Raw genomic sequence first — 230,686 nt, forward strand, 5'->3', positions numbered from 1 at the left:
GTGCTGCCCCCAAAGGGGCTCATCCCCCAGACGTCGCCACATCCCAGATTCCACGCATTGATGAGGTTGTCCGCCGCGGCCAGCGTTCTCGCGCCGACCAGCAAGCCGGCGCGCACCATGAGAACCGATGGCCTCGGCACGGTCAGGTCCACCACGCTCAGCACCGGTGACGGATCCCACGACGCGACCCCCCAGGCGCCGCACAGCCCCTTCGCTTTGGCGTCATCCAGGGCGGTGCACGCCGCTGCAAGCAGATCCTTGTGGTGCGGGACAGCTTTCCGGAGCGAGTCTTCCGGGTTGTGCAGGAACACCATGTCCGGCTCCCGCCCCAGGTTCTTAGCCGCCTCCTCCACGGCCGAGTACAGCCGCGTGGGATCCAGGGAGTGCTCCGCCCCGTCGGGCTCCTGGAAGTAGCCGACCTTCGTGGAGACCGTGAACTTCGGCAGCAGGTCACCGGCCGTCCGAGCCAGGACCTGGTGCGAGCGGAAGTCGAGGTAGTTGGTGCTGGTGTCGAGCGCGGTGACGCCCAGGTCCAGCGCCCCGGTCAGGAGCCGGCGTTCGTGACGAGACCGGTGTAGCCCAAGGACAACTCGGGGGTCAGGACCGCGCACAGCTCCTCCTTCACCAGGATCTCGGCGACCTCCACCACTTCGGCCCCTGCGACGGCCGCGGCCTGTTCCAGCACGACCGGCCTGCCGCTCAACAGCAGACGCAGCGCCGGCAGGGCCTTGGCCGCGAGGGTCAGCCTCTTCCCCGAGGCCAGGACATCGACGGTCTCCCCGCTCTCCCGTATCCGGGGAGGGAAGTGGGTGGTGCACACGACGGCGTCGAGCGGCCCGAGGATGTCGAGGAACGGCACATGCCTGGGCAGGGTCGTCTCCTGCTCGTACGCGGTCAGATAGTCGGCCGGGGAGCGCTTGCCGAGCAGTGCCGTGGCGGCCTCGGTCAGAGCCGCGCTGTCGGGATCGTGCCAGCGGTCCAGATCGTGCCTGAAGATCTCGTGCTCACGGCTCCAGTCGGCTAGCCAGGCGAGCCAGCTTGCGCCGGTGCGCTTGGTGATGCCGAACGTGACGTGGAGGCTCTTCCCCGAGCCGCTGCCAGTCCTGGTCGCCTGGTGCCAATGGCCTCGGGGGATGTGCATGACGTCACCGGTCCGCATCACTCCGGACCAGATGATCTCGTCGCTCGGGATGGTGTTGGGGTCGGAGTCCCGGTACATGGGGACCTTGCGGGAAGCCGCGCGCACCTCCCATTCCTTCTCGCCAGCCAGCTGCACGATCACGACGTCGTGGTCGTCCGCCTCAAGGAGTTCTCCACACGGCTGGAGCCGCACAAGTCCGTCCCCTCCGTGTGCGAGTTCCGGGAGCGCCTGCAGGAACTGTCCGTCGCCGTTTGACATCGACCGTCTCACCATCAGGGTGAGCCCGTCTCGGTGAAGAGGGCTGCAAGACTGCCAGGATGGCCGACATGACGACGATCTACGGTGAGGTGGCATCAGGGTTCGAGCCAGTGCGGGCGGCGTTCATGGAGAACTTCACCCAGCACGGAGACCTCGGCGCGGCGGTGTGCGTGTACCGGAACGGCCGACCGGTGGTGGACCTGTGGGGTGGCGTGGCCGACGCCGAAACCGGTCGTCCCTGGACACGCGACACGCTGCAACTGGTCTACTCGGCGACCAAAGGCGCGACCTCGACCATGGCGCACATGCTGGTCGAGCGCGGAGCACTCGACCTGGACGCGCCCGTCGCGAAGTACTGGCCGGAGTTCGCCGCGAACGGCAAGGCGGACATCCTGGTGCGCTGGCTCCTGTCCCACCAGGCCGGCCTGGTCGCGCTGGACCAGCCGGTGCCGTTGAAGGATGCGCTGGCCTGGCACCCGATGGCGGCGGCACTGGCCGCGCAACGCCCCCTCTGGACTCCGGGCACAGCGCACGGCTACCACGGCCGGACCTGGGGCTGGCTAGTCGGCGAGGTGATCCGACGGGTGTCAGGCCGCTCACCGGGCCGCTTCTTCGCCGACGAGATCGCGGCCCCGCTGGGCTTGGACTTCTTCATCGGCTTGCCCGCCGGCGAGCGCGATCGAGTCAGCCGCATGGTGTACCAGCGGCCGGACGTCGACCTCACCACCCTGCCCACCGAGTCGGTGCCCGAGGAACTCCGCGAGCAGGTCGCCGCATGGCGGGACCCGAACTCATTCAGCAACAGGGCGTACGCCGTCACCGACCCGCCCGAGATCGACTTCGACTCACCGGAGGTGCAGGCCGCGGAGCTCCCGGCCTCCAACGGCATCGGCACCGCACGCGCTCTTGCCCGCATGTACGCCGCGCTGATCGGCGAGGTGGACGGCGTGCGCCTGCTCTCCCCGGACGCCCTGGCGTCAGCGACCGAGGAGCAGGCCAGCGGGAAGGACCAGGTCATGCTGATCCCCAGCCGCTTCAGCGCCGGGTACATGCTGCCAACCGAGAGCAACCCGATGATCGGGCCGAGCTCTTTCGGCCACACCGGCCGAGGGGGGTCACTCGCCTTCGCCGACCCGGAACACGGTGTTGCTTTCGCCTACGCGATGAACCGCGTCATCGGAGGCGGTGACGATGTGCGTGCCGCTTCGCTGGTCGCTGCGATACGAGAGTCACTGCTGTAGTCGACTCGGAGTGGCAGCGATGCAGCAACCCGGGGGCGTCCGGCCGCTCCGACCGCCACGCAAACTTACCTTCTGCAATGTCGCTCGCGGATTCGATGCAGGAGCGAACGGCAGTCACAGCGGCAGGCGCTGGGAGAATTCTGGGAGATGATCTTCTCCCGGAGACCACGCGAGCCCAAGCCACACCAACCCATACCAAGCGTCTGACCTGCACGTTTAGAAAATACACAGGTGATGATCACGCCCGAACCTCATTCGGGACGAAGAGGTCGTGGGTTCAAATCCCGCCACCCCGACACTGGTCAGAGGCCCATTCGCGATCACGTGAATGGGCCTCTGAGTGTGTCCGCGGCAGCGCAGTACAGCAACCGTTACGGCTCTCGCCGACCGCACCCTGCTCGACGCGTGGGCTCACCGGCGGCCCTACGCGAGCGACGACGAACGCACGAGCCGCTCCGGCGGACTTCCCGCACACCTGCACCCACCGCCGCTGCCACACCGCTCTCGGCGGCCGGCCACCGATCAGCCGTGGGAACAGCCCTGGGGGCAAGACACCTAGTGGGCGGGGCGGAACGGACGCAGCAGGCGGATGCCGTCCTCGATGGTTCCGTCGATCAGTTCGAGCATCTGCGGGACGAGTTCCCGCATCCGGGGCGCGGCGAGGTGGGCGTCGAGGTGGGCACGGGTCTCCCAGCGTTCGTAGATGACGAATCGGCCGGGCGCGCCTTCGACTTCGTGGGCCTCGTAGTCGATGTTGCCGGGGTCGTTGCGTGAGGGGGTGACGGCGGCGGTGATGAACGCCTTGAGGTCGGCTTCCCTGCCCGCTTTGGCCTTCGCCTCCCAGACGACGGTCACGTAGCCGGTGGGTGTCGCAGTCATGGTGTTCTCTCTGTTCCGTGCTGACGGGCCGTGTGTCGGTATCGAGCCGGTGTCAGCTCTCGATGAAGTCGAGCAGGTCGGCGTTGACGGTGTCGGCGTTCACGGTGCACATGCCGTGCGACAGCCCCGGGTAGACCTTCAGACGCGCGTTCGCGACCAACCTGATCGCCTTCTCGGCGGAGTTGGCGATCGGGACGATCTGGTCGTCGTCGCCGTGCATGATGAGCGTGGGCACGTCGATCGCCCGGAGGTCGTCGGTGAAGTCGGTCTCCGAGAACGCCTTGATCCCCTCGTAGTGCGCCTGCGCGCTGCCGGTCATTCCCTGGCGCCACCAGTTCTGGATGACGCCCTGGGAGACGTCCGCGCCCGGGCGGTTGAATCCGTAGAACGGCCCGGAGGCGAGGTCGAGGTAGAACTGGGAGCGGTCGGTGGCCACGGCCTCGCGGAAGCCGTCGAAGACCTCGGCCGGCAGCCCTGACGGGTTCGATGCGGTCTGCACCATGAGCGGCGGAACCGCTCCGATGAGGACGGCCTTGGCGACCCGCCCGGCACCGTGCCGGGCAACGTACCGGGCGACCTCTCCACCACCGGTGGAGTGGCCGACGTGGACGACGTCGCGCAGGCCCAGGTGCTCCACCACGGCGGCGGCGTCCGCCGCGTAGTGGTCCATGTCGTGCCCGTGGCCGACCTGGGCGGAGCGCCCGTGACCTCGGCGGTCGTGGGCGATGACACGGTAGCCCCGCCGGACGAGGAACAGCATCTGGGCGTCCCAGTCGTCCGAGCTCAACGGCCAGCCGTGGTGGAACATGACCGGCCGGCCGGTGCCCCAGTCCTTGTAGAAGATGTCGGTCCCGTCGCTGGTGGTGACGAACGGCATGGTCTGCTCCTCGTGGTCCCGCCCGGCTTCCGGGCGGTTGTCGATGTCTCCACGAGCATCGCCCGGCCACCGGGCCGACAGCCTCCGTCAGCTGACTGACATCCGGCCGACGGCCCGCTCACGTCAGTACCGGGACAGCGCTGGGACCCGACCGGCAGCCGTCACCGCCGGGTGGCCGACGAGTCGGCAGGCAGCGCATCCAGAGCGTCGCGGAGCTCGGCCCGCGATGTGATCCCCAGCTTCGGGAACGCACGGTAGAGGTGCGACGCCACGGTCCGCGGCGAAAGGAACAGCCGCGACGCGATCTGCGGGTTGGACAGGCCCGTCGCCGCCAGTCTGGCGACCGCCAGCTCCTGCGGGGTGAGGGTCTCACCGGCCTTGCCCCGGCCGGTCCGCGTCATGCCGGTGGCGCGCAGCTCCGCCGCGGCCCGGGCTTCCCACGAACGGGCCCCGAGCTCCTCGAAGCGGCTGCGGGCGGCGGCCAGCTGCCCCCGGGCGTCACGGATGAGTCCTTGCCGGCGAAGCGCTTCGCCGTACGCCAGACGAGCACGGCCGGCCTCGAAGGCCCACTGCTCGACGCCCGGCAGAGCGAGCGCCTCCTCGAAGCACCGGGCCATGTCCTCGGCAGCCGCGGTCATCGCCGTGACCGTGGCCACGCTCAGCGCGAACCGCGACGAGAGGTGACCGACACCGGCGTCGCGCAGCGCGTCCGCGTGCCGTCGCGCCTCCGCGTGCCGCCCGGAGCGCACGGCGGCCTCGACGAGGTCCGGCGCGGACCAGACGGCCTCGGGGTTGAACGGCGGCAGCACACCCGGGGCGCAGATCGCCGTGGCGTGCCGGAACGCCGTCTCGAAGTCGGCGGCGCCCAGGGCCGCCCGAGCCGCCGCCTGGTGGGCGCAGTTCTCCAGCCGCCACAGGCCCCTGGGAGCCGACCACCCCCAGACGGCCTCGCAGTGCTCCCGGCACGTGTCGAGGGCGCCGCGCTGGGCCGCGGCCATCGCAGCGACGTAGTGCCCCACCTGGGCGAACAGGTGGTACCCCGTCTCCTCGGACAGGGTGATGAGCTCGTCCGCGGCGCCGGCCGACGCCTGCCAGCGGCCGGTGTACAGGTCGTCCAGGGCGACGAACATCAGCGCCGGCATGCTCGACCCCACCGCGCCGCCGTCGCGTACGACCCGGGACACGGCCTCGCGACAGCCCGGAAGCCGGTCGAGGTACGAGGCGGTCAGGGCGGTGCGGATGACCGCGTCGGCATCGCTCCGGTCCCTCAGCCGCGCGATCTCCTCGTCCAGGCGGCGCAGCATGCCGTCGGTGACGGAGCCGAGGTCGTGGTGGACGCGCCCCAGCGACGCCGCGGCGGCGGGCGCCGCCTCGGGGAGGCGGGCGAGCACGTCGACCAGAGGCTGCCAGTGCTCAGGCCGGCCCGAGTACTGGCTGGCGAGGGTGAGCGTGAACAGCGCGGTCTCCAGCTCGCCGGACGGCGGATCGGGGGTCACCGGTGCCCGACCGACCACGTCCGTCAGCAGCGCGTGGGCGGTGTCGGCGTCGCCCTCCGTGACGAGCACCAGGAAGCCGGCCGTCGCGGCCGCCGAGAGCGACCGTGCCGCGGGATCGCCCTCGACCTCACGCATGATCTCGTGACTGACCTCCAGATGACCTGCGACCCAGGCGGCGGCGTAGGCGGCCTGCGACAGGCGGCGCCTGCGATCCGCTCGATCGGGGCTCAGCTCGGCCGCGCGCCGCAGTCTCGCTATCGCACCGTCGGCGTCACCGCGTCGCAGGCTGCTCCGGGCCGCCGACTCCACGACGGCGGCGACCGCCTCGTCGGGCGCCGCCGTGGCTCTCGCGAGGTGATCACCGCGCCGTTCGGGCTGGTCGGCCAGCGCATCGGCCAGCCGGCGGTGGGCGTCGCGCCGCTGCTCACCGGTGGAGCCGTCGACCACCGCGGACCTGACCAGCGGATGCCTGAAGCGCACCGCGCGGCCGTTCTCCGTGACGGTGACCAGGTGGTCACGCTCCGCGGGAGCGAGTTCCTCGAGGCTGCCCGGCCCGCCGGCCGCCTCGAGGACGCCGATGTCGCCGGAGCCCTCGAGAGCCGCGAGCAGCAGGACCTCACGCGTGACCCGCGGCAGTCGTCCCACGCGGGCGCCGTACAGAGCGCGGACCCCCCCGCCCCGGGCCGCTCGCCCGCCCCTCCCCATCACCGTGCCGGTCGCCGGACACCCCGGTGGACCCGGCGAACTCGAGCAGCGCCAGGGGGTTGCCCTGCGCCTCGTGGGCCACGGTCGACAGAACCCGGCGGGGAAGGTGAGCGAAGCGTCGGGACAGCAGCCGCAGGGCGTCCGCGTCACCCAGTGGTGCGACCTCGAGCTCCGGCAGACCGGTGGGCCGGAAGGACTCCCCGGGCTCCGCCCGCTGCGCTCCGAGCAGCCCGATGCGGCGGCCTCCCAGTCTTCTGGCGACGAAGAACAGCGCGGCCCGGCTCGCCTGGTCGACGACATGAAGGTCATCGACCACGAGGAGCAACGGCCGCTCCTTCGCGGCCTCGTCGAACACGGACAGTGCCGCGTTCAGGACGGCGATCCGGCTCGGCGCGGGACCGGCGCCCAGGCCGAGGGCGACCTCGAGGGCCTGACGCGTGGACCGTGGCAGACGACCGAACTCGTCCGGCAGCGAACCGACGAGCTGATGGAGCCCGGCGAAGCTGATGTCCGTCTCGTACTCGACACCGCTGCCGCGGACGACCCGCGCCCCCTTCGCCACCGCCAGCTCGGCGGTCGCGTCCAGGAGTGCGGTCTTCCCCACGCCCGGATCACCGGTGAGCAGCAGGACCGCTCCGTCCGTCCCGGCCCTGTCCAGGAATGCCGCGAGCTCGGCCAGCTCGCCCTCCCGGCCGACCAGCTCGGTCGGGCCGATGCCCATGCCTGTCGCTGACTTCGCCCACATCCGCCGCGCCCCTCGTTCCGCCTCGCGAAGCAGTCGAAACACTGGCGACGCGCTTGACCAGGAAGTATCGCACCCGTCGGCAAGGGGAGCCGGAAGCCGTCTGCGTCGCCGACACCCGCAGCTCCCGAACGAAGATCACGCAGCACACCCGTCGGGCGCCGCAGCCCCACCGCGACGACGGCACCAAGGACGCACGGATCACCCGTGCCGGTCTTCCTCCCGCCCGGCGAGGGCCGGACGACACGGTCGCCTCCGCCCGCGACCGCCCTCTCGTCGCCGTCCTCCGAAGCAGGCGGCGTGGAAAGCCTCGGCACCGAGGCGGGTCACAAGGCCCCGTGCACGTACACGTGCACGAGAAGGTCCGACGCCTCGTGATCGTCGGCGGGGCCTGTGCGCCTCCTTCGTCTCAGGTCGCTTGCCCGGCCAGCCTGCGCAGGGCCCGTTCAGTGGGCGATCCGGGGTCGGCCGTCATCAGGACGACCTCCTGGTCGTCCTCGGGCACGAGCAGGACGTCGCAGTTCAACCGCAGCGCGCCGGCCTCCGGATGGACCAGGGTCTTGGTGCGGTGCCCGGGAGCGTGGACCGGACGCGTCTGCCACATCTGCCGGAACTCCTCGCTGCCGTCGTGCAGTTCGGCCAGAAGGGCGGCCAGCTGCGGGTCGTGCGGGTAGCGGTCGGCGGCCCGGCGCAGCCGCGCCACCGCGATGTGCCCGAAGTCCTCGGAGCTGGAGCTCTCGTACGTCCGTGGCCGGCCCAGGAAGCGGTGGCGGGCCAGGTTCATCGTCCCGTCCCCGAGGTCGGCGCCGAGCAGTGCCCGGGCCAGGGGGTTCCAGGCGACGACGTGGTATGCCGCGTCGGTGACGACGGCACCGGTCTCCGGCAGCCGCTCCAGCATCCGGGCCACGTGCGGGCGCACCCGCCGCACGACCCTGGTGCCGGGCGGCGCGCTGGAACCCGCCAGGCGGAACAGGTGGCTGCGCTCGGCCGGTGTGAGCCGCAGCGCGCGGGCCAATGCGTCCAGGATCCGGGCCGACGGCCGCGGTCCCCGGGCCTGCTCCAGCCGCGTGTAGTAGTCGACCGACATGTGGGCTAGCTCCGCCACCTCCTCACGGCGCAGCCCCGGTGTCCGGCGGGCGGTGCCCGTCACCGTCAGGCCGAGCTCGTGCGGGCGCAGGGCCGCCCGGCGGTCCCGCAGGAAGTGGGCCAGCTCCTGCCGTGCCATGCCGCCTTCGCTCTCCTCCCGCTGCCTGGTACAGACTGTCCCTGGCCGGGCGCCTGCGCACAGGGAAGCGTGGCCGCCATGAACGCACGCACAGCTCTGGTCACCGGTGCCAACAAGGGCATCGGCAAGCATATTGCCCGGCTTCTGGCCGCCGAGGGCCTCACCGTGTACGTGGGCTCCCGTGACCCCGGGCGCGGGCAGCGGGCCGTCGAGGAGATCGGCGCCGGGGCCCGCCTGCTGGTCCTCGACGTGAGTGATCCCGACGGCATCGCACAGGCCGCGGCTCAGGTGGACCGCTTGGACGTGCTGGTCAACAACGCCGGCATCTCGCTGTCGCTCGCTGCGCCGTCCGACACCGGCGTCGAGGAGCTCCGGCGCACCTACGAGACCAACGTCTTCGGGGTAGTGGCGGTGACCAATGCCTTCCTGCCGGCCCTGCGCCGGTCGCCGCGCCCGCGCATCGTCAACGTCTCCAGCGGCACCGCATCGCTGACCTGGAGCACCAACCCCAACCCCCAGTTCACCCCGGGAAGCGGAGGCGCCGCCGCCTACCGGTCGTCCAAGGCCGCCCTCAACGCCCTCACCGTCCTGTACGCCCAGACGCTGGCCCCCGAGGGCGTCAAGGTCAACGCGCTCGCTCCTGGCCTGCGGGCCACTGATCTCACCCCCGGGGCCGCCGCTGCCGGCGGCGACCCGGCCGAGGCCGCCCAGGGCGCCGTCCGCCTGGCCCTGCTGCCGGACGACGGACCCACCGGTGGCTTCTTCTCCTGGGACGGGACCCCCGTGCCCTGGTGACGCGTCGGCCGGGCGCCGGGGACGGGTGCTCCGGCGGTGGGTGACCCGTCCCCGGCGCATCCGGCTGCGGAGGATCTGCTGCTCCGGTCCGAGCCGGCCGTGGACGTACCGGAGAACGCCGTGGACGTACCGGAGAACGCCGTGGACGTACCGGACAACGCCGTGGACGTACCGGGGAACGTCGTCAGCGGCGCACACCCGTGCCGCAGCAGCCGGTGCCTGGCTTCCGCCCGTTCCTCGGCCGAAGCGAAGCCGAGGCGAGGGTGCACCCTTCCGGGGCAGCAGGGCTGCCCGGCGCCCAGGTGGGCGCCGGGCCGGGTGATGATCCGATCAGTGGGCGGACTGGGTGTGGTCCTGCTCCACGTACACCTTGAGCGCCTGGAACTCCTCGATCGCTCGCGGGCCGCACAGATAGCCGTACCCGCTGCCCTTGACGCCGCCCTCCTCGAAGTCCTCGCTGATGGCTCCCCAGGTGTTGATCCATACCGTGCCGGTGCGGATGCGCCGGGCGATCCGGCGGGCCTTCATCGAGTCCGCGCTGAACACCGAGGCGGCCAGGCCGTAGATGGTGGCGTTCGCCTTGGTCACGGCGTCGTCCTCGTCGTCGAAGATCTCGAACGTCTGGACCGGACCGAAGACCTCCTCCTGCACGATCGGGACGTCGGTGCGGTCCACCTCGATCAGGCTCGGCCGGTAGAAGGCTCCGGCGGCCAGCGGGCCGTCGGTGACCACACCGCCGCGCAGCAGCACCGTGCCGTACGAGGCGGCTTCCTCCACCATCGCGTCCACCCGCTGGGCGGACGCCCGGTCGATCACCGGCCCGAGCTGCGCCTTCTCGTCGTCGCCCGAGCCCAGCCGCACCTGCGCGAGCGCGTCGGTGAGCCGAGTGCGCACCTGGTCGGCGATGTCGCGGTGCACCAGCACACGGGAGCCGGTGCAGCAGAACTGCCCGTTCATCAGCACCAGCGACTGCACGACCGTCGGGATCACCATGTCCAGATCGGCGTCGGGAAGGATCACCATCGGCGCCTTGCCGCCCAGCTCCAGACCGAGCCGCTTGAGCGTGGTGGAGGCCGCGGCCGCGATGCGGCGCCCGACCGGTGTGCTGCCGGTGTAGTTGATCACGGCGACCTCGTCCGAGGAGACCAGGAACGGGGCCCCGGTGTTGCCGGACTCGGTGAAGACGTTGACCACGCCCGGCGGGATCTCCGTGACGGAGGCCAGGACCTGCGCGAAGAGCTCATTGGTGAGCGCCGTCTGAGCCGGAAGCTTGACCACGACGGTGCAGCCGGCGGCCAGCGCGGGGCCCAGTGCCCGCACGGTCAGCATGATGGGGGAATTCCAGGGAGAGATGATCCCGGCGACACCGAGCGGCTCGGGCACCGAGTGGGTGTACTGGCCGGGTCCCGTCTCGGCGGCGCGTCCGGCGTTCTGGGTGCGCGCAGACGCCGCCGCGTACCGCAGCCACCCGACCGCACCGCTGACCTCCCACAGGGTTTCCGGCAGCAGTTTGCCGTTCTCCCGGGACAGCATGGCCGCGATCTCCGGTACCCGGGCCTCGAGGGCGTCGGCCAGCCGGCCGAGCGCGGTCGCCCGAAGCGAGGGGGTGTGCGCCCATTCGGTGGTCTCGAACGCGGCTGCGGCGGCGTCCACGGCAGCCGAGGCCTCCGCCTCGCCACCGTCGTAGAACGAGCCGACGACCGTGCCGTCGGCCGGGTTGATCGATTCCAGAACCGAGCCGGAGCCGGTCCACCGTCCGTTGATCCAGTGCTGCGCGATGGTGTTGATGGTCCGCTCCTCGTGGTCGCCCGGGTACCGGGGGGGATTCGATGTCTCCACGAGAATCGCCCGGCCACCGGGCCGACAGCCTCCGTCAGCTGACTGACATCCGGCCGACGGCTCGCTGGCGTCAGTACTGACGCCGGAAGGCGGCCTCGTCGGCTCGTCGCGCAGCGCGCCTCGCGCCCGCACCAGCGGAGGGTGGGGCCGGGAACGAACGCGACGTGAGTGGGTGGGGTCACGCACGCGTCGTCTCGGCCGTGGCCGAGGCAGCGCCTCCCGGACGGGCATCCCGTCCCACGGGGACCTGCTGATGAAGTGGTGCAGACTCTGCTCGGGTGCAGACTCTGCTCGGCGGCCGGCCCGCCCCCATGCGGGGCGATGTTCCGGATGGACTTGCGTCCCCGGGTGCTCAGCAGCCCGCGCAGATACTGCCCGCCTTTCTGCCGCTGGTCACGCCGGGCCCACGAGGCGAACAGCACATCGGCCAGCTCTCGAGCCGACCCCCCACACCTCCCTCGTCCCACCGGAGTCGAGACCGCTGACGGCCGGATCACCGCTGCCGCCGAGCCTCAGGCGGGACGTCGACGCACTGCGCCCGGAACGAACGTCCCTGCCTGACTCGAACACGAGATGCCCCCGTGCCCGTGCTGCCGTGCCGTCGCCGCTTCGCCGCAGCGGTCGTCGACATCCGGTCTGGCAGCCCGCGGAAAACCGCATGCGCTCCGGAGGGGTGACGCCGATAGTGGGCGTATGGACCCGATCGAGGCCGCACGTGCCGTCGTCGACGAACACCACCCCGAGGCGCGCGCCGCGTTCCTGGGCGGCAGTGTCGTGACGGGGCGCCGTACGGCAACGTCGGACCTGGACGTCGTCGTCCTGTTGCACGGAGCCCCGGCCCCGTACCGCGCGAGCCTGCGGTATTCCGACTGGCCGGTGGAGATGTTCGTGCACACCGAGGGGACATGGCACGCCTACGCCGAACGGGAGCTGCGCCGGCGCCGGTCACCGCTGCTGTGGATGTGTGCCCACGGAGTGCTGCTCTTCGACACCGACGGACTCGGAGCGCGCATCGCGGCACAGGCCAGGAAACTGACCGCCGCAGGACCGCCCGCTGCCCCGGCCGAGGAGATCGACGACCGGCGCTACGCCCTCACCGACCTCCTGGACGACCTCGCGGGAAGCGACGATCCGAGCGAGCGTCTGTTCATCGCGACCGAACTGGTCCGCCGGACCGGCGAGCTGGCGCTGGCTCTTGCCGGATCCTGGAACGGCACCGGGAAGTGGCTGGCACGTTGTCTCGAGAAGGCCGCGCCAGGGCTCAGCACGCGCCTGCGGAACGGTGTGAACGAGGTACTGGCCGGGAGAGTGGAGCCTCTCACCGCAGTTGTGGAGGAAGTGCTCGGGCAGGCCGGCGGCCGGTTGTGGGTCGGGTACCACCGTCCTGGGACTTCCTGAAGGTTCTCGCACCGCTGGTGCCTGTTGCCGTCGGTGTGTGCCGTCATCTCTCGCATTCGTGACGCCCCCGACCACCCGTCGCCCCCACGCACACCTCCGCCCACACCGTCTTCCCCAAGGGCACCCGGGGCAGCGTTCCCCAGCGCACGGCCAGCGCGTCCACCAGGAGCAGGCCCCGGCCGGATTCGCCGTCGGGGAAGGACGAAGGCGGGCCCGCGGGTGGGCGCTTCGTGGTGGCGGCGTCCGCGATCTCGATGCGGACCAGGTGGGTTGCCGGGTCGAGGGTGAGGCGGAGGGTGAAGTCGCGGCCGGGGAGCCGGCCGTGTCGGACGGCGTTCGCAGCGAGTTCCGCGACGACGAGCGCGACCGTGGACGACGCGTCGGACGTCGGCGGGTAGCCCCACTCCTCCATGTGCCGGACAGCGACATGCCGGGCGAGCCGCGCACCTCGCGGCGAGGAGACGAACTGCCTGGCGAGAGCGGGTGGTTGCTGTTTTCCCGCTTCGCAGGGGGAGGCCGTGTCCGTCACGAGGGGTGTGGTGGTCCGGCGGTGCGGCCGGCCTTCCGGGGTGGTCGTTCCTGTCAGCACGGCATGTCCGTTTCTGTCTGTCGAGCTTGGTGCTTTCCGTGACGCACACGGATCGTCACGTTCCGTACACAAGAGTCGTCCGGTCGCCCTAGGCTCAACAGGCGACAGAGGCTTACTTTTCGACCCGTAAGGGATGGACGTGACGTCATGGCCAACGGAATCGATCCCCTCGACCCCAGTGCGTCGATGGCGGCCCTCTTCGGAGCGCGGGTGCGCAAGCTGCGGCTGGCGGCCGGGCTGACCCAGGTCGAGCTGGGCGAGATGGTGCATGTGGTGGGCACGCGGATCACGCAGATCGAGCGGGCGTCCGGCGCCAGACCGACGCTGGAGCTGGCGCGTGCGCTGGATGTGGCGCTGGGGGCGGACGACCTGCTGGTGGAGCTGTGGCCGTTCGTGTACCGGGAGGCGTTTCCGGACTGGTCGCGGAAGTTCATGGAGTACTCGGAGCGGGCGGTGGCCGTCCGCGAGTACGCCGCTCATGTGGTTCCGGGTCTGTTGCAGACGGAGGACTACGCGCGGGCGGTGCTGAGAGTCGGCCGGACACTGGGCAGCGCCGAGCAGTTGGAGGAGCGGGTCGCTCTGCGCATGGGGCGGCAGCAACGCCTCGGCAGCCCCGATCGTCCCGAGCTGTGGGTGGTGCTGGACGAGGCGGTGCTCAGGCGTCCCGTCGGTGGACAAGCCGTCATGCGCGAGCAGTTGGCGCGGCTGCTCAGGACGGCGACGGAACCGCACATCACCGTACAGGTGCTGCCGTTCGACCAGGGCGAGCACGATGTGATGGGCGGCTCGCTCACGGTGCTCACCATGCCGGACGGCACGGAGATCGCCTACACGGAAGGCGCGCATTACGGCCAACTCGTCGAGGATCCGGACGAGGTCAGGAGCTTCGCACTGACCTACGATCGGCTCAGGGCGGCAGCGCTGCCCCCGCTCATGTCGCTCGACATGATCCGTTCCGTGAGGGAGGACAACCACCGTGGAGCGAAAGTCCCGTCCCGATCTGACCGGCGCCGTCTGGCGCAAGAGCAGCTACAGCAATCAGGAGGGCGGCAACTGCGTGGAGGTGGCCGACGGATTCCACGGGGCCGTCGTCCCCGTCCGTGACAGCAAGGTCCCGCACGGTCCGGTGCTGTGCTTCGAGACTTCCGCCTGGACAGCCTTCATCGGTGGAGTGAAGACCGGGCACCGCCCCTCCTGAGGTCCTCGGGGTCCTCGGGCCGTCTCCCGAGGCCGCTTCCTGGGGCCGTTCCCCGGGGCCGTCTCCGAGGCCGCCGGGTGCCGGTCGCCGTCCGTCTTCCGGGCTCACCGGGTCCTTGTCCGCGAGGGCCCGGCGCGCCACCGACCTCCTGGAAGAACCGGGGGGAAGAACTACCCACCCGCCCACCCTCCCCGCCGGGAGGCCGCGCCGAAGCCCGCTTCATCTATCCGGGTGACCAGCTTGCAGGGGCAGGATGCGGGCCGTTACGTTCGCCGCGACAAACCAGACAACACCCCAACAACCCCACACAGATAACGGCCCCCGGCCGGGACCGGCATCCCGATCGAGGGCCTGACCGATCAGGAAGCAGGACCTTCCCGATGGCTGCCCCGAAGTCTAACGCGCCCCTGCGCGCCGACACCGGACTTCCGACCTCCGGTGTGATCCACGTCCGCACCCGGCTCACGGCCGACTTCACCGTCCTCTCCAACGCCCTCGCCCGGCGACGCGGCAGCGCCGTCACGGTCGGCGTCGCGGCCTACATCGCCTCCCTGCCCGACGGCACCCCCGTGACCATCGCCGCACTGTGCGACCACTTCAGCGAGGGCGAGATCCTCATCTCGCGGGCGCTGAGGGACCTGGAAGCAGCCGGGTACCTGGAGCGCCGCCGCGAGCGGACATCCACCGGGCAGGTCCGCACCCGGACGTACTTCTACGACGTCCCCGGCGGCGACAGCAGCACCGATCCGGGCAGGCCACCGCAGCCGCCGCGCCCGCCGAAGCCTCCCCGGCCGCGCAAGCCGCCTGCCGCCGAGAAACCGACGCCCACCGGCGAGAACGCCACGCCCACCACTGAAGCGGCCCCCGCGGCCCCCGCGACCACCGCGCCCGCCCCGGCCCCAGCCCCAGCCCCTGCCCCAGCTCCCGCGTCTGTTCCTGTTCCTGCTCCTGTTCCTGCTCCCGCCTCCGCCTCCGCTTCCGCTGCGGCCCCGTCTCAGGGCCCCGTATCCCTTTCCGACGCCGACCCTCGGGCGGTCGCCGTGCTGGCCTCGCTCCGCCGCGTCGATCCGCGTCTCGTCCTGTCCGAGAAAGAGGCCGCACGCCTGGCACCGGCCGTCGCTCAGTGGCTCGCGGCCGGCCTCGCACCGCAGCAGATCACCGCACAGCTGACCACCGGACTCCCCGACCACTTCCTCGCCCGCCCGGCAGGCATCCTCGCCTACCGCCTCCGGGAAACACCCCTGCCCGCACCGCCTCCGCGCCCGCTCGACGACCAGGGCGCGCCCCGCCCGGCCGTCCCCCCGCCCTTCCAGACCTGCGACGGCTGTGAGCGGGCGTTCCGCGCACACGCACCCGGACGCTGCCGCGACTGCCGTCGGACCGAAGGCAGCCCGTCCGTCGCCGCCTGACCGGCAGCGGCCACCGGAGCGCCCGGCCGGCGGACCACGGGGTGGCACCGGGGGTACCAGGTGCACGGCATCTGCCGGGCGTCGGCCCGGCGCAGGCAGGCGCACTCCACTCTCAGCAGCGGCCCTACCTGTGGAAATGCGTCTGTCCAGCGAGTCGCGCCCCGCCCGCGACCACCCTCGACTTCACCCGAATGGAGCACTGTGTGCACTGTGGCGCGCCACCCACATGGGTGAAGGCCACGCTGGCTAGTGCCCCACTCGAGGCAACCCGCGAAAGGGGATCCACATGCGTATTCGGCGCATCCTCACCGCCGTCGTCGCCGCGGCAGCCTTCGCCGGACTCGGTCTGACCGGCGCCACCGCCGCCTTCGCCGAGAGCCTCACCCCGGGTGAGTGCGAGCAGGCCGGTGGAACGGTCGACTGGAACACCCAGACCTGCAAGGGCGGTTCGAAAGCCGGGCAGATGGTCGACTGATCGGCTGAACCTCATCGGCGTCGCCCCGCAGCCCCGCGCTGCGGGGCGCTCCCACGTGGTCACGGCCCCGGCAGGCGGTGTGGCACCAGCTCCTTACCCGCCGGGGACCTGCTCCCCCGCCCGCCAGGGACCTGCTCCCCCGCCCGCCAGGGACCTGCTCCCCCGCCCGCCAGGGACCTGGCGCGCGTCCGGCGGACATCGTGGCCCGGGTCCGCCGGCCTCGCTCCGCCGCGTCGATCCGCGTCTCGTGCTGTCCGAGAAAGAGGCCGCATGCCTGGCACCGGCCGTCGCTCAGTGGCTCGCCGTCGGTGTCACACCCCGACAGATCACCGCACAGCCGGCCACCGGACTCCCCGGCCCCTTCCTCACCCACCCGGCAGGCATCCTCGCCTACCGCCTCCGGGAAACACCCCTGCCCGCACCGCCCCCGCGCCCCTTCACAGGAAACGCGCCCCGCTCGGCCGTACCCCGCCCTTCCAGACCTGCGACGGCTGTGAGCGGGCGTTCCGCGCACACGCACCCGGACGCTGCCGCGACTGCCGTCGGACCGAGGGCAGCCCGTCCGTCGCCGCCTGATGGCGGGCGGGCCTCGGGCCGCTGGTCCGGGACTCCGGCGGCCTGTCGGCCTGCCGGCTCTGGGGAAGGCGCGGCGCGCGGAGGGGCGCGCGGTCGTCCGCACAGAGTGAGCCTCAGGCGCGCCGCCGCACGAACGTCACGAAGTGATATATGCGGATGTTCGAGTGGCTGTCCGTCCAGAGAATGTCACTCTACGTTTGCCGCGATCATCAGGCGCCCGGTGAGCTGGGGGAGCTTCGGGGGCGCAGGGGGGTGGGATATGACTGCGTACCGCTTCAATCCGCCGCCGGGATGGCCTGTGCCACCCCCGGGATGGGTGCCGCCGCCCGACTGGCGGCCCGACCCTTCGTGGCCCCCGATGCCGGCGGGTTGGCAGCTGTGGGTTCCCGTGGCCGACTCCCCCGCCGACACCCTCGCAGTCGGCCCCGCCGCGGGGACCGCCGTGGTGCCGCCGCCCCGGAAAGGCGGGCTGTTCGGGCGTCGGCGTGCGGACGCCACGTCGGAAGCCGAGGAACTGCGCGCGTGGATCACGAGGACTCAGGGGCTCGACGCCGCACGGGTCGCCGGTCTGGTGCGACAGGTCGAGGCGGAAGCCGCCGCTCTGCGTGAGAGGGCGCTCGCCGAAGCCACCGAGGAGGCCGAGGGGATCGTCAGGGACGCGCGCGAGACGGCGAAGGAGATCCTCGGGGACGCGCGTCGGACGGCGAAGGAGACCGACCGCATCCGCAAGGAGGCCGACCGGCTCCGCAAGGAGGCCGACCGGCTCCGCAAGGAGGTCTTCGACGCCGAGCGGCGGCTTGCCGAACTGCAGAGCCGGATCGTCAACGCCGACGAGACCGCCCTGCTGCAGGAGGTAGGGATCTACGCCTACCGGCACGCACTGCACGACGCGCTCGCCTACCGCAGCCGGCTCGAGACGCTGCAGAGCGAGATCAAGGCGCTCGCCCGCGCGGGGCGCGCCGTTCAGGCGGCCACGGACTGGACGGTCAACGGCTCCAAGCGCGAGGGCCAGAAGATGGTCCGCGACTTCTCCAAGCTCATGCTGCGCGCCTACAACGCGGAGGCCGACTACGCCGTGCGGTCCATGCGGCCGCACCGGCTGAACTCCCTTGTGGACCGGCTGTACAAGAGCCGCGAGACGATCGCCAAGCTGGGTGCCACGATGCACATCCGGATCACCGACGAGTACCACAACGCGCGGGTCCGGGAGCTGGAGCTGACCGCCGACTTCCTGCAGAAGAAGGAAGAGGAGAAGGAGGCCCAGCGCGAGGAGCGTGCCCGGCAGCGCGAGGAGGCGGCGGTCCAGCGGGAACTCGAGCGGCAGCGCGAAAAACTCGACAAGGAGTTCAGCCACTATCAGGCGGCGCTGGAACGCCTGCGCGATCGCGGTGACGAAGCGGGGATCGCGGAGCTGGAAGCCAAACTGGCAGAGATCGAGGACGCGCTGCAGGACGTGGAGTCGCGCAGAGCGAACATCCGCGCCGGCTATGTGTACGTCATCTCGAACATCGGCGCCTTCGGCGACCGCGTGGTGAAGATCGGCATGACCAGACGGCTCGAACCGCTCGAGCGCATTCACGAGTTGAGCGGCGCGGCAGTGCCTTTCCGCTTCGATGTGCACGCACTGATCTTCAGCAACGACGCGGTCGGACTGGAGACGGAGCTCCACCGGCACTTCGCGGCGCAGCGCGTCAACAAGGTCAACAACCGGAAGGAGTTCTTCTACGCCACCCCGGCAGAGGTGCGCGATGCGCTGCAGCGGTTCGCCGGACAACACCTGATCGAGTTCACCGAGGAACCCCAGGCACTGGAATGGCGGGCCGGCCGGCACTCGGACGACGCCGGTACGCCGGCCGCGGGTGCGGGAGGAGCCGCAGGCCGGACGACATGACGCACAACGCCTTCGTTCCGGTCGTGGCCCCGTGAGGTGTGCCCCTCAGGGTCGGTTACGTCCCGGCGCGCGCTCCCGCTACTTCGGGTCGCGGGCGTACAGCGAGGTGGACCAGAGGTGGCCGAGGACCGCCAGGGCCAGGCACCAAGCCACGGCGGGCCAGCCGTTGTGGCCGATCCCGGTGCCGAGGAGCAGGCCGCCCAGGGTCTCGATGGCCGGGGTGAAGGGCTGGTACTCGGCGATGGGCCGGAACCAGCCCGGCATCGCGTCCACCGGGACGAAGGCGCTGGACAGCAGCGGGAGGATCATCAACGGCAGGGCGTTGTTGCTCGCGGCCTCGGGGTTGGCGCTGGACAGGCCCATGCCCACCGCGATCCAGGTGAGGGCCAGGGAGGCGAGTGTCAGCAGTCCGATCGCCGGCAGCCACTCCACGGCGGTGGCATCCGTGGTGCGGAAGCCGATCGCCACCGCGACCGCCCCGACGAGCAGCACGCTCATCATGCACCGCAGCACACTGCCCACGACGTGCCCGATGAGCACCGCCCCACGGTGGATCGCCAGCGTGCGGAAGCGGGCGATGATGCCCGCGGTCATGTCCATGGTGACGGAGACGGCGCTGCCGATCGTGGTGCTGCCGATGGTCAGCAGCAGGATGCCCGGGACGAGATAGGCGACGTACTCGGAGCGGTCCGCTTCGCCGCCCCCCCCGATGCCGGCACTCATCACGTCGCCGAAGACGTAGACGAAGAGCAGGAGCAGCAGGACCGGCGTGAGCAGCAGGTGCAACGTCAGTGACGGATAGCGGCGGGGGTGCAGGAGGGTGCGCCGCAGCATCGTGGACGAGTCGCGCACGGCGAGGGCGAGGGAGCTCATCGGGTGGTCTCCTCGGTCGGGTGGGGCACGCCGTCGGTGCCGGTCAGGGCGAAGAACACGTCGTCCAGATCCGGTGTGCACGGTCAGTTCGCCGGCCTCGACACCGGCTGCGTCGAGGCGGTCGAGGAGCAAGCGCAGGGCGCGCTGGCTGCCGTCGCTGGGGATCTGCAGGGTGAGGGCCGCGTCGTCGCGCTGTGGCGCGTGCAAGGCGGACGCGGCGTTCTCGTAGGCCACGGAGTCGGCGAAGCGGAGGCGGACGTGGCCTCCGGGGACCAGCCGGGGCGAGCGCGCCGGTGGTCAGGGTGAGGACGCCGGCGAGGGCCGCCCCGAGGCGACGCCGGGTGGGTCTTGGCGGGTGCATGGCAGCTTGCGGGTGCGCAGCTTCCTCCGATTGGTGCGCGGGTGACGAGGAAAGAGATGAAGAGCGTGAAGGGGGAGGAGACCGGAACCGGGGTGGGCCGTGAGCCGTGGGTTGCGGTGCGGCCGGAGGCTGCCGCAGGGGCGCCGGGGCCGCGCGGGTCAGCCGTGCGAGTGCGGGCCGGGACAGCGTCGGGTGCGCCGCGGTGCGGTACCGGCGGGCCGTCGTCAGGTGTGCCGTCGCGCGGTACCGGCGGGCCGTCGTCAGGTGTGCCGTCGTGCGGTGTCGGCGGGCCGTCGTCGGGCGGCGCGCGAGACGTGCATGGCGTGGTCCCTCCCCCAGGAGCGGCCGCGCGGCGTGCGGCCGGCGCGCGAGGACGGCCGGCAGTGTTCATCCCCCCGCCGGGAGGTCATCTCGCGTGATGATCGCGTCGGAGCGTATCAGCGCCCTGCGACAGCGACCAGGTTTCGGCCGCCGCGGCCGAAACCCTTCGCACGGCGTGCGATCAGAGCGCGCAGTGATCCCGTGGCCTGCTAACTTCTACATAGTTGTAGAACTGACGGCGTGAGGGAGTCGGCATGGCCCTGTGGGATCGCATCAAGGACTCGGCGGCGCAGATGCAGAGCCAGCTGGTCGCGAAGAAGAACGAGCTGAAGAGCGGCGCGTTCCGGGACGCGAGCATGGCGATGTGCGCCCTGGTCGCCGCGGCCGACGGGCGGATCGACCCCGCGGAGCGGCAGCGGGTCGCCCAGCTGATCTTCACCAACGAGGTGCTGCAGAACTTCCCCGCCGCCGACCTTCAGCGTCGTTTCGAGGACAACCTGAACAAGCTCACGGCCGACTTCGACTTCGGCAAGGTGAGCGTGCTGCAGGAGGTCGCCAAGGCGAAGAAGAAGCCGGCCGAGGCCCGCGCCGTGATCCAGATCGGCATCGTCATCGGCGGCGCCGACGGCGACTTCGACGCCACCGAGCGCGCCGTGGTCCGGGACGCCTGCTTCGCACTGGGGCTGCCGCCGCACGAGTTCGACCTCTGAGCATCGGCCGGGCGGGCGAGCGGCTGGGCGGCCGGGGTGCGTGCCGGTCAGGTCAGGGCGCGTGCCGACCGCAGCCGGTCGGAGCGGGGCACGTGCCGTTCACAGCGGTGTCGCCGCGTGCAGCAGGCGCATCAGGGTGAGTGCCGAGTTCGCGGAGAACGTCGCCGAGAGCAGCACCCCGGTGGCCGCGGTCCACAGCGCCAGGCCCACGGCGGTGAACACCGGAGGCCAGGTCCGCACCGCGGGCGCGGGTCCCAGCAGGGCCGCGACCCGGCGCGGCAGCGGCCCCGGTGCCGCGAGCGCGGCCAGGGTCGGTGCGGGCGTGCCGCGCGAGGCGAGCGCGGCCCGGCCGATCGCGCGGGCCACCACCTTGCGGCTGCCGACGGCCTGGGCGGCCTCCTCGTCGGCCCACCGCTCCACGGTGTAGGCCACGGCGGTCCGCAGCGGCAGCAGGAAGGGGTTGGCACGGGCGGCGAGCCGCACCAGCAGCAGGTGACGGTGGTGCCGGGCGGCGAGGTGGCTGCGTTCGTGGGCGAACAGCGCCCGGCGCTCCCGTGCGGTCAGGCGGCCGAGCAGGGCGGTGGACACCACGATCCGGTCGCGGACGCCGCCGGGCAGCGCGTAGGCGTAGGGCTCGGCGTCCGGCAGCACCGCGACCTCGGTGGGCGGCAGGCCCTGCAGGGCCCGGTGGGCGCGGCGGCGGACCGCCCAGTGCTGCGCGACAACGTGGCCGCAGGCCACGACGACGGCCAGCAGGGCGGGGATCGCTGCCTTCCCGACGACCTTGTGGTGCGGCACGCTCTCGCGCACCTCGGGGTCGGACCAGCCGTCCGGCAGGGGGTTGCCGGGCAGTTGGGCGGTGCCCACCACCATCAGCAGGCCCAGGCAGACCGTGCTGCACAGCGCCATGACCGCGGCGAGCCCGGTCAACAGCACCGTGGCGGTACGGGGGTGCAGGCACCGCTCGGCCAGACGCGCGATCGGCCAGGTGGTCAGGGGCAGGACCAACGGAAGGAAGACGAAGATCCCCATGTGTGCTCAGTCCTCGTCGGCGGCCTGGTCCAGCAGTTCGCGCAGGAGCTGCTCGTCCCCCTCCGGCAGCGACGTGACAAAACTGGCCAGGACCGCCCGGCGGTCGCGCTGGCCGTCCAGGACCTTGCGCATCTTCAGGGCGGCGAGCCCGGCCTGGTCGGCGACGGGCATCCACACGAACGACCGTCCCTCGCGCCGGCGCGTCACCACGTTCTTGGCCAGCAGCCGGGTCAGCACCGTCATCACCGTGGTGTACGCGAGTTCCGCGGCCAGGTGCTTCTGCACCCATCCCGCGGTCACCGGGCCCTGCGCCTCGTGCAGCGCGGCGAGCACCTGCGTCTCCAGCGATCCGTGCGCCCGGCGCCGACGGTGCGGTTCTGCCGGAACTCGCTCCGTCATGCGCCGTCTCCCTTCGGTCCGCTTCGTGTGCCCGGGCGCCGGTGTCCGGCCGGCGCCGGTCACCGGAGCAGCGTCATCGTATAGAGGCCGGCCGGGGACGGCGCGGCCTCACCGGGACGGGCTAGTCGCGGGAGTTGCCGAACAGGATGCGGTAGGCGACCAGGAGCACCAGGGATCCGGCGATCGCCGCGCCCCAGGTGTACAGGTCGAAGAAGTGCTTCTCCACCGGCCGGTCCAGGAAGCGGGCGGAGAGCCAGCCGCCGATGAACGCGCCCGCGATGCCGATGAGGGTCGTGCCGATGAGGCCTCCCGGGTCGCGTCCGGGCAGCAGCATCTTCGCGATGCCGCCGGCGAGCAGGCCCAGGATGATCCAGCCGATGATGCCCACGGTGTCCTCCAGTCGGGTCGCGCTTGGCGACCGGTTCGGTTGCCTGTTTGCGCAAGCCTAGGGAGGACAGGGCCCGGCAGGCGAGGCCCGGTGAGCTGTGACGACCAGCTGTACATGGGCCGTTGAGGTTCTGACACATGCTTACGACATTGCGCAATCAGGGAACCGGATCTGACGGTTCGTCGTTGATCACGGCGGACGCGGGAAGCGGAAGCAGCTGCGGAGGACGTGCATGAGTGTGGCCCTGACCAAGGGCGGCAACGTGTCGCTGAGCAAGCAGGCACCCGGACTGACCGGAGTGACGGTCGGGCTGGGCTGGCAGGCGAACACCGGGTACGAGCTGGACGCCAGCGCCCTGCTCTGCGACGGGTCCGGCACGGTGCCGTCCGACGAGCACTTCGTCTTCTTCAACAACCTGACCAGTCCCGACGGCTCGGTCCGCCACTGCGGCAGCGGTGCCCCGGTCGACGGGGACGACCAGCGGATCGAGATCGACCTCCTCCGCGTCCCGGGCGACATCAACAAGATCGTTTTTCCGGTGTCCCTGTACGAGGCCGCGGCCCGCGGCCAGACCTTCGCCCAGGTGCACCGGGCGCACATCCGCGTCCTCGACCGGGAGGGCGGCGCCGAGCTGGCCCGCTACGACCTCGCCACCGGCAGCCTGGCCGAGGAGACCGCGCTGGTCTTCGGCGAGCTGTACCGGCACGGCGGCGAATGGAAGTTCCGAGCCGTCGGCCAGGGCTACGCCTCCGGGCTGGCGGGCATCGCCGAGGACTACGGCGTGGACGTCCTGAAGGAGACGGCCGCGCCCGAGCCCCCGGCCGCTACCGGTCCGACCCCACCGGCGGCCTCTGCCATGACCGCACCGGCCGCCGAGTCGGCGGCCGTGAGCCCGCCTCCGGCCCCCGCACAGCCCCCGGCCGCACCACCGCCGGCCCCCGCACAGCCCCCGGCCGCACCGCCGCCGGCCCCCGCACAGCCCGCAGCCGCGCCGCCGCCCATGGCACCCGAGACCGCAGCGGCCTTCTCCGCCCTACCGGACAGCTTCCCAGGGAGTGACCCCATGACCTGCTTCTTCGACCCTCAGCACGGCACCGGGACGGTGAGCGTGACCTGGTCCCCGCAGTGGGGCGTCCCGCGGCCGGTCCAGGCCTGCGGCGCCTGCGCGCAGCGGGTGCAGACCACGGTGCCGCCGTTCTACGCCCCGGCCCAGCAGGGCTACCCGCAGCCCGCGCCGCAGCCGTACCCCGGGCAGGGCTACCCGCAGCAGGGCGGCTACCCCCCGCAGTACGCGGAGCACGAGCAGCAGCAGGGCGGCGGCCGCCGGTTCGGGACCGGTGCGCTCATCGGCGCCGGCGCGGCCGGCCTCATCGGCGGCGCCCTGCTGAACGAGGCGTTCGACGACGACGAACCGGACGTCGTCATCAACAACTACTACGAGGACTGAGGTCCCGCCTCCGCCGCTCCTGCGCCCCCTACCGCGCGTCCGGGGCCGCAGGGGCGGCGGCCCTCCCGTCCCGCACGGCCCGCCTTCCCGCACCCCGCGCACCTCGCCGGTCACCAGGGCCCTGCGGCCCGCCTTTACCATGGGTGGGCGCATTGTGTGTCAACTGTGAAGAGGGCGGGGACGGGAGAGAGCTGTGACGGATGGCTCCGGTGGCTTCGAGGACCCGCCCGCCGAGGTGCTGGCCGAAGCGGCCGCCGCGTTCGGACTGCTCGCCTCGTCCGCCCGGCTGCACCTGATGTGGGCCCTGTCGCAGGGCGAGAGCGACGTCACCAACCTCGCCCACCGGGTGGGCGGCGCGCTGCCCGCGGTCAGCCAGCACCTGGCCAAGCTGAAGCTGGCCGGGCTGGTGCGGTCCCGGCGGGAGGGCCGCCGGCAGGTGTACTACATCGACGACCCCGACATCGTGACCCTCGTGCGTGTGATGGTCGGTCAGCTGACCGCACGGTCGCAGCAGAACTCCGTGCCGGTGCGGCGGCTGCGCGGGACCGGTGGCTGAGAGCACCGCGTCCGCGGGAGAACACCGCCGGGCACCCGGCACCGGGCCGGCGTCCCGAGGCGAGCGCACCCGTGCGGTGCACGAGCCGACCGTGCTGGAGGTCCTCCGGCAGCTGGACACCGGCCCGCGCGGCCTGACGGAGGAGGAGGCCTGGCGACGGCTGGCCCGGTGCGGCGCCAACGAGCTGCCGCTCGGCCGGCCGGCGAGCTGGCCGCGGCTGTTCGTGCGCAGCCTGCGCGACCCGTTCACCGCGGTCCTGCTCTGCCTCGGCCTGGTCTCGGCGGCCGTCCTCGCCTGGGGCACCGCCTGCGTGATCCTGCTGCTGGTCACGGTGAGCTGTGCGCTGCGCGCCACCGGCGAGCACCGGGCCGACCGGTCCACGGCCGCGCTGCGCCGGCTGATCGCCACCACCGCCACGGTGGTGCGCCGCGCGGACGCGGACGCCGCGCCGAACAGCCGGGAGCTGCCCGTGGAGGAGCTGGTCCCGGGCGACGTCGTTCGGCTCGGACCGGGCGACCTGGTCCCGGCGGACGTGCGGCTGCTGCGGGCGCACGGGCTGACGGTGCACCAGTCGGCGCTGACCGGCGAGTCGGCGCCGGTGCCCAAGAGCGCCGACGACCGCCCGGCCGAAGCCGCGGACGGCGGCTTCGACCAGCCCCACCGCTGCTTCCAGGGCAGCAGCGTCGTCTCCGGCAGCGCCACCGCCGTCGTCACCGCGACCGGCGCGCACACCCGGTTCGCCGCCGCGCACGCCCACACCGGCGCCCGGTGGGCCCCGAGCGCCTTCGACCGCTGCGTACAGGGCGTGTCCTGGATCCTGATCCGGTTCATGCTGCTCGTTCCGCCGGTGGTGCTGGTGTGCGACGCCCTGGTGCACGGGCGCGGCCTGAAGACGCTGCCGTTCGCCGTCGCCGTCGCGGTCGGGCTGACCCCGGAGATGCTGCCGGTCCTGGTCACCACCTGCCTGGCGCGCGGCGCGACCGTGCTGGCCCGCACCCACGGGGTGATCGCCAAGCGACTGCCCGCCCTGCACGACCTCGGCGCGGTCGACGTGCTGTGCGTGGACAAGACCGGCACCCTCACCCAGGACCGGCCCGTGGTCGACGGCTCCCTCGGCCCGGACGGCGACGACGACCCCCAGGTGCTGCGCTGGGCCGCCGTGAACGCCTGGTGGACCCTGCAGCTGGCCGATCTGCCCGCACCCGACGCCCTGGACGAGGCCGTCCTGGACCGGGCCGAGGAGGCCGAGATGCTGGCGTACGACGGGGTCGCGGCCGTGCCGTTCGACCCCGCCCGCCGGCTGTCGACGGCCGTGGTGCGCACCCCCGGCCGGCTCGGCACCCACACCCTCGTCGTCAAGGGCGATCCCGACGCCGTCCTGGAGCGCTGCGACCTGACCGACGGCGAACGCGAGCGGCTCGCCGCGCTCGCCGGACGGCAGGCGGGCCGGGGACTGCGCGTCCTGGCGGTCGCCACCGCCGAACGCCGGGCCGGCACCCGCCGCTACACCCCCGCCGACGAACGCGGGCTGACCTTCCGCGGCCTGGTCACCCTGCGGGACGCCCTGGCACCCACCGCCGCCCAGGCGCTGCGGGACCTCGCCGACCGGGCCGTGCGGGTGAAGGTGCTCACCGGGGACCACCCGAGCACGGCCCTGCGCGCCTGCCACGACCTGGGGCTCGCCGTGGGAGCGGACGACGTCGTCACCGCCGAGCGGCTCGACGCCGTCGGCGACGCCGAGCTGCCCGCACTGGCCGGCCGCACGACCGTCTTCGCCCGCTGCACGCCCGAGCACAAGACGCGCATCATCCGGGCGCTGCGGGCCGCCGGGCACACCGTCGGCTTCCTCGGTGACGGCGTCAACGACCTGCCGGCGCTGCGCGCCGCCGACGTCGGCATCGCCCCGCGCGGGGCCTCCGACGTGACCCGGGAGGGCGCCGACGTGGTGCTCGCCGACAAGGACCTCACCGCCGTCGCGCACGCGGTGGTGGCGGGCCGTCACGCCGGCGGCAACATCGCCACCTATCTGCGCATCACGCTCTCCTCCAACCTCGGCAACGTCGTCGCGATGCTGTGCGCCGGGCTGCTGGTGCCGTTCCTGCCGATGCTGCCGGCCCAGGTCCTCGCCCAGAACCTGTGCTTCGACGCGGCCCAGCTCGCCTTCGCCCACGACCGCCCGCCCTCCGTCGTGCTGCGGCGGCCCACGGTGCTGCGCCCCAGGGCCCTGCTGCGGTTCATCACCGGGTTCGGACTGCTCAACGCGGTCGCCGACCTGGCGACGTTCGCCGTGCTCGGGCTCGCCCTGCGCGGAGGAGGGACGGGGAACACGGAGGCGGTGTTCCACTCCGGCTGGTTCACCGAGAACCTGCTCACCCAGGCGCTGGTGATGCTGCTGCTGCGGGCGGGCGGCCGCGGCGCCCAGGACCGTCCTGCGGGCCGCGGGCGTCTCGGGCGGCCGGGGCCGGTGGCGTGGGCCGCGGCCGCGCTGGCCGTCATCGGCCTGGCGCTGCCGCCGTCGCCGTTCGGCCCCGCGCTGCATCTGACGGGCCTTCCGCCGCTGTACTACGGCCTGCTCACCGCGGTGCTGCTGCTGTACGCCGTCTGTCTGATGGTGGCCCGGCGCCGGTACGAGCGGCGGTACGCGTGAGATGCCCCACGGGCGCCGACGGCCGTGCGAGGCCGTCGCCGGGTGCGGAGGTGTCGTGCCCGCCCGTGAGTTTGTTAGATTGCGCAATCACGCAACCGAAGTACGGCGAGCGCAGGACGGGGAGGGAGCGCTTCGCCGGTCCACCGACCGCCGCGCATGTCCGGCCGCGCCCCGACGGCCACGTCCGGTGGGATCGACCGTTCAGGGGAGTGGGAGATGACCGAGCCGCGGGACGGCCGGGGCGGCCCGGCGACACGTCGGCACACCGCCCGGGTGCCCGGGCAGCGCACGGCCGGCACCGACGGCAGGCGCCCGCCGGCCGGCAGGGCGGCGTCCCGGGACCGGGACTCCCGCGCACCCGACGCCACCGCCCGCACGGCCGGCTCCCGCGGCCGGGGCGGCCCGCGCTCGCGGCGCCGGGCCCGGACGGCGGGCCGCGGCCGGCGCGTGCTGAAGATCGCCGCGATCTGCCTGTCCGCGCTGATCGTGGTCACCGCGGGCGTGGGCTGGTGGTTCTACGACCACCTCAACGGCAACATCAACAGCGTCGCGCTCGACGGCAGAGGCGGGTCCGAGACGGCGGACGAGTTCGGCCGCACCCCGATCAACATCCTGGTCATGGGCTCGGACGGCCGCACCAGCGCCGCCGACTGCGAACTCGGCGGCGGCTGCTCCAAGACCGGCATACAGAAGGGCAGCAACGCGGACGTGGAGATGGTGGTGCACATAGCCGCCGACCGCTCCAACGCCACCATCATGAGCATCCCCCGGGACACCATGACCGACATCCCGGCCTGCACCGACAAGGAGACGGGCCGGTCGACCCCCGGCTACTACGGGCAGATCAACAGCGCCCTGCAGTACGGCCCCGCCTGCCAGGTGGCCACCGTCCACCAGCTCACCGGCATCCCCATCGACCACTTCATCAAGCTGGACTTCTCCGGCGTGGTGCAGATGTCCGACGCGGTCGGCGGCGTCTCCGTGTGCGTCAGCGACGACGTCTACGACACCTACTCGCACCTGAAGCTGTCCAAGGGCGAACACACCCTCAAGGGCGAGGCGGCGCTGCAGTTCGTCCGCTCCCGGCACGGCTTCGGCGACGGCAGCGACCTGGGCCGCACGGTCTCCCAGCACATCTTCCTCAGCGCGGTGATGCGCAAGTTCAAGAGCGCGGGCACCCTCACCGACCCGTCCAAGGTGTACGCGCTGGCCGACGCCGCCACCAAGGCGCTGACCGTGGACGAGGGCCTGGGCAGCGTGAAGAAGCTGGTGTCGCTGGCGGCCCAGGTGAACAAGGTGCCCACCCGGCGCATGACCTTCACCACGATGCAGACGACCCCCGACCCGAACAACAAGGAGCGCGTGGTGGTGGGCCCCGGCGCCAAGGAGCTGTTCGCCACCATCGCGCACGACCAGTCCCTGACCACGGGGTCCGGCAAGAAGTCCGCGGCGGCCTCCGCGACCGCCACGCCCACCGCGACCGTGCCGCCGTCGCAGATCGCGGTGACCGTGCAGAACGGCACCGGCGTCACCGGCCGCGCCGCCACCGTCGCGAACGCGCTGACCCGGCAGGGCTTCGCCTCCGGCGGCGCCACGGGCAACGCCCCCAGCCCGGCGTCGTCGACCACCCTGACCTACGGGCCGGGTCAGATGGCCGAGGCGCAGACCGTCGCCGAGGCGCTCGGGCTGCCGTCCTCGCATCTGCAGCAGGGCAGCACCGCCGGACTGGTCCTGGTGATCGGCAGCGACTGGACCGACGGCACGAGCTATCCGGACGACGGCGGCCAGGACGACGGCACCGCCCCCGCGCCCGCCGACACCGAGGCCGCGGTCGCCGACGCCCATGCGCAGACCGCCGACCAGGACAAGACCTGTGCGGAGGTCAGCACGTACAAGACGGTGTCGCTGAACGGGGTGGCCATGACGCCGTCCCAGGCGTACGCGGCGGCCCGTGACGTGCCCGACTCGGACGAGTGAGCGGGTCCGGGCCCTCACGGCCGACCCGGTGGCTGTACAGTTGCGCAAGTCCGCAAACGTCAGGAAGGGGTGGACGGGATGCTGCGCAACGGGCTGGAACCCTGGCATCTGCTGATCGTGGCGATCGTGCTCGTCGTGCTCTTCGGTTCCAAGAAGCTGCCGGACGCCGCCCGCAGCCTGGGCCGGTCGATGCGCATCCTCAAGAGCGAGGCCAAGGCGATGAAGGACGACGGCGCCGCCTCCGCCGAGCCCGCCCCCCGCGCGGTGGCGCCGGCCCCGGGCGAGACCGCGAGCTGACGGAGGAACGGCCGCCACCTGCCCTGTGAACGGCCGTCAGCGGCCGATGCGCACGACGGGGCGGGCGGGGCACAGCCCGTGCGCCCCGCCGGCGGAAGGCGGACGGGAGCGGCGAGGGTCCCGGGCCGAACCCCGGCCCCGCGCGGGCCCTACCGCAGTCCCTCGAAGATCAGCTCGTACTCGTCGTCGCGCGGGTCCCGCGGGGCGCTGCCGCGCACGGAGGCGGCCGTGCGGGGAGCCTTCACCTGACCCGTCGATCCGCCGACGGCCAGCACGGTGGACACGGCCAGACCGCCCAGCAGGAACGACACCGGCATCCTCGGGCGCATGCCGCCGCTCGCGCGTTGTTCCTGCTCCCCGCTGTGCGAGCGGCGCCTGCGCACCAGGCGGACGACGAGACCGGACAGCTGCCACAGGGCGAGCAACGCGCCCACGAGCGGCAGCAGCAGGAACAGGATCTGCAGGCCGGAAGTGACCGCCGCCGGCACCGAGCTGTCGTCGGCGGTGGCCTCGTCGGCCAGGGACACCGCGGTGTGCCAGGCGGTGGTGGCGAGTTCCGGCATCCGGCTGAGCACGAGACCGAGCTGGAACGCCAGCGCCGGCAGGACGGTGAGCACCCACACCGTGACCACCAGCTGCGGCCAGCGTTTGAGGGCGTCGAGCCGCTGGTGGTCGGGCCGGCGCAGGAAGGCCCGTTTGAGGATGGGGCCGATGTACTTGAACAGGTCGGGGATGCCGACCAGGTCGGCGACGATGTAGTACCCGTCGAACCGCAGGGTGGGCAGCAGCTGCTGCACGATCTCCATGTTGGTGGCCAGGACGGCGACCAGGAGCACGGGCGAGCCGGTCCGCAGATACACCAGCACCAGGCCGATGACGAACAGGCCGTTGAAGTAGACGCCGCCGAGGTCGGTACGGATGCGGCCGGCACGGCCCAGCCGGTAGGAGTTGGTGACGTCGGTGTAGAAGGCGGGCCACACCAGGTAGATGCCGCAGCCCATGTGGCCGGGCGCCACACCGCCGTAGCGGCAGGCGGCGGCGTGGCCCATTTCGTGGAAGGCGGAGGAGGCGAGCGTCAGCAGCGCCACGATCAGCACGCCGGTGGGATCGGCCATCACCCGGGTCATCGCCTGGCCCGGGCTCTCCATGGCGAACACCCACAGCTCGGCGATGAGGAAGCCGGTGAGGCACAGGACCAGGGCGACGGGGCGGTACAGCCAGGAGAACAGGCCGCTGAGGAACCAGGTGGCGCGCTCGGAGAGCACGGTGGCCCGGAAGCGCAGTCCCAGGAAGGGGTTGGCCTTGGCGATCGCGGGCGGGGAGCCGTCGCTGTAGGTGGTGATGCCCAGCGGGGCGAGTTTCTGGTCCAGCAGGAAGACCACGTGCTCGGCGGCGAACTCGCGGCCGGTCCTGCTGCTGAGGTCTTCGGCGGTGCGGGCCAGCACGGCGTCGGGCCCGCGGCCCGCGGCCCGGGCGGACTGCCTCTTCAGGGCCAGGACGGCCTGGTAGAGCAGGGGCGGGAGCTGGATGACCTGGCCGTCGAAGCGCTGGACGAGCTGGGGAGGCGTGCGGTACCCGGAACCCTCGAACTCACCGACCGGCTCGGTCCCTTCGGTGAGGCGGGGCACCGCCGCGGCAGTGCTGGGCAGGTGGTCCGGGCCCGGTGCGGAATGTCGCGTACACATGGAGATTTCCCAAGGTCGGGGAGCCGGCCGCGCCAGGCGCTGCCGTCGCCTGCGCACCGCTGACCCGGACGGAACCGGCGGACGGCGACGCGACGGCACCACCTGGGCGAGCGAAGCCTGTTCACCGGTTCAACGACGGGGTCTCCCCAGCGGGCACGCACCACCTGGGTGCGGAGGACGCCTGGCAGGGCCAGGCTCAGTGCGTGACGACGGTCGCGGGCACGCAGGTCATGCTGCTGCTGGGGCTCGAGCCCAGTCCGAGTGCGCCGAGCAGTCCCGGGGTGCCCTGGGATTCGGTGGCCTGGCACGCGTAGGCGACGGTGGTCCCTCCCGACTCGCCCCCACCGCCGTTGCCCTGAGCGGGGAAGACGTAGGTGCGGCTGTTGTCCACGTGGACGTCGATGATGGACAGCAGCATTCTCTCCGGCAGCAGCTCACCGGTCAGTTCACCCAGCTCGCTGTAACTGACGGCAGACATAGGGTTCCTCTCTCACGCCACGGCCGTGCGTGCCCGAAGGTGGGGTGCGAAGACCTGGACAGCACCTGGGCGCCGGAAGGCAGGCCGAAGCGAGCCGTCCGGCGCCCAGGTCGGCACCATTAGGAAACGGCGGTCGTCGCCGGGGTGCAGGTGACGCTGTTGACCGGGTTGTTCGAACCCAGGCCCAGCGCACCGATGAGGCCCGGGGTGCCCTGGTTGAAGGTGCTCTGGCAGGCCGAGCTCGTCACGACGCTGTGGTGGTCGCCGCCACCCAGCGCGAGAGCCGAGCTGCTCGAGCTGGCGCCACCGTCGTGGCCGGCGCCGCCCCAGTTGTTGAACGGAACCACGGTGGACAGCACGGAGCGCTCGGGCAGCACTTCGCCCGACAGGTTGCCGAGCTCCTCCAGGCTGACAGCAGACATGAATGTTTCCTCTCGGATGGTTTCCACGAGGCAGCTCTTCCCGCCTCGCAGGGGAATGTTTAGCACGAAGGAAATGCGAAATCCCAATCCCCACGTCAGCGGCCCGACGGATTCACACCACCGAAGAGAAACGACGAGTCTGTTAATAATTCCAGCCCCTTTGCAGGCCGCTGGTACAGAAATTCACCCGCATTTCTCCGGCCCTGTCACCACCCGCCGTCACCGGTGCAGGCGGCCGCGCCGGGACCGGGCACGGCCGCCTGCGCACGGAGGAACGTTCCCGCGGAGCCGCGCGGCTCAGAACACCACGGTGGAGGCAGGAATGCAGGTCAGACTGACACTGTGATGGCTCGAGACCGCCTGGCAGGCCGAGGTCACCACCACGCCGTGATGCCCGCCGTGGCCACCGTGACCGCCGTGGCCGCCGTGGTCATGACCGCCGTGACCACCGTGGTCATGACCGCCGTGACCACCGTGGTCATGACCGCCGTGACCGCCGTGACCGTGACCGCCCAGGGCACCGAAGGGGTTCACCGTGGAGAGCACGGCCCGCCCGGGAAGCAGTTCACCGGTCAGACCCTCGAGTTCCGCAAAGCTGATGGCAGACATGAGTCTCCTTTTCGCGTTCTTGCACGGCAGGCGGAAGGCGCCCGCAGAACCAGGCTTATCAGCGGAACACGAAGGCCGGTCATACTATTGAGCCGAACGGAGTGCGGGCATCCCCTCGCGCACCCCGCACACGACGACGAAAGAGTGAAAGCGTTCCGGAATCATAAGGACGTCTCGTACGACTGCCCGGCATCCCGCGTCGGTGCGGGATGCCGGGCAGCAGGGGAAGCGCCTTCCCGGGAGAACACTGCGAGGAACAAGAACGCGGTGCCCACGATAGACGGGTATGCCCGGTATGTGTGGGCGACGCGCCGTACCGGACGCCGGAACCGCGGGACGCCGCCGTCGGCCGTCGTCGCAGGCCGGGCGCGGTAACGGTCTGGAACCACCCGTCTGCGTAGGGCAGTCTTTCCTCATGTGAGGAGCGTTCCGTATCAAGGTGGTGCGCCGGCGAACGGGGGCGCACACATGGTGGTGTGCGGTGACGACGGGCTCGCGCACCGGCTGGCCGCCGAGCTGCGCGGCATGTACCGCCAGCAGGTCACGCTGGTGGTGCCGCCCCGTCAGCGCACGGTACGGCCCCCGGTGGTCGGCCGCGTGCGCACGGCCTCGGCGCTGCTGGACCGGGTGGTCAGCGCGGCCGTGAACCGGGGCGGCAGCGGCAGCGGCGGACCGGCGGACGCCGGGCAGCCCGGCCGGGACGCGGACCGCCTGGTGGAGGCGGCCGAGCTGTCGGAGCAGGTGCTCGAGGACGCGGGTGTGCAGCAGGCGTCCGCGCTGGCCCTGGTGTACGAGGACGACGAGACCAACATCCGTGCGGCGCTCACCGCGCGCCGCCTCAACCCGCGGCTGCGGCTCGTGCTGCGGCTGTACAACCGGCGGCTCGGCCAGCACATCCGAGAACTCCTCGACCAGGCGGCCGCCCTCGCGACCCGGGGCGACGGGACCCTGCTGCCCGGTGACGCCTCCACGACGGTGCTGTCCGACGCCGACACCGCCGCGCCCGCGCTGGTCGCCACCGCCGTGGCCGGGACCAGCAAGGTCGTGCAGACCGACGGGATGCTGCTGCGCGCGGTCGAGCGGCCGCCGCCCGCCGAGGGGGAGGTCGCCGACCCGGGGCTGTGCACCGTGGCACTGCTGTCGGCGACCAGCAGCGACCCGGCCGGAGCGGACGGCTCCGAGGACAGCGGCGAACAGCGGCCCCAACTGCTGCCGGACGACGCGGAGGTGCACGCGGCCACCGGGCGCGCCACGGTGGTGCTGGAGCAGGTCCCCTACGGCGACGACGAGCAGTCCCCGCCGAGAAGACGCGTGGGCGGGCTGGTGCTTCCGCTCGCCTCGCTGTTCTCCCGCCGGCTGCGGTGGTCGGCGGCGGGCCTGGCGGCGTGCGTACTGGCGCTCGCGGTGGCGCTGTGGCGGGTGACCGGCGTGCATCCGCTGGGCGCGCTGTATCTGACCCTGCTCGACCTGTTCGCCATCGACGAGCCGGCGCTGGGCGAGCCGGTGGGCCGGCAGGTGCTCCAACTGCTGTCCGGGCTCGCCGGGTTGCTGTTGCTTCCGGTGCTGCTGGCCGCGGTGCTGGAGGCCCTGGGGACCTTCCGGACGGCGTCCGCGCTGCGCAAGCCGCCGCGCGGGCTCAGCGGGCACGTGGTGCTGCTGGGGCTGGGCAAGATCGGCACCCGGGTGCTGACCCGGCTGCACGAGCTGGGCATCCCGGTGGTGTGCGTGGAGTCCGACCCCGACGCCCGCGGCATGGCGACGGCACGGCGGCTGCGGGTGCCGGTGGTGCTCGGCGACGTCACCCAGGAGGGCGTGCTGGAGTCCGCCAAGATCCACCGTGCCCGCGCACTGCTCGCGGTCACCAGCGCCGACACCACCAACCTGGAGGCGGTGCTGTACGCCCGCACGGTGCGGCCCGACCTGCGCGTGGTGCTGCGGCTGTACGACGACGACTTCGCGACCGCGGTGTACCGCACCCTGCGCGCGGCGCATCCGCAGGCGCTGACGCGGAGCCGGAGCGTGACGCACCTGGCGGCGCCCGCGTTCGCCGGGGCGATGTTCGGGCGGCAGATCCTGGGGGCGATCCCGGTGGAGCGGCGGGTGCTGCTGTTCGCGGCCATGGAGGTGGCCGGGCATCCGCAGCTGGAGGGGCGGACGGTCGCGGAGGCCTTCCGGCCCGGGGCCTGGCGGGTGCTGGCGCTGGACGTGGGCGCGCAGGACGAGCAGGACCTGGATGCGGCGGCCGCGCAGCCGGACGCGGCCGCGGCCACCGCGTCCCCTCCGGGCACGCGGCTGGTGTGGAACCTGCCCGACACCTATGTGCTCCGCACGGAGGACCGGGTGGTGCTGGCGGCGACGCGGCGCGGCCTGGCGGAACTGATGGGGCGGCAGGGCCCGGAGTACACGCACCGGTGACCTGACGGGGTCCCGCCCCGGCCCCCGCCCCGGTCCGGTCCGCGCGCGGCAGGTCACGCGCGGACCGGGCCCGGGGACGGCGGGTCACGGACCCGGCAGCGGCGGCCGCCGCGTCACTTCGGCAGGTGACGGGCGGCGAAGTCCAGTTCCAGTCGGACCTGCTTGATGCGTTCGTCCACGACCAGGGAGCCGTGGCCGGCGTCGTAGCGGTAGACCTCGTGGACCGCGCCCCGGGCCTCGAGCCGTTTGACGTAGTTCTCGATCTGCCGGATCGGGCAGCGGGGGTCGTTGACGCCGGCCGAGATGAAGACCGGGGCCTTGACCTGGTCGACGTAGGTGAGCGGGGAGGACGCCTCGAAGCGCTCGGGGACCTCCTCCGGGGTGCCGCCCAGCAGGGTGCGGTCCATCGCCTTCAGCGCCTCCATCTCGTCGTGGTACGCCGTGACGTAGTCGGCGACCGGGACGGCGGCGATGCCCAGCGTCCACGCCTCCGGCTGGGTGCCCAGGCCCAGCAGCGTGAGGTAGCCGCCCCAGGAGCCGCCGGTGAGGATCAGCCGCTCGGGATCGGCGAGCCCGGAGGAGACCGCCCACTCGCGCACCGCGGCGATGTCCTCCAGCTCGATCAGGCCCACCCGGTGCTTGAGCGCGTCCGTCCAGGCGCGGCCGTAGCCCGTGGAGCCGCGGTAGTTGACGCGGACCACCGCGTAGCCGTGGTCCACCCAGGCGGCCGGGCCCGCGGCGAAGGAGTCGCTGTCGTGCCAGGTGGGGCCGCCGTGGATGTCGAACACGGTGGGCAGCGGGCCCGTGGCGCCGCGCGGCTTCTGCACCAGGGCGTGGATGCGGCCGCCGGGGCCCTCCACCCACACGTCCTCCACGGGGACCGAACCGGGGCACTTCATCCCCGGCGGGTCCAGGACCACCCGGCCGGTGGTGGAGCGGACCGCGGCCGGCTCGGCCGCCGAGGACCACAGGTACTCCACGGTGCCGTCCGGCCGGGCCGTGGCCGAGGACACCGTGCCGGGCGGGGTGGGGATCCGGGTCAGCTCGCGGCTGGCGAAGTCGTAGCGGAACAGCTCGCTGCGGGCCTCGTAGCTGTGGACGACGAGCAGGCCGCTGCCGTCCGGGTACCACTCGGCGCTGACGTCGCCGGGCAGGTCGAGCGCCAGGTCCGTCTCCTCGCCGGTGGCCACGTCCCAGACCGCGGGCTCCCAGCGGCCCCGGCGCTGGTGCCCGATCAGCAGGCGGGTGTCCCCGTCGACGGGGGCGAAGCCCAGCACCTCCAGGCCCAGCTCCACCGTGCCGCCGCGGGTGTCGTCCAGCTCGGCGACCGCGGAGCCGTCCGGGCGCACGACACGGATCGCCGAGTGCATGGCGTCGCCGTGCTCGGTGTGCTCGATCGCGATGAGCGTGCCGTCGTGGGACAGGTCGCCGACCCCGGCCGACTCGCGGTGCCGGTAGATCTCCACCGGCGGCTCGCCCGAGTCCAGCCGGGCCAGGTGGATCGTGGTGCCGTCCTCGTCGGTGGAGCGGCCCACCACGGCCGTGCGCCCGTCCCGGCCGAGGGCGAGGCCCGCCGGGTAGGACGGCTCCAGGCCCGGCACGGCCGGCTCGTCGGGGCCGCCGGTGAACGGCTGGCGGCGCCAGATGCCGAACTCGTCGCCGTCCTTGTCGTCGAACCACCAGATCCACGCGCCGTCCGGGGACAGCGTGCCGTCCGTCGTGCCGTTGGGCCGGTCGGTCGCCTGGCGCTGCTCGCCGGTCGCCCGGTCCCAGGCGTACAGCTCGTACGTCCCCGTGGCGTTCGACACGAACAGACAGCGCGCCGGGGCGTCCTCGGCCCACTCGGGCAGCGACACCCGGGGCGCCCGGAAGCGCTTCTCCCAGTCCGGCATCCGGTCGGCCGGTCGCTGCCGGTCCTGTACGTTCGTCTCGTTCCGTTCGTCCCGGTCGTCCCGCTGGTCCGTGGCCGCGGCCCCGTTGCTCTCAGTCATGGCCCCATAGTGCCTGCCCGCACCGACGACGCGTCGCCTCGCGTCCCCAGCCTGTGGAAAACCGCTCGGGACAGCGGGCCGACGATCACCAACCTGTGGAAAACTTCCACCCCCGCGCTCGGGCCGGGCCCGGCGGGGCCGTACCGTGGGAGGCGTGTACCGGTTTCTGCTGACGCCCCGCTGGTGGGGCATCAACGTCTTCGCGCTGCTCGCGATCCCCTTCTGCATCTTCATGGGGACCTGGCAGCTGAGCCGGTTCGAGTCACATGTGCACGACCATCGCAGCGAGACCGAGCAGGCGGCGTCGGCCCGTACCGAGACCCCGCGACCGCTGGAGGAGCTGCTGCCCGTCGACAAGGAGACGGTGGGCCGCCGGACCACCGCGACCGGCCGGTACGCCACGCAGCTGCTGGTCCCCGACCGTGAGCTGGACGGCAAGCAGGGCTACTACGTCCTGACGTTGCTGCGCACCGACTCCGACAAGGCGCTGCCGGTCGTGCGCGGCTGGCTGCCCGGCTCCGCCGACTCCGCGAAGGCACCGGCCCCGCCCTCCGGCCGGGTCACGGTCACCGGTGTGCTGCAGGCCTCCGAGTCCCCCGGCGACGACGGCGTCACCGCCCGCAGCGGTCTGCCCGCCGGGCAGACCTCCGTGATCAGCGCCGCGTCCCTGGTCAACCTGGTGCCCTACGGCGTCTACGACGCGTGGATCACGCTCGACACGGCCGATGCCGGGATGAAGACCGTCCCGGCGAAGGCCCCGCAGGGCAGCGGGCTGGACCTGAAGGCGTTCCAGAACCTCGGCTACACCGGCGAGTGGTTCGTCTTCGCCGGGTTCGTGGTCTTCATGTGGTTCCGGCTGCTGCGCCGCGAGGTGGAGGCCGTCCGGGACGCGGAGCTGGGCCTGACCCCGGAGACATCCGACGCCGAGGAGCAGCGGACCGCGGCGGTGTGACCCTCGTCGCCGACGGTCCGCCCCCGTCGGGCGGCGCGGCGCGTCCCGAGGCCGGATCCGGCCCGGGACGTCCCGCCGACGGCCGCTACGAGACCGGCAGCACCCCCGTGCGGTAGACCGTGCCCGCGCAGGCGTCCGGGACCGTCGCCGAGACCGTCGGTGCCCCCGTCTCCGGGGTGTGGGAGACCTCGACGCTGCCCTTCGCCTTGCCGCCCCGGCCCGTCAGCTGCGGCGCGATGCCTCCCTGGTCGGCCCCCGGGGCCGCGCCCGCGGTCGAGCCGGGGTCCTGGCTCGGGGAGGGACCGGGCGACGGGTCGTCGGTCTCGCCGCCGCCGGAGCCGCCGCCCGGACCGGTGCCGCCGCTGCTGCCGCCGCCCGGGACGGACGGGCAGGTCTCCGACGGCACCCATGCGAACTTCACCTCGTACGCCGCCCCCGGCGCCAGCACCAGACCGGACACCTCGTCGGCCGCGTCGGGCAGCCCGCTGGCGTCACCGGAGGTGTGCGGCACCACGCTGATCCTGCTGGCGTCGGCGGCACCCCGGGCGCGTGTGGTCAGCGTGCCCGGCCCGGTGACGGTGCAGCTGGTGGCGGAGACGTTGGCGACGCGGAAGGTGCCCTGGACCACGCCGGTGCCGTCGGGTGTACCGACCGTGGCGGTGGCGGAGCCGAGCTGGGCCCCGGTGCACTGCGGGACACCGGCGGCGGAGACCGAGGGGCCGGCCGTGACGCCTTCGGAGACCGTGAGGCCGGGGGTCGTGTCTGCCGTGGGCGGGCGGTGCGTCGTCGCGTCGTCCGTGCCGTGCTCGGCGGGCGCGGCCGAGCCACCGCCGATGAGGCTCGCCCCGCCGTCGGCCTCCTTGCCCAGGCCGGTGCCGCCGTGGGACTGCGCGACCCCCCGCCCGGCCCTCGCCGGTTCCGCCTCGGCGCCGCCCTGGTCGGAGACGTGCACGAGAGCCGGAACGGCCGTGCCGAGGAACAGCGCGGCGGCTGCCACGCCCACCATGGCCTGCCGCTTGCGGGCCCGCCGCTCGGGCACGGCGCGCCGCAGCCGCTGAAGCGCGTCCTCGCGCGGCTCGACGCCCCGGACGGCCTCGTGCAGCAGCCTGCGCAGGGCCAGCTCGTCCACGCCGAGCCCGTCGGGAGCCGGGTCGTCGGGGCCGTGGTCCGTGTCGGACGACCGCGGGGCCGCGTCCCCGGACGGCCGCGGACGTGCCTCGTGCCCCGGTCGCGCCCCGTCCTCCGGTCGCGTGTCGTCTCCCGGCCGCGCGTCGTCCCGTGGCCGGGTACCGTCGCGGAGCCGTGCCTCGTCCCCCGGCAGCGTGTCGTCCTGCGGCCGCTCGTCCGTCGCGTCCGGCTGCGCCGCCGGGTCCGTGCCGCCGCTCCCGGCCGGCCATGTCCCGGCGGCGTCCTGCGGGCGTCCCGTCCCCTCCGGCGCACCGGACGCACCGGCGGCACGGCGCGGGTGCGCCGCACCCCCTTCCCCGGGCCCGCTCATCGCCGCGCCTCCTTCGCGTCCAAGGCGATCCGCAGGGCCGCGATGCCGCGCGAGCCGTACGCCTTCACCGAACCGACCGATATCCCGAGCGTCTTGGCGACCTGGGCCTCGGTCATGTCCGCGAAGTAGCGGAGCACCAGCACCTCGCGCTGCCGCCGCTGCAGGCCCTTCATCGCCTGGATCAGACCGTCGCGCTCCAACTGCTCGTAGGCGCCCTCCTCGGCGCTGGCCATGTCCGGCATCGGCTTGGACAGCAGCTTCAGGCCGAGGATGCGCCGACGCAGCGCCGAGCGGGACAGGTTGACCACGGTCTGCCGCAGATAGGCGAGCGTCTTCTCCGGGTCGCGGACCCGTCGCCGGGCCGAGTGCACCCGGATGAACGCCTCCTGCACGACGTCCTCGCAGGACGCGGTGTCGTCCAGGAGCAGCGCGGCCAGGCCGAGCAGCGAACGGTAGTGGGCGCGGTACGTCTCGGTGAGGTGGTCGACGGTGGTGCCGACCGCCGCGGTCTCCTCGGCACCGTCGCGCTGGGTGGGTATGCGGGCAGGCCGCGCAGCGGGCATGGGCGCGATCACCGGCATGCCGCCGGCCGGACCGGAAGCGACGCGCAGCCGCGGGCGGAACGCCCGGGGCGCGTGCAGCACGGGGCCGCGGGGCGCGGCGCCGACATCGAGTACCTCTGCCACGTCAGTTGGACGCTCCGTGACCGCCGGGGGTTGTACGGGCCGGGCGACGTCGTCGCGGCGAGTGCTTCCGGTCGCGCCGACGGCCCCGTCGCCTCGGGCAGCCCACCAGACGCTGTCTCCCATGCCCTCATGCGTCCCGCTCTTCCCCTGTGTCGTGATGTGACCGGGGCATCCCCATGCCCCGCCGCGCCCTCACGCCCCCGAAGGGTGATCACTGAGACGCGCCCCGTCCGCCGCTCGGTTGCACGGGGAACGGGAGGGTGTTCTTCGGACGCCGAGGCAGCGCGGCGCACGTGGTGACGGACCGTCGGCCCGCCCGCACGGTGTCCCCAGATCCTACAAAGGGGGTGTGCCGGGGCCGGGCCCGTGCCCCTGCTCGTCCGGTGCGTGGCCCGCGCCGGCGGCGACGAGTTCGGCGAGCTGGACCATGTTGAGCGCGGCGCCCTTGCGCAGGTTGTCACCGCAGACGAACAGCTCCAGCGCGGTGGGGTCGTCCAGAGCCCGGCGCACCCGGCCGGCCCAGGTCGGGTCGGTGCCCACCACATCGGCCGGCGCGGGCCACTCACCGGCGGCCGGGTCGTCGCACAGCACCACGCCCGGTGCGGTGGCCAGGATCTCGCGTGCCCGGTCGGCGGTGACCTCGTTCTCGAAGCGGGCGTGCACCGCCAGCGAGTGCCCGGTGATCACAGGGACGCGCAGACAGGTCACGGCGACCGGGAGACGGGGCAGGCCGAGGATCGCGCGGGTCTCCTCCCGCAGCGCCCACTCCTGCGAGGAGAAACCTTCGTCGCCCGGCGTCCCGGCCCAGGGCACCACGTTCAGCGCGACGGGTTCGCCGAACGGGCCGGTGTCGTCGCCGACGGCCCGCCGGACGTCGCCGGGGGCGGTGCCCAGGTCGGTGCCGGCCACCCGGGACAGCTGCCGGCGCAGTGTCGCGGTGCCCGCGTGTCCGGCGCCGCTGACGGCGAGGCAGGCGGTGACGGTCAGATCGCGCAGCCCGAACTCGGCGTGCAGCGCGCCCACCGCGACGATCAGGGTGAGGGTGAGGGCACCGGGACCGGTGACGATGCCGCGCGGACGCTGCCGCAGGGCATGCGGGTTGACCTCGGGCACCACCAGCGGCACGCCGTCCCTGCCGCGGAACGCGCCGGAGTTGTCGATCACCACTGCGCCCCGGTCGGCGGCCACGGGCACCCAGCGGGCGGCGACCTCGCCGGGCACGTCGAACAGGGCGATGTCCACCCCGTCGAAGGCCTCGTCGCCGGGCGGGATCACCTCGACCTCCTCCCCGCGCACGGTCAGCTTGCGGCCGGCCGAGCGCGGGGAGGCGATCAGGCGGATGTCGCCCCAGATGTCCGCCCGCTGGGACAGGATCTGGAGCAGGACCGTGCCGACGGCTCCGGTCGCTCCCACGACCGCGAGCGTCGGTCGCCCGGTCATCGCCGCACGCCTCCGGGGGCGGCGGTGCGGGCGGAGCCGGCGGTCATCGTCCGGTGCCGCCGTAGACGACGGCCTCGTCGCTGTCGGAGTCGAGCCCGAAGGCGGTGTGCACGGCGCGCACGGCCTCCGGCACGTCGTCCTTGCGGGTGACGACCGAGATACGGATCTCGGAGGTCGAGATCAGCTCGATGTTCACGCCGGCGTCGGACAGCGCGGTGAAGAAGTCCGCGGTGACTCCGGGGTTGGTCTTCATGCCCGCGCCGACCAGGGAGATCTTGCCGATCTGGTCGTCGTAGCGCAGCGACTCGAAGCCGATGCGGGGACGATTCTTCTCCAGCGCGTCGATGGCCTTGCGGCCCTCGGTCTTCGGCAGGGTGAAGGAGATGTCCGTCAGGCCGGTGGCGGCGGCGGACACGTTCTGCACGACCATGTCGATGTTGATCTCGGCATCGGCGATCGTGCGGAAGATGGCGGCCGCCTCGCCCGGCTTGTCCGGCACACCGACGACCGTGATCTTGGCCTCGGAGGTGTCGTGCGCGACACCGGAGATGATGGCCTGCTCCACCTTCTTGTCCCCTTGCTCGATCGGCTCGCTGCTGACCCACGTGCCCTGCAGCGGGCTGAAGCTGGAGCGGACGTGGATCGGGATGTTGTAGCGGCGGGCGTACTCCACGCAGCGGTGGAGCAGCACCTTGGACCCGGAGGCCGCCAGCTCCAGCATGTCCTCGAAGGAGATCCAGTCGATCTTCCGGGCCTTCTTCACCACGCGCGGGTCGGCGGTGAACACGCCGTCGACGTCGGTGTAGATCTCGCACACCTCGGCGTCGAGGGCCGCGGCCAGGGCGACGGCCGTGGTGTCGGAGCCGCCGCGCCCCAGCGTGGTGATGTCCTTCTTGTCCTGGCTGACGCCCTGGAAACCGGCGACGATGGCGATGTTGCCCTCGTCCAGCGCGGTCCGGATGCGGCCGGGCGTGACGTCGATGATCCGGGCTTTGTTGTGGACCGAGTCGGTGATGACGCCTGCCTGGCTGCCGGTGAACGACTGGGCTTCGTGCCCGAGGTTTTTGATCGCCATGGCCAGCAGGGCCATGGAGATCCGTTCTCCGGCGGTCAGCAGCATGTCGAGCTCGCGGCCGGCAGGCATGGGGGAGACCTGCTCCGCGAGATCGATCAGCTCGTCCGTCGTGTCGCCCATCGCGGAAACGACCACGACCACGTCGTTGCCGTTCTTCTTCGCTTCCACGATCCGCTTGGCGACGCGCTTGATGCCTTCGGCATCCGCAACGGAGGAGCCTCCGTACTTCTGCACGACAAGGCCCACGTGCGCTCCTCGCTCAGTCCGTTTCTGTCGCACCGGCGCATATGCGGTGCGGTCGGCTCAGTTTATCGAGCGTCCGAAATTTCCCCCTGCGGTATCGCATGGTGAGATGTCCCGGGCGCCCGTTCGTTCAGGACGACTCATGCCCCGGGGACGGATCCGCACTCGGAACGTGGCCGGGGTCACAGACGCGAGGAGACGTTCACGCCACCGACGCCCGCCGGGGACGGCGAGGACACCGGGAACGGCGGGGACGGTGGGGACGGCGGCACACGCAGCGCTGTGCGCCGGTGTGTGCGCCCCTTCAGGCGCCGGGGCGCGGACGGGACTGCTCGCGCTCGCGGTCCAGCCCCAGCGGGCCCGCGATCTCCCGCGCCATGACCTTGCCCGCCTCGAACTCCAGGGTGTCGTCGCCCATGCCCTGGTCGGTGTCCAGGCCGTCCAGTTCCTCCAGCGGCTGGTTGAGCCGGACGTGGATCACGACGGACTGCAGGGCGCGCAGCACGGCGGAGACGGTGGGACCCCAGTTGGAGAAGTAGGAGAACTGCCACCACCACAGGGCCTCGGTGGTGCGTCCGGCCCGGTAGTGGGCCATGCCGTGGCGCAGGTCGGTGACGACGTCGGCGAGGTCGTCGGAGATACGGGCCGGCACCGGGGCCTTGCGCGGCTCGTAGGGGTCGAACACCTCGGAGTAGACGTCGACCGGCTCCAGCAGCCGGGCGAGGTTCTCCCGCAGGGCGTCCGCGTCCTGCTCCGGGCCGAGGTCGGGCTCCCAGCGCTCGTCGGGGACGAAGTCCTCGTGCGCGCCGAGCCGGCCGCCGGCCAGCAGCAGCTGGGAGACCTCCAGCAGGAGGAAGGGGATCGCGGAGTCGGGCTCGTCGCCCTTGGCCACCTCGGTGACCGCGACGAGGAAGCTCTCGATCTGGTCGGCGATCTGGACCGCGAAGTCGTCCGGGTTCCGGCCGGCCGCGTGCAGCGTGGCATCAGACATCGAGCAGTCGTCTCCCCTCGAAGGCGCGGCCGAGGGTGACCTCGTCCGCGTACTCCAGGTCGCCACCCACCGGCAGACCGCTGGCCAGGCGGGTGACCTTCAGGCCCATGGGCTTGATCATCCGGGCGAGGTAGGTGGCCGTGGCCTCGCCTTCGAGATTCGGGTCCGTGGCCAGGATCAGCTCCGTGACCGTGCCGTCCGCCAGGCGGGCCAGCAGCTCCCGGATGCGCAGGTCGTCCGGGCCCACGCCCTCGATCGGGCTGATCGCGCCGCCGAGCACGTGGTACCGGCCGCGGAACTCGCGCGTGCGCTCGATGGCGACGACGTCCTTGGGTTCCTCGACCACGCAGACGACGGACGGATCACGGCGGGTGTCACGACAGATCGCGCACAGCTCCTCCTGCGCGACGTTGCCGCAGGTGGCGCAGAAGCGGACCTTCTCCTTGACCTCCAGCAGCGCCTGCGCGAGCCGCTTCACGTCCGTCGGTTCCGCCTGCAGGATGTGGAAGGCGATCCGCTGGGCGCTCTTGGGACCGACGCCGGGCAGCCGCCCCAGCTCGTCGATGAGGTCCTGGACCACGCCTTCGTACACCGGACTGCCGTCCCTTCCCGCGTGTTGCTTCGTCTCAAAACCGTAGTGGCCCGGCGGCCCCTCAGAAAGGCGACCGGCGATCCGGGCCCGGGGATCGGCCCCGCTCCCGGGCCCGGGATCAGGCCCGGGAGCCGGGCCCGGGATCAGGCCCGGGAGCCGGGCCCGGGTCCGGTCCCCGGGGTCAGAAGGGCAGCCCGGGGATGCCGCTGCCGCCGCCCAGGCCCTGGGCCAGCGGGCCGAGCTTCTGCTGCTGCAGCGTCTGGGCGTTCTCGTTGGCCGCGTGCACGGCCGCCACGATCAGGTCCGCGAGGGTCTCGGTGTCCTCCGGGTCCACCGCCTTCGGGTCGATCTTCAGGGCGCGCAGCTCGCCGGCACCGGTGACGGTGGCCTTCACCAGGCCGCCGCCCGCCTGGCCGTCGACCTCCGTACGCGCCAGTTCCTCCTGGGCCCGCTGCAGGTCCTGCTGCATCTTCTGGGCCTGCTGGAGCAGCTGCTGCATGTTGGGCGTGCCACCACCGGGAATCACGATCGGCTCCTGCTCTCGTACGGGCATCCGGGCGGGGACCGTTCCGAGTGACCCCGCTGGCACGAGCCTACGTGGTCCGGGCGGACCGCGCGCCGCCACTCTTCCGGGTGAGGCACGGGCGTGTCCCCTGGCCGCTCGACGCCCCCTTCCGGGCGGAAATGCCGTATTTCCCTCCACGCCGCCACCCGTGCGGGGTAGGAAGGGGTCCGGCGTGTCAGCCAAGCGTCCCGGCGCCGCGGTCCCGGGACGGGCCGCGACGGTGATCGGTAGGGAGTGCCGGGTGGGTCAGCCGGAGAAGCAGCCCGAACGTCCGCCTCGGGACGAGCGGGGGGACGGGGCGGCCGGGCCGCGGCCGGGCGATCTGACCGGGCGGCCGCTGCCGCTCGGCGACTGGGGCCGGCCGGCCGAACGGCTGGAGGAGCTGTACCGGTGGGTGGAGCGCCGGGCGCTGGACACCGTCGCCTGGTACCTGTCCGCGCGGCAGTGGAAGCGGCGCGCGGCGCGGGCGCTGCGCTGCGGGGCCGCGGCGGGCGCGCTGACCGGGGCGGGCCTGCCGCTGCTCGACCTGGCCGGCGCGGCGGGCGGGGCCGCCCCGTGGGGGTATCTGGCGCTGCTGCTGGCCGCGGGCTGTGTGGCGGCCGACCGGTTCTTCGGCGTGACCTCGGGCTGGATGCGGGACATGGTGACCGCGCAGGCCGTGCAGCGGCGGCTGCAGACGCTCCAGTTCGACTGGGCGGTGGAGAGCGTGCGGGAGGTGCTGGGGCCGGCCGAGGGCACGGCCGGGGAAGCCGCCGAACGGTGCCTGGGCGTGCTCCGGCGGTTCTCGGAGGACGTCACCGAGCTGGTGCGGACGGAGACCGCCGACTGGATGGCGCAGTTCCGGGCCGGTCCCGTCCCGACCGGAGCGCTGGGGACCGCGCCGTCCGGCAGCACCCGTCCGGAGGTGCCCGCCGGCCACGGGCGCACCACGCTGCCACCGGGGAGCGCGCGGCCGAACATGCCCCGGCAGCGGCCGCCGGACCCGCGCTGAGCGACGGGCCGGACAGGGCGGAGGAGCGGGCGGGCCGACGCCGACGCCGTACGGCTGCGGCTCGTTCGGCCCCTCCCTCCCGGAGGCGGTCCGGGCTCGTTCAGTCCTTGCGGTAGACGAGGGCCTCACCGGTCGTGGTGTTCACCCGGCGCAGTCGGCCGTCCGGCAGCAACGAGACCTGGGTCGCCTCACCGGGGCGGCAGGCCGGGCTGTCCTTGCCCACGGTGACCGTGGACGGCCCGATCTCCAGGGTTCCGTCGTCGCCCGGCGCCCGGGTGAGCGGTGCCTGGAACACACAGTGGTAGGACCCTCCGGCGTCGGTGGGACCGTCGGCGACCAGGGTGAGCACGGTGTCCCCGACCGCGCCCTGGCTCAGGGTCAGCCGGCGCGGGTTGTCGCCGTAGGCGTTGGTGATCGTCGTCGTCCAGGTGCCGAGGTAGGCGGAGGGGATCGCCCCGTCCGACGGTGAGGGCGAGGGGGACGACGCCGAGGGCGTGGCCGACGGGCCGGGGTCGCCGGTGTGCGCCGCGGTGACGGCCGGGGACGGGCCGGGGACTGCCGTGTCGTCGCTGCCGCCGGTGCCCCCGCGCATCAGCGCGTACACCGCGCCGCCCGAGCCGAGCGCCACGACCAGCGCGGCCGCGACCAGGAGCGCCGTGGACCGTCCGCCGCGGCGCGGCTGCGGCTCGGCCGACGAGGCCGCCGAGGCACCGGCCGGCGACGGGCCGGTCGGCGCAACCGGTGTGCTGTACGGCGTCGGGGAGCCGGCGGGCGTGCCGTGGGACGGCGGCGCCGTGCCGGGGCCGGCCTGCGGCGGATGCGGTCGGCCGTACCCGGCGGCGGACGGCTGCGCGGGCCCGTACGGCGGGGCCGCCGCGTACGGAGGCGGACGGTGCCCGGACGGCGCCGCGGCGGACGGCGGTGCGGCAGGTCCCATGGGCGTCGCGGGCCCTGCGGGCGTCGCGGGCCCGGTGGGCGGCGTGGGCGCGGTGGGCGTCGCGGGCCCGGTGGGCGCGGTGGGCGGCGGCTGCTGCGAGGCTCCGGGCGGCGGGGCGGAGGACGCGCCGCCCGGATGACCGCCCGGCCGACCGGCCGGCGGCGCGGCAGCCGGACGGCCGGCGAAGGGCGCGGCACCCGACGGCCCCGCAGCCGGTGCGGCCCCCGACGGTCCCGCGAACGGCACGCCGTCCGGCGCCGCAGCATCCGGCACCGCGGCACCCGGCAGCGCGGCAGCCCCCGCCGCGGCAGCCCCCGTCGCGGCAGCCCCCGTCGCGGCAGCCCGCGGTGCGCCCGTGCCGTCGGCGGGCCGTTCCTGCGCGGCGGCGGGGCGCGGAGCCGCCCCGGACGCCGCCCCGGCCCCGGCGGCAGCAGCCGCCCCGGACCTCACGGCGCCCTCGGTCGCGTTCCCCGTCTGCGGCTGCTGGGCCGAAGTGCCCGCGCCCGGCGCCGGGTCCGGCCCGGCCGGGTTCTCCGTGTCCAGCAGCTGGACCGCGTGCCGTCCGAGCTGGGCGACCAGGGCGCTCGGCAGCCACGGGTCACGCAGCCGTCCGTCGGCCACCGTGTCCCCGGCGCCGCTGCGCTCGACGATCTCGGCCACGCTCGGCCGGGCCGCCGGGTCCTTGCGCAGGCAGGCTGCCACCAGGTCGGCGAGGCTCTCGGGCACGGTCCGAAGGTCCGGTTCCTCCTGCGCGATGCGGAACATCAGCGCGTGCGCCCCGCTGTCGGCGGTGCCGAAGGGCAGGACGCCCGTCGCCGCGTAGGCGAGCACCGAACCGAGGCTGAAGACGTCGCAGGCGGGCGTGATCCGTTCGCCGCGCACCTGCTCGGGCGCCATGAAGGCGGGCGAGCCGACCAGGGCGCCGGTCCGGGTGAGCCCGCCGTCGGTGACGGTCTGCAGGGCCCGCGCCACCCCGAAGTCGATCACGCGCGGGCCGTCGATGGTGACCAGCACGTTGGACGGCTTGAGATCGCGGTGCACCAGTCCGGCGGCGTGGATGTCCTGCAGGGCGCCCGCGAGACCGGCGGCGAGGATGCGCACCGACCGTTCGGGCAGCGGGCCGTGGTCGTGCCCGACGACCTGCTGCAGGCTGGGCCCGGCGACATATCCGGTGGCCACCCAGGGCACGTCGGCCTCGGTGTCCGCGTCCAGCACCGGCGCCGTCCACGGGCCGCCGACCCGCCGCGCGGCCTGCACCTCCTGCCGGAACCGGGCCCGGAACTCCTCCTGCCGGGCCAGCTCCTGGCGGACCAGTTTCACGGCGACGGTGCGGCCCCGGTCGGAACGGGCCAGGAACACCTGCCCCATGGCGCCGGACCCGAGTCTGGTCAGCAGCCGGTAGGTGCCGACGCTCCCTCGGATCTGCCCGCCCGGCCCCAGCGGATCCCCTGCCCCCCACGCCGTCCACGGTGAAGCCGCCTCCCCGACATGCCCCGGTACGCCCCTGCGCGACAGGTCGAGAATAGTGCGGCGCTCCCGGCCGCCCGGCAGCGGTCCTCCCCCACCGCGCACCGGCCCCGGACCCGTGGCACGCCGCGTCGGCGCCCCGTTCCGCACCGGCCTCCGGGCGCCGTCCGCCCGCCCCCGCTCACCGACACCGTCCGTCGCCCGTGCCCGAGCGACCCGCGCCCGTTCCCGGACGACCCGTCCCCCACTTCCACTTCCCCGGGCGCCCCGTCCGCCGCTCCCGGGCGCCCCGTTCCCCGACAACCTGTCGGCAATTCCCCGCGTCCGCAGACAGGACGCCCATACCCGGTGCGTGCCCCGGACCTCTACGCTCGGCGCATGACCGCACAGCCCTCTCCGGTTTCCCGGACCCACCAGCCGAACCCCGAGGCCGGGGCCGCAGTCAAGGCCGCCGACCGTGCGCACGTCTTCCACTCCTGGTCCGCGCAGGACCTCATCGACCCGCTCGCCGTGGCGGGCGCCGAAGGGTCGTACTTCTGGGACTACGACGGCAACCGCTACCTGGACTTCACCAGCGGACTCGTCTTCACCAACATCGGCTACCAGCACCCCAGGGTCGTCGCCGCGATCCAGGAGCAGGCCGCCACCATGACGACCTTCGCGCCGGCCTTCGCGGTCGAGGCGCGCTCGGAGGCGGCCCGGCTGATCGCCGAGCGCACCCCCGGCGACCTGGACAAGATCTTCTTCACGAACGGCGGCGCGGACGCCGTCGAGCACGCGGTGCGCATGGCACGGCTGCACACCGGCCGGCCGAAGGTGCTCTCGGCGTACCGCTCGTACCACGGCGGCTCGCAGCAGGCGGTGAACATCACCGGCGACCCGCGCCGCTGGGCCTCCGACACCGCCTCCGCCGGCGTGGTGCACTTCTGGGCGCCGTTCCTGTACCGCTCGCGCTTCTACGCCGAGACCGAGGAGCAGGAGTGCGCACGGGCGCTGGAGCACCTGGAGACGACGATCGCCTTCGAGGGTCCCGGCACCGTCGCCGCGATCATCCTCGAGTCGATCCCGGGCACCGCGGGCATCATGGTGCCGCCGCCCGGCTACCTGGCCGGGGTGCGCGAGCTGTGCGACAAGTACGGGATCGTGTTCATCCTGGACGAGGTGATGGCCGGGTTCGGGCGGACCGGCGAGTGGTTCGCCGCGGACCACTTCGGGGTCGTCCCCGACCTGATGACCTTCGCCAAGGGCGTGAACTCCGGCTATGTGCCGCTCGGCGGCGTCGCGATCTCCGAGAAGATCGCCGAGACCTTCGGCAAGCGCCCCTACCCGGGCGGCCTGACCTACTCCGGGCATCCGCTGGCCTGCGCGGCGGCCGTCGCGACCATCAACGTGATGGCCGAGGAGGGCATCGTCGACAACGCCCGGCGGCTGGGCGCCGAGGTCGTGGAGCCGGGGCTGCGCGCGCTGGCCGAGCGGCACCCGAGCGTCGGCGACGTGCGCGGCACCGGCATGTTCTGGGCGGTGGAGCTGGTGAAGAACCGCGAGACCCGCGAGCCGCTGGTGCCGTACAACGCCACCGGTGAGGCCAACGCCCCCATGGCGGCCTTCGCCGCCGCCGCCAAGGCGCACGGCCTGTGGCCCTTCGTGAACATGAACCGCACCCATGTGGTGCCGCCGCTCACCATCACCGAGGCCGAGCTGAAGGAGGGCTTCCAGGCGCTGGACGCGGCGCTGTCCGTGGCCGACGAACACACCGAGTGATCCGCCGGTAGCACGCTGGTGAGCGGCCCGGATCACCAGGCCGCCACCTGCGCGCGAACGCGTAAGGTGACGAACTCACGGTCTTCGTCGACGTGTCATGACCACGTATCCACCACGGGTCGGGACACGGGCGGGGACCAGCCGACTCACGGGCGAGTTACGCCACCGCACGCGCAAGGGAGACGCCCCGACCATGGCCGGCATCAGCGGAACCGGCGCCGTGACCCGCAGCACCCTGCGGCAGCAGATCGCGGACGCGCTGCGCGACGAGGTGCTGGCCGGGAGACTGGAGCCGGGGCAGGAATGCACGGTCAAGGAGATCGCCGAGCAGTACGGGGTCTCCGCCACCCCGGTGCGCGAGGCGCTCGTGGACCTGTCCGCGCAGGGGCTGCTGGAGGCCGACCAGCACCGCGGGTTCAGGGTGCGCGAGTACTCCGCCGACGACTATCTGCACATGATCGAGGCGCGCCGCCTGGTCAGCGACGGCATGTTCCAGGCCCTGCTGGACGGGCGGGTGCCGCTGCCCGAGGCGAACCCCCCGCAGCAGCGTCGGCGGGGCGCGCAGGCCCCGGACGACCTGCGCGAGGCCCGGGTGGCCGCCGCGCTCGCCGGGGTGCGCCGGCGCGGCGAGGAGGCCCGCCGGGCCGCCCAGGCCGGTGACCTGACCGTGCTGATCGGCTACGACCTGCGGTTCTGGCGGGAGCTCGGCACCCTGTACGGCAACCCCTACCTCGCCGACTTCCTGCACCGGCTGCGCGTGCAGTCCTGGATGTGCGCGGTGCCGTACCTGCGCCGCCAGGACGACCTGCGCGGGCTGCTGTGGACCGGCCACACCGCGCTGGTCGACGCGCTGGCCGGACGGGACATCGTCGCCGCCCGCTCGATCGTCGCCGCGTACCACGCGCACGCCCTGTCCCTGGCAGACCGGCTGGCCGACGCATGAGCGACACCACCCGCCCGCGCACCGGGCCGTCCTGGGCCGCGCCCGCCGAGGACGACGTCGACCTGTCGGTCGTCATCCCCGCCTACAACGAGGAACGCCGGCTCGGCCCCACCCTGGACGCCGTCACCTCCTATCTCGACGCCGCCGAGGACCGGTTCGGCAGCTGGGAGGTCGTCGTCGCCGACGACGGCTCCACCGACGGCACCGGCGACCTGGTCACCGCCCACCCCGATCCGCGGGTCCGGCTCGTCGCCGCCGACCGCAACCGGGGCAAGGGCCACGCGCTGCGCCTGGGCGTGCTGGCCACCCGCGGCCGGCGCGTGCTGGTCACCGACGCCGACCTGGCCGCGCCCATCGAGGAACTGGACCGGCTCGACGCGGCGCTGGGCGGGGGCACCGCGGCCGCGATCGGCTCACGCAGCGTGCCGGGCGCCTCGATCGGCAGCCGCCAGCACCGGCTGCGGGAACTGCTGGGCCGCGCCGGCAACGTCCTCATACGGCTGCTCGCGGTGCCCGGCATCCGCGACACCCAGTGCGGTTTCAAACTCTTCGACGGGGACCGGGCCCGGGCCGCGTTCGCCGCGTCCCGGCTCGACGGCTGGGGGATCGACGTGGAGGTGCTGCAGCACTTCCACCGCGCCGACTGGCCCGTCGCCGAGGTTCCGGTGCGCTGGTCGCACCAGGCGGGCTCCAAGGTGGGCCCGCTGGACTACGCCCGGGTCCTGGCCGAGCTGGTGCGGCTCAAGGTGCGTTCCTGGCGGCGGGCCGACCTGCTGGCCTGCGCGGCGTTCCTGCTGATGGCGGTGGTGCTGTACGCCGGACGGCTCGTCGACCCCGCCCACCGCTATCTGCCGGACTCGCTGCAGGACCAGAACCAGTGGGAGTGGTTCTTCGCGGTCACCGCCGACAGCGTGGCCCACCTGCGCAATCCGCTCTTCACCGATCTGCAGAACTTCCCCGACGGCGTCAACCTCATGGCCAACACGGTCATGCTGGGCCTGACGGTGCCCTGGACGCCCGTCACCCTCGCCTTCGGGCCGGCCGTGTCCCTCAGCGCCTGCATGACGCTGGGTCTGGCCGCGACCGGCGTCGCCTGGTACCGGCTGATCGTCACCCGCGTCACCGCGCACCGCGGTGCCGCCTTCACCGGTGCGGCGCTGGCCGCGTTCGCCCCGCCGATGGTCAGCCACGCCAACGCGCACCCGAACTTCGTGATCCTGTTCGTGATCCCGCTGATCGCCGACCGGGCGCTGAGGCTGTGCACGGGCGAGCGGGTCCGGCGCGACGGGGTGATCCTCGGACTGCTGACGGCGTACCAGATCTTCCTCGGTGAGGAACCGTTGCTGCTGGCCGCGCTCGGTCTGGCGCTGTTCGCCGCCGCGTACGCGGTGGCGCGCCCGGACGTGGCGAGGGCGGCCTGGCGGCCGCTGCTGCGCGGTCTGCTCACCGGTGCCGCGGTGTGCCTGCCGCTCGTCGCCTTCCCGCTGTACTGGCAGTTCGCCGGCCCGCAGAGCTACGGCAGCGTGCTGCACGGCGACGACGCGGGCAACAGCCCGCTGGCCCTGATCTCCTTCGCCGAGCGCTCCCTGCTCGCGGGCGACGCGCAGCGGGCCGACGCGCTGTCCCTGAACCCCACCGAGCAGAACGCCTTCTACGGCTGGCCCCTGCTGCTGCTCGCCCTCGGCATCGCCGTCCGGCTGTGGGAGCACGCCCTGGTCAAGGCGCTGACGGTGACCGCGGCCGGAGCGGCGCTGCTGTCGCTGGGCCCGCGGATCCGGCTGCCGCTGACCGACCTGACGTGGCCCGGCCCGTGGGCGCTGTTCGCGGATCTGCCGTTGTTCGAGTCGGTGATCGAGGGCCGGGTGGCGATGATCTGCGCCCCGGCGCTCGGCATGCTGCTCGCCGTCGCCCTGACCCGCATGGCGCACCTGGGCGCCCCGGGCCCCCGCTGGGCCGGCGTGGCGAGCGTCGCGCTGGCTCTGCTGCCGCTGGTCCCGGCGCCGTTGAAGGCGGTGGACCGCATCCCGGTGCCCCGGTTCATCACCGCCGGAACGTACAAGGCGTACGTCCACCCGGGCGAGACGCTGGTGCCGGTGCCGCTGCCCGACCCCGGCGCGGCCGAGGCCCTGCACTGGCAGACCGTCGCCGGCCTCGGATTCGCCCTGCCCGGCGGCTACTTCAACGGCCCCTTCGGCCCGGAGCGCACCGGCATCTACGGGGCCCCGCCCCGCGCCACCTCCAGCCTGCTGCGCGACGTCCGCTACAGCGGCGCCGTCCCCGACATCGACGCCGCCCGCCGCGCCCAGGCACGGCAGGACTTCGCGTACTGGCACGCGGGCGCCCTGGTCCTCGCCCCCCAGCCCCACGACGACGCCCTGCGCCGCACCGTCACCGAACTCGTGGGCCGCCCGGGGACGTGGACCGGCGGAGTGTGGGTATGGGACCTGCACGGGCGGACATGACCGGGCCCCCGGCTCCCCGGCCCGCCCGGAAACCGCACCTCACCCCACCGACTACGCTTCCTGATCACCGAGCATCGCATCGCGCTGAGTGAGGAGCCCTCTTTGGCCTGCGACCTGTGGTTGGTACCGCTCGTCGACGTGTTGTGCCACGCCCCCGACAACCCCTTCGCCGAAGAACTCGCCCAGTACAACAAGGCGCTGGCCGAGAACGGACTCCCCCCGGTGCCGGTCCACCCGTACATGCCGGGCCTGTCCGGGGACGTCGCCCCGGTCGCCGGTTTCGACTACGACGCCCTGCACTTCCTGCGCCGCGCCCACCTGCTGACCCTCACCGGCCTGCCGCTGAGCCCGGTCGACGAACTGGGCGGAGACTACGAGCAGTTGCTGGAGATGTTCGAGCCGACCGCCCGTCAGTCGCACCTGGTCTGGCACTACGACCACACCGGCGCCTACGTCCCGCTCGACTTCGCCCACCCCCTGTCCAACGACGACCTGCTCGCCGGCGGCGGACCGCTGGGATCCTCCCAGGCGCTGCTGCGCGAACTCGAGTACGTGGGCCCGGCCCTCGGCATCGACCCGGCCAACCCGCCGGCCCCTCCGGCCCCGCCGCCCGGACCCACCGAGCTGGAGCAGCCGGCCGCGCCGGCGCCCTACGACCCCAGCCCCTACGCCCGCGAGCGCCATGTGTGGTCCTGCCTGTACACGGCGGCGACCCGGAGCCTGGCCCAGGGCGCGATGATCGTGTTCAGCTGACGGAGCGAGCACGGCGGCACGGCGGCCGCCACCTTGCCCGTCGCCCACAACAGCACACGGCCGGCGCGGTTCACCGCACCGGCCGTGTGCCCCGATCTCCCGCTCGCCTGCGTCCGGGCCCTCGGACACCCGGACGCCCGGGCCTGCGGGAGCGCTCTTGTCAGAGGAACGAGTTGATCTGGATCGTCTCGTCGCGGCCCGGGCCGACACCGATCGCGGAGATCGGGGCGCCGGACATCTCCTCCAGTGCCTTGACGTAGCCCTGGGCGTTCTTCGGCAGGTCGGAGAAGGTCTTCGCCTTGGTGATGTCCTCCTGCCAGCCCGGCAGGTACTCGTAGATCGGCTTGGCGTGGTGGAAGTCGGTCTGCGAGTAGGGCAGCTCCTCGACCCGCTTGCCGTCGATCTCGTAGGCCACGCACACCGGGATGCGCTCCCAGCCGGTGAGGACGTCCAGCTTGGTGAGGAAGAAGTCGGTCAGGCCGTTGACCCGGGTGGCGTAGCGGGCGATCACCGCGTCGAACCAGCCGCAGCGGCGGTCCCGGCCGGTGGTCACGCCTCGCTCGCCGCCGATCCGGCGCAGCGCCTCGCCGTCCTCGTCGAACAGCTCGGTCGGGAAGGGACCGGCGCCGACCCGGGTGGTGTAGGCCTTGAGGATGCCGATCACCCGGCTGATCTTCGTCGGGCCGACGCCGGTGCCGGTGCAGGCACCGCCCGCGGTCGGGTTGGACGAGGTCACGAACGGGTACGTGCCGTGGTCGATGTCCAGCAGCGTGCCCTGGCCGCCCTCGAAGAGGACCACCTTGTTCTCGTCCAGGGCCTGGTTGAGGATCAGCGCGGTGTCGGCGACGTACGGCTTGATCTTCTCGGCGTGGCCGAGCAGCTCCTCGACCACCTGGCCGGCGGCGATGGCGCGCCGGTTGTACAGCTTGGTGAGGATCTGGTTCTTGACGTCGAGCGCCGCCTCGACCTTCTGGGTCAGGATCGACTCGTCGTACAGGTCCTGCACCCGGATGCCGACACGGTTGATCTTGTCCGCGTAGGTCGGGCCGATGCCGCGGCCCGTGGTGCCGATCTTCCGCTTGCCGAGGAAGCGTTCCGTCACCTTGTCCAGGGTGACGTTGTACGGCGTGATGATGTGAGCATTTCCACTGATCAGCAGCTTGGACGTGTCGACGCCGCGCTCGTTCAGACCGCTCAGCTCGGAAAGCAGGACCGACGGGTCGACGACGACGCCATTGCCGATGACGGGCGTACAGCCGGGCGACAGGATGCCGGAGGGCAGCAGGTGCAGGGCGTATTTCTGGTCACCCACGACCACCGTGTGGCCGGCGTTGTTGCCGCCCTGGTAGCGCACCACATAATCCACCGAACCACCGAGCAGGTCGGTGGCCTTTCCCTTGCCTTCGTCACCCCACTGAGCACCGAGCAGCACAAGTGCGGGCACGCGCGTACACCCCTTCCGGGCGGGGCATGTCCAAGGTCAGGGGCGTACGCGGGTTCACCGCCGCGTGCACCGCGCGACCCACGTCGGCCGCGCAACCGTCGGACCGGATGCCCCGGAATAGACGAAGCCCCTGGCGCAATCGCGCAAGGGGCTCTTGCACAAAAATGCTACCCGAGGAAGCGAGGCAGGACCGAGGTGGCGACCTTCACGACGCCCGATCAGCTGCTGATGGTCATCGACCCGGTCGCCCGGCGCACGGACGGGGAATCCGTGCGGATCGCCAAGGACGTGCTCAGCGCCGGTGCCGTCACCAAGGTGTGTCTGCCCGAGGACGCGGAGGAGTTCGACCGCGCCCTGGCCCGGCGCGGAGCGCGCCGGCCGGTCGTGGTCGGCGACGACCGGGCGCTGCTGCGGGCGGTGTCGCTGCTGCACCGGCGGCGGGAGCTGGCGGACTGCGTGCTGTCCGTGGTGCCGGTCGGGAATGTCATGTCCCTGGCCCACTCGCTGGGGGTGCCGCCCGGTCCGGTGGCCGCGGCACGCACGGTGCTCGACGGGGTGGTGCGCCGGCGCGATCTGCTCGTCGACGACAGCGACGGGGTGGTGCTGGGCGCGCTGCACATCCCGCCGCCCGGCGACCGTCCGGGGGCGGCCCGGGCGCGGGGCGGGCCGGCGGACACGCCGGCGGACGACGCCCCGGCCGGTGCGGGTGCGGGCCGGGACTGGCTGCGGACCTGCCAGTCGCTGGTGCGGACCCTGGTCGCGCGCCCGCCCCGGGCGGCGGGCGCCGCCGGACGGCGGCCGGTGCGGCTGCGGGTGGAGGTCGACGGGGTCACGGTGGTCGACCTGGACCGGCCGGTGGAGGCGGTCACCGTCACGCCGGGCGCCGAGGGGCGCGCGCAGATCCGGGTGCGGCCGCTGCCCGGCCCCGGCGCCCAGGCCGCACCGCTGCCGGCCGAGGGCCGCACGGTCACCGTCTCCGGCGCGCACTTCCGCTACCGGGCGGACACGGAGATCTCCGGACCGGTGCGGACCCGGACGTGGACGGTGCACCGGGACGCCTGGGCGCTGGTCGTGCCGCAGTCCACGCCGGGGTGAGCGCCGTGCACCGGGGCAGCACCGGGCCTTCGGGATCAGCGCCGTGCACCGAGGGTGCGGGCCGGGCGCCGTGCACCGAGGGTGCGGGCCGGCTGCCCGGCGGTCACCCCACCTCCACGCTCAGCCCCTTCAGCCCCCTGATCACGAAGTTCGGCGTGCGCTCCGGCTCCGCCGCCAGGCGCAGCGTCGGGGCCTTGCGCAGCAGGGCGGTCAGCGAGGCCGCCAGTTCCATGCGGGCCAGCGGGGCGCCGATGCAGTAGTGGATGCCGGCGCTGAAGGAGATGTGCGGGTTGTCGCGGCGGGCGAGGTCCAGGCGCTCGGGCTCGGCGAACACCGCCGGGTCGTGGTTGGCGGACCCGAACAGCAGGGCCAGCTCCGCGCCCCGCGGGATCGTCGTGCCGTCGATCTCGATCTCGTCCAGGACCCAGCGCTCGAACAGCTGCAGCGGGGTGTCGTAGCGCAGCAGCTCCTCCACGGCCGAGGGGACCAGGCCGTGGTCGGCCCGGAGCGCGGCCAGCTGGGCAGGGTTGCGGAACAGCGCCCACCAGCCGTTGACCGTCGCGTTGACCGTGGCCTCGTGGCCCGCGTCGAGCAGCAGCACCGCCGTGGAGATCATCTCCTGCTCGGTGAGCCGGTCGCCCTCGTCGTGGGCCGCGATCAGCCCGGAGATCAGGTCGTCGCCCGGGGCCCTGCGGCGCTCGGCGATCAGCGCGCGCAGATACCCGGAGAACTCCACCGACGCCCGCACCGCCGCCTCGGCCGCCCGCGGCGTGGGGTTCAGCTCGTACATCCCGCAGATCGCCGCCGACCAGGGCCGCAGCTGTGCACGGTCCGCCTCGGGAATGCCCAGCATCTCGGCGATCACCGCGACCGGCAGCGGTTCGGCGACGTCCGTCAGCAGGTCGCCGCCCCCGTCGCGCACCAGGCCGTCGACCAGCTCGCCGGCCAGGCGGTGCACATACGGCCGCAGCCGCTCCACGGTGCGCGGGGTGAACGCCTTGGACACCAGCCGCCGGATCCGGGTGTGGTCCGGCGGCTCCAGATCCAGCATCCCGTGGTCGTTGAGGGTGTGGAACGGCTCGTGCTCCGGCGGGGGCGGGGTACGGCCGAACTCCTCGTGGGTGAACCGGTGGGTGTAGGTGCGGCCCAGGCGCCGGTCGCGCAGCAGCGCCGCCACGTCCGCGTGGTGCGGCACCAGCCACTGGTTGCTCGGCTCGTAGTACAGCACCCGTCCGCGAGCGCGCAGCTCGGCGTAGGCGGGGTAGGGGTCGGCGAGGAACGCCGGGTCCCAGGGGTCGAACGGGAGGTCGCGGACAGCAGCCATGCCCGGGACGCTAGCCCGCCGGCCGGTCGCGGACCAGGGGGTGTGCGGCCGGTGCCACGGCTCGCGCCGCCGGGACCTCAGTACCCCGAGGGCCGGACGAGGCCGCACTCGTAGGCGAACACCGCGGCCTGGGTGCGGTCGCGCAGCGACAGCTTGGTCAGGATGCGGCTCACATGGGACTTCACCGTCTGCTCGGCGACGACCAGCCGCTCGGCGATCTCCGCGTTGGACAGTCCCTGGGCGATGAGGGCGAGCACCTCCGTCTCCCGCTCGGTGAGTTCGCCGACCCGTTTCTTGAGCGGGGAGCGGGGCCGGTTGTCCATCCGGGAGAACTCGGCGATCAGCCGGCGGGTGACGCCCGGCGCCAGCAGCGCGTCGCCGGCCGCGACGACCCGCACCGCCTCGGCCAGCCGGTCGGCGGAGGCGTCCTTGAGCAGGAACCCGGACGCCCCGGCCCGCAGCGCCTCGTACACGTACTCGTCGAGGTCGAACGTGGTCAGCACCAGCACCTTGGTACCGGGTGTCCCGGCGGTGATCCGGCGGGTGGCCTCGATGCCGCTGAGCTGGGGCATGCGGATGTCCATCAGGACCACGTCCGGGGTGAGTTCGGCGACCTTGGCGACCGCGTCCAGGCCGTCCACCGCCTGCCCGACCACCTCGATGTCCGGCCGGGCGTCGAGCAGCACGCCGAACCCCTCCCGGACCATCTGCTGGTCGTCGGCGATCAGTACGCGGATGCTGCCGCTCGTCATGGCCTTCCTTCCCCTGCCGGGTCTTCTTCTGTCGGGGCTGGTTGTGTCGGGTCTTCTTCTGTCGGGTGCGGTGAACCGGTCATCACCGGCGCGTCCGCACCTGCCGTGGGCGCGGCCGGCGGGTGCAGGCGGACCACGGGCAGGCCGTCCGGGTCGTCGTGCTCGATGCGCGGGGCGGGCAGCAGCGGGCCGTCGAGCGAGGTGCCGCCGTCGTGGGGCAGGAACGCGGAGACGGCGAACCCGCCGTGCGGCGTGCGGGCGGCGGTGACCTGCCCGCCGAGCATGGCCGCCCGCTCCCGCATGCCCAGCAGGCCGTGGCCGGCGCCCGGCGACGCCGGGACGGCCCGCTTCGGCGCGGAGTTGACGATGTGCAGGCGCAGGCCCTCGGCGACGTGGACGACCTCGACCCGGACCGTGGAGCCGGGGGCGTGCCGCAGGGCGTTGCTCAGCGCCTCCTGCACGATGCGGTACGCCGACAGCTCCACGCCCGGCGGATAGCTCCGGGCGGTACTGCGCTCGTCCGTCACCTCGAGAGCGACGGCGAGTCCGGCGGCACGGGTGTTCTCCACCAGGGCGCCGAGCCGGTCGAGGGTGGGCTGCGGGGCCTGCGGTGCGGCGGCGGTGCCGGGCTCGCCGAGGCCGTAGGGGTCGTCGGGGTCGGCGGAGCGCAGCACGGCGAGCACCCGGCGCAGTTCGGTGAGCGCCTCCAGGGCGTTGTGCCGGATGCCGGCCAGGTTCTCCTTGAGCTTCTCCGACGGATTCTCCGTCAGATGCTCGGCGACCTGCGCCTGGATGGAGATGACCGACATGTGGTGGGCGACCACGTCGTGCAGTTCGCGGGCGATGCGGCTGCGTTCCTCCAGCAGGGTGCGGCGGGCCCGCTCCTCGGCGGTGAGCGATGTCTGCTGCACCAGTTCCGCCCGGGCCTCGCGGCGCCCGCGCAGGGCGATGCCCAGCACCACCACGACCGCGGACAGGGCGGTGGTGACCACGGCGGTGGACTGCTGGTCACCCGCGCCCACCGGCACCTGCAGGACGTAGGTGACCAGCACGGTCAGCGCCAGCACCTCCAACGCGACCCGGGTGCGCACCCGCAGGGCGAGCAGCAGCAGGACGAACAGGTGACCGATGAGTCCGGCCGCGGTCCACGGCCACTGGAACCCGTCCACCCGCCCGCTCTCCAGGGAGGGCTGCACGGTGACCGCCAGCAGGATCGCCGAGGCCAGGGACAGCCACCACGCCGCGACCGGCCGCCGCAGGGCCAGCACCACCGCCCCCGCCTGGCCCAGCGCGAGCGGGAAGGCGTACTGGGCGACCACCTGCCCGGAGTTCATCTGGTACGACACACCGCCGATGAAGACACCGAACGCGGCCAGGCACACCACCACTTGGGGCAGCCGGCGCAGCCGGCCGGTGACGGGCAGGGGATAGGGCCGCATGGTGCACAGATCGTCCCGCAGCGTCCGCAACCCGCGCAGCACGGCGTTCACCCCGGACAGCAGGACGGCTTTCCCCCTCGACATCACCCGACCACCCTAGGGTGCGGGGCGTCGTCCGCGCCCGGGTGCACCGCCCGTGCCCCGCGCCGGCCGGTGGTGCGCTCCCAGCCGTGGAAGGCCGCCCAGCACACCATCAGGGCGAGGGCGAACACCGGCAGCCAGGCCAGGCGGGCCACCACCCAGCCCGGATGGTCGGGCAGGGTGTGCAGGCCGGGCAGGCGCCCGGCGAGCAGACCGGTGGCGGTGGTCGCCATCAGCGCCGTCTGGTGCCACAGGAAGACCGTCATCGCGGACAGGTTGGCCAGGGCCACGGCCGCCCAGACGAGCGGACGGCGCATCGCGCGGCGCAGCGGCTCGCGCAGCAGCAGGGCCAGGCCGCACTGGGCGAGGCCGAAGGTGACGGCGGCCAGCGTCGGCGGGTTGAGGTTGGAGACCGCCGCGCCCGGGACGCCGACCATCGACGCCGGATAGCCCGCCAGGACGACGAGCCCCGCGGTGGCCACCGCACCGCCGGCCAGCAGCGCCCAGCCCGTGCGGCGGCCGCACAGCTCCCCGCGGGCCCAGGCGGCGCCGAGGGTGAACGGCACCAGCCAGCCGGCGGGCAGGTTGATCCAGCCGAGCAGGCCGGGGGCGCCGAAACCGAACCGCAGCAGGTCGACATGGAGCACGACGGCCAGCGGCCACACCGGGTGCAGCCGGGTCAGCAGCGGTGTCGCGGCCGTCAGCGCGGCGAGGACCAGCAGGAACCACAGCGGGGACAGGGCCAGCTTGACCAGGGTGCGCACCGTGCCCGGTTCCGCGCCGCCCAGCAGCAGCGCGACCGCCACGACCGTCCACAGGGCGAGGACGGCGGCGACCGGCCGGAACAGCCGGGCGAGCCGCCGGCGCAGCCACGGCCCGTGGCCGACTCCGCGGGCCTGCGCCGACAGCCGGCCGCGGGTGGTGACATAACCGCTGACCAGGAAGAACACCGCGAGGGTCTGGAACGCCCAGGAGAACGGCGTCAGGCCGGGCAGGTACTGCAGGGGGCTCGCGGTGTGCAGCTCGGGACGCGCACCGGCCGGCACGACCAGCGCCGTGACCAGCCAGTGGCCCAGCACCACACCGAGGATCGCCCACGCCCGCAGCGCGTCGACCGCACGGTCCCGCTCCGGCGGGGTGGCCTCGTCGATCCGCCGGGCCGCGGCGGACACCCGGGCCGGCAGGCTCGGCGGCGACGGCCTGCCGGGCCGGCGGCCGACGGCGGGCCGGGGCGCGGCGGGCGCCGCCGCGCGGGCTGTGTCGCGGATCCGCCCGGTCATCGCGCTCCTCCGTCCACCGTGAACTCGGTGCCCAGGACGATGCGGGCCAGGTGGGTCAGGCAGGCGGAGCCGGGGGCGAAGTAGGAGCTGTGGCCGCCGGCTCCGGCCGGGAAGGTGCGCGCACCGAACGCCGGGGCCATCGGGTCGGTGCCGAACCCGACCGTGGTCCCGAACAGCGCGGCCCGCACGTGCGGCACATGGGCCACCCAGTCGTCCGCGGTGCGGCCGGCCCAGACGCGGGCCGGGGTGTGCAGCCCGGCCACGCTGCCGGCGCCGGTGCCGGGGCTGCCGAGGAGCACGATGTCGTCCACGGGCAGCCGGTCGGCGGACCGGCCGCACACCACCGAACCGTAGGAGTGGCACACCAGGGTGATCCGTGCGGTGCGGCCGAGCAGGTCCCGCAGCTCGTGCACCGTCCGCCGCAGGCGGGGGGCCGCCTGGTCGGCGCGGCTCGTGGTCAGCACGGTGGTGCTGACGGTGCCGGGGGTGCGGTAGCCGAGCCAGGCCACGACCGCGGTGCGGCCCGGAGCGCGTCGGGCGAGCTGAGCGGACAGTGCCTGGGCGTCCGCGTGGAAGCGGTCGTAGGTGTCGAGGGAGGTGTCCGAGCCGGGCACCAGCACGGCCACCCGGTCCGCACGCGTCAGGTCGCCGAACACCTCGGTGACCAGGCCGGGGCCTCGTCCGTCGAAGGCGAGCAGCCGCCGTCCGGGCGCCGCCAGCCGCCGCTCCGCCTCGGCCCGCCGCGCGTCGCCGTGCGCGGCGGCCCACCGTGCGGCCCGCGCCGCGTCCGCCCGGTGCGCCGCGTACGCCGCGTCGAGCGTCGTCCGGCTCGGTGCGGCGACGGCCGCCGGGGCCGGGGCGGGAACCTCGGGCCGGGCCGCGGCCGACAGCGGGACCACCACGGCCGTGGCGACGAGGGCGGCCAGCAGGGCCCGCCACCACCGCGCCCCGCGCCGCCCGGCACGCCTCGTCCCTGCGTCACCGGTCGCGCCACCGGTACGCGTCTTCGCGTCCGCGACGGCCCGGCCCGTCCGTTCCTCGTCCATGGGTCGTCCCCTCCGTCGCGCTCGCCCGTCGAGCGCATCCGGAGGGGACCGTACGGAGCGGCCGGTGTCGTCCGCGTCCCGCTGCGGAGCCGTCCTCGGTCGTAGCTCTCAAGTACTACGGGTACGGGTACGCCAGGGGCCGGCTCCCCACGGGGACGACGACGGCCGCGGTGGCCGCTCACCGTGCACAGGCCCGTTCACCAGGCCAGTTGGGCGATCTCCTCGGCGACCACCGCGCAGGCGCCCGTGCCGGGGTCGATCAGCGGGAAGTGCCCGACGTCCTCCAGGAGGGTCAGGCCCACCAGTTCGCCGGCCTTGGCCGCGGCCGTCGTGTAGGCCTCCGCCACCGCCTGCGGCACGTCCACGTCCCCGCGGCCCTGCACGATCGTGGTCGCGATACCGGTGGGCAGCAGCATCGCCGGGTCGGCGTACGGGCGGCGCACCGAGAACTGATCGTCCCCGCCCAGCAGTTGCCGCGCGGCGTCGCCGCACACGCCGAGCTTGTCGGCGACCTCGAAGTCGGCGATCGGGGCGAGGGCGACCACACCGCGCAGCGGTGCGGGCCGGTCGGTGCGCCAGGGCGCGTCGGCGGGCAGCATGTGCCGGGCCGCGGCCCACAGCACCAGATGGCCGCCCGCGGAGTGCCCGGTGAGCACCATGCGCCGCGCATCGGCCTGCGGAAGCTGACGTTCCACCAGTCCGGGCAGGGCGTCGAGCGCGGCGGCCACGTCGTCGAAGGTGTCCGGCCAGCGGCCCGCCACCGGCTCTCGGCCCTCCGCGTCACCGCCCGCGGGCCCGCGCCGGTACTCGACGCTGGCCACGGCGAACCCCTGGTGGGCTAGGAAGGCCGCGAACGGCGAGATGTGCCGCCGGTCGTACGGTGCCCGCCACGCACCGCCGTGCACGACCACGACGAGCGGGGCCGGCGCACCGGGGACCGGGGAACGGGAGGTGCGCGGGGCGTAGAAGTCGATCAGCTGGTCGGGGTGGTCGCCGTAGGCAGCGGTGCTGTCGGGCTCGGCCGGCGGCCGGGACAGCAGCGACTGCTTCTCCGCGGCGGAACGGGCGGCGGTCCGCGCGTCCGCCTCACGGCCGACGGCGCTCCCCGGTTCGGCTCCCTCGCGGCGTGCGGCGGCGTCCGACATGCTCCAACCTCTCAGCGACTGAACGGATAGGGCGGATCAGGGGTGGGGGGCGGCGTGTGCACCGTTGGCGGGACGGTACCAGGCCGGTGACATGGCGCCGACACGCGGATATGACGCGCTGTGCGGCGCACCGGCAGGGGCGCGGTGCCGGGCGTGACCGCGCCCCCGTCCGGCGGCACGTCACGTCCCGGCGAGCACCCGGCCCAGCACCCGCGCCGCCCGCTCCACGTCGGCGAACCGCAGGTACAGCGGTGTGAACCCGAACCGCAGCACGTCCGGGTGCCGGAAGTCGCCGACCACACCGGCGGCGATGAGCCGTTCCATCACCGGCCCGGCGTCCGGGCAGCGCAGCGCCACCTGGCTGCCCCGTTCCTCGTGCGCCCGCGGCGTCACGCACTCCACCCGCCCGGTGGGCACGTACGCGGCCACGCAGTCGAGGAAGAAGTCCGTCAGCGCCAGCGACTTGGCCCGCACCGCCTCGACCGACACCCCGTCCCACACGTCGAGCGCCGCCTCCAGCGCGAGCATCGACAGGATGTCGGGGGTGCCGACCCGGCCGCGCACGGCGCCCTCGGCCGGCACATAGGTGGCGTGCATGCCGAAGGGTTCGGCGTGCGAGGTCCAGCCGGGCAGCGGAGAGTCGAAGCGGTCCTGCAGCGCACGGCGCACGTACAGGAACGCGGGGGCGCCCGGGCCGCCGTTGAGGAACTTGTAGGTGCAGCCGACCGCCAGGGCGACCCCGTGCTCGTCCAGCCCCACCGGCAGGGCGCCCGCGCTGTGGCACAGGTCCCACACCGCGTACGCGCCCGCCTCGTGCACCGCGGCCGTCAGCGACGGCAGGTCGTGCAGCCGGCCGGTGCGGTAGTCGACGTGGTTGAGCAGCACGGCCGCGGTGCGTCCGGACAGCGCGCCGGGCACCTCCTCGGGCACCACCGGGCGCAGCGTGCACCCGGTCATCCGGGCCGCCGAGCCGGCGATGTACCCGTCCGTGGGGAACGTCGTGGCGTCGACGAGGATCTCGTCCCGCGGCCCGGAGCCCTGCTGCTCCTGCCGGGCCAGGCGGACCGCCGCCACCAGCGCCTTGAAGACGTTCACGCTGGTGGAGTCGCCCACCACGATCTGGCCGGGTGCCGCCCCGAGAAGCGGGGCGATCCGGTCGCCGATCCGTTCGGGCGCGGTCCACCAGCCGCTCTCCTGCCAGGACCGGATCCGCAGCTCGCCCCACTCGCGGCGCACCACGTCCGCGAGCCGGTCCGGCACATGCCTGGGCAGGGCGCCCAGCGAGTTGCCGTCCAGATAGACCACGTCGTCGAGGACGAACCGGTCGCGCAGGGCGCGCAGCTCGTCGGCGGCGTCCAGTTTCTCGGCCCGGCGCAGCAGTTCCGGGGCACCGGCGGATGCAGACTCAGACAGTTCACACATACGACCGCGCCGTCCACAGTTCGGGGAACACGTATGTCTGCGCCCGTTTCTCCAGCCAGGCGACTCCGGCGGAGCCGCCCGTGCCGGGTTTGGCGCCCATGGCACGCCGGGTGGCGACCAGATGGTCGTTGCGCCAGCGCCACACCAGTTCGGCCACGTCCGTCAGCACCTCGCCCAGCCGGACCAGGTCCTCGGGGCCGTCGCCCGCGTAGATGTCCGCCCAGGCCGCCTCCACGGCGGGCGAGGGCTCGTGGCGCTGCGCGACGTCACGGCCGAGGACCTCGTCCGGGATGGCGTATCCGCGGCGGGCCAGCAGCCGCAGCACCTCGTCGTACAGGCTCGGTTCGTGCAGCGCCTTCTCCAGTTCGCGGTGGGCGCGCGGCGACCCGCGGTGCGGGACGAGCATCGACGCGGACTTCTCGCCGAGCAGGAACTCCACCCGCCGGTACATCGCGGACTGGAAACCGGACCCCTCGCCGAGGGCGCCGCGATAGCTGTTGAACTGAGCGGGGGTCAGCTGGGCGAGCGGTCGCCAGGAGGCGTTGAGCGCCTCCAGTTCCCGTACGGAACGTTTCAGCGCGGCGATCGCCGTCGGCACGTCGTCCGCGCGCAGGGCGCGGGACGCGGTCTCCCACTCGTGGACCAGACAGGTGAACCACAGCTCCATCACCTGGGTCGTGACGAGGAAGACCATCTCCCCGGGATCGTCGGACAGAAGGTGCTGCAGATGGGTGAGCACGTCGGCGTGGACGTAGTCCTCGTAGGGGGTGGTGCCGTCGAAGTCGAGTTGCGGGGTGACGTGCTCGACGGCCTCAGCGGGCCGAGGGGTCGGCTGAGCCTGGTGGGACATCGCTGTCTCCTGCTGTACTCCGGGTAGCGGTCCGCCCCTGCCGATGCCGGCACGGGGGCCCCGGTCCCCACCCGCATCCTGCGCAGCATCCCCGGGGATCGCAAGGCCCGCCCGGACGGGCCGGGCGGGCCGTCGTGCTCCGACGGGCGCAGGATCCGACGTGCGCGGCGGGGATCAGCCCAGGGTGCGGGCGGCCGTCTCCGAGGAGTCCTTCAGGAACTGGGTGCAGCGCTCGTACTCGTCCTGCTCACCGATCGCCTGGGCGGCACGCGCCAGCGCGTGCAGGGCGCGCAGGAAACCGCGGTTCGGCTCGTGCTCCCAGGGCACCGGGCCGTGCCCCTTCCAGCCGTTGCGGCGCAGGGCGTCCAGGCCGCGGTGGTAGCCGGTCCGGGCGTAGGCGTACGCCTCCACGGCCGCGCCCCGCTCCAGGGCGTCCTCGGCGAGCTGCGCCCAGGCCAGCGAGGACGCCGGGTGACGGGAGGCGACCTCGGCGGGCGGGGTGCCCTGGGCGAGCAGGGTGCGGGGCTCCGGGTCGTCGGGCAGGTGGGTGGGGGGCGGACCGCCCAGCAGATTCTCGTGAAGCGTCATGGTCCCAGTCTGCTCGATCACCGCTGGATCGCGGCGCGGACGGTCCGCCACGGGCACGCGGGCACCCGGGGACGCGGGCATGCGGGGACGCGCGAGCGCGGCGCGCCGGGCGCCCGGACGCACACCGGGGCCCGGCGGCGGACACGCACCGGGGCCCGGCACGCGCGGTGCGTGCCGGGCCCCGGGTGAGGCGATGACGCCGTCGCCTCGGCGGGCGACCGGCGTGACCGCGCTCAGGCGCCTTACTTGATCTTCGAGCCGGCCGAGCGCAGGTGCCGGCAGGCCTCGACCACACGCCGGGCCATGGAGGCCTCGGCGAGCTTGCCCCAGGTGCGCGGGTCGTAGGCCTTCTTCGAGCCGACCTCGCCGTCGACCTTCAGCACGCCGTCGTAGTTCTTGAACATGTGGTCGGCGACCGGGCGGGTGAAGGCGTACTGGGTGTCCGTGTCGATGTTCATCTTCACCACGCCGTTCTCCAGCGCGGTGTGGATCTCCTCCAGGGTGGAGCCGGAACCGCCGTGGAAGACGAAGTCGAACGGCTTGCTGTCGGCCGGGCGGCCGAACTTGGCGGCGACGCCCTCGTTCAGCTCCTTGAGCAGCTCGGGACGGAGCACCACGTTGCCCGGCTTGTACACGCCGTGGACGTTGCCGAAGGAGGCGGCCAGCAGGTAGCGGCCCTTGTCGCCGAGGCCGAGGGCCTCCGCGGTGCGGATCGCGTCCTCGACCGTGGTGTACAGCTTGTCGTTGATCTCGTGGGAGACGCCGTCCTCCTCGCCGCCGGTCGGGGTGATCTCGACCTCGAGGATGATCCGGGCGGCGGAGGTGCGGGCCAGCAGCTCCTGGGCGATCTCCAGGTTGTCGGCCAGGGTCTCCGCGGAGCCGTCCCACATGTGGGACTGGAACAGCGGGTTCTTGCCGGACTTCACGCGCTCCTCGGAGATCGCCAGCAGCGGCCGGACGTACCCGTCGAGCTTGTCCTTCGGGCAGTGGTCGGTGTGCAGCGCGACGTTCACCGGGTACTTCTCGGCGAGGACGTGCGCGTACTCGGCCAGGGCCACGGCGCCGGTGACCATGTCCTTGCTGTACTGGCCACCGAGGAACTCGGCACCGCCCGTGGAGATCTGCACGATGCCGTCGCTCTCCGCCTCGGCGAAGCCGCGCAGGGCCGCGTTCAGGGTCTGCGACGACGTCACGTTGATGGCCGGGTAGGCGAACTTGCCTGCCTTCGCCCGGTCGAGCATCTCGTTGTAGACCTCGGGGGTTGCGATGGGCATCTGTCCGCTCCTCTATGTGCGGGGTGTTGTGCTTACGGCCCTGACCTAGACCTGGGGGACGTCATCGTCGGCCCCATCTTCGCAGAAGATCCCGGAACCTTCGGACACCTCGTCCAAGCCGTGGACAAGTGGGTCGGCGCGGTGGAAGCCCGCGCGACCCGTGCGCCCGCGCGCGGGATCCGGCTCAGTCCAGCCCCAGCTCGTCCTTCGAGTACGCGAACAGATACGGCACCCCGGCGGTCTGACGGATCTTCTCCGCGGCCCCCGTGGCCCGGTCCACGATCGTCGCCACCGCGACCACCTCGGCGCCCGCCTCGCGCACCGCCTCGACCGCGGTGAGCGGGGAGCCTCCGGTGGTGGAGGTGTCCTCCACGACCAGGACGCGGCGGCCGGCGATGTCCGGGCCCTCCACCCGCCGCTGCAACCCGTGCGCCTTGGCCGCCTTGCGCACCACGAACGCGTCCAGTGTGCGCCCGCGCGCGGCGGCCGCGTGCAGCATCGCGGCGGCGACCGGGTCGGCGCCCATGGTCAGCCCGCCGACCGCGTCGTACTCCAGGTCCGCGGTCAGATCGAGCAGCACCTGGCCGACGAGCGGGGCCGCCGTGCCGTCCAGGGTGATGCGGCGCAGGTCGACGTAGTAGTCGGCCTCGAGCCCCGACGACAGGGTCACCTTGCCGTGCACCACGGCCTTGTCCTTGATCTGCTGCAGCAGCTCGCCGCGAACGTCGCTCATGCCGGCCAGCTTATGCGGCACGCCAGGTCCAGGTCGTCGTGGCCTCCAGCGGCTCCAGAAGCGTGACCAGACGCGGGCAGGTGTTCAGGCCGTCGGGCGGGCCGGTCTGCGGCTCCACGCACACCGCGGCCTCCTGCTCGTCGTAGACGACGACCCACTTCTCCGGGCTGGTCACCCGCAGCTGGAGCTGCCCGGGCCAGGTCACGGTGACGTCGACGCCCTCGGGCATGCCGAAGCAGTCGTCCCACGGTCCGGGCTGCGGGTCGATGCGCCGGCCGGTGGGCAGGTGGTCGGCACCGCGCTCCTCCTGCCAGGCGGGCTCGAAGTCCAGGCGGACGTCCTTGCCGCCGAGGTTCCGGTTGAACCACGGGTGCCAGCCGATCTGCGCCGGGAAGCTGGACCCGCGCGGCTCGACGGACATCGTCAGCGTCAGCGAGTCCTCGGTCAGAGTGATCACCTGGGTGACGCGGCCCGGGTAGGGCCAGGGGTCGACGAGGTCGTAGGTGAGCACCGCCTCGTTCGCGGTGACCCGGGCGGTGTCCCACGCGGCGTCGCGGGCGGTGCCGTGGATGGCGTGCGGCGGGGAGTTGAGCGGCATCTGGTGCACCGTGCCGCCGTCACGGAACCGGCCGTCGCGGGTCCGGCCGCACCAGGGAACCATCGGGAAACAGCCGTACCGCTCGCCCTGACGCAGCAGTTCCAGGCCGCCCACCCGGAGCCCGGCGATACGGCCCCCGTTGTCCGGCCGGACGGTCGCCTCCGCGTCGCCCGCGGTCAGCGTGATCTCTTCGTTGCTCACGCGACGAGGCTACTGGTCCGGTGCACAGCGGGCCCGGCGGCGCAGGCGGCCGCCGGGCTGGGTCACCGGCGGCGCCGGACGGCCCGGCCGACGACGATCGCGCCCGCCACCACCAGGGCGGCGGCGGGCGCCGCCCAGCGCAGCGGGGAGCTGGTGGAGACGGTGAGCGGCGCGGGCACGGGGGCGTAACGGCCGCGCGGCGGGGCGTGATCGACCTCCTCCGCGCTGCGCCCGATCATCGTGCGCCGGGCGTGCGCCGCCTCGGCGGGCGGCTGCGCGCCCCCCTCGCCGGCGCCGGTGGCGTCGCTGTCGTCGAGGTCGTCGAGGTCGTCGTCGTCGGCGAGCGGGTCGAGGGAGGACGGCGGGATCTCGGTGTCGAAGACGGAGACGTGCTCGGTGGTCTCGGAGGTGCCGGCACGACCCGGCTCGGCGGTGTCGGCGGCTTCCGGCCGGCCGGTGTCGGCTGCTCCCGGCTCGGCGGTCTCGTAGCTCCCGTCGCTCCCGCCGGAGGACGGTTCCTCGGAGGACGGCTGCTCGGAGGACTGCTCCTCGGAGGACGGCTCCTCGGCGGACGGCTGCTCGGAGGCCGACTGCGCAGAGGCCTTCGCGTCGGTCGCGTCGGCCTGCGGCGGGACCGGGGCGTCGTCCGCGTCCGGGCCGGCCTCGAAGTCTCCCGTCGCCAGTGGGGCGACGTCCTCGGTGGCCGAAGACTGGGCGGTCCCGCCGCTGTCGTGCGACCGGTCCGCCCCGGTGCCGAGGTGGTCCGCGAAACGGTTCAGCAGCCGCAGGACGGCGGCCCGCACCACCTCGGAGTCCAGCTCGGTGATCCGCCCGCCGGCCGAGACGGTGCCGTCGACGGCGAGCACCGAGCCGCCGTCGGTGCCGCGGACGCTCAACCGCAGCGCGAGCTTGACGGTGCCGGCGCCGCGGGCCTCCGCCGCCTCGCCCTCGGCGTGGACGTCGCCGTCGTCGCGGCCCGTCAGGCGCAGGGTGCCGCGGTAGGTGATGGAGGTGCCGCCGATGCGCAGCCGCAGGCGCCCGGTGACGGGCTCGGCGTCCTCCTCCTGCTGGAAGCCGGGGACCGCCCGGGCCACCTGGACGGGGTCGGCGAGCGCCGCCCGCAGCCGCTGGGCCGGGACCGGAACGAACACCTCGTGCTCCATGTCAGCCGAGGTTACCCAGTGACGGCACGGATTACCCCCCTCCGGACGGACCCGGCCGCGGTCATCTGTCGCCCGGCCGCACCAGCCCCGACTCGTAGGCCACCACGACCGCCTGGGCCCGGCTGGTCAGGCCGAGCTTGGTCATCGTGCGGTTCAGGTGGGTCTTGACCGTGGCCTCGCTGATGCTCAGGCGGTCGGCGACCTCGGCATTGGTCAGGCCGCGCGCGACCAGCCCGAGGACCTCGGCCTCCCGGCCGGTCAGGGCGCCGAGCGCGGCCGGCGGGGCGGCACGCGCCGAGGAGTCCTCGGTGCGCCGGGTGAAGGCCTCCACCAGTCGGCGGGTGATGCCGGGCGCGAACAGGCAGTCGCCGTTGTGCACGGCGGTCACCGCCGCGAGCAGCCGTTCGGGGCCCGCGTCCTTCAGCAGGAACCCGGACGCCCCGGCGCGCAGCGCGCCGTACACGTACTCGTCGAGGTCGAAGGTGGTCAGGACGAGCACGCGCGGCGCGGGGCCGTCCGCCTCGGCCAGGATCGCGCGGGTCGCCTCGATGCCGGTCATGCCGGGCATCCTGATGTCCATCAGCACGACGTCCGGCCGGGTCTTCGCGGCCAGCTCCACCGCCTCGGCGCCGTCCGCCGCCTCCCCGACGACCTCCATGCCGGGGGCGGCGCGCAACAACGCGACCAGCCCGCTGCGCACCAGGAACTGGTCGTCGGTCACCAGGACTTTGATCATTCCGTGACGGTGTCTTCCCGGCGTGCGCACCGCTGCGGCGCCGGCAGAGTCAGATGCACGCCGAATCCGCCCCCCGGACGCGGGCCGACGACGATCGTCCCGCCGTAGAGCTTGGCGCGCTCACGCATCCCGATCAAGCCGTGACCGGTGGTCGGCGCCGATCTGGCCGGATCCGGCTCCTTCCGGTGCCGCTCGGGGCCTCCGTCGTCGATGACCGTCGCCTCCACCTCGTCGGCGCGGTAGACCAGCCGCACGGCGGCGCGGGCGCCGTGGGCGTGTTTGAGCACATTGGTCAGGGCCTCCTGCACCACCCGGTACACGCACAGCTGCACCCCGGACGGCAGCGGCCGCGGCTCGCCCTCCACCGTGACCTCGACCCGCACGCCGCCCGCGCGGATCCGGTCGATCATGTCGTGCAGCCGGTCCAGGCCGGGCGCGGGCTCCGCAGCGGCTCCGCTCTCGGCGGCCGTCTCCGGTGCCCCTGGGCCGCGGTGGCCCGTCTCCCCGGCCGGGTCGTCCTTGCGTGTCTCGCCGGCCGCTTCGTCCGCGCGCAGCAGGCCGAGCATGCGCCGCAGTTCGGTCAGCGCCTCGCCGCTGGTGGTGCCGATGACGCCGAGCGCCTCGCGCGCGGTGCGGGTGTCGGAGTCGACGACGTACCGGGCGAGGCCCGCCTGGACGTTGATGACGGCGATGTGGTGGGCGATGACGTCGTGCAGCTCGCGGGCGATGCGGACCCGTTCTTCGGCGACCTCGCGCCGCGCCCGTTCGGCCTGCTCGGCGCGCAGCCGCTCGGTCAGCTCGGCGGTGCGCCGGGCGCTGTGCCCGAACCGCCAGATCACCAGCGGATAGGCGATCGCCTGGCCGACCACGGCCGGCATCGCGTCCGAGTCGCTGACCGCCCCGGCGTAGACCCACACCCCGCCGAGCAGGGCGGCGCACCCGGCGGTGATCCGGGTGGGGCGGGCGACGGCCACCGTGTAGAAGGCCACCATGGCGGCCGGGGAGTTCACCACCGGCCAGTGGCCGAGCGACACATAGACGGCCCAGCACAGACGGACGAAGAGGAACACGGCGACCGGAGCCCGGCCGCGCAGGACCAGCGGCAGATTGGCCAGGGCGACCAGCGTCCAGCCGGGCGCGTCCAGCGGGGGCCATCCCTGGGTGGCGGCCTCGGCGCCGAGCAGACAGGCGACGGCGGCCGGGGCCAGCGCCGTCAGGCCGTCGGCCGCGCGGGCGTGCAACCGCATCGCCGCAGCGTAAACCCTGTGCCCGACGCGGCGTCCACCCTGTGGGGTACTGCGCTGGGTGGAGTCGAGCCGCGGCGTACCGCGAGGGTGCACGAGGAGATCGACCCGGTGACGGATTCCGCCGCCGCGCCGTCGCCCGTACCGTGGCCGCGGCGGCGCGAGGGAGACGACGCCGCCGGACAGGAAGAACACGGGGGACACGGGCCCGCGGTACGGGGGAGCTTCGCCGAGCAACCGGGGTCCGTGCGGAAACAGCAGGGGGAGCGCCCCGGCAGGTACGGTGGCCCGTCTCGCTCCGGGGGGTGGCAGGGACGGGCCATCGCCGTGCGGCGCCGCCCACCGTGACGTTTCCTCAGCTGTGGATCGACCGGCCGTGGTCAACCGGCGTACCGGGGGTGCACCAGGGTGGAGGCCGGCAGGCCGGTGATCCTGGTGCGCTGTGCGGCGCGGGCGTCCTCGGCGAGCGAGGCCGCGGTCAGGGTGCGCGGACGCGGGGCCGCGGGGTCCAGGGCGAGCCGCGGGGGCGTGCGCGCGGCGAGGACGAAACCCCAGTCGCGGGCGGCCCGGTCGGTGCCTCGGGTGCGGTCGGGGCCCGCCGCATACGGGGAGTTGCGTCCGTCCACGCGGTAGGGCCGGGTGTGCAGTCCGGCCGCCCGGACGGTCGTCTCCACCGTCCAGTAGGTGCGCCGCCGGGTGGCGACCGGACCGGCGTGCACGACGAGCCGGCCCTCAGGGGTCAGTGCGCGCCGGGCCAGACCGTAGAACTCCTGCGCGTACAGCTTGGTGCTGTCCGTGATCCCGGGGTCGGGCAGGTCCTCGATCACCACGTCGTAGGCCGCCCGGGGTGCGGTGCGCAGCCAGGCGAAGGCGTCGGTGCAGACGGTGTGGACCCGCGGGTCGTCGTAGGAGTGGCCGTTGAGCCGGGTGAGCGCGGGGTCGGTGCGGGCCAGGCGGACGACGGCCGGGTCGAGGTCGACCACGTCCACGCGCCGCACCCCGGGGTGGCGCAGCACCTCGCGGGCGGCGAGTCCGTCGCCGCCGCCGAGGATCAGCACGCGCGCGTGCGGCCCGGCCATCGCCGGATGCACCAGGGCCTCGTGATAGCGGCGCTCGTCCCGGCCGTCGACGCGCAGCCGGCCGTCGAGGAAGAGATGGAACGGACGGCCGTGGGTGCCGCCGGACACGACGATCTCCTGGACGTCGCTCTGCAGCGCCACCCGGACGTCGGCGCCGTAGACCGCGTGCCGTGCGGCGTGTTCGAAGTCGCCGACGAGGACGGCACCGGTGGCGAGCAGGCCGAGCACGGTGAGGTTGGCGACGGTCAGCGTCCACCGGGCGCGCCGGGTCAGGTCCCACCGGAACAGGCCGAGCACCAGCGAGCCGCCGGCGACGACGTTGACCGCGCCGGTCAGCAGCGCGCCGGTGAGCTGGCCCAGCAGCGGCAGCAGCAGGAAGGGGAAGGCGAGCCCGCCGACGAGCGCGCCGACGTAGTCGGCCGCGAACAGGTCGGCGACCGCACCGCCCGCGTCCTGCCGGCGGATGCGCTGGATCAGCTCCATCAGCAGCGGCACTTCGGCGCCGATGAGCAGGCCGATGGTGAGGGAGAAGGCGACCAGCAGCCCGCGCGGTCCGTTCGACCACACCCCGCCCCAGCCGGCGGTCCAGGCGAAGGCCGCGTACAGCGCCATCGCACTGCACCCGCCGACCAGTGCGAGCGTCGCCTCGATGGCGGCGAAACCGGTGGCGGCGTGGCGGCGCAGCCGCTTGGCGGCGAGCGAGCCGATGCCCATCGCGAACACCATCACCGACAGCACCACGGAGGCCTGGGTGACCGAGTCGCCGATCAAGTACGAGGCGAGAGCGACGAGTTCGAGCTCGTAGACGAGTCCGCAGGCGGCGCAGACGAAGACGCCGGCCAGGACGAGGAACCGACCGGTGGCCGGGCGCACGGGCAGCTTCGCCGCACCGCTCGCGGCGGACGCCGCCACGGGGGGCGGGGCCGAGCGGGGCGGGGCCGGGGCGCGCGGTTCGATCACGGTGCGACGGTACGTCAGTGGAGGGGCACGCTTCGTCACCCACACGCGTGAAACGAGTGGCTACCGGTGTACGCGGGTGGTGTGGTGCCGGCGCTGGTCACCACCCGCGTGCGGGTGGCGACCAGCTGACCGTCCTGCGGGTAGGCGTGCCAGGTGCGCCAGTGCACCTGACCCTCCTGACGCTGCGCCAGCATGGCGGTGAAGGCGTGCGGGCTGCCCGGGAAGACACCGGCCAGTCCGTGGGGATGGTCGGAGACGAGGGCCAGCAGCTCCTGGGCGCGTCCGGCGAACGACCCGGGCGAGAGCACCTCCACCCGGGCCGCGAACTCGTACTCCCAGTCGCCGACCCGCTTGGCGACCCCCAGCGGCAGGGGCGTGCTGGATCCCGGGATGCATGCGACGGTCTCCGAACAGGTGCCCCACGGCTCCTCCAGGAGGACCTGGTGGGAGGCGCCGAGCAGCCGCAACTGCAGTCGTGCGCCCGACAGTTCGAGGTCGAGGGTGGCCAGTGCGGGCAGCGGCTCGCGCCCCAGGGCCCAGGCGAGGTCCGCGGCGCGGGTGTCGGTGTAGGAGGTGGTGAGGGTCGTGAGCATGGATCGGCTCCGCTAGCACGCAAAGAGAGAAGGCGAGTCGGGCCGGCGCGCCCCGGTCGACTCAGGGCGGACAGCCCGGTCGGTCCGGTTCGAAGAGATGATGAGCAGAACGCCCTGGGGCTGCGTCGGCGCTTCAAAAGCCAACCACGAACGGCCTAGTCTCCACAGCGTTTTTACCCAAGTCCGGGAGGTTTACATCCCTCAGAGGGCTTATGTGCTCAACTGTTCAACAACGGCGCGCGCCAGGGCGCGCGAGGACACCACACCAGGGCGCGCACAAACCGAGCGCTCCGGCGCACCTCTTCGAGCGCCCACGGCGCACAAGGACCCGGATCCGCCGGGTCCATGCCCATGTCCGAACACGCAACAGCCGTGTACAGCACCCTCGTTGACCTCGATGGCACCTCGCCCGGGTCCGCTTCCTCGGGCTTGCGGCCTCCTCGGCCCGGATCCGCTCCCCGGGCTTCCGTCCCCCTCGGCCCGGATCCGCTCCCCGGGCTTCCGTCCCCCTCGGCCCGGATCCGCCTTCTCGGGCTTCCGTCCCCCTCGGCCCGGTGGCCCGTCCGCGCAGGACCGGGCCCACCGGACCGAGGACCGGACCCCTCCCCCGGCTTCCGGCTTCCGGGTCAGCTGCCGCCGCCGCAGCCTCCTCCGCCGCCGCCTCCGCATCCCCCGCCGCCGCACGACGAGCCGCAGGAGGAGTGGCCGCCCGAGTGGTGGCCGCCGTGATGGCCGCCGGACGACGAGTCGCCGCCGCCCCAGTCCCAGTCGCCGGAGGCCCACCAGCCGGCGCCCCCGGAGCCGAACGCCCGGGCCCGCCGCCGCTTCCTCTGCCGTCCGATGCTGCTGGTACGCATCCCGCTGATCGTCGCGATCCCTGCGGCCACGACCATCACCGCGAGCACCGCCAGGGCGATGGAGATCACCATGGCGTCACGCTCCCTTCTTCTCCCCCGTCAGTACCGTCGGGAGCGCCCCCGTGGGCGCCTCGTTCGGCGTGTGCAGCGGTGATGCCCGGCCCTGTCACCGGCCAAAGCCGGGTTGAGCAAGCTCTGAGGTGGGCACGCGACGACGGCCCGTGGCCCGCGCGCACCGTCTCCGAGCCACGTGTGCACGAGCCGGCCCGCACGTCGAGCCACGTGTGCACGAGCCCGCCCGCGCCTCGCGCTGGATGTGCACGAGCCCGTCCGTGCCGCCGCCGCGGTCTCGGCCGCCGCGGCGGCACGCCGACGGGCGAGGGGGCCTGAGTACCCGTACCCGGCGATCAGCAGGGCGAGGAGCACGAGGGTCTCGGCCGTCCCCCACACCCAGATGGACGCGCCGGCCTGCTCGGGCGGCGACTGGGCAGGCACCCCCACTCGAAACGTCAACACTCTTCGGACCGGACCATGGACGCCACACGGCCGGACACGGTTGAGGAACCACGCGGCTTCGGCGCAGGATGACCGGCATGACCTCCAGCGCACGCCCGATCCTCAACCGCCGGCTCGCCGCGTTCGGGACGACGATCTTCGCAGAGATGTCCGCCCTGGCCGCCGCGACCGGGGCGATCAACCTGGGGCAGGGGTTCCCGGACACCGACGGCCCCGAGGAGATCCGCGAGGCGGCGGTACGGGCGCTGCGCGACGGACGCGGCAACCAGTACCCGCCGGGCCCCGGCGTGCCGGAGCTGCGCACCGCGATCGCGGCCCACCAGCAGCGGCGCTACGGCCTGACGTACGACCCGGACACCGAGGTGCTGGTCACCGCCGGCGCCACCGAGGCCATCGCGGCGTCGCTCCTGGCCCTGGTGGAACCCGGGGACGAGGTCGTCGCCCTGGAGCCCTACTACGACTCGTACGCGGCCTGCATCGCGATGGCGGGCGGGCGGCGCGTCCCGGTGACGCTGCGCCCGCACGACGGCGCGTTCCGGCTGGACCTGGACGAGCTGCGGGCGGCCGTCACCGACCGCACCCGGCTGCTGCTGATCAACACCCCGCACAACCCGACCGGGACGGTCCTCACCCGCGAGGAGCTGGCCGCGATCGCCGAGCTGGCCGTCGAGCGGGACCTGCTGGTGGTCACCGACGAGGTGTACGAGCACCTGGTCTTCGACGACGCCGTCCATGTGCCGATCGCCACGCTGCCCGGGATGCGCGAGCGGACCGTGACCATCAGTTCGGCCGGCAAGACATGGTCGTACACGGGGTGGAAGGTCGGCTGGGTGACCGCGTCGCCCGCGCTGGTCACGGCGGTGCGCACGGCGAAGCAGTTCCTGACGTACGTCTCGTCGGGGCCCTTCCAGTACGCGATCGCCGAGGCGCTGAACCTGCCCGAGGACTACTTCACGGCGCTGCGGGAGGATCTGCGGGCCAAGCGGGATCTGCTGGCGACGGGGCTGGAGAAGGCCGGCTTCGCGGTGTTCCGGCCGGCCGGCACGTATTTCGTCACCGCCGACATCCGCCCCCTCGGGGAGAGCGACGGCTTCGCCTTCTGCCGGTCGCTGCCCGAACGCGCCGGCGTGGTGGCCATCCCGAACGCCGTCTTCTACGACCACCGCGAGGAGGGGGCGCCGTTCGTGCGGTTCGCCTTCTGCAAACGGCAGGAGACCCTGCGGGAGGCCGCCGAGCGGCTGGCGGGCCTGCGCCACGGGTGAACGGCCCCGCGGCCGCGCGGGCGCTGCTCGTGACGCACGACGCGGGCACTGCTCATGACGCATGACGACAGCCCGGCCCCAAGAGCCGGCCTCACGGGGCCGGTGTCCTGGGTGCCGGGCTGTCGTGTGCGTGTGGTGCCCGTGTCCGTGCGGTCGCCGTCACGCGTGCGCCGGGGCGGGCGGCACGGTCACGCCTCGCCGTCGTCCTGCGGGCGGTCGGCGTCGTTGATCTCTCCCTCCAGGCCCAGCTGCTCGATGAGCCACCGGTCGAACTCGATGGCGGCGCGCACCCAGCTCACGGTCGAGGACACGAAGTGCTCCAGGCTCACGCCCATGCCGATGAGCATCTGCGCCTCGCCGATCAGGCGCACGGTGCCGTCGTCGTGGGTGTGGGTGTACACCTTCGGCCACAGGGTGCGGCGGTTCCAGTCGTCGATGGACTCCAGCAGCTGCGGCTTCTCGTCGATCTTGTGCGGCCGGTCGTAGAACGTCCGCACGGAGAAGACCTGCTGCTCGGCCTCGCCGCGGAACATGAAGTACGTGCGGAACTGCTCCCACGGAGCGACGAGGTCGCCCTCCTCGTCGACCAGGTGCTTGAGTTCCATCTGGTCCAGGAGCTGCTTCACGAGGTCCTGATCCGGGACGACGGGGCCCGCCGGTCCTTGGGGCTGCGGATTGGGCTGACCCCCGAAGTTCGGAATCGAGGACGGGTCGATGCTCACCGTGTTTTTCCCTTCGTACGGATCCTGCCATCCTCCCCCATGCGGGGAGGGGGGTGGCAAGCCCCGCGACGGGCTTGTCAGCCCTCGGCTGACACGATCGGGCCGGACGGGTGGCCGCGGGCCCCACCCGGCGGAACCGGAACGTCCGCGGCAGCCGGGCCGACCGGTGACGACGCCCGGCGCGGCGGGCTCCCGGCACGCCGCGGGCCGCCACCCGACGGGTGACGGCCCACCGCGGACGGGGTCGGATCACAGGGTCTTGCCGGTGGCCGGCCCCACCAGCAGGCCCTCGCCGAAGCGGTCGACGCGCACCGTGTCGCCGTCCTTGATCTCGCCGGCCAGGATCTCCTTGGCCAGCCGGTCGCCGATGGCGGTCTGCACCAGCCGGCGCAGCGGGCGGGCGCCGTAGGCCGGGTCCAGGCCCTCCTCGGCGAGCCACTCCAGCGCCTCGTCGGTGACCTCCAGGGTCAGGCGCCGCTCGTGCAGGCGCCGGGCCAGCCGGTCGATCTGCAGCTTGGCGATCCGGCTCAGCTCCTGCTTGGTCAGCGCGGAGAAGACGACCAGGTCGTCCAGCCGGTTGAGGAACTCCGGCTTGAACGAGGCGCGGACCACCTCCAGCACCTGCTCCCGCTTCTCCTCCTCGCTGGTGATCGGGTCGATCAGGAACTGGCTGCCCAGGTTGGAGGTGAGGATCAGGATGGTGTTGCGGAAGTCGACCGTGCGGCCCTGACCGTCGGTCAGCCGGCCGTCGTCCAGGACCTGAAGGAGGATGTCGAAGACCTCCGGGTGGGCCTTCTCCACCTCGTCCAGCAGGATCACGCTGTACGGGCGGCGGCGCACCGCCTCCGTCAGCTGGCCGCCCTCCTCGTAGCCGACGTAGCCGGGCGGGGCGCCGACCAGCCGGGCCACGCTGTGCTTCTCGCTGTACTCCGACATGTCGATGCGGACCATGGCCCGCTCGTCGTCGAAGAGGAAGTCGGCGAGCGCCTTGGCCAGCTCCGTCTTGCCGACACCGGTCGGGCCGAGGAAGAGGAACGAGCCGGTGGGCCGGTCCGGGTCGGAGATGCCGGCGCGGCTGCGGCGCACCGCGTCGGAGACCGCGCGCACCGCCTCGCTCTGGCCGATCAGCCGCTTGCCGATCTCCTCCTCCATGCGCAGCAGCTTCTGCGTCTCGCCCTCCAGCAGCCGGCCGGCCGGGATGCCCGTCCAGGAGGCGACGACGTCGGCGATGTCGTCCGGGCCGACCTCCTCCTTGACCATGGTGTCCTTGGCGGCCTCCTCCTCGGCGCGCGAGGCGGCCTCCAGTTCCTTCTCCAGCGCCGGGATCTCGCCGTACAGCAGCTTGGAGGCGGTGTCGAAGTCGCCGTCGCGCTGGGCGCGCTCGGCCTGGCCGCGCAGGTCGTCCAGCTTCTCCTTCAGCTCACCGACCCGGTTGAGGGACTGCTTCTCCTTCTCCCAGCGGGCGGTCAGGCCGCGCAGCTCCTCCTCCTTGTCGGCGAGGTCGCGGCGCAGCTTCTCCAGCCGCTCGCGGGAGGGCGCGTCGGTCTCCTTCTCCAGGGCCAGCTCCTCCATGCGCAGCCGGTCCACCGCGCGCTGCAGCTCGTCGATCTCCACGGGCGAGGAGTCGATCTCCATGCGCAGGCGGGAGGCGGCCTCGTCGACCAGGTCGATCGCCTTGTCCGGCAGGAAGCGGGAGGTGATGTACCGGTCGGACAGGGTCGCGGCGGCCACCAGCGCGGAGTCGTTGATCTGCACCTTGTGGTGGGCCTCGTAGCGGCCCTTGAGTCCGCGCAGGATCGCGATGGTGTCCTCCACTCCGGGCTCGGCGACCAGCACCTGCTGGAAGCGCCGCTCCAGCGCGGGGTCCTTCTCGATCCGCTCCCGGTACTCGTCGAGCGTGGTCGCACCGACCATGCGCAGCTCGCCGCGGGCCAGCATCGGCTTGAGCATGTTGCCGGCGTCCATGGCGGAGTCGCCGCCCGCGCCGGCGCCGACGACGGTGTGCAGCTCGTCGATGAAGGTGATGATCCGGCCGTCCGACTCCTTGATCTCGGACAGCACGGTCTTCAGCCGCTCCTCGAACTCGCCGCGGTACTTCGCGCCCGCGACCATCGCGCCGAGATCGAGCGCGACCAGCCGCTTGTCCTTCAGGGACTCGGGCACGTCGCCCTTGACGATCCGCTGGGCGAGCCCCTCGACGACGGCGGTCTTGCCGACGCCGGGCTCGCCGATGAGGACCGGGTTGTTCTTGGTGCGGCGCGAGAGCACCTGCACCACGCGGCGGATCTCCTGGTCCCGGCCGATCACCGGGTCGAGCCGGCCCTCCCGCGCCGCCGCGGTCAGGTCGGTACCGAACTTCTCCAGGGCCTTGTACTGGCCCTCGGGGTCGGGTGTGGTCACCCGGCGCCCTCCCCTCGCCTTCTGGAACGCCTCCTGCAGCTTCGTCGCGTCCGCCCCCTGCCGCTTCAGCACCTCCCCGGCGGCGCCGCCCTTGGCGGCGATGCCGATGAGCAGGTGCTCGGTCGACAGGTACTCGTCGCCCAGGTCCTTGGCACGGCTCTGCGCGTCCGCGAGGACCGCCAGCAGCTCACGGTTGGGCTGGGGCGGCGCGACCGTGGAGCCGGTCACGCTGGGCAGCGACGCCAGCACCCGCTCGGCACCGGCACGGACGGACGCCTGGTCGGCGTCGACGGCCGCCAGCAGGTCGATGATGTTCTCGTTGTCCTGACCCTCGAGCAAGGCGAGGAGCAGGTGCGCCGGGGTGAGGTCGGGGTGTCCCTCGGTCACGGCCCGGTTGCCGGCCGCCTGAAGGGCGTCCCGGCTCCTGTTGGTCAGCTCGGCGTCCACGGTCGCTTCTTCCCTCCTTGGCGTCAGCGGTCTGCCACGTCTCCCACTGCTGACTCAGCCAACATACACAAACTTGAGTCTATTCCACTCAAGGTCGAGCGGGGAGGTGCGGCGACGGCTAAGTTCCCGCCCATGGGCACCAGCACGTATTCCCTCGACCCGGGCGCACCCGACGCGGCGTACCTCGCCTTCTGGCAGGAGCGGCACCTGTGCACCCTGACCACCCTCCGCCCCGACGGCACCCCGCACGTGGTCCCGGTCGGGGTGACGTACGACCCCGGGGCACGCCTGGCGCGGGTGATCACCAACCGGTCGAGCGCCAAGGTGCGGCATGTGCGGGCGGCCGGCGAGCAGGGCGCACCGGTGGCGGTGTGCCAGGTGGACGGCCGGCGGTGGGCCACGCTGGAGGGGCGCGCGTTCGTCCGGACCGAGCCGGAGCGGGTCGCCGAGGCCGAACGCCGGTACGCCGAGCGCTACCGACGCACACCGGCACCGAACCCGGACCGCGTGGTGATCGAGATCGAGCTGACCCGCGCCCTGGGCCGCGACTGAGAAAGCACGACGCCCGGACGCCGGCAGGTGCGGAACCCACCGGCGTCCGGGCGAACGACAGCGGCGTCACCGTGTTCAGGTCACGGTGACGCCGCTGCGGGGGGAAGCGCCTGAGCGATCTGTTACGACGGGGGAATCGCGTCAGGCACTGCGGGGGGTGGCTGTCATGGTCCGGAGACCGGCGGGTTCCCGCGCCACCTCGCGGTGGTCCCGCTGGTCGAGATTCACGAAGATCATTCCATAGCGGATGGCACACCGCACGGGCTGCGGCGCACCCCGGGGCCGCCGCAGGCACCGATAGGCCCGTACGTCCCCGTCCTCGTCCCGCGTGACGACGACCGGCTCACCGAACACCGTCACCATCAACGAGTCACCGCTGTGCGGGATGGCGGTGACCAGGTCGATGAAGTGCCAGCCGGAACGGTAGGCGGTGGCCATCTCACGCCGGAAGGAGCGGTCGTCCGGTGGGCTGGTCACATCAGCTCCCGGAACTGTCTGCCGTGTCCGCAGTGTCCGCAGGAGCCATGGACACAGGTGCCGCAGGCCACTTACTGTCCGCCCGGTCCACACTCTTCGTCGCTGACAGCCCGCCCAGAACCGCGAGGGCCACAACGGCGGAGAAGGTGGCGACAAGTACCGAGCGAAGCGCTCTCTTACCCATAGTCGGCTTCGTCCTCACTCGAAGGTCCCCTCTTCCCCCGTCCGATACGACGATGGCTTATTCGGGCACATCATGGCCACACAATCGATGCATCATGTTCCTGCACGTTCAGGACCCTGGGGGGTGGAGATTTGGTAGCAAATCAGACGAAGGGGACACATCCTCACGCGGTCACCGAGATGTGCGAGGAAGGCAGCCGGCTGTACGCCCATGCACTGCGCACCGGGCGCATCTCCCGGGACGACGCCCGAGCGGCCCCCTGCCTCATGGAGTTCGCCCTGCTCCACCCCGATCCGGACGACCCGGACTGGCTGCGCCCCGTCCCGGCGGCCGTGGCCCTGGCCCGCCGGCTCACCCCGCTCGAACACGAGATAGCCGAACGCCGACGGCGCTCGATCGAACTGTCCGACGCCTTCGAGCCGTTCCTGCACCTCAGTACGCAGACGGCGTCCCCCACCCACTCCATCACGGTGCTGGAGGGCAGCGACCGCATCAACGCGGCACTGGACCTGGCCACCTCCCAGTGCCAGAGCGAGATGCTCACCGTGCAGCCCAGCAACCGCTTCACCGAGCGGACCATCCGGCAGGGCCTGGAGCGCGACACGGCCCTGGTCGACCGCGGAGTGCGCATCCGCACCCTGTACCAGCACACCGTCCGCTACAACCTCGAACAGCTCGCCTACGTCGACCACCTCGCCAACGGCAAGGTCGAGTACCGCACCATCGACGAACTGGTCGAACGCCTCATCATCTGCGACGAGTCCGTCGCCTTCATCCCCACCCGCGACGACCAGAAGGTCGCCCTGGAACTCCGCCACCCCGGACTCGTCCGCTACCTGATCAAAGTCTTCGAGTTCATGTGGAACCGCGCGGTCCCGCTGAGCGCCACCACGCCCTACGAGACCGCCCTCGACGGCATCACCGAGATCCAGTACTCCATCGCCAAACTTCTGGTGGAGGGCCACGTCGACGAGGCGATCGCCCGCCGTCTGGGGATGAACGTACGCACCTGCCGGGCGCACATCGCCAAGCTGGCCCACGCTCTGGGCAGCGGCAGCCGCGCCCAACTGGGCTATCTCATCGGGCGATCCGGTCTTCTGGACCGGGATCGCTGAGCACCTCCCGGCCGGGCTCGCCCGGCGAGACGGCCCGGCGCGGCTTGTCCAGGCCCGCCTGCGCGATCCGCACGCCCAGCTGCGTACGGCTGGCCGCGCCCAGCGTCTCCGACAGCCGGGCGATGTGCGCCCGGCAGGTGCGCACGCTGATGCCCAGCCGCTCGGCGATCACCGCGTCCTGGTGGCCCTCGGCCAGCAGCGCGGCGATGGACTGCTCACGGTGCGAAATGCCCTCGATCCCGGTGTCCGGCAGCGGCGCGGTGAGCGGGATCGCCAGCCGCCACAGCCGTTCGAACACCGTCACCAGATACTCCACCAGCGCCGGATGCCGCAGCTCCAGCGCCATGGTGCGGTCGGCGTTGGCGGGGATGAAGGCGACCGTGCGGTCGAACAGGATCAGCCGGTCGATCACCTCGTCCAGGGTGCGCGCCTCGACCGCGTCGCCCATCAGCTCCAGATAGTTGAGCAACCCCTGCCCGTGCCGGGCGACATGGGTGTACAGGTCGCGCATCCGCACGCCCCGGCGGCGCAGCTCCAGCGCCCGGTGCAGACCCTCGGACAGCTCGTGCTCGCGACGGATGCCGCCGGGCTGGACGGTGAGCACCTCCGTGCGCGCTTCCCGGGTCGCCTCGTCCATGGCCGCCTGGATCCGCGACAGGCCGTCCAGCACCCGGATCGAGGTGCCCTCCCCCGCGGACGGGGAGCGCCGCACCCGCCGGTCCAGGCCCGCGTACCGCTCGAACGCGGCCACGGCCGACCCCACCCGCCGGTGGCTGTCGCTCACCTCCTGGTACACCGACCGCAGCAGCCGGGTCATGACCTCCTGCGGCGCCGTGGGCACCAGGAAGTCCATGTCGTCGGGGTCCGGGTGCAACAGGGCCAGCTCCAGCAGGCACGGCACCGGCTCGGCGTCGCTGCGCGGCACCCGGCCATGCCGCACGGCCCGGGAGTACACACGGTCCCCCGCCTCGCACAGTCGGTCGGCCCCGTGCGGATGCTCCTGGCTCCCGTGAATCCCGCCCCCGGTCATGGCCTGTCTCACCCCCGGTTTACGCGTAGTTCCGCAGCGCAACTATGCGCGGCGCGGACCGGGTGTGCAACACGACTCCCGGGCGCCCGCGGCCGGGGCGCGACCGGTATCGCCCGGTGTGTACGGGAGTCGAACGGACGGGCCTCGGCCCACCGGCGCACGGTGCGCTTGAGGACCGTCCGGGGCGGCGGCTACAGCAGGCCGGCGGCCGCACAGGCCGGCTGGTACGCGGCCGTGCAGATCTCGGAGATCTTGTAGATGCCGTCGGCCACGACGGTGCTCTTGATGTTCTTCTTCGTCAGCGCGACGACGGAGACCAACTGCGCCGGGATGTTCTTCTGCGTGGGGCTGTCCACCGTGTCCCGGGCCAGCGAATCGAACTCGATGTCTCTGCCCTGCACCTTGGCGATCGCCATCTGCGCGGCGTTCTCCGCCTCCGTCGGATAGGGCTTGTACACGCTCATGTACTGCTCGCCCGTCACGATCCGCTGCACCGCTTCCAGATCGGCGTCCTGGCCGGTGATGGGCGGCAGCTGGGTGACCCCCAGATCCTTGAACGCCTTGATGACGCCGCCCGCCATGCCGTCGTTGGCGGAGTAGACCCCGTCGATGCCGCTCACGCCGAGCTGCTGGATGGCCTTGGCCATGTTCGCCCGGGCGTTCTCCGGCTTCCAGTCCTTGGTGTCGTAGGACCGGGCCACCGTCACCTTCCCGTCCAGCTGCGACAGGGCGGCCTTCTTGAACTGCGAGGCGTTCGGGTCGGTGGGCGAGCCGTTCATCATCACGATCCGGGGCCGGCCGCCGCCGGACGAGTCGAGGGCCTCCAGCAGCGTGCGCCCCTGCACCTCCCCGACCAGCTCGTTGTCGAAGGAGATGTAGGCGTCGATGGGCCCCTCGGCGAGCCGGTCGTAGGCGATCACCGGTATGCCCGCGTCCTTGGCCTTCTGCACCTCGCCCGCGATGGCGTGCGCGTCGACGGCGTCGAGCAGGATGACATCGACCTTTTCGTCGATCATCTTCCTCATCTGGGCGGCCTGCCGGGTCTTGCTGGACCGGGCGTTGGCGTACTCCACCACGCCCTGCTTGTGGGTGAGTTCGGAGACCTTCTCCTTGATGATGGGGTAGTCGAACTTCTCGTACCGCTTGTTCTCCGTCTCCGGCAGCAGCAGTCCGACCCGCACGTCGTCCCCCTTGGACGGGCCCGCGGAGGCGCTGCTCCCCGACCCCCCGAGCGCGCCGCAGCCGACGAGCGTGAGGGGCAGCGCGGAGGAGGCCACGGCCAGGGCGAGACGACGCTTCGAGGTGATCACTTCTGGTGCCTTCCGGACGAGGGCGCAGGTTTCGGCCAGACGTCTGAAAAGCCAACGCTCAGGCCGCCACCGGCGTCAAGCGGAATGACTTAACGAGATGACAACACCACGCAGCGTCGCCCTGTGAAGACCTCGCAAATCCTCACGGACCCCCCTGCGGACAGCCGTTACCCGACCCTCACCTCGCGACCGGCCGGTGACCGGCCCCACCCGGCCGGCCACCGCACGATGCGTACCGGAATGCGGCGAGGGGCCCGGAGACAGCTCTCCGGACCCCTCGCCGCCGCGTGCTTCGGACGCCGTCAGTCGGTCTGCTGCCGCTTCGGACGCCAGACCACCAGCGCGCTGGACTGCTGGACGTCCTGGTACGGCACCAGGTCCCTGCGGTAGGAGGCATGGACGGCCGCCTCCCGCTGCTGCATCGCGGCCGCCGCGCCCTCCAGGGCCGCCTCCAGCTCCGCGATGCGGGACTGCAGGGCCGACACCTGGTTCTCCAGCTCGATGATGCGCTTGATTCCGGCCAGATTGATGCCCTCGTTCTGCGACAGCTGCTGCACCTGACGGAGCAGCTCGATGTCGCGGGCCGAGTAGCGGCGGCCCCGCCCGGCGGTGCGGTCGGGGGACACCAGGCCCAGCCGGTCGTACTGACGGAGCGTCTGCGGGTGCAGTCCGGACAGCTGCGCGGCCACGGAGATGACGTACACCGGCGTGTCTTCCGTCAGTTCGTACGGGTTGCGGCGGCGGCCGTCCATCTGACTCATGCTCCCTTCGCGGCCTTGAACAGCTCCGCCCGCGGGTCCTCGCCCGCGGTCGCCTCGCGATACGCCTCCAGCGCGTCACGAGCCTTCCCCGACAGGTCCTTGGGGACACTCACCTCCACGGTGATCAGCAGGTCACCACGGGTGCCGTCCTTGCGGACCGCGCCCTTGCCCCTGGCGCGCATGGTACGACCGTTCGGCGTACCGGGGGGAAGTTTCAGCGTCACCGGCGGACCGCCGAGGGTGGGCACCCGCACCTCTCCGCCGAGCGCGGCCTCCGCGAAGGTGACCGGCACCGTGACGGTGAGGTTGTCGCCCTTGCGCCCGAAGACCGGGTGCTCGCCGACGTGGACGACCACGTACAGATCGCCCGCCGGTCCGCCCCGCTCGCCCGGCGCGCCCTTGCCCCGCAGCCGGATGCGCTGCCCGTCGCGCACCCCGGCGGGGATGCGCACCTGCATCGTCCGGGAGGACTTGGCACGCCCGGAGCCCTTGCAGACGTCGCACGGGTTCTCCGCGATCAGCCCGCGGCCCTTGCAGTCCGGGCACGGGTCGGTCAGCGAGAAACCGCCGCCGGAACCGCGCGTGACCTGCCCGGTGCCGACACAGGTCGGGCACACCCGCGGCGTGCCGTTCCGGTCGCCGGTGCCGGAGCAGGCCTTGCACGGCGCCTGCGAGGACATCCGCAGGGGGACGGTGGCCCCTTCGATGGCCTCCGTGAAGCTGAGCGTGACCTCGGACTCCACGTCCTGGCCGCGCCGGGGCTGGGTGCGCGTGCCGGCGCCCCCTCGGTTGAACAGGCCCCCGAAGACGTCACCGAGCCCGCCGGCGAAGCCGCCCTGAGAGCCCGAGAACAGGTCGCTCAGGTCGAAGTTGAACGAGCCGCCGGCACCCGGCCCGGGGCGGAAGCCGCCGTTGCCGAACAGGGCGCGGGCCTCGTCGTACTCCTTGCGCTTCTTGGGGTCGCCGAGCACGTCGGCCGCCTCGGAGATCTCCTTGAAGCGCTCCTCGGCTTTGGCGTTGCCCTTGTTGGCGTCCGGGTGGTACTCGCGGGCGAGCTTCCGGTACGCCTTCTTGATCTCGGCCTCGGTGGCGTCCTTGGGGACGCCGAGGACCTTGTAGTAGTCCTTCTCGATGAAGTCCTTGGTGCTCATCCCCGACGTCCCTCCTTCCCTGCGTCGTCGGTTATCGCGTCAGCCCTCCTCGGGGCCACCGTTGTCCTTGTCCTTGCCCTCGCCCGTGTCCTGCTCGGCCGGTTCGTCCTTGCCGGACTCCTCGGCGGGCTTGACCGTCTGGGCGCCCGGCTGGGGCTCGGCCACCGCCACCCGCGCGGGGCGGATGGTGCGTTCGCCGTAGCGGTACCCCGGCTGCAGAATCGCCACGCACGTCGTCTCGGTGACGTCCGGTGCGTACGAGTGCATCAGCGCCTCGTGGATCGTCGGGTCGAAGGGCTCGCCCTCCTTGCCGAACTGCTGCAGCCCCATCTTGGCGGCGACGCTCTCCAGCGACTCGGCGACGGACTTGAAACCGCCCACCAGTTCGCCGTGTTCGCGCGCACGCCCGATGTCGTCGAGCACGGGCAGGAGCTCGGTCAGGAGGTTCGCCACGGCGAGCTCCTTGACCGCGGCCCGGTCGCGCTCGACCCGGCGGCGGTAGTTCTGGTACTCGGCCTGCAGCCGCTGCAGGTCCGCGGTGCGCTCGGCGAGCGCCGCGCGCGCCTGGTCCAGCTGAGCGGACAGACCGGCCGTGTCGGCCGCGTCCCCGGCCGGGGCCGCCCCCTTGTCCTGCGCGGGGGCGGCCTGCGGCTCGGCGTCGTCGGAGGCGGCGCCGGAGGGGACGTCGGGCTGCTGCGGCTGCTGCTCGTCGAAGCCCGGGGTCTCCTCCGTCACGCGGCACCGTCCTTGCGCTCGTCGTCGACGATCTCGGCGTCCACCACGTCGTCGTCGCCCTTGCCCTCACCGGCACCGGAGGCGGAGCCGCCGGCCGCGGCCTGGTTGGCCTGGGCCTCGGCGTACATCGCCTGGCCGAGCTTCTGGGAGACGGCGGCGACCTTCTCCGTGGCGGTGCGGATCTCCGCGGTGTCCTCGCCCTTGAGCTTCTCCTTCAGCTCCTTGACGGCGGCCTCCACCTCGGACTTGACCTCCGCGGGGACCTTGTCCTCGTTGTCCTTGAGGAACTTCTCGGTCTGGTAGACCAGCTGCTCGCCCTGGTTGCGGGTCTCGGCGGCCTCGCGGCGCTTGTGGTCCTCCTCCGCGTACTGCTCGGCCTCCCGGCGCATCCGCTCGACCTCCTCCTTCGGGAGCGAGGAGCCGCCGGTGACGGTCATCTTCTGCTCCTTGCCGGTGCCGAGGTCCTTGGCGGTGACGTGCATGATGCCGTTGGCGTCGATGTCGAAGGACACCTCGATCTGCGGCACGCCGCGCGGGGCCGGCGGCAGACCGGTCAGCTCGAACATGCCGAGCTTCTTGTTGTAGGCCGCGATCTCGCGCTCGCCCTGGTAGACCTGGATCTGCACCGACGGCTGGTTGTCCTCGGCCGTGGTGAAGATCTCCGAGCGCTTGGTCGGGATCGTGGTGTTGCGCTCGATCAGCTTGGTCATGATGCCGCCCTTGGTCTCGATGCCGAGGGACAGCGGGGTGACGTCCAGCAGCAGGACGTCCTTGACCTCGCCCTTGAGGACACCGGCCTGCAGGGAGGCGCCGATGGCGACGACCTCGTCGGGGTTGACGCCCTTGTTGGGCTCCTTGCCGCCGGTCAGCTCCTTGACCAGCTCGGCGACGGCCGGCATACGGGTGGAGCCACCGACGAGCACGACGTGGTCGATGTCGTTGACGGAGATGCCCGCGTCCTTGATCACGTTGTGGAACGGGATCTTGCAGCGCTCGAGCAGGTCCGCGGTCAGCTGCTGGAACTGGGCCCGGGTGAGCTTCTCGTCCAGGTGCAGCGGGCCCTCGGCGGAGGCGGTGATGTACGGCAGGTTGATCGAGGTCTCGGACGAGGAGGACAGCTCGATCTTGGCCTTCTCCGCGGCCTCGCGCAGACGCTGCAGGGCCATCTTGTCCTTGGACAGGTCCACGCCGTGGGCGTTCTGGAACTGCTTGACCAGGTAATCGACGATGCGCTGGTCCCAGTCGTCACCACCGAGGTGGTTGTCACCGTTGGTGGCCTTCACCTCGACGACACCGTCGCCGATCTCCAGCAGCGACACGTCGAACGTACCGCCACCGAGGTCGAAGACCAGGATGGTCTGGTCCTCCTTCTCCAGGCCGTAGGCGAGCGCGGCCGCGGTCGGCTCGTTGACGATGCGCAGCACGTTCAGGCCCGCGATCTCGCCGGCCTCCTTGGTGGCCTGGCGCTCGGCGTCGTTGAAGTACGCCGGCACGGTGATGACCGCGTCGGTGACCTTCTCACCCAGGTAGGCCTCGGCGTCCCGCTTCAGCTTCTGCAGGACGAAGGCGCTGATCTGCTGCGGGTTGAACTCCTTGTCGTCGATCTTGATCTTCCAGTCGGTGCCCATGTGGCGCTTGACCGACCGGATGGTCCTGTCGACGTTGGTGACGGCCTGGCGCTTGGCGACCTCGCCGACCAGCACCTCACCGTTCTTGGCAAAGGCGACGACGGACGGCGTGGTCCTGGCGCCCTCGGCGTTGGTGATGACGGTGGGCTCGCCGCCCTCAAGAACGCTGACGACGGAGTTAGTCGTGCCCAGGTCGATGCCGACCGCACGTGCCATGGTGAATTCCTCCAGCTGACTTGAGTGGAACGGACTCAAGTGTGCCCGACGCCGCGGGCTGGGTCAACAGACTTGAGCCCGCCTGACTCAACTCTTATCGAACGCATGCGCGCAACACCGCGCTGAGCTGCACAAACGCAGGGACCAGCGGAGGAAAACCACGGGCTCCCGCGAGGCCGCACACGCCGTACGGCACCCCACCAGCCCCCGAGGCCGCACGGCACCCCACTGGATCCCCGGCCCTGTGAGACCCAACCGGTTCCGAGCCCTGCGGCACTCAACCGGTTCCCGAGCCCGACGGCACCCCACCGGTTCCCGAAACGCACGGCATCACACCGCCCACCGGAGGCCGGTGCCGCCGCACGGCGCCCGTCACACCGTCACCGGGACGACAGCAGCTCGACCATCACCCAGACGGCGGCGACGATCGACCGTCACAGGGACGACAGCAGGTCGAACGGGTCCGGGTCCCGATGGCGGCGCGCCCGGGACCCCGGCTCGGCCCCGGCCGGCTCCGGCCCCGCGCCCGCCACCGGCAACCCGGTCAGGGACGAGGGCCGCGGCGCCCGCGGTGCACCCGGAGCACCCGGACCGGGCGAGGTGCCGTACGGGGCGTGCGTCGCCTCGCGCACGCGCTCCGCCGGGGTGCGCGCCCCGGCCCGGCGGCGCGGGACGCGCAGGGCCGATGCGACCAGTCGGCGCACACCGGCGCCTGCGGCGCGTGGACGGCGCCCGTCCGCGTCCTCCGCGCCTGGCACTCGCCCACCCTCCGGCCTCCGCGGTGCCCCCAGGCGCCCCGTGCCCGCCCCCGTGCTCGTCGCCCGCGCGGCCGTCCGTGCCGTCCCCGTCCGGGTGGTGGGCACCCCGGCGGCGCGCGTCCCCGTGGCATGCGGGCCGCCGGGACGCCGCGGCACGTACACCCGCACGAACAGCAGTCCGAGCACCGCCGGCAGCAGCGCCCCCGCCACCCACAGCGTGCGTACCGGCGCCAGCCAGCCGACGTGCACCAGGACGCCGACCAGGACCGAGCCGAACGCGGCGGTGCCCACCAGCACCACGGCACCCGGCGTGGTCAGCCCCAGCCGGCGCAGCCGGTGCGCCACGTGGTCGGGGCCGTGCCGCACCACCGGCCGCCCGGCCAGCCGCCGGGACGCCACGACCAGGACCGCGTCGGCGGTCACGACGGCGGTGAGCGGGAACAGCACGGCACCGGTGGTCCCGGTGTCGTACCCGGTGCGGACCAGCACGGCCGCACAGGCCAGCACGAACCCGGTGAACAGGGACCCGCACGCGCCGAAGGCGATCCGGGCCGGATGCCAGTTGTGCATGAGGAAGCCGGTCAGCGCGGCGGCCAGCACGCTCAGCAGCACCGCGAGGTCGTCCATCACCTCCGCCGCCGCGCAGGCGCCCACGCCGAACGCGGTGAGCACCCCGACCGTGCCCGCCAGCCCGTCGGCGTGGTCCAGCCCGTGGAAGGCCACGGCCACGGCGGCCGTCCACAGCACCGCGGCGATCCCGGCGAGCACGCCCAGCTCGCCGTACGGCATGACGAAGGCGGCGGCGACCGCCGCCCCGAGCAGCAGGAACTGCGTCTTCAGCCGCCACACGTCCGCCACGAGCCCCAGGGCGCCGACCCCGGCGCCGGCCGCCAGCAGCCGGGCCGCGCCGTCCCCGAGCGGCGCGGCCCCCGTCCAGCCGCCCGCGGCCGCGACCAGACAGGTGCTGGCGACCACGGCCACGCCGCCGAGCAGCGGCACCGGCCGCGCCCGCCGCCGGTGGACCAGCCCGAGGCGCAGCGCCGGCACCCGGAGCAGCGCCGAGAGCACGGCGGCCAGGAGCAGGGCGGTGATGGCGGTGGCGATCCCGTAGAGCACGGTTCTTAAATTAGGTGCATATCGGGCTATCGAGTGTGAATAACACGATCGGAAGACGACAGGACGGAAAACCGGAACACCGCCCGAGCAGCACACCCCGACCCCGCCTCCGCACCGTCTCCGCAGGCCAGAAAGAATCGGGGCCACCCCACCACCCCGCTCGGTCACCTTTCAGCGACCCAGATCACCCCGCGCGCGGCTGCCATGCGACGGAGGATGGGGGTAGTCTCGAACGGACTGCATAAGTTACCGCTTAGTAATTTTCGAGGCCGCCTCACAGGAGCCCCAATGCAACTCGCCGCGATCATCGTGTCGCTGGTCCTGATCGTGGTCGGCGTGGCACTGTTCGGCCGCGCCCTCCTGCAGATCTACCGCTACATGCGGCTCGGCCAGCCCGTACCCGCCGGGACGCGGACCGACAATCCCGGCCAGCGCACGGTCACCGTGGTCAGGGAATTCCTCGGCCACACCCGGATGAACCGCTGGGGCGTCGTCGGCGTGGCGCACTGGTTCGTGGCGGTGGGCTTCTTCTCGCTGCTGCTGACGATCGTCAACGCCATCGGCCAGCTGTTCAAGGCCGACTGGATCCTGCCGATCATCGGTGACTGGGCGCCGTACAACGTCTTCGTCGAGTTCATCGGCACGATGACGACGCTGGGCATCATCGCCCTGATCGTCATCCGCCAGCTCAGCCACCCGCGCAGCCCGGAACGCAAGTCCCGCTTCGCCGGCTCCAACTTCGGCCAGGCGTATTTCGTCGAGGCCGTCATCTTCATCGTCGGCGTCTGCATCTTCATGCTGCACGCCCTGGAGGGCGCCCAGCACCACGTGGACGGCTACGAGGCGTCGTTCTTCATCTCGTACCCGGTGGTGGCGTGGCTGAAGGGACTGAGCGTCGGCACGCTGCAGAACCTCACCTACTTCTTCGCCGCCCTGAAGATCGCCACCTCCTTCATCTGGATGATCACGGTCGCGCTGAAGACCGACATGGGTGTGGCCTGGCACCGCTTCCTCGCCTTCCCGAACATCTGGTTCAAGCGCAACGCCGACGGCTCCACCTCGCTGGGCGCGCTGCAGCCGATGACCTCCGGCGGCAAGGCGATCGACTTCACCGACCCGGGTGAGGACGACGTCTTCGGCGTCTCCCAGGTCGAGCACTTCTCCTGGAAGGGCCTGCTGGACTTCTCCACCTGCACCGAGTGCGGCCGCTGCCAGTCGCAGTGCCCCGCCTGGAACACCGGCAAGCCGCTCTCCCCGAAGCTGCTGATCATGTCGCTGCGGGACCACGCCCACGCCAAGGCGCCCTACCTGCTCGCGGGCGGCGGCAAGACCATGGAGGGCGAGGAGAAGGCCACCGAGGAGCAGCTGAAGAACGTCCCGGCGGCCGCGCTCGCCGAGGCCGAGCGGCCCCTGATCGGCACCGCCGAGGAGAACGGCGTCATCGACCCGGACGTGCTGTGGTCCTGCACCACCTGCGGCGCCTGCGTCGAGCAGTGCCCGGTGGACATCGAGCACGTCGACCACATCGTCGACATGCGCCGCTACCAGGTCATGATCGAGAGTGCCTTCCCCTCCGAGGCGGGCACGATGCTCAAGAACCTGGAGAAGAAGGGCAACCCCTGGGGCCTGGCCAAGAAGCAGCGCCTGGAGTGGACCAAGGAGGTCGACTTCGAGGTCCCGGTCGTCGGCAAGGACATCGAGGACCTCTCCGAGGTCGACTACCTGTACTGGGTGGGCTGCGCCGGCGCCCTGGAGGACCGCGCCAAGAAGACCACCAAGGCCTTCGCCGAGCTGCTGCACATCGCGGGCGTGAAGTTCGCGATCATGGGCGGCGACGAGAAGTGCACGGGCGACTCCGCCCGCCGCCTGGGCAACGAGCCGTTGTTCCAGGAACTGGGCATGGAGAACGTCATGGCCCTGAACACCGCCTTCGGCGAGGAGATGGACGACGAGGGCAAGGTCACGCCCGAGTCGAAGAAGCCGAAGTCGGCGAAGAAGATCGTCGCCACCTGCCCGCACTGCCTGAACACGCTGGCCAACGAGTACCCGCAGCTCGGCGGCGACTACGAGGTCATCCACCACACCCAGCTGCTGCAGCACCTGGTCGACGAGGGCAAGCTGATCCCCGTCACCCCGGTCGAGGGCCTCATCACCTACCACGACCCCTGCTACCTGGGCCGCCACAACAAGATCTACACCCCGCCGCGGGAGATCATCGGCAAGGTCCCGGGCCTGCGGAACGAGGAGATGCACCGCCACAAGGAGCGCGGCTTCTGCTGCGGCGCCGGCGGCGCCCGGATGTGGATGGAAGAGCGCATCGGCAAGCGCATCAACGAGGAGCGCGTCGACGAGGCCCTCTCCCTCAACCCCGACATCGTCTCCACCGCCTGCCCGTTCTGCCTGGTCATGCTGACCGACTCGGTCAACGGCAAGAAGAACGACGGCAAGGCCAAGGAGTCCGTCCAGGTCGTGGACGTCGCCCAGCTGCTGCTGGAGTCCGTCAAGGCCCCGGTGGACCCGTCGGGCGAGTCGGCCGGTGAGAGCACTCCGGAACCGGAGCCGGTGAAGTAACCCGGTTCCCGGTCCCTCGGTCCCATGACCGGATCGGGACCGGGACCAGGACCGGCATCGGAAACAGCGGGCGCCCCCTGTCTGCGCGGGACAGGGGGCGCCCGCGGCGTATGCAGAGGCGCCCAGGAGGATTTCTACGCGCCCCTGAGCGCCCCGTTGCGCCTCGGCGAGCGGGCCCCGAGCCCCCCCACGCGCTCCAGCGCGCCCTCAGGCCCGCCTGGACCCGCCAGCCCGCCGGGGGCCCTCACTCACCCCTCAGCGCGCCCTCAGGCCCGCCTGGACCCGCCAGCCCGCCGGGGGCCCTCACTCACCCCTCAGCGCGCCCTTACGCGCCCTTCAGCGGCCTCACTCGCCCTTCGGGGCGGCCTGCTGCACCACCTCGAACGACCACAGCGTCGAGCCCGTGGCCGCGGGCTTCGGCCGCTCACCTCCCTCACCGCCGGCGGTGCCGTGGTGGGCGGCCTTCATCGGCCCCTCCATCCAGGCCTGGAACGACTCCTCGTCACGCCACCGCGTGTACACGAGGTAGGTGTCGGTGCCCTCCACGGGCCGCAGCAGCTCGAACCACTCGAACCCGTCGGAGTTCTCCACCGCGTGCGCCCGCGAGGCGAACCGCTTCTCCAGCGTCTCCCGCTGCTCCGGGGGCACGGTCAGCACGTTGATCTTCACTACGCTCATGACCCCATCCTGCCCCCGAGCCCTCGGGGACCGACCGGGACACCCCCGTTCCCCTCCGTACCCTCCCCCGCCGGCCCACCCGCACCCAGCTCCTGCCTCCTCCCTGCCCTTCCCGCCCTCCTCACGAAGGAGCCCCTGAAGAGGCCCCTGTGACTCACGGAGGACGACCCCGCGACGCTTCCCCCTAGGGGATGTCACAGCTCGGCCGCAAAAGCGGCCCCCTGACCCGGGGCCCCGGCACAACGCCCCGCAGGACCGGGTACGTTCGACGACGTGGCTGGATTCAGGATCGGACGCGGCGGCCGGGACGCCCGCGCCCCGCAAGCGCGCCCCCAACAACCCCCGTACGGGCAGCAGGCGCCCCGGACGCCGTCGTACGGCTACCCGTCTGCGCCGCAGCCCTACCCGCAGCAGCAACCGCCCTACGGCGGCAGCCGACCCGGCAGCGGCGCCCCTCAGTGGCCCCAGACCCCGCAGCCGAACGGCGGCTACGGCGGCGAGGGCGAGCCGGAGTACTTCGGCGACAGCGGCCCGGCCGCCGTGCCCGGCCCCGGCATGCCCGGACCCGGCGCGACGGGCCCGACCGTGGCCCACCCCGGTGTGCCCGGCCCCGGACCGACCGGGCCGGCCCCCGACCGGTACATGGCCGACAACCCCGGTCACACCCAGGCCTTCGCGCTCGGCGAGGCCCCCTACGCAGACGGCGAGACCTACCGCGCCGGCGCCGCCCCGGCAGGCCCGGTCGGCCCGCGCCTGGCCTGGAAGGACCTGCTGAAGGGGATCATCGTGTCCCCCAACCGGACCTTCCTGCAGATGCGGGACTACACGATGTGGGGCCCCGCGCTCATCGTCACCTTCCTCTACGGCCTGCTCGCCGTCTTCGGCTTCGACGGCGCCCGCGAGGACGCGATCAACGCCACCCTCAACAACGCCATACCGATCGTCGCCATCACGGCCGTGGCCATGGTGATCAGCGCGTTCGTCCTGGGCGTGGTCACCCACACCCTGGCCCGCCAGCTGGGCGGCGACGGCGCCTGGCAGCCCACGGTCGGCCTGTCCATGCTGATCATGTCGCTGACGGACGCGCCCCGCCTGCTGGTCGCGATGTTCTTCGGCGGCGACGCGAGCTTCGTCCAGCTGCTCGGGTGGCTCACCTGGATCGCCTGCGGCGCCCTGCTCACCCTCATGGTCAGCCGCTCCCACGACCTGCCCTGGCCGAAGGCGCTCGGCGCATCGGCGATCCAGCTGATCGCCCTGCTGTCGATCGTGAAGCTGGGGACGGTCTGACCGGGAGGCGGCAACCAGCCCTCACGACGACTGCGGGGCGGGAGGCGACCACCGCCTCCCGCCCCGCAGTCGTCGTCCACGATCCCCGCGGCCGGCGTCCTCCGTACGCCCCGCAGTCGGCGTCCTCCGTACGCCCCGCGGCCGGCGCCCGTGGTCAGCCCTCACGGACGCCCTGTGCACCGGGCAGGGCAGCGCACACGCGCTGTGCCGACTCCCGGCCGACGTACGCCCGCGAGCCCGGCCCCGCCCGTCAGGCGTCGAGCACCTGCCCGCGCCGCTGCACCACCGGCGGTTGAACGCTCCACGGGAAGTTGATCCAGTCGTCGGTGCGCTTCCAGACGTACTCGCACTTCACGAGGGAGTGAGACTTCTCGTAGATCACCGCGCTGCGCACCTCGGCGACGGTGTCGACGCAGAAGTCGCGCACCAGCTTGAGCGTCTTGCCGGTGTCGGCGACGTCGTCGGTGATCAGCACCTTCTTGTCGGAGAAGTCGATGAGGTTGGGCACCGGCGCGAGCATGACCGGCATCTCGAGGGTGGTCCCCACGCCGGTGTAGAACTCCACGTTCACCAGGTGGATGTTCTTGCAGTCCAGGGCGTAGGCGAGCCCGCCGGCGACGAACACGCCGCCGCGCGCGATGCTGAGCACGATGTCGGGCTGGTAGCCGTCGTCGGCGATGGTCTGGGCCAGCTCGCGGACGGCGGTGCCGAACTGCTCGTAGGTGAGGTTCTCTCGTACGTCGCTCATGTCGGTGGTGCCCCTCACACCTGGGTCCGGTGGAAGTTCAGGTAGGACCGCGAGGGAGTGGGCCCGCGCTGCCCCTGGTAACGGGAGCCGTAGCGTTCACTGCCGTACGGAGCCTCGGCCCGCGAGCTGAGCCGGAACAGGCACAACTGCCCGATCTTCATGCCCGGCCAGAGCTTGATCGGCAGAGTGGCGAGATTCGACAGCTCCAAGGTCACGTGTCCGGAGAAGCCGGGGTCGATGAACCCGGCGGTGGAGTGGGTGACCAGGCCGAGCCGCCCCAGCGAACTCTTCCCCTCCAGCCGGGAGGCGAGATCGTCGGGAAGTGTGATGACCTCATAGGTCGAGGCGAGGACGAACTCCCCGGGGTGCAGGATGAACGGCTCATCCCCCTCAGGCTGGACGAGCCGGGTCAGGTCCGGCTGCTCGACCGAGGGGTCGATGTGCGGGTAGCGGTGATTCTCGAACACCCGGAAGTAGCGGTCCAGGCGCACGTCGATGCTCGACGGCTGCACCATGGACGCGTCGAAGGGATCGATCCGCACCCGCCCGGCATCGATCTCGGCCCGGATGTCCTTGTCTGAGAGAAGCACGCCCCGAGGATACGCAAGGCGCGTGGAGCCCCCGCAATCAGGACGACCCCACGCGCCCAGGCAGCGTTTTCGCTACCTGCTGTTACCGCTTCGCCACGTTCACGGGCACCGCGCTGCGGAGCCGCGCACACCGAGGGCACCGCAGAAGCCGACCGGGGCCGAGTCGCTCGGCCTGCTGCATCGGGAACGAAACGGTGCTGAACACGTGCCCCTCGGCACAACGGACGACGGTGCGCTCCATCAAGCCCAAAGTCCCTTCCCCAGAACCGCGTCTGGCCTTGGCCGCCTGACGACAAAGGCACACAGTACGGGATCAATCAGACGGCGCTCCAGGCGGCACTCCGGCCCGCCGAGCCCCCGCTGCATCCCCTCACCGTACGCCCCCAACTCCGGCCCCGGGGAACCCTGCTCCCCACTCGAGACGAACAAAAAAACCCCACGGCATGAGCACCGGGGGCCGATGATGAGGTACAGTGAGCGCCGAGCACCGACTCCGGTCGGCGTCTTACGCGGGTGTAGTTTAATGGTAGAACATCAGCTTCCCAAGCTGAGAGCGCGAGTTCGATTCTCGTCACCCGCTCCATGATGAAACCCCAGGTCAGCGGCCTGGGGTTTGTTGCTGTCCAGGCCAATTTGGGGGTTCCGCGCCCTCCGCGTGCCGTAAGTCGAGGCCATAGGGTCGTCTCACGGCGCCTTCAGGCGCCACCCTAGACGCGTCAGTCCCAGGCGTCTCAATGGCGAGATACGCGCTTCATGTGACCCGCACCACAGGACAATGGAGCATGCGTGAAGTCGCGTTAGCAAATGGCGACTTCGTGGCGTTACCTGGTCTGGTGCCACCGGCAACGGCCCGCTCACCGCGGCCCCAACGCCGGACTGACTATCGCGGCCAGTAGCGAAGCGCTTCCTTGACAGGGTCAACCGGCGGACGCAGCCGCTGGAAGGGGGTAGCTGCCGCTGCGGACCCTGCTGATCGAACAGCCCGATGAAGCCGACGAGCCGACCGGCTACCGGATGACCAACCCCTGCCCGCCATCACCCCCATCGCCGACCTGGTGCGGTGGGCGAAGACGCGCTGGCCGATCGAGCCCGACTACCGGGCCTCACCCTGCGGCGGCTCGATCCAAAAGCCCAGATGTCGGCCTGACCCTCTACTCCACATCGCCCAGCAGCCGAGCCGGTCGCGATTCGGATGAGAGAACAGGGCCGACAGCGGTGACGGACGCGCGGGGCCCCCTCCCGGCCCAGAAGGGTCCCATGACCCCATCGGCATCACCGGCCCCTGCCGTAGGACCAGGCTTGCGGGGCCGTATGTGCCACCGCGGTCATGGTGGCTGGGGACATGTACATCATCCACACGCACGGCACCGCTACCGACCCAGACGTGCCCTATGCCCCCGAGACCAGATCCGGGGACGCGGGCGTGGTCGGCCGAAAGCCGTCCTGTCGTGGTCCGAGCGGTCTTAGCGTCGTACCCGTGACCACTGTTGACAACACCGCCTACCGGTACCGCACCGCCGTCCCCGAGGACACGGAGGCCATCGAGGCCCTGGATGGCTCCTTCACCACCGACACGGTCTTCCAGGTGACCGTCACCGACGACGGGTTCTCCCTGCGGGAGATTGCGGTGGACCCTCCCCTGACGAAGGTGTTTCCCGAGGACGAGTACGACGGGGAGGACGGCGACGACGGGGATTCCCGCACCTTCGTCGCCCACGGGGCCGCCGGTGACCTGGCCGGGTTCGTCGCCGTGTCGTATTCCGGCTGGAACCGTCGGCTGACCATCGAGGACATCGAGGTCGCTCCGGAGCACCGGGGCCGGGGGGTCGGCCGCGCGCTGATGGGGCTCGCGGTGGAGTTCGCCCGTGAGCGGGGAGCCCAGCACCTCTGGCTGGAGGTCACCACCGTCAACGCGCCGGCGATCCACGCGTACCGGCGCATGGGCTTCGCCTTCTGCGGGCTGGACATCACCCTCTACGACGGCACACCCTCCGAGGGCGAGCAGGCGGTCTACATGAGCATGCCCTGCCCCTGAGCGGACAGCAGGCGGCACACGGACGGGGCGGACCCGTCGGCCGGCGCGATCGTGACGGTCAGCAGCCAGGCCGGGTCTGCGTCCGGGGCCGCAGCCCGCTCGTACCACTCCACGCGCGCGTCAAGCAGCCGACAGCCCGCCATCCGTCGGGTGGCGTACCACCTCTGGAAAGGCTCGGAGCGCCACACCGCGAGCGGGACGGCTCGCTCGCCTCCGGTGCGGTGGGAGCCGCGGCCCACGGCGCGCAGGGCCGCTCCCACCGCCCCCTGGAGGGTGCGCTCCACCGGCACCCCGAACGCCTCGGCGAAGTGCAGGAGGTACGCCATGCGTTCGGCTTCCGGCGGCGCACCGAGCACCGCCCGGCCCGAGTCGTACCACGCTCCCCACTTGATGTTGGAGACCAGCCCGGGGAGCTGGTTCATCTCCCGGGGGATCCAGAACAGGACCACGTCCGAGCGGCGCATGGTCTGCTCCTCCCAGGCGATCTGGTCCGCGTAGGGCGGATAGGATCCGCCCGCCGCGGGCTCCGGCAGGAAGACCGTCAGTCGTCCCGGGCCCTTCCACGCGGTGCGCAGAGCGGCGACCGCGGACGGGCGCCAGGACGGCTCCTCGGGGTCGGTGGGGGTGGGCCCGCAGAGGTACACGGCCGCTTCCCAGGACTCGGGCTGCCCCTGGCCGACGTACGTCACCTCGACCGAGGCGGGGGCTTCGAGGAGGGGCTCAGTGGACATGGGACGCTCCGGTGTCGGTCGTGGGGATGGTGGCGAGGAAGTCGAGAAGGACGGTGTTGAAGGCGTCGGGACGTTCCAGGAAACCGAGGTGGCCGGTGTCCGCGAGCTGCGTGTAGCGGGCGCCGGGTATCGCCGCGGCCACCTCACGGCTCAGGTAGGCGGGGGCCAGCACGTCGTCGGCGAAGCCCACCACCAGCAGCGGCGTGGTGATCCCCGCGTACGCGGCCAGCCGGTCAGGAGCAGGCGGGCGCGAGCGGTGCGCGCCGACGGAGGTACTGCTGAGTGCGGCGATCTCGAACAAGTCCAGCCATTCTGCGACCGCACCCTCGTCCGCCAGGGTCCTGGGCGAGAGGTTCTGCACCAGCTGCACGAACGCCTGGTACTCCGGCGGCAGCCGGCTGCCCGCCTCGGCGTACGCGGCCTCGGCGCGGGCCAGCGCGTCGCCGACCGCGTCGGGCCGTCCCCGCGTCGCGGCCAGCACAGCGCCGCTCGCCAGATGCGGATCGGTGAGAAGCAGCTCCTGTATCGCCATGGCTCCCAGGGAGTGGCCGACCAGCGGGCAGGGTGGCAGCTCCAGAGCGGTGAGGAGTTGCCTTACCGCAGCAGCCAGTTCACCGACGCGGGAGCCAGCGGTGTCGTGGTCGAAGGTGATCACCTGGTGGCCCGCCGCGGTGAGCGCGGGCACCTGATGGTGCTCCCAGATCCGGCCGGTGCCACCCGCGCCGGCGACCAGGACCACCGGCCGCCCGGAGCCGTGGACCGTGTACGCCGTCCCGCCGCTCACCGGGCCATCCTCCGCAGCGCGGTCTCCGTCCACGCCGGGCGGCCCGTGTCCAGGCCACGCAGCGCCACATGGACCCAGATGAAGGACGCCCGGGCCAGGATGTGCGACCGCATGCCGGCGGGTACCTCACCGCCCGCCGCCCGATAGGCGTCCAGGAGGTGGTCGAGGACGTCCGGGCCGCCGGCATAGAGCATGTCGACGAAGTCCGCCGCCGGATCGCCGATGCCGGCGTTCGCCCAGTCCAGCAGGGCCGACAGCGCCGGGGGGCCGGACGGGGGATGTTCGACCAGGGTGTGGCCCGGGTGCACGTCGCCGTGGACGAGCACCAGGCGGTCGGGCCACAGACGGTCGTCGTCCAGCCACTTCTGCCAGCGGCGCACCTGGGCGGCGGGAAGCTTCAGTTCGGTCCGGGCCCGGGCCAGCCGGTCCGCGATCTGGGAGCGCACGGCCTCGGGGCCGGCCGGGTGCGGACCCGGGAGTTCCCAAGGGCCGTCCAGAGGCGTGCGGTGCACCGCGACCAGGCAGTGGGCGAGCGGCTCCAGGTAGCGGTCCGGGTGGGACAGCGGATCCATCGACCAGTCGTAGACCAGGGTGACCGGGTCCTCTGTGCCCGCCGCCTCGCCGGGCAGGCGCGGGTAGGCGACGAGGTCCGGGGTGTGCAGCCGCCAGTCGGGAACCGGTACCGGGAGCCGGTGGCGAACGGCGCTGAGGACGGCGCCCTCCACGGCCAGCTGGCCGGATGCCTCCGGCCGCCGCGGCTGCCGCAGGATCCAGTACGTGCCGTCCGTGGCGCGGATGTGGGTGACGCGGAAGTCCCAGCCGCTGTCGTCGCTTTGTGCGGACTCCGGTACGAGTGCCACGCCCAGCATCCGTGAGGCGTACGCGGCCAGCTCGGCGGGTTCCGCGCCCGGAGCCAGGGCGGCGGCGCTCATCGGGCGGCCGCCATGGTGCCCAAGTGGCGGTCCCGGGTCGCGTTCCGGTCCACCTTGCCGGTGTGGGTACGCTCCAGCGTGTCGACGGGCAGGATCAGGCTGGGCACCAGATGCGGCGGCGCCGTCCGCGTCAGCCGGTCGCGGATGCCCGCGGCGACCTCGCCCGGCTCGGCGTCGGGCAACGGGACGAAGAACGCGGCCAGCGAGGAGTGCCCGGCACGGTCCACCTTGGCGGCCGCGACCGACGACACTCCCTCGCACCGCCCGATCAGCGCCTCGACATCGAGCAGGTCCACGCGATAGCCGCGGATCTTGACCTGGTGGTCGGAGCGTCCCTTGAACACCAGGACCCCGTCGGCCGCCTCGCCGACCAGGTCTCCTGTGCGGTACCAGCGGACGCCGTCCCGTTCGATGAAGCGGGCGGCCGTCGCCTCCGGGCTCTCGTGATAGCCGAGGGCCAGCCCGGGGCCGGAGACGTACAACTCGCCCGTCTCGTCGATCCGTTGGCCGACGTGCGGCAGGGGGCGCCCGATGGGCAGGTCCCCGTCCGTCTCCGGCAGTGTGGGGGCGCCCGGTCCGGCGAGTTGCACCGCGTGCGTGACCAGCGCGGTCTCCGTGGAGCCGTACGTGTTCAGCAGCCGTACGTCCTTGGTGCCGGGAAGTCGGCGCCAGCGCTCCAGCATGTCGGCGCGTACCGCTTCCCCGCCGATCACCACGGTGCGCAGGGACGCCGGCAGCCGAGCGTCCTGGCGCAGCAGATCGCCGGTAACACCGTCCCAGAACCCGGTGGGCAGCACCACGACCGAGAGCTGCTGCTCCTCCACCACCCGCGCGAACCCCTCACGCGCCCCGTCGTCGATCACGAGGGTGGCGCCTGCCGTGAGGGTCGGCAGGATCTCCTCCAGGCTCGTGTCGCCGCCCGCGCCGTGGAAGTGCAGCACGAACTCGCCCTCGCCGATGCCGTACAGGGTGCGCAGCGGCGGCACCACCGCCGCCGGCGCCCGGTGCGGGACCACCACTCCCTTCGGCTCGCCGGTGGAGCCAGAGGTGAACAGCACATACGCCGGGTCTTCGGGCCGCGGCGGTCCGGCGGGTGTCGCGGACGCCGCGGCGGTGGGTGCCCAACGCGGCCGGATCACTTGCCCGACGGAGGGCTGCCAGCCGGTCTCCGCGGTCGCCACCGCCTCCCGGCAGCCGACCCGCCGCAGGATCGCCTCCAGCCGGGCCTCGGGGTGGTGTGCCTCCAGCGGCACGTACGCCCGTCCCGCGGCCAGCACGCCGAGGATCGCCGCCACGTCACGGGCCGAGCGGTGCACCACGACGCCCACGGGCGGCTGGGGCTCCGCCGTGCGGGGTTCCACGGCGGCGGCGACCTCCAGCACCCAGGCGGCGAAGGTGCCGTAGGTGAAGACGAGACCGTTGTCGACGACGGCCGGCCGGCCCGGATCGTCGCGCGCCCTGTCGAAGAACGGATCCAGAAATGAGGCTGCGGAGGACTCCATTGTGAATTCCCGTGTTCTGTTGGAATATTGGCCGGTGCGTATTGTTGTGGAAGACGATGTGAAAATACCCATGCGGGACGGCGTGTTATTGAGCGCCGACCTCTATCGCCCGGACACGGCCGAAGCGGTGCCGGTGCTCATCCGGCGGACGCCCTACGGGAGAGCGGGCAGCCCCGGCGGGGCCTCCGTCGACGGCCTGCGGCTGGTCCGCTCGGGATACGCCCTGTTGGTGCAGGACGTCCGTGGCCGGTTCGCCTCCGGCGGCACCTTCGAGCCGTACTGGAACGAGGCCGCGGACGGCGCGGACACCATCGCCTGGGCCGTCGGACAGCCGTGGTGCGACGGCTCGGCGGGCCTGTTCGGCCGCTCCTACGAGGGCATGGCGGCGTTGCTCGCGGCGGCGGAGCGGCCGCCTGGTCTGGCCGCCATCGCCCCGCACGTGGCCGGTTCCGGGTTCGACGAGGGCTGGACCTGGCAGGACGGTGCCTTCCAGCTGGGTTTCCTCCTCTACTGGGTGCTGTATGACCTGCTGCTCAGCGGAGCCGGGCTGGCCGGGCCGGAGTTGTCCGAGGTGGCCGACGCGGTCGACCGGATCGACGCGCTGTACGCGGACCCGGACGCCGCCCGGGACCTCCTCGACCGGCTCGCTCCCTATTACCGGCAATGGATCGAGCACCCTTCCGGACACCCCTACTGGAAGCGCGCCGCACCGCGCGAAGCGTATCCGTCGATAAATGTTCCGGTGCTGAATCTGACGGGGTGGTACGACATATTCCTCGCCGGTGCCCTGGAGAATTTCCGGGGAATTCGGGAACAGGGCGTGGAGACGCGTCTGGTGGTCGGCCCCTGGTCCCACTGCGTCACCGGCGGGATCTTTCCCCAGCGCCGTTTCGGGCTCGCGGCCGACGAGCGGGAGCTCGACGTCACCGGCTTGCACCTGGACCACTTCGACCGCCATCTGCGCGGGCGGCGGACCGGTGCTGCGGCCCCGGAGCCGGTACGGCTCTTCGTCACCGGCGCCGATGAGTGGCGCGCTTTCCCCGACTGGCCGGTCCCCGGCACCGAGGAGTACGTGCTCCACCTGGACGGCCGACGGCTCACGCCCGGACCCGCACCCCGGGCCGCCGGCAGCGACAGGATCCGCCATGACCCGGCCGACCCGGTACCCACCACCGGTGGCGCCACCGCCCTGCCCGGTCAGTTCACCGGCGGCGACTGCGGCCCGCTCGACCAGCGCGAGGTCGAGCGGCGCGGCGACGTCCTGTGCTTCACCGGAGCCCCGCTCACCGCCCCGCTGACCGTGGTCGGCGACACCGTACTGACGGTCTATGTCACTGCGGACGCCGCGGGCGCCGACGTGACCGGCAAGCTCGTCGACGTCTGGCCCGACGGGCGGGCGGAGCTGCTGTGCGACGGTGTCCACCGGCTGTTGCCGGCACCCGCACCGGCAACAGCGCCGGGGGCGGGCGTCCCGCCGGCCCCCGGTCGTCCGGTCAAGGTCACCGTCCGCCTCGGTGCGATCGGCCACGTGTTCCGCACCGGCCACCGCGTCCGCCTGGAAGTCGCGGCCAGTAACGCACCGCGCTTCGACGTCCATCCCCGGGTGGTCGCGCACCACACCGTCCACCACGGCGGTGACCATCCCTCACGCCTGCTGCTGCCGCGTCTCGTCGGCGGCTGACCCGACGGCCGGGCCGGCGGCGTCCTGATGGAAGACCGACAGGTCGGTCACCTTCTCGATCCGTCGGCCCGCCTCCCAGTGAGCCCGGCGCAGCCGCCGCAGCTGGGCCTTGGTCAGGCGGGTGCTGTGCTGCGGGATCGACCGCACCATACGCGCCCGCTTGGCCGAGGCTGGGTAGCGGTCCCGCACCCGATATGGGTCGTTGAGCAGATGGTGCGCGGTGCCCACATGGAAGGCGATCTTCAGCAGCGCGTAGTAAGCCGCGGCGCCCACGCCCTTGTCACGGGCGCAGTGCACCAGGGTCCTGGTCGCCTCGAACACGCGCCACAGCACCGGAACGGCCGGCGTGGTGAACACGCCCGTCTCCTGGGCGATGCCCTCGCCGACGCCGTAGCGGAAGTAGCTGCGCATGTTGGCGAAGCCGTGCTGGGCGTCGTGGAAGATCCGGGCCTCGGGCAGGTACACCACGGGGATGCCGGCCAGCTGGAGCCGGAAGTCGAACTCCCGGTCCTCACACCAGTGGATGAGCTCGTCGAAGTGGTAGCCGCCGATGTGGTCGATGATCGCCCTGTTGTAGATGAGCGGAGGGGACAGGGCGCTCACATAGTCGCCCTCGTCGAACTCCCGCACCCGAGCGGTCAGCTTGCTGAGCAGGCCGTCCGACTCCCCGTACACCACCTGGCCCTTGACCACCGGGGCGGTCAGGACGGCGCGGACCATGGCCCGCACGACACCCGGGGCGAAGGTGCAGTCGGAGTCCATCAGGAGCAGGTACTGCCGGTCGGTGGCGGCGGCCCCCGCGTTGTAGGCCGCGCCCAGGTTGCCTACGTCGTCGATCTGGGTGACCGTCAGCGGGCGCGGGTGCTCGTCGATCAGCTTCAGCACGGCGTCACTGGGGCCGTTGAGCGCCAGCACGATCTCGACGTCCTCGTCGATCGATGCGATGCAGTCGGCGATCCGGAGGTCGTCGCGCAGGGCGATGACCACGGCGGTGCGGGCGATCCCCTTCTCGACTGCGGCCTCGTCCACCGGGTCGGTGGCCATCCCGTTCTCCCTCGTTTCGTTGGTGTGCGCGCCCAGCTGTCCGCGCGCGGTCGTCGCTGGTGTCGTGGTCATTCCGCCGAAGCCTTGAACCGCAGGGGCAGCGCGCGCAGCGTGCGTTCGGCGATCGCCTCGGCCTCGGCCGGTTCGTCGGCGTACGCGATCACGCCCGCCAGGGGGTCGGCTCCGCCGCGGTAGGGCGGCACCACGATGCCGGGCGCCAGCTCGATGCCCCAGAAGACGTCGTGCACCCCGACACGGCGAGCGACGTCCCGCGGGTTGCCGACCCACTCCACCACTCCGCCGTCCGCCGGCAGGAACCGCTGGACCGCCGCCCCGCTGCGGGTGGGACGCAGCTCGGAGAGCTCCAGCGGTTGACCCAGCGCCAGTCGCACCACGTTGGGCAGTGGGTCCACGCCGGTGGCCAGCCGCATCACCTCGGTGGCGATCCGGGCGCCGGTGAGCCGGCACGTGATTTCCAGGAGTACCACCCGGCCGTCACGGGTGCGCAGGATGTCGGTGTTGATCACCGCCGGGTCCAGGCGCAGGGCCCGAGCCCCGCGCCGTACGGTGTCGGTGACCTCCTCGATCTGCTCGGCGGTGAGCCGGCTGGGGAGAGTGTCGCCGCCTTCGAAGAAGTACGGGGCGAACTCCTCCTTGCGCCCGTACTCCCGGTCGGCGAAACCGAACCGGTGCAGCTTGCCGTCGACCATGAAGGCGGCCAGCGTGTGCTCGGTCCCCTCAAGGAACTCCTCGACGACGATCCGTCCGACGGGACTGAGTCGCAGCGCCTCGGCCGCCCTCGCCCGTACCGCCTCGGGCGACTCCACCTTCATCACGCCCAGCGAGCCGGTCTGGTCGCTGGGTTTGATCACGGCTGGCAGACCGACCTCGGCGACCGCCCGCAGCGCTTCCTCCACGCTCTCGGCGCTCGCGAACCGGGGGAGGTCCAGGCCCGCGTCGCGCAGGATCGCCAGCCGCCGGTCCTTGAGTGTGCAGTCGAGGGCCGTCTCCAACGGCAGGCCGGGGCAGCCGAACCGGTGCGCCAGCGCACTGATCACCGGCGGGTTGTCGGCGCCGAGCGAGAACACGCCGTCCGACCGGTCGATGCCGGCCGCCGACAGCTGCGCGAGGACCGCCGTGCTGTCGGTCGGGTCGCAGACCAGCAGTATGTCCGCCGCCGCCCGCGCCCGGTCGGTGGGTGTGTCGGTGACGACCACCAGCTCCCGCCGCGGCGAACGCAGTTCCGCCAGCGAGTGGTCCATCCCCGATCCGAGCCCGCAGACCAGGAGCCGCTCAGTCACGGTCGCCTCCCGGTACGCCGGCCGAGGGATGCGTGCTCAGGCTCAGCACCTGGAACACCTCCGCGTGGCCCGAGCCCGCGGACAGCGCGCCGCGGTAGCGGGCCAGTCCCCGGATGCCCTCGTCCCAGGCGGCGTGGCGCAGTTGCGAGACATACGCGCGCATCGCCTCGACCTTGGTCTCGATCTGGCCGTCGATGTCCTCCGCGTACTGGAACCGGGCCATCGGCGCCCACACTTCGTACCCGAGCACCAGCCGGGGCGCCGGCATCGGCCGCTCGCCCGCCTCCTGAAAGAAGTCCGACTGCGCCATCCACAGCGCCTCGGTGGTCAGCTGGTGCACCATGCGGTGCTCGACATCGTCGTCGTTGTCATGGGGCAGGTAGACCACCTGCGGCCGCACCTCCCGCAGCACCCGCACCAGGTCGAGGTGCACACGGCGGGAGAGCGTGAAGTCCCGTGACGGCTCGTCGAAGCGAATGCAGCGGTGCACGCCCAGGGTCTTCGCGGCGGCCTTCGTCTCGGCCGCGAACTGCGAGTCGGTGACCGCGTCGTCAAGGGCGCTGCGCTCGCGCCCGATCACGATGACCACCGTCACCCGGGCGCCGTCCCTGACATGTTTGGCGATGGAGCCGCCGCAGCCGATGACGTCGTCGTCAGGGTGCGGCGCCACCACCAGTACATCGGTGACCCCGTTCACGACCGCGCCTCCGGTGCCTGCCGGGTCCAGCCGGCCCACTGCCCGGTCAGCTGCATGCCCTCGGTGAAGGAGGTGCGCGCGGTGAAGCCGAGCAGACGCTCGGCCTTGTCGTACCGGGCCCGCGCGGTCGAGCGGTACAGGTCCAGCTCCCAGTCCGGCACCGGGTTCTCGGCTCCTTGCGCCGCCGGCGCGCCCAGGCCGCGCAGGGAGCGGATCGAGTCGAAGAACCGGCCCCAGCCAAGTGGTTCGCCGTTGCCGACGAGGAAGCGCTGACCGGCGGCCGCCTCCTTCCCGGTGGCCAGGAGCACGGCGTCCACCAGGTCGTCGACGTACACAGCGTTGCACACGCCGGTGTCCTCGCCCGTCGGGAGCGCGGCGAAGTCGCCTTCCGCGCGCTGCAGCTGGGCGGTGGTCCACTGGCCGCCCCACGGCCCGTAGACCACGCCGGGCTGGAGCACGACGGTCTCCAGCCCGTGGCCGTGGGCGTCGAGGACCAGCCGCTCCGCGGCGAGCTTCTGCTGCTCGTACTCGCGGTCGGCGGGGTCGGCCGGCCGGGCCGGCGACTCCTCGGTCAGGTCACCGGTGACGGCGGGGTCGTAGACGTCGATGGTGCTCAGGTGCACCATCCGCCGGACCCCGGCGCCGCGGGCGGCGGCCAGGACGTTGGCGGTGCCCTCGACGGAGGCCGCCCAGCGGTCCGCCTCGTCACCGGCGCTGCCGAAGGCGCAGTGCACAACGGTGTCGCACCCCTCGAAGGCGGCCCGCAGTCCGTCGGTGTCCAGCAGGTCGGCCTGGCGGAACTCCAGCCGCTCCTGCGGCAGGACGGACAGCCGCGCGGCCCGGCCGAAGCCGCGCACGACCGGCCGGACACGGGCCTGCGTGCCCAGGGCCAGCCGCTCGACGACACGGCCGCCGATGAAGCCGCTCGCGCCGGTGACCGCCACCGTGAGGCCGGCGAGCGCTTCACCGCCGTCGGTCGCGGCGCCGCGGGTGGTCCAGGGCTGCGCGGCCTTCCGGTGGCTGCCGCCGTAGCACTCCTGGATCAGCTCGACGACGCGCAGGCCGTCCTCGGGACCGGAGTGCACGGCGGTGTCGCCGCGCACGGCCGCGGCGAAGTTGGCGAGCTGCTCGGTGAACAGCAGCTCCCACTCGCCCTGAGCGGGGGCCACCGCTTCCACGTCGCCACGGTGCAGCTCCACGCCGTCCGAGGTGACCAGGGTGCACTCGCCTGCCGGGAAGTCGGTGCCGATGGTCACGGTCGCCTTGGTGCCCGTCACCGTGCAGGAGATACCGAGGTCGCGCAGCCGGCTGAACTCGCAGTGCACGTCGACCGAGCCGAAGCGCAGGTGAGCGTCGGCGTCGGTCTCCACTCCGCCCAGTGAGTTGTCCTCGTAGCGGATGACCTCCACGTCGGGACCGAGCCACCACAGCAGCGTGTCGAAGACGTGCGAGGCGGTGTCGGTGAGCACCCCACCGCCTGCGAGCCGCCGGTCGAACATCGACCAGGAGACCGGCTCCCACGCGTACGGGTGGCCCTCCGTCCAGTCGACGCGTACCACGTCGCCCAGGTCGCCGCTGTCGATGAGCCGCTTGACCCAGGCGTACGCGGGGAAGAGCCGCCGCGGATGGGCCATCGCGAGCCGCGGCGCGGAGGTGTCGGCGGCGAGGGCGACCAGGTGCCGGGCATCCTCCACCGAGGTGGTCATCGGCTTCTCCAGTAGCACGTGCTTGCCGGCCGCGAGCAGGGACTCCACAGTCCGGGCGTGCACGGTGTGCGGTACGACGACCACGGCCGCGTCGAAGGCGTCGGCGGCCTCGGCCGGGTCGGTGGCGATCACCACGTCGTCGGCACCGGTACCGGCGAGTTCGCGGTACAGGTCGAGCGCGGCCCGCGCCTGGCGCGGGTCCCGGTCGATGAGTGCGGTCAGCTGCACATCGCCTTTCAGCGGAGGCAGAGCGGGCACGTGGCAGCCGCGGGCGGCGGCACCGCACCCGACGATGGCGAGGCGTACGGGAGGCATGGGTTCTCCAAGGGGTCGGAGGGGATGGCTCGGGAGAGGCGGGTACGCCGCGGTGCGGAGGCGCGCGGCATGCGTCACGGCACGTCGGCGGCGTGGTGCACCCAGATGTTGGGCTCGGCGTACGTTCCGTGACCGTCGTCGGCGACCCGCAGAGGCACCAGGCCGCCGGGCAGCGGATGGTCACCCGGTCCCGGCAGCGGATGGCCGAGGAACTCCTCCCAGCGGGAGACCGGCTGACGGATCACCAGGGACCGGTGGGCGAAACCCAGCTGCCGGGCACCGAGTTCAAGGTGCGTGCGCAGCCACGGATCGAAACAGCGGCCGTCGGGTCGGCGCCAGGCGGCGTACTCCTCGATCGGGATCAGCGGGTAACGCGGCTTACGCGTGGGCCGGACCGGGATGATCAACCCGCGCGGGCATTGCTCCGCGGCCCGGGTGCGGGCCTCGGTCAGCAGCCGCTCGGCGTGGCCGGCCGCCCGGTGCGCGGGATCGACGGACACCGACAGCATGCAGACGGCGTCCGGGTTGTCCGGGGGACCGTGGTCGACGGCCTCCACCAGGACCTCGTCGCTGCCGGAGGGCAGCGACGAGGCGGTGCCGTCCCACCGCACCGGCAGCCCGTTGGCCGCCGCCACCAGCTTCCCGTCGCCGTCCACCAGGCAGAGCTGGTGAGCGGGGTAGCGCTCGTACATCCCGTGCCAGCGCCAGTTGCCGGGGGACTCCCAGCTCATGAACGCGGGCATGTTGGCGCCGATCAGCGCGTCCACCTCGGGCAGCAGCGACGGGTCGCGGGACAAATCCGTGAGGGTGAGTGTCACCGGTGCGCTCAGCCCAGCAGCCGGGTCTCTGCCGTAGCCCGCATCGGGCGGGAGCGCCGCAGGTCGACGGTGACGCACACCCGCTTGAGCCAGCGGTCGGTGCCGTCGTAGCGGGCCTGGAAGGGCAGGCGGCCGTGCACCGCCCGGTGGTTGTCGATGAAGAGCACGTCGCCCTGGTCCGCGACCACCTCACGCATCCCCGCGTCCACCACCTTGCACAGCGCGTCGTAGGCACGCCGGGCGTCTGCGTCGTCCTCCGGCACGGAGGTGAAGTACGGGTCCAGACGCATGTACGGGTCCTGCCGGGAGCCGTAGAGCAGTGGGCCGAGTGGCCGCTCGTCGATCATCTTCTGGATGGTGGCGAAGCGGGCGGCCTGCTCCTCGGAGGTGATGGTGTTGTTCTTCGGCAGGTGTGACTCGTCCGGGGCGATGTGGAAACGCGGTTCGAAGAGGATGTCGATGTCCTCCTCGGACAGCGAGGCCAGCTCCAGCTCGCCGATCGTGGTGGGCACGCGGTCGGGGTTGCGCAGCGCGCCCAGGATCAGGTAGTCGCTGCGGTAGGGGTGGAAGGCGTCCTCGGTGTGCCAGGTCAGCAGCTCCTTGCTGCCCATGCCGAGCTGGTCGTTCTCGTGCTGGCGGATCGGGAAGATGTCGTGCACGAGGTGGCCGTCCTGCTGCGTGGCCCAGCCGAAGGGCTCGCCGAGCAGCGCCGAGTACAGCATCAACAGCAGCTCCTCGGGGAATTCCCCGCCGGGCCGGGGGCGGCCGCGCCAGTGCTCGGGGGTGGGCCCGATGCGCCGCTGGTCGAATTCGTGCCCACGGACGACCACATGGCCGTGGCGGTCGCCCAGCTTGAAGTCGCGCAGGAAGCGCTGCACGCCCAGCGGCAGCCGGGTCGCGAGCCGCGGCAGGTCGCGCAGCAGGTGGGCGTCTTCGAAGGACGCGTAGGTGGCGGCCAGATCGAGGGTCAGCTCTGCGGTCGCGGTGGCCTCGTCGGGGGTGAGGGTGTAGCTGCGTGTGGACTGGTCGGTGAGGTTCGACATTGCCAACTCTCGCTGATCTAGTGGATGGTTACTGCCCGCAGGCAGCTGGAGCGGGGCCTGCGGGCCCTCGGGTGGTGCTGGGTGACGCGATGGTCCGTGAGCTGCGCGGACGCGGTCCGCCTGCGCGGCCGGTCAGAGCCGGGCGGCCCTGTCGGCGGCGAGCGCCCCGGCCAGTAGCCGGGGAGTCGGACACCGGAGCACTGCGCTCGCCCTCAGCCCGGCTGCCGAAGGGAAGGACTCGCGCAGCCGCACGAGCAGGCGCATGGCGAGCAGGGACTGCCCGCCGTGCTCGAAGAAGTCGTCGTCGGGGCCGATCCCCGGTGCGCCCAGGACCTCGCGGAAGATGTCCACGACGGTGGACAGTGATGCGTCGGCAGACTCCGGCTCGGCGCGCGGACCCGGCATGTCCGATCCGCCCGGCGCCTCAGATCCGGCCGGTGCGGCCGGTGCGCCCGGCGCCTCCCGTGTGCCGGGGGCCTCCGCTGTGCCCGGCGCTTGCCCCGCACCGCCGGACCCCGCCGCGGCCGTCGCCGTGGCCCAGTCGCTCAGGCTGCGCTTGTCGATCTTGCCGTGCGGGTTCTTCGGCAGGACGGACACCCGGTACAGCACCCTGGGCACGGCCCAGTCGGGCAGGTGCGCCTCCAGCGGCGCCACCAGCGTGTCCCGCTCCGCCCCTGTCAGACGGACCGCCTCGCCGGGAAGCGGGGCGTGCCGCGGGTCGGCCGGGACCGTGAAGGCCCACAGCGCGGTTCCCGTCCGGGGGTCCGGGAACACCACGGCCTGGTCCACGGCGGGGTCCTCGCACAGGGCGCGTTCCACCCGCGCCGGCTCCAGCCGGTGGCCGCGGATCTTCACCTGGTCGTCGAGCCGCCCGAGGAAGACCAGGTACCCGTCGGCGTCGATCCGGCCGAGGTCACCCGTCCTGTACACGCGCGCGCCGGGGTCGGCAGACAGCGGGTCGTGCACGAACCTGCGGGCCGTGGCGGCCTCGTCACCGAGGAAGCCGCGCGCCAGCAGCGGTCCGCCGATGTGGATCTCCCCGGACTCGCCCTGCGGTACCGGCCGTCCGTCGCGCCGGACACTGATCTCCACATCCCGCAGCGGCGTGCCGAGCGGAACCTCCTCGGCGTCCGCCGGAAGCAGTCCCGTGTAGAAGGTGGAGCTGACGGTGCACTCAGTCAGTCCGTAGACGTGTGCCAGCCGGGCCGGCTGGCGGGCCTGCCATTCCCGGTAGGGCCGCGGGTCCATCCGCTCGCCGCCGACCACCACCAGGCGCAGCTCCGCCGGGGTGGTCAGGCCACGTGTGTCGAGCCAGCGGGCGTACTCCAGCCAGTATTGCGTGGAAAGCTCCACCACGGTGGTCCCGGTGCGGGCCATCGTGGTGTGCAGCTCCTCGGCGTCCAGGGCCTGTGTGTCGGCCCGGCACACCACGGCCGCGCCGGAGACGAGCGCGGGGAACACCTCCTCGATCAGCACGTCGAAGCCCAGCGAGGCCACCTGCAGCCAGCGGTCCCCGGCGGCCAGCTCCAGCCGTTCGGCGACCGCGACCGCGAACCGGCGCAGCGAGTCGCGCTCGATGACGGTGCCCTTGGGCTGCCCCGTGGACCCGGAGGTGAACAGCACGTACGCCACGTCGCTGCCGGCGGCCGCCCGGACCGGCCGCCGGGCCGCGGAGCCGTCGGCGTCCACCGTCCCGCCGTCGGCGGGCCAGGCCGGCATGTACGCCGTCGCGGGTGCGTGGGTGCCGTCACCGAGCCACACCGCCGCCTGCGTGCGGCACACCAGCGAGTCCCGCGCGGCAGCGGGCAGCCGTCCGTCCAGAACGGTGAACCCGGCCCCGGCCTTCAGCGCCGCGACCATGCCTAGCACCGTGCGGCCGGGGTCGGAGAAGGCGAGGCCCACCAGCCGTCCCGGGCCCGCGCCGCGCTCGGCCAGGGAACCGGCCCAGGCGTCCGTCAGCCGGTCCATCGACCGGTACGTCAGCACCTGCCGCGGCGTCACCAGGGCGGGTTCCTCGGCCTGTTCGCGTACGCGGTGGTCCCACAGGTCCAGTACGTCGGGTAAGTACACGGCGGTCACCGAGCGGCCCCACGGGTCCGCAGGAACTCCGACAGCTCCGCGAGACCGGCCCGGAAGCCCTCCTCCGGGCCGCCGAAGCCGAGCCGGGCGCCGTGCTGCGCGCCGAAGGCCGTACCCGGCACGAGGAGCGTGTTGTGGCGGGAGAGCAGCTCCAGGCAGAACCGTTCCACCGCGGCCGGCCCGGCAGCGGCCCGCTCCAACTCGCGGAAGATGGGCAGCGCACACACCCCGCCCTCCGGTGGCGTCCAGCGCACCAGGTCCTCGTGCTCGGCCATCCACTCCGTGAGGTGCGCCAGGTTACGCCGCGCCTCGGCCGCCCGCGTGCCGATCAGCACGTCGGCCTGGCGCATCGCCCGCTCGGCGATCAGCTCGACCAGCGGGGACAGGAAGAGCGTGGTCCGGTCGCGCAGCGGGAAGACGGCGGTGATCAGCTCCGGCGGCGCGATGGCCCAGCCAACCCTGAGTCCCGGCAGACCGAACGTCTTGGAGAAGGTGCCGTAGGACACCATGTCGTCGCGGGTGACCGCCGGGAGGACCTCCCAGCGGTGCGCGATCTCGGCGGTGGCTGCGTCCCACACCAGGGTCGCGCCGACGGCGGCGGTCCGCTCGGTCAGCGCCTTCAGGCCCTGCGGCGAGAGCGTGGCACCGGAGGGGTTGTGCGGGAAGTTGACGATGACGGCCCTGGTTCCCGGCGTGACCAGGCTCTCCAGCACGTCGTCGTCGATCTCGCCGTCGCGTACGGCCGCCGCTGGCAGCTCGGCGAGGTCGCAACCCGCCGCCCGCGGGTAGTGGCCCAGCGAGTGGTAGATGCCCTGCTGGACGACCACCCGGTCGCCGGGCCGCAGGAGCATGCTCAGCGTGAGCGCGATGGCCTCGCTGGAGCCGTGGGTGACCAGCACCCGGTCGGCGGCGCCGCCCGCGTACCGGTCGGCGATCGCCTGCCTGATGCCGGCACCTCCCTGGGAAACGCTGTCGTCCATGACGACGGCGTCCAGATCCTCGGCCGGGATGCGGCACAGTTCGCGTATCTCCGCGAAGGTGTACGGGTGGACGCCGCTGGAGCTGATGTCGTGGATGTCGGGGCCGAGATGCCGGCGGTACCACTCCTCCAGCACCGGGGGTTCCTCACGCAGCGGACGCAGACTGCTCATGTTGTGCAACTGTCCCTTTCTACCCCTGACGAGTGCCCTGGTGGTTGTCCCGCCACCACCGCTGTCCGGCGAGCGGAAGCGTGTCGATGGGGTCGTAGTAGTGGTACGAGCCGCTGCGGGTCTCCGGGTCCACCGCTTCAAGCGGGGTGAGATAGCTCTTGCTCCAGTGCGATATGCCGAGCTGGCGGTCGTAGGAGTCGGCCTGCTCGACCCAGCGCTTGCCGGCCATCGGCACGTCGCACACGATGCGGGGGGTGGCGAAACCGGGCAGGTAACCCATGATCTGACGCTGTATCAGCTGAGCGCGGTGCAGCGGCACCCGCCAGTGCTCGGCGTTCGGGATCATGTCGCACATGTAGAAGTAGTACGGCGTGATCCCCGCGTGGTCGGTGAGCGCAAAGCACAGGTCGAGCAGATCGTGCGCGCTGTCGTTGACGCCGCGCATCAGCACGCCCTGGTTGCGCACGCTGTGCAGCCCCGCCCCCAGCAGTGCCCAGGCCGCCTCCGCCACCGCGGGGGTGATCTGCTGGGCGGCGTTGGCGTGGGTGTGCAGCGCGATGCGCACCCCGCGGGACCGGGCCGTCCGCGCGACCCGCGCGACGCCCTCGAGCACCGGGCCGGACCGCCAGTGCTGCGGCAGTCCGACCAGTCCCTTGCTCGCCAGGCGGATGTCCCGGATCGACTCGATCTCCAGCAGGCCGCTGATGAAGCGCTCCAGGCGCGGCCATGGCATGTTGGCCAGGTCGCCGCCGGAGACCACCACGTCCCTGATGCCAGGGGAGGCGCGCAGGTGTTCCAGGATGCGGTCGGCCCGGTCGGACGGCTTGAGCCGGAGCTTGTTCTTGGCCACCTGGGGGGTGGAGTTGCCCACCAGATCCATCCGCGTGCAGTGCCCGCAGTACTGCGGGCATGTCGACAGCAGCTCGGCCAGTACCTTGGTGGGGTAGCGGTGTGTCAGTCCCTCCACCACCCACATGTCCTGCTCGTGCAAGGAGTCCCGGCTGGCCATCGGATGCGAGGGCCACTGCGGGTGCCGGTCCGAGAACAGCGGCAGCATGTAGCGGCGCACCGGGTCGTCGTAGAACGCCTTGGTGAGCTCGCCCGGACGGGCGCCGACCGCGTCCGGAGCCATGGTGTTGATCATCTGTGGCGGCAGCAGCACCGACATGGTGGCGCGGTGCAGCCGGTCCTGCTCCCAGTCCTGGTAGAAGCGCTCGTCGAGCAGGTCGCCCATGACCGCGCGGAGCCCCTTCGCGTCCTTCACGCAGTGAGCGCGCTGCCACTGGGGGTCCGCCCACTCGGCCGCTGTGACGTCGCGCCACCCGGGGAAACGCCGCCAGTCCGGCTCCACGAGCGGACGGCTGCGGTACTCGTAGACACCTTCCGGTGTTGCTGATTCCGTCTGGCTGCGTGCTGTGTCCACCAACCCGCCCCACCCAATCCCATCGGTTTCGGCCGAATCGCCTGCCGTCGATCTTGCAGAGGGCGCGGGTTGTACACGAGGGAAAGTTGTACAGGGGTGTAAGTGCGGAGCGCCCCTGTACAACCGGGCCCCGTTCAACGAAAGCGGGGAGCGGCCGTCGGTGTTTCGAGGGTGGACAGATGGCACTTCCAGGCTGCGCGACCGGCTCCGTGACTGTCCTTAACTGTCGGTCGAGGTGTTGATGCCCATTCAACTGGCAGGTACCAATAGCCGCGGATCCAGTGCTGATCATGCCGTCGGGACCAGGCACCGCTGACCACGGTTGTACGGCCCGACGGGACCTGAGCTTCGTCGAAATCAAGGGGAAGATGTGCCCAGGCCAGAGCGACCTTTGGACCCAACTTCAGGACCGTTGGAAGCATTCGCCCACGACTTGCGCTTATTACGGAGGCGTGCCGGGAATCCCTCGTACCGCATCATGGCGAAACGTGCGCACTACTCCGTGTCCACACTCGCCGAGGCCGCGCGGGGACTGCAGAAACCCTCGCTGAAGGTGACCCTCGCCTATGTGGCCGCGTGCGGCGGCGACCTGGAGCTGTGGTCGCGCCGCTGGCACAGCGTCAGTAACGCAATGGAAACACGCGACGCACCGGGGCACGGGCGGCCGGGCGGCGCGCAGAGAGAGCCTTCTCGCTCCGGCCGCCGGGCCACGCAGAGTGCTCAGGAGCGCGGCGCGGCGCGGGAGCCCGGGTGGGACGCCGCCCAGGGAGCAGACCACGGACGGGACCGGAACCCGGATCCGGACCGCGGCCGGCGGCACCCCGGCACCCTCGCGTCTGCCACCTCCGCGCACGGTCGCAGCACGGACGAACTGACCCTCGACGAACGGGCCGAACTGCGGCAGCTGCGCAGCGAGGTCGAGGAGCTGCGGCGCGCCAACGATGTACTCAAGGCGGCGTCCGCGATCTTCGCCGCAGATCTCCGCACAACGGCAAAGGTCGTGTACAACTCGGCAAGTCGACAAGATCGGTTGGCGTGACCGGTGCACCCCGCGCCCACGAGGCGCGGGGTGCATCGGATGATCCCGACCGACCTTTGGGGACTGACCATGCGCGTGCTCGGAGTCAACGGCTGGCCCGGGGCCAGCCACGATGGTGCTGCCTGCCTCGTCGTGGACGGCGAAGTCATCGCCCTGGCCGAGGAGGAACGCTTCACTCGGAACAAGCACGCTTACGGAGAGGCACCTCTCAACGCCGCCGCCCACTGCCTGGCGGAGGGCGGCCTCACCCTGGACGACATCGACGTCGTCGCCCACGGGTGGGACCTGCCGAAGCTCTTCCGCGACCGGGGGCTGGACTGGTTCGCCGCCGACGCCGACGCGCTGGAACACCTGCTACCCAGGGCGCTGTTCCCGCGCACGCGCGACCCCCGGCTGACATTCGTCAACCACCACATCGCCCACGCGGCCAGCGCTTACCACCTCTCCGGGCGGGACCGCGGCGCCATCCTGGTCCTCGACGGCCAGGGCGAGGACGTGAGCACCACACTCGCCGTCGGCATCGACGGCGGGATCAAGACTCTGCGCACCTATACGCCCGGCTGGTCACTGGGCTACTTCTACGCCGCGGTCTGCGAGTACGCCGGCCTCGGTTCCGACGCGGCCGGCAAGATGATGGGCCTTGCCTCCTACGGCACCCCCCAGGACCTCACCTTCGGCGGCGCCTTCCGCTTCACGGACGATGGTTTCACCGTCGACGTCGTCCCGCCGGACCTGCGCTCCACGGGCAGCACCGACGAGGAGACGGCCACCATACGGCACTGGCTGGAGCACCTGGAAAAGGTGCTGCCGGACGCCCCCAACCGCTCCGCCCGCCGCTTCGACCCCCGCATGGGCCGTTACACCAAGGTTACCGACCGGGACCCGTTCGAGTACCGCGACATCGCGGCCACGGCCCAGGCGGCACTGGAGCGCGTGGTCATGGACCTCGTAGGCAGCCTGCTCAGGGAAAGCGGCGAGTCCACGCTGCTGATCGCGGGCGGCGTCGGCTTCAACGCCACCCTCAACGGCAAACTCATGCGCATGCCCGAGGTCCAGGAGCTCTTCGTCCAGCCCCTCGCCGGCGACCAGGGCGTCTCGCTCGGTGCGGCGGTCTGGGTCGCGGCCCAGGAGGGCGACCGTATCCAGCCGATGAAGGGCTCGGTGGCCTGGGGGCCGCAGTGGAGCCCGGACGAGATCCGCCGTGTCCTGGAGACCACCGGCACCGCATACACCGAGCCCGCGGACATCGCCGCCGCGACCGCGGACGTCCTGGCCGCCGGCGGAGTCGCCGGCTGGTTCCAGGGCCGGGCCGAGGGCGGCCCCCGCGCTCTCGGCCACCGCAGCATGGTCGCCGTACCCAGTCCCGAGCAGACCCGCGACCGGGTCAACGTCCGCATCAAGGACCGCGAGGCGTGGCGGCCGTTCGCCCCGAGCATGCAGGAAGAAGCGGCCGAAGCCCTGATCGGTACCACCACCCCGCTGCCGTACATGATCGTCACCACCCCGGTCACCGAGACCGGCGCCGCCGTCATGCCCGCCGTGGTCCACAGCGACCGCACCACCCGGCCGCAGACGGTCTCCGCCGCGGTCGACCCCCTCTACCACCGGCTCATCGGCAAGGTCGGCGAGCACACCGGCACCGCTGTCATCCTGAACACCTCCTTCAACGGCCGCGACGAACCGGTCGTGTGCAGTCCCCGTGACGCCCTCGCCACCTTCCACCGGCTCCCGATGGACGCCCTGGCCCTCGGGCCGTTCCTGGTGCGCCGTCCCGACGCCGCCTCGAGGGAGGTGGACGCGTGACCGCCCCGGCCGGCCCGCACCCGGGCCCCGCCGCGGACATCCACACCCCGGCCCCGGGCCGGACCGACCAGAGCGGCCCGGCCGTACCGGCCGACTCCACGGACTCGACCGGTCCAACTGTCGAGGAGATCCACGCCCGGCTGGACGACTGGCTCGCCGACACCGTGCTCGCACCGGAAGCCGACCTGTCGGCCCCGCTGCTCGACCTCGGTGTGGACTCCCTCGACCTCATCCGCACCGCCCGCCGCGTCGAGGCCGCCTTCGGCGTCCGTGTGCAGCTGCGGGAGCTGGCCGCCCCCGAGATGACCACGGCCCGGCTGGCCGCGCTGGTCGCCGAACGCGCAGCCCGGCGCCGTACCGCCGAGGCCGCGCCGCCCGGCGCCGGCCACGGCCCGGTCGTGCTCACCCCGCCGCAGGAACAGGCATGGGAGGAGCAGACCGGCGACCGGGGTTACTGGAACCAGGCGATGCTCTTCACCACCCGGCCGGACCTCGACGGCGAGCTTTTCGCCGAGGCCGTCCGCCGCTTGGTCGCCGGGCACGCCTCGCTGCGCCTGGCCATCGAGGCCCGCCCGGCCCGGAGGCCGCAGCAACTGGTGACGGCCATCGCCACCGACGGCCCCCCTGACGCGGCCCTCGGCCCCGTGCTGGACACGGTGGACATCTCCCATCTCGACGACCAGGAACTGCCGGCCGCGGTCATGACGCGCTGCGCGGTCGAACAGGAGGCCCTGCACCCGCAGACCGGCCCCGTGGCCCGGTTCGTCCGCTTCGACGCGGGCACGACCCGCCCCGGGCGGCTGCTGATTGTCATCCACCAGATCGCGTTCGACATGGTGTCGTGGTCCATCCTCCTGGAAGACCTGGAGGAGCTGTACACCGCGCTCGACGCCGGCCGCAGCGACGCCCGATGCGCCGAGGGAACCTCGTACCCCGAGTGGGCTGAGGCGCTCGCCGCCCACGCCCGGACCGCCGAGGCCGAGGCGGAGGCCGAGTGGTGGACGCACGTGGTCCGCACCCCCGCGACCATCCCGCTGGACCACGCCGTCGCCGACCCCCGGGCGGTGAACACCGCCCGCACCGCCGCTACTTATCGTGAGGACTTCCCGCAGGAGCTCACCACCCGCCTCCATACGGCGGCCCGCGCCCACCGCGCCCACCCCGGCGACCTGGTCCTGCACGCCCTGGGCGAGACGCTGGCCAGGTGGCTCGACGAGACGGCGGTCCGGGTGGACGTCCTGCGGCACGGACGCGAGGAGGCCGTCGGCGACACCCATCTGTCCCGCACCACCGGCTGGTTCACCACCGCCGTGCCCGTCCGCCTGGATCTGGCCCCCGGCACCGCGGGCGAGCGGCTGGCGCGGACCGTCGGCCATCTCGCGGCCCTGCCCGGCGGAGGGGTGGGATACGGCGCGCTCAGCCGCCACGGCCGACCGCGCATCTCGGCCACCCTGCGCGCCGCCCCGCCCAGCGACATCTCCTTCGACTTCGAGGGCGACGACGCGGACGCCCTGCCGCTGCGCACCCTGCTGCCCGACGTGGCACCGGAGTTCGTCGGCGACATCACCGCCCCGCACTGGATCCGGCCCCATCTCATCGAGGTGATCGCCACGACCGACGACGAGGTGCTGCGCGTCGAATGGTGGTACTCGACGGCCCTGCACAACGAGACGACCGTGCGCGACCTCGCCGCCCGCCACCGGGCCGCCCTCACGGCACTCCTCGACGCGGTGGGACCCGACGCGGCCGGGACACTCGGCAGCCCAACACCCCACGAACGGACAAGAGAAGACACCCTGCCATGACCTTGCCCAGCGTGCTCGACCCCTTCTTCGCGATCGCCCGCTCCGACCCCGGCCGGCCGGCGGTCATCGACAACGGCATGACGGTCGGATACGGCCAACTTGCCGGATGGGCAGGAGCTGTGGCCGATCTGGTCGTCACCCGCGGACCCGGCCCGCACCCGCCCGTGGCCATCACCATGCACCACAGCGTCCGCGACATCGCCGCGATTCTCGGCACGCTCGCGGCCGGTCGCGGCTACGTGGCGGTGCCCGACAGCCCCGCCGGCCACACCGGCGAGGCCCTGCGCGCCCTCGGGTGCCGGGAGCTGGTCGCCACCGCCGAGACCGACCGGCTGCCGGCCGTCGACCGCGTCCTGCACCCCCACTGGGGCCTTTCCCGCGCCCCAGTCCGGGACGGCGGCGAACCGGTCGGCGCCGATGACCCCGCCTACGTGCTGTTCACCTCCGGCTCGACCGGTGCCCCCAAGGCCGTCGCGGTCCCGCACCGCGCGCTGCACGCCGTACTGCCGCCTCTGCGCGAGCTGTACATGGTCGGCCCGGACACTGTCTCCCTCAATTTCACCCAAGGCGATGGCGACACCAGCCTGGAGGAGATCCTGCCGCCTCTCCTGGCCGGCGGACTCGTCGTTCTGGACGGAGACGCCGAGGCGGACCTCGACCGGGTCCTCACCGACAACGAGGTCACCCTCATCAACCTGCCCGTCGACTACTGGCACATCTATACCGGCCACCTGCTGGAGACCGGCCGCAAACTCCCCGGCACCGTCGAGACCGTCGTCATCGGCGGCGAGGCCGTCCGCCCGGACATGCTGGAGCGCTGGCACCGGCTCGGCGCCAACCACGTACGGCTCCTCAACACCTACGGATCCACCGAAACCGCCCTCGTCACGCACAGCGCCGTACTCGCCGGCCCCGGTGCCGAACCCCGGGCCGCCGGGGACCCGTTCCCCGACGGGGTCACGATCGGTCACCCGCTGCCGTCCGTACGGCAGGTCGTGGTGCCACGCCCGGATGCGCCCGACGGTCCCGGCGAGCTGCTCGTGGCCGGCCCCCAGCTCGCCACCGGCTACCTCGACGACCCCGAACGCACGGCCGCTCGCTTCGTCGAGGCCGACTTCGGCGACGGCACCCGCCGCTGGTACCGCACCGGCGCCCTCGTCCACGAGACCGCCGACGGCGCCCTCGTCTTCCACGGCCGCATCGACCACCAGGTCAAGATCCGCGGTCACCGGGTGGACCTGCTGGACGTCGAGGAGGCCATCGGCCGGCTCCCCGGCGTGGCCGCTGTCGCCGCGGCCGCCCACACCAAGGGCGAGCACACCGCGCTCGTCGCCTTCGTGGTCCTCGCGCCCGACGGCTCGGCGCAGGACGGCGGCGGCACGGCCGACCCGGCCGCTCTGCGCGCGCACCTGCGTGCCACGCTCCCCGCGTATCTCGTCCCTGACCGGATCGTCACGGTCCCCGAGCTGGCGCACACCCGCACCGGCAAGGTCGACCGCGCGGCCACCCGGGACCGGTACCTGTGACCAACCGACTCTTCGACGCCTCGGTCGCCCCCGCCTCCCTGCCCGAGGCAGACGTGCGGGGGCCCTGGGCCTACCTGTGGTGGTTGGTACGGATCCGGCCCTGGCCGTTGGTCCTCAGCGGCGTGCTCGGTGCCGTCTGGATGGTCCCCCTGGCCCTGATCCCACTCGTCATCGGACGGGCCATCGACGAGGCCGGCCAAGGCGGCGGTCAGGCCGGCCTCTACCTGTGGTCCCTGCTCGCGCTGGCCCTGGGCGTTGTCCAGGCCCTCGCCGGCGCCGGCCTGATCCAGGCCGCCGTGGGCGCCGAGGCGCACGCCCTGTCGCACACCCACCGCGTATTGATGCGGCACGTGGTCCGGCTGGGCGCCGCTCTGCGCGGCAAGGCCCGTTCCGGCGACGTGGCCGCCTCGGCCGCCGCCGACGTCGAAAGCATCGGCAACGCCTTCGAGGTGGTCGGCCGCACCATCGGCGCGGTGTTCGCCGCCGTGCTCGTGGCCGTGGCCCTCACAGCCACCTCGCCCCTGCTCGGGCTGGCCGTGCTCATCGGCGTCCCGGCCGCCGTCCTCGGCATCGGACCGCTGCTGCGGCCGCTCCAGGAGCGCGACGAGGCCCAGCGCGAGCAGATGGGTATCGCCACCTCCCAGGCCGGCGACATCGTGGCCGGTCTGCGGATCCTGCGCGGCATCGGCGGCGAGGCCGGTTTCGCCGAACGCTTCCGCCGCACGAGTCAGGAGGTGCGGCGCGCCGGCGAGTCGGCCGGCCGGATGGAGGCATGGCTCCAGGCGGCGGGGATCTTCCTGCCCGGCCTCGTCACCGTCGGCATCGTCTGGTTCGGCGCTCGCCTCGCCCTGCAGGGCACCATCACCGCCGGTGAACTGGTCGCCTTCTACGGCGCGTCGGCCTTCCTCACCCTCCCGGTGAGCACCGCCACCGAGGCCGCCGAAACACTTAGCCTGGCCAAGGTCGCCGCCGGCCGGGTCTGCACCCTGCTGCGCCTCACCCCCGATGCCACCCAGCCCGCGCACCCCGAGCCGCTGCCGCCGGGACCCCTGTCGCTGGCGGACGCCCACACCGGTATTGCCGCCGAGGCCGGACGGCTCACCGTGGTCGTCGCCCCCACAGACCGCACCGGGGACCTCGCTGACCGGCTCACCCGCCCCGGCGGCTCCGACGACGGCGCCCCGGCCGTGCTGCTCGGCGGCATCCCGCTCGACCGTGTGGACCTCGCCGAACTGCGCTCCCGGGTCCTCCGGTCCGGGCCCGCCGACACCCTGTTCAGCGGCACCGTACGGGAGGAGCTGACCGCGGAGGCCGCCCACTCCCCGCATGACCTGGACCGCGCGCTTTTCACCGCCGACGCCGACGACGTGGTCGAGGCCCTCCCCGCCGGTCTGGATACCCGCCTCGACGAGGGCGGCCGGGCCCTGTCCGGCGGTCAGCGCCAGCGCCTCGTCCTCGCGCGGGCCCTGCTCGCGGCCCCCGACGTCTTGGTGCTGGAGGACCCGACCTCCTCCGTCGACGCCCACACCGAGGCCCGGGTGGTCGAACGGGTGGCCGCCGCGCGCGCGGGGCGCACCACCATCGTGTTCAGCGACAGCCCGCTGTGGCGCGGCGTCGCCGACCGAGAGGTCCGCCTCGACGCGGACCGCATCCCCGGCAGCCTCGGCTGCTCAGCAGGAGTGCCCTCATGACGACCACCCCCACCCAGGCTTCCGCCGACGCCCCGGCCCCGCATCCCGGCCCCGCGCCCAACGGCCCGCCGGGCCGCACTGAGGCGGGTCGGCTGCCGCTGGCCGACAGGGCCGACGTCCGCATCTGGATCGGCGCCTTCCTCCGCGGCGAGGCCGCCCGGCTGCTCCTCACCTTCACGCTGTTCGCCGCCGCCCTGGTGGTCGGCCTCATCGGTCCCCGGCTCCTCGGCCACCTGGTCGAGTCCGTCAAGGCCGGCACTACCACCGGCCGGGTCGACCTGCTCGCCCTGACTTTCGTCGCCATCCTCCTCGCTCATGCGCTGCTCGCCCGCGCGGCCCGCACCCAAGCCACCCTGCTCGGCGAGCGCGTCCTGGCCCGGACCCGCGAGAACTTTGTCCGCAGGGTCCTCGGCCTGCCGCTGGCGGAGGTGGAGAGCGTCGGCACCGGCGACCTCCTCAGCCGCGCCACCACCGACGCCGACCGCCTCAACGAGAGCATCCGGCAGGCCGTCCCGCGCATCGCGTTGGCGGCCATCACCCTGGTGTTCACCGTCGCGGCGATCCTGCTGACCTCACCCCTACTCGCGCTCGGGCTGGTGGCCGGCGTGCCGTTCGCCGTCCTGTCGACCTGGTGGTACCGGCCGCGCGCCACCCGCGCGTACGAGCGGCTGCTCGCTCAGGAGGCCGACGTCCTGGCCGTCACGCACGAGACCGCCCGCGGCGCCGCCACCGTCGAGGCCCTCGGGCTCGGACCCCGCCAGGTGAAGCGCCACGGCGCAGTCGTCGACCAGGTGGTACGCACCCGGCAGCGCACCACCTGGCTCCAGACCATCTGGTTCCCCAGCCTGGACCTGGCCACCATGGTGCCGATGACACTCACCCTGCTGATCGGCGGGCTCGCCTACCAGCGGGGTGCCGTGGGTCTCGGCGAGCTGACCGCCGTGGTGCTGTACGTGCAGGCGCTCGGCGAGCCTCTCAACGACCTGCTGACCTGGACCGACGAACTCCAGATCGGGAACGCCGCGCTGCGCCGGATCCTGGGCGTGGACCGGCTGCCGCGCGACGATCCGCGGCCGCCCGCGGCCACCGAGGGACACGCCATCCGGTTGGAAGGCGTCGGCTTCAGTTACGGCGGCCGCGAGGTCCTGTCCGGCATCGACCTCGACATCGGCCCTGGCGAGCGCCTGGCCGTGGTCGGCGCCTCCGGCGCGGGCAAGTCCACCCTCGGCAAGCTGCTCGCCGGCGTGCACCATCCCACCCGGGGGACCGTACGCATCGGCGGTGCCGAGATCGGCACCCTACCGGTGGACCAACTGCGGCGTGAGATCGTGCTCGTCACGCAGGAGCAGCACGTGTTCACCGGCACGGTACGGGACAACCTCACGCTGGCCCTCGAGGAGGCTCCGCCGGACGAGCGGCTGTGGGAGGTGCTGGAGACCGTCCTGCTGACGGACTGGGCGCGCGCGCTCTCCGACGGCCTCGACAGCGAGATCGGCCCGGGCGCCGCTCCGGTCTCCCCGTCGGCGGCCCAGCAACTGGCGCTGGCCCGGCTGCTGCTGTCCGACCCGCACGCGCTGGTCTTGGACGAGGCCACGGCGCTGCTGGACTCCACCGCCTCCCGCAGGGTCGAGTCCTCGCTCGGGGCGCTGATCGAAGGTCGCACGGTGATCTCCATCGTGCACCGCCTGGACTCGGTCCGGGACGCCGACCGCATCGCGGTCATGGACCGTGGCCGGATCGTCGAGCTCGGCAGCCACGAGGAACTCCTGGCAGCGGACGGTGCCTACGCGTCCCTGTGGCGCTCCTGGCAGGCGGCCCGGCACTCGGACCTGCGGCGTGCAGCACATACGGGCGGAGGTACTGACCGGCCGCCGCAGGAAGGATGAGGAGACAGGCCGGATGCCGCCGAGGCGGTGTGAGAAGAGGGCGACCGCGGCGGGTACCGCGCCGCGGTCGCCCGCACTTCCGGCTGGTGCTAGGCCGCCGACGTGCTCAAGGCCGCCGGGGCCAGCGTGCACTTGGCCCACCCGCCGGCATCAGGACTTCACCTACCGGCGGGTCAAGAACGACATCGAGGACGCGGGCGACCTGGCCGATCTGCTAGGCCACGGCTCGCATGTGCTCCAAGTGGCGGCGGGGAATCCCCCCCCGGGTGCTTCTCCGCCACCACGACATCTCAGTAGGCCGCCGCTGTGCAACGTGGCTCCCGTACGAATCCGTTGTGTGCACTCGCGATGGGGCTGCTGGGCCGGGCAGCAGGGCGAGCCGAGCCCGACGCGTCGGCCATCGCGCTCAAGCAGTATCCCGCCGATCCACAGCGCCGTGCCCATCGCGTGCCCGTAAGAGCGGTGAACCACGGTCAAAAGGGGTACGATCCGGCCCGCACGACCGCCCCCGCGAGAAGGCATCTGCTCAGGTCAGAGACGTAGAGCCCGCCCGAGCGCCGTCGCTTCCCAAGCTGAGAGCGCGAGTTCGATTCTCGTCACCCGCTCCAAGCGAAACCCCCAGGTCAGAGACCCGGGGGTTCTTTGTTGTCCAGACCAGTGGGCGGCAGGCGCACCACAACCGCACCACTAGCTCTCGGAAGGCCCCTCCTTGTGATGCACGCGGTCGCCGGTGTGGTGCTTCGCACGTTCGGCCCGCACGAGGTCGTCCAGCCCGGCGGCGACCTCCCGTTGCCGCTCCTCGTCGCTGTGCTGGTAGATCAGCGCGGCCTTCTCGGAGGACTGCCCGGCCCGCACCATGGTGTCCCGGAGCGTGGCACCTGAGCGGGTCAGCAGAGTGTGCCCGGTATGACGAAGATCGTAGAAGCGGAATCCGTCCGGGAGGCCGGCGACCGCGCGAGCCCGTCGCCACTTCCGTCCGAAGGTGGTGCGCCGGAAGGCCGCGCCCTTCTCCCCGACGAAGACCAGGCCGTCAGGTCCCTTCTCCGCGAACCAGTCGAGATGCCGCTGCACCTCCTTGCGCAGGAAGGCCGGAAGGACGACGACACGAGCACTCGCGTCGGACTTGGTCGGCCCGGGGGCCCGTTTGCCGTTGGTGCGCTCGGGCTCGGCGACGCGCACGCGGATCACGAGATTGTCGACATCCACATCCCGGCGGCGCAGGCCCGCCAGCTCCTCAGGCCGCATCGGGCCGTACGCGCCGAGGTAGACCATGAGCCGCCAGCGAATGCCGATCGCGTCGGCGAGCGCGTCGACCTGGGCGACGGTGGCAATGCGCCGCTCGGCCGCGGACTCCTTGCCGGCGCCCTTGATCCGGCACGGGTTGCGCTGGATCAGCTCGTCATCGACGGCCGTCTCAAGGATGGACTTGAGGAGGCGGTACGCCTTGGCAACGGTGGTCTTGGCTCCGGTGGTGCGCAGCCGTTCGGCGCGCCACTCACGGACACTCGGCGAGGTGATCTCGTCAAGGTCCAGCCCGCCGAACGTCGGAAAGATGTGCAGGCGAAGCAGATGCCGGTACAGGTCCTCAGTCCGCACGGCCAACTCCCGTTCCTCGACCCACTTCTCGGCGTAGACACGGAAGTTGACCGCCCCAGCGTCGGGAGCACGCCAGTCCCCGCGGCTGAGGTCCGCCTCGACCTGGGACAGCCAGATCTCGGCCTCCTTCTTGGTCGCGAAGGTCTCGCCCGAGCGGATGCGTTCACCGCTAGGACCGAGATACGAAGCCGTCCAGCGACCGGACCGGTACTGCCTCACCGCACCGAAGCGCCGACGCCTGCCCCTCTTATTGGCCATCAAGCAACCCTCCGCACTCCGGCACGGTGAAGCCTGATCGGCTCGACAGTGTGCGATTCGATGAACTCCTCGACCGCGCTCTCCGGGATACGGACGTGGCGGCCGACCTTGACGTACCGGATGCGCCGCTCCTCGACCAGGCGACGCGGGAAGCGCTCCGTGGTGCCGAGGAGTTCGGCCACCTGCGCCACGGTCAGGCAGCGGTCAGCCATGGGTGGGCTCTCCTTCCGTTCCGGGGGCGGGTTCGAGGGACGCGGCGAGCCAGGCCTCGGCGTCGGACAGGCCGGTACCGGCGAAGACCCAGTGCGCGAGAACGAGCGTGGTTTCGCCGTCCCGCGGGACAGGCGGGGCCGCTTGGGCCCGGCGCCATGCGGCGCGGGCGTCGCGGAGGGCGCCGAGGGTGGTGGAGTAGCAGCGGGATTTGGTGGAGAAGTGGCCGCGGAAGCCGAGCATGTGGGCCCAGGCCCGCAGGCGGAGGTGTTCAAGGTCCTTGCGTGCGCCGAGGGTCCAGGCGGTGCGGATGAGCCGGCGGGCGTGGTCGCTGATGTCGAGCTGGGCCAGTTCGGCGGCGAACTTCAGCGGCCGGTCCAGGGCGCCCGTGGCCGTCTCGGCGCCCTTGGTGGCGTACTTGGCGATGTACGCCGCCACGGCCCGTTCGGTCAGCTCCTGGCCGCCTGTGAAGTCGGCGGAGCGGATGGTGCGCACGTCGAGTTGTCGGCCGAAGGTGAAGGTGTGGGCGCGGCCGTCGACGACCGGCCCGCACACCCGGGCCTTGGCCGCAGCGGTGCGGATGGCGTCGGTCAGCAGCTCGGCGGTGGCCCAGGCAGGAGGCGGAGTGTCGCCGCCCTCGGGGCCGTCGAGGCGGATGACGGCGTGGAAGTGGACGGCACCGCGCTTCTGGTACTCGGCCACCTTGGCGAAGGAGATCCGGGCGTGGTGCCTAAACGTCCGCTGCGTCAGCCCCGCCCGCTTGGCGACCTCGCGGCGCAGATAGATCGAGAACCGCCGCCACAGGATCCCGGCGTGCGCGTTCCACAGCACGGCCGCTTCGTAGTCGTAGGACTCCGGGTCGAGGGGCGTTCCCAGGACGGCGTCGTCTTCCTCGTGCCGGGTGCCGCAACGGCAGTTACGGCCGTCGGAGGGGCGGTTGTGGACCGGGCCGAAGCTGGGGGCGGTGAAGGTGGCGAAGACACGCGGGTGCGTGGCGACCTGTTCGGGCAGGCCCTTGCCGCCGCGCAGTCCGGCGGTGATCAGGTGGAAGGTGTCGCGGCGGTAGGTCTCGGCGCAGGCCGCGCATCGGGTGGCGCGGCGGTTGTTGCAGCGTACGAGGAGTTGGCCGGCGGGCAGGTCGGCCGAGTCGAGGTGGTGCAGGACGCGGCCGATCTCGCCGGTCGTGGTGTCGACCGCGTACTCGGTGCGATGGCCGTCGAGGCGGATGGGGCGGGTGCAGCCGCCCAGGGTGGAGAGTTGGCGGGCCAGCTCGGGCAGGGTGCCGAGGGAGGCCAGCATGGAGAGTTCCGCCAGCGGGGGCGGGGTCTGCTGGGTGATGATGGGAGTTCCTTTCATCTGTTGCGACGGTTGGGAGGCATCGGCCCCGGGGCGGCGGGATGCTTGGCGGCGTTTGCCGCCCCGGCGGCCGGTCAGCGCTGGTGCGCGCTGCTGAGGAGGGAGCGCAGGACCACGGCGGCGACGGCCACGGACACGGCCGAGACGGCGACGGCCGCCAGGAGCGCGGTGAACACGACTCCGACGACGACCACGGCGGCGACCGCACCGACGCCGACGCCCACGTGCGGGGCGGCCGGGCGGTCGGCCGAGGAGGCCGGGGCCTGCGTGTGCTGAGGTGTGACGGTTGTCGTCGGCAGGGTCGGGATGTCGGGCAGCTTGGGGCGGAGCACGGTGGTCCTCCTTGTCACTCGTGGGTGCCGTTGACGACGTCGACCCCGGAGCGGGTGCCGGACTCGATGGCGGGGGCGAGGAAGGTGTGCGAGAGCCAGAAGCCGAACAGCGCGATGACGACGGCGACCCAGAGGCGGACGCCGAGGAATCTGATCGCGGCCCAGGCGATGACGCCCAGGACGAAGACGAGCGGCAGCGAGACGGTCACGGGGACTCCTTCAGCGGACGGCGCAGCGGTGGGTGCGGGCGGCCAGCTCGGCGGCGGCCCGGCTGTCGTAGTCGGCGGAGAAGCCGCAGCGCGGGGCCGTGCAGGCGGCGGTGTGCTTCTCGTGGCCCCGGCCGTCGTAGTAGGTGGCGACCTGAACGGGGCCGATGCGGACGACGCGGCGGAAACGCGGGGTGGCGGGCATCAGGGCAGCTCCTTCGAGTTCTTGTGGTTCTCGCCGGTGAAGTCGGCGACGTGGTCGAGCAGCCACCGCCGGATCTCCGCGCCCTCGTACTCGTCGGCGGTGAGGATCACGGGCTCGGCGATGAGCAGCGCTTCGGCGAAGCGGTTCTGTCGGGTCAGCTCGGCGGCGCGGTTCAGCGCGCGGAGCGTGGACGGGCGCACGGTGGAAAGTCCTCCGGGTCAGGTGAGGTGGGTGGCGATGGCTTCGGCCAGCGGCAGCGGGACGCCGAGCCGGGCGCGAAGGGTCGAGGTGTCGATGGGCGTTCCGGTCCGGGCGCGGTGTTCGTCGGCGACCTTGCGCGCGAGTGTGAGAAGCGCCGGCGGAACCGGGGGCGTGGAGGGCGGAACCGGTTCCGGCTCCGCAGCGGGCAACTCAGGGGCAGAGGCAGGGGCTTGGGGTGCCTCGGGTTCCGGGGCCGACTCGCGCTTTCCCGTCGAGGCATGCGCGGCTGCTCCGTGGGCGAGCAGTGTCCCGCCCAGGAAGGCGACCGCGGGCCATCCGGCGACGAGGATGCGCAGCCAGTTCGGTACGGCGTCCAGGTCGAGCAGCCCGGCCGTGGCGACGTTGGCGCCGAGCGAGGCGGTCAGGGCGACGAGGAACCAGCACCACCCGGCCGCTTTCGCCTCACCGGAGCGCAACCGCCGCCAGGCCGCCACCAACAGCAGATCGACGGAGACCGGGTAGGCCCACGCCTTCCAGCCGTCCTGCCCGGCAGCGGCAGCCAGGTCGTGCAGGTGGGCGAAGGACAGCGCGGCGGCGATCAGTGCTTGGACGAGTACGGCGTCGAGGCGGACGGACAGGACACGCACGGCACGACTCCTTCCGGTTCCAGGCATGGAGGGGGTAGGGACGTGGCACGGAACGGCCGTGCCGGCCGTGGGGAGGGAGTGCGTCTACTCGGTGGCCGGCTGCGTCGTGGCCAGGGGCCCGGACGCTTCCACCGGCATCGGCGGGACGTACGGCCGGAAGGGATCGAGCGCCGGTACGTCGGGGGTGAGATCCGCCGTCGCGCGGCAGGTGGCCGCGGCATCGGCAAGGGAGAGGTAAGGAGTGCGGATGCGGGACCAGCCGCCGGAGGTGTCGCCGACGACGGCCAGACCGGGCAGTTCGGGGGCGATGGCGCAGGCCGCGAGGACGGCCTCAGGGGCGATGTCGCCGAGCGCCATCTTGGCCGAGGCTTCGTCGTTCACACGGTGGCAGACACGGCCGGTGAGCTGAGCGCGGAGCATGGTCGCGCCCTTGCCCAGTTCGGCGCCGAAGCGCTGCCCGCACACTTCGAGATGGATACCGGCGGCCCGGCCGAGTTGGGCGAGCCGGATGAGCTGGGTGACCATCTCGTCCCGCCGCTCTTCCTCCTTCCGTGTGGCGACGAGGAAGAGTTCGGCCACCTCGTCGATGAACAGCACGATCGGGGCCGGGCGTTCGTCCTCCGGCAGTCCCCAGATGTCCGAGGTGATCAGCTGTTCCGGAGTGTCGGGCGCGATGCCCTGCCGAGCCTTGATCAGGTCGTATCGGTCCTCCATTTCCTTCACGAGCACGGGAAGCAGCTCGGCCGCCTGGTCCGGGTCGGTCGCCAGGGCGGAGAGCCGAGGGGCGAAGGGCGCCAGTTCGACCCCGCGTTTGCAGTCGATGCCGACCAGGGCCACCGGCTGGGCGGCGAGCCCGGTCAGCAGGTTCCTCAGGTACATGGACTTGCCCGAGAGCGTGGCGCCGAGCACCAGCTCATGCGGTACGGCCCGGTAGTCCCGTACGAACGCGGTCGCGTCCTCCCGTAACGCCACCGGGATCCGAAGCGGACCGCCGTCCAGTCGACGGGGCATCCGCACCTTCCGCAGCACGTCGAAGCCGACGAGCCGCAGTTCGACGACGCCCGGCTTGATGTCCCGCACATGGACGGCGTGGACACCCCAGGCGTGCCGGAGGCGTTCGGTGGAGGCCGCCAGGTCCGCCGGCTCCTGTCCCGGAGCCAGCCGCAGCCGCATGCGCAGGCCGGTCGTGGTGGGCCGGACGAGGCCCCGCCGAGGAGGCACCGGCCGGATCTCACGACGGGTGGTCGCCCGGACGGCCAGCGCCCGCCACCGGGACGGCTCGACGGTCAGACCGCAGGCGTCCATGGTCGAGGAGTACGAGGCCAGCAGCCGGATCACCGTGAGCGGCAGCCCGACCATGGACCAGTACGCCGCCGGGTGGGCGTGCCGGGCGTAGACGGCGCCGCCTGCCGCAGCGAGCAGACCGCCCAGCTCGGCCCACGTCACCAGGTCCGTCACAGCGATCAGCCCGCTTCGGCCAGCGGGAAGGCACCCGGGGTGACGGCGGTCGCCCGATAGGCGATGCCGTGCCGCTCCCGGCCGTTGAGGACGCTCTGCCACGGCCGTGCCACCAGCCCCGGCAGCGAGACCGGAGCACCGACCGTCAGGCCCTCGGCCACGCCGCTCTCCGGGACGGTGACCTGGATCAGCGACGACTCGCCCTCGTCGATGTAGACGACGCCGACGGTCATCAGTGCCTCACCGGTCACCGCGTCCTTGGCGATCTCACCGGTCTGCCGGTCGCGCACCTTCGGCGCCGGAGCCTCGGTGAGCAGGATCGTGGCGGTCGAGGCGTCAACGCGGATCACACGCACAGGGATTGCTCCTTCTGAGAGTCGACCAACTTGCCAACCTGACAAGTTGACTTAGCAAGTTTGACGCTGGGGATGACAGGTTGACTAGTCAAGTTGCTTTCGCCGGAGTCTCGCCCGAAGAGCGGTGTCAGTTCAGACGGTAGGTGTCCTCGAGTTCCTGTCGGTCGGCCGGAAGAAGCACGTCAGAGACCTGCAAGGCGCGGCCGGAGGCGTCACGTGCGACGACCAGGACGCTCAGCACGGGAACACCGTCCGGCAGCTCCAGCAGCTCCGCCTCACGTGCTTCGGGCAGCCGAGCCGAGACCCGCTCGGTCACATGGTCGAAGCGAACCTTCTTCCGTGCTTCAAGGTGTTCGCGGGTGCTCCCGCTCAGGGGCGCGTCAGCCTCCAGCTCGGTGCCTTCGACCATGCCGGCGGGGAAGTACGACGAGACCAGCTCGACGGCTTCGCCGTCCTCTTCGACCAGGAAGCGGCGCATGAGGACCTCAGCGCCCTTCGGCAGGCCGAGCGCCGAGGCCACCCGAGCCGGGACGGGCACGCGTCCGACGTCGACCAGACGACCCGCGCTCCGCGCCTCGTCACGCTCCAGCGCCTCACGCCCCCGCCGGTCCTTCCGCTCGACGACCTCCGGGCGGGCTCGGACGATCGTGCCGTAGCCCTGCCGGGACTCGAGCCAGCCGTCCCGCTTCAGCAGCTCCAGCGCTCGGACGACGGTCGGGCGGGACATCCCGAAGGTCTGCACCAGCTGGTTCTCGCTGGGCACGCGGGTGCCGGGCGCATACGTGCCGTCCTCAATGCGACGCTGAAGCGTCTGCGCAAGGCGCACGTACTTCGGTGGCTCCACTTCATATGCCATGAACGCCGCCCGTCGAGATTGGCCAAGTCAACTGGTCAACCAGACTAGCGAGACTTGCACACCGGCAGGAGAAGCAGAGGGCTATCCCATCACGCCGGCCAGGCATCGGCCACCACGAAGGAGACGACCGTTCCGCCGAAGCGGCTGGGCCCGGAGTGCCAGGAGTCGGCGATGGAGTCGACCAGGAGCAGCCCCCGCCCGTGCGCGTCGTCGGCGTCGGGGTGCCACAGGCGCACGTTCGCCGGGAAACCCGGGTTGTGCACCTCGACACGGAGCGAGGTCCCCTCGCGGTACCACTCGACCCGCACCAGCCAGGGCTCGTCCGACCTCCCGTAGCGGATGGCGTTGGTCACCAGCTCCGAGATCATCAGCGTGCAGTCGTCGATCGAGCAGGCCGGGTTGTACGGAGCGATGAACTTCCGGAACCAGCGCCGGGCGCGGGACACGGACTCGGGCTCAGGATGCAAGGTCATCGCTCCGAGCCGCGGTGAGCCCTCGCAGGGGTAGCGGTCGATCGTGTAGGCCATGCGTGCTCACTCCTTGCCGCTGCCGTCGCAGTCGAGGCAGCGCCGCTTCGACGTGGCACGGCTGCGGTCATTGGCCGTGGAGAGCGCCAGCTCCCTCCGGGAGCCGACGCGCTTCCACCCACGCCCCCGACACCCCCGGCACGCTAAGCGCACATCCCGCTCCGGCCGCCGACTCGTCACGTCGTGCCCCCTTCTCCTTCAAGTGGCATTAGCCACTTCCTGGATAGTGGCATTAGCCACTTTGGAGGCGCAAGCGATTCACCGGAACCGGCGAGTCGTCAATCAGGTGAGGGGGTACCCCTGTTCGAACGCCCAGCGGTGAGGCGGGTAGGTGGCTTCGGCGAACTCCAGGGGCCGGTCCTGCAAGTCGAAGACGACATGATGGACGACGAGGACCGGGGAACCCGGCTCCAACCGCAGGTCGGCCGCCTCCTCGTCTGTGGCGGCCCGAGCACACATGCGATCTTCGGCGTAGCTGCCTTGACGCCCCGTCATCTTCTCGACGTACATGAGCGTCCCTTCCGTGATCCGCTCGGGATCCATGAGCCTGGGCGCGCGCTGGCCGACGTCCGGAGCGAACCACGAAGTGGACAGCGTGATCGGTCCGTCCTGATTGTTGGTCACACGCCGGCGGTGCACGGCTCGACGGTCCTTCACCAGGCCCAGGGCCTCGGCGACGTAGTCCGGAGCCTCCGTCCACCCGGCCGAAGTGATCACCGCGTACTCTCCGGGCGTATAGATCTTCCCGGTCTGCCGGGCACGCCCGTACAACTCCCGTGCGCGCCGGTTCACTTCGAGACTGCGCACATAGGTGCCCGACCCTTGGCGCTTCTCGACCAGGCCCTGATGGCTCAGCGCTTGCAGTGCCCGTGCGGCCGTGGGCCGGGACACGTTCCAGTCCGCGGCGAGCTGCCGTTCCGAGGGCACCTCGTCCCCTGGACGCAGGTCACCCCGAAGGATCTGGTCGCGGATGTAGTGGGCGATCTGGAGGTACTTCGGCAGAGCCTCTTCGATCTGAGGCATCCCCCCTCCTTTCTGTCCAAGTGGCTATGGCCTTTAGCCACTATAGGGTGAGTGGCCAACCCCTGAACCCGTAGTCTGACCGCATGACGCGGTTGATCGTCGCAGCAGGAGGAGGGGGCGACGCAGTCGCCGCCGCAATGCTTCACGCCGCCCTCTACGGCGACGAGGACCAGGCGGTGATCTTCACGTACGCCTGGGACCGCCTCCTGATCGACCCGCGCCCGGGACCACGAGGAGCCGACGGCTTCACAGGGCTCGAGCAACTCACCCGGTCCGTCCGGTCAGTACCGGCCAAGGCCCAGCCGATCCCTCCGGGAGGCTCCACCCTCCCCCGCCTCGCAGCAGAGCTTCCCCACACCCTGGCCCTGCTCGACCCCCACCACGGCGCCGAGGGCATCACCCGTCAGCTCGAAGAACTGGTGACCCACTTGGCCCCGGCATCGATCGACCTGCTCGACGTCGGCGGCGACATCCTCGCCCAGGGCGACGAACCCACCCTCAAAAGCCCACTCGCCGACGCCCTCACCCTCGCCGCCTGCTGCCAGGTCAACGCCCCCATCCGCCTCCTGATCGCAGGCCCCGGCCTGGACGGCGAACTCTCCCCCGACACCCTGCGCCCCCTGCTCGGCCCCCTCGTCCACACCTTCACAGCCAAGGACGTGGATGCCATCGGCGGCATCCTGGAATGGCACCCCTCAGAGGCCACAGCCATGCTCGCCGCAACAACCCGAGGAGCCCGCGGCACCTGCGAAGTGCGCGACGCCGGCCTTCCCGTCCCCCTCACCGACGAAGGCCCCACGGTCCACGAAGTCGACCTGGACGACGCACTCAGCCGCAACAGCCTGGCCCGCGCCGTCATGACCACCGCCACCCTGGACGAGGCCGAGGCACACAGCCGCGAGATCTGCGGCTTCTCGGAAATCGACTACGAACGCAACAAGGCGACCTGGCTCACCGAACAGCCGCCGACGAAGCTGGACCCCAACGACGTACTGTCCCGGCTCGACCAGTTCCACAGCGAAGCCCGAGCCCGCGGCGTCACCCACACCACGTTCCGCCACCTCACCGAGGCCCTGAACCTCAACGGCTCCCACAGAGAAGCCCTGCGCCAACTGCTCATCAACCGTCGCCCGGAGCAGTACGCAGCTCCCTTGTGGCGCATCCCATCCAACGGCTGAGTTACAACCTTCTTTACGGGTTCAAGTGCGGCTCGCTGTCGCTCGCCGCGCGCGGCCCGGCCCCCGGCCGGGCCTGCGCTCCTGTCTCCGCCCCGCTCCAGCCCGGCCGGGGGCCGTGCCGCGCGCTGAGGCGATCAATCGCCTGAGGTTAGAGAAGGGGTGTGTCGTGGCTGGGGCGGTCGGCTCCGCGATTTTAGGCAGCCACTTTGGCGCGAGCCTCGCAGATCATGGCCCCGACGTCGGGCTTTACCGGGCAGGTCCACTACCTGCCCGACGCGCCGGAAGCTTACGGGGCCATGATCACTCGCGCCAAAGCAGCTCCAGCCCAAAATCGCTCCACCGACCTCAACACTTCAGCACCCCCATTCGATCACCTGCGATCGAGTCGATGCACTTTCGGATCGAATCCGATCACCCTCCGGTGCGTGGGGTGTTGCGGGAACTCATGAGGTGGTGATGGTCGTCTGCATGGGTGCGCTGCCCAGCGCGTTACGCAGGTTGTACATCTTGTAGAGGAAGGAGCCTGACGTGACCGAAAAGATCGGGATTGCGGAAGCCGTGGAGCACCTGCGGGCGGAGTTGGTGGCCGCTGCTGCGGGCAATGGCAGCGGTCCGCAGTTCGAGGTGGGGCCGGTGGAGCTGGAATTCTCCGTGGAGATGCGTAAGGAGGGCAAGGGCAAGGCCGGTGTGAAGGCCTGGGTGGTGTCAGCCAGCGCGGAGGGGTCGGTGTCGAAGGCGTCGGTGCATCGGGTGAAGCTGGTGCTGACGCCCAAGGATCCTGTCACCAACGGTAGTTATCACGTGAGCACCGACCGGCCGGATCAGACAGGTGAGTTGCTGGGATCCCGGTTCGGCGAGTAACCGGGGCAGCACCCGCGCTGCGGGAAGACCGGACGTAAATCGAAAAGCGGAACCTGGGGCAAGAAACGGGGAAGTGGAGCGGGGTGGACAGGTCGCGGGTGGCGGTGGTGCGGTCCGGTAAGGGGCGCGGGTCGGGCTACGTGCTCGGCGGGCGGCTGGTGCTGACGGCCGCGCACGTACTCAAGGACCACGCGCAGGTATCGGTGCAGCTGCAGGGGCGTGCCGGGCAGGTGCCGTGCGAGGTGGTGTGGGAACGGTTTGAGGACGGCCCGCAAAGGTGGGATGCGGCGCTGCTGCTGGCGCAGGAGGATCTGTCGGACAGGCCGTTGCCTGCTGTCCGGTGGGGGCGGCTGGTGACCACGCAGGCTTGCCCCGCGCACGCGATGGGCTATCCGGTGGTGGGGCAGGCCGGCGCTGATGCGGTGTCGATCGTGCAAGTGGACGGGCGGGTGCTGCCGGAAAGCGGCCGGGACAGAGACCGGTACATCCTGGTCGGCCAGCCAGGAGCCGAACCGCAGGACAAGGACTCCCAACAGGAAAAGCAGGACAAGGAATCCCCCCAGAAAGGGAAGGGCAACGACTCTCCCTGGCAAGGGATGTCAGGTGCAGCCTTGTGGTGCGGCAGCAGGCCGGGAATGACGCCGTTGCTGGCCGGGGTGGTGGCTGGTGATCCTCCCGGCTGGAGTCATACCCGGCTGGAGGCGGTGCCGGCGTATGTGCTGGCGTCGGATCCGAGGGTGCAAGAGCTGATCGAGGAGCACACCGGGCGGCCCATGCTGCTGGAGCCCGCAGACCTGCAGCACCTGGCCGACCGTGCTCCTATGCCTCCGCAGTCCCCGGCCGATCTGCTGCGCGCGGATCAGGCAGTGGTGTCGTTCATGGGGCGTGAAGAACTGCTGGGAGATCTGATCCGCTGGTGCGAGCCGCCATCAGACCAGGCGGAGACCACCTCTGACGGTGGGGCAGCAGAAGTGTGGGGGTGGGGGCAGAGCCGGGTGAAGGCTCGGTTGCTGACGGGTATCGGCGGTGCGGGCAAGACCCGGCTCGCTGCTGAACTCGCCGCCCGGATGGCCAGCCAGGGCTGGATCGTCCTCCGCCTGACCCCTGACGTGACAGCGAGGCTGGATGTTCTGTCTCAGGTGCACAGGCCGCTGCTGATCATCGTCGACTATGCCGAGACCCGCATCCCGCAGCTGCATGCCCTGCTGGATGCGGTCGACCACGACCAGGCCACCAGCCCGGTGCGGGTGCTTGCTTTGGCCCGTGCTGCTGGTGACTGGTGGACCCGGGCCGCCGAACACCCTCACAGCCAGGCTTTGGCCAGCGCCTCAATCACGCCCATTCCCCCTTTGCACCACACCCTTGAGGACCGCGCCACGGCCTACCGGCAGGCACTGCACGACTTCAGCACCAGGCTGCGCCAGCTCGATCGCGCGACCGACTGGGCGGCTTTGCTGCCAGCGCTTACCGCTGCGGACGCGATGCCTGACCTGTCCGGGGCTGAGTTCGACACCCCGCTGTCGGTACAGATGGCTGCCCTTCTCGCCCTCCTCGACGCCACCGGTGTCCCCCAGGCCCCCGCCCCTGCTCTCACGCTGGAAGCCCGCCTGCTACGACATGAACGCCTCTACTGGGAGAGCACTGCCAACAGCCCTGAGCGGGGCCTGAGCGGGGAGCGCTGTGGAAGCGAAACCCGTGATCTCGCCGTGGCCCTGGCCTGTCTGGTTCCCGCCAAGGATCGTGACCACGCCAGGGCACTTCTGGCCCATCTTCCCGGCCTGGGCGACGAGGGTGCAGCGGGTGTCTGTGGGGCGATGGCCACCTGGCTGGCCGATCTCTACCCGGCCCCGGCGGACTCGGTGTGGGGCAGCCTGCAACCGGACCGGATCGCCGAGTACCACATCGGTACCCAGGCCAGCCGTGAACCGGGCCTGTTCACCCGCATCCTGACCACCCTCACTGACGCACCTGCCATGCAGGCCCTGACTGTCCTGGCCCGCACCGCCCAGCACCCCCACCACCGCGAAGTGATCAGCAGCATCCTGTGCAAGGCCGTCGCCGCCGCGCCGTCCGTGCTGGGACCGGCAGCCTTGACCACCGCCACCCGCACGCCGCACCCCGCACCCTTGATCGCCGCGCTGACACATCTGACCCGCACCACGCAGGACATCACGCTGCTGCAGCACCTCAACAATCAGCTACCGGACTCCACGCTGGCCCTGAGCGAGTGGGCCGCCGACCTCACCACAACGCTGGTCGAACACCACGACACGTCCGATCCAGACCTCCCCGACCTCGCCATGTCGCTGAACAACCAGTCCAACCGCCTGGCGGGCCTGGGCCGACACGAAGAAGCCCTGACGGCCATCACCCGCGCCGTCAAGACCTACCAGACCCTCGCCGAACAGCGACCCGACGCCTTCCTCCCCGACCTCGCCGGCGCGCTGAACAACCAGTCCAACCACCTGGCGGGCCTGGGCCGACACGAAGAAGCCCTGACAGCCATCACCCGCGCCGTCGAAATCCGCGAAACCCTCGCCGAACAGCGACCCGACGCCTTCCTCCCCGACCTCGCCATGTCGCTGAACAACCAGTCCGTCCACCTGGCGGGCCTGGGCCGACACGAAGAAGCCCTGACAGCCATCACCCGCGCCGTCGAAATCCGCGAAACCCTCGCCGAACAGCGACCCGACGCCTTCCTCCCCGACCTCGCCGGCGCGCTGAACAACCAGTCCGTCCGCCTGGCGGGCCTGGGCCGACGCGAAGAAGCCCTGACGGCCATCACCCGCGCCGTCGAAATCCGCGAGAGCCTCGCCGAACAGCGACCCGACGCCTTCCTCCCCGACCTCGCCATGTCGCTGAACAACCAGTCCGTCCGCCTGGCGGGCCTGGGCCGACGCGAAGAAGCCCTGACGGCCATCACCCGCGCCGTCAAGACCTACCAGACCCTCGCCGAACAGCGACCCGACGCCTTCCTCCCCGACCTCGCCGGCGCGCTGAACAACCAGTCCAACCACCTGGCGGGCCTGGGCCGACGCGAAGAAGCCCTGACGGCCATCACCCGCGCCGTCAAGACCTACCAGACCCTCGCCGAACAGCGACCCGACGCCTTCCTCCCCGACCTCGCCGGCGCGCTGAACAACCAGTCCAACCACCTGGCGGGCCTGGGCCGACACGAAGAAGCCCTGACAGCCATCACCCGCGCCGTCGAAATCCGCGAAACCCTCGCCGAACAGCGACCCGACGCCTTCCTCCCCGGCCTCGCCATGTCGCTGAACAACCAGTCCGTCCACCTGGCGGGCCTGGGCCGACACGAAGAAGCCCTGACAGCCATCACCCGCGCCGTCGAAATCCGCGAAACCCTCGCCGAACAGCGACCCGACGCCTTCCTCCCCGACCTCGCCATGTCGCTGAACAACCAGTCCGTCCACCTGGCGGGCCTGGGCCGACACGAAGAAGCCCTGACAGCCATCACCCGCGCCGTCGAAATCCGCGAAACCCTCGCCGAACAGCAACCTGAGGTGTTCGCGGAGAACCTGGAAAAAGCGCGCCAGCTACTCGAGGTCGTGAAGCAACTCCCAGGGGAGTGACCCGCGGCCAGCCTCATGTTGGCCGTTGCCCAGGTTGCGCACCACAAGCGCACCAGATCGAAGGGGGAACCGCAGGGACTCACGGGTGAACACCACACAGTCTGCGGAGGTCCCTCCGGTCCGTTCGACCAGCTCAGAGCCCCAACATGCGCGGAATGATCGCAGCTTCCCAAGCTGAGAGCGCGAGTTCGATTCTCGTCACCCGCTCCAGAGAGAAACCCCAGGTCAACGGCCTGGGGTTTGCTTATTGTCTAGTCCAATTTTGGGGTGGCGTGCCCTCTGCGTGCCCTAAGTGCAGGTTGGGGCGACCCCTGAGAAGCTTCTCCGGACCTGCCGCGACGGATGCGGCGCTGGATCGTCTCGAATAGCGAGATGCGTTTCGTGTGATCCGCACCACAAGGCGGCGCCGGGTGTGTGAAGTCCCATCCGCAAAGCCGCAGTTCGCATCAGACGGACACTGCCCGTCGCCATTACAGGAGCGGGATCGGATTCGGCGAGGCTGACCTGGTCGGGTCTGGCGCCGCAGTACCCGGACCCGCTCGGGCCGGATACGGCGGTACCCGATGCCCTCCGTGCCTGAGGTCAGGACCGTCACCAGCCCGAACGCTGGACCGCGGTCGCGCACAGCATGGCCTACTTAACGGCTGTGCAGCCCTGCGGTCGGCAGCAGACCAGCGGCTGACCGCGCGACGGCCTGGTACCGGGGCCCGGCCGCGGCCCGCCACATCCCCGCCTCCCAGCTCGGTACCTGCGACAACGCCGGCTTCGCCTCCCACGCCGACGACACCACGATCTCCCGGGACACGGCCTTCGCCAAGATCGAGACCCGGGTGCAGGGAACCGAGCTCGCTGCCACGGCTCTCGGTCTGTGAAGGCGGCCGACAGCGCGATCGGAGCGCCATCCGCGCCCAGGACAGCAGCAGTGCCTCCGCCTCCTGCGGTGAAACCCCGGAGGCGGAGGTGTCGGAGAGCTAGGTTATGGACGTGCAGTGAAGGCGCGCAGGCGGGCGTCAAGCCGAGGCTGTCGGCAGACCGCGCCTGACGCAAGGAGCGATCACCACTTGGGGGGCCAGTGGAGCCGAGAAGCGCAGCCGCCGCGGGGCAGGACTTCCCGTACACGGCGGGAACAACCTGCTACATCGAAGTCCACGAGGACGGCAGGGTCACCCACGGAGATTCCAAAGGCGCATACGAACGGGCGGTGGCGGGCAAGTCTCGGCTGTTCGCCGTCTGGCCGGGTCAGTGGTCGAGTGACCTCTTCGTCATCGATGATCTCGACGAGTACGCCAAGGCGCACGGGATCAAACACGACCAGGACCGCACCGGCCTCAGTGAGCACGTCCACGATGTCGAGTGGACCGAGCAAACGGCTTTTAACACCAACCCTCGCAGCCCGTACATCAGCATCCGGCTCACGATGAGATGCGGGTGTGAGATCCGGGACTTGACCGCCTTCGCCAAGCAAATGCGCGAGCAGCGGGGCTGGGACATCGCCACGAGCGTTGGCTGGGGCAGCAGCAGCGGGCCCGGGGGTACGTCCTATTCCCTGCGGGTCAGGCGCAAGAGCCTGAGCGCCTGACCACAGACTTGCGGCGGGGCCGTGGGCACCACCCGGACGGTCTCGGCCGATGAGGCCGACGGAGCCGGGCCGGGCTGCTGCCTGGCCGGTAAGGAGCAAGTCTGGCCCGCGCGCATGCGTCCTTCATCCCTCGCGTGCTTCGCGCCCGTCGGCCAACGACTCACTCAGCCGTTGCCGGACCTCGGCATCGATCCCCTGGGCCAACCTGCGCTGGTGCTTCGCCGTCGAGTGCTGGTAGATCAGCTGGGCCCGCTCCGAGGACTGGCCGACGCGGACCATGAGGTCCTTCAGCTTGGCGCCGGTGTCGGCGGCGAGGGTGTTGCCGGTGTGCCGGAGGTCGTAGAAGCGGAAGTTGTCTGGCATGCCGACCTTCTTCCTGGCCTTGCGCCACTTGCGGCCGAAGGTCGAGCGGCGGAACGGGGCGCCCTTCTCGCCGACGAAGAGGAGGCCGTCCGGCTCCTTCTCCGCGAACCACCGAAGGTGCCGGCGCAGCTCCGGCAGCAGGAAGTCGGGCAGGTACACAGTGCGCTTGCCCGCGCGGGTCTTGGGCGCGCCGGTGACCCTTCTGCCGTTCGTCAGCTCCGGTGACGCGTGCGTGATCCGCAGGGAGCACTCGTCGAGATCGACACTGTGGCGGCGCAGTTCGGCCAGTTCCTCGGGTCGGAGGGAGGCGAAGGCGCCGAGCAGGACCATGAGCCGCCAGCGCGGGCCCATGGCGTTGGCGAGGTCAAAGACCTGCTCCACGGTGGCCGTGGGGCGCTCGTCGGCCTCCTCTTTACCGGCGCCCTTGATACGGCAGGGGTTGGTCGGGAGCAGGTCGTCATCGACCGCGGTCTGCAGAATCGCCTTCAGCGGCCGGTACGACTTGGCGACCGTGGTGTCGCCCGTCGCCTTCCGCCGTTCGGCGCGCCATGCGCGGACGGAGGGCGGGGTGATCTCGTCCAGGTCCTGGCCGCCGAACGCCGGCAGGATGTGCAGGCGGAGCAGGCCGCTGTAGCGGTCGACCGTGGTCGGTGCCAGGCCGCGCTCCTCCAGCCACCGCAGGGCGTATTCTCGAAGTTGACCGCGCCGGTGTCCGGGTTCCGCCACTGGCTGCGCTCGATGTCCGCGCGGACCAGGTTGAGCCAGTCCTGCGCGTCGGTCTTGGTGTCGAACGTCTCGGGGGCCTTGTGACGGGTCCCGTCCGGGCCGACGTAACGAGCCTGCCACCGGCCCGAGGCGAGCTTGCGTACGGTGCCGAACTCCCGTCGGCGCTGCTGTCTGCGTCCTGCCATCAGGCTGCCCTCCCGTACCGGAGACGGGCGCGGCGGACCGGCTCGACGGTGCGTGCCTCGATGTACTCGGTGACGGCGCTCTCCGGGATGCGGACCGGGCGGCCGAGCTTGACGTAGCGGATGCGGCGTTCGGCGATGAGGCGGCGAACGAACCGTCCGCCCGTGCCGAGTTGTTCGGCGGCTTCGTCCACCGTCAGCAGACGGTCAGCCATTGGTGATCACCTCCTTTCGGGCGCGCTGAAGGTGGAAGCGGGCATTGGATATTGCGGGTGGGTGCAAGGGCGGTGGCTCCTCACTCGGGACGAAGCAGGGCGGTGGCCGAGTCGGGTTCAGGCGGTCGCTGGGCCGGGGAGGAGGGCCGGGACCGGCACGTGCAGCGCCTGTGCGATGGCGACCAGGTCGTCGATGTCGCAGCGTCGCTGGGCGCGTTCGATGCGGGACAGCATCGTGTTGGACATCGGCCGGCCGAGAGCGGTGACACGAGCGGCAAGCTCCCGCTGAGCGAGGCCGCGCTCGGTACGAAGAATTTCGATGGTTCGGGCGGCCCTTATTCCGGCCGGCCCGATTTCCAGTGAACGTGCTGCCATGGCTCCGTTGTAACGTGCACTCGCCAGTTTGGTTAACCGGCGATCGTCGGCTATGTTGCGCCCCGCGCACTCGGCGTGCGGGGGCACTCCCCTTTCGACAGCCCGCGCTTCGGGCAGCGCCCAGAGTGTGCCTGACGTGGGGTGTTGTGTTGTAACTTCGCCGCCCGCAGACGTCAACGGCTTGTCGCTGTGATCCTTCTGGCTCGGGTTTCGAGGCAACTATTTGGTCAGCGGCCGATCGTGTCCTACGGTTTTCCCACCGCCCTCTCCGATCTGATTTCCGACCGCCTTTCTGCCGTCAGAGATCTGGCCGTTTGGGGCTGGACTAGTCCGGACCAGCTGTGGCTATGTTGACGACAGCCCCGGAAAGCCGCGAGCGGCTCAACGAGCCGAGCGGCAGCCGGTCGGCCAACTCTCCCACGCCTGACGCCACCACCGCCCCAATCGACGGTGACCATGGGTGCCCGCCCCCCTGGCCACCGAGTGAGGACCGCCCCGCTCTTGGCACGCATCCGCACCATCAAGCCCGAAGCCTTCGTCTCCGAATCCCTGGCCGCGGTCACCCTGACCGCCGAGCGCACCTTCTTCGGCCTCCTCACCCAGGCCGACGACCAGGGCCGCCACCGCGACCACGCCGCGATCACCGCCGGACAGCTTTGGGTCCTGCGCCCCGAACACACCCCCGCCGACGTCGAGAAGGACCTCGCCCAGCTCGCCGACGCCGGCCTCATCTGCCGCTACACCGGCCCGGACGACAAGCGCTACCTGCACGTCGTCACCTGGCACCAGCACCAGAAGATCAACCGGCCGAGCAAGAGCCGGCTCCCCGCATGCCCCCACCACGACGCCGTCGGTGGCACCGCACGAGCTGGTCTCACCGAGGCCGCACCGCTGCCTCACGGAACAGTCCGTGAGGGCTCCCGCCAACGGCAGGAGACGGCAGTGAATATCGGAGACGTCAGCGAAATCGCAGGTGAGGACGGTTTCACGGAGCCTTCCGTGACGGCGCACGACAGGCTCACGGAGCCGTCCGTGAGTCCTCAGGGTACGGATCTAGGACCTAGGATCATGGATCTAGGAAGTACCCCTTCGGGGGGCGCAAGCGCCCCCGCGCCCGACACCATCTCGGCCAAGCACCTCATCGCCGAGTACGCCGCCGCTTGCACACACCGTCCGCCCAAGGACGTCCTGGGCCATCTCGCTCGCGAGGTGCGCAAGCTGCTCGACGAGGGCATCAACCCCGCACACATCCGGGCCGGCCTCGAACGGCACCGTGCCAAGGGTCTGCACCCCAGCACCCTGCCGAGCGTCGTGCACGAGGTCATGAACGCCGACCCCGCCGGGACAGTTGTCCACAGGGCGTAGACAAACCCCGCCGATGTCGCCGCCTATGGAGAGCAGCTCTGACCGCCACCCTCACCCGCGAACCCCAGCAAGTCGGCCCCATCGCCGCTCGCCTCAACGGCATCCTGGCCAGGCGTGGCATCGACCCCGCCGCAGCGGCTGCCGGGGAATCCCCGGCCGAGCCGGTCACCGCTCTGGAGCTGGCCGACGCCCGTATCCCCGCCCGCTACCGCCGCGCCCTGGCCGGCCATCCGCAGATCACCGCCTGGGCCGACGAAATCACCCGCGCCGGTCGCCCCGGCCCCGGCGGACCGGGCATCGCCGAAGGCCCGTCGCTGCTGATCGCCGGCCCCACGGGCACGGGCAAGACGTACCAGGCGTACGGCGCCATCCGCACGCTCCTCGCCCGCGGGGTCCGCCTGCGCTGGGAAGCCACCACCACCGCGGACCTCCGCGCCCGCCTGCGCCCCCGCGCCGGCCACGACACCGAACGCGATCTGAAGACCCTGGCACGCAGCCCGCTGCTGCTCCTGGACGACCTCGGCGCGGCCAAGACCAGCGAGTGGACCGAGGAGCTGACCTACCGGCTCGTCAATCACCGGTACGAGCTCATGCTCCCCACCCTCATGACCACCAACCTTCCGATGGAGCAGCTGCGCGTCACCCTCGGTGACCGCGTCGCCTCCCGCCTCGCCGAGATGACCGAACGCGTCATCCTCGACGGCCCCAACCGAAGGCGTCACCGCCCCACCTGACCCGGCGGCAGGCCGCCGATCACGGGGACGGACCTCCCGAGCTTCGTCCGGAAACCGGAGTGGCCTCGGGACCGAACGCGGGGCCGAAGACCGACTCCGGGGACCGGGGACCAGGCGCGGGGACCGGCCCCCAACGTGCGGGGACCATCCGGGGACCAACGCAGCGACAACCCGTTGGGGACCGAGGTCCGACTCGGGGACCGAGCCTGGGGGCCGGGGACCGGTCCCCCACGCAGTCATCGAACGCGGGGACCGGTCCCGGCGAAGCAGCAGGTCACGCGGCCGAACCTCCCGAGCCCGGAAACCCTCCGCAAGATCACTGAAGCATTCTCCCAGTACCGCCCCGAAGCCGAGCGCACTGTCGAGTACGCGGCCCTCGAAGTGATCCGGGAGTTCCTCGACAGCTTCCAGGACCCACCGCAAAGGCGCATGGTCTACGAGGTCCTCGCCGCCGGCATGCGTCACGCGCAGCGCCCCGATCACGCGGCGAAAGCAGAAGCCCTGGTCAATGGGCATCCAGGCCCATCTGCTCCGGAGAACGGCTCATGAGCGGACCGGGGTCGGTCTCAGCTGACGACCGTGGCAGCTGCCAATGAGCACGGCCATCTGGCGCTGGGTCCTCTCGCCGAGGACCAGTTGGCACGCCTGGCGTCTGGTCCGGGCCAGTCGGCGGACCGTCTCCTTCGACACTGCTTGGCGGCACAGCCGCATTCGTCTCCATCCCGACGAAGTGGCTTACCGGCGGCACGGCCACCTTCCTGACGGCACGAGGGAGGGGTGAAACAACGCAGTACCCGATGTCAGTACCTCGTGCGAAGCTCGTGGGATGGACGAGTGGGATCTGGAAAACGCTGATCCGAGCCAGCAGGTAGGGGCACGGCACCACACGGTGCCCGCCTTCTACCTTCGCAGGTTCGCCAACTCCCAGAATCAACTGTGGGTTCGCGACCGCCGCTCCTCCGTGCCCGGGCTTCGCAAGGAGAGCGACCTGGCCATCAGGGACTTCTACACATTCCAGAACATCCACGGTGAGCCGGACGGGCGCATGGATTCGGTGCTGCAGAAGGTCGAGGGCAGCGCGGCGAGCGCGCTGCGCCGCGTGACCTCGGCCGTGACGTGGGGACGACCGATCTCACCCAAGGACAAGACGGACCTCTGCGTCTTCGTGGCCTTCCAATACGTCCGCGGGCTCCGCAAGCGCCGCGAGATCGAGCTCATGTCGGACTTCTACGTCCGCATTATGCAGCTGAATGCCCCCGTCGGTGCTGGGCGCCGAGAGGTCGGCGCCTACCGGGACATACTCCGCGACTTCAGGACGCTCGAAGTCACCAGCCACCCCAACGAGCATGTGAGCCTTATGGGCAAGCTGGCCGAGCCTCTTTCCGAGCACCTGCTCAACAGACCGCTGACCGTGATCGAACTAACCGATGGTGCGCTACTCACCTGCGACGAGCCGATCGTCACTTTCGACGATGAAGAGGACAAACCTGACCCCGTGATCCCGCAGGCGCGCCGACGGACCCGGAGTCGTCGGCGCCAGGGACAGCGAAAGATCCGGCAGACCAGGACTCTCATCCAGGTCCAGAGCACCCGGAACCGAGGGCTGGCCAGAGTCGATGAGATCGTCATGCCTGTGGGCCGACGGACCCTACTGGTCTTCAGTCACCCTGCCGCCGCCAGGCCCTCACACCTCCGGATCACCCCGGAAGAGAGCCACGAAGCAGCGGATGAGGTCAACAAGCGCATGCTGGCCCAGGCGTACTTCATGGCCTTCGCGCACCCTAATGACAGACTTCTCCTCGCGGATCCTCTCCCCGAAGTCGGCCCGCTCTATCGCCTCGGCGGTGTCCACCCTGAGCAAGCCCGCATCGCGGGAGTCGCTCCGAGCCACCTCCGCCCCGAGTTGTTCGGCCGCCGCTGATCCCGTCTCCATGTGCTCCCGCAACGGCAGCCTCCCGGCGAGCGCTCGCTTGCAGGGCTCGGCCGCTCATCAGATGCCAAGAGAGGCCCTCTACACCTCGAACCCGACGGCGTGCCCATTGCGTGCCCATAAAACCGGTAACCCACGGTTAATAACGGAGCGATCCTGCCCTCCCGGGATCCACACCAGAGCATGTATGCCCAGGTCAGGAGCTATCCGGCTCAATGAGCGCCGTCGCTTCCCAAGCTGAGAGCGCGAGTTCGATTCTCGTCACCCGCTCTACGAAGAAAGCCCAGGTCAGAGACCTGGGCTCTGCTGTTTGTGCACAGTGATCAGTCGCCGCGTGCCAGATCCGTGCCCGAAGGCTCCACACCCCGATCGACCAGCTCGACGCCGATGGCGACATACTCGCCCAGGACCTCGCCCCACCCCTCACCTGGGCCCATCCGCGAGCCCGGCCCCCAAACCCTCGCAACACAGGTGCCTCGCCCCGTCAAGACAGCGCCCGGAAGGAAGAGAGCAGGCACGAGATGCGCTGGACCGTCCACGGCGAACACCCCCTCTACGACACCCCCTGGGTGCGGCTGCGTTCCCTGGACGTGGAGCAGCCGGACGGCACGCGCACCGACTACCACGTCGTGCGGCTGCGGGACCTCGCCGTGGCCGCGGCGGTGGACGAGCACGAGCGTGTGCTGATGATGTGGCGCCACCGCTTCGTCACCGACACCTGGGCCTGGGAGCTGCCCATGGGTCTGGTCGAGGACGGCGAGACACCCGCGGAGGCGGCCGCCCGGGAACTGGAGGAGGAGACGGGCTGGCGCCCGCAGGTCATGCGGGAACTGATCCACGCCCAGCCGGCCGCGGGCATCACCGACTCCCGTCACTTCGTCTTCCGCGCGGACGGCGCGCGCCACGTGTCGCACCCCACGGAACGCAACGAGGCCGACCGCCTGGAGTGGATCCCACTGAGCAGCATCCGCGGCATGATCAGCCGACGGGAGATCGTCAGCAGCGCCTCCCTCGTGGGCGTGATGGCGCTCCTGCTGGACCTGGGGTCCTGACCTTCTCCACCGCTCGCACCCTGGTCCGGGCCCCATCGCCGGCCCACCGGCCAAGCCGGGAAACCAGCTCGGGAACCGGCTCGGGAACCGGGCCGAGAACCGGGCCGGAAACCGGCCCGTGAACCGGTACGGAATCACCGGTACCCCGTTATCCTCCGGCCCATGGCCCTGCGACCGGAGGAGTTCCACGACCACGCCCGCGCGGCCGCCGACGACGAACTCCGGCTTCCCCTGACGCGGTTGACGAGATGGGACATCAGCCCGTTCGAGCGTGAAGGACTCAGGACCGTGCCGTTGCGTCCGCCGGTGCTGCCCGAACCGCACCGGCACGGCGAGGACCCCGCACAGTGCGGCATCTGCCGCGCCCGGGACGAGGGCATCTGGTTCGACGACCACTGGAGACTGGCCCGGGTCAGCGGCGTCGGTGTGCCTCTGGTCCTGGTCCTGTTCTCCCTCGACCACTACGACCTGGCCGACCTGCCGGACGAGTTGGCCGCCGAACTCGGCGTGCTCACCGCACACATCGTCCGCCACGTGCAAGCACGGCCGCACATCTCCCGAGCCCACGTCTACCGGACCGGGGACGGAGCCGCCCACCTGCACCTGTGGTTCTACGCCCGTCCCGAGGGCCAGCCCCAGCTGCGCGGCTCGTGGCTGCCCGTCTGGGACGACCTGCTGCCGGAGTACCCGGACGACGTGGCCGCCACCGACGCGGCAGCGGTCGCCGACGCCCTGGTCGCGTCGTACGGAGGCGGGCGGGCAGCCACCGACGAACGGACGGACGGCTGAACCGTTCACGCCCCAGCGGGGCTCACCGTCCCCCACGGGCATGACGCTCGGCTGCTCACCCCCCTGCACCCGATCGATCGGGCCCCACGGGCGCGCCCGGATCGGTGACATGCACGTCAGGTCACCGGCTTTCGCGGGCACGGTGGGGTCGGGCTGGCCGTCGCCGGGCGCTGCGCAGGCCCCAGCGCGAGCCACACCTTCCGGTCAGAGCTGCGAGCCGCCCGTGGCGTCGATGACCTGCCCTGTGACCCAGCGGGCGTCGTCCGAGGCCAGGAAGGCGATGACATCGGCCACGTCCTCGGGGCGGCCGACCCGGCCGAGGGCCGAGAGCTGTGCGGCGGACTGCTCGGCGGCCTCGTTGCCTTTGAGCCAGGAGGCGTTCAGATCGGTGTCGATGATGCCGGGCGCCACCGAGTTGACGGTGATGCCGCGATCGCCCATGGCCTTGGCGAGCGTCCGGGTGAAGGTGTCGATGGCGCCCTTGGTCATGCCGTAGGCGATGATGTCGGTCAGCGCGATGCGTGTCGCCCCGGACGAGACGTTGATGATCCGGCCGCCGTTCCGGAGCCGCTTGAGCCCCTGCTGCACCAGGAAGAACGGCGCTCGGACGTTGACGGCGAACACCTCGTCGAAGACCGCCGGCGTGGTCTCCTCGATGTGGCCGCGGGGCGTGATGCCGGCGTTGTTCACCAGGATGTCGAGGCCGGCGCGGTCGCAGTGTTCCAGGACCTGGCGGTCGAACTCGGCCCACAGGGTCTCCACGTCACCGTCCTGGCCCAATTCGGCGTGTACGGCGAACGCCGTGCCGCCTGCCGCACGGATCGCGCCCACCGCCTCCTCGGCGGCACCGGCGTTGCGTCCGTAGTGCACGGCCACGACAGCACCTTCCCTGCCGAGCCGTTCCGCGGTCGCTCGACCGATGCCGCGGCTGCCGCCCGTCACCAGAGCCGTCTTGCCCGCGAGTGTTCCCATGATCGAGTCCCCCCTCCGCATCTGTTTCTGTCACCATGGCAGGGGCGAAGCGGGGACGACCCGGAAGTTTCGATCGCGAGGCGGCCCTCGCGCAGGCCACGCGACTGTTCTGGGAGCACGGCTACGAGGGCACGTCCATCGCCGACCTGACCCGGGCCATGGGCATCTCGCCCCCAGCCTGTACGCCGCCTTCGGTGACGAGCGAGCACTGTTCGCCGAGGTCGTCGACCGCTACGGAGGTACCTTCGGCGCCTTCATGGGCAGGGCGCTGGAGGAGGAGAGCGACGTCCGCACCGGGTTCCACCGGATGCTGCGCGAGGCGGCGGCGTCGTACACCGACCCACGGCATCCGGCCGGCTGCCTGGACATCACGGCAGCGACGAACTGCTCGGCGCAGACGGTGGACATCGAGCGCGACCTGCGGGAGCGCAGGAGGGCGAACGTCCGTCTCTTCGAGGAACGACTGACCCGGGCCGCGAAGGCCGGAGAACTGCCCGACGGCGTCCCACCACGCGCCCTGGCCGTCTACTTCGTGGCTGTCGTCCAGGGCATGTCCCACCAGGCGCGGGACGGCGCGAGCACAGCGGATCTGGAGCAGGTGGCCGAACTGGCCATGGCGGCATGGCCGGAAGGGTCGGCAGGACGGGGCGCGTGAGTGCGGTCGCGCCCGACCTCGCGTGATCGGATGCGCGCCAAAGACCTGCCGTCGGGATGCATGCCTGCTGGGATCTCTCCATGAGCAACGAAGACGTCAAGCAGATCGGCATCCTGCTCTTCCCCGACGTCGAAGAACTGGATGCCGTCGGCCCGTGGGAAGTCCTGTCGTACTGGACGCGCACCTTTCCCGAGGACGGCTGGCGGGTGTTCTGCTTCTCCGCCGACGGCAAGCCCGTGACGTGCGCGAAGGGGCTCACGGTCGAGGCGCACCACGCGATGGCCGACATGCCCGCGCTGGATGTGCTGCTGCACCCCGGCGGCCGTGGAACCCGGCCCCAGCTCGACGACAGCCGGCACCTGGCGTGGGTCCGCTCCCAGCGCCGGTCCGTTCCGCTCATGACGAGCGTGTGCACCGGGTCGCTGGTCTACGCGGCGGCCGGTCTGCTGTCCGGGCGTCCGGCGACGACGCACCGGGCCTCGCTGGACCGGCTCAAGGAACTCGACCCGACGATCGACGTCCGGGCGGACGAACGGTTCGTCGACGACGGCGACATGGTCACCTGCGCGGGGATCTCGGCCGGTATCGACATGGCCCTTCACCTGGTGTCCCGACTGGGCTCGGTGGAGCGTGCACGGCAGGTCCGACGGGGTATGCAGTACGGCCCGCAGCCACCGGTGTGAGCTGAACGGCTCGACACGCCCGGTCGCACGCCCGACCTTTGCCCCCGGTGCTGCTGTCGGGCTTCAGGGTCATCGGGCTGCGCTACCTGATCTGCCTGGGGGTCTCGATCGTCCGGGACACGTCCGACATGGGGTGAGCATGGAACGGGCACGTCAGACGTACCGACGTATCGCCTGGCGCGCGATGCTCGTCAACCCGGCCCACCCCGAGGTGATCCTCTTCTAGGTGGCCTTTCCCTTCTGCCGCGATTCACCTCGGCCTCCGGCCGGCCCGTGCCGGCCCAGCTCCTCACGCCGGGCGCGCTGTTCGTGGCCATCGCATGCGCCGCCGAGACGAGTGTCGGGCTGGTCAGCGGGGCCTCCCTCCACGGGCCTTCCCTCCACGTCGTCCTCGACGCACCGCCTGCCATCGGCGAACGCCTCCTGACCGCCATCGCATCCGTCACCAGGCGTCGGCCCCCGACACAAGGGTGTCGGCCAGGTGGTTCCGGTGGTCTCGTCGTCGGACGCGCCGGCTGGCCTCGTGGGGGTGCACCGGTTCATCAGGCGGTCGGAGCGGTCACCGTCGCCGGGCATCCGCAGGTCGGCGCGCAGGCCCCGGCGGACGCAGCCGACCGTCTCACCTCGGTGTTCACAGCCGCAATGCTTGCCTTTGCCAAGTCTTTGCCCGCACACCCCCGGTTTGCTTGTCTTCGGCAACCAAGTTTCCTGTATGGTTGCCTCAAGCAACGACTACGGGAGGTGCGATGGCCGGGCAGGCGCAGTACGAAGAGCTGGCGCGCCAGCTCAGTGCCGTCGGAGCCGTGAAGAGAGACCTGGGGCGGATCCTGCCGGCCGATTGCCCGGCCGGCTCGGCGGCCGTCCTGGCGACCCTCGGCCGACACGGCGACATGCGCATGAGCAAGCTCGCCGAAATACTCGCCGTGGACATGTCAGTCACCAGCCGGCATGTCGCCCACGCCGCCTCGCGCGGATGGATCGACCGGCTGCCGGACCCCGCGGACAAGCGCTCACGCATCCTTCATCTGACCCCCGCCGGCCTCGACCGGCTCGGTGATCTGTCCCGGCGCACCACCCGCCTGCTCGCCGAACGGCTCAGCGACTGGAGCGACGACGAGGTCGGCCAGCTCATCCATCTGATGACGCGGCTGCGCGACAGTTTCGGCGACTGCCGGTCGCAGACGGCCCGGGCCTGCGCCACGACGGCCGGTGCCGAGACCGGATCCGCCTGCGCTGCCGCTCCCGTAGCCGAAGAGACCACCCGTACACCCGCAGACATTCGTAAGTAAAGGAAGCCCATGGCAACGACCACACCAGCCGGTGTGCGGGCTCACGCCAAGAACGGGGACAGCGCCCCGGGCGGTGCTCCCATGTCGCACCGGCAGATCATGGAGGCGCTCTCCGGGCTGCTGCTCGGCATGTTCGTGGCGATCCTGTCGTCCACGATCGTCTCCAATGCCCTGCCGAGGATCATCGGTGACCTGGGAGGCGGCCAGTCCGCCTACACCTGGGTGGTCACCGCCGCCCTGTTGTCGATGACCGCGGCCACTCCCCTGTGGGGCAAGCTCGCCGACCTGTACAGCAAGAAGGTACTGGTCCAGATAGCCCTGATCGTCTTCGTCCTCGCGTCGATGACGGCGGGTCTGTCGCAGAACCCCGGCATGCTCATCGCCTGCCGTGTGGTCCAGGGCATCGGCGCCGGTGGTCTGACCGCTCTGGCTCAGATCATCATGGCCGCGATGATCTCCCCGCGTGAGCGTGGCCGGTACTCCGGTTACCTCGGCGCGACGTTCGCGGTCGCGACCGTGGGCGGCCCGCTGCTCGGTGGTGTCATCACCGACACCAGCTGGCTGGGCTGGCGCTGGTGCTTCTACGTCGGCGTGCCCTTCGCGGTGATCGCGCTGATCGTGCTGCAGAAGACCCTGCACCTGCCGGTCACCAAGCGGAAGGTCAAGGTCGACTGGCTCGGCGCGTTCCTGATCTCGGCGGCCGTCTGCCTGCTGCTGATCTGGGTGACCTTCGCCGGTGACAAGTACGACTGGCTGTCGTGGCAGACCTACACGATGGTCGCCGGCTCCATCGTCCTGGCCCTGCTGTTCGTGCTGGCGGAGGCCAAGGCCTCCGAGCCGATCATCCCGCTGCGGCTGTTCCGCAACCGCACCATCTCGCTGGCGTCGCTGGCCTCGCTGTTCGTCGGTATCGCCATGTTCAGCGGCACCGTCTTCTTCAGCCAGTACTTCCAGCTGGCCCGCGAGAAGTCCCCGACCATGTCGGGTGTCATGACGATTCCGATGATCGCCGGCCTGTTCATCTCCTCCACGGTCTCCGGCCTGATCATCACCCGTACCGGCCGCTGGAAGGCGTGGCTGGTCAGCGGTGGTCTGCTGGTCGTGGCCGGCCTCGGCCTCCTGGGCACCCTCCGGTACGACACGGACTACTGGAAGATCGCCGTCTACATGGCCGTGCTGGGTCTCGGCATCGGCATGATGATGCAGAACCTGGTGCTCTGCACGCAGAACCAGGTGGACCCGAAGGACCTCGGTGCCGCCAGCTCCACGGTCACCTTCTTCCGCTCCCTGGGCGGTGCGGTCGGCGTCTCCGCGCTGGGCGCGGTCATGGCCAACCGGATCACCCACTACGTCAAGGACGGTCTGGCGGACCTCGGCCCGCAGTACGCGCAGCTCGCCTCCGGTTCCGACGCCGGCACCAGCAGCCTGCCGGACCTGAGCGCCATGCCCGAGCCGCTGCGCGTGGTCATGAAGAGCGCCTACGGGCACGGCATCGCCGACATCTTCCTGATCGCTTCCGCGCTGGCCGCGGTCGCCTTCCTCATCACGCTGTTCATCAAGGAGGTTCCGCTGCGTACGCAGGGTGCGCTGGCTCAGGCAGCCAACGGTGAGTCCGCCCCGGCGGACACGGCTGCGGCCCCGGCCGTCGCCGAGACCCGGGAGCAGGTCGCGGTCTCCGAGACCACGGCCGCCGCACCCGCCGGGCAGGAGCAGCAGGTCGAGCAGCGTCTGGCTGCGGTGGCGACGCTGGAGCACGACGCTCCCGTGCAGAACAGCAGTGGTGGCGGTGTCCCGGTGCGCGGCCACATCCGCGGTGCCGAGGACGCTCCCGTCCCGCACGCCGCGGTCACCCTGATCTCCCTGGCCGGACGCCAGCTGGGCCGCTCCATCGCCCAGGCCGACGGCTCCTACACCCTCGACGCCCCCGGCGCCGGCTCCTACGTACTGATCGCCTCCGCCGACGGCTACCAGCCCCAGGCCTCCACCATCGCCGTCAACACCGACCCCGTCACCTACGACATCCTCCTCAGCGGCACCAGCGGCCTGACCGGCACCGTCCGCACCACCGACGGCAACCACCCCGTCAAGGACGCCATGGTCATCGTCACCGACGTCCGCGGCGACCTCATGGCCACCGGCACCACCAACGACACCGGCGAATTCACCTTCACCGAACTCGTCCCCGGCCCCGTCACCGTCGCCGTCAACGCCGCAGGCCACCGCCCCCGCGCCCTGCCCGTCGAGATCACCGGCACCGGCATCACCCGCATCGACGTCACCCTCGACGCCGGCGCCACCCTCCAAGGCACCGTCACCGCCCCCCACGGCCCCCTCGCCGACGCCCGCGTCACCCTCGTCGACGCCGCCGGCAACGTCGTCGCCACCGCCACCACCGGCCCCGACGGCGCCTACGCCTTCACCGACCTCGACAACGGCGAATACACCGTCATCGCCACCGGCTACCCGCCCGTCGCCACCGCCCTGACCATCACCGGCCACGGCATCGACGACCACACCATCGAACTCGCCCACCCCACCGAATAACCACACCAACAACCGAAAAAGACACCAACAACCGAAAAAGACAGCAACAACAAAAAGAGGGGGGCCGGCCACAGCCGGCCCCCCACCCCGGGGGCACCACCCCGGGACACACTCCAGACTTCTCCGGTCACCCGCGCCCGGCCACCACAGGCACCCGCCCGTGACGCCGCAGCCACGACCGGCACCACACACTCAAGGTCACCCGACCGGCCACCACCACCGGAACCGGTCACCACCGGCGACCACCCCGGTCACCCGACCGGCCTCACATCACCATCCCGGCCTCGACCGGACACCAGCCACCACCGGCCGCGACGGACCGCACACCCACCCGGCCACCGGCCGCCACTGGCCGCGCTCCGCACCTGCCCGGTCCTGGCCGCATCACCCACACCGCAAGGCCCGCAAGGAGACACACACCGATGGCACTGACCGCGAAAATCCGCACCCGCGACGGATGGGCCATCCCACACGCGGTCGTCACCGTCACCGACACCACCGGCACCCAGATCCTGCGCACCCAAGCCGACCAGAACGGCACCATCCACGACACCACCCCCCTCACCCCCGGCCCCTACACCGTCATCATCACCGCCGTCGGCTACACCCCCACCGCCGCCACCGCCCTCGTCACCGCCAGCGGCCACGCCCACCTCGGCACCCACACCCTCACCCGCCAAGGCGGCACCGAACTCCCACCCCCCGGACCCTGGACCATCGACCCCGCCCACTCCACCATCGCCGCCACCGCCCACCACCTCGGCATCAGCAGCATCCACGGCCGCTTCACCGACTTCACCGGCACCATCCACATCAACCCCGACGACATCAACCAAAGCCACGTCACCGCCACCATCAACACCAACAGCATCAACACCGGCAACACCCTCCGCGACCAACACCTCACCAGCCCCGACTTCCTCGACACCGAAAACCACCCCCACATCACCTACACCTCCACCCACCTCACCCCCACCGGCCCCGACCACTACACCTGCCACGGCACCCTCACCCTCCACGGCCACACCCGCCCCATCGACCTCGACCTCACCTACCTCGGCACCGGCCCCGACCCCTGGGGCGGCACCCGCGCCGCCTTCCGCGCCACCACCGAACTCCACCGCGACGACTTCGCCATGAACTACAACCAGATCCTCCAAGCCGGCATCGCCGCCATCGGCACCACACTCAAAATCGAACTCGACATCCAAGCCGTCCAAGGCACCACCCTCCCCACCACCTGAGCCGATCGGGACCCATCCGGGTCCCACCCACAGCGGGCCCACCGCAGGGGTCGTCACCACGGTTCACCAGCGGTTCACCAGGGAGCGGCCAGGCAGGCCGGAACAGCCGACGCGGCCGGTGCGAGTCGGCGACGGCCGACGGGGAGAAGCCGACCGGCAGGGGAGGTCGGAAGAAGCCGGGGGGAGCCAGAGGAAACCGGGGAGCCAAAGGAAATCGGGGGAGCAGGAGGAAAGAGGAGAAGCGGATACCGCTCCGCGGAGTCGCACATGCGAGGGCTGCTCGCCGAAAATCTTGCTCATGCGACGAGAAGCTGAGCTTCCTCCTCGCAGATGCGGACGTATCATCGGCACCGGCCGCTGTGCGGCCGGTTCGCCGGCAGGAGTGCCGGGGCCTCGACGCGTCCGTGCGGGGCGGATGAGTCCGTGCGGTCCGGGGTGTCCGTACCGGACCGGCCCGTCCGCCCGGGACCTTGAGGGAGTGGATCCGTGATGAGCCGTTCCGCCCGGTCTTCCCGCCGGATGCTCCGGGCCGCCGGTGCCGGTGCCGCCGCGCTGCTGGCCCTCAGCGCCTGTTCCTCGTCCGGTTCGGACTCGTCACCGCGGTCCTCGCAGGGCTCCTCCGCGTCGTCCGGTGCCTCGGGTGCGGTGTCCGGTGAGGTCACCGTCTTCGCCGCGGCCTCGCTGAAGGACGGCTTCACGGCGCTGGGCAAGGAGTTCGAGAAGGAGCACCCCGGCGCCAAGGTCACCTTCAGCTTCGGCGGCAGCGACAGTCTCGCGGCCGGCATCATCGGCGGTGCCCCGGCCGATGTGTTCGCCTCCGCCAGCTGGCAGACGATGAGGACCGTCACGGATCGCGGCGAGGCGGCCGGCACTCCCGTCACCTTCGTGCGCAACCGGCTGGAGATCGCCACCCTGCCCGGCAACCCGGACCACCTGTCCTCCCTGAAGGACCTCGCCACGTCCGGCCTGAAGGTGGTGTTGTGCGCGCGGACGGTGCCGTGCGGGGCCGCCGCGCAGCAGGCACTGGACGCCGGCGGTGTCCGGGTCACCCCCGTCTCCTACGAGCAGGACGTGAAGTCCGCCCTGAACAAGGTGGTGCTCAAGGAGGCCGACGCCGCGCTGGTGTACCGGACCGATGTGCAGGCCGCCGGTGGCACAGTGGAGGGCGTGGACTTCCCCGAATCGGCCAAGGCCGTCAACGATTACCCGATCGTCCGGCTGAAGCACGCGAAGAACGCCGCGACCGCCGACGCGTTCATCGCGCTGGTCCGCTCCGCCGAGGGCCGGAAGGTGCTCGGCGAGGCCGGGTTCCTCACGCCGTGACGCCGCCCGGCGAGGCCGGGACGGTGCGCCGCCCCGGCACAGGCCGTCCGAGGCGCCGCACGCGCGGCGGCGCGCCGCTGCCCCTGCTGCTGCCCGCGCTGATCGGCCTGGCGTTCCTGGTCCTGCCGCTGGTCGCCCTGCTGGTGCGGGCGCCCTGGCGGAGCATGCCCGGCCTGCTGACCAGCAGCGCGGTGTGGCAGGCGCTGCGGCTGTCCCTGGTGTGCGCGACGGCGGCGACCGCGGTCAGCCTGGTGATCGGGGTGCCGCTGGCCTGGCTGCTGGCCCGCACGGAGTTCCCCGGGCGCCGTCTGGTGCGTGCGCTGGTGACCCTGCCGCTCGTGCTGCCGCCCGTGGTCGGCGGTGTGGCCCTGCTCATGGCGCTGGGGCGCAACGGCGTCGCCGGGCGGTGGCTGGACGCCTGGTTCGGCATCACGCTGCCGTTCACCACCACCGGGGTCGTGCTGGCCGAGGCGTTCGTGGCGCTGCCGTTCCTCGTGATCACCGTCGAGGGCACGCTGCGCGCCGCCGACCCCCGCTACGAGGAGGCGGCCACCACGCTGGGGGCGTCCCGGTTCACCGCGTTCCGCCGGGTGACGCTGCCGCTCGTGGCGCCCGGCATCGCCGCCGGTGCGGTGCTGGCGTGGGCGCGAGCGCTCGGCGAGTTCGGTGCGACGATCACCTTCGCCGGCAATTTCCCCGGCCGTACCCAGACCATGCCGCTGGCCGTCTACCTGGCGTTGCAGAACGACCCTGAGGCGGCCATCGCTCTCAGTCTGGTCCTGCTGGCCGTGTCGGTCGCGGTGCTCGCCGGGCTGCGGGACCGCTGGATGGGCGCCTCGTGACCGGGGACCGTCTCACGACCGGCACCGGAACCGGCACCGGCGGCCCCCGAGGAGCGGACGCCGCCGGGAGCGCCGCCGGGCTGGACGCCCGTCTGGTCGTCGAGCGCGGCTCCTTCCGGCTCGATGTGACGTTGACCGCCGCCCCCGGGGACGTGGTGGCGCTGCTGGGTCCGAACGGCGCCGGCAAGACGACCGCCCTGCGAGCCCTGGCCGGTCTGCTCCCGCTGTCCGGCGGGCATCTGCGGCTGGACGGCGAACGGCTGGACCGTACGCCGCCGGAGGCCCGCCCGGTGGGTGTCGTCTTCCAGGACCATCTGCTCTTCCCGCATCTGTCGGCGCTGGACAACGTGGCGTTCGGGCCGCGCTGCCACGGTGTCCGCAAGGCGGAGGCCCGTGCTCAGGCCGCCGTCTGGCTGGACCGCATGGGCCTGGCCGCGCATGCGGCGGCCAAGCCCCGCAGCCTGTCCGGCGGGCAGGCCCAGCGCGTCGCCCTCGCCCGCGCCCTGGCCACGCACCCCCGGCTGCTGCTGCTCGACGAGCCCCTCGCCGCCCTGGACGCCCGGACCCGGCTCGACATCCGTGCGCAACTGCGCCGTCATCTGGCCGGCTTCGAGGCGGTCGCCGTGCTGGTGACGCACGATCCGCTGGACGCCATGGTGCTGGCGGACCACCTGGTCGTCATCGAGAACGGCCGGATCGTGCAGCAGGGGTCCCCGGCACACGTGGCCCGCCATCCGCGCACCGACTACATCGCCCAGCTGGTCGGCCTCAACCTCTACCGGGGGCGGGCCGACGGGCACACGGTCCACGTGCCGGACGGCCCCTCGATCACCACCAGCGAGGACCTCACCGGTGACGTCTTCGTCGTCTTCCCGCCCGGCGCGGTGACCCTGCACCGGGAACGGCCGCACGCCTCCAGCGCCCGCAACGTCTGGCGCTGCGAGGTGGCCGGCCTGGAGACGCACGGCGACCAGATCCGTGCCGACCTCACCGGTGACCTGCCGCTGGTCGCCGACCTGACCACGGTCGCCGCCGCCGAACTGGACCTCCACCCGGGAGCCGTGGTGTGGGCGACGGTCAAGGCCGCCCAGACGCACGCGTACCGCGCCTGATGCGGCCGGGCACGACCGGGGACGGTTCCATGTCGGCGGCGGTGACGGTGCCGCGTTCCGACGACGGTGACGGGCCGCGTTCCGACGACGGTGACGGGCCCGTTCCGGCGGCAGCGGCGCTCCGTTCCGACGACGGTGACGGTGCCGCCCACACCGGGCGGGTGTCGCGCCGCCCGAACCCTGTCGGCGCACGGGGCCGCGGTGGCAGGATCTCCGTGCCGTCGTGCCGTGCCGAGGAGGGGCCGAGGTGCCGTCCACCGAGCTGATCCACACGTACCGCATCGCCGCGCCGTTGCCCGCGGTCTTCGCGCACCTGTCCGAACCGACGCACTACATCGGCCTGTCGCCGCTCGTCGTCACCGTCCGGGAGGTGCGCCGCAGCGGCCGGACCGTGCACTACACGGCGGTGGAGCGCTTCCGGCTGCTGGGTGTGCTGCGGCACGACAACCTCATCGACGTCACTCTCGTCGCCGTGCCGGACCGGCTCCCCGAGGCGGCCGAGGTGTCCGGTGAGGTCCGCAGCCCGGGCCGGGTCCGCATGAGCTACCGGTTCGCCCTGACCCGGTACGGGGACGGCACCGCCGTCACCGACACCCTGCGCCTGCGCACGCCCTTGGGACTGCTGCGTTTCGCCTCCGCGCAGGCCGCCGCGGTGCAGCGGCACCGCGCTAGCGTCCTGGCGGCGCGGCTGGAGACGTCGTCGTGACCGCCGGCCGGTGATGTCCGCGCCCACGGCCGGGTGACCCGTCCGGCCGCGCCCGCCCCCGCACGGGCACGGCCGGAACCCGCATCGGTCCGGTCCGGTGCCGGAAACCTGCCGGTGTCCGGCACCGGATCGATCCGTAGTGCTCCCCCCTGCGCCATGATGCCCGACCTACTCCTGTCGCCGCATTGCCGGTCTCCGGCAATGTTCACTACGGTTTCCTTGCCGGTGAACAGTCAACAAAGTGTCGCCGCGGCGCACACACCAGGGCGCCCGACGGCGCACGACAGGGGGACGGGTGAGGGAGAGACAGGGCACGGAGCGCTATCTGGACGGGTTCGCCGGCCTTCTGGCCGATGCGGCGGCCACGGGACGGCGTCTGACCCGTCAGGAACTCGAGTCGCGGCGCGCCCTGGGCGAACAGGCCGCCGAGGCCGGGCTCGGGCTGCGTGCCCTGGTCGGTGCGCATCTGGCCGCGGCCCGCACCGTCTGGCCCGCCGAGCCCGGCTCCGCCGACGGTGCGCTGGCCGCGCTCCACCAGGCGGTCGACGCCTTCGCAGAAGGATACGAGCGCGCCCAGCGTCTCGCCGTGCGCCAGGAGGAGGCCGCTCGGCGGGAGTTCATCGACGACCTGCTCTACGGCCGCAGCAATCTGGGCCGGCTCGCCGAACGCGCCGAACGCTTCGGCCTGCGGCTGTCCCGCGCCCACGCCGTCGCCGTCGCCGAGGGACCCACCCCCTACTCCGAGGGGGAGCCCGTGCCCCGCCGGGTGGAGCAGGCGTTGCTGGCCCGCTTCGGCGACCGCGATGTGCTGCTCACCACCAAGGACGGACGGCTGCTGTGCATCGCGCCCGGCCATGAGCGAAGTGTGCTGCCCTCCTTCGCCAAGTACGCCCACGACGCCACCGGCGGCGGCCGCGTCGCCATCGGCCGCCCGCAACCCGGCCCCGGCGGGGTGGTCCAGTCGTACGAAGAGGCCCTCAACGCGTTGGAGATGGCGGAGCGACTCGGCCTGGACGACCCCGTCCTGCGCGCGGAGGACCTGCTCGTCTACCCGGTTCTCGCCCGTGACCGCCAGGCCATGGCCGACCTGGTCCGCAACACCCTGGGCCCGCTCACCGCCGCCCGCGGCGGCGCTCAGCCTCTGCTGGACACCCTGAACGCCTATTTCGACTCCGGCTGCGTGGCCACCGAGGCGGCCCGCCGGCTGTCCCTGAGCGTGCGCGCCCTGACCTACCGCCTGGCCCGTATCCGCCAGCTCACCGGTGCCGACCCCAACGACCCGGCCCACCGCTACCGGCTCCAGACCGCCACCATCGGCGCCCGCCTGCTGGACTGGCCCGCCAAGGAGCTGTGAGCCGCCGTCGGTACGGCGGACGCCGGACAGCAGGCACCCGGCCTCCTCGGCGTACTCCACGCACACGGCCCCTCGGCACGCGCGGCGGCGCACCACACTCGTGCGGCTCACGACGTCACACCGTCAACCCGCCCGAAATGACGCGTACATACCCGCTCGTTACGTTCGTCACAGGTCGGTCGCCCGCGCCGACGTCCGCGCGACAGAGGGAAGTGACATGCGTATCCGTACCGTTGCCGTGGCCGCTGCCGGAGTGAGCGCGGTGGTCGTCACCGCCGCAGGGCTCACCTACGCCTCCGCCGTCGCGGACGCCCCGGCGGCATCGTCGGCCCCGCGGGTGGAGGCCGCCCCCGCCCCGCGTGGGGACCGGCCGCCCGCGCAGCCCGCCGCACCCGCGCAGCCCGCCGCCGACAACGGCGACCGCAACGGACACAGCACCTCGAACCAGTACGGGACGGACGACGGAAACGGCGGCGGGGGCGAGCGCGGCGGACACGACCGCGGCAGGAGCAACGACCATGACCGCGACGGCGGTGACCACGGCCGTGACGGAGACGGGCGCGGCCACGGCGGCCACCGCGACCACGACGAGGGGAAGATCTACTTCAACGAGCGCGTGTACGCGGCGTCGTCCACCGGCTGTGTCACCGCGGCCGGCGGACTGGGCTCCACCAGTTTCAGCGTGTTCAACGACAGCAAGCGGACCATCGAGGTGTACCGCGGTTTCACCTGCGACAACGGCGCTCCGGTCGCCACCGTCGGCCCGCACGGCGCCACCCACGGTGTGGTGACGGACACCTTCCACGACGGCCTGTTCGACGGCCTGGGCCACGGCATGCTCTTCGGCGACGACGGCGTCGTCGGCAGCTTCCGGGTGCTCGACGACGACGAGACGTGGTGACGAGAAGTGGTGACGGCGCCCACTGTCGCGGGTGCGCCGGCGTGCGGCCGGTGACCGGTGTGGCCGACGCCTCGGCCGGGCAAGGACAACCCTTGCCCGGCTGCTAACGTCTGCCCATCTGCAGACGTCGTTCGCGGGACAATCGGACGGTACAGACGACGCTACAACCCGACTGCAGCACGACGTCCCGAGCGCTGCCCGTAGCGCCCCCGCACCTGAGAACTGGCCGGAGACCCACTTCGATGACGACTTCCATCACCACCGCGCAGGGGATCGACGGCGCGGCCATCGACGGCGGCCTCTACACCGACGTCACCGACTTCGCGCGCGACACGCACTGGCTGAACGGGCCCGTGCTGGCGTACACCTCCGTCGGCATGGGCGTGTTCGTGGTGTTCCTGCTCATCGCCTGGTGGCGGGCCCGTCGGGAGGGGAGCGCGGTGATGGCCGGAGTGCTGGCCACGCCGTTCGCCGTCGTCATCGCCTACCTCGCCAACACCGGGATCAAGGACGTCTTCCAGGAGCCGCGGCCCTGCCGGGCGCTGCCGCACGCCTACCTCGTCGAGGCCTGCCCGCCGCCGGACGACTACGCCTTCCCCAGCAACCACACCACGGTCGCGTTCGCCTTCACCGTGGCGCTGGCGCTCACCTACCGGTGGCTGGGCGGGATCGCGCTGCTGGCGGCCGTCACGATGGGCGCCTCCCGGGTGTACGTCGGTGCCCACTACCCGCACGACGTCGCGGTGGGTGCCGTGGTCGGCTCGCTCGTCGCGCTGATCCTGGTCCTGGCGGCCCGCTGGCTGTGCGGTCCGCTGGTCACCCGGCTGCGGCAGGGCGTCCTGCGCCCGCTGCTCGTCGCCTGAGGGCACTCGCCCCACGAGGCATTCCCCTTCTTCGGAACGGTTTCTCCGGGACGGTCCCGTCCCGATCCGACACGGCCGGTGCGCGCACACCGTTCGGCCCCGGGTGATCCCGCCCGGGCGGGAGCGCGTCACCGGCCGGTTCCGTCCGGTGCTCCGTCCGGAGTTCGGTCCCGCGCTCCGGCCGGTCGGTGTTCCGTCCGGTCTGTGCTCCGTCGGTCTGTGCTCCGTCGGCCGGTGTTCCGTCCGGTCTGTGTCCCGTCCGGGTGTGGCAACGTCTCCGGCCGGTGCGCGGTCCCTACGGTTGTGCGAACAGGGCAACGGCTGATCTGCGTCGAGGAGCCGAGCGGTGCGGCAGCGGTGGGGCGTGACAGCGCGGTGGGCCGTGACGACGCCGTGGGGCGTCACGGCCCGGTCCGGTGTGACGGCCGGACGGCGACCGGGGGACGCCGGGCGGATGCGCGCCCTCGCGGTGCGGGCCGCGCGATGCGCCGTCCGCGTCCTGCGCGCCGAGTGGCACGGCATCGTGGTGGACCCGGTGCGCCGGCTGCGGCGCCGTGGCCCGTCCGGACTGCTCCTGGCGTTCGTGGCGGCCTTCGGCGTCGTCTTCTTCCATGCGATCGCGCAGCATCCCACCGGGCGGAGGCTGGTCCGGCTCGTCGGCGGTGTGCAGGGCGACCTGCCGCTGTGGCTGGCCCTGCTGCGCACCCCCGTCTCGCTGTACGTGCCCGCGCTGGACCTACCGGTGTGGGGCGGGCTCACCCAGCTGTTCCTGGCCTTCGCACTGGCCGAGCTGACACTCGGCCGGCGCCGCACCCTCTTCCTCGCCTACGCGACCACTCTCGCCGGCACCCTCTCCGCCCGGGTGATGCTCGCGCTGGGGCCCGGCCGGTGGGGGCTGGGGCTGCCGCCGGAGGCCGGGCGCATCCTCGACACCGGGCCGTCCGCCGCCGTGGTGGGGCTGTTCACCTACCTGTCGGTGGTGCGGCGCGCCCCGGTGGTGTTCGTCCTCACCTCGGGGTCGATGGTGGCCGAGTCGGTGCTCAAGCCGAACCTGGCCGGGCGGGAGCATCTGATCGCGGTGGCCACGGCGATCGTCCTGGCCTCGGTCCACGGGCGCGGCCGACTGCTCCGGCCGGGCCGGAAGCGCCGCACGGCGGGGACGGGGCCGCCGCCCCGGACGCAGCGGGCCGCCGGAACCTGTCCGCCTCCCGCACCGCACCAGCCGGACACGCCGGACCCGGCACCCTCCTCCCGTCCCGGATCCGCGACCGGGCCCCGGCACGGCGACGAGGACATGAACCTCGCACCGGAGGAATCCGGACCTACCGGACCCGCCTGAGGGGAATCCGCGCACGACCGTCACAAAGACTGCACACACCCTTGTTAGCGTGTCAGGCCGCCCGGCCGACCGACTCAGGATGATCCGGATGGACTACTGCACCACGTGCCGACGGCACCTCAACGGCGCCCTGGTATGTCCCGGTTGCGGCGCATACGCACCGGACATAGCCCCGAACGCCACCGCCGACTCCGCGGCACCCTACGCACCGGGCCTCGCCGCGGACGCCCTGGCCGCGCCGTATCCGGTGTCCACGCCGGGCTCCGGACGGCCGTACCCGGCACGCCCCGGTGAGGCGTCCGCCACCGGTGCCGACGAGACACCAGCCGCTGCTCCCGACGAGACACCGGTCACCGCCCGCAGTGCGGAGTCCGCCGCCGGTTCCACTGCCGGTCCGGCCGCCGCCCCGGCCGCCTCCGATGCCCCGGACGGCCCGGAGAACGCCGAGCCGGTGCCCGGCGCACCCCCGGCCGTGGTGCGGGGCCCGGGCCGGGCGGCGCGGCGGCGGCAGCGGGAACGCTGGAAGAAGACGCAGCGCCGGGCCCTGGTCGCCACGGCCGTGGCGCTCGTCGGCGGCGGGCTGACCATCGCCTCCCTGGACCGGCACACCGCCGCCCGCGTCCAGGCCGCCCCGACGGCGCCCGAGACGCCGCACACGGACAGCGTGAGCAGTCGGCTGCCCGACCGCACCGACCCGGCGACCGCACCCGCCGACGACACGAAGGCCACCCCCTCCGCACGGCAGAGCACGCCCGCGAGCACCCGGACGCACAGCGGCCGGCCCACGACGCAGCAGGGCACCGCCACCACACAGCTCGACCACACGCAGGACACGCACCCCGCACCGGAGGCCTCCGCCCGCACGAGCGCACCGCACACCAGCGGCCGGACCGCACCGTCCCACGCGGGGCCCACCGAGCAGCCGACCGCCCCGGGCACCGCGTCCGCGCCCTCCACCGGCTCCACGGACGAGGGGTCCGGATCCGGCAGCGGCACGGAGCAGCCCTCTCCGGGTTCCACTGCACCCGCCGAGACCGGCAGCACCCCCGCGCCCGACGACTCCACGGCACCGCCCGCCTCGTCGTCCGGTTCCTCCTCGTCCGCCTCCTCGCACTCGTCCCAGGGACTGTGCCTGCTGGGGCTGATCTGCGTCCGCTGATCTGTGTCCGGTGACCTGCGCCCGCTGACCTGGGCCCGTTGACCTGGGCCCGCTGATCCGCGTCCGCTGATCAGCGCCGTCGCGCCGCGCGGTCAGGGCCTCACGGCGGCGGCCCAGGACCTCGGCGACAGATCGGGACCGGTGAGCACCGTGTGGGCGGGCGCCCCGGACAGCGACGGCGCGGGCTGCGCGGTGCCGGACGGGCACAGGGCATCGAGGAGATGGACGTTGAGGGCCGTGTCGATCGGGCTCGGCTCGAGGCCGGTGCCGTCCTCGGTGAGCCGCTGGTACTTCATCAGGTTCCAGCCGGCCGCCACCTGCCGGCGGCCGTCCGGGCTGGACAGCGCGATGGTGCCGGCGCCCCACACCGCACCGTCGTGGCCCCAGAAGCGGCCGCAGCCGGGGATGTCGAGGGCGACGATGCCCAGGCCGTAGGTCAGGCCGTCCACGTCGACCGTGCGCTGCATCTCCTTCAGGGCGTCCGGTCCGATGAGCTGCCCGGTCAGCAGGGCGCGGTAGAAGCGGTTCAGGTCGTCGGTGGTGGAGACCAGCGCGCCCGCCGTGGACGCCCAGGACATGTCGTACACGCTGTAGTCGCGGGGCGGGGCGATCAGGCCGTAGTAGTTCTCGTACATCCGCGCGTGCGGTCCCTGGATGAAGGGGGTGCGCGGGTAGGAGGTGTCGCGCAGCCCGGCGCGTTCGATGACGTGCCGGGTGATCCAGGTCTGCGGGTCCTGACCGGTGACCTTGGCCAGCAGCAGGCCGACGATGACGTAGTTGGTGTTGGAGTAGTGGCCGGGCACTGCTCCGGGTTCGCCCGTGGCGGGGGCCTCGAGGCCCAGGCGGACCAGTTCCTCGGGGCGGATGGAGCGGAAGCGCTCCTGGTCGATGCTGGCCGTGGACCCCTGGAGGAGTGACGGGAAGGCGCCGGGCACGTAGTCGCCGATGCCGCTGGTGTGGTTCAGCAGCATCCGGACGGTGATCCTCTTGCCGCGCTCGCCGGGTATCAGGTCCGGCAGATAGTCGGAGACGGGGGCGTCGAGCCGGATACGCCCGCGTTCGGCCAGCTGGAGCACGGCGACCGCGGCGAACGTCTTGCTGATGCTGCCCACCCGGTGCCGCATCTGCGGGGTGACCGGACGCCCGGTGTCTGTGTCGGCGATCCCCGCCGCGCCGCTCCAGCTGTGTGCCCCGTCACGCACGGAGGAGTAGATGCCGTACATCCCCGCCTCGTGCACGGTGCGCAGGGAGCGGGCGAGCGCGGCCCGGTCCAGTCCGGTGCCGTCGGAGGCGGCGGACGCCGCCGGTGCGGCGGGCGTGCCCGCGGCCGAGGCCACGGGTACGGCAGCGGTCAACAGCAGCGTGGTGGCGGCGACGGTCCCGGCGATCCGGAGCTTGCGCACGCGATTCCCCCTCCTGGCGTCCGAGCTGATCGCCGCCATCCTGCACGATCGGCATCGGCGGCACATCGTCCGAGAGAAGCAACTGCCGGCCGCAGAAAAGCACTTGAGACCGATGTTGCCGTGATCTTTTCTGTGCTGCGGCTGAGAACTGCGTCGCCCGCTGAACTCTGCGACGCAGTAGGGCTTCTCACATGGCTGACCATCAACTCCGGCAGGGCATGACGCGTCTGTCGAACGCCAGTGATGAGCGAACACCCCCCAGGTCCGCACGCATGCCCGAGGATGGCCGCATGGCGGAAGCCCACGACACCGAGATCGCGCTGAGCCCGCAGGACCTCCGTGAGGTGACGGCGTTCGCCGCGGCGTGTGCGGACGGGGTGCTCGCTCTGTTCGAGGCGGACCGGCCGGACGACGCGCGGCCACGCGAAGCACTCGCTGCCGCCTGGGAGTTCGCGCGGGGCGGGAAGCGGGGGAAAGCCTTGCGCGACACGGCGTGGGCGGCTTCGCAGGCTGCCGGGAGTGCGGGCACCGAGGCCGCGCGCGAGGCGGCTCGGGCGGCGATGTCGGCGGCCGGTGCCGCGTATCTGCATCCGCTGGCCAAGGCCACCCAGGTCAAGCACATCCTCGGTTCCGGTGCCCACGCGGCGCGCGCGGCCGAACTCGCGGCGGGCGGCGACCCGGACGTCGGTGCCGAGCACATCGACCGGGCGGTGCGCCGTGCGACACCGGCCGTGGTCGACGTGCTCCGGCGCTATCCGGCGGCACCGCCCGGCGGTGGGCGAACGGGCGAGCTGCTGCGCATGCTCGACGCCGGCCTGCGCGCGCTTCCCCTCGCCGCCGACGTCCGGAGCCCTGACCCGGCCCGTCCGGCACCCCCGGGCACCCCACCGGCGTAGGCACCGGCTGCCCGGCCCTCGGGCACGGGACCGGACCCCGGAGACACGACCGGAACCCGGGCACGGGACCGGACCCCGGAGACACGACCGGACCCCGGGCACGGGACCGGACCCCGGAGACACGACCGGACCCCGGACACGAGGCCGGTCCCGCTCGGTGGCTCAGTCCTCCCCGCCCTCGAAGCTGGCGAAGTACGCCGCGGCCATGTCCTCGTCGGCGTGGCCCGCGGCGGCGGCGCGGGCGAAGCGTTCGGCGCCGGCGGCGGCCACGTCGAGGCGGACACCGTGCAGTTCGCCTGCCCGCACGATGAGCCGGGCGTCCTTCTCGGCGGTGGTGACGGTGAAACTCGGGGGCGTGAGGCGCCCGTTGAGCAGCGCGTCGGCCTTCGCGTGCAGGTAGCCCATGTCCAGGGGGCCGCCGGCGATGAGGTCGAGGAAGTTCTGCGGGTCCGCACCGAGGCCCTTGGCCAGGGCCAGGGCCTCGCCGGTGGCGGTGGTGACCGCGATGACCCAGCTGTTGGCGACCAGCTTCAACCGGGTCGCGGCGCCGGTCGAGCCGTCCTCGCCGGTCCACAGGGTGCGGGTGCCGACGGCGTCGAACACCGGGGTCACCGTGGCGCGGCCCGCGGCGGGCCCGGCGGCCAGCACGGTGAGCTGTCCGGCCTCGGCGGGCTGCCGGGTGCCGAGCACCGGGGCATCGTAGAAGAGCAGGCCGTGGGTGCGGGCCAGGTCCGCCAGCCCGGGGACCGACTCCAGGCCGACCGTGGTCGACTGCACCCAGGCGGCGCCCTCGCGGGCCGCGCCGGCCGCCTCGCGCATCACCCGCAGCACCGTATCGCCGTCGAACAGCATGGTGAGCACCACATCGGCGTCCCGGACCGCCTCGGCCGGGCTGTCGGCGATCTGCACGCCGTCGGCGGTCAGCGCCTCGGCCTTGTCCCGGGAGCGGTTCCAGGCCCGGACGGTGTGCCCGGCCCGGGCGAGGTTGCGGGCCATGGCGCCGCCCATGATGCCGGTGCCCAGGACGCCCACGGTGCGGGTGGTGGTGTCGGTCATGTGGCTCTTCTCCTGCGGTCGTGCGGATCACCTGACCGCGAGTATCCGCCACCCGCCCCGCCCGGCTCGGCAGCGGCCACCGGTCCGTGTGCCTCGGGACGGCACAGCCGGTACAGGGGTCACGCGAGCCAGACCGTGGTGTCCGGTTCCAGGGTGCGTCCGGTCAGCGGGGCACTGCTGAGCAGCACCTCCCCGGGCGGCAGGGCGACGGGCCGGCCGGAGAGGTTGGCGACGCACCGCCAGCCCGGGGACCGGGTGAAGGCGAGCACGCCCTCCGGGGTGTCCTCCGCCCAGGTCAGCTCCTCGCCGGCGAGGAGCTTGCGCCGCAGCCGCAGGGCCGAGCGGTACAGCTCCAGCGTCGAGCCCTCCACTCCGTCCTGCGCCTGCACGGAGTACGCGGCGAAGCGGGCCGGCTGCGGCAGCCAGGCACCGCCCGGCCCGAAGCCGTACGACGGCCCGGTCGTCGTCCACGGCAGCGGCACCCGGCAGCCGTCGCGGCCTTTGCGGGCGTGTCCGGTCTGCTCCCAGACGGGGTCCTGCAACACCTCGGCGGGCAGGTCGGCGACCTCGGGCAGGCCGAGCTCCTCGCCCTGGTAGAGGTAGGCCGAGCCGGGCAGTGCCAGCATCAGCAGGGTCGCGGCGCGGGCCCGGCGCAGCCCGGCCCGCTCGTCCACGGCCGGGGTGCGGCCCCCGGACAGCAGCCAGGCGTCCGGGTCGGTGTCCGGCGGCAGCATCAGCCGGGAGGCGTGCCGGACGACGTCGTGGTTGGACAGCACCCAGGTGGCCGAGGCTCCGGCGGCCTGCGCCACCTGCAGGGAGTCGGTGATGACCCGCCGCAGCCGCTCGGCGTCCCACGGGGCTTCCAGGTACTCGAAGTTGAAGGCCTGGCCCAGTTCGTCGGGGCGGGCGTACAGGGCGCGGCGGGGGCCGGGCACCCATGCCTCGGCGACGGCGGTGCGCGGCGGGGAGTACGCGTCGAAGATCTTGCGCCAGTCGCGGTAGATCTCGTGGACGTCGTCGCGGTCCCAGTGGGGGTGGCTGCCGGGCGGGAGGTGGGCGAGGGCGGCCTCGCCGGTGGCGCCGAGGTCGCCGATGTCCCGGAGCGGCTCGTCGAGGTCCTTGACCAGGCCGTGGGCGACGTCGATGCGGAAGCCGTCGACGCCGCGGTCGGCCCAGAAGCGCAGCGTGGTGCGGAAGTCGGCGCGGACCTCCTCGTTGCGCCAGTCGAAGTCCGGCTGTTCGGGCGCGAACAGGTGCAGGTACCACTGTCCGTCGGGCACCCGCTGCCAGGCGCTGCCGCCGAAGACGGACTGCCAGTCGGTGGGCGGCTGATCGCCTCTCGGGCCGCGTCCGTCGCGGAAGACGTACCGGGCGCGGGCCGCCGAGCCCGGTCCGGCGCGCAGTGCCTCCTGGAACCAAGGGTGCTGGTGGGAGCTGTGGTTGGGGACGATGTCGACGATCACCTTCAGGCCGAGCCGGTGGGCCTCGGCGACCATCGCGTCGAAGTCGTCGAGGGTGCCCAGGCGCGGGTCGACGTCCCGGTGGTCGATGACGTCGTAACCGCCGTCGGCGAGTTCGCTGGGGTAGAACGGGCTGAGCCAGACCGCGTCCGCACCGAGCGCGGCGACGTGGGTCAGCCGTTCGGTGATGCCTCGGATGTCGCCGAGTCCGTCCCCGTCGGCGTCGGCGAAGCTGCGCGGATAGATCTGGTAGACGACGGACTGCCGCCACCAGTCGGGGTTCTTGGCGGACAGGTCCGGGTGGTCGGCGGCGGGGCGGGAGCGGTGCGCGGGGGTGCGGTCGGTCACGCGGTCTCCTCGTGGTGCGCGGTGCGGCGACACAGGGAACTGTGTCCCGGTCCCGTGGACGACGAACACCGCCGACAGGGGGCGAAAGGGGTGTTCGGGGCTTGCGTCCTCCCGGCGCCGGGCGCGTGCGGCGCCTGGCGCACACCGGCCGAGGCCGGCCGCCTGGCGCACGCCCGCCGAGGCCGGCCGCCTGGCGCACGCCCGCCCAGGCCGGCCGCCTGCGGCGCCCCGCGCACGTCAGCCGGCGTCCGCCGCGCAGTGCTCCAGCAGACGGCGTATGTCCTCGTCCACCACCCGGTAGCGCGCCACGCGCCCCTCTTGGTGCCGTTCCACGACCCCGGCGGCCCGCAGCAGCCGCAGCGCCTGGGAGACGGCGGGGTCGTTCATGCCGGTGGTGATGGCCAGGTCGGAGACGGCCGGCGGTCCGGTGCGGTGCAGGGCGAGCGGCAGCGCGAGCCGGTTGGCGTCGGCGAGCAGAGAGAACCGGCCGGCCCAGGTGCGGACGCGGTCCGCGTCGCCGATGGCGGCGACCGCCTCGCACACCCGGTGACCGTCGATGCCGCGACGGTTCGCCCGGTCGAGCGGTACGAGATGCACGGCGCCCATCCGGTCAGGACCGCTGCTCCCCTACCGCGTGTGATCTTGGATACCTGCGTGGTGGTGCGGCTGTGCAGGCGCACTCCGGTGCCCCTATGGTAAGCGGGCCGTGGTGTGCGGGAAGCCGGTGCGAGACCGGCGCGGCCCTCGCCACTGTGATCGGGAAGTTCCCGGCCCTCGTCCCTCGCGGGACAGCCACTGGCCGCTCAGGCGGCCGGGAAGGCGGGCCGGGCACGCGGCACCCGGAAGCCAGGAGACCGGCCACGGCAGCTCACGGAAGATCCACGAGGTGCTGGAGCGTGATGACCGGATGACCCTGCCCGACCCTGCCCGTACGACGCCCGACACCCGGGCCGGCACGAGCCCCGGCGCCTTGTGCTGGCGGCGGGAGGACACCCTGAGGACGGCGGGGCTGATGGGGGTGATCGCCGCCCTGCACGTCGTCGCCTTCGGTGTGCTGTTCCTGCTCGTCGTCCCGCAGCACCACCAGGTCGGCACCAAGGCCTTCGGCATCGGCCTCGGGATCACCGCCTACACCCTCGGCGTGCGGCACGCGTTCGACGCCGACCACATCGCCGCCATCGACAACACCACCCGCAAGCTGATGGCCGACGGCAGGCGCCCGGTGTCGGCGGGTTTCTGGTTCGCGCTGGGGCACTCCAGCGTGGTGGTGCTCATGGCCGCGCTGGTCGCGGGCGGCACCCGGCTGGCGGGCACCCTGATGAACGACGAGTCGCGCACCCACCAGGCGCTCGGCGTGGTGGGCACCACCGTCTCGGGGACGTTCCTGTATCTCATCGCCGCACTCAACCTGGTGGCGCTGGTGGGCATCGTGAGGGTGTTCCGGGCGATGCGCGCCGGCACCTGGGACGAGCGGGCCCTGGAGGCGCACCTGGACTCGCGCGGCCTGATGAACCGGGTCCTCGGCCGGCTGACGAAGTCCGTCTCCCGCCCCGGCCAGATGTATCCGCTGGGTTTCCTGTTCGGCCTGGGCTTCGACACCGCCACCGAGGTCACCCTGATGGTGATGGCGGGCTCGGGCGCGGCGTCCGGCCTGCCCTGGTACGCGATCCTGTGCCTGCCGCTGCTGTTCGCGGCCGGGATGAGCCTGTTCGACACGCTCGACGGGATGTTCATGAACGTCGCCTACCAGTGGGCGTTCTCCCACCCCGTCCGCAAGGTGTACTACAACCTGACCATCACCGGTCTGTCGATCGCGGTCGCGTTCCTCATCGGCACCATCGAGCTGGTCGGGGTGCTGCACGACAAGCTCGCCCTCGGCGACCGCGTCACCGGCTGGATCGCCGGCCTCGACCTCGACCACGTCGGCTATGTCGTCGTCGGCCTGTTCGTGGCGGTGTGGGCGGTGGCGCTGACGTACTGGAAGGTGGCCAAGGTGGAGCAGCGCTGGGCGGCCCGTCCGGCGGACACCCGCTGAACCGGCCGCCACGGTCACCCGCCCGGCCCGCACCCGGGCGGGTTCCGCCCGGCCGCCGACCCGGCGGGCGGGTGATGCGGCGGCGGGACACCGGCGCGCTCACGGCACCGCGGCGCCCGGGCTGCGGATGCTCGAAGGGACAGCTCGACCGTCCCTGCTGCTGGGAGGCACCCGCCCATGCACCGTCCCGCCGCCCGTGCCCTGTCCGTCGCCGCGCTGTGCGCGGTCCTCCTGGCGTCCGTGACCGCGTGCTCGTCCGGCGCGCAGGGTCGCACCGCCGACGCGTCCGCCTCTGTCGCCCGGGCCACGCCGGCCGTCCCCGCCTCGCCGGCGCCGAAGGCGCTCACCGCGGTGCAGGCGGAGGCGGCCCTGCTCACCGAGGACGACATGGGGGAGCCGTGGCAGCCGACGCGGGGCGCCGCGACCTGGCACGACGGGGTGCTCAAGGCCAAGGCCGACACCCCGGCCTGCCAACGGCTGCTGGACGCCCTCTACGCGGACGAGCCCCTCGGCAGCCCCCAGGGCACGCAGGCGGTCGCCGCCTTCGACGACGTGGACGGGGCGGCGCAGCTGCGCCACCGGGTGCTCTCCCCGCGTCCTGCGGACGTGGACCGCTCCCTGACCTGGATGCGCAGCATGGCGGACGACTGCGCCCGCTTCACCGCGACGACGACCCGGCACGGGGAGCAGAGCGTGCAGGTCCGCGAGGTGGCGCTGCCGGAGGTCGGGGACGCCCGGCAGGGCCTGCGGATCGTGTTCACCGGTCCGGACGCCTACGACGACCCGCCCACGCTGACCCTGGACGTGGCCGCGGTCCGCGTCGGCACCGACGCGTTCACCCTCAGCACCGGCGCCGAGGGCACGCTCGTGCCGCGCATCGTCACGCGGGCCGTCGAGCAGGCGGCGGCCCGGCTGGAGAACGTGCACGACGGCTCCCACGCACGGGCGTGAGAACCGTCGCCGGACCGAGGACTCAGGCGACCATGCGGTCCACGGCGTCCTTGGCCTCCTTCAGGCCCGCGCCGGTCACCTCCCGGTAGACCTTGATCGCCTCGATCTGCCGTCCGGTCCGGGCCAGTTCGTGCACCTGCTGCAGTCGCGGATCGTCGTCCTGCAGCCCCAAGTGGGCCATGATCTGGTCCAGTTTGTGCTCCAAGCGCGCCACGCGTCTCTCCGAGCGGGAGAACTGCATGCCGATGGAGGCGAACTGGACGACGAGTACGGTGACGATCAGCGCCACGGCGGTGGTGTCCATGACACCGAGCGTAGTGTCCGACGTCACTGCGAAGGCTCAACGGAAGCTCAGAACTGCGTTGACGCCCACGGAGGTTGGGCCGGCGCAGGACCCAGGGTGGTGGTGCCCGGCGCGGTGCGGTGGCCCAGTCCGGTGCGGTAGGCGTCCAGGGCCGCCTCCACCCGACCGGTGCGGCGCAGCAGATCGCCCAGCAGACGGCACAGGTCCGCCAGGTCGCCGGCGGCGCCGGCCCGCTCCAGCAGGCTCAGCGCGCGGACGTAGTGCTCCTCCGCCGCCTCCGTGTCGTCGGCGTCCTCGGCGATGATGCCGAGCAGCCGGTGCGCCGCGGCGGCGTGCACCGCGCCGCGCTCGGAGGACAGCTCGCCGAGGACCTGGTGCAGCAGCTCGGCAGCCTGCCCGGACTTGCCGCGCCGGTGCAGCACATCGGCCAGCTCGACCACGACCTGGCTGGAGTACAACGACGCCCGCCGCTCCCGCAACATGGCCTGCGCAGCCCGCAACTCCTCCTCCGCACGCCCCAGTTCTCCCCTCTGCGCACAAACATAACCCCGCATCCAGTGGCAGTTGGCGAGTTCGGTGCGCAGCTGCAACTGGCGGTACAGCTCGGCGGCCTTGGCGAGCGAGGCGTCCGCCTCCGCGAGACGGCCCTCGGCGAGCAGCGTGCGGGCGGCGGACCGGTGCATCCGCGCCACCAGCGCCGGATCACCGGCCTGCGGGGCGAGCGCGAGCGCGAACTCGGCGGCCTGCGCGGCCCGGGCATGGGCACCGAGGTCCATGTAGGGGCCGATCACGCTGGCGTACAGCAGGAGCAACGCGTCCGGGTCGTGCATCCCGTTGCGGTTCAGTTCGTCGAGCGTGGACTCCAGCAGATAGACCGCGTACCGGATCTCGCCGGCGAGGTAGTGGGAGACGGCGCGGCCCCGCAGCGCGGGGACCCGTGCGGGCAGCGGCGCCTCGGCCAGAACGTGCTCGCACCGCTCGAAGTACTCGCGGCCACGGGTGAGTTCACCGACGTCGAGTGCGCACTCGCCGAGTCCGAGCAGGGCGGCGGCCTGCACATCGGTGAGATCGAACCGTTCCGCCTCCGCCAGCAGCCGCTCGTACTGCGCGGCGGCCTCGTCGGCGTTGCCGCACGCCTGGGTGCGCTGCGCCTCGGTCAGTCGCAGCCGCAGATCCGTGGCCAGATGGGCGGGGCGCCCGGTGGCGAGTTCCTCGAAACCGACGCCCAGACGGGCCGCGAGATGCTGCAGCGCCTCGTCGGAGGGGCGCACCCGGCCGGCCTCCAGGGTGGACACATAGGCGGGGGTATAGGCGGGTTCGGCCAACTGCCGTTGGGTCAACCCCCGTTCACGCCGCAGCCGCTGCACCCGGCGCCCGATGGTCTCCGGGTCGTCCCGCTTCACCATGCGGCTCATCATGCCAGCCGGTGGGGGCCCAGCGAAGGTGTGCGGGGGAACCTGTCGTCTTCTGTGCAACGTTGTCCACAGCGGCCGTCAACTCGCCCTCCTCATCTTTCCGTTGAGGCTGAAAAGCCCTAGGTTGGGAGAGGCGTTAAACCCGCTTAATCCGTCACTGTCACTCTTCATGTCGCTGCGAGGTCGGTTGCCGTGCTCGGACGTTCTGCCACCGAACTGCGTCCAGGTCGCCTCCGTACGCGTCACATCAGAGGGCTCACCGCGGCCGTGATCGCCGCGACCGCCCTGGTGGTGGCGGCCAACGCCGGTCCCTCCGGTACCAACGCCCCGGGCACCGTGCAACAGGTCGCCGCCGAGGACCGCTGACCGCCGAGCGTCCACCTCCGGTCCACCTCGCGAGGCGGTGCGTTCAGTTGGGGAGCACTTCGCGCAGCGCCTGGTACAGGCGACGCGCGAGTGCCCTGTCGCTCGGCGGATCCGCGGAGAACAGAGGCTCCAGTTCGGCCGCGAACGTCTGGGTGAAGGCTCCGTAGAGCGGCGTACGGGGACGCTGGACCGCCGTGCGCAGCGCGGGCAGCAGGATGCTGCGGGCGTAGGCCGGCCGTCCCGCGGAGTCACGAGGCATCCGGTCCGTGCTCTCCCGGGACGGGGACGCCGACGCACCGCCGCCGACGGCGGTGCAGGTGACGTCGTCGTCGGTGTACGCCGAGATACGGGTCGCCGCGAACCCCGCGTCCAGCAGGCAGCGTTCGCTCGACGGACCGGTGAGGAACGCGACCAGTTCGGCGGCCTTGCGCTGCCGGGACGAGGTCTTCGTCACGGCCAGGTTCTGACCGCCGAGGACCGCGCGGCCGGGAAGCGGCGCCACCCCCAACTGGTCGGTGGTGAAACGCTGGTGGAGGGTGCGGTAGACGTAGGGCCAGTGCCGCACGAACGCGGTGCGCCCGGCCGCGAAGTCGCCGAGCGAACCGTCCTCGCGGGAGGTGAAGGCACTGGTCAGCGTGTACGGCGTGTCTGCACGGCGACGCAACTCCGCTATGCCGTCCTCGAGTTGTCGTTCCTCGGCGGTGAAGTGCCCGGAGTCGTCGACCAGCCGGAAGCCGTCGGTGGCGGACGCGAACGCCTCGACGGCGTTGACGGTCCGGCCCTCGTACGCGTCCAGCTGTGTCGTCCACGTCTTGTCGAACCCCTGGGGCGGGTGGGCCTCCAGGGTGTCGCCGAGGCTGCGCAGCTGCTGCCAGGTCAGCCCGTGTGCGAGGTCGGTCTGCTGCACACCCGCCTCGCGCAGATGGTCGCGGCGGTAGAAGAGCAGTCCCACGTCGCTGTTGAACGGCACCGCGTACACCGTGCCGTGCCAGCGGGCGGTGACGGCGACCGAGGGGATGACGTCCCGGTCCACCAGCGTGCTCCGCAGCGGACTGATGAGGCCGGCCTCGGCGAACTCCGGCACCCAGGTCACGTCCAGGTTCACCACGTCGTAGCGGGCGCTGCCCGACTGCAGCGCGCCCAGCAGCTGACTGCGCTGCTCGTCCGCGGACCCGGGCAGCTCCACCAGGCGGGCGTGGAACCCGGTGTTCTTCCGCTGCTGCTCCCGGTTCCAGGCGTCGATGAGCTGCTGGCGGACACCGCCCTTGCCGGTGACGTCCCGGCCGCTGGCCACCACGATCTCCCCGGGCACATCGCCCAGCGCGGTCTGCGCGGTGCGCGGGGTGCCGCCGGTGCAGGCGGTGGCCGCCAGCACAGCGGCGGCGGACAGCAGCACACCGGCGACGCGCCGCGGCCGCGCGAGCCGGGTGGGCCGGGCGCACCTGGCGTGCGGCCGGGGCCTCGCCGGGCGCCGGTCGGGTGCCGGGCGCTTGCGCACACTCCTCGTGGTCCGTCGGATGCTCATCGCTCCTCCCCCGTCCCCACGCGCGCCACCTCGTCGCTCAGTTCGGTGCCGAGGTCGTCGTCGGCGTCGAGGCAGCGGCCGTGGCTGACGTCGGCGATCCGTGCGTCCGGGCGGCCCTGGTCGCAGGCGCCGGCCGTCAGCGACACCATGTCGACGGTGACGTTCGTGGACCGGACCCGGTCCAGCACCTCGGTGAGGCGGTCCCCGGACAGGCGGCCCACGTCCTCGTCGTCGGTGATGAAGACGACCAGCTGCGGCCGCGCGTCGTCCGCGCCCCGCCGGGCCATGGTGTCGACGGCCTCCAGCAGCGCCGCGTGCGGGTCCGCCTCGGCGTCCCGGGTCCGCGCCCTGGCGTCGATCGTGCGCTCCGCTGCGGCCCGCTCGTGGTGGCCGAACGGCAGCAGCACCTCGTGGTGCCGGCCGCCGGCCCGCTCGTACACCGCCCACACCTCGTACTGGTCGTCGGGGCCCAGGCCGCCCAGCGACTGCTTCAGGATGCCGGGGCCGCCGCCCGGGCCGGGCCACTGGTGGAACATCGAGCTGGAACTGTCCAGCAGATACAGGACCCGCCCGGGACCGTCCGCGCTGCGGTAGCGGGCCAGCGCGTCGTCCATCGCGGTGCCCGGCACGGTACCCGGCAGCGCGCCCGGGGAGCGCAGCACCGCCGCACCGGCCCGGTCGGGATCCAGCAGCGGATGACCCGCCGTCGTGGCCGAGCGGAAACCGGCCGCCTCGAACGCCGCCAGGCCGTCCTTGCCGGTGAGCCAGGCACGGAACCGTCGGACGGCGTCGTCACGCGCCGGCCGGTCCCGGTCGCCGCCCTCCCAGCGGACCCGGACGAAGGTGGGCGTCAGCGGGGGCACGTCGTCGGGGTACTCCGCGGTGCGCGGCACCGGGACGTCCGGGGCGCAGTCGACGCCGCTCGACAGCAGGAACTCCGGGACCAGTGCGGCGGTGCGGCGGTCCGCCCGGCTGTCGGCGGCCAGCGCGCACAGCAGGTCGCGGGAGGTCCGCGCGGGCGCGCCGACGGGCCGTACGCTCTGCTCGGCCGTACGCGGGTCGGTGCCGTCGCCGTACAGGCCGACCGTGGCCAGCAGGGCGGCGTCGGTCCCCTCCGGGTCGGCGCGCAGCACCCCGGTGTCCGGGGCCCGTTTCCTCATGTCCGCCACCAGCCGGGACAGCGGCTGCCCGGCCCGCTCGTCCGGTGACCGCCCGGCGAGCTGCTGCGGCACGGCCAGGACCACCGGCGCGTACACGAACGGGCCGGCATCCGGCTGGAGCGTGGCTCGCGTCGGCCCGGACCGGTCGGCGGTGACCCGTTCCACGTCGGACGCGGAGGCCGGGATCCACACGTCCGGCTGGGGTCCGACGTCGCGCTGCGGATTGACGTCGTCCTCGACCGGCTCCTGCCACGGGTCGGTCTGCCGGTGCAGCGCGTTGACCACGTTGCCGGCACCGGCCGAGTAGACGGTGATGCCGGTACGGCGGCAGCCGTCACCGGTGAGGTTGGCGTCCGAGGCGAGGTAGGCGTTCGCGGCGGCGCTGACCACGGGCTCCAGGTCGGGGTCGGTGAGCAGCCGCAGCTCCAGCGGCGGCGAGCACAGGCCGTGGTCGTCCGTGGACAGCGCCCCGAAACCGAGGAGGCAGCCCGCGACCAGACCGCCGACGAGGACGAGACAGGCACCGACGACGACGAACCGGGGCAGGTTCCTCACCCGGCGGGCGAACCTGCGCAGACGCGCCCGGAGGACGGCACGCGAGGACCGGCGCACCGGCTCGGTCCGCCCGGGACCGACGGGCTCCTCCTGGTCCGGCGTCCCGCCCTCGCGCCGCCCTCCCGCCCCGGTCACCGGCGGCGCGTCGGAGACTTCGGGGGAAGGACTCGACTCCTCGGACGACGAGGGCGAAGGCACAGGGAAGGGAACCGTCGCCGGGTCCGGCGCGGGCCGCGCACCGAGCAGCACGTCGACACCGGGCGCGGCGGCGAGGTCCGGCAGCCACAGGTCGCCCTGGGTGGTCGTGCGGTGCGCGGTCACCATGCGTTCCCGCAGCAGCTCGTACAGCCGTAGGGCGGAGATCTCCCCGGGCGCCCGCAGCAGCTCGGCCACGTCCTGGGTGAACGGGGTCGCCCGGCTGCCGTCGCCCGAGTCGATGAGGCGGTTGGCCTGCACGGCCATCAGCACCAGGGTCCGCCGGTGGTCGGAGAAGTTCTGCCACACCCGGGCGGCGTTGCCCGCGAAGCAGCAGTCCAGGATCACCACGATCCGCTGGGCCCGGCTCCTGGCGAGCACCGCGAGCACCTGGGAGAAGAAGGCCGCACCCGGGAAGACCGCCTCCGCCCCCGCGACGATCCGCGCGTTGCGCATCTGCAGGAACAGCTCGTGGCCCGCGCTCGGCACGGCACCGTGCCCGGCGAAGTAGCACAGCAGCAGCCCGTCGGCCTCCTGAGCGGCACCGCGCAGTTTCTCGGTGAAGTCGTCCAGGGTCGGCGAGGCGCACGGCTCGATGTCCCGGTCGGCGAAGACACCGCCACCGCGCAACGCGTCCCGCATCGCACGCAGGCTGTGCCGGACGGCGGGCAGGTTGCCGGACACACCGTCCGTCTCCTCCGGCCGCCGGAAGTCGTACTCGGACACCCCCACCAGCAGCGCCCGGTTTCTTCGGCCGCGCGGATCGAAGCGGTCCACCGGATCATTCCCCGTCGGAACGCACCAGGTCGACCTCCTCTTCGGGCGGTGTGCCCCGCTCCACCCGGCGGCGGTTGTCCTTCCAGGCCTTCACGGCCCGTCTGACCTGCGTCAGCAGGAGCGCCAGGACGATCTCGGTCCCTTCGTCGACCGCCTTCTCCAGCAGGAGGTCGGTGAAGTACCCCATCTGGCCCGGAGGGCCCTCGGAGCCGGGGCGCTCGACGATCCTCAGCCGCCCCTGGCGGATCAGGTCCTCCAGCGGCTTCTCACGTTCCAGCCACGCCTTCAGCGCGGTCACATCGTCCTTGGTCGCGTTCGCGTCCAGCCGGATACGTATGGCACGGCCGTCCACGCCATCCCCCTCAGCCATGACACCCCATGGTGGCACCGCCGCATCGCGCTGGGGAGGGTCCGTACGACGCGGTTCGGCAACAGTCGGGCGCGGTGCGGCAACAGTCGGGCGCGGTGCGGCAACAGTCAGGTCTGGGTCTGCAACTGCCGCAACTGACGGCGCACATGGTCCAGCGCGCCCTGCCGGCGTCCGGGCACCCGGGCCCTCAACTCCGCGAGTATGGTGCCGAGTTCCTGCGCCTCGCCCGGGTCGGTGACCCGGCCCCACTGGTGGTGTGCCCGGTCGACCGCGGCCTCCACCTGCGCGGAGTCGGCGCTCTGCCCCATGGCCAGGCGGGTGGCCGCGACCGACAGCCAGGCACGGCAGCTGCGGGCGGCGTCGCCCGCCATCATCGCCAGATCGGCGCGGACCTCGCTCCAGTGCAGCGCCTCCTCGGACGCCGCCCCGTGTTCCCGTACCGCGGCCTGCTCCCAGCGGGCGGCGAACGCGTCGGCGTCACCGTGCCGCCCCGCGGCCACCCAGGAGGCGATCGCGGCGTGCGGGTCGTCGGCCGGCGGGCGGCTGCTGGCCAGCACGATGCCCGGCCCCTGCCAGGCCCCGTCCGCCCGGTGCTCCGCGGCGAGCCGGGCGAGCGCCTGCTCGTGCAACTGGTCCAGCGGCGGCCGGTGCCCGCTGCGCAGGATCGTCGCGACCGCCTTCATGTAGCCCGGGGCCGCCACCGTGCGCCGGGTGGGCGGCGGCGCGATCCTGCCGTACACGGCGACCGTGCGGCCCGCGTCCAGCGGCCGCCTGCCCAGCTCCTGCCAGCTCTCCTGGTCCGCGTACAGGTCGGCGACGACCGTGGTCGTGCCGTCCGGGCGCAGCCGCATCTCGTCGCGCAGCCAGTGCCAGGGCAGGGCGGTGTAGCGGACGGTGGCCGGCGTGGTGCGGGCCAGGCACAGGTGCAGCTGGTGCTGGCGGCGGTCGAGGGTGAGCTGGCCGGTGACGTACACGGTCAGCGGGCCCGGGGACGCGGCGGCGGCGCGCAGCCGGGTCAGAACGGCCTGCGGATCCAGCGGATCGGCGAGTTCCACCACGCTCGCACTGCCCGTCCCGGCCAGCACGGAGGGCTCCACCGCGGCCAGCACCGGAAGCACGGACGCGGCGTCCACCAGGCGTGCCTTGCCCACGGGCGAGGCCGCGAGCAGCAGCACGGTTCCAGGCATGGTCCCCCCGTCGGTGATCCGTGGGTCGGTCACGTACGTCAGCACGGTAACCGCTGTCACGGCGCGGGCGGGGGCCGGACCGGGGAGAAACCTGTGCCGCGTGGGGCCCGAGTCGCCCGACTTGCCACGGATGCGTGCCCGGTGTGCCCTGGAATGCGGAGGGGGGACGAGAGAGAGGAGTGCCTCATGGCTCGGGTGGCACCCACGTCGGGCCGCCGCGCTCTCACCTCCGGCCACGACGAGCGTTACCCCGACATCTTCAGCCCGCAGGCGCACAGGATGGGCCGATGGCTGGGCTCCTTCGGCATCGGGCTGGTCTACGGCTACTGGGCCGCGGCCAACCGCCGCTCGGGCGGCCCCATCACGGCCACGAACCTGGCGTTCGGCCTCGTCTCCGCCGTCGTGTTCGCGCTGCTGCTGGCGGGCATGTTCCGCCTGTCCCCGCGACTGCCGCGCGAACTGCGCGCCTTCGTGTGGTTCCTCTTCTCCGGCGCGGCCTTCGGCTTTCTGTACAACCAGACCGGCGTGACGGTCCTGATGACCATCGGCCTGTCCCTGCTGTTCGGGGTGGCCATCGGCGTGATGGTCTTCTACTGGGTGTACACGCACGAGGGCTACGGCAGGGGCGGCGGCCGGGGTCCGGGCTCGAGTCAGGGTGCAGGTCCGGGTGCAGGTCCGGGTTCAGGTCCGGGGGCGACGGGGAGCGGTGCGCTGTAGGGCTGGACGAGCCGATACCGCATGGTGCGCTCGTGTCCGCCCGGTGTCGTCCCCCGGGACCGGGTCACCCGAATGCCACGTCCCCGCTCGCGGAGCGTTCGACGGCCAGCTTCGCTGGAGGTGTGTCCCGACGCCTGCGCAGCGGCCTGTCGGCCGTACTGATCGCTCTCTCGTGCCTGCTCGTGCCCCTGGGTGCGCTGTCGGCCTGGGTGGCGTACGGGCTCGCCGACACCGGCCGCTACGTCACCACCGTGACGCCGCTGGCCGGCGACCCGGACGTGCGCGAGGCCATCGCCGACACCGTCGGCGACGCCATCGTGGCCCAGATCCGGCCGGGCACGGACGCCCGGCTGCTGTCCGGGATGGTGGTGCCGTTCGTGCACGACGCGGTGCGGTCCTTCACCCAGACCGCGGCCTTCCGCACCGTGTGGACCGAGGGCAACCGGGCCGCCCACGACGCCGTGCTGCGCGCCCTGCGCCAGGACGACGGTGCCCGCGACCAGCCGGTCACCGTCGATCTCGCCCCGGTCGCGGCCCACGTCAAGGCCCGCCTCACCGAGGACAACATGCCGCTGGCCGACCGCATCCCCGTCACGCACACCGAGGTCGCCCTGGTGCCCGCCGAGGATCTGGGCCGGCTGCGGACGGGGTACCACGTGCTCCAGCTCGCCGGGTTCTGGCTGCCCGTCGGAGCCGTCGTCTTCGCCGCCTCCGGCATCGCACTGGCCGTGCACCGCCGCCGCGCCGTGACCGCCACCGCGCTGGGCACCGCCCTGGGCGGCGCGCTCCTCGCCCTCACGGTCACGGTGGGACGCCGCCTGACACTCGCCGGGCTGCCGGACGACGTCTCCCCTCCGGCCGCGGGCGCCGTCTACGACGCCCTGACCGCCACCCTGCGCACCACCGCCTGGGTGCTGATCGCCCTGGGCCTGACCGCGGCCGCCCTGACCTGGCTCGTCCGCCGCCGCGCCGGGCGCCCGCACCCACCCGGCCCGCATCCACCGAGCCCCCGGCGCCGCCCGCGCCTGCCACTGCGGCGACGCCGGCGAGGCTCCGCGGCGCAGTCTCCGGCCCAGCCCCAGCAGCCGACGCGGGTGAAGGCCTGACCGCGCGCTCGCAGGATCGGCAGCGCGCGGGACGGCCGACATCGACACCATGGGCGGCGGCACGGCGAACGACAAGGCAGCGGCGCTGCGAACGGCGGCACGGCGGACGGCAGGGCAGCGGCGCTGCGAACGGCGGCACGGCGAACGACAAGGCAGCGGCGCTGCGAACGGCGGCACGGCGGACGGCAGGGCAGCCGCACCGCGAGCGGCGGCACGGCGGCGGCCGCAGACGCTGTACCGAGCGCAAACACCCTGTTGCGCACCGCAGTTGGGCGCGCCTAGGGTCGCTGCCATGGCGCCCTTGCTCGCATACGAGGACGAAGGCGGCGAAAGCCGGTCGCCGTCCGTGCTGCCGCTGGTCCTGGTCCATGGCCACCCCTTCGACCGCACGATGTGGGCCCCGCAGCTCGCCGCCTTCTCCCCGGAGCGCCGGGTCGTCGCTCCCGACCTGCGCGGCTACGGCGCATCCCCGGTGGTCCCCGGCATCACCCCGCCGGCCCGGTTCGCCCAGGACATCGAGGAGCTGCTGGACGAGCTGAAGGTGGACACCTTCGTCCTGGCCGGGCTGTCGATGGGCGGACAGATCGCGATGGAGTGCTGCCGGCAGTTCCCGCAGCGCATCCGCGGCCTGGTCCTGGCGGACACCTTCGCCGCCCCGGAGACGGACGAGGGCAAGCGGGCCCGCAACGCCATGGCGGACCGTCTGCTGCGCGAGGGCATGCGCGGCTACGCCGACGAGGTGCTGGACCGGATGGTCCTGTCCGACGCCGGCCCCCGGGTCAGGGAACACGTCCACCGGATGATGACCGCCACCGCACCCGAGGGCGCCGCGGCGGCCCTGCGCGGACGGGCCGAACGCCCCGACTACCGACAACTGCTGACCCGTGTCACCGTGCCCGCCCTCGTCGTCGTGGGCGCCGAGGACACCTACACCCCCGTCACGGACGCCGAGGAGATGCACCGGGCCCTGCCCGACTCCACGCTCCATGTCGTCGAGGGTGCGGCCCACATGCCCAACCTGGAGCGCCCGGACGAGTTCAACCGCGTTCTCGGCATGTTCCTGCGGCGGCTCGACCGGGCCTCGTAGGCCACTCCGCCGTGGCCGCGCCCCGGGACAGGCTGAACGGTGAACCGGACGACGGCGCCGCACGGCGACCGCGCCGCCGCAGGCGCGGCGCGGTCGGGTGCGCCGGGCTGCTGTTCGCCGTGGTGAGCGTGGTCGTCGGCTGCCGGATCACCGGCACCGACGGCATCACCCCCGTCCCGCAGCTGCTCGCCTTCCTGCCGTGGCTGCTCGCGCCCACCGGCCTCGGCCTGGCCCTGACCCTGCGCGGCCGCTGGTTGCCCGGGGGCGTGTGGGGCGTGGTGCTCCTCGGCCTGCTGGCCTGGTCCATCGAGCCGTACGGCACGGTCCGCACGCCCACCGGCACCGCGGTCGCGGGGCTGCGGGTGTTGACCGCGAACGTCCAGTTCGGCCGGGCCACCGACGCCCTGGTGACGGTCGTCCGCGCCGAGCATCCGTCCGTCGTCTTCGTGGCGGAGTGCGAGGAACACTGCCGGGCGACCCTGCTGGAGGAGATCGGCGCGGGCTACCCGTACCGCCAGGCCGTGGCCGCATCCGGTTCGCGGGGCTCCCTCATCCTCAGCACGTTTGCGCTGCGCGGCACACGGGGCGTCCCCGGCACCATGGGCATGCCCGGCGCGATCGCCGACGTGCGCGGGAACCCGGTGCGTCTCCAGCTGGCCCACCCCGTGCCTCCGCTGCCCGGCCGGGTCGCCCTCTGGCGCCGCGAGCTGGACCGGCTGCGCGCCTTCGCCGCGGTCGACCCGCACACCCCCACGATCCTCGCCGGCGACTTCAACGCCTCCCAGGACCACGCCGCCTTCCGCCGCATCCTCGACACCGGCCTGCAGGACGCGGCCCACCTCACCGCCGACCGCACCCCGACCTGGCCCGCCCGCACCACCCCCACCCTGGGCGTCCAGATCGATCACATCCTGGTCTCCGCGGACCGCTTCGCCGCGACTCGCGTACGCTTCCCCCACCTGTCCGGCACCGACCACCGTGCCGTGCTGGCCAACCTCACGCTCTACGCGCCCCGGACGGCCTCCGGGCGCCCTTGACACGGCCCGTGCAGCGCCTCTCGCCCCTGCCCTGGATCGCCGCGAAAGGCCGCTAACCTTACGTGTCCGTCCTGGCCAGAGATCGACGGGAACAACTCAGCAAGGGGTGCGCACATGGGCATTCTCACTCGCCTGCGGAACGTGTTCGGCCGGCGCAAGGGGCGTACGGCCGCGGCAGAGGGTGCGGAACAGACGCAAACCCAGGAGACGCCCCCGCCCACCGATTCCGCTGAGCAGCCGGAAGCCCAGGCCCCGTCCTCCGCCGCCGACACCTCCACCACCACGGACACCGCGTCCGCGGACACGCCCCATGTTCCCGACCCGCGCACCTCGCCGACCGTGGAGCGCGAGGAGCACGAACTGGTCACCGCCGCCTTCGGCAAGGTCAAGGTCCCCAGGCCGTCCCGCCCCGTGGACGCGCCGCGGCAGGAGGAGCCGTCAGCGCCGGAGCCGTCCGCCGGGAAGGAACCGGCCGACGTGTCGTCCGCCGACGCCCCGGCCGCCGAAGAGACGGCGCCCAAGCCCACCACTGACGGAACGGCCGAGAAGTCGGAGCCGGAGCAGTCGGTGTCCGAGACCTCGGAGCCCAAGGCCGCGGAACCCGAGGAGCCGGTGTCCGCCAAGTCCGTGGCAGAAGAGCCGGTGACCGGCACGCCTGCCGCCGACGAGACGAAGGCCCAGGCGGAGGAGCCGACCACCGACAAGACGAACGCGAAGGTCGAAGAGCCGACCACCGACAAGACAAACGCGAAGACCGAAGAACCGACCACCGCCGAGACGAACGCGAAGGCCGAAGAACCGACCACCGACCAGGCACCGGCCGACAAGCCCGCCACCTCTGACACCCCGGCCGCCGACGCCCCGGTCGTGGACGCCGCTGCCGCCGACGCCCCGGTCGTGGACGCCGCTGCCGCCGACGCCCCGGTCGTGGACGCCGCTGCCGCCGACGCCACCCCCGCGGACACGCCGGCGGCCACCCCTGCCGTCGACGACACGGCCACCGAGGGACCGGCGACCGCCACGGCCGCTGCCGACGACCCCACGGCGTCGGACACGAAGCCCGCCGACACCCCGGCCTCCGACGACGACACCGTCGCCGCCGCACCTGCCACCGAAGCATCCGCCGTGGAGGAACCGGCCACCGCGACCCCCACCACCGACAAGCCGGCCACCGAGGCCCCCACCACCGAGCCGGCACCGGCAGCAGCGTCGGCACCGACTCCCGCCCCCGAGACCACTGCCGAAACGGCTGAACCGACTGAAACGGCTGGAACGGCTGGAACGACTGAAACAACCGAATCGGCCGAAACAGCCGAAACGACCCCCGCCCCCGAAGCCCCCCGCAAGCCCGCCGTGTCCCTCACCCGGGTCAAGCGCCGCGCGCCGGGGCTGGCCACCGCCTACAAGGCGGCCACCGCCACGCTCAAGAAGCAGGGTCTGACCGGGACACGGGCGAAGGTGTACCTCGTCCTCGACCGCAGCGCGAGCATGCGCCCGTACTACAAGGACGGCTCCGCGCAGGCCCTCGCCGACCAGGCGCTCGCGCTCGCCGCGCACCTCGACCCCGAGGCCACGGTGCATGTCACGTTCTTCTCCACGGCGGTCGACGGCACCACCACGCTCACTCTCACCGACCACGAGAAGAAGATCGACAAGGTGCACCCGACCCTCGGGCGCATGGGCCGCACCAGCTACCACACGGCCGTGGCGGACGTGATCGCCGAGCACCAGAAGTCCGAGGACCCCTCGGCCCCCGCCCTGGTGATCTTCCAGACGGACGGTGCGCCGGACTCGAAGACCCCGGCCACCCGGTCCCTCGCCGATGCGGCGAAGAACCACCCTTCCCTGTTCTTCGCCTTCGTCGCCTTCGGTGAGCCGGACAACAAGGCCTTCGACTACCTGCGGCGCCTGAAGACGGGCAACACGTCCTTCTTCCACGCCGGTCCCGCCCCGCGCGAGCTGACCGACAAGCAGCTGTACGAGGGCGTCCTGGCCGCCTGGCGCCCGTGACGGACGCGTGACCGGCCGGCCCCCACCGGTGACCGGGCCGTACCCACACCACTCGTGTCCGGTCCGCACCCGTCCGTGACCGGGCCCGTGAGCGCACCGATTCCGCCCGTGACCAGGGCCTCCGGTGGGCAGTCCGCAGCAGGGGGTGGACGCCGTACACGGCCGTCCACCCCCCGAAACTCATGTGAGTCGATCTTCACGGGACCAGTAGGATTTCGCCCATGGCGGCCACTGGATCCGAGAAGCAGGCGGGGAAGGCGTTCTACGTCTCCACCCCCATCTACTACGTCAACGACGCTCCTCACCTGGGCCACGCCTACACGACCGTCGCAGGGGACGTGCTCACGCGCTGGCACCGTCAGCGCGGCGAGAAGGTGTGGTACCTCACCGGCACGGACGAGCACGGTCAGAAGATCATGCGCACGGCCGACGCGAACGGGGTGACGCCCCAGCAGTGGGCGGACAAACTCGTCACGGAGGCCTGGCAGCCCCTCTGGGAACACCTCCAGATCGCGAACGACGACTTCATCCGCACCACGCAGAAGCGGCACACCGACCGCGTCCAGGAGTTCGTGCAGGACCTGTACGACAAGGGCGAGATCTACAAGGGCGGCTACGAGGGCCCGTACTGCGTGGGCTGCGAGGAGTACAAGCTCCCCGGCGAGCTGCTCGACGGCGAGGGCGAGTACGAGGGTCAGAAGCTCTGCCCGATCCACAAGAAGCCGGTCGAGATCCTCAGCGAGGAGAACTACTTCTTCAAGCTGAGCGCCTACGGCGAGAAGCTGCTCGCCCACTACGAGGCGAACCCGGACTTCATCCAGCCGGAGTCCGCCCGCAACGAGGTGGTCAACTTCGTCCGCCAGGGCCTGCAGGACCTGTCGATCTCCCGCTCGACCTTCGACTGGGGCATCCCGATCCCGTGGGACCCCCAGCACGTGATCTACGTGTGGGTCGACGCGCTGCTGAACTACGCCACGGCGGTCGGCTACAACGAGAACCCGGAGAAGTTCGAGTCCACCTTCCCGGCCGACGTGCACCTGGTCGGCAAGGACATCCTGCGCTTCCACGCGGTGATCTGGCCCGCCATGCTGATGGCGCAGGGCCTGCCGCTGCCGAAGAAGATCGCCGCGAACGGCTGGCTGATGGTCGGCGGCGAGAAGATGTCGAAGTCGAACCTGACCGGCATCAAGCCGCAGGACCTCACCTCGCACTTCGGCGTGGACGCCTACCGCTGGTACTTCCTGCGGGCGATCGCCTTCGGTCAGGACGGCTCCTTCTCCTGGGAGGACTTCTCCGCCCGGTACACCTCCGAACTGGCCAACGACTACGGCAACCTCGCCTCCCGCGTGGCCGCCATGGTCGGCAAGTACTTCGGCGGCAGCCTGCCCGAGGCGACGGCCGACGGTGACGCCGAGAAGGCGATCCACGAGGGCCTGGCCAAGGCGGTCGCCGAGGCCGACCGGAAGATCGGCGAGGAGCTGGACTTCCAGGGCGGCATCCTGGCCGTCTTCGACTTCATCAAGCAGGTCAACGGCTACATCACCGAGCAGGAGCCGTGGAAGGTGGCCAAGGACGACTCGCCGGAGGGCAAGGCCCGCCTGGCGACGATCCTCTACACCGCCGCGGAGTCCCTGCGCGCGGTCGCCGTCCTGCTCAACCCGGTCATGCCGACGACCTCGCAGAAGCTGTGGGACTCCCTGGGCGCCGAGGCGACCCTGGGCGCCCTCGCCGATCAGCGGATCCAGGAGGCCGGCCAGTGGGGCAAGCTCCCCGCCGGTTCGACGATCACCAAGGGCGCGGTCCTCTTCCCGCGCCTGGAGGAGAAGCCGGCCGCGTAAGCGGGCGCCCGCACGCACGACCACAGGCCGGGGCCCGGGAGACACACGTCCGTCTCCCGGGCCCCGGCCTGTCTCCGCATCGTGCTGAGCACAGATCGGCTCCCGGCCGCCTACGCCAGTCCGACAGAGGGCTGTTTCGCGCGGCCGCCCCGGCGGACCGTTGGAGAGTGACCGCGGGCCACCGCCCCGGAAAACCGTTCGAGCGGAACTCGGTTGTCCGTCGCAAGAGTCACCGGAACATGAAAACGCGGTCTCCGGTGCCGTCGGCGCTCTCCCTGAAGCAAGCACTGGGAAAAAAGGACCGCACCAAACCCCACCCCTCCCTCCCGCCGGGCAAACTCACCCCCGCGGGTGAATATGCCCAGTGGGCCGGATATCGGCCCTGTTGTCTGGCTTACGCTCGGCGCCGACAGCAGCTGACCGATCCCAGACATGGAACGGCCCTCGCCGGGACTGGCACTCCCGGTGCGAGGGCCTGACCACCGAGGAAGTAGAGGCCTTCCCGATGGGTACTGAAAACCCTAGCCCGACCATGCCTGTCCGGTCCCGGACCCGGGGCAAAAACCACTCCGGAGGGCAGCCGGTCGCCGGCGTCGTCCACGACCACGTCCGGCACACCGAGAACTTCACCGTCATCGGCAACCACCTGGCCCAGCACCCGGAGCTGTCGCTGCTCGCCATCGGGCTGGCCTGCTACATCCAGTCGGTGAAGCCCGGCACCCCCGTCGACATCAAGACCCTCGCCGCCCGCTTCCCCGAGGGCCCCACCCGCATCGCCGCCGCCCTGCGAGAGCTCGAATCCCACGGCTACCTGCGCCGCAGCCGCGAACGGACCGCCACCGGCCGGATCATCACCCGCACCGTGTCCTGCAACAGGCCGGGGCATCACGGGTCTCGCCCGACGGCCGCGACAGCCGCGCGCAGGCCCGCCCGGCGCACCGGCGCCGACGAGCCGAGGCCGCGCAAACGCCTGCCCGCCGTGCCCCAGCCGTCATGCCGGGCACCCGGGCTGCTCCAGGCGGCCATGGACGTCCTCGCCGGGCTGCGCCGCCACGACCCCCGCCTGTTCCTGTCCGCTGCCGACGCCGAACACCTCGTCCCGGGCGTCGCCGCCTGGCTGGAGCGGGACCTCGCGCCCAGCGCCGTACGGCACGCCCTGACGGCCAACCTGCCGGACGAGCCCCTGATCCGCCCGGCCGCCCTGCTCGCCCACCGTCTCACCGCCCAGCTGCCGCCCCTGCCACGGCCCGGAACGCCCGCACCTCCGGCTCCGGCTCCCGAGCCGCGCCATCCCTTCCAGACCTGCGAGGGCTGCGACCGCGCCTTCCGCGCCCCGGCCCCCGGCCGCTGCCGCGACTGCCGCGCCGAGAACGGCGCGTCCGGATGAGAACACGCCACCAGCACTCGGACCGGTCACGGGTGTGCGTGTCCGCAGTGCTCCGGCCCGTACACGGGTGAGCCGGAAGGTGCCGGGAGAAGAAGGACGTCCCCGTGGGCATACGCCGCCGGGGCGGGAAAGCGCGCTCGCTTCCCGCCCCGGCGGCAGAGATCCGGCTCGGACTTACTTCGGCTGCGGCTTGCGCACCGACAGGTGCAGCTCCCGCAGGCGGGCCTCCTCCAGCTCGGTGGGGGCGCCCATCATCAGGTCCTGGGCGTTGCCGTTGAGCGGGAAGGCGATGGTCTCGCGGATGTTGGGCTCGTCGGCCAGCAGCATGACGATGCGGTCGACGCCGGGGGCGATACCACCGTGCGGCGGGGCGCCGAAGCGGAACGCGCGGAGCATGCCGGCGAACTTCTCCTCGACGGTCTCCCGGTCGTAGCCGGCGATCTCGAAGGCCTTGAGCATGATCTCCGGATCGTGGTTCCGGATCGCGCCGGAGGACAGCTCGACACCGTTGCAGACGATGTCGTACTGCCAGCCGAGGATGTCCAGCGGGTCCTGGGTCTGCAGGGCCTCCAGGCCGCCCTGCGGCATGGAGAAGGGATTGTGGGAGAAGTCGATCTGACCGGTCTCCTCGTCCTTCTCGTACATCGGGAAGTCGACGATCCAGCAGAAGCGGAAGACGTTCTCCTCGAAGTGGCCGGCCCGGCGGGCGGCCTCGACGCGCACCGCGCCCATGATCTTCGAGACCTCGTCGACGTCACCGGCGCCGAAGAACACCGCGTGGCCCGGGGCCAGCGACAGGCGCTTGGTCAGCTCGGCGACGTTGTCCTCGGTGAGGAACTTCGCGATCGGGCCGGTCAGCGAGCCGTCCTCGCCGACGCGCACCCAGGCCAGACCCTTGGCGCCCAGCGACACCGCGTAGTCGCCCAGCTGGTCGAAGAAGCGGCGCGGCTGGTCCTGGACCGCCGGCACCGGCAGGGCACGCACGTGCTTGCCGGCGAACGCCTTGAACTCCGAGTTCTCGAACAGGTCGGTGATGTCGACCAGCTCCAGCTTGGCGCGCAGGTCCGGCTTGTCGGAGCCGTACTTGAGCATCGCCTCGCGGTACGGGATCCGCGGGAAGGGCGAGGTGACGTGACGACCGCCGCCGAACTCCTCGAACAGCTCGGTCATCAGCTTCTCGATCGGCTGGAAGACGTCCTCCTGCTCGACGAAGCTCATCTCGACGTCGAGCTGGTAGAACTCGCCGGGCGAGCGGTCGGCGCGGGCGTCCTCGTCACGGAAGCACGGCGCGATCTGGAAGTAGCGGTCGAAGCCCGAGATCATCAGCAGCTGCTTGAACTGCTGCGGGGCCTGCGGCAGCGCGTAGAACTTGCCGGGGTGCAGACGCGAGGGCACCACGAAGTCGCGCGCGCCCTCGGGCGAGGTGGCGGACAGGATCGGCGTCGCCATCTCGTTGAAGCCCATCTCGACCATCTTGCGGCGGATCGCCGAGATGACCTGGGTGCGCAGCATGATGTTGCGGTGCATGCGCTCGCGGCGCAGGTCGAGGAAGCGGTACTCCAGGCGCCGCTCCTCGTTGACGCCGTCCTCGGTGTTGATCGTGAAGGGCAGCGGGGCGGCGGCACCGAGCACCTCGACCTCGCTGACCTCGATCTCGATCTCACCGGTCGGCAGGTCCGGGTTCACGTTCTCGGTTCCACGTGAAACCACCGTGCCGTCGACGCGGATCACGGTCTCCTTGGAGAGCTTGTCCAGCGCCTCGTAGGCCGGCGTGCCGGGGCGGGCGACGAGCTGCGTGATGCCGTAGTGGTCGCGCAGATCGATGAAGAGGATGCCGCCCAGGTCGCGCCGATTGTGCAGCCAGCCACTGAGCCGGACGCCGGTGCCGACGTCAGAGGCGCGGAGCTGCCCGCAGGTGTGGGACCTGTACCGATGCATCGTCGTTCATCCAGTCTTCGCGGATCAGGGACCACCGGGGCGCCTGCACGCCACCGGCCCGGACCTACCAAGCGTACCGGCCGCCCCACCGTCGGCTCGCCCCTGATTCCGTTCTCGGCGCGCGCCGCGGCCCCGGCGCCCGCGGCTGCGCCGGGCCGGCCGCGTACGCGCCACGGCCGTCCTGCCGCGCACCACCACCGCCCTGCGGGTGCGACAGGGCCCGTGGCCCCGCAGCGCCGCTGGGCTGCACCCGCACCGTCGCCGGGCCGCGTGCGCGCCGCCGCCGGACCGCGTACTGCGCCGCCGCCCGTCCGTGGGCGCGGTGGCGCGGTGTGCGGGCCGCCGTGTCCCGGTCGGGTCCCGGGCCGTACGAGGGCCCGTGGCCCGTCCTGCTTCGGTGGCAGCGTGCGTGACCCTGTTCCTACAGTTGAGAAATGCGCACTGGTGAGCCCCTGCCCGCCGTGGGGGACGTCCTCGCCTCTCTAGCGACCGGGCTGTGGCACTGGGACACGGTCACCGGGCAGGTCTGGGTCGATGCCGAGACCGCACGGCTGATGGGGCTGCCTCCCGAGCCGGCCACCCTCACCGAGGCCGAGGTGCGCGCCCGGATCCACCCGGTCGACTGGAACGAGATCACCGGCGTGGTGCGGCTCGCCGCCGCGGAGCACACCCTCGCCGAGGTGCGTTTCCGTGTCATGGACGAGGAAAGCCGGGTCATCCGCGTGGTGCGCAGCCGCTCCCGGCCGGTGGTCGACGAGGCCCAGAAGGGATACACGCTGACCGGCACCCTGCAGGAGGTCGCCGAGCCCACCCCGGGTTCCCCGGCCGGGCGGACCCACGCGGTCACCGGTGACTGGCGGCGTTCCCGGGAGGCGTTCCTGCTGGACGCGGGCCGTGCGCTGGCCGAGGCCCGGTCCACCGCGGAGGTGCTGCGGGTCGCGGCCGGGCTGTCGATGCCCGGGTTCTCGCCCAGCGGCCTGGCGGTGTTCGGCGTGGAGGGCGACCATTTGACGATCATCGGCCACTACGGGCAGATGCCGAGCGACGAGCGGCCGTTCGAGCACATGTCGCTGGAGACGGACTATCCGGCCGCCGAGGTGGTGCGCACCGGACGGGCGGTGTACATCTCCTCGCCCGAGGAGTACCGGTCCCGTTATCCGCTGACCTGGCCGCTGGCCGAGCGTTTCCACCGCCGGTCCTGGGCGTATCTGCCGCTGACCGCCTCGGGCCGGCCCCTGGGCGCCTGGCTGGCCGCGTTCAACCATCCGGTCGCCTTCACCCCCGACGAGCGCTCGGTGCTGACCACGGTGGCCCGCATGCTCGCCCAGGCGCTGTCGCGGGCCGGGACCGCCGAGACCGAGCGGGAGCTGAGCCAGGGACTCCAGCGCTCGATGATGCCGACGCTGGGGCCCCGGGTCCCCGGCATGGAGCTGGCCGCCCGCTACATCCCCACCGGCGGCGGTCTGCAGGTCGGCGGCGACTGGTACGACATGATCCCGCTGCCCGGCAGCCCGTCCACGGGGTGCGCGAGGAAGGCCGGGGACGTGGGCCGGTTCGCGCTGGTGATGGGCGATGTGCAGGGCCACGACGTGCGGGCCGCGGGGCTGATGGGCCAGCTGCGGATCGCACTGCGGGCCTATGCCGCCGAGGGTCACCGGCCCGACGCGGTTCTCTCCCGTGCCTCCCGGTTCCTGCACGGCATCCTCGACAGCGGCACCCGGGCCGGCACCGGGGGCGAGCACGCGTCCGGGGACGATCTCGACCTGCGCTTCGCGACCTGCCTGTACGCCGAGGTCGATCCGCGCACCGGCGCGCTGGAGATCGCCCGTGCCGGGCACCCCGACCCGGTGATCCGGATGGCGGACGGCACGGTGCTGCTCCGTCCGACGGCGGGTGGACTGCCGCTGGGGATCGATCCGGACGCCGACTACCCCACGACGCGGTTCGTGCTGCAGCCGGGCGAGACCATGATGATCTGCACCGACGGCCTGATCGAGACCGGCGGTCACGACCTGGACACCGGCTGGCAGCGGATCCGGACGATCCTGGAGCAGCACGAGGGCGGCACCGAGGAACTGGCCGACGCGCTGGTGCAAGGCGTGCACGGGCCGAGTTCGCACCACACCACCGGCCCGCTGGCCGACCGCCGCGAGGACGACATCGCCGTGCTGCTGCTGACCCGGCAGCCCGGCCGGCCCGTGCGCCCGGAGTCGCGGCGCACCCTGCTGACCGTGGCACAGGCCGAGCCGGAGCGGATCGCGGTGGCCCGCCAGCAGCTGCGGGAGCTGCTGCACGACTGGCCGTCCGCGGACCAGGTGGACTCGGCGGTGCTGCTGATGTCGGAGATGCTGGCCAATGTGCTGGTGCACACCGACACCGACGCGCTGGTGCTGGCCGAGGTGGGCGGGGAGAAGGGCGAACGGCGGATCCGGGTCGAGGTCACCGACGCCGGTGAGGACCTGCCGCACCGGCGCAGGCCCGGGGAGCTGGCCTCGCACGGCCGCGGCCTGGTGCTGATCGAGCTGCTGGCGGACGAGTGGGGCGTCGAGCCGCGCGGGGTGGGCAAGAGCATCTGGTTCGAGCTGCACGAGAAGGCCTGAGCCGTACGAGAGGACACATGGGGCTCCTCGCCCCGCATCCGGTCGGGCTCACGGGTGGCGGTCGCGCAGCTCGTGCACGATGCCGAAGGCCGCCGCGGTCAGCGGCACCGCCAGCAGCAGGCCGACGATCCCGGCGACCGACGCGCCCGCGGTGAGCGCCAGCAGGATCGCCGCCGGGTGCATCTGCACGGTGCGGCTCTGGATCAGCGGCTGGAGCACATGGCCCTCCAGCACCTGCACGGCCAGCACCACGCCCAGCACCCACAGCGCGACGACGAACCCGCGGTCGGCGAGCGCGACCAGCACGGCCAGCGCACCCGAGATGAACGCGCCCAGGTAGGGGATGTAGGCCCCGACGAAGACCAGCGCGCCCAGGCCGAGGGCGCCGGGCACGGACAGCAGGAGCAGGCCGACGGTGATGCACACCGCGTCGATGAGCGCGATGAGGGTGGTGCCGCGCATGAAGCCCTCGACGGCCGCGAAGGCCCGCCGGGCCACGGCCTCGATGGTGTCCGCGCTGTCACCCGGGGCGAGCGCCCGCAGGCCGCGCAGGATCCGGGGGGCGTCGCGCAGGAAGAAGAACACGAGCAGCAGCGCCAGGACGGCCATGGCGATGTATTCGCCGAGCACGCTGACGCCGCTGATGAGGTTGGACAGGGCGGTGCCGCCGAACTTCGACAGCAGCTGCCGGGCGTGGGAGGCCAGGTCCTTCAGGGAGGTCCCGGCGGCCCCGAAGTAGCCGGCGAGCGACTGGGCGGCGCGCTCCAGCGAGGTCACGATCTGCGGCCCGCTCTCGATCAGCGCGAGGGCCACGATGTAGCCGACGCCGCCGACGGCGAGCAGGACGGCGGCACAGGTGATGCCGGCCGCCAGCGACCGGTTGATCCGGGTCCGCACCAGCCCCCGGTACAGCGGCCGCAGCAGCGCGGTGCCGAGCAGCGCCAGCAGGATCGGGGTGACGGTGGTACGGAAGGTCACGCACAACCGCACCACGATCCACACCACCCCGGCGACCAGCAGCGCGACGGCACACCAGGCGGCGAAGCGGCGGACGGACTCGGGCAGCAGGTGCACGCCTCAAGGGCACCACGCCCCCGGGCGGGCTGTCCTGCGCGGACGGCCCGCCCGGGTGAGATGCGCGGCAGAACCGGCCGGTGCAGCAGACCGGTCGGTCTTGCGGACCGACCGGTCAGCCCTGGGGCCGATCAGCCGTGCGGCCCGGTCAGCCTTGCGGTCGGCCGATCGGTCCTGCGGCCCGGCCGGTCAGTCCTGCGGGCCGCTCTCCGTCATGCCGTGGACGGCGGGGATGGTGCCGAGGCGGCCCTTCTGGTAGTCCTCGAAGGCCTGCAGCAGCTCCTCCTTGGTGTTCATCACGAACGGGCCGTAGTGGGCCATGGGTTCGCGGATGGGCCGGCCGCCGAGCAGGACCACCTCCAGGTCGGGCGTGCGGGAGTCCTGCCGGGTGTCCGCGCCGACGGTGAGCGAGGAACCGGCGCCGAACACGGCGGCCTGGCCCAGCTCGATCGGGCGGCGTTCGGCGCCCACGGTGCCCCGTCCGGCCAGCACATAGGCCAGGCCGTTGAAGTCCTCCCGCCAGGGCAGGGTGATCTCGGCGCCCGGTGCGAGCGTGGCGTGGATCATCGTGATCGGCGTGTGCGTGATACCGGGCCCCTTGTGGCCGTCGAGCTCTCCGGCGATGACGCGCAGCAGCGCGCCGCCGTCCGGGGAGGTCAGCAGCTGCACGCTGCCGGCACGGATGTCCTGGTAACGCGGGGCCATCATCTTGTCCTTGGCGGGCAGGTTCACCCACAGCTGCAGGCCGTGGAACAGGCCGCCCGACACCACCAGATGCTCCGGCGGGGCCTCGATGTGCAGCAGGCCGCTGCCGGCCGTCATCCATTGGGTGTCGCCGTTGGTGATGGTGCCGCCACCCCCGTGGCTGTCCTGGTGGTCGAAGATCCCGTCGATGATGTAGGTGACGGTCTCGAAGCCGCGGTGGGGGTGCCAGGGCGTTCCCTTCGGCTCGCCGGGCGCGTACTCCACCTCGCCCATCTGGTCCATCATGATGAACGGGTCGAGGCGGCGATAGGGGATGCCGGCGAACGCCCGGCGCACCGGGAAGCCCTCTCCCTCGAAACCGCTCGGTGCGGTGGTGACGCTGAGCACGGGCCGAGCCACGGCGTCGGCGGGCGCGGCCACGCGGGGCAGCGCCAGTGGATTCTCGACGGTCACGGCGGGCATGTCAGTACCTCCTCGGTGTGGCCTGTACCCACTCTAGTTGAGCGTTCAACTTCCTGCCATCACCAACGCGAGGAGCCCGGAGGGCATTCCCTCCGGGCTCCGGTCACAGGTCCCGACCGCCGCGCCTGCGGCGGCCGCTCAGCCGTACATGCGCCGCATCGCGAAGTCGACCATCTGCTCGACGGCCTTGGCGTCGAAGACGATGCGGTGCTCGCCCTCCATGTCGAGCACGAAGCCGTACCCCGTGGGCAGCAGGTCGATCACCTCGGCACCGGTGATCACGAAGTACTTCGACTCCTTGCCGGCGTAGCGGCGCAGCTCCTTGAGCGAGGTGAACATCGGGATCACCGGCTGCTGGGTGTTGTGCAGCGCCAGGAAGCCCGGGGTGTCACCACGGGGGCAGTAGACCTTGGAGGTGGCGAAGATCTGCTGGAAGTCCTCGGCGGACATCTGGCCGGTGGTGAAGGCGCGCACCGCGTCCGCGAGCGAGGGCGGCGACGGCTCGGGGTACAGCGGCTGCTGCTGCCCGTAGCCGCCGGCCATCGGCTGCTGCGGCGGGGCGTACTGCTGCTGGGCACCCACGTTCTGGTCGTAGCCGTACATGGGGAGAAGCGTACCGAGCCGCCCCGTCGCCCGAAGGGGCTACGGAGCCGGAACCTCACGGGTCAGCCGGGAAGTCCAGGGACACCAGAAGAGTCCGGGCAGGAAGGAGCCGCCCGCCTCGTCGAGATGATCCTCGACGAAGGGGGTGGTGGCGTCGCACACCTCCACCATCACGTCGAAGAAGTGGACCGTGCCCGGGTCGTAGTGGAAGGACCACTTCGGGTTGTACGCGGCCGGGCTCTTGACGATCCGCCCGAAGATGTGGGGCTGCTGGTCCGTCGCGCCGCTGAGCAGATCGCGGGCGTGCTGGATCGTGCCCGGATCGTCGATGCGGACGACCGCGGTCCGCCGGCCGGCGTCCGTGAACTCGAAGTAGGCCGGGCCGGCCGCCTGCGCGGGACGGGCCGGCCCGACGGTGAGCATCACCGCCACCGCCGGCCCGCCCAGCCTGGTCAGCAATCGCCGCATGGAGTGCCTCCGTAGACGAAGGGGAACCGATCGATCACCGACCGTAGTCAGCGACGTGCGTGACACCCTCCGGCCGACGGCGAGGGCTCACCCGGACGGGCGCGGCGCGAGGAAGCACGTCGGCGCACTTGAGACGCGTCACAGATGGCCGGATGAGGGTTGCCAGATATTACTGGCGGGTAGCATCATCGGAGTCGACTAGTTGCTACTAGTTGGTATGCGAACAAGTTGCGAGGAGTCAGTGCCTCGCCGAGTCCTTCTCTCCGATGGAGCCGTCGCCATGGGGCACTACAAGTCGAATCTCCGCGACATCGAGTTCAACCTCTTCGAGGTACTGGGGCGCGACAAGGTCTATGGCACCGGCCCCTTCGAGGAGATGGACGTCGAGACCGCCAAGAGCGTCCTGGAGGAGCTGACCCGCCTCTCCGAGAACGAGCTGGCCGCGTCCTTCGCCGACGCCGACCGCAACCCGCCGGTGTTCGACCCCGAGACGCACACCGCGCCGATCCCCGAGTCCTTCAAGAAGAGCTACCAGGCCTTCATGGACTCCGAGTACTGGCGTCTGGGCCTGCCCGAGGAGATCGGCGGCACCACGGCTCCCCGCTCCCTGATCTGGGCCTACGCCGAGCTGGTCCTCGGCGCCAACCCGGCCGTGTGGATGTACTCCTCCGGCCCGGCCTTCGCCGGCATCCTCTTCGAGGAGGGCAACGAGGTCCAGAAGCACATCGCCAAGATCGCCGTGGAGAAGCAGTGGGGCTCCACCATGGTGCTCACCGAGCCCGACGCGGGCTCCGACGTGGGCGCCGGCCGCACCAAGGCGATCCAGCAGGAGGACGGCTCCTGGCACATCGAGGGCGTGAAGCGCTTCATCACCTCCGGTGAGCACGACATGGCGGAGAACATCCTCCACTACGTGCTCGCCCGTCCCGAGGGCGCCGGCCCCGGCACCAAGGGCCTGTCGCTGTTCCTCGTCCCGAAGTACCTCTTCGACTTCGAGACCGGTGAGCTGGGCGAGCGCAACGGCGTCTACGCCACCAACGTCGAGCACAAGATGGGCCTGAAGGTCTCCAACACCTGCGAGATGACCTTCGGTGACAAGCACCCCGCCAAGGGCTGGCTCATCGGCGACAAGCACGACGGCATCCGCCAGATGTTCCGCATCATCGAGTTCGCCCGGATGATGGTCGGCACGAAGGCGATCTCCACGCTCTCCACCGGCTACCTCAACGCGCTCGAGTACGCCAAGGAGCGCGTCCAGGGCCCGGACCTGGCCAACTTCGCGGACAAGACCGCGCCCAAGGTCACCATCACCCACCACCCGGACGTGCGCCGCTCCCTGATGACGCAGAAGGCGTACGCGGAGGGCATGCGCGCCCTGGTGATGTACACCGCCTCCATCCAGGACGCCATCCAGGTCAAGGAGGCCAACGGCGAGGACGCCACCGCCGAGCACGCCCTGAACGACCTGCTCCTGCCGATCGTCAAGGGCTACGGCTCGGAGAAGGCCTACGAGCAGCTCGCCCAGTCGCTGCAGACCTTCGGCGGCTCCGGCTTCCTGCAGGAGTACCCGATCGAGCAGTACATCCGGGACTCCAAGATCGACACCCTCTACGAGGGCACCACCGCGATCCAGGGCCAGGACTTCTTCTTCCGCAAGATCGTCCGCAACCAGGGCGCCGCCCTGAACGCCCTCGCCGAGGACATCAAGAAGTTCCTCGAGCTGGGCACCGGCGGCGAGGAGCTGGCCGCCGCCCGCGAGCAGCTCGCCCGGGCCACCGGCGAGCTGGAGGCCATCGTCGGCACGATGCTCACCGACCTGGCCGCCACCGAGCAGGACACGAAGAACATCTACAAGGTGGGCCTGAACACCACCCGCCTGCTGCTCGCCTCCGGTGACGTGGTCGTCGGCTACCTGCTGCTCAAGGGCGCCGCGGTCGCCGCCGAGAAGCTCCCGACCGCCTCCGCCAAGGACCAGGCGTTCTACCAGGGCAAGATCGCCGCGGCGAAGTTCTTCGCGGCCAACGTCCTGCCGGGCGTCACCTTCGCCCGCAAGGTCGCCCAGAACGTCGACCTGGACCTGATGGAGCTGGACGAGGCCGCGTTCTAGCCGCCCGCGCCCCGTCCGTGCGCAGGGGTCCCTCCCGAGCCGGGAGCGGACCCCTGCCGCGTCGTTAAGGTGAGTCCATGAGCACACGCCGGCCCTTCGACCGCGGCCACACCGACGATCTGATGTCCTTCCTGGCGGCGAGCCCGTCGCCGTACCACGCCGTGGCGAACGCCGCCGAACGGCTGCGGCAGGCCGGCTTCCGCGAGGTCGCCGAGACCGACGCCTGGGAGGGCGGCAGCGGAGGCCGGTACGTGCTGCGCGGCGGGGCGATCATCGCCTGGTACGTCCCCGAGAACGCCGCACCGCACACGCCCTTCCGGATCATCGGCGCCCACACCGACTCGCCCAACCTGCGCGTCAAGCCCCGTCCCGACAGCGGCGCGCACGGCTGGCGCCAGATCGCCGTCGAGATCTACGGCGGCCCGCTGATGAACTCCTGGCTCGACCGCGACCTGGGCCTGGCCGGCCGCCTCACCCTGCGGGACGGCTCCACCCGCCTGGTGAACGTCGACCGCCCGCTGCTGCGCATCCCCCAGCTGGCCATCCACCTGGACCGCACCGTGTCCACCGACGGCCTCAAGCTCGACAAGCAGCGGCACCTGCAACCCCTGTGGGGCCTGGGCGACGACGTCCGCGACGGCGACCTCATCGCCTTCCTGGAGCAGGAGGCCGGCCTTCCCACCGGCTCGGTGGCCGGCTGGGACCTGATGACCCACTCCGTCGAGCCCCCCGCCTACCTGGGCCGCGACCGCGAACTGGTCGCCGGACCGCGCATGGACAACCTGCTGTCCGTGCACGCCGGCACGGCAGCCCTGGCCGCCGTGGCCTCCGGCGAGCAGGCCGGCACCCTGCCGTACATCCCCGTCCTGGCCGCCTTCGACCACGAGGAGACCGGCTCCCAGTCCGACACCGGCGCCGACGGCCCCCTGCTCGGCACGGTGCTGGAACGCTCCGTCCACGCCCGCGGCGGCACCCTCGAAGACCGGGCCCGCGCCTTCGCCGGCACCGTCTGCCTGTCCTCCGACACCGGCCACGCCGTCCACCCCAACTACGCCGAACGGCACGACCCGACGCACCACCCGCGCGCCGGCAGCGGACCGATCCTGAAGGTGAACGTGAACAACCGTTACGCCACGGACGGTTCGGGCCGCGCGGTGTTCGCCGCGGCCTGCGAGAAGGCGGGCGTGCCCTTCCAATCGTTCGTCTCGAACAACTCCATGCCGTGCGGCACCACCATCGGCCCGATCACCGCGGCCCGCCACGGCATCAAGACCGTCGACATCGGCGTGGCCATCCTGTCCATGCACAGCGCCCGCGAACTGTGCGCCGCCGACGACCCGTTCCTGCTGGCGAACGCCCTGGCGGCGTTCCTGGAGGGCTGACGCCCCCTGACCTTCCCGCCTCGCACGAGGGTCGAGGCGCAGGAGACCCGGCTGTCCGGCCCGGAGGAACCGGGCCGGACAGGGAAGTGACGCCGACGAGCCTCGGCGGCCGCATCGTCCACGCGGTCACCTCGTCCGCGCGGACGGCGGCCGGGCGCCTCAGGCGTCCATACCGGCCAGCACCAGCGGCAGCCGGTCCGCGGCACCCTCGGTCAGGCGGACCGGGACACCCCAGTCCTGCTGGTGGACATGGCAGGCCGGGTACTCGTTGGCCGGGTCGTCGTCGCAGCTCGCGGCCATCGCGGACACATGCAGCACCCCCTCGCCGACCTCCGGGTTCAGCTCCAGGTCACGGGCCAGATCGGTGCCCGCGCCCTCGCCGCCGAGCAGCAGCTCGGGCGGGGTGGCGGAGACCAGCAGCCGGGTGGACGGCCCGAACCGCGTGTCCAGCTTCTGACCCGCTGGCGCCTGGAAGATCACATCCAGCCGGAGCGTGCCCGGGGCCACCTCGGTGGCGGCACGCTGGGTGCGGTGGGCGACCGCCTCCACCCGCACCGCCTCCTCCGGCAGACGCAGCCGGGTCAGCCGGTGCCGCGCGGACTCCACGACCACGATCTCGTCACCGTCCAGCACCGCGTCGCTCGGCTCACGCAGATCCGTGGCCAGCGTGGTCACCTCGTCGGTGGCCGGGTCGTAACGGCGCAGCGCGTGGTTGTAGGTGTCGGCCACGGCCACCGAACCGTCGGGCAGCGCGGTGACCCCCAGCGGGTGCTGGAACAGCGCCTGGCCGGCCGCACCGTCACGGTGCCCGAAGTCGAACAGACCGGTGCCGACCGCGGTGTGGATCCGTCCCTCGGAGTCCACCCAGCGCAGCGCACTGGTCTCGGAGTCCGCCAGCCACAGCCGGTCCTCGGTGGCCGCCAGCCCGGACGGCTGGGCGAACCAGGCCTGCTCACCCGGGCCGTCCACCAGACCCTCGTTGGTGGTGCCGGCCGCGACGGTCACCCGGCCCTCGGCCGGGTCGTACGTCCACAGCTGGTGCACGCCCGCCATGGCGATCCACACCTTGCCCCGCCAGAACGCCACGTCCCACGGCGAGGACAGGCTCACCTCGCGCGCCGGACCCGAGGAAGGCTCACCCTGCATCCACTGCCGGCCGGTGCCCGCCAGCGTGGTGACCTCGCCCGTCGCCGGGTCCAGGCGGCGCAGCGCGTGGTTGACGGTGTCGGCGACGACCACCGCACCGTCGTCGAGCAGGGCCATGCCCTGCGGCTCGTTGAACGCGGCGCTTCCCGCGTCCCCGTCGCGCAGGCCGCGCTCGCCGGAACCGATCCGGCGCACCACGCTCTCGCCGTCCTGCGCCAGCTCCACCAGCTGGTGCCGGGTGGTGTCGCTCACCAGGAAGGTGCCCGAGGGCAGCCGCAGCGCCTTGCCGGGGAAGCGCAGCGTGGTCGGCTCCGGCTCCGGCGGCACGTACGGGCCGTCGCCGCGGCGCAGGGTGCCCTTGGCCTCGTGCTCGGCCTCCAGCTCCTCGACCAGCTTCTCGATGGCGTGCGCGTGGCCCTCACCGGCGTGCTGGGCCACGATGTAGCCCTCGGGGTCGATGACGACGAGGGTCGGCCAGGCCCGCACCGCGTACTGCTTCCAGGTGGCCAGCTCGGGGTCGTCGAGCACCGGGTGCTCCACGCCGTACCGCTCCACGGCGTCGACGACCGCCTGGTGCTCCGCCTCGTGGACGAACTTCGGCGAGTGGACGCCGATGATCACGAGCGTGTCCCGGTGCTTGGCCTCGAGTTCCCTCAGCTCGTCCAGGACGTGCAGGCAGTTGATACAACAAAATGTCCAGAAATCAACGATCAAGACACGACCTCGGAAATCGGCCAAGGTCAGATTCTTGCCGCCCGTGTTGATCCAACCGCCCTTGCCGACCAGTTCCGGGGCACGGACACGCACACGCTTCGCCATGCGTCCATCCTGCCTGATCCAGGGTGACCGAATGTCGAGGGTCCGCAAGGCCCCAGACCAGCCATTCAGGACGACTTTGTGAATCCGTGAACGCAGCCCGCCCACCTGCCACGCAGCTACGGCAGGCGGACGGGACGTTTGAAGAACAGGCCGCCGGTCAGTGCGGAGCGTGCACCGGGTCGGACTGGGCGCGCAGCTCGGCCAGCCGCCGCTGGTACAGCGGTCCGACAGCGTGAGCGCCCCTGGCCTCACTCGGGGTGGACTGCTCGATCAGGTGATGAGCCACGGCCTTGAGGTGCGCGGACCAGGCCAGCACGTGCTGCTGAGCGGGGCGACCGCACTCCTGCGGTTCCCCGGGAAGACACAGCGGGAGCTGCGGACCGAGCTTGTTCGCCGCGTGCCGGATGTAGCGGGCGATCGTCGCCCACTCCTCCTCGGTCCGCTGAACGGCCGTCGCCGTGTTCTCCCAGCCCCACGGGCCGAAGTCGTCCCCGTGATCGTCCATGTGTGCTCCCTGGTGATCTCAACGGGTCAAGCCGTTGCGGCGATCGTAGCGGCGCCGTCCGCCTCCCTGGGGTCGCAGTGCCCGACCGAGGGAACGCACGGCGAGCACGGCCCGCACATCGGCAGGAATTGCGGAGGCGTGCAGGACTGCGCGCCGTCGCCGAGAACCGCGCGGATGTCGGCGAGCACTTCTCCCATGCGCAGTCCGCCCCAGATCTCGGCCACCGGGGAATGCTGCACGTTCCCGATCTTCAGGAAGCGGCCCAGGACGCACGGCCACACATCGCCGGTCGGGCCGATGGCGCACTTCTCGTGCGCACAGTGCCCGCACAGATCGGCGATGGTCGGCGTCGCTCCCCGGCTGCCCCGACCGAATGCCCGCGTGCGGTCCCCGCCGACCTGTTCCACGCCGAGGGCCAGAAGGTCTTGCGCCGCTTCGTGAACGCGCTGCTCCGGCCGAACCGCGACGACCCCGCCCCGCAGCGGAATACCCAGGGCCAGCGCCTTCTGGATGTTCTCCCGCGTCCGTTTGTGGGAGCCGCGCAGCTTGGTCACGGCGTCGTGGTCCTCCGCGCTGTCGGAGTAGTACGACGTCGCGAGCTTCACCCCGCACTCGCGGAAGACGTCCCACAGCTCGGCCCGGATGTGGGTCATGTTCGAGAAGACCTCGACCCCCAGGCCGGCCGTCCGGGCGTGCCTGATCAGCGCGGGCAGGTAGGGGTAGAGGGTCGGCTCGCCGCCGATGAACTGAACGTCGAGCGTGCCCATGTCGGCGAGTTCGGAGATGACGCGGAGCCAGTCCCGCACGGTCATCGTGCCGTGCGCCCCCTTGGGGGAGGAGTCCGCGTAGCAGTGGTCGCAGTGCTCGTTGCACAAGCCGGTGACTTCTAACCACGCGAACTTGAGCGGGTTTTCGGCAAGGGCCATCCCGTGTCTCCTTACGGGTGTTGGGAGATCGCCTGAGAGGCCCCGCCCATGTCCCACGGGGGCAGGGCACGAGCGGGGCCGGTAGCGACGCCCTCACCGCTGAACGGGCAGCGGCACCCCAGTGAAGGGGCGGACCGGGGCGGGAGTGGCACGTCTGCCTCTCCGGGCTTGTCCGGTCGGGAGCGTCGCCGTCCGATGCGCTGAGCCCGGCTTGCGCCGTCCCTCAGCGCGCCCGGGTCATTCGTTCCGGGTCACGCGGGCGTGGTCCGTCACCACGCGCCGGAACAGGTCGTGCCCAGTGCGGCCGGTGTGGCGCAGACACCAGTCCTGGACGGTGTCCTGAGCGTCCTTCGGGCCGGACGTCTCGTTGCACTCGCCGGGCTTTGTCGCACAGAAGGCTTCGTAGATGACGCCGCCTTCCGGCACGTGCCGGATTGTGTGGCTCACGAAGCGCATCACCGACCGGATCACTGGTCGCTCTCCTCGTCCGTGGTGCCGGTGTCCTCGGATTCCTCGTCGTCCTCGCTGCTCTCGTGGTCTTCCAGGCGGGCACCGCGCGACCTGGCGACGCGCAACGCGTCGAACAGACACTCGCTCAGCCGTGTCGCCGCGAAGCGCAGCTCCGATGCGCTGGCTTCCCGGTCGTTCAGCACCTGTTGGGCACCCTTAAGGACGTCGTCGCCGACGCTGAGCTGGGCTTCTTCCATCTGGTCGGCGAGCCGGGAGAGGACGCTGTTCGGATCGCTGGTGTGGAGGTAGGCCGGCTTGCCCTCCTCGGACCACGGCAGCAGGCGGGGGCGGCTCATGCGACCACCTCCGACATGTCGAATCCCTGCGGCGCCAGTACCAGCCCGGCGCGGCGGCGCTGCCGACGCTCGTGCTCGACCTTCCGTTCGTGAGCAACGAGGTACGGCCGGACCAGGCCGATGGCCTCGCCGTCCAGCACAGACACATAGGGGGAGCGGGAAGTCGGGGACACGACGGGGGACACGTGCGCTTCCGATGCCCGATGGCGGCCCACCGAAGGAAGCAGTAACCGCAGCAGCGTACGAAGCAGCCGCGCTGTAATTTGGAGCATGTCGTCAACCTCCAAGCCAGGTTGGTGACCACGCCCCCGGGCCGTCGCCACGGTCGCGGGGGTCCTTTCGCGAAGACCCTCGCGCCCATCCCTGCTCAAGGCCATGCCATGGCCCTATAGGTGCGCCCTATATTTGATGTATGGGGGGAACCCGCGCGGACTTGTGGTCGCATCCGCAACTGGTGGCGGCGGTCGCCGCCGAGGACTGGGCTGCCGTCTTCCGCACGTACCGACAGCTCACTGGATTGAGCCAGACCAAGCTCGGGGAACGAGTCGGCCTCGTCCAGCCCGAGGTGTCCAACATCGAGCGCGGTAGACGCCAGGTCACCTCTGTCGAGGTGAGGCAGCGCATCGTGGACGGGCTCCGGGTCCCAGCGCACCTGCTGGCGGCGGACCAGCCTCGCGTCGACTCTCCGGTGCCTGCGCTCGCTGTGCCCGGACCCGGGCCTGACGATGACCTGTTGGCTCGCGTGACGAGCGTGGTCGACGGTGAGCACCGAGTGGACGCTGCCACGCTCAACTGGCTTGACCGGGTGCTGGCAGAGCACCGCCGGGCCGAGGACGAGATCGGTTCACGGCCGCTGGTTGGCTTGATGCGGCAGCAACTCCGGACGGTGGTGGACCTTTACGGCAGCGCGCGGGGTCCGTTGGCGGAGCGGGTCGTTCGCCTGGCATCCGAGCACGCGCAGTTCCTGGCATGGATGGCCCAAGACCAGGGGCAGACGGCAGCCGCGCTTGCCTGGTACGACCGCAGCCATGAGTGGGCGTTGGAGGCTGGTGACGCCAACATGGCGGCTACGACGCTCAGCATGAAAGCGCACATGGCGTGGTCGGGCGGTCGTGGAGACCGGTGCGTGCGTCTGGCGGAGGCCGCCCGCTGGTCAGCCCCGGGAACGTCCCTCGGAGTCCAAGGCATGGCCGCTCAGATGGCCGCCCGGGGACACGCACTCAACGGCGAAGCCGACGATGCCGACCGGCTGTTGGACGAAGCGCAGGACCTCATCGGCCGTGCGGCACAGCACCCGGAGGACGAGCCGCCGTGGATGTACTTCTACGGCGAGACGTGGTTCACCTTGCAACGAGGCATGGCCGCCCTGCATCTGCGCGACTGGAAAGCGGCCATCGACCACCTCACGATCGGGCTGGCTGCGCTGCCGGACGACTACCGGCGGGACAAGACGTGGTACCGGGCATGCCTGGCACACGCGTTGGCCGAAGCGGGCGAGGCGTCGCAAGCCGCCTCTGTGGCGTTGGCGATCGTGCCCGACGCGGCTGACATCGGTCGCCCTCATTCGTGGAACGAGCTGCACACGGTGGCCGCTGTCCTGATGCGGCGCGGCGCGAAGGAAGCGCGGCAAATCGTGGCCGCCCTGCGGACGTACGACTGACGGCCGCTGAAACGCAAAAAGGCCCCCGCGCCGTGGTCACGTGGACCAGAGCACGAGGGCCGAAGCGATCAGACGCCGATGACGTCCCGGCGGGCGGCGAGCCATGCGGCGTTCCAGGCCGCCTTGCGGCGCCGGATGCGATGCAGCTGGCTGCGGCAGCGTCCGGAACAGGTCAGCCGGTGGGCGCGGGACCGGGTGCCGAACGGAGTGGAGCACACGACGCACGCGGTGCCGGGGCAGGTGTCGGCGATCATGGTTGACGGGTCCTTCACGGTGGCAGGCCGCCCGCCCCGGTAGGCGGAGCGGGCGGGGGATCGTTTCGTCAGGCGAGCGCGACGCCGACCTTGGCGATGGTCTCCGGGTGGAGGAAGCCGAAGCCGACGCGGCCGCGGGCGCGGACGGCGACGCGGTCGGACTCGAAGAAGCGGTCCTTGGAGATGTCGACGGTGGCCGTCCGTCGCAGAACGACCGCGATGCGGGAGCCGTCGACCACGTACAACGCTGAGTCGGTCAGCGCGCGGACGGTGACCAGCGGCAGGCCGTACGCGGTGCGCACGGTGGCCTTCGTGGCGTCGGTGCCGAGCAGCGGCTGGTTCGAGCCGGAGCCGGTCTTGAGCTTCGCGAGGTGCTTGGCGACGCCGGGGCTGACCAGGATGTGCGTCGGTTCACCGCCCTGGTCTTGGACGGCGGCGATGGCGTCGGCGATGACGTCCAGGTCGGCGAGGTTGTCCGGGGTGGAGCCGGTGACGTCGGTGACGTTGGTCAGGCTGGCGATGCCCTTCGGGGCCGGGGCCGGAAGGTTGCCGACGAACGCCTGATCGATCTTGGTGGAGATCGCGCGGACGAGCGAGTCACCGACGACCTTGGAGACGTCCGGAGAGGCGTCCTCGACGGCTTCGGCGGTGACGATGGTCAGTCCGGCGACCTTCGCGGGGGTCACGGCGACATCGTCCAGACCGGGGTCGCCGAGCGGCAGGTCGGCGCCTTCTGCAACGAAGTCGGCCGGGGCCTCGGAGGTCAGGCGCGGGAAGTACATCGTCTGGGCGTTGGTCTGGATCGGCTTTCCGACGTTGGTGGCTACGGACTGCTGGACGACGTCGGCGATGAGGAGCTGGCCGAACTCCTCGGTGGGGAGCCAGCCGGCCGAGAGGGTGGAGCGAGAGAGGGGCATTGAGGAGCGGCCCTTCGTGACGTGCGTGGATCAGGGGCGCGTCCTCGCCGCCGGGGCGAGTACGAAGGGCGGCCACCAGGGCCGGGAACGGGAAGGCCCAGCGCATGCCGCCGAGGGCATGAGCCGGGCCGTGGTGCGGTGGGGCGTCAGTTGAAGAGGGCGCCCCAGCCGGGGCGCGGTTCGCCGATGGGCTTGCGGTAGCCCTGGGCGAGGTCGAGCGGTTCCGGCTGCTTCCAGTGCGGGCGCTCGGTGAGGATCTGCTGCGCCGTGGCGCGGATCGCGTCGGTGTCGAGTGCGCCGTCGTCGGTGCGCAGCTCGTCGAGGTTCAGGCCGACGAGGAAGGCGTCCTCGGGGTTGGCGAACCCGACCTCGTCGAGTACGCGCATCGCCTCCGCCCTGTCGTAGGCGGCAAGCTGCGCGGACATGGCTTCGATGCGGGCTTCGGCGTCCTTCAGGCGCTGGCGGAGGTTGGCGGCCTCGCGGCGGGCCTTCTTCGCGGCGGTGTCGTCGGCGCCGGGGATGGTGTCGGCGGCCGTCGTGTCGTCGGTGGGCTCGGGGCCGCTGGCGGCGTGTTGCGGGGCGTTCTCTATCGGGTCGGTGTGTTCGGTCATGGGGTGTTCCTGCGGGCGTGCTGGGGGCGTGAGTGGGTGCAGATCTTCAAGAGGTTTGGAACCCGGGCACGGATCGAGCACCAGCCCCTCCCCGACCCCCCTGGGGGAGGCGGCAGGGGGTGCTCCCCTGGGGCGGTGATCGTCGGCGCACGGGTTGGGACGGCGGGTGCGGCGTTTACACGCGCCTGCGCCGGGACGAGTTCGGTGCTGGCCGGGCCAAGCGGTCGAGGCATGGCGGGCGACGTCGAAGCAGGCCAGCACCCCGCACGCCAACCCTGCGAGCTACGGTGGGGCGGCGCCGGAAGCCGATGAGGACGGAAGCTGCCCGCCCCGCCCTCCCGCCCCGGGGGGGGGCGGCCGTGAGGAGGCGAGGGCGAGCTGCTGACCTTCCCTGAAAGGTTGTCGCGATGACCGACGAGCGCTGACCAGGCGCCCGTGCCGATGTGCTCGGCGGTGTGCGACATGGTGCGCCCTGGCTTGGGCGCCTACCCGTTCGCCGCGCTCCAGCCGGTCGGCCCTGCCTGTGGTGGTGGCTGGTGGGCGACGTGCAGTGGGTAGCGACCGCACGCGGCGCGTACGGCCGGTCCTGTGCGGGCAGGACGGGTGACCCGTCTCACGGAAGACGGAAGCTGTCAGACGCCGACGACGCGCGGCCGGTAGGGCGAGCCGTCGTCGGCAGGGGCCGAGGGGCGGGTTGCTGCGTCATCGTCGGGCAAGGCTGCCGGGGCGTGCGCGGCACCGGCCCAGCGGGCGAGCAGGGGGCGATCCATCGCGGTCCCGTGCACCCCGGGAGGGTGAGACGGGGCGTGACATCGACGGTGGTACGACGGACGCCGCCGACCTGCGGAGCTCACCCGGCACCATCCGGGTCAGCGCTCGACGCAGGCCGACGGCGTTCCCTCTTCCCCATGCACACCTGGCGCATGTCCCTGTGAGCAACACCAGACGTAGGGAACGCGACGCAAGCGCAACGGTTCCCGCACTAGAGAAGTGGGCCACGGGGTTCGGACTGTGCGACCTGAGCGCGACAGTTCGGGCATCCCAGGGGAGTGATTCCCGCGACTCGCCAACGAGAGATGCGGGCGCGGCGACGGGGCGCCGCCTCGGGTGACGGTTCCTGACGAAGAACCGTCACTTCGCTATTGCTCTAGTAGTGCTTCTTCTTCCTAGTAGCTCTATACGAGAGTGACGTTTCTACGTCAGAACCGTCACCCGCGCCTCTCGTGCGCCCGGTGGCGGCGCATGGCTTCACGTGAGCGCTGCCGGTGCGCGTCCGGGTCCTGGCGCCGCGTGTCCGCCATCGCCCGCCGGTGGCACGCCTTGCAGCGGTAGTAGTCGTAGCCATGCGGCTTGCTGGCGTTGCGCTTGAACTGTTCCAGCGGCAGCTCGGCCCGGCACCCCAGGCACACGCGGGAGGTCGGCCCACCGGCCGGCGTCCCCGGGCCGGGGAGTGCGGCGCGGCGCTTGCGGTAGGCGATGCGCGCGGCGACGCGGGCAGCAAGGTCGGGGGCAAGGGTCGGCACGATGGCCCTCCTGCGGGCGGCTGCTGGACGACTGGGGCGATATGACAAAAGGCCCCGGCCATCCGCCCGGAGGGGACCGGGTCGGCCAGCCAGGGGCCAGCAAGCGGGGATGCGCGGGGCGACGGGGCAGTGGGCCAGGGCAGGGGCCACAGTGCGGGCGCTGCAAAGGGCTGCGGGAGGCAGCACGCAGCGGTGACGGTTCTGACGAAGAACCGTCACTCCGCTATTGCTGCTAGTAGTGGTGGTGGTGCTTGCTACTAGCTCTATGCGGGAGTGACGTTTCTACGTCAGGAACCGTCACCGGCCCTTCCCACGCCCGCGTCCATCCCGCGCCCAGCAATGGCCGCAACAACGCACAAGGGCACCCGCCCCGGGCGTCCTGCCCGGAGGGGTGCCCGTACGGCCGTCAGGCGGCCAGCCACACGTCAGCGTCACCAGTCCCCGACGGCCGGCTGAGGGCGGCGATCGTCGACGCCGGGACCGACCCGCTGTTCGCGGCATCCGTAGAACGGCGATCCCGCGTGATGAAGGCATGCAAACGCCCCGCAGCCCGAACAGGGCGACGGGGCGTTGCCAAGGTGTGCTGGGCCGTTAACCGACCGGAGCCGCCGTCGTTCCGTCGGCCCATACGATCGTCAGACGAGACGCCGGGTCGAAGCGGTACCCACGGCCCTTCGCCGGAGAGACGCGGACCTCCTTGATAGCCAAGGCGAGTAGCTCCCGCTGCTCCCCCAGTTCCAGCATGTCCCACGCTTCGACCGACTGGACCATGTCCAGCAGCGGAGACACGTCGGCCGTAGGCTCCGGGATAGCGGCCAGCCGCTCCTCGGCCGCTTTCACAGCGGCGCGCATCCGGGGCATGACGTCGGCGGCGTCCTCCTCATCGAACGTCCCGGCTGCGACCAAGCGCCGGACGCGGGCGATGTCGGCACGGGCCGCCTCCAGATCGGCCAACGCCGCCGCACGTGCCGACACAGTCTCCGGATTGACCCTGGCGACCCATGCATCGGCCACGGCTTCAAGCAGTTCGTCCCCAGGGTCCAGAGCTGCCAGCTTGCTCAGGAACGCGAACGCTACAGCGTCGTTGGCGCCTTTGACCGGCGCGGTGAACCCGGGGCAGCCCTTGCCGCGAGCGGAATTGCCGCACCGGTAGGACTTGTGGTTTGGGTTCCCGGACACGGCCGTACGGCCGCCGCAGGTCGCGCACCGCAGCAGGTCGCCGAGCAACGACGTCACACCGCGCTTGCCCCGGTGAGCGACGGCGCCGTCAGCGCGGCGGAATGTTGTCTCGATGCTGCGTGAAGCCAGCTTTGCGAGAATCAGTGATCGTTCGTTCGGCGTGACGATGCCCTGCCCGATGGTGACCGGAACGCCGTCCTCGTAGTACACCTCAGCGATGTGTCGCCAGTTCCCGGACGCCGTGCGTTCGCGGACGGACTGCAACCCTGCCCAACCGGGGGCACGGACCAGGGCCGCTACGGTGCCGACAGCCCACTTGCCACCGCGCGGGGCTGGGATGTCGTCGGCGTTGAGGCCCTTCACGACGGCCCACAGCGTCTCACCGGCGAGCAGCTTGTCCGCGATGTACTTCCGCGCGATGGGACCGGTCTCCGGGTCGGGTTCGATACGGCCCTCCACCACACGGGTACCGTACGGCGGAGGCCCGCCGAGCCAACGCCCGTCCGAGCGGGCGAACCGCTTAGCACGGGTGACGCGTTCGGCGATGTGTTCCGCTTCCTCGCGTGCCACCTCTGCCCGGATGATCATCTCCAGACGGCGGCGGGTGTCAGACGTGTCCGTTCCGTCGACACCGACGACGCGGCGGGAACCGTCGGCGTGCGCGTCCAGCAGTCGGCCGATCTCGACGGCGCCGCGCCGGTCGGCCCGGTCCAGGGCCCACACGATCAGTGTCTGGAACTTCGACCCGTCGTCCAGGTCGGCCAGAGCCGCCGTCCACGCCGGACGCGGCTTGCGGGACCGGCGGGATGCACCCGTGCCCTCCTTCTCGGAGTACACGGCGACGACCTCAAGGCCGAGTCGATCGGCCAACGCCCGGCATTCGGCTTCCTGTTCCGCGAGTGACCGGCCGTTGCGATCTGATCCGGCGCGGTCGACGTGCGATCGGCGCACGTAGATGGCGCACGCCCCTGCGGGGGCGGTGGTTGGCGTCGAGTTCATGCCTCCATCATGAGGCCGCAAAAATCGAGGACGACGATGCGGCCACGCAGGTCGGCCAGGGTGTAGTGCCGGCCGCCCGTGTTCAGCCAGCCTCCCTTGCCGATCAGCTCGGGGGCGCGGACGCGGGCGCGACGGGTGCGTTGCTCATGTTGTCCAGCATCCCCGATCGGTGCGGAAGTACGAAAAACGCCCCGACCCGAAGGGGGCCGGGGCACCCGCGCACGGATCAGCCGCGCGCATCATCGATGATGATCAACAGGTCACGGCAGCATCGGGCGAGTTCGAGAGCCGTGTACCACAGCTCACGCCGGCCCATCGCGTCCTGGCCCGAGCCCAACAGCGGCGATGTCGCCGCGAGGAGCTTGCGCGCATAGGTGATCCGGATCTCCTCCACCGGGTCCGGATCGGTCACATAGATGGCTCCGCCCTCGTATCGGACAGCAGTACGCTCTCGCATGTCGTTCGCTCCTTCTCAGCGGACGGCTAGGCCCCGGGGCCGCTCGCATCGGCTGCCGGGGCACCTTGTTTCCGAGAGTACTCCAGTGCGCACCACCCCACACCATGGCGCACTAGACCGCACAGATTTGCGATCGGGCGCACTATGTCTTTATGGTCCGCACCATTGATCCCAACGACCCTCGACACCCCTACCAGCAGATCGCCGATCACCTCGCGGAAGACATCACCAGCGGGAAGCTCACCGGCCGCGTGCCGTCCGAGCTGGAGCTGCGCCGGGAGTATTCAGCCGGGGCATCGACGGTCCAGCGTGCGTTCGCCGTGCTCCGTGAACGCGGGCTGATCTACACGGTTCCGGGGCGTGGCTCGTTCGTGAAGCAGCCTGAATGACAAAAGGCCCCCGGATACAGGGGGCCTGCAGAAGGCCCGGCCGCGCCCGGTCAAGTGACCGACGGGCCCTCGCCACGCACCCGGGCCCGTTGTGGGAACTGACCGGCTCGCCAGGCGGCCGCCCGCTCAGCCCCTCGGCCTACCGGCGGCGTGCCCCGTGGCGGGCCGGGGAAGCGGTGAGGGCATGAGATTCCTGGTACGCGACCGCATCCTCGGCATCGGCGACGACTACTGGATCGAGGACGAGCACGGCCGCAAGGTCTTCCTCGTCGACGGCAAGGCGATGCGGCTGCGCGACACCTTCGAGCTGAAGGACGCCCAGGGCCGGGTCCTGATCGACATCCACCAGAAGATGTTCGCGCTGCGGGACACCATGGTGATCGAGCGGGACGGGCAGACCCTGGCGAAGATCCGCCGCAAACGGCTGTCGCTGCTGCGCAACCACTACCGGGTGAGCCTGGCGGACGGCACCGAGCTGGACGTCAGCGGCAAGATCCTCGACCGGGAGTTCGCCGTCGAGTACGACGGGGAGCTGCTGGCGGTGATCTCCCGGCGGTGGCTGAGCGTCGTGGACACCTACGGCGTGGACATCGTCCGCGACGACGCCGACCCGGCGCTGCTCATCGCCGTCGCGGTGTGCGTGATCCACCTGGCGGAGAAGGAGCGGGAGGAGGGCTAGGGCCTGTCGTTCGGCTCGGCCCGGCCGCGGAGTGCGGTGCCTGTCGAGCGGCCCGGGCGGGGTCCGGCCGGCGCGCCCTCGCGGCCGGGGGCAGGGGTCAGGCCGGGCGGTGCAGGCTCGGCACCCGGTCCTTGAGGACCGGGAACTGCTCGCGGGTGACGGCCACCCGGCCCGGGTCGATGTCGACGGTGAGGATCTCCTCGTCGGCCGCGGCTTCGGCGACCACCTCGCCCCAGGGGTCGACCACGATCGAGTGGCCGGCCTGGGGGACCCCGGCGTGGGTGCCGGCCGTGCCGCAGGCGAGCACGAAGGTCTGGTTCTCCACCGCCCGGGCGCGGGCCAGCAGCGTCCAGTGCGCCCGCCGCCGCTCGGGCCAGCCGGCCGGGACGACGAACGTCTCGGCGCCCGCGTCGACCAGGGCGCGGAACAGTTCGGGGAAGCGCAGGTCGTAGCAGGTCGCCAGGCCCACGGTGGTGTCCGGCAGGGCGACGGTGACCGGGGTGTCGCCCGCCCCCATCAGCACGGCCTCGCCCTTGTCGAAGCCGAAGCGGTGGATCTTGCGGTAGGCGGCGGCCAGGTCGCCGGAGGGGGAGAAGACCAGGGAGGTGTTGTAGAGGGTGCCCTGCTCGTCCCGTTCGGGGAGGGAGCCGGCGTGCAGCCACACGCCCGCGGTGCGCGCCGCGTCCGCCATCGTCTCGTAGGTCGGGCCCTTCAGCGGCTCGGCGTGTTCGGCAAAGCGCTCGAAGGCGAAGGCTCCGGTGGTCCACAGCTCGGGGAGCACGACGAGGTCGGAGCCGGACTGCTCGCGTACCAGGGCGGCCGCCCGCTGCCGCCGGGCTTCGACCGGTTCGTCCTCGTCCACGGCGATCTGGATGAGTGAGGCGCGCACAATACCACCGTCCTGGCCGTCGAGTTGGCCCCCACGGGCCTACGATCGTCACACGAAAGCACTGCCGGGGTGCCTCCCAGCAGCGTAACTTGGGGATCCCCATGCTCGTAGCGGAGCGAGAGCCTGGGGGACCCGCGAGTTGTCCGCCGAGCAGCCACCACCCGCTGGCAATGCCGTCACAACCTAGCCGTGTACCGACCGCCGAGGGGTCCCGTTCCGTGAGTCTGCATCCCACCCTCCAGCCGTACGCCGATGCCTGGGCCCACTCCGTAGAAGCGATATCCGACCTGGTGCAGCCGCTCGTGGAGGGCGAGTGGAACCGGCGCACCCCGTGCCCCGGATGGTCGGTGCGTGACATCGTCTCGCACGTCATCGGCCTGGACTGCGAGGCAATGGGTGATCCGCGGCCGATCCACGCGCTGCCGCGGGACCTGTTCCACGTCACCAGCGACCACCAGCGCTACATGGAGCTGCAGGTCGACGTCCGCCGCCATCACACGGCTCCGGAGATGACGTCGGAGCTGGAGTACACGATCATCCGCCGCAACCGTCAGCTGCGGAACGAGAACCGGGACCCGGGGACGAAGGTGCGCGGCCCGCTGGGTGTGGAGATCACCCTCGAAGAGGCCATGCGCTACCGGGCGTTCGACATCTGGGTGCACGAGCAGGACCTGCGCACCGCGCTCGGCGAGCCCGGCAACCTCGACTCGCCGGGCGCCCTCGTGACCCGTGACTATCTGCTGGACGCGCTGCCGGGCGTGATCGCCGAGCGGGTGGACGCGCCGCGCAGTTCGGCGATCGTGTTCGACGTGAGCGGTCCGGTCGAGTTCCTGCGTACGGTGCGCATCGACATCAAGGGCCGGGCCACGCTGGAGACCGCGCCCGCCCTGGGGCCGGCCGCCTCGCTGAGCCTCGACTGGGAGACCTATGTCCGGCTGGCCTGCGGGCGGGTGAGCTACCAGGCGGTGGCGGACCGGGTGAAGACCGAGGGCGACACGCAGCTGGCGGAGCGGATCCTGCGGAACTTCACGGTGACGCAGTAGCCGCCGGACTCGAGTGACCGCCGGCGTGCCCTCCGGCCGCACGCCGGCGACGGCTAGGCCGGCACGTGGAGGGTCTCCACCCGGCTCGCGATCTGCCGTTCCCGTTCCCTGCGGGCCGCCCGACCGCGCAGCCGCAGGATCTGGCTGAGGCCGAGCGCCTGGACCACGAACACCGCGCAGAAGGCGACCGTGTAGTCGTCGCCGGTCACGTCCAGCAGCACCCCGATCGCGAGCAGCGTCATCATCGAGGCGATGAAACCGCCCATGTTGGTGATGCCGGAGGCGGTTCCCTGACGTTCCGGCGGGTTCGCCGGGCGGGCGAAGTCGAAGCCGATCATCGAGGCCGGGCCGCAGGCGCCGAGCACCAGGCAGAGCACCACCAGCAGCCACATCGGGGCCCGCTCGCCGGGCCAGGCCAGCGTCACCGCCCACAGGGCCGCGGTCGCGGTGACGGTGCCCAGGGCGAGCGGCAGCCGGGCCGCGTGGTGCCGGGCGACGATCTGCCCGTAGACGAGTCCGACGGCCATGTTGGAGAGCACGACCAGCGTGAGCAGGTTGCCCGCGGTGCCCCGGGACAGCCCCTGGGCCTCGACCAGGAACGGCATCCCCCACAGCAGCAGGAACACCATCGCCGGGAACTGGCTGGTGAAGTGCACCCACATGCCCAGCCGGGTGCCGGGCTCCCGCCAGGAGGCGGCGATCTGCCGGCGCACGTACGCGGCTCCCTGGTGCGGCTGCGGGGCGGGCTCGTGTCCTTCGGGGTGGTCCTTGAGGAAGAGCAGCAGCAGGACGAGGACCACCGCACCGGCCAGCGCGCTGCCCGCGAAGGCCGCCGTCCAGCCCACCGAGTGCAGCAGCCGGGCCAGCACCAGCGTGGAGACCAGGTTGCCCGCCATGCCGACGAGTCCGGCGAGCTGGCCGACCAGCGGTCCGCGCCGCGCCGGGAACCACCGGGTGCCCAGCCGCAGCACGCTGATGAACGTCATGGCGTCCCCGCAGCCGAGCAGGGCACGGGAGACGAGCGCGGTGCCGTACGACGGGGAGAAGGCGAAGCCGAGCTGACCGGCCGTGAACAGCACGGTGCCCAGGGCCAGCACCTTCTTGGTGCCGAGCCGGTCGACGAGCAGGCCGACGGGTATCTGCATGCCCGCGTAGACGAGCAGCTGCAGGATCGAGAAGGTGGACAGCGCCGAGGCGCCCACGTGGAAGCGGTCGACCGCGTCCAGGCCGGCCACGCCCAGCGAGGTGCGGAAGATGACCGCGACGAAGTAGACGGCGACTCCGATGCCCCACACGAGGACGGCCCTGGGGCCGCCGGGCGGGTCACCGGGCCGCTGGACGGACGCCGCGGAGCGGGAAGCCGTGGTCACCGCACCTCCCCTCGGGCCAGGTTCGAGAACCAGCTGACGTGCCGGTGGACGAGGCCGACGGCGGCCTCCGCGTCCCCGGTGCGCAGCGCGTTCAGGATCTGCTCGTGCTCGGTGAGGGTCTTGGCGATGCGGTCCGGGTGGGCGTGCATGACGGCCACCCCCATGCGCAGCTGCCGGTCGCGCAGCTGGTCGTAGAGGCGGGAGAGGATCTCGTTGCCTCCACTGCGGACGATCTCGGCGTGGAAGCAGCGGTCGGTGACGGCGGCCGCCGCGAAGTCGCCGTCGGCTGCCTGCTGTTTCTGCTGCTCCAGCAGCTCCTCCAGCCGCTGGATGAGACCCGGCGGGGCGGGCACGGCCTTGCGGGCCGCGTGCTCCTCGACCAGCTGCCGGGTCTCGACGACATCGGCGATCTCCTGCGCGGAGACCGGCAGGACGAGCGCTCCCTTCTTCGGGTAGAGCTTGATCAGCCCTTCGACCTCCAGCCGCAGCAGCGCCTCGCGCACAGGGGTGCGGGAGACACCGACGGCCTCGGCCAGTTCCCCTTCGGTCAGCAGGGTGCCGCCCTCGTAACGGCGTTCCAGGAGGGCCTGTTTGACGAACGTGTACACACGGTCCGCGGCAGGCGGCTGCTTCACGGCCACAGTCATGCCGACAGGATAGATACAACACGTACGCATGACAGGGTGCGTCCATCATGCGGACCGCCGCGCCGCGCACCGGCGACGCGGACCACCCACGCCTCGCCCCGTCCCACGACCGCGCGGACCGCACGGCCGGCGGAGATTTCACCCGCGCACCCCGCAACCAACCGCGGCCGCCGACAGTCAGACAGGTGCGACCTCACGCCGTGGGCAGTCGACTACGCCACGTCACAGAGGCATTCGAGAAGCATCGGGGTATCTCTCTTGAACACCGCCATCAAGGCCACCCACCGCCTCCGCGCAGCCACCGCCGTCGCCCTGGCCACCGGCACGCTGTGCGTCACCGGAGCCCTCGCCGCGGCTCCGGCGCAGGCCGCCGCCGCGCCGTCCGTCGTGGCCAAGGGCGCGTTCGCGATGAACAACGCCAACGGCGCCTCGCTGTTCACGAAGAAGGCGGACACGCGGTTGTCCACCGGCTCCACCACCAAGATCATGACCGCGAAGGTGGTGCTCGACCAGCCGGGGCTGAACCTGGACCGCAAGGTCGTCATCCAGAAGGCGTACAGCGACTACGTCGTCAAGCACAACGCCTCCCTGGCCCATCTCATCGTGGGCGACAAGGTGACCGTGCGTCAGCTGCTGTACGGGCTGCTGCTGCCCTCGGGCTGCGACGCCGCCTACGCGCTGGCGGACACCTTCGGTTCGGGCACGACGCGGGACGCGCGGGTGAAGAACTTCATCGGCCGGATGAACAGCACCGCGAAGCGCCTGGGCCTGAAGAACACGCACTTCGACTCCTTCGACGGCATCGGCAAGGGCAACAACTACTCGACGCCGCGCGACCTGACGAAGCTGGCCTCCAGCGCGATGCAGAACTCCGTCTTCCGCACCATCGTGAAGACGAAGTCGTACCAGGCGAAGACGGTCACCAAGACCGGCAGCATCCGCACCATGGGCACCTGGACGAACACCAACACGCTGCTCGGCAGCTACAAGGGCGCCGTCGGCGTGAAGACCGGCTCGGGTCCACAAGCCAAGTACTGCCTGGTCTTCGCCGCCACCCGCGGCCCGAAGACCGTGATCGGAACGGTCCTGGCCTCCTCGTCCGTCACCCAGCGCGGCACGGACGCCACGAAGATCCTCGACTACGGGTTCGCCCGCCTGGGCGCGTAGGACCTGTCGTTCGGATCGGCCCGGCCGCGAGGTGCGGTGCCTCTCGGCCGACCCGAGCGGGGTCCGGTCCGGTGCGTGCAGCTGCCGCGTCGTCGTCACTCGCCGACGCGGCAGACGCGCAGGCCGGACCAGGCGACGGCGGGACGATCCGAACGGCAGGCCCTGGGCGGCGCACCGCGCCCGCGGGGGCCGGACGGCACGCGCAAGGGGCCTGCCGCCCGACGGCGGCAGGCCCCTTGCCGTGTGTGCGCCTTCCGGCAGATCCGGATCAGGCCCAGGTGATCAGGCGCTTCGGCCGCTCCAGGATGGCGGCCACGTCCGCCAGGACCTTCGAGCCGAGTTCGCCGTCGACCAGGCGGTGGTCGAAGCTGAGCGCCAGGGTGGTGACCTGACGGGGCTTGACCTTGCCCTTGTGGACCCACGGCTGCGGCTTGATGGCACCGACCGCGAGGATGGCGGACTCCCCGGGGTTGAGGATCGGCGTACCGGTGTCGACGCCGAAGACGCCGACGTTGGTGATGGTGATCGTGCCGCCCTGCATCGCCGCGGGCGTCGTCCGGCCCTCGCGGGCGGTCGTCACCAGCTCGCCCAGCGCCCGGGCGAGCTGCGGGAGCGTCAGGGTGTGGGCGTCCTTGATGTTCGGCACGATCAGGCCGCGCGGGGTGGCGGCGGCGATGCCCAGGTTGACGTAGTGCTTCTGGACGATCTCCTGGTTGGCCTCGTCCCAGGAGGCGTTGATGTCCGGGTTGCGCTTGACGGCGACGAGCAGGGCCTTGGCGACGAGCAGCAGCGGGCTGACCCGCAGTCCCTCGAACTCCTTGTCCTGCTTGAGCTCTTCGACCAGCTTCATGGTGCGGGTCACGTCCACCGTCACGAACTCCGTGACGTGCGGGGCCGTGAACGCCGAGCCCACCATCGCGGCGGCCGTGGCCTTGCGGACGCCCTTGACCGGGATCCGGGTCTCGCGCGCGGCGTCCCAGCCCACGGCGGGCGCGGACGGTGCCGGGGCGGCCGCGGGCGCGGGGGCGGGTGCCGTGGCCGGTGCCTGGGGGGCCGGGGCCGTCGGCTGCTGGGCGGGAGCAGCCGTGCGGTCGGCCACCGCCGCGTGCACGTCCTCGCGGGTGATGATGCCGTCCGGGCCGGTGGGGACCACCGTCGCCAGGTCCACGCCCAGGTCCTTGGCCAGCTTGCGCACCGGCGGCTTGGCCAGCGGGCGCGGCCGGCCGGCGGCGGCCGGGGCGGGCTCGGGCAGGGTGGCACCGTGGCCGTTCAGCTCCGCCTGGACGGCCGTCCGGGCCGGAGCGGCCGGTGCGGTGCCGCCCTTGCGGGGGCGCCGCCGGGTGGACGAGGCGGCCACGCCGTAGCCCACCAGGACCGGCTGCCGGCCCTCCGGCTGGGTCTCCTGGGACGGCTGGGCCGGCTCCGGCTCGGCCGCCGGTGCCTGCGCCGGGACGTCGGCTCCGGCGGCGCCCGCGACCTCGATCGCGATGATGGGCGTGCCCACGTCCACCGTGGTGCCCTCGGCGACGTGCAGCTCGCGGACCACGCCGTCGTAGGGGATCGGCAGCTCCACGGCGGCCTTGGCGGTCTCGACCTCGCACACCACCTGGCCGTCGGTGACCGTGTCCCCGGGCTGGACGTACCACGTGAGGATCTCGGCCTCGGTCAGGCCCTCGCCGACATCCGGCATCCTGAACTCGCGTACCGATGCGGACGCTGCGGTCATCGTCGTCACGAACCTCTCCCTCAGTACGCCAGCGAGCGGTCGACGGCGTCGAGCACGCGATCCAGGTCCGGCAGGTAGGCCTCCTCCAGGCGCGCCGGCGGATACGGCGCGTGGAAGCCGCCGACCCTGAGGACCGGGGCCTCCAGGTGGTAGAAGCAGCGTTCGGTGATCCGGGCGGCGATCTCCGCGCCGGAGCCGAAGAACACGGGGGCCTCGTGGACCACCACCAGACGGCCGGTCTTCTCCACCGACGCCTGGACGGTGTCGAAGTCCAGCGGGGACACCGACCGCAGGTCCAGCACCTCCAGGGACTTGCCCTCCTCGGCGGCCGCGGCGGCCACCTCGTGGCACAGCTTCACCATCGGGCCGTAGGCGACCAGCGTCAGGTCGGTGCCCTCGCGCACGACGCGGGCCTTGTGCAGCGGGCCGGGGATGGCGTCGACGTCGACCTCGCCCTTGTCCCAGTAGCGCCGCTTGGGCTCGAAGTAGATCACCGGGTCGTCGCTCTGGACGGCCTGCTGCATCATCCAGTAGGCGTCCGAGGCGTTGGAGGGGGAGACGATCTTCAGGCCCGCCACATGGGCGAACAGGGCCTCCGGCGACTCCGAGTGGTGCTCGACCGCGCCGATGCCGCCGCCGTAGGGGATGCGGACGACGACCGGGAGCTTGACCTTGCCCAGGGAGCGGGCGTGCATCTTCGCCAGCTGCGTGACGATCTGGTCGTACGCCGGGAAGACGAAACCGTCGAACTGGATCTCGACCACCGGGCGGTAGCCGCGCAGCGCCAGGCCGATCGCGGTGCCGACGATGCCGGACTCGGCCAGCGGGGTGTCGATGACGCGGCTCTCGCCGAAGTCCTTCTGCAGGCCGTCGGTCACCCGGAACACACCGCCGAGCTTGCCGACGTCCTCGCCCATGATCAGGACCTTGGGGTCCTCCTCCAGGGCACGCCGCAGCGACTCGTTGATCGCCTTGGCCAGGGCCATCTTCTCCGCAGCCATTGCTCAGACCCCCTCTGCGTCCGCGAACGACGCCTGGTAGGCGGCGAACTGGGCGCGCTCCTCGTCGACGAGCGCATGCCCGTCCGCGTACACGTTCTCGAAGATGGCGAGGTGGTCCGGGTCGGGCATGGCACGGACCGCCTCGCGCACCCGCTTGCCCAGGGCCTCGCTCTCGGCCTCGACCTCGGCGAAGAAGGCCTCGTCGGCGTGCTTGCCGGCCTCGAGGTGGCGGCGCAGGCGCAGGATCGGGTCCTTGGCCTCCCAGGCCAGGCGCTCCTCCTCGCTGCGGTAGCGGGTGGGGTCGTCGGAGGTGGTGTGGGCGCCCATGCGGTAGGTGAACGCCTCGACCAGGGTGGGGCCCTCGCCGGCGCGGGCACGTTCCAGCGCCCACTTGGTGACGGCCAGGCAGGCCAGGACGTCGTTGCCGTCGACGCGCACACCGGGGAAGCCGTAGCCCTGGGCGCGCTGGTAGAGCGGCACCCGGGTCTGGCGCTCGGTGGGCTCGGAGATCGCCCACTGGTTGTTCTGGCAGAAGAAGACGACCGGGGCGTTGTAGACCGCGGAGAAGGTGAACGACTCGGCCACGTCGCCCTGGCTGGAGGCGCCGTCGCCGAAGTAGGCGATCACCGCCGAGTCCGCGCCGTCCTTGGCGACGCCCATGGCGTAGCCGGTGGCGTGCAGCGTCTGCGAGCCGATGACGATCGTGTACAGGTGGAAGTTGTTGCTGTACGGGTCCCAGCCGCCGTTGTTCACGCCGCGGAACATGCCGAGCAGGTTGACCGGGTCCACACCGCGGCACCAGGCGACGCCGTGCTCGCGGTAGGTGGGGAAGACGTAGTCGTCGTCGTTCAGGGCCCGGCCGGAGCCGATCTGGGCCGCCTCCTGGCCCAGCAGCGAGGCCCACAGGCCCAGCTCGCCCTGGCGCTGCAGTGCGGTGGCCTCGGCGTCGAAGCGCCGGGTGAGCACCATGTCGCGGTACAGGCCGCGCAGCTCTTCGGGGGTGATGCCGGCGACGTAGCGGTCGTACTCGGCGTTCTTGACGCGCTTCCCCTCGGGGGTCAGCAGCTGTACCAGGTCGGGGTCGGCGGCGGTCACCGTGCCGGAGCCCTTCTTGGCGGTCGTGCGGGTGGCGCGCTTGGTACCGGTGGTGCCCGCTGCCTTGGTGCCGCTCGTCCCGGATTTCTTGCCGGCGCTGCGTCGCGATGTGCGCGCGGCAGTCCCTTCCACGGTCACGTAGTGCTCCTCCGTCGGTCCGGCCCCCGGGGTTGCCGGTAGGCCTGGGAATCCCCCCTTGCTCGTTCTGAGCCCGGGGGAGGCTCACCTGTTGTCGGCCACCGGACACGGGGTGGATGCCACTCGGCCGGGAACAGGCGTGACAGGTGCCCCGGCGAGCGCCCTGCAGCAGCCACGTTACCCAGTGCTGCACATTTCTGGGAAACCCCCTCTGACCTGCGCGTTTCATTGGATTTCCAAGTATTTTCGCTTGGACGTCCAACCAACTGGCCGATCATGTGGTGCAGCCGCTGGTCACAGCCCTGCGGGGGGCCGGAACAGCCGCACGGTATCCCGCCCACCCCCGCCTGGGGAAGGGTCGGAAAGGGGCCGGAATCGCGCTTGACGGGTGACCTCGTGCGTCCGTCCGGAGGGGGTGTGCCGCGGGGCGGGACGTCCGGGCGGCGACGATCCGTCGTGACCGAATGTGATCACTGCTGACGTTCTGCGACAAGCGGCAGCTCATGGGCTCTCCACCGTGCCCTAACATCTGCCGCGTGCCGCGCTCATGTGTACCACCCCCTGTGCCGCATGCGCCCCCTCTGCGGGCCCTGTTGCGCCAGTACGCCGCCGGATCCGCCCTGACCTGCGAGCCGGTCGACCAGGGACTGCTCAATCGCGGCTACCGGCTGTGCACCACCCGCGGTCGCTACTTCCTCAAGCACCACTCCGACCCGGACACCGCCGACCCCGCGGCCATCGCCCGCCGCCACCGGGCCACCCAGCGCCTGGCCGACCTGGGGGTCCCGGTGGCGCCCGCGCTCGCCTGCCGCGACGGGCGCACCGTCGCCGTCGTCGGCGGGCACGCCTATGCGCTGCATCCGTGGATCGACGGCCGGCACCGGCACGGCGGCCAGCTCAGCACCGCGCAGAGCGCGCGGCTGGGCGCGCTGCTGGGCGCCGTGCACGCCTGTCTGGAGGCCGTGATGCCGCCCAAGGGGCGCACGCGCCCCGCCACCAGCCCCCATCCGGTGGAGAGCGCCGATCCGGCCGACACCTTCGCCCTGATCGACGAGCTGCTCGGGCATGTGCAGCGCCACCGCCCCTGCGACGCCTTCGACACGCTGGCACGTCACCGGTTGCTGGAGCGCCGCACGCTGCTGGAGCAGCACGCCGACCGGCGGCCGCCGCCCGGCGGCCCGGTGGGCTGGGTGCACGGCGACTTCCACCCGTTCAACCTGCTGTACAAGGGGGACTCCCCCGTCGCGATCGTGGACTGGGACCGGCTCGGCGTGCAGCCCCGCGCGGAGGAGGCGGTACGCGCCGCCGTCATCTTCTTCGTCCGGCCGGCGGGCACCCTGGACCTGCCGAAGATCAGGGCGTACGCCCGCGCCTACCGGCGGGTGACGGGCGCCGGCGCCTCGGAACTCGCGGCGGCCGTGCACCGCGTGTGGTGGGAGCGTCTGAACGACTTCTGGATGCTGCGCTGGCACTACGAGCGGGGCGACCGGCGCGCGGACGAGCAGTTCCCGGCCGCCTCGGCGCTCGTGGTGTGGTGGACCCGCCACTACGACGCGGTGTGCGGGGCGTTCGCGGACTGATCACCCGGCGCGGCACACCTCCCGCGGCGGGACGGTGTGCCGCGGACACGACGACGCGCGTGTGCGGGCCGCACGGGCCCGCACACGCGCGGAGAAAGCGGAGAAGCGCAGGAAGGTGACGGCTCAGCCGGTGCCGCCGGTGCTGAGGTTGCCGGGGAAGCCTCCCCCGGCGTCGGAGCCACCGCCGCCGCCCGGGCCGCCGCCCCCGCCGGGGCCGGGGCCGCCGGGACCGGTGCCGGGATTGCCGCCGGTGTCCTCGCCGGCGCTGCCCTCGCTGCCGCCCTCGCCGCTGCCGCCGCCGGTGGTGTCCTGCGGGTCCGACGGCGCCGACGGGGTCGACGACGGCATGCCGTCCGTCGGGTCGGACTCGTCGTCGGTCGAGGAGTCCGACGGCGTCCACGACGGGTTCTGCGACGGCGTCCAGTGCCAGCCGCCACCGCCGCCGCTTCCGCTGCCCCGGTCCGTGTCCGTGTCCGACGGCTCCTCGGCGGACCCGTCGTCCGTGCCGGAGCTGGGCTCGTCCTCCGTGGTGGAGTGCGTGCTGGAGGGCGACTGAGAGGTGCCGGCGCTGCCGCCGTCGCCGCCGCCGGCGTTGTTCAGGGCCAGCGCCACGCCCGCGGCCACCGCGACGACCGCGAGCACCGCGAGGATCCACAGCTTGCCCCGGCCGCCGCGCCGCTCGCCGTGGCCGTCGAAGCCGCCGTCGTCCCGGTCGCCGTACCCGCCGGGCAGGACGGCCTGCGGGATCTGCTGGGTGCCGGAACCCGCACCGCCCGCGGACTGCGGCATCACGGTGGTGCCCGCGAGGCCGGCCGACGGGGTGCTGCGGGTGTCGTACGGCTGCACCGGGCCGGTGTTCCAGGTGCCGGTGTGGCCGCCCTGCTCGTAGAGCATCTGCAGGGCGTACTGCACCGTGCCGCGCATCTCCTCGGCGGTCTGGAAGCGGTCGTCGGGCTCCTTGGCGAGCGCACGCATGACCAGGCCGTCCAGCTCCGGCGGGCAGGCGCCGTCGGAGATCTGCGACGGCGGCACCGGCGGGTCCTGGACGTGCTGATAGACCACCGACAGCGGGGTCTCGCCGACGAACGGCGGGCGCAGCGCCAGGAGTTCGTACAGCAGGCAGCCGGTCGCGTACAGGTCGGAGCGGTGGTCGACGGCCTTGCCCAGCGCCTGCTCCGGGGAGAGGTACTGCGGGGTGCCCATGACCATGCCGGTCTGCGTCATCGTCGTGGACGCCCCGTGCAGGGCGCGGGCGATGCCGAAGTCCATCACCTTCACCGCGCCGCTGTCGGTGATGATGACGTTGGCCGGCTTGATGTCGCGGTGCACGATGCCGTGCTGGTGCGAGTAGGCGAGGGCGTCCAGCACCCCCGAGACGATGATCAGTGCCCGTTCCGGTCCCGGTGCCTCGGCGTTGTGCAGCAGGTCGCGGATGGTGCGGCCCTGGACCAGCTCCATCACGATGTACGGCACGGACTGCCCGCCGACGATGTCCTCGCCGGAGTCGTACACGGCGACGATCGCGTGATGGTTGAGCCCGGCCACCGACTGCGCCTCGCGCGTGAACCGGCGTTTGGACACGGGGTCTTCGGCCAGGTCTGCGCGCAGCAGCTTGACCGCGACCGTCCGGCC

Annotated in this window: 196 protein-coding genes, 1 tRNA gene, 6 pseudogenes and 1 riboswitch (2 of these 204 cut by a window edge); of the genes and pseudogenes, 80 read left to right on the forward strand and 123 right to left on the reverse strand. The window is 72.0% G+C overall.

The window, feature by feature from the left end; genetic code table 11:
* Positions 1 to 611, reverse strand: partial view of an aldo/keto reductase gene (locus tag OG899_RS12145; RefSeq protein ID WP_168131914.1) — the 5' portion only. It extends 247 nt beyond the left edge of the window; only the first 611 of its 858 coding nucleotides appear in the window; the start codon lies at positions 609 to 611; its stop codon lies beyond the left edge, outside the window.
* Positions 545 to 1,306, reverse strand: a pseudogene (locus tag OG899_RS12150) (JmjC domain-containing protein); the annotation flags it as partial. The pseudogene OG899_RS12150 and the gene OG899_RS12145, both read right to left, overlap by 67 nt.
* A 161-nt stretch (positions 1,307 to 1,467) precedes the next feature.
* Between OG899_RS12150 and OG899_RS12155 the strand changes: the two are divergent.
* Entirely contained in the window at positions 1,468 to 2,640 is a 1,173-nt protein-coding gene (locus OG899_RS12155) for a serine hydrolase domain-containing protein (RefSeq protein ID WP_168131915.1), read from the forward strand.
* 385 nt (positions 2,641 to 3,025) lie between these two features.
* Positions 3,026 to 3,191: pseudogene (locus tag OG899_RS12160) on the forward strand (IS481 family transposase); the annotation flags it as partial.
* A gap of 4 nt (positions 3,192 to 3,195) precedes the next feature.
* On the opposite strand, the gene OG899_RS12165 reads toward OG899_RS12160, so the two are convergent.
* The 5 genes from OG899_RS12165 to OG899_RS12185 form a co-directional block, all read right to left on the reverse strand.
* Positions 3,196 to 3,519 carry a putative quinol monooxygenase gene (locus OG899_RS12165; RefSeq protein ID WP_125500714.1) on the reverse strand — a complete coding sequence of 108 codons (324 nt, stop codon included), beginning with the start codon at positions 3,517 to 3,519 and terminating at the stop codon, positions 3,196 to 3,198.
* A 52-nt stretch (positions 3,520 to 3,571) separates the two neighbouring features.
* The gene (locus OG899_RS12170) at positions 3,572 to 4,396 is read right to left on the reverse strand and encodes an alpha/beta fold hydrolase (protein ID WP_125500713.1); all 825 of its coding nucleotides are present in this window, start codon (positions 4,394 to 4,396) and stop codon (positions 3,572 to 3,574) included.
* 161 nt (positions 4,397 to 4,557) lie between these two features.
* A complete protein-coding gene (locus tag OG899_RS12175; protein WP_229813912.1) occupies positions 4,558 to 6,537 on the reverse strand; it encodes a helix-turn-helix transcriptional regulator in 1,980 nt (659 codons plus the stop codon).
* Positions 6,509 to 7,342 carry an ATP-binding protein gene (locus OG899_RS12180; protein WP_229813910.1) on the reverse strand — a complete coding sequence of 278 codons (834 nt, stop codon included), beginning with the start codon at positions 7,340 to 7,342 and terminating at the stop codon, positions 6,509 to 6,511. Before OG899_RS12180 ends, OG899_RS12175 begins: the two co-directional genes overlap by 29 nt.
* Before the next feature lie 406 nt (positions 7,343 to 7,748).
* Entirely contained in the window at positions 7,749 to 8,564 is an 816-nt protein-coding gene (locus OG899_RS12185) for a helix-turn-helix transcriptional regulator (RefSeq protein WP_125499298.1), read from the reverse strand.
* 78 nt (positions 8,565 to 8,642) lie between these two features.
* On the opposite strand from OG899_RS12185, the gene OG899_RS12190 reads away from it, so the two are divergent.
* Complete coding sequence (locus tag OG899_RS12190) at positions 8,643 to 9,359, forward strand: SDR family oxidoreductase (protein ID WP_125499297.1); 717 nt, start codon at positions 8,643 to 8,645, stop codon at positions 9,357 to 9,359.
* Positions 9,360 to 9,689: 330 nt separating this feature from the next.
* On the opposite strand, the gene OG899_RS12195 is transcribed toward OG899_RS12190, so the two are convergent.
* Positions 9,690 to 11,147, reverse strand: coding sequence for an aldehyde dehydrogenase family protein (locus OG899_RS12195; RefSeq protein WP_189427870.1), 1,458 nt, complete (start codon positions 11,145 to 11,147; stop codon positions 9,690 to 9,692).
* A 744-nt stretch (positions 11,148 to 11,891) separates the two neighbouring features.
* Between OG899_RS12195 and OG899_RS12200 the strand changes: the two genes are divergently transcribed.
* Complete coding sequence (locus OG899_RS12200) at positions 11,892 to 12,596, forward strand: nucleotidyltransferase domain-containing protein (protein WP_125499295.1); 705 nt, start codon at positions 11,892 to 11,894, stop codon at positions 12,594 to 12,596.
* Between the two features lie 43 nt (positions 12,597 to 12,639).
* On the opposite strand, the gene OG899_RS12205 is transcribed toward OG899_RS12200, so the two are convergent.
* Positions 12,640 to 13,125, reverse strand: a complete 486-nt coding sequence (locus tag OG899_RS12205) for an ATP-binding protein (protein ID WP_229813909.1) — start codon at positions 13,123 to 13,125, stop codon at positions 12,640 to 12,642.
* A gap of 246 nt (positions 13,126 to 13,371) precedes the next feature.
* Between OG899_RS12205 and OG899_RS12210 the strand changes: the two genes are divergently transcribed.
* From OG899_RS12210 to OG899_RS12230, 5 genes are all read left to right on the forward strand, one after another.
* A complete protein-coding gene (locus OG899_RS12210) occupies positions 13,372 to 14,289 on the forward strand; it encodes a helix-turn-helix transcriptional regulator (protein WP_125499293.1) in 918 nt (305 codons plus the stop codon).
* Positions 14,249 to 14,383, forward strand: a complete 135-nt coding sequence (locus OG899_RS12215) for a DUF397 domain-containing protein (protein WP_229814461.1) — start codon at positions 14,249 to 14,251, stop codon at positions 14,381 to 14,383. Before OG899_RS12210 ends, OG899_RS12215 begins: the two co-directional genes overlap by 41 nt.
* A 380-nt stretch (positions 14,384 to 14,763) precedes the next feature.
* Entirely contained in the window at positions 14,764 to 15,792 is a 1,029-nt protein-coding gene (locus OG899_RS12220; protein ID WP_406311024.1) for a hypothetical protein, read from the forward strand.
* A 286-nt stretch (positions 15,793 to 16,078) separates the two neighbouring features.
* Complete coding sequence (locus tag OG899_RS12225; RefSeq protein ID WP_125499291.1) at positions 16,079 to 16,267, forward strand: hypothetical protein; 189 nt, start codon at positions 16,079 to 16,081, stop codon at positions 16,265 to 16,267.
* Positions 16,268 to 17,231: 964 nt separating this feature from the next.
* Positions 17,232 to 18,734: a DUF4041 domain-containing protein gene (locus OG899_RS12230; RefSeq protein ID WP_406311025.1), complete on the forward strand. Its 1,503-nt coding sequence runs from the start codon at positions 17,232 to 17,234 to the stop codon at positions 18,732 to 18,734.
* A gap of 78 nt (positions 18,735 to 18,812) precedes the next feature.
* Here OG899_RS12230 and OG899_RS12235 read toward each other — a convergent pair whose 3' ends face one another.
* Both OG899_RS12235 and OG899_RS12240 read right to left on the reverse strand, forming a co-directional pair.
* Complete coding sequence (locus OG899_RS12235; RefSeq protein ID WP_406311026.1) at positions 18,813 to 19,607, reverse strand: ABC transporter permease; 795 nt, start codon at positions 19,605 to 19,607, stop codon at positions 18,813 to 18,815.
* Positions 19,604 to 19,886: pseudogene (locus OG899_RS12240) on the reverse strand (ABC transporter); the annotation flags it as partial. The pseudogene OG899_RS12240 and the gene OG899_RS12235, both read right to left, overlap by 4 nt.
* 657 nt (positions 19,887 to 20,543) lie before the next feature.
* Between OG899_RS12240 and OG899_RS12245 the strand changes: the two are divergent.
* Positions 20,544 to 20,999, forward strand: coding sequence for a tellurite resistance TerB family protein (locus tag OG899_RS12245; protein ID WP_125499289.1), 456 nt, complete (start codon positions 20,544 to 20,546; stop codon positions 20,997 to 20,999).
* Between the two features lie 99 nt (positions 21,000 to 21,098).
* Here OG899_RS12245 and OG899_RS12250 read toward each other — a convergent pair whose 3' ends face one another.
* From OG899_RS12250 to OG899_RS12260, 3 genes are all read right to left on the reverse strand, one after another.
* Positions 21,099 to 22,031, reverse strand: a complete 933-nt coding sequence (locus OG899_RS12250; protein WP_406311027.1) for a M56 family metallopeptidase — start codon at positions 22,029 to 22,031, stop codon at positions 21,099 to 21,101.
* 6 nt (positions 22,032 to 22,037) lie between these two features.
* On the reverse strand, positions 22,038 to 22,430 hold the full coding sequence (locus OG899_RS12255; RefSeq protein WP_125499287.1) for a BlaI/MecI/CopY family transcriptional regulator: 393 nt from the start codon (positions 22,428 to 22,430) through the stop codon (positions 22,038 to 22,040).
* 121 nt (positions 22,431 to 22,551) lie between these two features.
* Positions 22,552 to 22,818 (reverse strand): GlsB/YeaQ/YmgE family stress response membrane protein, encoded by a 267-nt coding sequence (locus OG899_RS12260; protein WP_125499286.1) that lies wholly within the window; start codon positions 22,816 to 22,818, stop codon positions 22,552 to 22,554.
* 232 nt (positions 22,819 to 23,050) lie between these two features.
* Between OG899_RS12260 and OG899_RS12265 the strand changes: the two genes are divergently transcribed.
* The 5 genes from OG899_RS12265 (at position 23,051) to tatA (ending at position 29,742) form a co-directional block, all read left to right on the forward strand.
* Entirely contained in the window at positions 23,051 to 24,265 is a 1,215-nt protein-coding gene (locus tag OG899_RS12265) for a TerD family protein (RefSeq protein ID WP_168131920.1), read from the forward strand.
* A gap of 193 nt (positions 24,266 to 24,458) precedes the next feature.
* Positions 24,459 to 24,821 carry a metalloregulator ArsR/SmtB family transcription factor gene (locus OG899_RS12270; RefSeq protein ID WP_125499284.1) on the forward strand — a complete coding sequence of 121 codons (363 nt, stop codon included), beginning with the start codon at positions 24,459 to 24,461 and terminating at the stop codon, positions 24,819 to 24,821.
* Positions 24,814 to 27,468 carry a magnesium-translocating P-type ATPase gene (gene mgtA / locus OG899_RS12275; RefSeq protein ID WP_406311028.1) on the forward strand — a complete coding sequence of 885 codons (2,655 nt, stop codon included), beginning with the start codon at positions 24,814 to 24,816 and terminating at the stop codon, positions 27,466 to 27,468. The genes OG899_RS12270 and mgtA overlap by 8 nt, the downstream gene beginning before the upstream one ends.
* Positions 27,469 to 27,684: 216 nt before the next feature.
* Positions 27,685 to 29,445, forward strand: coding sequence for an LCP family protein (locus tag OG899_RS12280; protein WP_406311029.1), 1,761 nt, complete (start codon positions 27,685 to 27,687; stop codon positions 29,443 to 29,445).
* A 78-nt stretch (positions 29,446 to 29,523) separates the two neighbouring features.
* Positions 29,524 to 29,742 (forward strand): Sec-independent protein translocase subunit TatA, encoded by a 219-nt coding sequence (tatA, locus tag OG899_RS12285; RefSeq protein ID WP_125499282.1) that lies wholly within the window; start codon positions 29,524 to 29,526, stop codon positions 29,740 to 29,742.
* Between the two features lie 149 nt (positions 29,743 to 29,891).
* Here tatA and OG899_RS12290 read toward each other — a convergent pair whose 3' ends face one another.
* The 4 genes from OG899_RS12290 to OG899_RS12305 all read right to left on the reverse strand — a co-directional run bounded on the left by OG899_RS12290 (position 29,892) and on the right by OG899_RS12305 (position 32,848).
* Positions 29,892 to 31,427, reverse strand: coding sequence for a hypothetical protein (locus OG899_RS12290; protein ID WP_406311030.1), 1,536 nt, complete (start codon positions 31,425 to 31,427; stop codon positions 29,892 to 29,894).
* 196 nt (positions 31,428 to 31,623) lie between these two features.
* Positions 31,624 to 31,905, reverse strand: a complete 282-nt coding sequence (locus tag OG899_RS12295) for a hypothetical protein (RefSeq protein ID WP_125499280.1) — start codon at positions 31,903 to 31,905, stop codon at positions 31,624 to 31,626.
* A gap of 119 nt (positions 31,906 to 32,024) precedes the next feature.
* The gene (locus tag OG899_RS12300; protein ID WP_125499279.1) at positions 32,025 to 32,327 is read right to left on the reverse strand and encodes a hypothetical protein; all 303 of its coding nucleotides are present in this window, start codon (positions 32,325 to 32,327) and stop codon (positions 32,025 to 32,027) included.
* A gap of 374 nt (positions 32,328 to 32,701) precedes the next feature.
* Positions 32,702 to 32,848 carry a hypothetical protein gene (locus OG899_RS12305; RefSeq protein ID WP_189427838.1) on the reverse strand — a complete coding sequence of 49 codons (147 nt, stop codon included), beginning with the start codon at positions 32,846 to 32,848 and terminating at the stop codon, positions 32,702 to 32,704.
* A gap of 556 nt (positions 32,849 to 33,404) precedes the next feature.
* Between OG899_RS12305 and OG899_RS12310 the strand changes: the two genes are divergently transcribed.
* Positions 33,405 to 35,351, forward strand: a complete 1,947-nt coding sequence (locus OG899_RS12310) for an NAD(P)-binding protein (RefSeq protein WP_125499278.1) — start codon at positions 33,405 to 33,407, stop codon at positions 35,349 to 35,351.
* A 113-nt stretch (positions 35,352 to 35,464) separates the two neighbouring features.
* Here OG899_RS12310 and OG899_RS12315 read toward each other — a convergent pair whose 3' ends face one another.
* Positions 35,465 to 37,342 (reverse strand): prolyl oligopeptidase family serine peptidase, encoded by a 1,878-nt coding sequence (locus OG899_RS12315; protein WP_229813901.1) that lies wholly within the window; start codon positions 37,340 to 37,342, stop codon positions 35,465 to 35,467.
* 154 nt (positions 37,343 to 37,496) lie between these two features.
* On the opposite strand from OG899_RS12315, the gene OG899_RS12320 reads away from it, so the two are divergent.
* Entirely contained in the window at positions 37,497 to 38,294 is a 798-nt protein-coding gene (locus OG899_RS12320) for an SURF1 family protein (protein WP_185867912.1), read from the forward strand.
* Between the two features lie 85 nt (positions 38,295 to 38,379).
* On the opposite strand, the gene OG899_RS12325 is transcribed toward OG899_RS12320, so the two are convergent.
* From OG899_RS12325 to OG899_RS12355, 7 genes are all read right to left on the reverse strand, one after another.
* Positions 38,380 to 39,792, reverse strand: a complete 1,413-nt coding sequence (locus OG899_RS12325) for a hypothetical protein (protein ID WP_406311031.1) — start codon at positions 39,790 to 39,792, stop codon at positions 38,380 to 38,382.
* Positions 39,789 to 40,373, reverse strand: coding sequence for a SigE family RNA polymerase sigma factor (locus OG899_RS12330; protein ID WP_125499300.1), 585 nt, complete (start codon positions 40,371 to 40,373; stop codon positions 39,789 to 39,791). Before OG899_RS12330 ends, OG899_RS12325 begins: the two co-directional genes overlap by 4 nt.
* 441 nt (positions 40,374 to 40,814) lie before the next feature.
* Positions 40,815 to 41,918 carry an aspartate-semialdehyde dehydrogenase gene (locus tag OG899_RS12335; protein ID WP_125499276.1) on the reverse strand — a complete coding sequence of 368 codons (1,104 nt, stop codon included), beginning with the start codon at positions 41,916 to 41,918 and terminating at the stop codon, positions 40,815 to 40,817.
* Between the two features lie 43 nt (positions 41,919 to 41,961).
* Positions 41,962 to 43,239, reverse strand: a complete 1,278-nt coding sequence (locus tag OG899_RS12340; protein ID WP_125499275.1) for an aspartate kinase — start codon at positions 43,237 to 43,239, stop codon at positions 41,962 to 41,964.
* A gap of 301 nt (positions 43,240 to 43,540) precedes the next feature.
* Positions 43,541 to 44,227 (reverse strand): DUF5063 domain-containing protein, encoded by a 687-nt coding sequence (locus OG899_RS12345; protein WP_125499274.1) that lies wholly within the window; start codon positions 44,225 to 44,227, stop codon positions 43,541 to 43,543.
* Positions 44,220 to 44,819: a recombination mediator RecR gene (recR, locus tag OG899_RS12350; RefSeq protein WP_125499273.1), complete on the reverse strand. Its 600-nt coding sequence runs from the start codon at positions 44,817 to 44,819 to the stop codon at positions 44,220 to 44,222. The genes OG899_RS12345 and recR overlap by 8 nt, the downstream gene beginning before the upstream one ends.
* Positions 44,820 to 45,000: 181 nt before the next feature.
* A complete protein-coding gene (locus OG899_RS12355; protein ID WP_125499272.1) occupies positions 45,001 to 45,345 on the reverse strand; it encodes a YbaB/EbfC family nucleoid-associated protein in 345 nt (114 codons plus the stop codon).
* 280 nt (positions 45,346 to 45,625) lie between these two features.
* Between OG899_RS12355 and OG899_RS12360 the strand changes: the two genes are divergently transcribed.
* Positions 45,626 to 46,375, forward strand: coding sequence for an SLATT domain-containing protein (locus OG899_RS12360; protein ID WP_125499271.1), 750 nt, complete (start codon positions 45,626 to 45,628; stop codon positions 46,373 to 46,375).
* 100 nt (positions 46,376 to 46,475) lie between these two features.
* Here OG899_RS12360 and OG899_RS12365 read toward each other — a convergent pair whose 3' ends face one another.
* Positions 46,476 to 48,752 carry a serine/threonine-protein kinase gene (locus OG899_RS12365; protein ID WP_268245745.1) on the reverse strand — a complete coding sequence of 759 codons (2,277 nt, stop codon included), beginning with the start codon at positions 48,750 to 48,752 and terminating at the stop codon, positions 46,476 to 46,478.
* Between the two features lie 405 nt (positions 48,753 to 49,157).
* On the opposite strand from OG899_RS12365, the gene OG899_RS12370 reads away from it, so the two are divergent.
* The 4 genes from OG899_RS12370 (at position 49,158) to OG899_RS12385 (ending at position 54,698) form a co-directional block, all read left to right on the forward strand.
* Positions 49,158 to 50,540 carry an aspartate aminotransferase family protein gene (locus OG899_RS12370; RefSeq protein WP_168131924.1) on the forward strand — a complete coding sequence of 461 codons (1,383 nt, stop codon included), beginning with the start codon at positions 49,158 to 49,160 and terminating at the stop codon, positions 50,538 to 50,540.
* Positions 50,541 to 50,733: 193 nt separating this feature from the next.
* Positions 50,734 to 51,483, forward strand: coding sequence for a GntR family transcriptional regulator (locus OG899_RS12375; protein ID WP_125498974.1), 750 nt, complete (start codon positions 50,734 to 50,736; stop codon positions 51,481 to 51,483).
* On the forward strand, positions 51,480 to 53,945 hold the full coding sequence (locus tag OG899_RS12380; protein ID WP_125498973.1) for a dolichyl-phosphate beta-glucosyltransferase: 2,466 nt from the start codon (positions 51,480 to 51,482) through the stop codon (positions 53,943 to 53,945). The genes OG899_RS12375 and OG899_RS12380 overlap by 4 nt, the downstream gene beginning before the upstream one ends.
* A gap of 102 nt (positions 53,946 to 54,047) precedes the next feature.
* The gene (locus OG899_RS12385) at positions 54,048 to 54,698 is read left to right on the forward strand and encodes a hypothetical protein (protein WP_125498972.1); all 651 of its coding nucleotides are present in this window, start codon (positions 54,048 to 54,050) and stop codon (positions 54,696 to 54,698) included.
* Positions 54,699 to 54,858: 160 nt separating this feature from the next.
* Here OG899_RS12385 and OG899_RS12390 read toward each other — a convergent pair whose 3' ends face one another.
* On the reverse strand, positions 54,859 to 56,142 hold the full coding sequence (locus OG899_RS12390; RefSeq protein WP_125498971.1) for an adenylosuccinate synthase: 1,284 nt from the start codon (positions 56,140 to 56,142) through the stop codon (positions 54,859 to 54,861).
* A 228-nt stretch (positions 56,143 to 56,370) separates the two neighbouring features.
* On the opposite strand from OG899_RS12390, the gene OG899_RS12395 reads away from it, so the two are divergent.
* Positions 56,371 to 57,237 (forward strand): diacylglycerol kinase, encoded by an 867-nt coding sequence (locus tag OG899_RS12395; RefSeq protein WP_125498977.1) that lies wholly within the window; start codon positions 56,371 to 56,373, stop codon positions 57,235 to 57,237.
* Positions 57,238 to 57,340: 103 nt separating this feature from the next.
* Here OG899_RS12395 and OG899_RS12400 read toward each other — a convergent pair whose 3' ends face one another.
* The 18 genes from OG899_RS12400 to OG899_RS12485 all read right to left on the reverse strand — a co-directional run bounded on the left by OG899_RS12400 (position 57,341) and on the right by OG899_RS12485 (position 76,674).
* On the reverse strand, positions 57,341 to 58,561 hold the full coding sequence (locus OG899_RS12400) for a cytochrome P450 (RefSeq protein WP_125498970.1): 1,221 nt from the start codon (positions 58,559 to 58,561) through the stop codon (positions 57,341 to 57,343).
* A 77-nt stretch (positions 58,562 to 58,638) separates the two neighbouring features.
* Complete coding sequence (locus tag OG899_RS12405) at positions 58,639 to 59,313, reverse strand: response regulator transcription factor (protein WP_125498969.1); 675 nt, start codon at positions 59,311 to 59,313, stop codon at positions 58,639 to 58,641.
* On the reverse strand, positions 59,310 to 60,836 hold the full coding sequence (locus OG899_RS12410; RefSeq protein WP_168131925.1) for a sensor histidine kinase: 1,527 nt from the start codon (positions 60,834 to 60,836) through the stop codon (positions 59,310 to 59,312). The genes OG899_RS12405 and OG899_RS12410 overlap by 4 nt, the downstream gene beginning before the upstream one ends.
* Complete coding sequence (locus OG899_RS12415; protein WP_125498967.1) at positions 60,836 to 62,113, reverse strand: acyltransferase; 1,278 nt, start codon at positions 62,111 to 62,113, stop codon at positions 60,836 to 60,838. The genes OG899_RS12410 and OG899_RS12415 overlap by 1 nt, the downstream gene beginning before the upstream one ends.
* Positions 62,110 to 63,159, reverse strand: a complete 1,050-nt coding sequence (locus tag OG899_RS12420) for an alpha/beta hydrolase (RefSeq protein ID WP_189427835.1) — start codon at positions 63,157 to 63,159, stop codon at positions 62,110 to 62,112. The genes OG899_RS12415 and OG899_RS12420 overlap by 4 nt, the downstream gene beginning before the upstream one ends.
* Before the next feature lie 197 nt (positions 63,160 to 63,356).
* Positions 63,357 to 64,304: a S9 family peptidase gene (locus OG899_RS12425; protein ID WP_125498965.1), complete on the reverse strand. Its 948-nt coding sequence runs from the start codon at positions 64,302 to 64,304 to the stop codon at positions 63,357 to 63,359.
* A gap of 180 nt (positions 64,305 to 64,484) precedes the next feature.
* The gene (kynU, locus tag OG899_RS12430) at positions 64,485 to 65,726 is read right to left on the reverse strand and encodes a kynureninase (RefSeq protein WP_125498964.1); all 1,242 of its coding nucleotides are present in this window, start codon (positions 65,724 to 65,726) and stop codon (positions 64,485 to 64,487) included.
* Complete coding sequence (locus OG899_RS12435; protein WP_125498963.1) at positions 65,719 to 66,576, reverse strand: tryptophan 2,3-dioxygenase family protein; 858 nt, start codon at positions 66,574 to 66,576, stop codon at positions 65,719 to 65,721. Before OG899_RS12435 ends, kynU begins: the two co-directional genes overlap by 8 nt.
* Positions 66,577 to 66,750: 174 nt before the next feature.
* The gene (locus OG899_RS12440) at positions 66,751 to 67,164 is read right to left on the reverse strand and encodes a DUF3151 domain-containing protein (RefSeq protein ID WP_125498962.1); all 414 of its coding nucleotides are present in this window, start codon (positions 67,162 to 67,164) and stop codon (positions 66,751 to 66,753) included.
* A gap of 242 nt (positions 67,165 to 67,406) precedes the next feature.
* On the reverse strand, positions 67,407 to 68,438 hold the full coding sequence (fbaA, locus tag OG899_RS12445) for a class II fructose-bisphosphate aldolase (protein WP_125498961.1): 1,032 nt from the start codon (positions 68,436 to 68,438) through the stop codon (positions 67,407 to 67,409).
* Positions 68,439 to 68,622: 184 nt separating this feature from the next.
* Positions 68,623 to 69,171: an orotate phosphoribosyltransferase gene (pyrE, locus tag OG899_RS12450; RefSeq protein ID WP_125498960.1), complete on the reverse strand. Its 549-nt coding sequence runs from the start codon at positions 69,169 to 69,171 to the stop codon at positions 68,623 to 68,625.
* A 10-nt stretch (positions 69,172 to 69,181) separates the two neighbouring features.
* Positions 69,182 to 69,970 (reverse strand): aldose 1-epimerase, encoded by a 789-nt coding sequence (locus OG899_RS12455; protein WP_189427834.1) that lies wholly within the window; start codon positions 69,968 to 69,970, stop codon positions 69,182 to 69,184.
* A 62-nt stretch (positions 69,971 to 70,032) separates the two neighbouring features.
* Positions 70,033 to 71,133, reverse strand: a complete 1,101-nt coding sequence (locus OG899_RS12460) for an SRPBCC domain-containing protein (RefSeq protein ID WP_189427833.1) — start codon at positions 71,131 to 71,133, stop codon at positions 70,033 to 70,035.
* Between the two features lie 61 nt (positions 71,134 to 71,194).
* Positions 71,195 to 71,869, reverse strand: coding sequence for a response regulator transcription factor (locus OG899_RS12465; protein WP_125498957.1), 675 nt, complete (start codon positions 71,867 to 71,869; stop codon positions 71,195 to 71,197).
* Positions 71,866 to 73,116 carry a sensor histidine kinase gene (locus OG899_RS12470; RefSeq protein WP_125498956.1) on the reverse strand — a complete coding sequence of 417 codons (1,251 nt, stop codon included), beginning with the start codon at positions 73,114 to 73,116 and terminating at the stop codon, positions 71,866 to 71,868. Before OG899_RS12470 ends, OG899_RS12465 begins: the two co-directional genes overlap by 4 nt.
* 377 nt (positions 73,117 to 73,493) lie before the next feature.
* Complete coding sequence (locus tag OG899_RS12475; RefSeq protein WP_125498955.1) at positions 73,494 to 75,152, reverse strand: polyamine aminopropyltransferase; 1,659 nt, start codon at positions 75,150 to 75,152, stop codon at positions 73,494 to 73,496.
* Between the two features lie 35 nt (positions 75,153 to 75,187).
* On the reverse strand, positions 75,188 to 75,745 hold the full coding sequence (locus OG899_RS12480; protein ID WP_229813897.1) for a DUF2617 family protein: 558 nt from the start codon (positions 75,743 to 75,745) through the stop codon (positions 75,188 to 75,190).
* Between the two features lie 626 nt (positions 75,746 to 76,371).
* Positions 76,372 to 76,674 carry a hypothetical protein gene (locus tag OG899_RS12485; RefSeq protein WP_125498954.1) on the reverse strand — a complete coding sequence of 101 codons (303 nt, stop codon included), beginning with the start codon at positions 76,672 to 76,674 and terminating at the stop codon, positions 76,372 to 76,374.
* A 512-nt stretch (positions 76,675 to 77,186) separates the two neighbouring features.
* On the opposite strand from OG899_RS12485, the gene OG899_RS12490 reads away from it, so the two are divergent.
* Positions 77,187 to 78,380, forward strand: a complete 1,194-nt coding sequence (locus OG899_RS12490) for a pyridoxal phosphate-dependent aminotransferase (RefSeq protein ID WP_125498953.1) — start codon at positions 77,187 to 77,189, stop codon at positions 78,378 to 78,380.
* Between the two features lie 188 nt (positions 78,381 to 78,568).
* Here the strand turns inward: OG899_RS12490 and OG899_RS12495 are convergent, their stop codons facing one another.
* On the reverse strand, positions 78,569 to 79,102 hold the full coding sequence (locus tag OG899_RS12495; protein ID WP_125498952.1) for a YbjN domain-containing protein: 534 nt from the start codon (positions 79,100 to 79,102) through the stop codon (positions 78,569 to 78,571).
* 249 nt (positions 79,103 to 79,351) lie between these two features.
* A complete protein-coding gene (gene clpB / locus OG899_RS12500) occupies positions 79,352 to 81,949 on the reverse strand; it encodes an ATP-dependent chaperone ClpB (protein WP_125498951.1) in 2,598 nt (865 codons plus the stop codon).
* A gap of 132 nt (positions 81,950 to 82,081) precedes the next feature.
* On the opposite strand from clpB, the gene OG899_RS12505 reads away from it, so the two are divergent.
* Positions 82,082 to 82,501: a pyridoxamine 5'-phosphate oxidase family protein gene (locus OG899_RS12505; protein WP_125498950.1), complete on the forward strand. Its 420-nt coding sequence runs from the start codon at positions 82,082 to 82,084 to the stop codon at positions 82,499 to 82,501.
* Positions 82,502 to 82,642: 141 nt separating this feature from the next.
* Here the strand turns inward: OG899_RS12505 and OG899_RS12510 are convergent, their stop codons facing one another.
* Positions 82,643 to 82,978: a hypothetical protein gene (locus OG899_RS12510; RefSeq protein WP_125498949.1), complete on the reverse strand. Its 336-nt coding sequence runs from the start codon at positions 82,976 to 82,978 to the stop codon at positions 82,643 to 82,645.
* A 363-nt stretch (positions 82,979 to 83,341) separates the two neighbouring features.
* Here OG899_RS12510 and OG899_RS12515 point away from each other — a divergent pair, with 363 nt between their 5' ends.
* Positions 83,342 to 84,277, forward strand: a complete 936-nt coding sequence (locus tag OG899_RS12515) for a helix-turn-helix transcriptional regulator (RefSeq protein WP_229813895.1) — start codon at positions 83,342 to 83,344, stop codon at positions 84,275 to 84,277.
* Here OG899_RS12515 and OG899_RS12520 read toward each other — a convergent pair.
* From OG899_RS12520 to OG899_RS12550, 7 genes are all read right to left on the reverse strand, one after another.
* Positions 84,240 to 85,307 carry a helix-turn-helix transcriptional regulator gene (locus OG899_RS12520; protein WP_229813893.1) on the reverse strand — a complete coding sequence of 356 codons (1,068 nt, stop codon included), beginning with the start codon at positions 85,305 to 85,307 and terminating at the stop codon, positions 84,240 to 84,242. The two genes, OG899_RS12515 and OG899_RS12520, sit on opposite strands and share 38 nt — an antisense overlap.
* 191 nt (positions 85,308 to 85,498) lie before the next feature.
* Positions 85,499 to 86,617: a substrate-binding domain-containing protein gene (locus OG899_RS12525; RefSeq protein WP_125498946.1), complete on the reverse strand. Its 1,119-nt coding sequence runs from the start codon at positions 86,615 to 86,617 to the stop codon at positions 85,499 to 85,501.
* A 302-nt stretch (positions 86,618 to 86,919) separates the two neighbouring features.
* A complete protein-coding gene (locus OG899_RS12530) occupies positions 86,920 to 87,369 on the reverse strand; it encodes a heat shock protein transcriptional repressor HspR (protein ID WP_125498976.1) in 450 nt (149 codons plus the stop codon).
* A gap of 5 nt (positions 87,370 to 87,374) precedes the next feature.
* Positions 87,375 to 88,529 (reverse strand): molecular chaperone DnaJ, encoded by a 1,155-nt coding sequence (dnaJ, locus tag OG899_RS12535; protein WP_125498945.1) that lies wholly within the window; start codon positions 88,527 to 88,529, stop codon positions 87,375 to 87,377.
* A gap of 39 nt (positions 88,530 to 88,568) precedes the next feature.
* Positions 88,569 to 89,264, reverse strand: a complete 696-nt coding sequence (grpE, locus tag OG899_RS12540; RefSeq protein ID WP_125498944.1) for a nucleotide exchange factor GrpE — start codon at positions 89,262 to 89,264, stop codon at positions 88,569 to 88,571.
* On the reverse strand, positions 89,261 to 91,108 hold the full coding sequence (gene dnaK, locus OG899_RS12545; protein WP_125498943.1) for a molecular chaperone DnaK: 1,848 nt from the start codon (positions 91,106 to 91,108) through the stop codon (positions 89,261 to 89,263). The genes grpE and dnaK overlap by 4 nt, the downstream gene beginning before the upstream one ends.
* A 434-nt stretch (positions 91,109 to 91,542) precedes the next feature.
* On the reverse strand, positions 91,543 to 92,982 hold the full coding sequence (locus tag OG899_RS12550; RefSeq protein WP_373296031.1) for an MraY family glycosyltransferase: 1,440 nt from the start codon (positions 92,980 to 92,982) through the stop codon (positions 91,543 to 91,545).
* Positions 92,983 to 93,270: 288 nt separating this feature from the next.
* Here OG899_RS12550 and OG899_RS12555 point away from each other — a divergent pair, with 288 nt between their 5' ends.
* On the forward strand, positions 93,271 to 95,553 hold the full coding sequence (locus OG899_RS12555) for a (Fe-S)-binding protein (protein WP_125498942.1): 2,283 nt from the start codon (positions 93,271 to 93,273) through the stop codon (positions 95,551 to 95,553).
* A 345-nt stretch (positions 95,554 to 95,898) separates the two neighbouring features.
* Here the strand turns inward: OG899_RS12555 and OG899_RS12560 are convergent, their stop codons facing one another.
* Positions 95,899 to 96,231: an antibiotic biosynthesis monooxygenase gene (locus OG899_RS12560; RefSeq protein ID WP_125498941.1), complete on the reverse strand. Its 333-nt coding sequence runs from the start codon at positions 96,229 to 96,231 to the stop codon at positions 95,899 to 95,901.
* Between the two features lie 273 nt (positions 96,232 to 96,504).
* Between OG899_RS12560 and OG899_RS12565 the strand changes: the two genes are divergently transcribed.
* Complete coding sequence (locus OG899_RS12565; protein ID WP_125498425.1) at positions 96,505 to 97,518, forward strand: Yip1 family protein; 1,014 nt, start codon at positions 96,505 to 96,507, stop codon at positions 97,516 to 97,518.
* Between the two features lie 250 nt (positions 97,519 to 97,768).
* On the opposite strand, the gene OG899_RS12570 is transcribed toward OG899_RS12565, so the two are convergent.
* A complete protein-coding gene (locus tag OG899_RS12570; RefSeq protein ID WP_125498424.1) occupies positions 97,769 to 98,266 on the reverse strand; it encodes a phosphoribosyltransferase in 498 nt (165 codons plus the stop codon).
* 14 nt (positions 98,267 to 98,280) lie between these two features.
* Positions 98,281 to 98,856 (reverse strand): dCTP deaminase, encoded by a 576-nt coding sequence (gene dcd / locus OG899_RS12575; protein WP_125498423.1) that lies wholly within the window; start codon positions 98,854 to 98,856, stop codon positions 98,281 to 98,283.
* Positions 98,857 to 99,365: 509 nt separating this feature from the next.
* Between dcd and OG899_RS12580 the strand changes: the two genes are divergently transcribed.
* Together OG899_RS12580 and OG899_RS12585 are read left to right on the forward strand one after the other, a co-directional pair.
* A tRNA-Gly gene (locus tag OG899_RS12580) sits at positions 99,366 to 99,439 on the forward strand.
* An 894-nt stretch (positions 99,440 to 100,333) separates the two neighbouring features.
* Positions 100,334 to 100,891 (forward strand): GNAT family N-acetyltransferase, encoded by a 558-nt coding sequence (locus tag OG899_RS12585; RefSeq protein ID WP_125498422.1) that lies wholly within the window; start codon positions 100,334 to 100,336, stop codon positions 100,889 to 100,891.
* Here the strand turns inward: OG899_RS12585 and OG899_RS12590 are convergent.
* The 4 genes from OG899_RS12590 to OG899_RS12605 are packed head-to-tail and all read right to left on the reverse strand — an operon-like array spanning position 100,867 to position 104,840.
* Positions 100,867 to 101,622 carry a nucleoside 2-deoxyribosyltransferase domain-containing protein gene (locus OG899_RS12590; protein ID WP_125498421.1) on the reverse strand — a complete coding sequence of 252 codons (756 nt, stop codon included), beginning with the start codon at positions 101,620 to 101,622 and terminating at the stop codon, positions 100,867 to 100,869. The two genes, OG899_RS12585 and OG899_RS12590, sit on opposite strands and share 25 nt — an antisense overlap.
* Positions 101,612 to 102,406, reverse strand: coding sequence for an alpha/beta fold hydrolase (locus tag OG899_RS12595; protein ID WP_125498420.1), 795 nt, complete (start codon positions 102,404 to 102,406; stop codon positions 101,612 to 101,614). The genes OG899_RS12590 and OG899_RS12595 overlap by 11 nt, the downstream gene beginning before the upstream one ends.
* Positions 102,403 to 103,338 (reverse strand): macrolide 2'-phosphotransferase, encoded by a 936-nt coding sequence (locus OG899_RS12600; RefSeq protein ID WP_229813891.1) that lies wholly within the window; start codon positions 103,336 to 103,338, stop codon positions 102,403 to 102,405. The genes OG899_RS12595 and OG899_RS12600 overlap by 4 nt, the downstream gene beginning before the upstream one ends.
* Positions 103,335 to 104,840: an amino acid adenylation domain-containing protein gene (locus OG899_RS12605; RefSeq protein ID WP_125498419.1), complete on the reverse strand. Its 1,506-nt coding sequence runs from the start codon at positions 104,838 to 104,840 to the stop codon at positions 103,335 to 103,337. The genes OG899_RS12600 and OG899_RS12605 overlap by 4 nt, the downstream gene beginning before the upstream one ends.
* A gap of 70 nt (positions 104,841 to 104,910) precedes the next feature.
* Here OG899_RS12605 and OG899_RS12610 point away from each other — a divergent pair, with 70 nt between their 5' ends.
* Positions 104,911 to 106,521: a CocE/NonD family hydrolase gene (locus OG899_RS12610; protein ID WP_229813889.1), complete on the forward strand. Its 1,611-nt coding sequence runs from the start codon at positions 104,911 to 104,913 to the stop codon at positions 106,519 to 106,521.
* Here OG899_RS12610 and OG899_RS12615 read toward each other — a convergent pair.
* The 9 genes from OG899_RS12615 to OG899_RS12655 all read right to left on the reverse strand — a co-directional run bounded on the left by OG899_RS12615 (position 106,486) and on the right by OG899_RS12655 (position 118,098).
* On the reverse strand, positions 106,486 to 107,637 hold the full coding sequence (locus OG899_RS12615) for a glycosyltransferase family 2 protein (RefSeq protein WP_229813887.1): 1,152 nt from the start codon (positions 107,635 to 107,637) through the stop codon (positions 106,486 to 106,488). The genes OG899_RS12610 and OG899_RS12615 overlap by 36 nt on opposite strands.
* Positions 107,634 to 108,866 carry an acetyl-CoA carboxylase biotin carboxylase subunit family protein gene (locus OG899_RS12620; RefSeq protein WP_125498417.1) on the reverse strand — a complete coding sequence of 411 codons (1,233 nt, stop codon included), beginning with the start codon at positions 108,864 to 108,866 and terminating at the stop codon, positions 107,634 to 107,636. Before OG899_RS12620 ends, OG899_RS12615 begins: the two co-directional genes overlap by 4 nt.
* A complete protein-coding gene (locus tag OG899_RS12625) occupies positions 108,859 to 109,563 on the reverse strand; it encodes a PIG-L deacetylase family protein (RefSeq protein WP_229813886.1) in 705 nt (234 codons plus the stop codon). Before OG899_RS12625 ends, OG899_RS12620 begins: the two co-directional genes overlap by 8 nt.
* Positions 109,560 to 111,584: an NAD-dependent epimerase/dehydratase family protein gene (locus OG899_RS12630; protein ID WP_189427832.1), complete on the reverse strand. Its 2,025-nt coding sequence runs from the start codon at positions 111,582 to 111,584 to the stop codon at positions 109,560 to 109,562. The genes OG899_RS12625 and OG899_RS12630 overlap by 4 nt, the downstream gene beginning before the upstream one ends.
* A gap of 74 nt (positions 111,585 to 111,658) precedes the next feature.
* Entirely contained in the window at positions 111,659 to 112,381 is a 723-nt protein-coding gene (locus tag OG899_RS12635; RefSeq protein WP_229813884.1) for a GNAT family N-acetyltransferase, read from the reverse strand.
* Positions 112,382 to 112,410: 29 nt separating this feature from the next.
* Positions 112,411 to 113,445 (reverse strand): arginine beta-hydroxylase, Fe(II)/alpha-ketoglutarate-dependent, encoded by a 1,035-nt coding sequence (gene vioC, locus OG899_RS12640; protein ID WP_125498413.1) that lies wholly within the window; start codon positions 113,443 to 113,445, stop codon positions 112,411 to 112,413.
* A 132-nt stretch (positions 113,446 to 113,577) separates the two neighbouring features.
* Positions 113,578 to 115,515 carry a non-ribosomal peptide synthetase gene (locus tag OG899_RS12645; protein ID WP_229813883.1) on the reverse strand — a complete coding sequence of 646 codons (1,938 nt, stop codon included), beginning with the start codon at positions 115,513 to 115,515 and terminating at the stop codon, positions 113,578 to 113,580.
* Positions 115,516 to 115,520: 5 nt separating this feature from the next.
* On the reverse strand, positions 115,521 to 116,675 hold the full coding sequence (gene vioD, locus OG899_RS12650; protein ID WP_229813882.1) for a capreomycidine synthase: 1,155 nt from the start codon (positions 116,673 to 116,675) through the stop codon (positions 115,521 to 115,523).
* Positions 116,676 to 116,694: 19 nt separating this feature from the next.
* Positions 116,695 to 118,098 carry a KamA family radical SAM protein gene (locus OG899_RS12655; protein ID WP_406311032.1) on the reverse strand — a complete coding sequence of 468 codons (1,404 nt, stop codon included), beginning with the start codon at positions 118,096 to 118,098 and terminating at the stop codon, positions 116,695 to 116,697.
* A gap of 502 nt (positions 118,099 to 118,600) precedes the next feature.
* Here OG899_RS12655 and OG899_RS12660 point away from each other — a divergent pair.
* The 6 genes from OG899_RS12660 (at position 118,601) to OG899_RS12685 (ending at position 127,848) form a co-directional block, all read left to right on the forward strand.
* On the forward strand, positions 118,601 to 119,137 hold the full coding sequence (locus OG899_RS12660; RefSeq protein WP_406311033.1) for an XRE family transcriptional regulator: 537 nt from the start codon (positions 118,601 to 118,603) through the stop codon (positions 119,135 to 119,137).
* 69 nt (positions 119,138 to 119,206) lie between these two features.
* On the forward strand, positions 119,207 to 120,940 hold the full coding sequence (locus OG899_RS12665) for a carbamoyltransferase C-terminal domain-containing protein (protein ID WP_125498409.1): 1,734 nt from the start codon (positions 119,207 to 119,209) through the stop codon (positions 120,938 to 120,940).
* Complete coding sequence (locus OG899_RS12670) at positions 120,937 to 122,745, forward strand: condensation domain-containing protein (protein ID WP_406311034.1); 1,809 nt, start codon at positions 120,937 to 120,939, stop codon at positions 122,743 to 122,745. Before OG899_RS12665 ends, OG899_RS12670 begins: the two co-directional genes overlap by 4 nt.
* On the forward strand, positions 122,742 to 124,271 hold the full coding sequence (locus OG899_RS12675; protein WP_125498407.1) for an AMP-binding protein: 1,530 nt from the start codon (positions 122,742 to 122,744) through the stop codon (positions 124,269 to 124,271). Before OG899_RS12670 ends, OG899_RS12675 begins: the two co-directional genes overlap by 4 nt.
* Positions 124,268 to 125,962 (forward strand): ABC transporter ATP-binding protein, encoded by a 1,695-nt coding sequence (locus OG899_RS12680; protein ID WP_125498406.1) that lies wholly within the window; start codon positions 124,268 to 124,270, stop codon positions 125,960 to 125,962. The genes OG899_RS12675 and OG899_RS12680 overlap by 4 nt, the downstream gene beginning before the upstream one ends.
* Positions 125,959 to 127,848: an ABC transporter ATP-binding protein gene (locus OG899_RS12685; protein ID WP_229813877.1), complete on the forward strand. Its 1,890-nt coding sequence runs from the start codon at positions 125,959 to 125,961 to the stop codon at positions 127,846 to 127,848. Before OG899_RS12680 ends, OG899_RS12685 begins: the two co-directional genes overlap by 4 nt.
* A gap of 687 nt (positions 127,849 to 128,535) precedes the next feature.
* Here OG899_RS12685 and OG899_RS12690 read toward each other — a convergent pair.
* The 13 genes from OG899_RS12690 to OG899_RS12750 form a co-directional block, all read right to left on the reverse strand.
* On the reverse strand, positions 128,536 to 129,702 hold the full coding sequence (locus OG899_RS12690) for a tyrosine-type recombinase/integrase (protein ID WP_086793089.1): 1,167 nt from the start codon (positions 129,700 to 129,702) through the stop codon (positions 128,536 to 128,538).
* Positions 129,702 to 129,914 carry an excisionase family DNA-binding protein gene (locus OG899_RS12695; RefSeq protein ID WP_086793091.1) on the reverse strand — a complete coding sequence of 71 codons (213 nt, stop codon included), beginning with the start codon at positions 129,912 to 129,914 and terminating at the stop codon, positions 129,702 to 129,704. Before OG899_RS12695 ends, OG899_RS12690 begins: the two co-directional genes overlap by 1 nt.
* The gene (locus tag OG899_RS12700; RefSeq protein ID WP_125498427.1) at positions 129,907 to 131,211 is read right to left on the reverse strand and encodes a replication initiator; all 1,305 of its coding nucleotides are present in this window, start codon (positions 131,209 to 131,211) and stop codon (positions 129,907 to 129,909) included. The genes OG899_RS12695 and OG899_RS12700 overlap by 8 nt, the downstream gene beginning before the upstream one ends.
* Before the next feature lie 131 nt (positions 131,212 to 131,342).
* Positions 131,343 to 131,600 (reverse strand): SpdD protein, encoded by a 258-nt coding sequence (locus OG899_RS12705; RefSeq protein ID WP_125498405.1) that lies wholly within the window; start codon positions 131,598 to 131,600, stop codon positions 131,343 to 131,345.
* Positions 131,601 to 131,614: 14 nt separating this feature from the next.
* Positions 131,615 to 131,809, reverse strand: a complete 195-nt coding sequence (locus OG899_RS12710; protein ID WP_125498404.1) for a hypothetical protein — start codon at positions 131,807 to 131,809, stop codon at positions 131,615 to 131,617.
* Positions 131,810 to 131,819: 10 nt separating this feature from the next.
* Positions 131,820 to 132,011: a mobile element transfer protein gene (locus tag OG899_RS12715; protein WP_086793099.1), complete on the reverse strand. Its 192-nt coding sequence runs from the start codon at positions 132,009 to 132,011 to the stop codon at positions 131,820 to 131,822.
* Positions 132,011 to 132,211 (reverse strand): hypothetical protein, encoded by a 201-nt coding sequence (locus OG899_RS12720; protein WP_125498403.1) that lies wholly within the window; start codon positions 132,209 to 132,211, stop codon positions 132,011 to 132,013. The genes OG899_RS12715 and OG899_RS12720 overlap by 1 nt, the downstream gene beginning before the upstream one ends.
* Before the next feature lie 18 nt (positions 132,212 to 132,229).
* A complete protein-coding gene (locus OG899_RS12725; protein ID WP_385881669.1) occupies positions 132,230 to 132,859 on the reverse strand; it encodes a DUF2637 domain-containing protein in 630 nt (209 codons plus the stop codon).
* An 84-nt stretch (positions 132,860 to 132,943) separates the two neighbouring features.
* Positions 132,944 to 134,317: an FtsK/SpoIIIE domain-containing protein gene (locus OG899_RS12730; RefSeq protein ID WP_351443116.1), complete on the reverse strand. Its 1,374-nt coding sequence runs from the start codon at positions 134,315 to 134,317 to the stop codon at positions 132,944 to 132,946.
* Between the two features lie 5 nt (positions 134,318 to 134,322).
* A complete protein-coding gene (locus tag OG899_RS12735) occupies positions 134,323 to 134,673 on the reverse strand; it encodes a hypothetical protein (RefSeq protein ID WP_351443118.1) in 351 nt (116 codons plus the stop codon).
* A gap of 127 nt (positions 134,674 to 134,800) precedes the next feature.
* Positions 134,801 to 135,529: a GntR family transcriptional regulator gene (locus tag OG899_RS12740; protein WP_125498400.1), complete on the reverse strand. Its 729-nt coding sequence runs from the start codon at positions 135,527 to 135,529 to the stop codon at positions 134,801 to 134,803.
* Between the two features lie 89 nt (positions 135,530 to 135,618).
* Positions 135,619 to 136,056, reverse strand: a complete 438-nt coding sequence (locus OG899_RS12745; protein WP_125498399.1) for an ATP-binding protein — start codon at positions 136,054 to 136,056, stop codon at positions 135,619 to 135,621.
* A gap of 282 nt (positions 136,057 to 136,338) precedes the next feature.
* A complete protein-coding gene (locus tag OG899_RS12750) occupies positions 136,339 to 137,079 on the reverse strand; it encodes a GntR family transcriptional regulator (RefSeq protein WP_125498398.1) in 741 nt (246 codons plus the stop codon).
* A gap of 83 nt (positions 137,080 to 137,162) precedes the next feature.
* Between OG899_RS12750 and OG899_RS12755 the strand changes: the two genes are divergently transcribed.
* From OG899_RS12755 to OG899_RS12770, 4 genes are all read left to right on the forward strand, one after another.
* Complete coding sequence (locus OG899_RS12755; RefSeq protein ID WP_406311035.1) at positions 137,163 to 138,257, forward strand: DUF1152 domain-containing protein; 1,095 nt, start codon at positions 137,163 to 137,165, stop codon at positions 138,255 to 138,257.
* A gap of 528 nt (positions 138,258 to 138,785) precedes the next feature.
* Positions 138,786 to 139,118 (forward strand): trypco2 family protein, encoded by a 333-nt coding sequence (locus OG899_RS12760; RefSeq protein WP_406311036.1) that lies wholly within the window; start codon positions 138,786 to 138,788, stop codon positions 139,116 to 139,118.
* A gap of 83 nt (positions 139,119 to 139,201) precedes the next feature.
* Entirely contained in the window at positions 139,202 to 142,708 is a 3,507-nt protein-coding gene (locus tag OG899_RS12765) for a tetratricopeptide repeat protein (RefSeq protein ID WP_406311037.1), read from the forward strand.
* 1,201 nt (positions 142,709 to 143,909) lie between these two features.
* A complete protein-coding gene (locus OG899_RS12770; protein ID WP_251506529.1) occupies positions 143,910 to 144,287 on the forward strand; it encodes a hypothetical protein in 378 nt (125 codons plus the stop codon).
* 123 nt (positions 144,288 to 144,410) lie between these two features.
* On the opposite strand, the pseudogene OG899_RS12775 reads toward OG899_RS12770, so the two are convergent.
* The 3 genes and pseudogenes from OG899_RS12775 to OG899_RS12785 all read right to left on the reverse strand — a co-directional run bounded on the left by OG899_RS12775 (position 144,411) and on the right by OG899_RS12785 (position 146,148).
* Positions 144,411 to 145,561 (reverse strand): annotated as a pseudogene (locus tag OG899_RS12775) (tyrosine-type recombinase/integrase).
* Entirely contained in the window at positions 145,561 to 145,773 is a 213-nt protein-coding gene (locus tag OG899_RS12780) for an excisionase family DNA-binding protein (RefSeq protein ID WP_125498394.1), read from the reverse strand. The pseudogene OG899_RS12775 and the gene OG899_RS12780 overlap by 1 nt, the downstream one beginning before the upstream one ends.
* 117 nt (positions 145,774 to 145,890) lie before the next feature.
* Positions 145,891 to 146,148, reverse strand: coding sequence for a helix-turn-helix domain-containing protein (locus OG899_RS12785; RefSeq protein ID WP_125498393.1), 258 nt, complete (start codon positions 146,146 to 146,148; stop codon positions 145,891 to 145,893).
* 501 nt (positions 146,149 to 146,649) lie between these two features.
* Here OG899_RS12785 and OG899_RS12790 point away from each other — a divergent pair.
* From OG899_RS12790 to OG899_RS12810, 5 genes are all read left to right on the forward strand, one after another.
* Entirely contained in the window at positions 146,650 to 147,513 is an 864-nt protein-coding gene (locus OG899_RS12790; RefSeq protein ID WP_125498392.1) for a hypothetical protein, read from the forward strand.
* 38 nt (positions 147,514 to 147,551) lie between these two features.
* Positions 147,552 to 148,247, forward strand: coding sequence for an ATP-binding protein (locus OG899_RS12795; RefSeq protein WP_125498426.1), 696 nt, complete (start codon positions 147,552 to 147,554; stop codon positions 148,245 to 148,247).
* Between the two features lie 826 nt (positions 148,248 to 149,073).
* Positions 149,074 to 150,168, forward strand: a complete 1,095-nt coding sequence (locus OG899_RS12800) for a DUF4238 domain-containing protein (protein ID WP_125498390.1) — start codon at positions 149,074 to 149,076, stop codon at positions 150,166 to 150,168.
* A gap of 530 nt (positions 150,169 to 150,698) precedes the next feature.
* A complete protein-coding gene (locus OG899_RS12805) occupies positions 150,699 to 151,229 on the forward strand; it encodes an NUDIX domain-containing protein (RefSeq protein ID WP_125498389.1) in 531 nt (176 codons plus the stop codon).
* Between the two features lie 162 nt (positions 151,230 to 151,391).
* Complete coding sequence (locus tag OG899_RS12810; RefSeq protein ID WP_251506531.1) at positions 151,392 to 152,018, forward strand: hypothetical protein; 627 nt, start codon at positions 151,392 to 151,394, stop codon at positions 152,016 to 152,018.
* A 204-nt stretch (positions 152,019 to 152,222) separates the two neighbouring features.
* Here the strand turns inward: OG899_RS12810 and OG899_RS12815 are convergent, their stop codons facing one another.
* Entirely contained in the window at positions 152,223 to 152,990 is a 768-nt protein-coding gene (locus tag OG899_RS12815) for an SDR family oxidoreductase (RefSeq protein ID WP_125498387.1), read from the reverse strand.
* A gap of 35 nt (positions 152,991 to 153,025) precedes the next feature.
* On the opposite strand from OG899_RS12815, the pseudogene OG899_RS12820 reads away from it, so the two are divergent.
* From OG899_RS12820 to OG899_RS12885, 14 genes and pseudogenes are all read left to right on the forward strand, one after another.
* A pseudogene (locus OG899_RS12820) lies at positions 153,026 to 153,645 on the forward strand (TetR/AcrR family transcriptional regulator).
* Between the two features lie 80 nt (positions 153,646 to 153,725).
* Positions 153,726 to 154,328, forward strand: coding sequence for a DJ-1/PfpI family protein (locus OG899_RS12825; RefSeq protein ID WP_251506533.1), 603 nt, complete (start codon positions 153,726 to 153,728; stop codon positions 154,326 to 154,328).
* Between the two features lie 746 nt (positions 154,329 to 155,074).
* The gene (locus tag OG899_RS12830; protein WP_125500842.1) at positions 155,075 to 155,617 is read left to right on the forward strand and encodes a MarR family winged helix-turn-helix transcriptional regulator; all 543 of its coding nucleotides are present in this window, start codon (positions 155,075 to 155,077) and stop codon (positions 155,615 to 155,617) included.
* A 9-nt stretch (positions 155,618 to 155,626) separates the two neighbouring features.
* Positions 155,627 to 158,161, forward strand: a complete 2,535-nt coding sequence (locus OG899_RS12835) for an MFS transporter (protein ID WP_406311038.1) — start codon at positions 155,627 to 155,629, stop codon at positions 158,159 to 158,161.
* Between the two features lie 422 nt (positions 158,162 to 158,583).
* On the forward strand, positions 158,584 to 159,405 hold the full coding sequence (locus OG899_RS12840; protein ID WP_168132501.1) for a YceI family protein: 822 nt from the start codon (positions 158,584 to 158,586) through the stop codon (positions 159,403 to 159,405).
* Between the two features lie 489 nt (positions 159,406 to 159,894).
* On the forward strand, positions 159,895 to 160,728 hold the full coding sequence (gene modA / locus OG899_RS12845) for a molybdate ABC transporter substrate-binding protein (RefSeq protein ID WP_168132341.1): 834 nt from the start codon (positions 159,895 to 159,897) through the stop codon (positions 160,726 to 160,728).
* A complete protein-coding gene (gene modB / locus OG899_RS12850; protein ID WP_125499652.1) occupies positions 160,725 to 161,570 on the forward strand; it encodes a molybdate ABC transporter permease subunit in 846 nt (281 codons plus the stop codon). Before modA ends, modB begins: the two co-directional genes overlap by 4 nt.
* Complete coding sequence (locus OG899_RS12855) at positions 161,567 to 162,682, forward strand: ABC transporter ATP-binding protein (RefSeq protein WP_125499653.1); 1,116 nt, start codon at positions 161,567 to 161,569, stop codon at positions 162,680 to 162,682. Before modB ends, OG899_RS12855 begins: the two co-directional genes overlap by 4 nt.
* A gap of 247 nt (positions 162,683 to 162,929) precedes the next feature.
* Positions 162,930 to 163,388: an SRPBCC family protein gene (locus OG899_RS12860; RefSeq protein ID WP_125499654.1), complete on the forward strand. Its 459-nt coding sequence runs from the start codon at positions 162,930 to 162,932 to the stop codon at positions 163,386 to 163,388.
* Between the two features lie 295 nt (positions 163,389 to 163,683).
* On the forward strand, positions 163,684 to 164,742 hold the full coding sequence (locus OG899_RS12865; RefSeq protein WP_125499656.1) for a CdaR family transcriptional regulator: 1,059 nt from the start codon (positions 163,684 to 163,686) through the stop codon (positions 164,740 to 164,742).
* Between the two features lie 217 nt (positions 164,743 to 164,959).
* A complete protein-coding gene (locus OG899_RS12870; RefSeq protein WP_406311039.1) occupies positions 164,960 to 165,643 on the forward strand; it encodes a hypothetical protein in 684 nt (227 codons plus the stop codon).
* 242 nt (positions 165,644 to 165,885) lie between these two features.
* Entirely contained in the window at positions 165,886 to 166,506 is a 621-nt protein-coding gene (locus tag OG899_RS12875) for a phosphatase PAP2 family protein (protein ID WP_125499659.1), read from the forward strand.
* A gap of 454 nt (positions 166,507 to 166,960) precedes the next feature.
* Positions 166,961 to 167,845 carry a hypothetical protein gene (locus tag OG899_RS12880; RefSeq protein WP_189427914.1) on the forward strand — a complete coding sequence of 295 codons (885 nt, stop codon included), beginning with the start codon at positions 166,961 to 166,963 and terminating at the stop codon, positions 167,843 to 167,845.
* An 88-nt stretch (positions 167,846 to 167,933) separates the two neighbouring features.
* The gene (locus OG899_RS12885; protein ID WP_189427915.1) at positions 167,934 to 169,004 is read left to right on the forward strand and encodes a hypothetical protein; all 1,071 of its coding nucleotides are present in this window, start codon (positions 167,934 to 167,936) and stop codon (positions 169,002 to 169,004) included.
* A gap of 92 nt (positions 169,005 to 169,096) precedes the next feature.
* Here OG899_RS12885 and OG899_RS12890 read toward each other — a convergent pair whose 3' ends face one another.
* Positions 169,097 to 170,407 carry a serine hydrolase gene (locus OG899_RS12890; RefSeq protein WP_229813992.1) on the reverse strand — a complete coding sequence of 437 codons (1,311 nt, stop codon included), beginning with the start codon at positions 170,405 to 170,407 and terminating at the stop codon, positions 169,097 to 169,099.
* A 290-nt stretch (positions 170,408 to 170,697) separates the two neighbouring features.
* Between OG899_RS12890 and OG899_RS12895 the strand changes: the two genes are divergently transcribed.
* Positions 170,698 to 171,303, forward strand: a complete 606-nt coding sequence (locus OG899_RS12895) for a putative immunity protein (RefSeq protein WP_206345926.1) — start codon at positions 170,698 to 170,700, stop codon at positions 171,301 to 171,303.
* Positions 171,304 to 171,465: 162 nt separating this feature from the next.
* Here OG899_RS12895 and OG899_RS12900 read toward each other — a convergent pair.
* From OG899_RS12900 to OG899_RS12910, 3 genes and pseudogenes are all read right to left on the reverse strand, one after another.
* Positions 171,466 to 172,365 (reverse strand): annotated as a pseudogene (locus tag OG899_RS12900) (NAD(P)-dependent oxidoreductase); the annotation flags it as partial.
* 113 nt (positions 172,366 to 172,478) lie between these two features.
* Complete coding sequence (locus tag OG899_RS12905) at positions 172,479 to 174,167, reverse strand: glycoside hydrolase family 13 protein (protein ID WP_125499669.1); 1,689 nt, start codon at positions 174,165 to 174,167, stop codon at positions 172,479 to 172,481.
* Between the two features lie 237 nt (positions 174,168 to 174,404).
* Complete coding sequence (locus OG899_RS12910; protein ID WP_189427916.1) at positions 174,405 to 174,764, reverse strand: metalloregulator ArsR/SmtB family transcription factor; 360 nt, start codon at positions 174,762 to 174,764, stop codon at positions 174,405 to 174,407.
* Between the two features lie 93 nt (positions 174,765 to 174,857).
* A riboswitch (cobalamin riboswitch) is annotated at positions 174,858 to 175,045 on the forward strand.
* Positions 175,046 to 175,074: 29 nt separating this feature from the next.
* On the opposite strand from OG899_RS12910, the gene OG899_RS12915 reads away from it, so the two are divergent.
* Together OG899_RS12915 and OG899_RS12920 are read left to right on the forward strand one after the other, a co-directional pair.
* The gene (locus OG899_RS12915) at positions 175,075 to 176,202 is read left to right on the forward strand and encodes a HoxN/HupN/NixA family nickel/cobalt transporter (protein ID WP_125499686.1); all 1,128 of its coding nucleotides are present in this window, start codon (positions 175,075 to 175,077) and stop codon (positions 176,200 to 176,202) included.
* Between the two features lie 177 nt (positions 176,203 to 176,379).
* Positions 176,380 to 177,153, forward strand: coding sequence for a hypothetical protein (locus OG899_RS12920; RefSeq protein WP_125499672.1), 774 nt, complete (start codon positions 176,380 to 176,382; stop codon positions 177,151 to 177,153).
* A gap of 22 nt (positions 177,154 to 177,175) precedes the next feature.
* Here OG899_RS12920 and OG899_RS12925 read toward each other — a convergent pair whose 3' ends face one another.
* Both OG899_RS12925 and OG899_RS12930 read right to left on the reverse strand, forming a co-directional pair.
* A complete protein-coding gene (locus OG899_RS12925; RefSeq protein ID WP_125499674.1) occupies positions 177,176 to 177,457 on the reverse strand; it encodes a ribosomal protein L7/L12 in 282 nt (93 codons plus the stop codon).
* A gap of 47 nt (positions 177,458 to 177,504) precedes the next feature.
* Positions 177,505 to 178,863 (reverse strand): helix-turn-helix transcriptional regulator, encoded by a 1,359-nt coding sequence (locus OG899_RS12930; RefSeq protein ID WP_125499676.1) that lies wholly within the window; start codon positions 178,861 to 178,863, stop codon positions 177,505 to 177,507.
* A gap of 201 nt (positions 178,864 to 179,064) precedes the next feature.
* Here OG899_RS12930 and OG899_RS12935 point away from each other — a divergent pair, with 201 nt between their 5' ends.
* Positions 179,065 to 179,238, forward strand: a complete 174-nt coding sequence (locus OG899_RS12935) for a hypothetical protein (RefSeq protein WP_185867931.1) — start codon at positions 179,065 to 179,067, stop codon at positions 179,236 to 179,238.
* Between the two features lie 43 nt (positions 179,239 to 179,281).
* Here OG899_RS12935 and OG899_RS12940 read toward each other — a convergent pair whose 3' ends face one another.
* The 4 genes from OG899_RS12940 to OG899_RS12955 all read right to left on the reverse strand — a co-directional run bounded on the left by OG899_RS12940 (position 179,282) and on the right by OG899_RS12955 (position 185,007).
* Complete coding sequence (locus OG899_RS12940; protein WP_189427917.1) at positions 179,282 to 180,763, reverse strand: extracellular solute-binding protein; 1,482 nt, start codon at positions 180,761 to 180,763, stop codon at positions 179,282 to 179,284.
* Positions 180,760 to 183,450, reverse strand: a complete 2,691-nt coding sequence (locus tag OG899_RS12945) for a VWA domain-containing protein (RefSeq protein WP_125499679.1) — start codon at positions 183,448 to 183,450, stop codon at positions 180,760 to 180,762. Before OG899_RS12945 ends, OG899_RS12940 begins: the two co-directional genes overlap by 4 nt.
* 4 nt (positions 183,451 to 183,454) lie before the next feature.
* On the reverse strand, positions 183,455 to 183,820 hold the full coding sequence (locus tag OG899_RS12950; RefSeq protein WP_206345928.1) for a hypothetical protein: 366 nt from the start codon (positions 183,818 to 183,820) through the stop codon (positions 183,455 to 183,457).
* Positions 183,821 to 183,927: 107 nt separating this feature from the next.
* The gene (locus OG899_RS12955) at positions 183,928 to 185,007 is read right to left on the reverse strand and encodes a hypothetical protein (protein ID WP_125499680.1); all 1,080 of its coding nucleotides are present in this window, start codon (positions 185,005 to 185,007) and stop codon (positions 183,928 to 183,930) included.
* Between the two features lie 186 nt (positions 185,008 to 185,193).
* Between OG899_RS12955 and OG899_RS12960 the strand changes: the two genes are divergently transcribed.
* The 7 genes from OG899_RS12960 (at position 185,194) to OG899_RS12990 (ending at position 194,189) form a co-directional block, all read left to right on the forward strand.
* Positions 185,194 to 185,724: a hypothetical protein gene (locus OG899_RS12960; RefSeq protein ID WP_189427918.1), complete on the forward strand. Its 531-nt coding sequence runs from the start codon at positions 185,194 to 185,196 to the stop codon at positions 185,722 to 185,724.
* 122 nt (positions 185,725 to 185,846) lie between these two features.
* Entirely contained in the window at positions 185,847 to 186,830 is a 984-nt protein-coding gene (locus OG899_RS12965; protein ID WP_125499682.1) for a hypothetical protein, read from the forward strand.
* A 292-nt stretch (positions 186,831 to 187,122) separates the two neighbouring features.
* On the forward strand, positions 187,123 to 187,917 hold the full coding sequence (locus OG899_RS12970; RefSeq protein ID WP_168132347.1) for an alpha/beta fold hydrolase: 795 nt from the start codon (positions 187,123 to 187,125) through the stop codon (positions 187,915 to 187,917).
* Between the two features lie 32 nt (positions 187,918 to 187,949).
* Positions 187,950 to 188,954 carry an endonuclease/exonuclease/phosphatase family protein gene (locus OG899_RS12975; RefSeq protein WP_189427957.1) on the forward strand — a complete coding sequence of 335 codons (1,005 nt, stop codon included), beginning with the start codon at positions 187,950 to 187,952 and terminating at the stop codon, positions 188,952 to 188,954.
* A 114-nt stretch (positions 188,955 to 189,068) separates the two neighbouring features.
* Positions 189,069 to 190,964, forward strand: coding sequence for a VWA domain-containing protein (locus OG899_RS12980; protein WP_189427919.1), 1,896 nt, complete (start codon positions 189,069 to 189,071; stop codon positions 190,962 to 190,964).
* Between the two features lie 221 nt (positions 190,965 to 191,185).
* A complete protein-coding gene (gene metG / locus OG899_RS12985) occupies positions 191,186 to 192,802 on the forward strand; it encodes a methionine--tRNA ligase (RefSeq protein WP_189427920.1) in 1,617 nt (538 codons plus the stop codon).
* 505 nt (positions 192,803 to 193,307) lie between these two features.
* Positions 193,308 to 194,189 carry a helix-turn-helix domain-containing protein gene (locus OG899_RS12990; RefSeq protein WP_125499874.1) on the forward strand — a complete coding sequence of 294 codons (882 nt, stop codon included), beginning with the start codon at positions 193,308 to 193,310 and terminating at the stop codon, positions 194,187 to 194,189.
* A gap of 174 nt (positions 194,190 to 194,363) precedes the next feature.
* Here OG899_RS12990 and aspS read toward each other — a convergent pair whose 3' ends face one another.
* Positions 194,364 to 196,127 (reverse strand): aspartate--tRNA ligase, encoded by a 1,764-nt coding sequence (aspS, locus tag OG899_RS12995; protein ID WP_125499875.1) that lies wholly within the window; start codon positions 196,125 to 196,127, stop codon positions 194,364 to 194,366.
* Between the two features lie 434 nt (positions 196,128 to 196,561).
* Here aspS and OG899_RS13000 point away from each other — a divergent pair, with 434 nt between their 5' ends.
* Complete coding sequence (locus OG899_RS13000) at positions 196,562 to 198,727, forward strand: SpoIIE family protein phosphatase (protein ID WP_189427921.1); 2,166 nt, start codon at positions 196,562 to 196,564, stop codon at positions 198,725 to 198,727.
* A 48-nt stretch (positions 198,728 to 198,775) separates the two neighbouring features.
* Here OG899_RS13000 and OG899_RS13005 read toward each other — a convergent pair whose 3' ends face one another.
* The 4 genes from OG899_RS13005 to OG899_RS13020 all read right to left on the reverse strand — a co-directional run bounded on the left by OG899_RS13005 (position 198,776) and on the right by OG899_RS13020 (position 202,039).
* On the reverse strand, positions 198,776 to 199,801 hold the full coding sequence (locus OG899_RS13005) for an AI-2E family transporter (RefSeq protein WP_189427922.1): 1,026 nt from the start codon (positions 199,799 to 199,801) through the stop codon (positions 198,776 to 198,778).
* 189 nt (positions 199,802 to 199,990) lie between these two features.
* A complete protein-coding gene (locus tag OG899_RS13010) occupies positions 199,991 to 200,968 on the reverse strand; it encodes a pirin family protein (protein WP_125499878.1) in 978 nt (325 codons plus the stop codon).
* A 138-nt stretch (positions 200,969 to 201,106) separates the two neighbouring features.
* Positions 201,107 to 201,571, reverse strand: coding sequence for an SseB family protein (locus tag OG899_RS13015; RefSeq protein WP_125499879.1), 465 nt, complete (start codon positions 201,569 to 201,571; stop codon positions 201,107 to 201,109).
* A 39-nt stretch (positions 201,572 to 201,610) separates the two neighbouring features.
* Complete coding sequence (locus OG899_RS13020) at positions 201,611 to 202,039, reverse strand: calmodulin-binding protein (protein ID WP_125499880.1); 429 nt, start codon at positions 202,037 to 202,039, stop codon at positions 201,611 to 201,613.
* 280 nt (positions 202,040 to 202,319) lie between these two features.
* On the opposite strand from OG899_RS13020, the gene OG899_RS13025 reads away from it, so the two are divergent.
* Together OG899_RS13025 and OG899_RS13030 are read left to right on the forward strand one after the other, a co-directional pair.
* Positions 202,320 to 204,146 carry an acyl-CoA dehydrogenase gene (locus OG899_RS13025; RefSeq protein WP_125499881.1) on the forward strand — a complete coding sequence of 609 codons (1,827 nt, stop codon included), beginning with the start codon at positions 202,320 to 202,322 and terminating at the stop codon, positions 204,144 to 204,146.
* Between the two features lie 77 nt (positions 204,147 to 204,223).
* Positions 204,224 to 205,528, forward strand: coding sequence for a M18 family aminopeptidase (locus OG899_RS13030; protein WP_125499882.1), 1,305 nt, complete (start codon positions 204,224 to 204,226; stop codon positions 205,526 to 205,528).
* Positions 205,529 to 205,687: 159 nt separating this feature from the next.
* Here OG899_RS13030 and OG899_RS13035 read toward each other — a convergent pair whose 3' ends face one another.
* The 6 genes from OG899_RS13035 to OG899_RS13060 form a co-directional block, all read right to left on the reverse strand.
* Positions 205,688 to 207,493, reverse strand: coding sequence for an NHL domain-containing thioredoxin family protein (locus OG899_RS13035; RefSeq protein WP_125499883.1), 1,806 nt, complete (start codon positions 207,491 to 207,493; stop codon positions 205,688 to 205,690).
* 157 nt (positions 207,494 to 207,650) lie between these two features.
* On the reverse strand, positions 207,651 to 207,998 hold the full coding sequence (locus tag OG899_RS13040) for a hypothetical protein (protein ID WP_125499884.1): 348 nt from the start codon (positions 207,996 to 207,998) through the stop codon (positions 207,651 to 207,653).
* Between the two features lie 26 nt (positions 207,999 to 208,024).
* Entirely contained in the window at positions 208,025 to 208,924 is a 900-nt protein-coding gene (locus OG899_RS13045; RefSeq protein WP_229813996.1) for a radical SAM/SPASM domain-containing protein, read from the reverse strand.
* Positions 208,925 to 209,161: 237 nt separating this feature from the next.
* Positions 209,162 to 209,395, reverse strand: coding sequence for a hypothetical protein (locus tag OG899_RS13050; protein ID WP_229813998.1), 234 nt, complete (start codon positions 209,393 to 209,395; stop codon positions 209,162 to 209,164).
* Entirely contained in the window at positions 209,392 to 209,730 is a 339-nt protein-coding gene (locus OG899_RS13055) for a hypothetical protein (protein WP_125499885.1), read from the reverse strand. Before OG899_RS13055 ends, OG899_RS13050 begins: the two co-directional genes overlap by 4 nt.
* Positions 209,727 to 209,903, reverse strand: a complete 177-nt coding sequence (locus OG899_RS13060) for a hypothetical protein (protein ID WP_229814000.1) — start codon at positions 209,901 to 209,903, stop codon at positions 209,727 to 209,729. Before OG899_RS13060 ends, OG899_RS13055 begins: the two co-directional genes overlap by 4 nt.
* Before the next feature lie 239 nt (positions 209,904 to 210,142).
* Here OG899_RS13060 and OG899_RS13065 point away from each other — a divergent pair, with 239 nt between their 5' ends.
* Positions 210,143 to 211,390: a helix-turn-helix domain-containing protein gene (locus tag OG899_RS13065; RefSeq protein WP_189427923.1), complete on the forward strand. Its 1,248-nt coding sequence runs from the start codon at positions 210,143 to 210,145 to the stop codon at positions 211,388 to 211,390.
* A 68-nt stretch (positions 211,391 to 211,458) separates the two neighbouring features.
* Here the strand turns inward: OG899_RS13065 and OG899_RS13070 are convergent, their stop codons facing one another.
* The 6 genes from OG899_RS13070 to OG899_RS13095 all read right to left on the reverse strand — a co-directional run bounded on the left by OG899_RS13070 (position 211,459) and on the right by OG899_RS13095 (position 217,330).
* Positions 211,459 to 211,644: a DUF2116 family Zn-ribbon domain-containing protein gene (locus OG899_RS13070; protein ID WP_125499887.1), complete on the reverse strand. Its 186-nt coding sequence runs from the start codon at positions 211,642 to 211,644 to the stop codon at positions 211,459 to 211,461.
* A 68-nt stretch (positions 211,645 to 211,712) separates the two neighbouring features.
* Positions 211,713 to 212,561 (reverse strand): phage major capsid protein, encoded by an 849-nt coding sequence (locus tag OG899_RS13075; protein ID WP_189427924.1) that lies wholly within the window; start codon positions 212,559 to 212,561, stop codon positions 211,713 to 211,715.
* A 146-nt stretch (positions 212,562 to 212,707) separates the two neighbouring features.
* A complete protein-coding gene (locus tag OG899_RS13080; RefSeq protein WP_125499889.1) occupies positions 212,708 to 213,172 on the reverse strand; it encodes a hypothetical protein in 465 nt (154 codons plus the stop codon).
* Between the two features lie 1,208 nt (positions 213,173 to 214,380).
* Positions 214,381 to 214,695, reverse strand: a complete 315-nt coding sequence (locus tag OG899_RS13085) for a hypothetical protein (RefSeq protein ID WP_189427925.1) — start codon at positions 214,693 to 214,695, stop codon at positions 214,381 to 214,383.
* Between the two features lie 591 nt (positions 214,696 to 215,286).
* Positions 215,287 to 216,873 (reverse strand): recombinase family protein, encoded by a 1,587-nt coding sequence (locus OG899_RS13090; protein WP_125499891.1) that lies wholly within the window; start codon positions 216,871 to 216,873, stop codon positions 215,287 to 215,289.
* Between the two features lie 226 nt (positions 216,874 to 217,099).
* On the reverse strand, positions 217,100 to 217,330 hold the full coding sequence (locus tag OG899_RS13095; protein ID WP_125499892.1) for a hypothetical protein: 231 nt from the start codon (positions 217,328 to 217,330) through the stop codon (positions 217,100 to 217,102).
* Between the two features lie 152 nt (positions 217,331 to 217,482).
* On the opposite strand from OG899_RS13095, the gene OG899_RS13100 reads away from it, so the two are divergent.
* The gene (locus tag OG899_RS13100; protein WP_125499893.1) at positions 217,483 to 217,719 is read left to right on the forward strand and encodes a GntR family transcriptional regulator; all 237 of its coding nucleotides are present in this window, start codon (positions 217,483 to 217,485) and stop codon (positions 217,717 to 217,719) included.
* Between the two features lie 184 nt (positions 217,720 to 217,903).
* Positions 217,904 to 218,398 (forward strand): LURP-one-related/scramblase family protein, encoded by a 495-nt coding sequence (locus tag OG899_RS13105; RefSeq protein ID WP_125499894.1) that lies wholly within the window; start codon positions 217,904 to 217,906, stop codon positions 218,396 to 218,398.
* Between the two features lie 97 nt (positions 218,399 to 218,495).
* On the opposite strand, the gene OG899_RS13110 is transcribed toward OG899_RS13105, so the two are convergent.
* Positions 218,496 to 219,287, reverse strand: coding sequence for a carbon-nitrogen family hydrolase (locus OG899_RS13110; protein WP_125499305.1), 792 nt, complete (start codon positions 219,285 to 219,287; stop codon positions 218,496 to 218,498).
* A 218-nt stretch (positions 219,288 to 219,505) separates the two neighbouring features.
* On the opposite strand from OG899_RS13110, the gene OG899_RS13115 reads away from it, so the two are divergent.
* Positions 219,506 to 220,330, forward strand: a complete 825-nt coding sequence (locus OG899_RS13115) for a maleylpyruvate isomerase family mycothiol-dependent enzyme (RefSeq protein ID WP_125499306.1) — start codon at positions 219,506 to 219,508, stop codon at positions 220,328 to 220,330.
* Between the two features lie 53 nt (positions 220,331 to 220,383).
* Here the strand turns inward: OG899_RS13115 and OG899_RS13120 are convergent, their stop codons facing one another.
* Positions 220,384 to 221,700, reverse strand: coding sequence for a nitrate/nitrite transporter (locus tag OG899_RS13120; protein ID WP_125499307.1), 1,317 nt, complete (start codon positions 221,698 to 221,700; stop codon positions 220,384 to 220,386).
* Positions 221,697 to 222,347 (reverse strand): GntR family transcriptional regulator, encoded by a 651-nt coding sequence (locus tag OG899_RS13125; RefSeq protein WP_125499308.1) that lies wholly within the window; start codon positions 222,345 to 222,347, stop codon positions 221,697 to 221,699. The genes OG899_RS13120 and OG899_RS13125 overlap by 4 nt, the downstream gene beginning before the upstream one ends.
* 258 nt (positions 222,348 to 222,605) lie before the next feature.
* On the opposite strand from OG899_RS13125, the gene OG899_RS13130 reads away from it, so the two are divergent.
* Complete coding sequence (locus OG899_RS13130) at positions 222,606 to 223,514, forward strand: D-alanyl-D-alanine carboxypeptidase family protein (protein ID WP_189427926.1); 909 nt, start codon at positions 222,606 to 222,608, stop codon at positions 223,512 to 223,514.
* A gap of 268 nt (positions 223,515 to 223,782) precedes the next feature.
* Here OG899_RS13130 and OG899_RS13135 read toward each other — a convergent pair whose 3' ends face one another.
* Genes OG899_RS13135 through pdhA form a run of 3 tightly spaced genes read right to left on the reverse strand, consistent with a single transcriptional unit; the run spans position 223,783 to position 227,474 of the window.
* Positions 223,783 to 225,249, reverse strand: coding sequence for a dihydrolipoamide acetyltransferase family protein (locus OG899_RS13135; RefSeq protein WP_189427927.1), 1,467 nt, complete (start codon positions 225,247 to 225,249; stop codon positions 223,783 to 223,785).
* An 11-nt stretch (positions 225,250 to 225,260) separates the two neighbouring features.
* Entirely contained in the window at positions 225,261 to 226,241 is a 981-nt protein-coding gene (locus OG899_RS13140; protein ID WP_125499310.1) for an alpha-ketoacid dehydrogenase subunit beta, read from the reverse strand.
* 3 nt (positions 226,242 to 226,244) lie between these two features.
* Complete coding sequence (gene pdhA, locus OG899_RS13145) at positions 226,245 to 227,474, reverse strand: pyruvate dehydrogenase (acetyl-transferring) E1 component subunit alpha (protein ID WP_125499311.1); 1,230 nt, start codon at positions 227,472 to 227,474, stop codon at positions 226,245 to 226,247.
* Positions 227,475 to 228,037: 563 nt separating this feature from the next.
* On the opposite strand from pdhA, the gene OG899_RS13150 reads away from it, so the two are divergent.
* The gene (locus OG899_RS13150; protein WP_229814002.1) at positions 228,038 to 229,054 is read left to right on the forward strand and encodes a phosphotransferase; all 1,017 of its coding nucleotides are present in this window, start codon (positions 228,038 to 228,040) and stop codon (positions 229,052 to 229,054) included.
* A gap of 123 nt (positions 229,055 to 229,177) precedes the next feature.
* Here OG899_RS13150 and OG899_RS13155 read toward each other — a convergent pair whose 3' ends face one another.
* On the reverse strand, positions 229,178 to 230,686 hold the 3' portion of the coding sequence (locus OG899_RS13155; RefSeq protein ID WP_168132401.1) for a protein kinase domain-containing protein. The gene runs 183 nt beyond the window's last position; the window shows 1,509 of its 1,692 coding nt (coding positions 184–1,692); the start codon falls outside the window, past its right edge; the stop codon is at positions 229,178 to 229,180.

Origin of the sequence: Streptomyces thermoviolaceus (genome assembly GCF_045209695.1) — a bacterium.
In the GTDB taxonomy this organism is placed as follows: domain Bacteria; phylum Actinomycetota; class Actinomycetes; order Streptomycetales; family Streptomycetaceae; genus Streptomyces; species Streptomyces thermoviolaceus.

What these genes read in the sequence shown, in the direction of transcription:
- OG899_RS12170 (WP_125500713.1), bottom strand. Translation starts at nt 4,396, where the DNA reads ATGCCGTTCGTCACCACCAGCGACGGGACCGACATCTTCTACAAGGAC.
- OG899_RS12715 (WP_086793099.1), bottom strand. Translation starts at nt 132,011, where the DNA reads ATGCCCGCCACCCCGCGTTTCCGCCGCGTCGTCCGCATCGGCCCCGTT.
- OG899_RS12825 (WP_251506533.1), top strand. Translation starts at nt 153,726, where the DNA reads ATGAGCAACGAAGACGTCAAGCAGATCGGCATCCTGCTCTTCCCCGAC.
- OG899_RS12315 (WP_229813901.1), bottom strand. Translation starts at nt 37,342, where the DNA reads ATGACTGAGAGCAACGGGGCCGCGGCCACGGACCAGCGGGACGACCGG.
- OG899_RS12810 (WP_251506531.1), top strand. Translation starts at nt 151,392, where the DNA reads ATGGCCCTGCGACCGGAGGAGTTCCACGACCACGCCCGCGCGGCCGCC.
- OG899_RS12515 (WP_229813895.1), top strand. Translation starts at nt 83,342, where the DNA reads ATGTGCGAGGAAGGCAGCCGGCTGTACGCCCATGCACTGCGCACCGGG.
- OG899_RS12530 (WP_125498976.1), bottom strand. Translation starts at nt 87,369, where the DNA reads ATGGACGGCCGCCGCCGCAACCCGTACGAACTGACGGAAGACACGCCG.
- OG899_RS12395 (WP_125498977.1), top strand. Translation starts at nt 56,371, where the DNA reads ATGGTCATCGACCCGGTCGCCCGGCGCACGGACGGGGAATCCGTGCGG.
- OG899_RS13070 (WP_125499887.1), bottom strand. Translation starts at nt 211,644, where the DNA reads ATGATCGCCGACACCTGCCCCGGCACCGCGTGCGTCGTGTGCTCCACT.
- OG899_RS12930 (WP_125499676.1), bottom strand. Translation starts at nt 178,863, where the DNA reads ATGGTGAAGCGGGACGACCCGGAGACCATCGGGCGCCGGGTGCAGCGG.
- OG899_RS12490 (WP_125498953.1), top strand. Translation starts at nt 77,187, where the DNA reads ATGACCGGCATGACCTCCAGCGCACGCCCGATCCTCAACCGCCGGCTC.
- OG899_RS12235 (WP_406311026.1), bottom strand. Translation starts at nt 19,607, where the DNA reads ATGAGCTCCCTCGCCCTCGCCGTGCGCGACTCGTCCACGATGCTGCGG.
- OG899_RS12505 (WP_125498950.1), top strand. Translation starts at nt 82,082, where the DNA reads ATGGGCACCAGCACGTATTCCCTCGACCCGGGCGCACCCGACGCGGCG.
- metG (WP_189427920.1), top strand. Translation starts at nt 191,186, where the DNA reads ATGGCGGCCACTGGATCCGAGAAGCAGGCGGGGAAGGCGTTCTACGTC.
- OG899_RS12920 (WP_125499672.1), top strand. Translation starts at nt 176,380, where the DNA reads ATGCACCGTCCCGCCGCCCGTGCCCTGTCCGTCGCCGCGCTGTGCGCG.
- OG899_RS12520 (WP_229813893.1), bottom strand. Translation starts at nt 85,307, where the DNA reads ATGACCGGGGGCGGGATTCACGGGAGCCAGGAGCATCCGCACGGGGCC.
- OG899_RS13140 (WP_125499310.1), bottom strand. Translation starts at nt 226,241, where the DNA reads ATGGCTGCGGAGAAGATGGCCCTGGCCAAGGCGATCAACGAGTCGCTG.
- OG899_RS12880 (WP_189427914.1), top strand. Translation starts at nt 166,961, where the DNA reads ATGCGCGCCCTCGCGGTGCGGGCCGCGCGATGCGCCGTCCGCGTCCTG.
- OG899_RS13030 (WP_125499882.1), top strand. Translation starts at nt 204,224, where the DNA reads ATGAGCACACGCCGGCCCTTCGACCGCGGCCACACCGACGATCTGATG.
- OG899_RS12835 (WP_406311038.1), top strand. Translation starts at nt 155,627, where the DNA reads ATGGCAACGACCACACCAGCCGGTGTGCGGGCTCACGCCAAGAACGGG.
- OG899_RS12335 (WP_125499276.1), bottom strand. Translation starts at nt 41,918, where the DNA reads ATGACCGGGCGACCGACGCTCGCGGTCGTGGGAGCGACCGGAGCCGTC.
- OG899_RS12840 (WP_168132501.1), top strand. Translation starts at nt 158,584, where the DNA reads ATGGCACTGACCGCGAAAATCCGCACCCGCGACGGATGGGCCATCCCA.
- OG899_RS12470 (WP_125498956.1), bottom strand. Translation starts at nt 73,116, where the DNA reads ATGCGGTTGCACGCCCGCGCGGCCGACGGCCTGACGGCGCTGGCCCCG.
- OG899_RS13125 (WP_125499308.1), bottom strand. Translation starts at nt 222,347, where the DNA reads ATGACTGTGGCCGTGAAGCAGCCGCCTGCCGCGGACCGTGTGTACACG.
- OG899_RS13065 (WP_189427923.1), top strand. Translation starts at nt 210,143, where the DNA reads ATGGGGGGAACCCGCGCGGACTTGTGGTCGCATCCGCAACTGGTGGCG.
- fbaA (WP_125498961.1), bottom strand. Translation starts at nt 68,438, where the DNA reads ATGCCCATCGCAACCCCCGAGGTCTACAACGAGATGCTCGACCGGGCG.
- OG899_RS12250 (WP_406311027.1), bottom strand. Translation starts at nt 22,031, where the DNA reads ATGGGGATCTTCGTCTTCCTTCCGTTGGTCCTGCCCCTGACCACCTGG.
- OG899_RS12805 (WP_125498389.1), top strand. Translation starts at nt 150,699, where the DNA reads ATGCGCTGGACCGTCCACGGCGAACACCCCCTCTACGACACCCCCTGG.
- OG899_RS13045 (WP_229813996.1), bottom strand. Translation starts at nt 208,924, where the DNA reads ATGGCCCTTGCCGAAAACCCGCTCAAGTTCGCGTGGTTAGAAGTCACC.
- dnaK (WP_125498943.1), bottom strand. Translation starts at nt 91,108, where the DNA reads ATGGCACGTGCGGTCGGCATCGACCTGGGCACGACTAACTCCGTCGTC.
- OG899_RS12300 (WP_125499279.1), bottom strand. Translation starts at nt 32,327, where the DNA reads ATGTCTGCTGTCAGCCTGGAGGAGCTCGGCAACCTGTCGGGCGAAGTG.
- OG899_RS12480 (WP_229813897.1), bottom strand. Translation starts at nt 75,745, where the DNA reads ATGCTCACGACCCTCACCACCTCCTACACCGACACCCGCGCCGCGGAC.
- OG899_RS12950 (WP_206345928.1), bottom strand. Translation starts at nt 183,820, where the DNA reads ATGGCTGAGGGGGATGGCGTGGACGGCCGTGCCATACGTATCCGGCTG.
- OG899_RS12560 (WP_125498941.1), bottom strand. Translation starts at nt 96,231, where the DNA reads ATGAGCGTAGTGAAGATCAACGTGCTGACCGTGCCCCCGGAGCAGCGG.
- OG899_RS12815 (WP_125498387.1), bottom strand. Translation starts at nt 152,990, where the DNA reads ATGGGAACACTCGCGGGCAAGACGGCTCTGGTGACGGGCGGCAGCCGC.
- OG899_RS12200 (WP_125499295.1), top strand. Translation starts at nt 11,892, where the DNA reads ATGGACCCGATCGAGGCCGCACGTGCCGTCGTCGACGAACACCACCCC.
- aspS (WP_125499875.1), bottom strand. Translation starts at nt 196,127, where the DNA reads ATGCATCGGTACAGGTCCCACACCTGCGGGCAGCTCCGCGCCTCTGAC.
- OG899_RS13095 (WP_125499892.1), bottom strand. Translation starts at nt 217,330, where the DNA reads ATGCGAGAGCGTACTGCTGTCCGATACGAGGGCGGAGCCATCTATGTG.
- OG899_RS12800 (WP_125498390.1), top strand. Translation starts at nt 149,074, where the DNA reads ATGGACGAGTGGGATCTGGAAAACGCTGATCCGAGCCAGCAGGTAGGG.
- OG899_RS12290 (WP_406311030.1), bottom strand. Translation starts at nt 31,427, where the DNA reads ATGTGTACGCGACATTCCGCACCGGGCCCGGACCACCTGCCCAGCACT.
- OG899_RS12675 (WP_125498407.1), top strand. Translation starts at nt 122,742, where the DNA reads ATGACCTTGCCCAGCGTGCTCGACCCCTTCTTCGCGATCGCCCGCTCC.
- OG899_RS12310 (WP_125499278.1), top strand. Translation starts at nt 33,405, where the DNA reads ATGGTGGTGTGCGGTGACGACGGGCTCGCGCACCGGCTGGCCGCCGAG.
- OG899_RS13025 (WP_125499881.1), top strand. Translation starts at nt 202,320, where the DNA reads ATGGGGCACTACAAGTCGAATCTCCGCGACATCGAGTTCAACCTCTTC.
- OG899_RS12295 (WP_125499280.1), bottom strand. Translation starts at nt 31,905, where the DNA reads ATGTCTGCCGTCAGTTACAGCGAGCTGGGTGAACTGACCGGTGAGCTG.
- pyrE (WP_125498960.1), bottom strand. Translation starts at nt 69,171, where the DNA reads ATGAGCGACGTTCGCGGCGAGCTGCTGCAGCAGATCAAGGACAAGGCC.
- OG899_RS12370 (WP_168131924.1), top strand. Translation starts at nt 49,158, where the DNA reads ATGACCGCACAGCCCTCTCCGGTTTCCCGGACCCACCAGCCGAACCCC.
- OG899_RS12740 (WP_125498400.1), bottom strand. Translation starts at nt 135,529, where the DNA reads ATGGCATATGAAGTGGAGCCACCGAAGTACGTGCGCCTTGCGCAGACG.
- OG899_RS12255 (WP_125499287.1), bottom strand. Translation starts at nt 22,430, where the DNA reads ATGACGGAGCGAGTTCCGGCAGAACCGCACCGTCGGCGCCGGGCGCAC.
- OG899_RS12405 (WP_125498969.1), bottom strand. Translation starts at nt 59,313, where the DNA reads ATGACGAGCGGCAGCATCCGCGTACTGATCGCCGACGACCAGCAGATG.
- OG899_RS12610 (WP_229813889.1), top strand. Translation starts at nt 104,911, where the DNA reads ATGCGGGACGGCGTGTTATTGAGCGCCGACCTCTATCGCCCGGACACG.
- OG899_RS12830 (WP_125500842.1), top strand. Translation starts at nt 155,075, where the DNA reads ATGGCCGGGCAGGCGCAGTACGAAGAGCTGGCGCGCCAGCTCAGTGCC.
- OG899_RS12410 (WP_168131925.1), bottom strand. Translation starts at nt 60,836, where the DNA reads ATGTCGAGGGGGAAAGCCGTCCTGCTGTCCGGGGTGAACGCCGTGCTG.
- OG899_RS13035 (WP_125499883.1), bottom strand. Translation starts at nt 207,493, where the DNA reads ATGGCGAAGCGTGTGCGTGTCCGTGCCCCGGAACTGGTCGGCAAGGGC.
- OG899_RS12180 (WP_229813910.1), bottom strand. Translation starts at nt 7,342, where the DNA reads ATGTGGGCGAAGTCAGCGACAGGCATGGGCATCGGCCCGACCGAGCTG.
- OG899_RS12460 (WP_189427833.1), bottom strand. Translation starts at nt 71,133, where the DNA reads ATGGAGCACGAGGTGTTCGTTCCGGTCCCGGCCCAGCGGCTGCGGGCG.
- OG899_RS12745 (WP_125498399.1), bottom strand. Translation starts at nt 136,056, where the DNA reads ATGGCCTACACGATCGACCGCTACCCCTGCGAGGGCTCACCGCGGCTC.
- OG899_RS12785 (WP_125498393.1), bottom strand. Translation starts at nt 146,148, where the DNA reads ATGGCAGCACGTTCACTGGAAATCGGGCCGGCCGGAATAAGGGCCGCC.
- OG899_RS12970 (WP_168132347.1), top strand. Translation starts at nt 187,123, where the DNA reads ATGGCGCCCTTGCTCGCATACGAGGACGAAGGCGGCGAAAGCCGGTCG.
- OG899_RS12570 (WP_125498424.1), bottom strand. Translation starts at nt 98,266, where the DNA reads ATGAGCGACGTACGAGAGAACCTCACCTACGAGCAGTTCGGCACCGCC.
- OG899_RS12895 (WP_206345926.1), top strand. Translation starts at nt 170,698, where the DNA reads ATGGCGGAAGCCCACGACACCGAGATCGCGCTGAGCCCGCAGGACCTC.
- OG899_RS13105 (WP_125499894.1), top strand. Translation starts at nt 217,904, where the DNA reads ATGAGATTCCTGGTACGCGACCGCATCCTCGGCATCGGCGACGACTAC.
- OG899_RS13015 (WP_125499879.1), bottom strand. Translation starts at nt 201,571, where the DNA reads ATGTACGGCTACGACCAGAACGTGGGTGCCCAGCAGCAGTACGCCCCG.
- OG899_RS13055 (WP_125499885.1), bottom strand. Translation starts at nt 209,730, where the DNA reads ATGAGCCGCCCCCGCCTGCTGCCGTGGTCCGAGGAGGGCAAGCCGGCC.
- tatA (WP_125499282.1), top strand. Translation starts at nt 29,524, where the DNA reads ATGCTGCGCAACGGGCTGGAACCCTGGCATCTGCTGATCGTGGCGATC.
- OG899_RS12280 (WP_406311029.1), top strand. Translation starts at nt 27,685, where the DNA reads ATGACCGAGCCGCGGGACGGCCGGGGCGGCCCGGCGACACGTCGGCAC.
- OG899_RS12700 (WP_125498427.1), bottom strand. Translation starts at nt 131,211, where the DNA reads ATGCTGGCCTCCCTCGGCACCCTGCCCGAGCTGGCCCGCCAACTCTCC.
- OG899_RS12210 (WP_125499293.1), top strand. Translation starts at nt 13,372, where the DNA reads ATGGCGGCCCTCTTCGGAGCGCGGGTGCGCAAGCTGCGGCTGGCGGCC.
- OG899_RS13080 (WP_125499889.1), bottom strand. Translation starts at nt 213,172, where the DNA reads ATGACCGAACACACCGACCCGATAGAGAACGCCCCGCAACACGCCGCC.
- OG899_RS12615 (WP_229813887.1), bottom strand. Translation starts at nt 107,637, where the DNA reads ATGACCACGACACCAGCGACGACCGCGCGCGGACAGCTGGGCGCGCAC.
- OG899_RS12605 (WP_125498419.1), bottom strand. Translation starts at nt 104,840, where the DNA reads ATGGAGTCCTCCGCAGCCTCATTTCTGGATCCGTTCTTCGACAGGGCG.
- OG899_RS12220 (WP_406311024.1), top strand. Translation starts at nt 14,764, where the DNA reads ATGGCTGCCCCGAAGTCTAACGCGCCCCTGCGCGCCGACACCGGACTT.
- OG899_RS12685 (WP_229813877.1), top strand. Translation starts at nt 125,959, where the DNA reads ATGACGACCACCCCCACCCAGGCTTCCGCCGACGCCCCGGCCCCGCAT.
- OG899_RS12960 (WP_189427918.1), top strand. Translation starts at nt 185,194, where the DNA reads ATGGCTCGGGTGGCACCCACGTCGGGCCGCCGCGCTCTCACCTCCGGC.
- OG899_RS12415 (WP_125498967.1), bottom strand. Translation starts at nt 62,113, where the DNA reads ATGACCGGGCGGATCCGCGACACAGCCCGCGCGGCGGCGCCCGCCGCG.
- OG899_RS12330 (WP_125499300.1), bottom strand. Translation starts at nt 40,373, where the DNA reads ATGCCGGTGATCGCGCCCATGCCCGCTGCGCGGCCTGCCCGCATACCC.
- OG899_RS13090 (WP_125499891.1), bottom strand. Translation starts at nt 216,873, where the DNA reads ATGAACTCGACGCCAACCACCGCCCCCGCAGGGGCGTGCGCCATCTAC.
- OG899_RS12420 (WP_189427835.1), bottom strand. Translation starts at nt 63,159, where the DNA reads ATGGACGAGGAACGGACGGGCCGGGCCGTCGCGGACGCGAAGACGCGT.
- OG899_RS13020 (WP_125499880.1), bottom strand. Translation starts at nt 202,039, where the DNA reads ATGCGGCGATTGCTGACCAGGCTGGGCGGGCCGGCGGTGGCGGTGATG.
- OG899_RS13000 (WP_189427921.1), top strand. Translation starts at nt 196,562, where the DNA reads ATGCGCACTGGTGAGCCCCTGCCCGCCGTGGGGGACGTCCTCGCCTCT.
- OG899_RS12665 (WP_125498409.1), top strand. Translation starts at nt 119,207, where the DNA reads ATGCGCGTGCTCGGAGTCAACGGCTGGCCCGGGGCCAGCCACGATGGT.
- OG899_RS12265 (WP_168131920.1), top strand. Translation starts at nt 23,051, where the DNA reads ATGAGTGTGGCCCTGACCAAGGGCGGCAACGTGTCGCTGAGCAAGCAG.
- OG899_RS12435 (WP_125498963.1), bottom strand. Translation starts at nt 66,576, where the DNA reads ATGTCCCACCAGGCTCAGCCGACCCCTCGGCCCGCTGAGGCCGTCGAG.
- OG899_RS12190 (WP_125499297.1), top strand. Translation starts at nt 8,643, where the DNA reads ATGAACGCACGCACAGCTCTGGTCACCGGTGCCAACAAGGGCATCGGC.
- OG899_RS12630 (WP_189427832.1), bottom strand. Translation starts at nt 111,584, where the DNA reads ATGCCTCCCGTACGCCTCGCCATCGTCGGGTGCGGTGCCGCCGCCCGC.
- vioC (WP_125498413.1), bottom strand. Translation starts at nt 113,445, where the DNA reads ATGTCGAACCTCACCGACCAGTCCACACGCAGCTACACCCTCACCCCC.
- OG899_RS12750 (WP_125498398.1), bottom strand. Translation starts at nt 137,079, where the DNA reads ATGCCTCAGATCGAAGAGGCTCTGCCGAAGTACCTCCAGATCGCCCAC.
- dnaJ (WP_125498945.1), bottom strand. Translation starts at nt 88,529, where the DNA reads ATGAGCACCAAGGACTTCATCGAGAAGGACTACTACAAGGTCCTCGGC.
- OG899_RS12990 (WP_125499874.1), top strand. Translation starts at nt 193,308, where the DNA reads ATGGGTACTGAAAACCCTAGCCCGACCATGCCTGTCCGGTCCCGGACC.
- OG899_RS13075 (WP_189427924.1), bottom strand. Translation starts at nt 212,561, where the DNA reads ATGCCCCTCTCTCGCTCCACCCTCTCGGCCGGCTGGCTCCCCACCGAG.
- OG899_RS13010 (WP_125499878.1), bottom strand. Translation starts at nt 200,968, where the DNA reads ATGCCCGCCGTGACCGTCGAGAATCCACTGGCGCTGCCCCGCGTGGCC.
- OG899_RS12590 (WP_125498421.1), bottom strand. Translation starts at nt 101,622, where the DNA reads ATGTCCACTGAGCCCCTCCTCGAAGCCCCCGCCTCGGTCGAGGTGACG.
- OG899_RS12165 (WP_125500714.1), bottom strand. Translation starts at nt 3,519, where the DNA reads ATGACTGCGACACCCACCGGCTACGTGACCGTCGTCTGGGAGGCGAAG.
- OG899_RS12980 (WP_189427919.1), top strand. Translation starts at nt 189,069, where the DNA reads ATGGGCATTCTCACTCGCCTGCGGAACGTGTTCGGCCGGCGCAAGGGG.
- OG899_RS12155 (WP_168131915.1), top strand. Translation starts at nt 1,468, where the DNA reads ATGACGACGATCTACGGTGAGGTGGCATCAGGGTTCGAGCCAGTGCGG.
- modA (WP_168132341.1), top strand. Translation starts at nt 159,895, where the DNA reads ATGAGCCGTTCCGCCCGGTCTTCCCGCCGGATGCTCCGGGCCGCCGGT.
- kynU (WP_125498964.1), bottom strand. Translation starts at nt 65,726, where the DNA reads ATGTGTGAACTGTCTGAGTCTGCATCCGCCGGTGCCCCGGAACTGCTG.
- OG899_RS12325 (WP_406311031.1), bottom strand. Translation starts at nt 39,792, where the DNA reads ATGAGCGGGCCCGGGGAAGGGGGTGCGGCGCACCCGCGCCGTGCCGCC.
- OG899_RS12875 (WP_125499659.1), top strand. Translation starts at nt 165,886, where the DNA reads ATGACGACTTCCATCACCACCGCGCAGGGGATCGACGGCGCGGCCATC.
- vioD (WP_229813882.1), bottom strand. Translation starts at nt 116,675, where the DNA reads ATGAGCAGTCTGCGTCCGCTGCGTGAGGAACCCCCGGTGCTGGAGGAG.
- OG899_RS12690 (WP_086793089.1), bottom strand. Translation starts at nt 129,702, where the DNA reads ATGGCCAATAAGAGGGGCAGGCGTCGGCGCTTCGGTGCGGTGAGGCAG.
- OG899_RS12440 (WP_125498962.1), bottom strand. Translation starts at nt 67,164, where the DNA reads ATGACGCTTCACGAGAATCTGCTGGGCGGTCCGCCCCCCACCCACCTG.
- OG899_RS13040 (WP_125499884.1), bottom strand. Translation starts at nt 207,998, where the DNA reads ATGGACGATCACGGGGACGACTTCGGCCCGTGGGGCTGGGAGAACACG.
- OG899_RS12755 (WP_406311035.1), top strand. Translation starts at nt 137,163, where the DNA reads ATGACGCGGTTGATCGTCGCAGCAGGAGGAGGGGGCGACGCAGTCGCC.
- OG899_RS12400 (WP_125498970.1), bottom strand. Translation starts at nt 58,561, where the DNA reads ATGGCTGCTGTCCGCGACCTCCCGTTCGACCCCTGGGACCCGGCGTTC.
- OG899_RS12915 (WP_125499686.1), top strand. Translation starts at nt 175,075, where the DNA reads ATGACCCTGCCCGACCCTGCCCGTACGACGCCCGACACCCGGGCCGGC.
- OG899_RS12955 (WP_125499680.1), bottom strand. Translation starts at nt 185,007, where the DNA reads ATGCCTGGAACCGTGCTGCTGCTCGCGGCCTCGCCCGTGGGCAAGGCA.
- OG899_RS12695 (WP_086793091.1), bottom strand. Translation starts at nt 129,914, where the DNA reads ATGGCTGACCGCTGCCTGACCGTGGCGCAGGTGGCCGAACTCCTCGGC.
- OG899_RS12940 (WP_189427917.1), bottom strand. Translation starts at nt 180,763, where the DNA reads ATGAGCATCCGACGGACCACGAGGAGTGTGCGCAAGCGCCCGGCACCC.
- OG899_RS12780 (WP_125498394.1), bottom strand. Translation starts at nt 145,773, where the DNA reads ATGGCTGACCGTCTGCTGACGGTGGACGAAGCCGCCGAACAACTCGGC.
- OG899_RS12885 (WP_189427915.1), top strand. Translation starts at nt 167,934, where the DNA reads ATGGACTACTGCACCACGTGCCGACGGCACCTCAACGGCGCCCTGGTA.
- OG899_RS12225 (WP_125499291.1), top strand. Translation starts at nt 16,079, where the DNA reads ATGCGTATTCGGCGCATCCTCACCGCCGTCGTCGCCGCGGCAGCCTTC.
- OG899_RS12925 (WP_125499674.1), bottom strand. Translation starts at nt 177,457, where the DNA reads ATGGACACCACCGCCGTGGCGCTGATCGTCACCGTACTCGTCGTCCAG.
- OG899_RS12185 (WP_125499298.1), bottom strand. Translation starts at nt 8,564, where the DNA reads ATGGCACGGCAGGAGCTGGCCCACTTCCTGCGGGACCGCCGGGCGGCC.
- OG899_RS12600 (WP_229813891.1), bottom strand. Translation starts at nt 103,338, where the DNA reads ATGAGCGCCGCCGCCCTGGCTCCGGGCGCGGAACCCGCCGAGCTGGCC.
- OG899_RS12380 (WP_125498973.1), top strand. Translation starts at nt 51,480, where the DNA reads ATGAGCGACACCACCCGCCCGCGCACCGGGCCGTCCTGGGCCGCGCCC.
- OG899_RS12870 (WP_406311039.1), top strand. Translation starts at nt 164,960, where the DNA reads ATGCGTATCCGTACCGTTGCCGTGGCCGCTGCCGGAGTGAGCGCGGTG.
- OG899_RS12425 (WP_125498965.1), bottom strand. Translation starts at nt 64,304, where the DNA reads ATGTCGGACGCCGCCGCACGCCGCGAGGGAGCCGAACCGGGGAGCGCC.
- OG899_RS13100 (WP_125499893.1), top strand. Translation starts at nt 217,483, where the DNA reads ATGGTCCGCACCATTGATCCCAACGACCCTCGACACCCCTACCAGCAG.
- OG899_RS12555 (WP_125498942.1), top strand. Translation starts at nt 93,271, where the DNA reads ATGCAACTCGCCGCGATCATCGTGTCGCTGGTCCTGATCGTGGTCGGC.
- OG899_RS12245 (WP_125499289.1), top strand. Translation starts at nt 20,544, where the DNA reads ATGGCCCTGTGGGATCGCATCAAGGACTCGGCGGCGCAGATGCAGAGC.
- OG899_RS12465 (WP_125498957.1), bottom strand. Translation starts at nt 71,869, where the DNA reads ATGATCAAAGTCCTGGTGACCGACGACCAGTTCCTGGTGCGCAGCGGG.
- OG899_RS12345 (WP_125499274.1), bottom strand. Translation starts at nt 44,227, where the DNA reads ATGTCTGATGCCACGCTGCACGCGGCCGGCCGGAACCCGGACGACTTC.
- OG899_RS12375 (WP_125498974.1), top strand. Translation starts at nt 50,734, where the DNA reads ATGGCCGGCATCAGCGGAACCGGCGCCGTGACCCGCAGCACCCTGCGG.
- OG899_RS12485 (WP_125498954.1), bottom strand. Translation starts at nt 76,674, where the DNA reads ATGGTGATCTCCATCGCCCTGGCGGTGCTCGCGGTGATGGTCGTGGCC.